The organism is Streptomyces griseofuscus (assembly GCF_014673495.1).
GTDB lineage: Bacteria > Actinomycetota > Actinomycetes > Streptomycetales > Streptomycetaceae > Streptomyces > Streptomyces murinus.
The window spans coordinates 8,314,386-8,545,071 of sequence record NZ_CP051006.1; the positions used below are offsets into that span (position 1 = coordinate 8,314,386).

The window sequence follows — 230,686 nt, forward strand, 5'->3', positions numbered from 1 at the left end:
CGCCGTAGAGGCGACCGAGGGCGAGGTGTTGCCGCATCTGACCGCCGGGGTGGGCATCGCGGCGATCAACGGCCCCCGGTCGGTGGTGATTTCCGGTGTTGAGGACGCGGTCCTGGCGGTTGCGGAGCTGTTCGCCGGTCGGGGTCGTAAGACGTCCCGGCTGAAGGTGAGCCATGCGTTCCATTCGCCTTTGATGGAGCCGATGTTGGAGGAGTTCGGCGAGGTCGTCGGCGGGTTGGTCTTCAACGAGCCGAGGATTCCGGTCGTTTCGAACCTCACGGGCCGTCTGGCCGAGCCGTACACGCCGGAGTACTGGGTTCGGCACGTGCGCGAGGCGGTTCGTTTCGCGGACGGTGTGCGGACCTTGCACGAGCTGGGTGTCGGGACGTTCGTGGAGATCGGTCCCGGTGGTGTCCTCAGCGGCATGGCCCAAGGCTGTGCGGACGACATCGTCACCGTCCCCGTACTGCGAGCCGACCGCCCCGAACCGCGGGCCGTCGTCGCCGCGCTCGCCGAACTGCACATCAGCGGTACGCCAGTTGACTGGCGTGTCTTCTTCCCGGACGCCCGGCGGGTCGACCTGCCCACCTACGCCTTCCAGCGCGAGCGCTACTGGCTCGACGTACCCCGGACGGCGACCGGGAGCCTCCCGGAGGCGTCGGACGCCGAGTTCTGGGACTCCGTCGAGCGCGAGGACCCGGCGTCGCTCGGGGCGCTCCTGGGGCTGGAGCCCACGGAACTGGACGTGGTCGCACCCAAGTTGTCCGCCTGGCGTCGGCAGCGGCGCGAGCAGTCCGTCGCCGACGGCCGGCGCTACCGGATCACCTGGCAGCCGCTCGCCGACCCGGTCGGAGCCGCTTCGCCGGGGACCTGGTTGTACGTGGTCCCCGAGGAGACCGCGTGGACCGAGGCGATGCGCGCGGGGCTCACGGAACTCGGCCTGACACTCGTACCGTTCACCATGGCCGAGGACACCGACCGCGACGCGCTCGCCCGATCCCTGGCCGAGGCGGAGCTTGAGCGGGCCGACGGCGTCCTGTTCGCGGCGGCACCGGCACCGGCGGACGCGGCACCGACGGACACGGGGACGGACGCCCTCCAACGGCTCGTGCTGCTCGTGCAGGCCCTCGGCGACGCCGGGATCGAGGTCCCGCTGTGGTGCCTGACCAGCGGCGCGGTGTCGACCGGCCCGGCGGACCCGCTGACCGACCCCGCCGCCGCACGGCTCTGGGGCCTGGGCAGGATCGTCGCCCTGGAACAGCCGCAGCTCTGGGGCGGCCTCGTCGACCTGCCCGCCGAACCGGACCCCCGCGCGCTGGCACGCCTGGCCGGCCTGCTGGACCAGAGCGACGAGGACCAGCTCGCCGTACGCGCCTCCGGTGTGTCGGTACGACGCCTCGTGCGCGCGGCGCGGAACGCGGCACCGGCGGACACGGCCTGGTCGCCGCGCGGCACCGTGCTCGTGACCGGCGGTACGGGCGCTCTGGGCGGCCATGTGGCCCGCTGGCTCGCCGGTGCCGGGGCCGAGCACCTGGTGCTGATCAGCCGCCGAGGACCCGAGGCCCCGGGTGCCGCCGAACTCACCTCGGACCTGGAGGAGTTGGGCGCTCGGGTCACCGTCGCCGCGTGCGATGCCGCCGACCGCGACGCCCTCGCCGAACTGTTAGCCCGGCACACCGTGAACGCCGTGGTGCACACGGCGGGCGTACTGGACGACGGCCTGATCGACTCGCTCACCCCCGACCGCCTCGACGGCGTACTGCGCCCCAAGGCGGACGCGGCACTCCATCTGCACGAGCTGACCCGGGACCGCGAGGATCTCGACGCCTTCGTGCTCTTCTCCTCGATGACAGGTGTCTGGGGCAACGGCGGCCAGGGCGCCTACGGTGCCGCGAACGCCTTCCTCGACGCCCTCGCCGAACAGCGCCGGTCCCAGGGACTGCCCGCGCTGGCCGTCGCCTGGGGCCCCTGGGCGGACGGCGGCATGGCCGACGGCGCCGCCGGTGACCACCTGCGGCGGCGCGGCGTACGCCCGATCGCGGCGCTCCCCGCGATCTCCGCACTGCATGCCGCGCTGACCGGCGGCGAGACCTCCGTGACCGTCGCGGACGTGGACTGGGACCGCTTCGTCCCGGCCTTCGCAGGACCGCGTCCCTGCCCGCTGCTGCACGGCGTACCCGAGGCCCGCAAAGCCCTCGAAGCCCGCGCCCGGGCCGCCAGGAGCACCGAGGTGCCCGCGTCCGCGCTGGTCCGGCGCCTTCTCGACGCCACGCCCGGAGACCGGGTGCGCATCCTGCTGGACCTGGTGCGCGAGCGGGCCGCCATGGTGCTCGGCCACACGGGCAAGGGCGCCTTCGAGGCGGACCGTACGTTCCGCGAGACCGGCTTCGACTCGCTCACCGCCGTCGAACTGCGCCACCGGCTGAGCACGGCCACCGGTCTCGCCCTGCCCGCCACCCTGGTCTTCGACCACCCGACCCCGACCGCCCTCGCCCGCCATCTGAGCGAGGAACTCCTCGGCGGACACGGCCCGGACACAGCCGTCCCGCACGCGGTGACCGCCGTCGCGGCCGACGAACCGCTCGCGATCGTCAGCATGAGCTGCCGCTTCCCCGGAGGTGTCCGGACGCCGGAGGACCTGTGGGAGCTGCTCAGCTCCGGCCGGGACGCGATGTCCGGCTTTCCCGCCGACCGCGGCTGGGACCTCGACGCGATCTACGACCCCGACCCCGAACGGCCCGGTACGACATACACCCGTGAGGGTGGCTTCATCGAGGGCGCCGACTGTTTCGACGCCGGTCTGTTCGGGATCTCGCCGCGCGAGGCCCTGGCCATGGACCCGCAGCAGCGGCTGCTGCTGGAGACCGCGTGGGAGGTCTTCGAGCGCGCCGGGATCGCCCCCGCGTCCGTCCGTGCCAGCAGCACCGGTGTGTTCATCGGCACCAACGGCCAGGACTACGCCAACGGCCTGCGCAACGCGCCCGAGGAGATCGAAGGGTACGCCCTCACCGGCAAGGCGGCCTCGGTCGTCTCCGGACGCATCTCCTACACGTTCGGACTTGAGGGCCCGGCGGTCACCGTGGACACGGCGTGCTCGTCGTCCCTGGTCGCGCTGCATCTCGCGGCCCAGGCGCTGCGGAGCGGCGAGTGTTCCATGGCTCTGGTCGGGGGCGTCACCGTGATGACCACGCCGGACCTGTTCGTGGAGTTCAGCCGGCAGCGCGGACTGGCCCCCGACGGCCGGTGCAAGGCGTTCGCCGCCGGTGCCGACGGCACCGGCTGGGGCGAAGGCGTCGGCCTGCTGCTGGTGGAACGGCTCTCCGACGCCCGCCGCAACGGCCACCAGGTGCTGGCCGTCGTCCGGGGGAGCGCTGTCAACCAGGACGGTGCGTCGAACGGTCTGACGGCGCCGAACGGGCCCTCGCAGCAGCGGGTGATCCGGCAGGCGCTGGCGTCCGCCGGGCTCACCCCGGCCGATGTGGACGCCGTGGAGGCGCACGGTACGGGGACGAAGCTCGGCGACCCGATCGAGGCGCAGGCGCTCCTCGCCACATACGGCCGCGAGCACTCCGCCGACCGGCCGGTGTGGCTGGGCTCGGTCAAGTCCAACATCGGTCACACACAGGCCGCCGCCGGTGTCGCCGGTGTGATCAAGATGGTGCTGGCGCTGCGGCACGGCACGCTGCCGCGGACCCTCCATGTGGACGAGCCGACCGGGCACGTCGACTGGTCGGCAGGCACCGTACGACTGCTCACCGAACCGGTGCCCTGGCCCGGAACCGCCGGGCCGCGCCGGGCCGCGGTCTCCTCCTTCGGCATCGGCGGCACCAACGCGCACACGATCCTCGAAGAAGCGCCCGCCACGACCGCGGCCGAGCCGGCCAGGGAACACCGCCCGGTGCCCGTGCCCTGGGTGCTGTCGGCGAAGACCGAAGCGGCACTGCGCGCCCAGGCGGAGCGCCTGCTGACCTTCGCGACCGACGACGTGTCGCCGGTCGACACCGGATTCTCGACGGCCACGACCCGGTCGGCACTGGAGCACCGCGCCGCCGTGATCGGCACCGACCCGGCCGAACTACGCACGGCCCTCGCGGCCCTCGCGGCGGGCGAACCGGCGGCGAACGTCATCACCGGGCGCGCCCACGCGACGGGCAAGGTCGGGTTCCTGTTCTCGGGCCAGGGCTCGCAACGGCGCGGCATGGGGCGGGAGTTGTACGAGGCGTATCCCGTGTTCACCGCCGCCTTCGACGAGGTGTGTGCGGTTCTGGATGCGCCTGTGGTCGTGGATTCGGTGGAGTTGGATCAGACGGGTTCGACGCAGCCCGCGTTGTTCGCGGTCGAGGTGGCGTTGTTCCGGTTGTTGGAGTCGTGGGGTGTGCGGCCGGATTACGTGGCCGGTCACTCGGTCGGTGAGATCGCGGCTGCTCATGTGGCGGGTGTGCTGTCCCTAGAGGACGCGGCGAAGTTGGTGTCGGCGCGTGCGCGTCTGATGCAGGCGTTGCCGGGTGGCGGTGCGATGGTCGCCGTACAGGCGACCGAGGGCGAGGTGTTGCCGTATCTGACCGACGGCGTGGGTATCGCGGCGATCAACGGCCCGCAGTCGTTGGTGGTTTCGGGCGTGGAGGACGCGGCGGTCGCGGTCGGTGAGGTCTTCCGGGGAAAGGGTCGTAAGACGTCCCGGCTGAAGGTGAGCCATGCGTTCCATTCGCCTTTGATGGAGCCGATGTTGGAGGAGTTCGGCGAGGTCGTCGGCGGGTTGGTCTTCAACGAATCGCGGATTCCGGTCGTTTCGAACCTCACGGGCCGTCTGGCCGAGCCGTACACGCCGGAGTACTGGGTTCGGCACGTGCGCGAGGCGGTTCGTTTCGCGGACGGTGTGCGGACCTTGCACGAGCTGGGTGTCGGGACGTTCGTGGAGATCGGCCCCGGTGGTGTCCTCAGCGGCATGGCGCAGGGCTGTGTGGACGACATCATCACCGTCCCCGTACTGCGAGCCGACCGCCCCGAAGCCCAGGCGCTCACCACCGCCTACGCCCAACTGCACGTCACTGGCGTCGAGGTGGACTGGGAAGCCTTCTTCCCGGGTGCCCGGCCTGTCGACCTGCCCACCTACGCGTTCCAGCGCGAGCGCTACTGGCTCAACGCCCCCGCACCCACCGGCGACTTGAGCGCGGTGGGCCAGGGCGCGGCCGGTCATCCGCTCCTCGGCGCCGCGGTGCCGCTGGCCGACGGCGACGGACACCTTCTCACCGGTCGGCTCTCGGCACACACGCATCCGTGGCTGATGGACCACGCCGTCAGCGGGGTCGCGCTGCTGCCCGGCACCGCGTTCGTGGAGCTGGCCGTCACCGCCGCCGACGCCGTGGGCTGCGACCTGCTGGAAGAGCTGACGCTCGAAACACCGCTGCTCATGCCCGAGCGCGGCGGCGTCGCCCTCCAGGTGCGGGTCGGCGCCGACGACGGCATCGGCCGCAGGTCGCTGACCGTGCACTCGCGGACCGACGACGGAGACGCGCCCGCCCGCCAGGACGACCCCGCGCGGGCCTGGGTACGGCACGCCTCCGGCTCGCTGACCGTCGCCACCGAAGAGCGCGTGGACGACTCACTCGCCGCGTGGCCGCCGTCGGGTGCCGAGCCGATCGACGTCGACGGGTTCTACGACCGCCTCGCCGGTATGGCACTCGACTACGGCCCCGTCTTCCAGGGGCTGCGCGCCGCTTGGCGTGCCGGGGACGACTTCTTCGCCGAGGTGGAGCTGCCCGGTGCGGACGGCATGGACGCGGGCGCGTACGGCCTGCACCCCGCGCTGTTCGACGCCGCCCTGCACACCGTCTGGCTCGGCGCGGTGGAGCCAGACGCCGGAACCGGGCACGGGCTGCTCCCGTTCGCCTGGAGCGGGGTGCGACTGGCGGCCGCCGGTGCCTCCGCCCTGCGCGTGAAGGTCTCGCGCGCCGGCACCTCCACGGTGTCCCTGCTACTGGCCGACGGCACCGGTGAGCCGGTCGCACGGATCGGCTCGCTGACGCTGCGTCCGGTGCCCGCCGAGCAGCTGCGCGCCGGATCAGGCAGCGACGACGCGGTCTTCGGCCTGGAGTGGACACCGATCGCCCTGCCGTCCGCGCCGGATGGCATCAGGATCGAGCCGTACGAGGATCTCGCCGCCCTTCGGAACGCCCACTCACCGGCCGTAACGGCAACCGGAGCGGAGGCCGAAGGGAAGGCCGAAGCCTCCGCCGACGCCGTGATCGTGCCCTGCCCGACCGGAACCGCCACGGACCTGGCCACCCGGGTTCGTGAAGTCACATACGCCGTACTGGAGTTGCTCCAGTGGTGGCTGGCCGAGGAGCGCCCGGCGCGCCTGGTGCTGGTGACCCGTACCGGAGACCTCGCTCAGGCGGCGGTCCGTGGACTGGTGCGTTCGGCGCAGACCGAGGACCCGGACCGCATCGTGCTGGTCGAGACCTCGACTGAGGCCGTCACTGACAGCGGCGCCGACCACACCGCTCCTGCCCAGGTCCTGCCCGGTCCTGCCCACCTTGCCCACGCGCTGCCCGGCCTGCTCGCGTCGGGCGAGCCGCAGGCCCTGGTGCGCGCGGACGGCGAGATCCGGGTGCCGAGGCTGGCCCGCGTCGCCATGCCGGACGCCGAGCCGTCGGCCCCCGCCCTGGGCACCGGCACCGTCCTGCTGACCGGTGCGTCCGGCGGCCTGGGCGTGCTGTTCGCCCGGCATCTGGTCGCCGAGCAGGGCGTACGCAGCCTGCTGCTCGTCAGCCGCCGGGGCGGGGACGCGCCTGGCGCGGCCGAACTCACCGCCGACCTGACCGCGCGGGGCGCCGACGTCACCTGGGCCGCGTGCGACGTGGCCGACCGCGACGCCCTCCGCGCACTCCTGACCGGCCCGGGACAGAACCTGTCCGCGATCGTGCATACCGCCGGCGTCCTGGACGACGGAATCATCGGATCGCTGACACCCGACCGGCTGGACGCCGTGTTCCGCCCCAAGGTGGACGCCGCGCTGAACCTGCACGACCTCGCGGCCGAACTGTGCGGCGAGCTGACCGCGTTCGTACTCTTCTCCTCGGTGGCGGGCACCCTCGGCACGCCGGGACAGGGCAACTACGCCGCCGCCAACACGTTCCTCGACGCCCTCGCCGAGCACCGCCGAGCCCTCGGCCTGCGCGCCACCTCGCTGGCCTGGGGTCTGTGGGCGCAGGACAGCGAGAGCGCCATGACCGGCGGCCTCGACCACACCGATCTCACCCGCATCAAGCGCATGGGCCTCGCCCCGATCCCGTCGGCGGACGGTCTGCGCATGTTCGACACGGCACTGGCCACCGACCGGGCGGCCGTCGCCCCGATCCGCCTCGACACGTCCGCCTTCCGCGACGGACAGGGCCAGTCCCGCGACGGACAGGGACAGCCCGTGCCCTCGGTCCTGCGCGGACTGGTACGGGTCACACCGGTACGGCGTACGGCGCGGACCGCGCCGAAGAGCTCGCTGGGGCAGCGGCTGGCAGGGCTGCCGGTGGCCGAGCGGGAGCAGGTGGTGCTGGACCTGGTGCGCGGTGAGGTCGCGGCCGTGCTCGGACACTCCGGTGCCCGATCGGTCGGCGCGGACGACGCCTTCAAGGACATCGGGTTCGACTCGCTGACCGCCGTCGAACTGCGCAACCGGCTCAACTCGGCCGTCGGCATGCGGCTGCCCGCCACCCTGATCTTCGACTACCCGAACCCGCTGACCCTCGCCCGCTTCCTCACCGCCGAGGCCGCGGGATCCGACGCGGCGGCGGCAACCGCGCCGGCGACCCGGCCGGCGTCCGGCACGGCGGGCGACGACCCGATCGCGATCGTGGGCATGGCCTGCCGCTATCCCGGCGATGTGCGGTCACCCGAAGACCTGTGGCAGCTGGTCCGCTCCGGTCGCGACGCCGTGTCGGGCTTCCCCGAGGACCGCGGCTGGGACGTGGCCAAGCTGTACGACCCGAACCCCGACCAGTGGGGCACCAGTTACACCCGCGAGGGTGGATTCCTGCGCGACGCGGCGGACTTCGACGCCGAGTTCTTCGGTATCTCGCCGCGTGAGGCGCTGGCGATGGACCCGCAGCAGCGGTTGCTCCTGGAGACCTCGTGGGAGGCGTTCGAGCGGGCCGGGATCGACCCGGCGACGGTGCGGGGGAGCAGGACCGGTGTGTTCGCGGGGGTGATGTACCACGACTACGGCGGCCGCGTGCACACCTCGCCGGCAGGGCTGGAAGGCTACCTCGTCAACGGCAGCGCGGGCAGCGTCGCTTCAGGGCGCGTCTCCTACACGTTCGGCCTTGAGGGCCCTGCGGTCACGGTCGACACCGCGTGCTCGTCGTCCCTGGTTGCCCTGCATCTGGCGGCCCAGGCGCTGCGCAGCGGTGAGTGCTCGATGGCCCTTGTCGGCGGTGTCACCGTCATGGCTACTCCTTCGACGTTCGTGGAGTTCAGTCGGCAGCGTGGTCTGTCGGCGGACGGTCGGTGCAGGGCGTTCTCGGCCGGTGCGGATGGCACGGGTTGGGCTGAGGGTGCGGGCATGCTGCTCGTGGAGCGGTTGTCGGATGCTCGTCGTAGCGGGCATCAGGTGTTGGCGGTTGTCCGGGGTACGGCGGTGAATCAGGATGGTGCGTCGAATGGTCTGACGGCGCCGAACGGTCCTTCGCAGCAGCGGGTGATCCGGCAGGCGTTGGCGAATGCGGGTGTGTCCTCGGACCAGGTGGACGCGGTGGAGGCGCACGGTACGGGGACGCGGTTGGGCGATCCGATCGAGGCCCAGGCGTTGATCGCGACCTATGGTCAGGAGCGGTCTGGGGACCGGCCGTTGTGGCTGGGCTCGTTGAAGTCGAACATCGGGCATGCGCAGGCTGCTGCGGGTGTCGGTGGCGTGATCAAGATGGTCATGGCGATGCGGCACGGCGTGCTGCCGCAGACGCTGCATGTGGATGAGCCGACGCCGCACGTGGACTGGTCGGCGGGTGACGTCCGGCTGCTGACCGAGGCTGTGGAGTGGCCTGCCCATGACGGGCCGCGCAGGGCTGCGGTGTCCTCCTTCGGCGTGAGCGGCACCAACGCCCACGTGATCGTCGAGCAGGCGCCCGGCGTGGCAGGAGAGACCCTGGCTCCGGCGTCGGGTGCGGTCGTACCGTGGGTGCTGTCCGCGAAGAGTGACACCGCACTGCGGGAGCAGGCGTCCCGGCTGCTGTCCTTCCTCGACACTGAGGGCGTCGAGAGCACCGAGGGCACCGAACTGAGGCCGGAGGACGTGGCGTACTCGCTGGCCACATCGCGTGCGGTGCTGGAACGCCGTGCGGCTGTCGTGGGCGCGAATCTCGCCGAGCTGCGACGAGAGTTGGAGGCACTCGCTTCCGGCGCGGCTTCGGTGGGAGGTGCGGTCGGGGGCAAGGTCGGGTTCCTGTTCTCGGGGCAGGGGTCGCAACGGCTCGGCATGGGGCGTGAGCTGTACGACACGTATCCCGTGTTCGCCGCCGCTTACGACGAGGTGTGTGCGGTTCTCGCTGCGCCTGTGGTCGTGGATTCGGTGGAGTTGGATCAGACGGGTGCGACGCAGCCGGCGTTGCTCGCCATCGAGGTGGCGTTGTTCCGGTTGCTGGAGTCGTGGGGTGTGCGGCCGGATTACGTGGCCGGTCACTCGGTCGGTGAGATCGCGGCTGCTCATGTGGCGGGTGTGCTGTCCCTTGAGGACGCGGCGAAGTTGGTGTCGGCGCGTGCGCGTCTGATGCAGGCGTTGCCGGGTGGCGGTGCGATGGTCGCCGTACAGGCCACCGAGGACGAGGTATCGCCGTATCTGACCGATGGCGTGGGTATCGCGGCAATCAACGGCCCCCGCTCGGTGGTGATTTCCGGTGCTGAGGACGCGGTCCTCGCGGTCGCCGAGCTGTTCGCCGGTCGGGGTCGTAAGACGTCCCGGCTGAAGGTCAGCCACGCCTTCCATTCGCCTTTGATGGATCCGATGTTGGAGGAGTTCGGCGAGGTCGTCGGCGGGTTGGTCTTCAATGAGGCGCGGATTCCGGTCGTTTCGAACCTCACGGGCCGTCTGGCCGAGCCGTACACCCCGGAGTACTGGGTACGGCACGTGCGCGAGGCGGTTCGCTTCGCGGACGGTGTGCGGACCTTGCACGAGCTGGGTGTCGGGACGTTCGTGGAGATCGGTCCGGGCGGGGTGCTGAGTGCCCTTGCCCAGGGCTGTGTGGACGACATCGTCACCGTGCCCGCCCTGCGCGCCGACCGCCCGGAGCCGTACGCGATCACTGCCGCGCTGGGATCGCTGCACACGTACGGCGTCCCGATCGACTGGCAGGCCCTTCTCCCCGGCGCCCGCCGTATCGATCTGCCCACCTACGCCTTCCAGCGTGAGCGCTTCTGGCTCGACGTTCCCCGGGTGTCCGGTGATGTGCGGGCCGCCGGTCTGGGGGCGGCGGATCATCCGCTGCTGGGTGCCGCGATCGTGACGGCCGACAGCGACGGCGTCCTGCTCACCGGTCTGCTCTCCCTCGAAACCCACCCGTGGCTCGCCAACCACGCCGTACACGGGACCGTGCTGCTGCCCGGCACCGCGTTCGTGGACCTGGCGATCCGTGCGGGCGACGAGGCGGGGTGCGGATGGATCGAGGACCTCACCCTTGAGCTTCCCCTGATCGTGCCCGAGAGCGGTGGCGTCACCCTTCAGGTGGCTGCCGGGACCGAGGACGAGTCGGGCCGTCGGCAGCTGAGCGTGCACTCGCGGACCGGTGACGGTCCATGGCTGCGGCACGCGACGGGCGTGCTGTCCTCGGCGGCGGCGCCCTTTGCCGTGGATGTCGGCGCCTGGCCGCCGGCGGGCGCGGAGGCCGTCGACCTGACCGCGTTCTACGAGGACCTGGCCGCCGTGGGCCTGGACTACGGCCCGCTCTTCCAGGGCCTGCGCTCGGTGTGGTGCGGCGGGGACGATGTCTACGCCGAGGTCGAGCTGCCGGAGGAGTCGGCCGCCGAGGCGACGGCGTTCGCCCTGCACCCGGCGCTGCTGGACGCCGCTCTGCACGCACTGGCCGCCGGTGGACTGGTGTCATTGGACGATGGCCCCACGCTGCCGTTCGCCTGGTCCGGCGTGTTCGTGCACGCGGCTGGTGCGGCGATGGTCCGGGTGAAGCTGTCGCGAACGGCCACCGGCTCGATCAGCCTTGCCGTGGCCGACGGCGCGGGTGAACCGGTCGCCTCGGTCGAGTCGTTGGCGCTGCGGACGGTCTCGACGGAGCAACTGCGCGATGCCGGTGGTGGCGAGCAACTGTTCGGGATGGAGTGGACCCCGCTGTCTCTCCCCTCCGCCACCGAGGCGTCGGCGATCGAGACGTTCGTGGACTTCGACGCGCTGCGGGAGTCGGTGGGGACACCGGAGGCCGTTGTCGTGCCGTGCCCGGCGGGATCCGGCGCGGAGACCGATCGGGTGCACAGCGTCACCGATGACGTTCTGGCGCTGGTGCAGTGGTGGTTGGCGCAGGAGCGTGCGGGGCGTCTGGTGCTGGTGACGCGTCCGGGTGATCTGGCGCATGCGGCGGTGTGGGGGCTGGTGCGGTCCGCGCAGTCGGAGAACCCCGACCGGTTCGTGCTGGCGGAGGCCGAGAACACCGATGAGGTGGTGCGGGTACTGCCCGCTCTACTCGCCTCCGACGAGCCGCAGTTCGCGATTCGGGGCGGGGAGGTCTTCGTCCCGCGTCTGGCCAAGGCCACCGGAGCGGCCACAGAAACGGCCACCGGAACAGCCATCCGCACACCGGACTTCGGCGCCGGCCCCGTGCTGCTGACCGGTGCGTCGGGGGCGCTGGGCGGGCTTGTCGCCCGGCACCTGGTCGCCGAGCACGGCGTACGGAGCCTGCTGCTGCTCAGCCGCCGTGGCGCGGAGGCACCCGGCGCGGTCGAGCTGGAGGCCGAACTGACCGCGTGGGGCGCGGAGGTGACCTGGGCGGCCTGCGACGCGGCCGATCGGGACGCTCTCGCCGAGGTGCTGTCCGGCACACCGGTGACGGCCGTGGTGCACACGGCGGGTGTCCTCGACGACGGAGTGATCGCCTCGCTGACCCCCGAGCGCATGGAGAAGGTGCTGCGGCCCAAGGTCGATGCCGTGCTCAACCTCCATGAATTGACAGGTGAGTTGGCGGCGTTCGTCATGTTCTCCTCCGTGTCCGGCATCCTGGGCAGCGCGGGACAGGCCAACTACGCGGCGGCTAACACCTTCCTCGACGCCTTCGCCGAATCCCGCCGCGCCCGGGGACTCCCCGCCACCTCACTCGCATGGGGTTTGTGGGAGCAAGGCGGCGGCATGGCGGACCGGCTCGACCAGGCGGATCTCACCCGGCTCAAGCGGGTGGGCCTGGCCCCGATAGCCGTTGACGAAGGACTGCGGCTCTTCGACGCGGCGCTGGCCCTGGACCGGGCCACCGTCGCCCCCCTGCGGCTGGACCTGCGCGGTCTCCAGGGCACGGTGCCGCCGGTCCTGCGCGGGCTGCGCGGACCCATACGGGGCGCCGCCCGGCGTACGGCGCGGAGCGCACCGAAGGGCGCGCTGGGTGAGCGGCTCGCCGGGTTGCCGGCGGCCGAGCGCGAGCAGGTCGTGCTGGACCTGGTGCGCGGTGAGGTAGCCGCCGTGCTCGGGCACTCCTCGGCCCAGGCCGTACAGCCGGAACACGCCTTCCAGGACGCCGGTTTCGACTCGCTCACCTCGGTGGAACTCCGCAACCGGCTGAACGCGGCGACCGGGCTGCGGCTCCCCGCGACCCTGGTCTTCGACCACCCCACGCCCCTCGCGCTCTCCCGCTTCCTGCTGGCCGAGACACTGGGTGTCCAGGAACGGCCCGAGGCCGCGGTGGCCGCGGTGACCGGCGGCACGGACGAGCCGATCGCGATCGTCGGAATGGCCTGCCGGTTCCCCGGCGATGTGCGGTCGCCCGAAGACCTTTGGCGCCTCGTCGCCTCCGGCGGCGACGCGATCTCGGGCTTCCCCGAGGACCGCGGCTGGGACGTCGAGAACCTCTACGACCCGGACCCCGACCGCTCCGGCAAGTCCTACGTGCGCCACGGTGGCTTCCTCCACGAGGCCGCCGAGTTCGACCCGGCTTTCTTCGGTATCTCGCCGCGTGAGGCGCTGGCGATGGACCCGCAGCAGCGGTTGCTCCTGGAGACCTCGTGGGAGGCGTTCGAGCGGGCCGGGATCGACCCGGCGACGGTGCGGGGGAGCAGGACCGGTGTGTTCGCGGGGGTGATGTACCACGACTACGGCGCCCGCGTGAAGACGCCGGGGGAGGGCATGGACGCCTACCTGGGCAGCGGCAGCGCGGGCAGCATCGCCTCAGGCCGGGTCTCGTACACCTTCGGCCTTGAAGGGCCCGCGGTCACGGTCGACACGGCGTGCTCGTCGTCCCTGGTGGCCCTGCATCTGGCGGCCCAGGCGCTGCGCAGCGGTGAGTGCTCGATGGCCCTTGTCGGCGGTGTCACCGTGATGGCTACTCCTTCGACGTTCGTGGAGTTCAGTCGGCAGCGTGGTCTGTCGGCGGACGGTCGGTGCAGGGCGTTCTCGGCCGGTGCGGATGGCACGGGTTGGGCTGAGGGTGCGGGCATGCTGCTCGTGGAGCGGTTGTCGGATGCTCGTCGTAACGGGCATCAGGTGTTGGCGGTTGTCCGGGGTACGGCGGTGAATCAGGATGGTGCGTCGAATGGTCTGACGGCGCCGAACGGTCCTTCGCAGCAGCGGGTGATCCGGCAGGCGTTGGCGAATGCGGGTGTGTCCTCGGACCAGGTGGACGCGGTGGAGGCGCACGGTACGGGGACGCGGTTGGGCGACCCGATCGAGGCCCAGGCGTTGATCGCGACCTATGGTCAGGAGCGGTCTGGGGACCGGCCGTTGTGGCTGGGCTCGTTGAAGTCGAACATCGGGCATGCGCAGGCTGCTGCGGGTGTCGGTGGCGTGATCAAGATGGTCATGGCGATGCGGCACGGTGTGCTGCCGCAGACGCTGCATGTGGATGAGCCGACGCCGCACGTGGACTGGTCGGCGGGTGACGTCCGGCTGCTGACCGAGGCCGTGGAGTGGCCTGCCCATGACGGGCCGCGCAGGGCTGCGGTGTCCTCCTTCGGCATCAGCGGCACCAACGCCCACGTGATCGTGGAACAGACCCCGGACCCGTCGGAGCCGGTTCCCGAGCCGGAACCCGACACGGTCGTACCGTTGGTGCTGTCCGCGAAGAGCGACACGGCACTGCGGGCCCAGGCGGAGCGCCTGCTGTCCCTGGCCTCGACCACGGACCTACGGCCGGCCGATCTCGCCTTCTCCCTCGCCACCACGCGCTCGGCCATGGAGTACCGGGCTGCCGTGGTGGGGGAGAACCGCGACGAACTCCTCGACGGACTACGTGCGTTCACCGCGGGCGCCGCGTCCAACCGGATCGTCACGGGCGAACCGGGCAGCGGAGGCAAGGTCGGCTTCTTGTTCTCGGGGCAGGGCTCGCAACGGCTTGGCATGGGGCGTGAGTTGTACGAGTCGTTCCCCGTGTTCGCCGCGGCGTTCGACGGGGTGTGTGCGCTTCTGGATGCGCCTGTGGTCGTGGATTCGGAGGAGTTGGATCAGACGGGTTCGACGCAGCCTGCGCTGTTCGCGGTCGAGGTGGCGTTGTTCCGGCTGCTGGAGTCGTGGGGTGTGCGGCCGGATTACGTGGCCGGGCATTCGGTGGGGGAGATCGCGGCTGCTCACGTGGCGGGTGTGCTGTCCCTTGAGGATGCGGCGCGGTTGGTGTCGGCGCGTGCGCGTCTGATGCAGGCGTTGCCGGGTGGCGGTGCGATGGTCGCCGTACAGGCGACTGAGGACGAGGTGTTGCCGTATCTGACCGATGGAGTGGGTATCGCGGCGATCAACGGCCCGCAGTCGTTGGTGGTTTCGGGCGTGGAGGACGCGGCGGTCGCGGTCGGTGAGGTCTTCCGGGGAAAGGGTCGTAAGACGTCCCGGCTGAAGGTGAGCCATGCGTTCCATTCGCCTTTGATGGAGCCGATGTTGGAGGAGTTCGGCGAGGTCGTCGGCGGGTTGGTCTTCAACGAGCCGAGGATTCCGGTCGTTTCGAACCTCACGGGCCGTCTGGCCGAGCCGTACACGCCGGAGTACTGGGTACGGCACGTGCGCGAGGCGGTTCGTTTCGCGGACGGTGTGCGGACCTTGCACGAGCTGGGCGTGACGACTTTCGTGGAGATCGGTCCGGGCGGGGTGCTCAGTGCTCTTGCCCAGGGCTGTGTGGACGACATCGTGACCGTCCCCGTCGTACGGGCGGACCGTCCCGAGCCGCGGGCCGTCGTCACCGCGCTCGCCGAGCTGCACGTGCACGGTGTGTCCCCGGACTGGCGGGCGGTGTTCCCGGGTGCCCGGCGGGTCGATCTGCCGACCTACGCCTTCCAGTACGAGCGTTACTGGCTGGAGGCGCCGGAGGAGTTCAGCGGTGCGGCCGCTGCCGCCGGGCTCGGACTGGGCGCGGCGGAGCACCCGTTGGCCGGTGCGGTGGTCGCGCTGCCCGGCGCCGGTGGGTTCCTGGTCACCGGGCGGCTGTCGCTCAGGACGCACCCCTGGCTCGCCGACCACATGGTGATGGGCAGGGTGCTGTTGCCGGGTACCGCGCTCGTGGAGCTGGCGGTGCGCGCGGGCGACGAGGCCGGTTGCGCGCAGGTCGAGGATCTGACGCTGGAAGCACCGCTGATCGTCCCGGACCACGGCGGTGTCGCCGTACAGGTGTGGGTCGGGCCCGAGGAGGAGTCCGGCCGGCGCGCGCTGAGCGTGCACTCGCGACCGGACGACGCCCCGGACGACGCGCCATGGGTACGGCATGCCGTCGGCTACCTGACGGACGAACTGCCCGACCCGCCGCACGGCGTGGACCTCGGAGCGTGGCCGCCTGCATCTGCGGAGCCCGTCGACCTGAGCGGGTTCTACGAGGGCCTGGACGGGCTCGGCCTGAGCTATGGTCCGGCCTTCCGGGGGCTGCGCTCCGTGTGGCGGGCCGGGGACGACGTCCTCGCCGAGGTCGCCCTCCCGGAGGACATGGAGGCGGACGCGTTCGCCGTTCATCCGGCGCTGCTGGACGCGGCGTTGCACGCGATCGGTGCGGGCGGCCTGGTCCCCGTGACAGACGGGCCGCTGCTGCCCTTCGCCTGGTCCGAGGTGGGGGTGCGGGCCACGGGCGCTGCGGCGCTGCGGGTCAAGGTCTCCCGTACGGGCACGGACGCGGTGTCCCTGACCGTGGCCGACGCCTCGGGTGGCCTGGTCGCCACGGTCGGTTCGCTGTCGCTGCGGCCGGTGTCCCGCGAGCAGCTGCTCGCGGCCGGTGATTTTGGTGGGCGGGCCGACGACTCGCTGTTCGGCCTGGCGTGGCAGCCCGTCGCCCTTGTGGAGGGTGACGCCCCCCTCGAAGTACGGGTCTACCCGGACCTGGCCGCCTTCTCCGCCGCCCTTCCCGAAACCGAAGCCGAAACCGAACGCGAAGTCGAAACCGAGACCGGTAGCGTGAGCGGGACCGAGCCCGTCACGGTCGTACCGTGCCCGGAAACGCCCGGCACCCCGACCGCCGACCGCGTGCACGCCCTCGCGAGCGAGATTCTGGCACTGGTGCAGTCGTGGTCGGCGCGGGAACGTGCGGGGCGTCTGGTGCTGGTGACGCGTCCGAATGATCTGGCGCATGCGGCGGTGTGGGGGCTGGTGCGGTCCGCGCAGTCGGAGAACCCGGACCGCTTTGTGCTGGCGGAGGCCGAGGACACCGACGACGTGGTGCGGGTACTGCCCGCCGTACTCGCCGCCGGGGAAACGCAGTTCGCCGTCCGCGAGGGGGAAGTGCGCGTGCCGCGTCTCGTGAGGACCACTGGGGCGCTCGGCGACGCGCCGGATCTCGCGGCCGGCCCGGTGCTCGTGACCGGTGCCTCCGGGGCGCTGGGTGGGCTCGTCGCACGGCATCTGGTGTCCGAGCACAAGGTACGGCGGCTGCTGCTGGCGAGCCGCCGGGGCGCGGACGCGCCGGGCGCCGCCGAACTGGCGGCCGAACTCATCGCGTTGGGTGCCGAGGTCACCTGGGCTGCCTGCGACCTCGCGGACCGGGAGGCCGTCGCCGCGATGCTGGACGGGCTGGCCGGGCATGCGCTGTCGGCCGTCGTGCACACCGCGGGCGTGCTGGACGACGGGGTGATCGGCTCGGTCACCCCGGAGCGGATGAGGGAGGTCTTCCGGCCCAAGGTGGACGCCGTGCTGAATCTGCACGAGTGCACTCGGGACTTGGGGCTGGCCGCCTTCGTGGTGTTCTCGTCCGTCGCCGGTCTGATCGGCAGCGCCGGCCAGGCGGGTTACGCGGCGGCGAACTCCTTCCTCGACGCCTTCTCGGCCCACCGGCGCAGGGCGGGACTGCCCGCCACCTCGCTGGCGTGGGGGGTGTGGGAGCAGTCCGGCGCGATGACGGACGGTCTCGCCGCGGCCGACCGGGCGCGGATGGCGCGCAGCGGGGTGTTGCCGCTGCCGACGGGGGAGGGGCTGCGGCTGTTCGACGCGGCGCTGGCCTCGGACGCGGCGGTGCTCGCCCCGGTCCGTCTCGACACCGGCGCCCTGCGCGGCGGTGAGGCGCCGCCGGTGCTGCGCGCCCTGGCACCGGCCCCGGTGGGTCGAAGGGCCGTACCGGCCGCCACCTCCGCCGGCTCCTCCGCTGCCGCCCATGGGCCCTCGCTCGCCGAGCGCCTGGCGGAGCTGCCCGAGGGCGAGGGGGAGAAGACCGTGCTGGATCTGGTGCGGGCCGAGGTGGCCGCGGTCCTGGGGCACGCGTCGGACCGCACGGTCCGGCCGGAACACGCCTTCCAGGACCTGGGCTTCGACTCCCTCACGGCCGTCGAACTGCGCAACCGGCTGAACCGGACCACCAGGCTGCGGCTCCCCGCGACCCTGATCTTCGACCATCCGACACCGGCACTCCTGGCCCGTCATGTGTTTACAGAGGTGGCGGGGGCCGCCGAACCGGCCCTAGTGGATTCCCTACTTGCCGACTTGGACAACGTCGAACAAGAATTGGTCACGAAGTTGGCAGCGAGCGAAGCTCGCGACCGGATCCTGGCGAAGCTCCAGGAAGTGCTGCTGATTGCCGGGGAATCCGGCAAGTCACCGGACCAGGAAATCCCTGGCACGAGCGGCAGCGATCTGGAATCGGCCACGGACGACGAAGTATTCGATCTGCTCGGCAAGGAATTCGGGATTTCCTGACCGCTCCGGCGCGTCCCGGTGAGCCCTTGCCGAATTCCGGTAAGTCATCGCAGGGGTGAGGGACGATTTCGGTGGCGAACGAGGACAAGCTCCGCTATTTCCTGAAGCGAGTCACCGCGGACCTCCAGGAGACCCGGCGGCGCCTTCGTGACTACGAGGACGCCGCCGGGGAGCCGGTGGCCATCATCGGCATGAGCTGCCGCTATCCCGGAGGCGTCGACTCGCCCGAGGACCTGTGGGAGCTGGTCTCGGGCGGCCGTGACGCCGTCGCCGGGTTCCCGGCCGACCGCGGCTGGGACCTGGAGGCGCTCTACGACCCGGATCCGGAGGCCCGCGGGACCAGCTACGCCCGCGAAGGCGCGTTCCTGAGCGACCTCGCGCGGTTCGACGCTGCTCTCTTCGGGATCTCGCCCCGCGAGGCCCTCGCCATGGATCCCCAGCAGCGGCTGCTGCTGGAGACGTCGTGGGAACTCTTCGAGCGGGCCGGCATCGACGCCGCCTCGCTCGCGGGGAGCAGGACCGGTGTCTTCACCGGTGTGATGAACCACGAGTTCCTGGCCGCCCTCCAGAACTCCCCGGAAGACCTGGAAGGTTACCTGGGCACGGGGACCTCGGGCAGCGTCGCCTCCGGGCGGCTCTCGTACACCTTCGGCCTTGAGGGCCCGGCGGTCACGGTCGACACGGCATGCTCGTCGTCCCTGGTCGCCCTGCATCTGGCCGTCCAGTCGCTGCGCAACGGCGAGTGCTCGCTGGCCGTCGCGGGCGGTGTCACCGCGATGGTCGGCCCCGCCACCTTCGTCGGCTTCAGCCGCCAGCGCGGACTGGCGCCCGACGGCCGCTGCAAGGCGTTCGCGGCCGGCGCCGACGGCACCGGCTGGGGCGAGGGCGCCGGCCTGCTCCTGGTGGAACGCCTCTCCGACGCCCGGCGCAACGGACACGAGATCCTCGCCGTCGTCCGGGGCTCCGCGGTCAACCAGGACGGCGCCTCCAACGGCCTGACCGCCCCCAACGGCCCCTCCCAGCAACGGGTGATCCGCCAGGCCCTGGCCGCCGCCCGGCTGACCACCGCGCAGGTCGACGCGGTCGAGGCGCACGGCACGGGCACCCGGCTCGGCGACCCGATCGAGGCACAGGCGCTCCTCGCCACCTACGGACAGGGCCGCCCCGACGACAAACCGCTGATGCTGGGCTCCATCAAGTCCAACATCGGGCACACCCAGGCCGCGGCCGGTGTCGCGGGCATCATCAAGATGGTCATGGCCCTGCGCCACGGCGAACTTCCGCGCACGCTGCACATCGACGCCCCCTCCCCGCACGTCGACTGGTCGGCCGGCGCCGTACGGCTGCTCACCGAGAACACGCCCTGGCCGGCCTCCGACCAGCCGCGCCGGGCCGGCATCTCCTCCTTCGGGATCAGCGGCACCAACGCGCACACGATCATCGAAGAGCCCCCGACCGCCGAGGCGTTCGCACCGGACACCGAGGACCCGGACGACGCCCCGGAGGAAGGCCCGGAGAGCGCCGAGGCCGTCGCCCCGGAGGCCGCGCGCCCGGCCGAGGGCGGACCGGTGCCGTGGGTGATCTCGGGCAGGACCGAGGAGGCCCTGCGCGCCCAGGCCGAACGGCTGCTGCCCCGTACGGACGCCGAAGTGCCCCTGTACGACGTCGCGTTCTCGCTCGCCACGACGCGCACGGCCCTGGACCACCGCGCGGTGGTCCAGGGCGAGACGCCGGACGAACTCGCCGCAGGACTGCGCGCCGTGGCCTCCGGCTCCCCGGCCCCCGGCGTCTCCCGCGGCCAATCCGGCACCGGCGGACGCGTCGCGTTCCTCTTCTCCGGTCAAGGCTCGCAACGCCTGGGCATGGGGCGTGAGTTGTATGACACGTATCCCGTGTTCGCCGCCGCTTACGACGAGGTGTGTGCGGCCCTGGACGCGCCCGTGGACGTGGACTCGGAGGAATTGGACCAGACGGGTTCGACGCAGCCCGCGCTGTTCGCGATCGAGGTGGCGTTGTTCCGGCTGCTCGAATCGTGGGGTGTGCGGCCGGACTACGTGGCCGGTCACTCGGTCGGGGAGATCGCGGCTGCTCATGTGGCGGGTGTGCTGTCCCTGGAGGACGCGGCCAAGCTGGTGTCGGCGCGTGCGCGGCTGATGCAGGCGTTGCCGGGCGGCGGTGCGATGGTCGCCGTACAGGCCACCGAGGACGAGGTGCTGCCGTATCTGACCGACGGCGTCGGCATCGCGGCCATCAACGGGCCGCAGTCGGTGGTGGTTTCGGGCGTGGAGGACGCGGTCGCCTCGATCGGCGAGGCTTTCCGGGAGCGGGGCCGTAAGACGTCCTGGTTGAAGGTCAGTCACGCCTTCCACTCGCCGTTGATGGACCCGATGCTGGAGCAATTCACCGAACTGATAAGCGAGTTGTCGTTCGCGAAGCCGAGGATTCCGGTGGTCTCCAACCTCACCGGGCGACTGGCCGAGCCGTACACCCCCGAGTACTGGGTCCGCCATGTGCGGGAGGCGGTGCGGTTCGCGGATGGTGTGAAGACGCTCGGCGACCTGGGTGTGACCACGTTCGTGGAGATCGGCCCGGGCGGGGCGCTCAGCGCGCTCGCCCAGGGCTGCCTGGACGACGACGTGGTCACCGTGCCCGCCCTGCGCGCCGACCGTCCCGAGCGGGCCGCGCTCGTCGCCGCCGTGGCCGAACTGCACGTACACGGCGTCTCGCCGGACTGGCATACCTTCTTCCCGGGCGCCCGCCGGGTCGACCTGCCCACCTACGCCTTCCAGTACGAGCGCTACTGGCTCGACACCGCGCCGGCCGCTCGCGGCGACGTCCGCGCCGCCGGTCTCGGCTCGGCCGACCACCCGCTGCTGGCCGCCGCCGTCTCCCTGGCCGGCGGCGACGAGCGGCTGCTGACCGGCAGGCTGTCCCCGCGGACGCACCCCTGGCTGAGCGACCACGCCGTGCTCGGGACCGTGCTGCTGCCCGGTACCGCGTTCGTGGAACTGGCCGTGCGCGCCGCCGACGAAGCCGGCTGCGATCTGCTGGAGGACCTCACCCTCGAAGCGCCCCTCGTGGTGCCCGAGCACGGCGGCGTCGCGGTGCAGGTATGGGTCGGCGCGGCCGACGGCTCGGGCCGCAGGCCGCTGACCGTGCACGCGCGCCCCGACGACGACGCCGACCTGCCGTGGGTCCGCCACGCGACCGGCTTCGTCACCGAAGGGAGCGGCGAGGCGGGCAGTGGGGAGGAGAAGGCTGTCGGCCGGGCGCTCACCGCATGGCCGCCCGCGGGCTGCGAATCGATCGAACTCGGCGGCTTCTACGACCGGTTGGCCGACCTCGGCCTGGCGTACGGGCCCGCGTTCCGGGGACTGCGGACCGCCTGGCGCACGGGTGACGAAGTCTTCGCGGAGGTCGCCCTCCCCGACGGCACGGACACCGGGTCCTTCCTGCTGCACCCGGCCCTGCTCGACGCGGCGCTGCATGCGATCGGCGTGGGCGGGCTGGCCCCGGAGGCCGACGGGCCGCTCCTGCCGTTCGCCTGGTCCGGGGTGTCCGTGCACGCCACGGGCGCGTCCACCGTACGAGTGAGGCTGGCTGCGGCAGGTACGGACGCGGTGTCCCTGACGGTGGCCGACGGCGCCGGTCAGCCGGTGGCGTCCGTCGAGTCGCTGACGCTCCGTCCCGTGTCGGCCGAGCAGCTTCGCAAGCGCTCCGGTGACGCGCTGTTCACCGTCGAGCGGGCGCCGTTGAGCCTGGCCGCCGAGGGCGCGGACGGGACGGTCGTCGCGTACGTCCCGGACCTCGACGCACTGGCCGAGGCCGACGGGCCCCCGCAGCCGGACGTGGTCGTGGTGCCGTGCCCCGACGGGCCGGAAGGAATGAGCGGGGCCGAGCGGGTCCGCGCGGTCACCACCGAGGTGCTGGCGCTGGTCCAGCGGTGGTTGGCGGAGGACCGTACGGCGCGCCTTGTCCTGGTGGCGCGCTGCGACGACCTCGCGCACGCCGCCGCGGGCGGACTGGTCCGCTCGGCCCAGGCGGAGAACCCCGGCCGTGTCGTGCTCCTCGAAACCGACCGCCCGGACGAGGCGGCCGAGCTGGTGCCCGGCGTCGTACGGTCGGGCGAGCCCCATGTCGTCGTCCGCGAGGGGGAAGCGGGCGTACCGCGCCTGGTCCGTGCCGCCGCCGCTCGAACGACGGAGGACGCGGCCACCGGGAGCGCGGGCAGGACGGACGACACGGACGACACCGCCACCGCCGGCCTCGGCGCCGTGCTCCTCACCGGCGCCTCCGGAGCGCTGGGCGGCACCCTCGCCCGGCACCTGGTGACCGGACACGGCGTACGGCGGCTGCTGCTCGTCAGCCGACGGGGCGCGGACGCGCCGGGTGCCGCGGACCTGGCGGCCGAACTCGTGGCGCTCGGCGCCGAAGCGACCTGGGCGGCCTGCGACCTCGCCGACCGCGCCGCCGTCGCCCGGCTGCTGGCCGCCCACCCGGTCGATTCCGTCGTCCACACCGCCGGAGTCCTCGACGATGGCGTGATCGCCGCACTCACCCCTGAGCGCGTGGGCGCCGTCCTCGCGCCCAAGGCCGACGCCGTGCTCCACCTGGACGAACTCACCGACGACAGCACGACGTTCGTGCTGTTCTCCTCCGCCGCGGGTGTCTTCGGCAACCCCGGCCAGGGCAACTACGCCGCCGCCAACGCCTTCCTCGACGCGTTCGCCCGGCACCGCCGCGCCCAGGGCCGCCCCACCGTCTCCCTCGCCTGGGGCCTGTGGGAGCAGGAGGGTGCCATGGCGGACACCCTGGACGCGGCGGGCAGGTCGCGGATGGCACGCTCCGGAGTGCTGGCGCTCACCACCGAGGACGGCCTGCGGCTGTTCGACGCGGCGCTCGCCGCCGACGAGCCCCTGCTCGTGCCGGTCCGCCTCGACACCGCCGCCCTGCGCGACCGCGCGGCGCAGACCGTACCGGCCCCGCTGCGCGGGCTCGTCCGTAACTCCGTACGCGGTACGGCCCAGCGCGCGACCACCGGATCCCTGGCCGACCGACTCGCCGGGCTGCCGGGCGACGAGCGCGCGGAGGCGCTGCTCGAACTGGTCCGCGGCGAGGTCGCCGCCGTGCTCGGGCACTCCTCGCCCCGGGCCGTCCAGCCCACGCACGCCTTCCAGGACCTGGGCTTCGACTCGCTGACCGCCGTCGAACTGCGCAACCGCCTCACCGGCGCCACCGGCCTGCGGCTGCCCGCCACCCTCGTCTTCGACCACCCCACCCCCACCGCCCTCGCCCGGCACATCGGCGGCGAACTCCTCGACGAGGCCCCCGCCGCCAAGGCCCGGCCCACGGCACAGCGGACCGCCGCCGACACGGACGAGCCGATCGCCATCGTCGGCATGAGCTGCCGTCTCCCGGGCGGCGTGCGCTCCCCGGAGGACCTGTGGCGGCTGGTGGCCGCCGGTCGCGACGGCATCTCCCGGTTCCCCGAGGACCGGGGCTGGGACATCGAGGGGCTGTACGACCCCGACCCGGAGCGCCTCGGCAAGACCTACGCGCGCGACGGCGGATTCCTGCACGAGGCGGCCGAGTTCGACGCCGGGTTCTTCGGGATCTCGCCGCGCGAGGCGCTGGCCATGGACCCCCAGCAGCGGCTGCTCCTTGAGGCGTCCTGGGAGGCGTTCGAAGGTGCCGGGATCGACCCGGCGGCGATGCGGGGCAGCCGCACCGGCGTCTTCACCGGCCTGATGTACCACGACTACGGGCAAGGCCCGCGCGAACTCCCTGAAGGCGTCGAGGGGTTGCTCACCACCGGCGGCTCCGGCAGCGTCGCCTCCGGGCGTGTCTCCTACACCTTCGGCCTGGAGGGTCCCGCCGTCACCGTCGACACCGCCTGCTCGTCCTCGCTGGTCGCCCTGCACCTCGCCGTCCAGGCCCTGCGGAGCGGCGAGTGCACGATGGCGCTGGCCGGCGGTGTCACCGTCATGGCGAGCCCGACGGTCTTCGTGGAGTTCAGCCGGCAGCGCGGACTGGCCCCCGACGGCCGGTGCAAGGCGTTCGCCGCCGGTGCCGACGGCACCGGCTGGGGCGAGGGCGTCGGCATGCTCCTCGTGGAGCGGTTGTCCGACGCCGAACGCAACGGGCACCGCGTGCTGGCCGTCGTCCGGGGGAGCGCTGTCAACCAGGACGGTGCGTCGAACGGTCTGACGGCGCCGAACGGGCCCTCGCAGCAGCGGGTGATCCGGCAGGCGCTGGCGTCCGCCGGGCTCACCCCGGCCGATGTGGACGCCGTGGAGGCGCACGGTACGGGGACGAAGCTCGGCGACCCGATCGAGGCGCAGGCACTCCTCGCCGCCTATGGGCGGGAGCGGCCCGAGGGGCAGCCGCTGTGGCTGGGCTCGCTGAAGTCCAACATCGGGCATACACAGGCCGCCGCCGGTGTCGCCGGAGTGATCAAGATGGTCATGGCGATGCGGCACGGCGTGCTCCCGCGGACCCTGCACGTGGACGAGCCGACGCCGCACGTGGACTGGTCGGCGGGCGAGGTACGGCTGCTGACCGAGGCCGTGGACTGGCCGGAGACGGACCGCCCCCGCCGGGCCGCAGTGTCGTCCTTCGGCGTCAGCGGCACCAACGCGCACACCATCATCGAGCAGGCCCCAGCGACCGTCGCCGAGCGGGCCCGCACGGTCGACGGACCGGCGTCCGGGTCCGGCGCGGCCGTGCCGTGGGTGCTGTCCGGCAGGACCGAGGCGGCACTGCGCGCACAGGCCGCCCGCCTCGCGTCCTTCCTGGACGACAGTGACCTCAATGACGCGAGTGATGCGCGTGACGGCAGCGACGCCGGTGACGGCGAGGCGGCCCTCCTGACCGACGTGGCGCACTCGCTGGCCACGACCAGGGCGGCCTTCGAACACCGCGCCGTGGTCGTCGGGCAGAGCGTCCAGGAGCTTCGACGGCAACTGGCCGGTGTCGCGGCCGGTGTCACCCCGCCCGGCGCGGTGACCGGCGGCGCACGCGGCGGCAGGACCGTCTTCGTCTTCCCCGGGCAGGGCTCGCAATGGGTGGGCATGGCCGCCGAACTGCTGGAGACCGTCCCCGTCTTCCGCGACCGTGTCGACGCCTGCGAACGCGCGCTGGCACCGCACGTCGACTGGTCCCTGACCGCGGTGCTGCGCGGCACGTCCGAGGTCGAACAGGACCGGGTGGACGTGCTGCAACCCGTGCTCTGGGCGATGACCGTCGCCCTCGCCGAGGTGTGGCGCTCCTTCGGAGTGACCCCCGACGCGGTCGTCGGGCACTCCCAGGGCGAGGTCTCCGCGGCGGTGATCGCCGGCGCCCTCTCCCTGGAGGACGGGGCCCGCGTCGTGGTGCGGCGCAGCCTCGCGGTACGCGAACTCCAAGGGCTCGGCGCGATGGCCTCGGTGCCGCTCCCGGACGAGGAGGTGCGCGAACTGGTCGCCCGCTGGGACGGCCGGCTCGGCATCGCCGCCGTGAACGGCCCCGCGACCGCCGTGGTCTCCGGTGACACCGACGCCCTGGACGAACTCCTCGCGCACTGCCAGCGGGAGGGCATCCAGGCCCGCCGCGTCGCCGTCGACTACGCCGCGCACTCACCGCAGATCGAACGCGTCCAGGCGCAGGCCGCCGAGGGGTTCGCCGGTGTCAGCCCGCTCCCCGGCGCCGTGCCCTTCTACTCCACGGTGACGGGCGGGAAACTGGACACGGACCAGCTGGACTCCGGCTACTGGTACCGCAACATGCGCCGGACGGTCCGCTTCCACGACGCGATCCGGGCCGCGCTCGCCGACGGATACGACGTCTTCGTCGAAGTCAGCCCGCACCCGGTCCAGTTGGCCGGTATCCAGGACGCCATCGAGGCCGCCGAGGCCGACGCCGCGGTCGTACCCACGCTGCGCCGCCGCGACGGCGGACGCGACCGGCTGATGCTCTCCCTGGCCCAGGCGCACACGCACGGCGTCGGCATCGACTGGGACGCCGTCCTGCCGGGCGCGCGCCGCACCGACCTGCCGACCTACGCGTTCCAGCACGAGCGGTACTGGCTGGCGGCGGGCGCCCCGGCCGGTGACGTACGGGCGGCCGGTCTTGACGCGACCGACCACCCGTTCCTGGGCGCGGCGGTGGAACTGCCGGACGCCGGCGGCCATCTGCTCACCGGGATGCTGTCCCTGCGGGCCCAGCCCTGGCTGGCCGATCACGCGGTGCTCGGTACGGTCCTGCTGCCCGGCACGGCCTTCGTGGAACTGGCCGCCCACGCCGCCGCCGAGACCGGCTGCGACCTGGTGGAGGAACTCACCCTGCACGCACCGCTGATACTGCCCGAGGAGGGCGGCGTCGCGCTCCAGGTGCTGGTGGGCGCCCAGGACGACTCAGGCCGCCGCCCGCTGGGCGTGCACTCGCGCGTCGGTGCCGGCTCCTGGGTCCGCAACGCCACCGGGGTCCTCACCACGGGCGCCACCCCGTCCGGCACCGACCTGCGCAGCTGGCCCCCGGCCGACGCCCGGCCGGTGGACCTGGACGGCTTCTACGAGCGGCTGGCGGACCTCGGCCTGAGCTACGGCCCGGTCTTCCAGGGGCTGCGTGCCGCCTGGCGCGGCCATGACGCGGTCTACGCCGAACTCGCCGTCACCGGCGAGGCGCGCACGGACACGTTCGGCCTGCACCCGGCCATGCTCGACGCGGCGCTGCACGCCTTGGGCGCGGGCGGTCTGTTACCGGCCGCCGACGGGCCCCTGCTGCCCTTCGCATGGTCCCGCGTCACGCTGCACGGCACCGGAGCGGCCGCCCTGCGGGTGCGGCTCTCCCCGGCCGGCGGCGACACCGTACGGCTGGAGGCCGCCGACGGCACGGGCCGGCCCGTCGTCTCGGTGGAGTCGCTGACGCTGCGCCCGGTGTCGGCCGAGCAACTGCGCACGAACGCCCGGGACTCCCTGTTCACCGTGGAGTGGGCACCGCTCACCGCACAGGCCGACGGGCACACCACGGTCGTACGGGCCTACGACGACATCTCCGCCCTCCTCGCCGCCCCCGCGACGGAGACCGGGGTACGGGCGTACGCGGACGCCGTGGTCGTGCCCTGCCCCGTCGGGTCTGGCACCGACGCCGAACGCGTCCGGGACGTCCTGCGCAAGGTGCTGGGGCTGGTGCAGTGGTGGCTGTCCGAGGACCGGGTCGCCCGGCTGGTGCTGGTGACCAGGGGCGCGGTCGCCGCCGGGGACGGACCGGGAACGGGTGACGGTCCGGACGCGGGCGGCCCGGCGACGGCCGACCCGGTGCAGGCCGCCGTGTGGGGCCTGATCCGCTCGGCACAGTCCGAGAACCCCGACCGCATCGTCCTCATCGACGCCGACGCGCACCCGGACGTGGAGAGCGCGGACGACGGCGACGGGAGCACCGACGTGGAGCGGATCGCGGCGACCGTCGTCCCGCGGCTGCTCGCCTTCGAGGAGCCGCAGGCCGCGCTGAGCGGTGACACACTCCTGCTGCCCCGGCTCACCAGGACCGCCGCCGAATCCCCGTCGGCCACCGTGGACTTCGGGCCCGGCCCCGTCCTGCTGACCGGTGCGTCCGGCGCCCTGGGCGGACTCGTCGCCCGGCACCTCGTCGCCGAGCACGGCGTGCGCCGCCTGCTGCTGATGAGCCGGCGCGGGGCGGCCGCCGAGGGCGCGGCGGAACTCCAGGCGGAACTGACCGCGGCCGGTGCCGAAGTGCGCTGGGCCGCCTGCGACGTGGCCGACCGTGACGCCCTCGCCGAGGCGCTGTCCGGCACACCGGTGACGGCCGTGGTGCACACGGCCGGTGTCCTCGACGACGGAGTGCTCCCCGCGCTCACCCCCGAGCGCCTGGACACGGTGCTGCGCCCCAAGGTCGACGCCGTGCTCAACCTGCACGAACTGGCCGGCGACGTCTCGGCGTTCGTGGTCTTCTCCTCCCTCGCGGGCACCCTCGGCACCCCGGGCCAGGCCAACTATGCCGCGGCCAACGCCTACCTGGACGCCTTCGCCGGGTACCGCCGGGGACAGGGGCTGCCCGCGGTGTCCCTGCCATGGGGCCTGTGGCAGCGCACCGGCGCCATGACCGAGGACCTCGGTGGCGCCGACCGCGGCCGGCTCGCCCGTGGCGGCGTACTGCCGCTGGCCGACGAGGACGGCCTTGAACTCCTCGACGCCGCCCTGGCGTTGGACGCGCCCGTGGTGGTGCCGGCCCGGCTGGACCTGGCCGCGCTGCGCAACGCGACCGCGCCGGTGCCGCCGCTGCTCAAGGCACTCGTCGGCGGCCGGCCGCGCCGTACCGACCGGGCGTCCGCCGTACCGCTGGCCCAGCGGATCGCGGGGCTGCCCGAGAGTGAGCGCGCGGATGTCGTACTCGTCCTCGTACGGTCCGAGGCCGCCGCCGTCCTCGGACACAGCTCGGCCAAGGCCGTCCAGCCCGACCAGGCCTTCGGCGAGCTCGGCTTCGACTCGCTGACCGCGGTGGAGCTGCGCAACCGGCTGAACCGGGCCACCGGCCTGCGCCTGCCCGCGACGCTGGTCTTCGACCATCCGACACCCGCGGCGCTCGCCCAGCGGGTACTGAAGGACCTCCCCGGCGGTACGGCGGGGACGGCACCGGTCTTCGACGAGCTGGACCGCCTCGCCGCCGCCCTGGACGGCCCCGGAGCGGACGGTCTCGACAACGTCACCCGGACCAGGATCAACATGCGTCTCCAGGCCCTGCTCGCCCGCTGGAACGGGAACGAGCCGGCCGAAACCGGAGACACCGGCGGAGCCGAGACCGACGACGACCTCAGCTCGGCCAGCGACGAGGAGCTGTACGACCTCCTCGACGACGAACTCGGCAACTCCTGAACCGCGCAGGCCAAAAGGGGCGGGCAACACCGATGATGAACGAAGACAAGCTCCGGGACTACCTCAAGCGGGCCACCACCGACCTGCGCCAGGCCCGGCGCCGCGTACGCGAGCTGGAGACCCGCGACCAGGAGCCCATCGCCATCGTGGGCATGAGCTGCCGGTTCCCCGGTGGCGTCGGCACCCCCGAGGAACTGTGGCGGCTGCTGGTCGAGGGCACGGACGCCGTCTCGGGGTTCCCCGAGGACCGCGGCTGGGACGTCGACGGACTCTACGACCCCGACCCCGAGCGGCCCGGCAAGGTCTACACCCGGCAGGGCGGCTTCCTGCGCGACGCGGCGGACTTCGACGCGGACTTCTTCGGGATCTCCCCGCGCGAGGCCCTGGCCATGGACCCCCAGCAGCGGCTGCTGCTGGAGACCGCCTGGGAGGCCTTTGAACACGCGGGCATCGACCCCGCCACCCTCAAGGGCAGCCGCACCGGCGTCTTCGCCGGACTGATGTACCACGACTACGGCTTCATGCCCGGCGACCTCCCCGAAGGGGTCGAGGGGCTGATGAGCACCGGCAACTCCGGCAGCGTGGCCTCCGGACGCATCGCCTACACCTTCGGTTTCGAGGGTCCCGCGGTCACCGTCGACACCGCCTGCTCGTCCTCGCTGGTCGCCCTGCACCTCGCCGTGCGGGCCCTGCGAGCCGGTGAGTGCACGATGGCGCTCGCCGGGGGAGTGACGGTCATGGCGGGCCCGTCCGCCTTCGTCGAGTTCAGCCGGCAGCGCGGGCTCGCCCCCGACGGCCGCTGCAAGTCCTTCGCGGCGGCGGCGGACGGCGCCTCCTGGTCCGAGGGTGCCGGGCTGCTGCTGGTGGAGCGGCTGCGGGACGCCCGGCGGCTCGGCCACCGGGTGCTCGCGGTCGTCCGGGGCTCCGCCGTCAACCAGGACGGCGCCTCCAACGGTCTGACCGCGCCCAACGGCCCCTCGCAGCAGCGGGTGATCCTCGAAGCGCTGGCCGGCGCCGGGCTGTCCGCCGAGGAGATCGACGCCGTGGAGGCGCACGGCACGGGCACCGACCTCGGCGATCCGATCGAGGCGCAGGCGCTGCTGGCGACCTATGGGCAGGGGCGGCAACGCCCGCTGCTGATCGGCTCGTTGAAGTCCAACATCGGACACGCGCAGGCCGCGGCCGGGGTCGCCGGAGTGATGAAGATGGTGCTGGCGATGCGGCACGGCGTGCTGCCGAAGACGCTGCACGTGGACCGGCCCACCCCGAGGGTCGACTGGTCGGCCGGCTCCGTCGAGCTGCTGACCGAGGCGACCGCCTGGCCGGAGACCGACCACCCCCGCCGGGCCGGGATCTCCTCCTTCGGGATCAGCGGCACCAACGCGCACATCATCCTCGAAGAAGCCCCCGAGGACCCGGCACCCGAGCCCGACGGCGACGCCCCGGCCGAGGAGCCGGCGCGGGCCCGGACCACCGTGGTGCCGTGGGTGCTCTCCGCGAAGAGCGCACAGGCGCTGCGGGAACAGGCGCGGCGGCTGCTGTCGTGCGTCGGCCTCGCGGCCGCGTCACCGGCCGACGTGGGCTTCTCGCTGGCGGCCACCCGCTCGGCGCTGGCACACCGGGCCGCGGTCGTCGGCGCCGACGCCGAAGAGCTGCGCGCGGGACTGACCGCCCTCGCGGCGGGCGAGCCCGCGGCCCAGGTGATGACCGGCCGGGCCGGCGCCGACCGGGGCAGGACCGCGTTCCTGTTCTCCGGGCAGGGCTCCCAACGCCTCGGCATGGGACGCGAGTTGTGCGCGGCGTACCCGGTGTTCGCCGCCGCCTACGACGAGGTGTGCGCGCTCCTGGGCACGCCGGTCGACGTCGACTCGGAGGAGTTGCACCGGACGGGTTCGACACAGCCCGCGCTGTTCGCGGTCGAGGTGGCGCTGTTCCGGCTGCTGGAGTCGTTGGGTGTGCGGCCGGACTACGTGGCCGGTCACTCGGTCGGGGAGATCGCGGCCGCTCATGTCGCGGGTGTGCTGTCCCTTCAGGACGCGGCCGAGCTGGTGTCGGCGCGTGCGCGGCTGATGCAGGCGCTGCCGGGCGGCGGTGCGATGGTCGCCGTAGAGGCCACCGAGGACGAGGTGCTGCCGTATCTGACCGACGGCGTCGGCATCGCGGCGGTCAACGGGCCGCGGTCCGTCGTGGTCTCCGGTGCCGAGGACGCGGTGCTGGGGATCGCCGAGGAGTTCGGCCGGCAGGGCCGTAAGACGTCCCGGCTGAAGGTCAGTCACGCGTTCCATTCGCCGTTGATGGATCCGATGCTGGAGGAGTTCGCCCGAACCATCGGGGGTCTGGCCTTCAACGAGCCGCGGATTCCCGTCGTTTCGAACCTCACCGGGCGGCTGGCCGAGCCGTACACCCCCGGATACTGGGTCCGGCATGTCCGCGAGGCGGTCCGATTCGCCGACGGCGTCAAGACCCTCGACGGCCTCGGGGTGACCACGTTCGTGGAGATCGGCCCGGGTGGTGTCCTCAGCGCGCTCGCCCAGGGCTGCCTCGACGACGCGGACATCGTCACCGTCCCCGCCCTGCGCACCGACCGGCCCGAACCGCGGGCGCTCATGCTCGCCCTCGGGCAGCTGCACGCACACGGCGTCTCCCCCGACTGGGGGGCGCTGTTCCCCGGCGCCCGGCGGATCGACCTGCCCACGTACGCCTTCCAGCGCGAACGCTACTGGCTCGAAGGCACGGCCGCGCCCGACGTCTCCTCGGCGGGACTGGACTCGGCGGGCCACGCCCTGCTCGGCGCGGTCGTGGAGACCGCCGGGGCACCGGACCTGCTGTTCACCGGACGGCTGTCCCCGGCCGACCTGCCCTGGATCGCGGACCACACCGTCGGCGGGGTGCCGGTGCTCCCGGCCGCCGCGTTCGTGGACCTCGCGCTGTCCGCCGGGCGGCGGGCCGGGTTCCCGCACCTGGACCAGCTGGACCTGGACGCCCCGCTGGTCCTGGCGGAACAGGGCGCCGTCCGCGTCCAGGTGCAGATCGGCGCGGGCGACGATTCCGACCGGCGCCCGGTGGGCGTCTTCAGCCGGCCCGCCGCGGCCGGCGCCGACGAGCCATGGGTCCGGCACGCCACCGGGGAACTGACCCGGAACGCTCCGGCACCGGACTTCGACCTGCTGCTCTGGCCGCCGACGGGCGCCGAACCCGTGGACGTCGAGGACCGTCCGTACCTGCGCGCCGCCTGGCGTGCGGGGGAGGAGCTGTACGCCGAGGCCGTACTGCCCGCCACCGAGCAGGGCCGGGCCGGCCGCTACGCGCTGCACCCCGCACTGCTGACCGCCGCCCTCGGACTGCCGGGCGCCGGGGAACCGGGCGAGGTGCGCATGCCGTACGCCTGGAGCGGTCTGTCCGTGCACACGCCGGGGGCCGGCGCCGTACGCGTCCGGGTCCGGCCCGTCGCCGAGGAAACGGTGGCGATCGAGCTGGCCGACGCCGACGGCTCTCCCGTCGCCTCGGCCGCCTCCGTGCGGAGCCGGACCATGTCCGCGCAGCAGGTACTGGCCTCGCGGGTGGCGCACCAGGACTGGATGTTCGGGGTCGAGTGGGTCGAGCACGCCACGACGTCCGCTCCCGCCACCGATGCCGAAGCGGGGTGGGCGGCCCTCGGCGACGGGGGCGCCTTCTCCGGCCTCGACGCCCTCCGCGGGGCCGTGGACGACGGTACGGCCATGCCCGCGCACGTCCTGCTGCCCTGCGCCCCGAGCCGGGGCGACCTCGCGGCGGCGACGCGTGACGCGCTCGCGGGTGTGCTGTCGGTCGTCCGGGAGTGGGTCGCGGACGAGCGGTTCTCCGACGCGCGACTCGTGGTGCTGACCCGGGGAGCCGTCGAACTGGAGGGCCCGGAAGCCGACGTGGCGCATGCCGCGGTCGCCGGGCTGGTGAAGTCGGCCCAGACCGAGCACCCGGACCGGATCCTGCTCGTGGACGTCGACGTGGACGACCCGGTCGCGGCTTTCGCCACCGACTCCGCGCTGATTGCCGCGCTCGCCGCCCTGGACGAGCCGCAGGCCGCGGTGCGCGACGGAAAGCTCCACGTGCCGCGCCTCGCCCGGATCACCCCGCCCGAGGAGCCCGCCGATCCCGCCTGGAACCCCGAGGGGACCGTGCTGCTCACCGGCGCGACCGGCGGCCTCGGACGATCCCTCGCACGCCACCTCGTCGCCGAACGCGGAGCCCGCAGACTGCTGCTGGCCGGCCGCCGGGGCCCCGCGGCCGAAGGCATCGGCGAACTCGTGGCCGAACTCTCCGCGTCGGGCGCGCACGTCGACGTGGCCGCCTGCGACATCGCGGACCGGGACGCCCTCGCCGCCCTGCTGGCCGCGATCCCGGCCGAACACCCGCTCACGGCCGTGGTGCACGCGGCCGCGGTCCTGGACGACGGTGTGATCACCGCCCTGACCCCGGACCGCCTGGACACCGTGCTGCGGCCGAAGGCCGACGGGGCACTGAACCTGCACGAACTGACCCGGGACCTGGACCTTGCCGCGTTCGTGCTCTTCTCCTCCCTGGCCGGGGTCCTGGGCAGCGCCGGCGCCGCGAGCTACGCCGCCGCGAACGCCTTCCTCGACGGGCTGGCGCGCCGACGCCGGGCTGCCGGCCTGCCCGGCACCTCGCTGGCCTGGGGCCTGTGGACGGACAACGGCGGCATGGGGGACCGGATCACCGACGCCGACCGCAACCGGATGGGGCGCGCCGGAGTCGTACCGTTCACCCCGTCCGAGGGGCTGGCCCTGTTCGACGCCGCCCTCACCGTGGACCGGCCGGTGATCGTGCCGGTCCGGCTGGACGTGCCGGGGCTGCGCGCCATGGCCCGTACCGGCCTGCTGCCCGCCGTCCTGCGCGGTCTCGTCGGCAGCGCCGGCGCCGTCTCCGGCGAGACCGCGGACTCGGGGACCCCCGCACTGGCCCGGCGGCTCGCCGGGATGCCGGAGGCCGACCAGGAGAAGATCCTGCTGGAGCTGGTGCGCAACCAGGCGGCGGCGGCCCTCGGCCACGCCACCGCCGCCCGCGTCGAACCCACCACCGCCTTCCGGGACATCGGCTTCGACTCCCTGACCGCCGTGGAACTGCGCAACCGGCTCAAGGCCGCGACCGGACTCCGGCTCAAGCCCACCCTGGTCTTCGACCACCCGAGCCCCGTCGCCGTCGCCCGGCTCCTGCACAAGAACCTCGTACGGGAGTCGGCCGCCGAGATCCCGCCCGTGCTCGGCGAACTCGACCGGCTGGAGACGCTGCTCGCGGCGCTCGCCCCGCAGGACGCGGTACGGGACAAGGTCACCGCCCGTCTGAAGGCGCTGCTCTGGAAGTGGACCGACACCCAGGGCACCGCGTCGAACACCGCCGACACCGGCGCCGGCGCCGACCGCGATCTCGACCTCGACCGGATCGACGCGGCCACCGACGACGAGATGTTCGACCTCATCGACCAAGAGCTCGGGTCTCTCTGAACCTCTCTCACGCACTGCTACCGAGGACGTAAAACATGTCGAACGACGACAAGCTCAGGGACTACCTCAAGCGCGTGATGGTGGACCTGCGCCAGACCCGCAGGCAGCTGGGTGAGCTGGAGGCGAAGGACACCGAGCCGGTCGCCATCGTCGGTATGGCCTGCCGCTACCCGGGCGGCGTCGCCTCCCCCGAGGACCTGTGGCGCCTTGTCGCCTCGGGCGGCGACGGCATCTCCGGATTCCCCACCGACCGGGGCTGGGACCTCGATACCCTCTACGACCCCGAGCCCGGACGGACCGGCCGCAGCTATGTGCGCGAGGGCGGATTCCTCGACGGGGCGGGGGAGTTCGACCCCGCGTTCTTCGGGATCTCGCCGCGTGAGGCCCTGGTCATGGACCCGCAGCAGCGGCTGCTCCTGGAGACCTCCTGGGAGGCCCTGGAACGCGCGGGCATCGACCCCACCACCGCGCGCGGCACCCGGGCCGGTGTGTTCGTCGGCACCAACGGGCAGGACCACGCCTACCTCCAGCGGCCGGACGACGGCGACATCGAGGCCCACCTCGTCACCGCGAACACCGCCGCCGTGATCTCCGGCCGCATCTCCTACGCCCTCGGCCTCGAAGGCCCCGCGGTCACTGTCGACACGGCCTGCTCGTCCTCACTGGTCGCGCTCCACCTGGCCGCCCAGGCGCTGCGTCGCGGCGAGTGCTCGCTCGCGCTGGCGGGCGGTGCCACCGTGATGGCCACCCCGAACACCTTCGTCGCGTTCAGCGCCCAGCGCGGCCTGTCGCCCGACGGCCGCTGCCGCGCGTTCTCCGCCACCGCCGACGGCACCGGCATGTCCGAGGGCGTCGGCGTCCTGCTGCTGGAGCGGCTGTCCGACGCCCGCCGGCTCGGCCATGACGTGCTCGCCGTCATCCGTGGCAGCGCCGTCAACCAGGACGGCGCCTCCAACGGCCTCACCGCCCCGAACGGCCCGTCGCAGGAACGGGTGATCCGGCAGGCGCTGGAGAACGCGCGCCTGACCGCCTCCCAGGTCGACGCGGTCGAGGCACACGGCACGGCCACCACCCTCGGCGACCCGATCGAGGCGGAGGCGCTGCTCGCCACATACGGCCAGGAGCACCCGGCGGACCGGCCGCTGTGGCTCGGATCCGTCAAGTCCAACATCGGGCACACCCAGGCGGCCTCCGGTGTCGCCGGGGTCATCAAGATGGTGATGGCCATCCGCAACGGCGTCCTGCCGCGGACGCTGCACGTGGCCGAGCCGACCGACCAGGTCGACTGGACGGCGGGCGGCGTACGACTGCTCACCGAGGCCGTCGACTGGCCCGGGACCGACCACCCCCGCCGCGCCGCCGTCTCGTCCTTCGGCGTCAGCGGCACCAACGCGCACACGATCATCGAGCAGGCCCCGGCCCCCGACGAGGAACCCGCCACCGAACCGGCCGAGGCCCCCGCCACCGGTGTACGGCCATGGGTGCTCTCGGCGAAGAGCGAGGCGGCGCTGCGCGCCCAGGCCCAGCGCCTGCTCGCCTTCCTGGAGGACCGCGGCCCCAGCTGCGCACCGGCCGACATCGGCTACTCCCTCGCCACGACCCGCACCGCCTGGGACCGCAGGGCGGCCGTCGTCGGCGAGAGCCTGGAAGAACTCACCGAGGGCGTACGGGCGTTGGCGTCAGGCGTACCCTCCGCGGCCGTCGTGCAGAACACCGGCCGCCTCGGCGAGAGGACCGGGTTCCTCTTCTCCGGTCAGGGCTCGCAGCGGTTCGGCATGGGCCGCGAACTCTACGACGCCTTCCCCGCGTTCGCCGCCGCCTACGACGAGATCCGCGCCCACCTCGACGTCACGCTCGACGCGGACGCGGAGCAGCTGAACCGCACCGGGCACACCCAGCCGGCGCTGTTCGCCCTCGAAGTGGCCCTGTTCCGGCTGCTGGAGTCGTGGGGCGTCCGGCCGGACTACGTGGCCGGGCACTCGGTCGGCGAGATCGCCGCCGCGCATGTGGCGGGTGTGCTGTCGCTTCAGGACGCGGCGAAACTGGTGTCGGCGCGTGCCGCGCTGATGCAGGCGCTCCCCGAGGGCGGCGCGATGGTCGCCGTACAGGCGACGGAGGACGAGGTGCTGCCGCATCTCACCGACGAGGTCGGTGTCGCGGCGGTCAACGGCCCCCGTTCGGTGGTGGTTTCGGGCACCGAGGAGGCGGTCCTCGCCGTCGCGGAGCTGTTCGCCGGCCAGGGGCGTAAGACATCCCGGCTGAAGGTCAGTCACGCGTTCCATTCGCCGTTGATGGATCCGATCCTTGAGGAGTTCGCGCGAGCGATCAGCGAACTCACCTTCGACGAGCCGCGGATCCCGGTCGTCTCGAACCTCACCGGGCGGCTGGCCGAGCCGTACACCCCGGAGTACTGGGTACGGCATGTCCGCGAGGCGGTCCGCTTCGCCGACGGTGTCCGGACCCTGCACGAGCTGGGCGTGACCACCTTCGTGGAGATCGGTCCCGGCGGTGTCCTCAGCGGCATGGCCCAGGGCTGCGCGGACGGCATCGTCACCGTCCCCGTGCTCCGCGCCGACCGCCCCGAACCCCGGGCCGTCGTCACCGCGCTCGCCGAACTGCACGCCCACGGCACGTCCCCCGACTGGCAGGCCCTCCTCCCGGGCGCCCGCCGCGTCGACCTGCCCACCTACGCCTTCCAGCAGCAGCGCTACTGGCTGGAGACCCCCGAAGCCGAGACGGCCGCCGTGGACGCGGTCGACGCCGACTTCTGGGCGAGCGTCGAGCGCGAGGACGCCGAGTCCCTCGCCGCGACACTGGAGCTGAGCCCCGGCGAACTGGACGTCGTCGTACCGAAGTTGTCCGCCTGGCGACGCCGAAGGCGCGAGCAGTCCGCCGTGGACGGCCGGCGCTACCAGCTGACCTGGCAGCCGCTGAACGGCCTGTCCGGGGGCGATCTCTTCGACCGCACCTGGCTGTTCGCCGCGCCCGAGGGCGACGAGTGGGCCGAGGCGGTTCGCACGGCTCTCGCCGGACGCGGCGCGCGACTGGTCCCGCTGACGGTCGGCGCGAGCGCCGACCGCGCCCGGCTGGCGGGTGAGCTGACCCGGGCCGCGGCGGAAGCCGGACCGCTCGACGGCGTCCTGTCGTTGCTCGCCACCGACGAGACCGCCACGCCCGAGCACCCCGCGCTCTCCCGGGGCCTCGCCCGGACGGTGGCCCTGGCACAGGCGCTGGGCGACGCGGACATCGACGCCCCGCTGTGGTGCGCCACCCGTGGCGCGGCCGCCACCGGCCGCTTCGACGACGCCGCGCTCAGCGCCGTACAGAACCAGGTGTGGGGCCTCGGCCGCACCCTGGCCCTGGAGCACCCCCACCGCTGGGGAGGCCTGATCGACCTGCCCGCCACCGTGGACGAGCGCGCCGCCGGGCGGGTCGCCGCCGTACTCGCCCACGGCACCGGTACGGGGGAGTGGGAGGACCAGGTCGCCGTCCGCGCCTCCGGCGTGTTCACCGCCCGGCTCGACCACGCCCGCGGCGCCACCACCCGGACGTGGTCGCCGCGCGGCACCGTCCTGATCACCGGCGGCACCGGCGCCCTCGGCGGGCACCTCGCCCGCTGGCTCGCGCGTGCGGGCGCCGAGCACCTGGTGCTCACCAGCCGCCGGGGCGCCGACGCCCCCGGCGCGCCCGCGCTCAGCGCCGAACTGGAGGAACTGGGCGCCCGCGTCACCCTCGCCGCCTGCGACGTCGCCGACCGCGACGCGGTCGCGGCCCTGCTCTCCGAACACAGCTTCACCGCCGTCTTCCACGCCGCGGGCGTCCCCCAGTTCACCCCCTTCGACGAACTGACACCGGCCGACTTCGCCCGGGCCCTCGCGGCGAAGGCCCACGGCGCCACCCACCTGGACGAACTGCTCGGCGACCGCGAGCTGGACGCCTTCGTGCTCTTCTCCTCCATCGCCGGCGTGTGGGGCAGCGGCGGCCAGACCGCCTACGCCGCCGCCAACGCCCACCTCGACGGGCTCGCCGCCCGGCGCCGGGCCCGGGGCCTGACCGCCACCGCGATCGCCTGGGGCCCCTGGGCCGACGGCGGCATGGTCACCGACGCCGACGAGGAACACCTGCGCCGCCGGGGCGTCGTCACCCTGCCCCCCGCACTCGCCGTGACCGCGGTCCAGCGCGCCCTGGACTGCGACGACACCGCGGTCGTCGTGGCCGACATGGCATGGGAACGGTTCATCGGACCGTTCACCCTCGGCCGCCCCAGCGCCCTGCTGTCCGAGGTGCCCGAGGTGCGCCGTGCCCGCACCGCCGCGGCGCCCGCCGACGCCGGGACCGGCGCCGGGCCCCTGACGGACCGGCTCGCCGGACTGCCCGAGGCCGAGCGCACCCGGGCCCTGCTCGACCTGGTCCGCGCGCATGTCGCGGCCGTCCTCGGCCACAGCGGCATCGGCGAGATCGAGCCCGACCGGGCCTTCAAGGACCTCGGCTTCGACTCCCTGACCGCCGTCGAACTCCGCGACAAGGTCAACGCGGCCACCGGTCTCGCCCTGCCGCCCACCCTGGTCTTCGACCACCCCAGCGCCACCGCGCTCGCCCGCTTCCTGGAGAGTGAACTCCTCGGCGCGCGGAGCGCCGTACCGCAGGACCCGCAGGCGGCGCCCGCCGGCGACGACGAGCCCATCGCGATCGTCGCGATGAGCTGCCACCTGCCCGGCGGCGTCGACTCGCCCGAGGCCCTGTGGGACCTGGTGGCATCCGGCGGCGACGCCATCGCCGAGTTCCCGGCCGACCGCGGCTGGGACGTCGACGGGCTCTACGACCCGGACCCCGAGCGCCCCGGCAAGACCTACGCCCGCGACGGCGGATTCCTCTACGACGCCACCGACTTCGACGCGGGCTTCTTCGGGATCTCCCCGCGCGAGGCCCTGGCCATGGACCCCCAGCAGCGCCTGTTCCTGGAGACCTCGTGGGAGGCCTTCGAACGCGCCGGGATCGCCCCCGGACAACTGCGCGGCAGCCGCACCGGCGTCTTCGTCGGCATGGCCTACCAGGGCTACGGCGCCGATGCGCACCGCACGCCCGAAGGCGTCGAGGGGCACCGGCTCGTCGGCGGCGCCTCCAGCGTGGTCTCCGGCCGGGTCGCCTACACCTTCGGCCTCGAAGGCCCCGCCGTCACCATCGACACCGCCTGCTCCTCCTCCCTGGTCGCCCTGCACCTGGCCATGCAGTCGCTGCGGAGCGGCGAGTGCACGATGGCCCTGGCCGGCGGCGTCACCGTCATGGCCAGCCCCAACGTCTTCGTGGAGTTCAGCCGCCAGCGCGGCCTGTCACCCGACGGCCGCTGCCGGGCCTTCGGCGCGGACGCGGACGGCACCGGCTGGTCCGAGGGCGTGGGCGTGGTGCTCGTGGAGCGCCTGTCCGACGCCGTGCGTCACGGCCATGAGGTGCTCGCGGTGGTCCGCGGGAGCGCCGTGAACCAGGACGGCGCGTCCAACGGCCTGACCGCGCCCAACGGTCCGGCGCAGCAGCGGGTCATCCGGCAGGCCCTCGCCTCCGCCGGGCTCACCCCGGCCGACGTGGACGCCGTCGAGGCGCACGGTACGGGGACGACGCTCGGCGACCCGATCGAGGCACAGGCCCTCCTCGCCACCTACGGACAGGATCGTGAACGGCCGCTCCTGCTCGGCTCGTTGAAGTCGAACATCGGCCACGCCCAGGCGGCGTCGGGCGTGGCCGGTGTGATCAAGATGGTCATGGCGATGCGCCACGGTGTGCTGCCCCGGACGCTGCACGCCGATGAGCCGACGCCGCATGTGGACTGGTCGGCGGGTGCGGTGCGGCTGCTGACGGAGCCCGTGGACTGGCCGGAGACGGACCGTCCTCGCCGGGCCGCCGTGTCGTCCTTCGGGGTGAGCGGCACCAACGCCCACACCATCATCGAACAGGCCCACGCGGCAGCCGAGTTGCCCCCGACCCCGGACTCCGGCGCACCCGTGCCGTGGATCCTGTCCGGCAAGGGAGAGCCCGCACTGCGCGCACAGGCGGCCCGGCTCGCCGGCCACCTCGACGCGAAGGACGGCTGGACCGCCCCCGACATCGGCTACTCCCTGGCCGCCCGCGAGACCTTCGAGGACCGCGCCGTACTCCTGGCCCAGACCCCGGAAGAACTCCGCCACGCCCTCACCGCCCTCGCCACCGGCGAACCAGCCGCGAACGTCGTCACCGGGCGCGCCCGGGCGACGGGCAAGGTCGGCTTCCTGTTCTCGGGGCAGGGCTCGCAACGCCTGGGTATGGGCCGTGAGTTGTACGAGGAGTTCCCGGTGTTCGCCGATGCGTACGACGAGGTGTGCGCGCGCCTGGACGTGCCGTTCGATGTCGACTCCGAGTCCCTGCACCGGACCGGGAACGCCCAACCGGCCTTGTTCGCGGTCGAGGTGGCGTTGTTCCGGCTCCTTGAATCGTGGGGTGTGCGGCCGGACTACGTGGCCGGTCACTCGGTGGGCGAGATCGCTGCCGCGCATGTGGCCGGGGTGCTGTCGCTGGACGACGCGGCGAAGTTGGTGTCGGCGCGTGCCGCGTTGATGCAGGCGTTGCCGGGCGGCGGTGCGATGGTCGCCGTACAGGCCGGCGAGGACGAGGTGCTGGCGCGGCTGACCGACGGCGTCGGTGTCGCGGCGGTCAACGGGCCTCGGTCGGTCGTGATTTCGGGCGCGGAGGAGGAAGTGCGCGCCGTCGCCGAGGCGTTCGCCGCTCAGGGTCGCAGGACGTCCCGGCTGAAGGTCAGCCACGCGTTCCACTCGCCGCTGATGGAACCGATACTGGAGGAGTTCGCGCAGGCCATCCAGGACCTGTACTTCAACGAGCCGCGTATTCCGGTCGTTTCGAACCTGACCGGCCGGGTCGCCGAGTCGTACACCCCGGAGTACTGGGTACGGCACGTCCGCGAGGCGGTCCGCTTCGCCGACGGTGTGCACACCCTGCACGAGTTGGGCGTGACCACCTTCGTGGAGATCGGCCCCGGCGGCGTCCTCACCGCCCTGGCGCAGGGCTGCCTGGACGACACCGCGGCCGTGCCCGCCCTGCGCGGCGACCGTCCCGAGCGGCAGGCCGTCGTCGCCGCGCTCGCCGAACTGTACGTACGCGGCGAGACCCCCGACTGGCAGTCCCTCATCCCCGGCGCCCACCGCGTCACCCTGCCCACCTACGCCTTCCAGCGCCAGCGCTACTGGCTGGAGGGCGACGCGGAGCCGGCCGGCGTCGGAGCCCCGGCCGACGCGGCGGACTCCGGTTTCTGGGACAGCGTCGAGCGCGAGGACGCCGCATCCCTGGCCGCGACCCTCGGCGTGAGCACGGACGCCTCGCTCAACGCGCTCCTGCCCCGGCTGTCCGCGTGGCGCCGGCAGCGCCGCGAGCGGTCCGTGGTCGGCGGCTGGCGCTACCGCGTCACCTGGAAGCCGCTCGGCGCGCTCCCGCAACCCGGCCCGGCCGGGACCTGGCTGCTCGTGGTGGCCGGGGAGAGCGAGTGGACCGCCGCGGTCCGCACCGCCCTCACCGACCACGGCGCGACGACGGTCACGCTCGTCGCCGGACCCGACACCGACCGCCGCACACTGGCCCGCGAACTGGCCGACATCGGCCCGGTGACCGGAGTGCTCTCCCTGCTCGCCGAGGACGAGACCGCCTCGGCCGGGCAGCCCGGTCTGTCGTACGGCCTCGCCGCGACCCTCTGCCTGACGCAGGCGCTCGGCGACGCGGGTGTGGACGCCCCGCTGTGGTGCGCCACGCGCGGCGCGGTGGCCACCGGCCGCGCCGACCGCCTCGACCGCCCGCTCCAGTCCCAGGTGTGGGGCTTCGGCCGGGCCGCTGCGCTCGAACATCCGCGCCGCTGGGGCGGGTTGATCGACCTGCCCGACGTGCTGGACGCCCGTGCCGCGGCCCGTCTGACCGCCGTCCTCGGCCAGCGGACCGAGGACCAGGTGGCGATCCGCGCCTCCGGCGTCCACGGGCGCCGAGTCGTCCGCGCCACCCGCGCCACCGATCCCGCACAGGAGTGGTCGCCGCGCGGCACGGTGCTGATCACGGGTGGTACGGGTGCGCTGGGCGGTCATGTGGCCCGGTGGCTCGCCGGTGCGGGCGCCGAGCATCTGCTGCTGACGAGCCGTCGTGGCCTCGACGCGCCCGGTGCGGCCGTCCTGAAGGGGGAGTTGGAGGCGGAGGGCGTACGGGTGACCGTCGTCGCCTGCGATGTCGCCGACCGGGAGGCGCTGGCCGCGCTGCTCGCCGAGCACCCGGTGAAGGCCGTCGTCCACACCGCGGGCGTCGGCGACCACACCATGATCGAGGACAGCGACCCGGCCGGGTTCGCCCGTACGGTGTCCGCGAAGGCCGCGGGCGCCGCCCACCTGGACGAACTGCTGGCCGATCAGGAACTCGACGCCTTCGTCCTGTTCTCCTCGGGCGCCGGCATCTGGGGCGGCGCAAGCCAGTCCGCCTACGCCGCGGCCAACGCCTACCTGGACGCCCTCGCCGAGCACCGGCGGGCACGCGGACGCACCGCGCTCGCCGTCTCCTGGGGCGGCTGGGCCGACGGCGGCATGGCCGGGGTCGGCGACGGCGAGGAGATGCTGCTCCGCCGCGGACTGCCGCCGATGCGCCCCGCCCTCGCGCTCTCCGCGCTCCGACAAGCCCTGGCCGACGACGAGACCGCGCTCACCGTCGCGGACTTCGACTGGCAGCGGTTCATCGGCCCCTTCACCGTCACCCGGCCCAGCGCCCTGTTCGCCGATGTGCCCGAGGCGGCTCACGCCCTGGAGGGTCCGGCCGCCGGTGGCGCCGAGGCGGGCAACGCGCTCGCCGCACGACTGGCCGGACTGTCGGCGGGCGAACGGGACCGCGCCCTGGTGGACCTCGTCCGCGGTCACGCCGCCGCCGTGCTCGGTCACGACGGCAGCGCGGCCGTGGAAGCGGGCCGGGCCTTCAACGACCTCGGCTTCGACTCCCTGACCGCCGTCGAACTGCGCGACAAGCTCACGGCCGACACCGGCCTGAAACTGCCCACCACACTGGTCTTCGACTACCCCAACGCCACCGCCCTGGCCCACTTCCTGCGCACCGAACTGCTCGGGGCACAGGACACCGCGGGGCCCGAGCGGCGGGTGGCCGCCGACGGCGACGAACCCATCGCCATCGTGGCCATGAGCTGCCGCCTCCCCGGCGGCGTCGGCTCCCCCGAGGACCTGTGGCGGCTCGTGACCTCCGGCGGCGACGCGATCTCCGGCTTCCCCGAGGACCGCGGCTGGGACATCGAGGGCCTCTACGACCCCGACCCGGGCACCCCGGGCAGGACGTACGCGCGTGACGGTGGATTCCTCTACGACGCGGGTGACTTCGACGCCGCGCTGTTCGGGATCTCTCCGCGCGAGGCGCTCGCGATGGACCCCCAGCAGCGGCTGCTGCTCGAAGCCACGTGGGAGGCGTTCGAGCGGGCCGGCATCGACCCGGCCGCCATGAAGGGCAGCCGCACGGGTGTGTTCGTCGGCATGTCCTACCAGGGCTACGGTGCCGGCCTCCCGGAGGTCCCCGAGGGCGTCGAGGGCCATCTGCTCACCGGCAGCGCCGCAAGCGTCGTCTCCGGGCGCGTGGCCTACTCGTTCGGCCTGGAGGGCCCGGCCGTCACCGTCGACACGGCCTGCTCGTCGTCGCTGGTCGCCCTGCATCTGGCCATCCAGTCGCTGCGGGGCGGCGAGAGCACCATGGCCGTCGCGGGCGGCGTCAACGTCATGGCCGTACCGGCCGCGTTCGTGGAGTTCAGCCGCCAGCGCGGACTGTCCGCCGACGGCCGCTGCAAGGCGTTCGGCGCCGGAGCCGACGGCACCGGCTGGGCGGAGGGCGTGGGCGTGGTGCTGGTGGAGCGCCTGTCCGACGCCGTCCGCAACGGTCACGACGTCCTCGCGGTCGTGCGGGGCAGCGCGGTCAACCAGGACGGTGCGTCGAACGGTCTGACCGCGCCCAACGGTCCGGCGCAGCAGCGGGTGATCCGGCAGGCTCTCGCCTCCGCCGGGCTCACGCCGGGTGATGTGGACGCCGTGGAGGCGCACGGTACGGGCACGAAGCTGGGCGACCCGATCGAGGCGCAGGCGCTTCTCGCCACCTACGGGCAGGATCGCGAACGGCCGTTGCTGCTGGGCTCGTTGAAGTCCAACATCGGCCATGCCCAGGCGGCGTCCGGTGTGGCCGGTGTGATCAAGATGGTCATGGCGATGCGCCACGGTGTGCTGCCCCGGACGTTGCATGCCGATGAGCCGACGCCGCATGTGGATTGGTCGGCGGGTGCGGTGCAACTGCTGACGGATGGCGTGGACTGGCCGGAGACGGGCCGTCCGCGCCGGGCCGCGATCTCCTCCTTCGGTGTGAGCGGCACCAACGCCCACACCATCATCGAACAGGCACCGATGGCCGCACCGGCCGCCGCCGCACCGGTCGAGGTCACCTCCCCGGCCGTGCCCTTGGTGCTGTCCGGCAAGACCGAGGCCGCACTGCGCGCCCAGGCCGAACGCCTGCTCACCCTGGTCGCCGACGGCGCCGCACCCTCCCTCACCGACATCGGGTTCTCGCTGGCCACCACGCGGGCCGCCCTGGAGCACCGTGCCGCCGTGGTCGGCGCCGACCACGACCGGATCGCCGAGGGCCTGCGCGCCCTGGCCACCGGCGCACCCGCCCCTGGCATCGCCCTCGGCCGCGCCGACACCGGCCAGGTCGGCTTCCTGTTCTCGGGCCAGGGCTCCCAGCGCGTCGGCATGGGACGGGAACTGTACGACGCCTTCCCGGTCTTCGCGGCCGCCTACGACGAGGCGTGCGCCCATCTCGACCGGCACCTGGACCGGCCGCTGCGGGACGTGGCCTTCGGCGAGAACGGCCACGAGGACGGCGCGCAGCTGAACCGCACCGCCTTCACCCAGCCCGCCCTGTTCGCGCACGAGGTCGCCGTCCATCACCTGCTGGAGTCCTGGGGCGTCCGACCGGACTACCTGGCCGGACACTCCGTTGGTGAGATCGCCGCCGCGCACGTCGCCGGGGCCCTCTCGCTGGCGGACGCGGCCACACTCGTGACCGCCCGCGCCGCGCTGATGCAGGCTCTGCCCGCGGGCGGTGCGATGGTCGCCGTACAGGCCACCGAGGAAGAGGTACGGCCGCACCTCACCGAGGACAGCGACATCGCGGCGGTCAACGGCCCCGAGTCCGTCGTGGTCTCCGGAGCCGAGGACGCCGTGCTGGGGATCGCGGAGGTCTTCACCCGCCAGGGCCGCAAGACGTCCCGGCTCACGGTGAGTCACGCGTTCCACTCGCCGCTGATGGACCCCGTGCTGGCGGACTTCGCCCGCGTCGTCGGCGGACTGCGCTTCGAGACGCCCCGGACACCCGTCGTCTCCGACCTCACCGGCGAACTCATCGACACGTACACCCCGGGCTACTGGGTCCGGCACGTCCGCGAGGCCGTGCGCTTCGCCGACGGCATCCGCACCTTGGGCGAGCTGGGCGTCACCACATTCGTGGAGACCGGACCCGGCGGGGTGCTGAGCGCCATGGCCCAGGGCTGCCTGGACGGCGCGGTCACCGTACCCTGCACACGGTCCGGCAGTCCGGAGTCCGGGGCGATCACCGGCGCGGTCGCGCGCCTGCATGTGCTCGGCGTCCCTGTCGACTGGGCGGCGTTCTTCGCCGGGCGCGGCGCCCGGCGCGCCGAACTGCCCACCTACGCCTTCCAGCACCAGCGGTACTGGCTCCGCACCACCGCGCCCACAGCCGCCGCCGCGCCGACCGACGCCGTGGAGGCCGGGTTCTGGGAGACCGTGGAGCGCGAGGACGCCCAGTCCCTCGCCGCCACCCTCGACCTGCCCGCCGGGCAACTGGACACGGTGCTGCCCCGGCTGTCCGCGTGGCGCCGGCGGCGGCGCCAGGAGTCCGCCGTGGAAGGCTGGTCCTACCGCACGAGCTGGAAGCCGCTCAGCGGTCTGCGGAACCATGAACTTCCGGGTGACTGGCTGTTCTTGACCACCCAGGGGCAGACCGGCACGGACGATGCGACGGCCGCCGAGGATCGGCCGGCCGAGGCCGCCTGGACGTCCGCCGTCGCCGACGGGCTCGCCGCCCGTGGCGCCCGGCTGATCCCGGTCACCGTCGACCCCGCCGCCGACCGGGACGCACTGCTGCGCCAACTCACCGATGCCGTCCGGGACTTCGCGGTCGGCGGTGTGATCTCGCTCCTCGGCACCGACGAGAGCCCCCATGCCGACCACCCGGTCCTTTCCGTCGGCACCGCGCTGACCCTCGCGCTCGTCCAGGCCCTGGGCGACGCGGGCGTTGCCGCCCCGCTGTGGGCACTGACCAGGTCCGCCATGTCCACAGGGCGTGCGGACCCGGTGCCGAGCGCCACCCAGCACGCCGTCTGGGGCCTGGGCCGGGTCGCCGCGCTGGAACACGCGCGGCGCTGGGGCGGCCTGATCGACCTCCCGGACACGATCGACGACCGGGCCATCGACCGTCTCGCCGCGGTCCTCACCCAGTCGGCCGAGGACCAGGTCGCCATCCGCGCCCGAGGCGCCTTCGGCCGCAGGCTCACCCAGGCCACCGCCCACCGCGACACCGGCACCACTCACGGGTGGTCGCCGCGCGGCACGGTGCTGATCACGGGTGGTAAGGGTGCGCTGGGCGGGCATGTGGCCCGGTGGCTCGCCGGTGCGGGCGCCGAGCATCTGGTGCTGACCAGCCGTCGGGGCCCCGACGCGCCCGGTGTGGCCGCCCTGAAGGGGGAGTTGGAGGCGGCGGGCGTACGGGTGACCGTCGTCGCCTGCGATGTCGCCGACCGTGAGGCGCTGGCCGCGCTGCTCGCCGAGCACCCGGTGAACGCCGTCGTCCACACCGCGGGAGTGGATCACCTGGACCCGCTGGAGACCATGACGCCGGGCGCCTTCGCCGGCGTACTCTCCGCGAAGGCTGCGGGTGCCCTGCACCTCGACGCGCTGCTCGACGGCCGGGAGCTCGACGCCTTCGTGCTCTTCTCGTCCATCGCCGGTGTGTGGGGCAGCGGCCACCAGGCCGCGTACGCGGCGGCCAACGCCCTGCTCGACGGACTCGCCGAACGCCGCCGCGCCCGAGGACTGCCGGCGACCGCCGTGGCCTGGGGCCCCTGGGCGGGCGGCGGCATGGCCGAGGGCGACGGCGCGGACGAACGGCTGCGCCGCCGCGGCCTGCTCCCGATGCCCGCCGCGCTCGCCGTGGCCGGACTCGCACGGGCGCTGCACTCCGGCGCGGCGACCACCATGGTGGCCGACATCGACTGGGAGCGGTTTCTGCCCCCGTTCACCATGGGCCGCCCGAGCGCCCTGCTCGGCGACCTCCCGCAGGCCGAGCGGATCCGCACCGCGGACAGCGCGGCCGGCGAACCCGGAACGGCCACCGCCTCGCCCCTGGCCGAGCGCCTCACCAAGGTGTCCGAGACCGAACAGCACGCCCTGCTGGTGGACCTCGTCCGCACCCACGCGGCGGCCGTCCTCGGGCACAGCGGCATCGGCGAGGTCGAGGCCGACCGGGCCTTCAAGGACCTCGGCTTCGACTCCCTGACCGCTGTCGAACTGCGCAACAGGCTCACCACCGAGACCGGCCTCGCCCTGCCCACCACCCTGGTCTTCGACCACCCCAACGCCCAGGCGGTCGCACGGCAGTTGCGCACCGAGCTCACCGGCCGCACCCCGGCGGCCATCGCCCAGGAGACGGTCACCGCACCCGCCGCGGACGACGAACCCATCGCGATCGTCGGCATGGCGTGCCGGTATCCGGGCGGGGTGCGTTCGCCCGAGGACCTGTGGCGGCTGGTGGCCTCCGGTGGTGACGCGGTCGGTGAGTTCCCGGCGGACCGCGGCTGGGACGTGGACGGCATCTACGACCCGGACCCGGACGCCGCGGGCAAGACATACACGCGGCACGGTGGATTCCTTTACGACGCGGGGGAGTTCGATCCCGGGTTCTTCGGGATCTCGCCGCGTGAGGCCGTGGCGATGGATCCGCAGCAGCGGTTGCTGCTGGAGACGACGTGGGAGACGTTCGAACGGGCCGGTATCGACGCGGAGTCGGTACGGGGCAGCCGTACCGGAGTCTTCGTCGGCTCCGGCTACCAGGACTACGCCGCCCAGGCTTTCCACGCGATCGACGACTCCGAGGGCTTCTTCGGCACCGGTAACTCGGCCAGCATCATGTCCGGCCGCATCGCCTACACCCTCGGTCTGGAAGGACCGGCCGTCACCGTCGACACGGCCTGCTCCTCCTCCCTGGTCGCCCTGCACTGGGCGGTCCAGGCGCTGCGCGGCGGCGAGTGCTCCATGGCACTGGCCGGCGGGGTGATGGTCATGTCCACCCCGCGCGCCTTCGTGGAGTTCAGCCGCCAGCGCGGACTGTCCGCCGACGGCCGCTGCAAGGCGTTCGGCGCCGGGGCCGACGGCACCGGGTGGGCGGAGGGCGTCGGCATGCTCCTGGTGGAGCGGCTGTCCGACGCCCGCCGCAACGGACACCAGGTACTGGCCGTCGTCCGCGGCAGCGCGGTCAACCAGGACGGTGCGTCGAACGGTCTGACCGCGCCCAACGGTCCGGCGCAGCAGCGGGTGATCCGGCAGGCCCTCGCCTCTGCCGGGCTCACTCCGGCCGACGTGGACGCCGTCGAGGCGCACGGTACGGGGACGACGCTCGGCGACCCGATCGAGGCACAGGCCCTCCTCGCCACCTACGGGCGGGATCGTGAACGGCCGCTCCTGCTCGGCTCGTTGAAGTCGAACATCGGCCACGCCCAGGCGGCGTCGGGCGTGGCCGGTGTGATCAAGATGGTCATGGCGATGCGCCACGGTGTGCTGCCCCGGACGCTGCACGCCGATGAGCCGACGCCGCATGTGGACTGGTCGGCGGGTGCGGTGCGGCTGCTGACGGAGCCCGTGGACTGGCCGGAGACGGACCGTCCTCGCCGAGCGGCCGTGTCGTCCTTCGGCGTGAGCGGCACCAACGCCCACACCATCATCGAACAAGCCCCGCCCGCCGAAGCCGAGGAGTCGGGTACCGCCCCGGCCCTCCTGCCCTGGCTGCTCTCAGCCAAGAGCGGCGCCGCACTGCGCGACCAGGCACGACGGCTGCTGGCCCAGGTACAGGACGACACCGCACCGGCCGACGTCGGCTTCTCCCTGGCCACCACCCGCAGCGCCCTGCGCCACCGGGCGGCCGTCATCGGCTCGACCAGCGCCGAACTCCGCCGGGAACTCGGCCTGCTGGCCGCCGGCACACCCTCACCCGGAGTCGTCCAGGGCCGACCGGGAGGCAAGGTCGGCTTCCTGTTCTCGGGCCAGGGCTCGCAACGCCCTGGCATGGGACGTGAGTTGTACGAGGCGTTCCCGGTGTTCGCCGATGCGTACGACGAGGTGTGCGCGCGCCTGGACGTGCCGTTCGATGTCGACTCCGACTCCCTGCACCGGACCGGGAACGCCCAACCGGCGCTGTTCGCGGTCGAGGTGGCGTTGTTCCGGCTTCTCGAATCGTGGGGTGTGCGGCCGGATTACGTGGCCGGGCACTCGGTGGGGGAGATCGCGGCCGCGCATGTGGCCGGGGTGTTGTCGCTGGACGACGCGGTGAGGTTGGTGTCGGCGCGTGCCGCGTTGATGCAGGCGTTGCCCCCGGGCGGTGCGATGGCCGCCGTACAGGCCACCGAGGACGAGGTGCTGGCGCGGCTGACCGACGGCGTCGGCGTCGCGGCGATCAACGGGCCGCAGTCGGTGGTGGTTTCGGGCGAGGAGGAAGCGGTCCTCGCGGTCGCCGAGGCGTTCGCTGCTCAGGGTCGCAAGACCTCCCGGCTGAAGGTCAGCCACGCCTTCCACTCACCCCTGATGGACCCGATGCTGGAGGAGTTCGCGCAGGCCATCCACGACCTCACCTACAACGAGCCGCGCATTCCCGTCGTTTCGAACCTCACCGGCCGACTGGCCGAGCCCTACACCCCCGAGTACTGGGTACGGCACGTCCGCGAGGCCGTCCGCTTCGCCGACGGCGTCCGGACCCTCCACGACCTGGGCGTCACCACGTTCGTGGAGGTCGGTCCGGGCGGTGTCCTGAGCGGTATGGCGCAGGGGTGCCTGGACGAGGCCGTGACGGTGCCGGTGCTGCGTGGTGAGCGTCCTGAGCGGCAGGCGTTTGTCACTGCCTTGGCCCAACTGCACACGTACGGCGTGGTGGTGGACTGGGGCGTGTTCTTCGCGGGTGCGCGGAGGACCGAGCTGCCGACGTACCCGTTCCAGCACGAGCGGTACTGGGTCGACGCCCCGGAGGCTGTGGCCGATACGGTGGTGGACCCGGTGGACGCCGAGTTCTGGGACACGGTGGAGCGCGAGGATCTGCAAGCCCTCGCCGAGACCCTGGACATCGGCGCGAGCGACACCTTCGGCGATGTACTCCCGCGTCTGTCGGCATGGCGTCGGCAGCGCAAGGAGCGGTCCGCAGTGGACAGTTGGCGCTACGGCATCACCTGGAAGGCGATCCCCGACCCCGCCCCGCAGAGTCCCGCCCGCGGTGGCGTATGGCTGGTTCCGGTCAGTGCCGCGCACCTCGGCGACGACTGGGTCACCACCTGTCTGCGCGGGCTGGCCGAGCGGGGCCTGACCACGCTGCCGGTCCGGGTCGAGCCGTCCACGGACCGGGCGGAGCTGACGGCCCAACTCGCCGGGGTCATCGGCGACGAGAGCGTGGCAGGCGTCCTGTCGCTGCTCGCCCTCGACGGCGAGGCCGCCCCGGCGGCCGCCGCGCTGACCGTCGGCGTCGCGCTGTCCGTCCTGCTCGTCCAGGCCCTGGGCGACGCCGGTGTCGGCGCCCCGCTGTGGTGCGTGACCCGCAACGCGATGGGTGTGAGCGCCGCCGAGACGGTGGCGGATCCCCACCAGTCCCAGGTCTGGGGGCTGGGCCGAGTGGCGGCGCTGGAGCACGCGCGGCGCTGGGGCGGTCTTGTGGACCTGCCCGGCACGGTCGACGACCGGATCGCGGGCCGTCTCGTCGCGGTCCTCGGACAGTCGGCCGAGGACCAGGTCGCCATCCGCGACCGTGGGTTGTTCGCGCGGCGCCTGTCGCGGCTGCCCGCGGCCCGGAGCGACCGTACCTGGTCGCCGCGCGGCACGGTGCTGATCACGGGTGGTACGGGCGCGCTGGGCGGTCATGTGGCTCGGTGGCTCGCCGGTGCGGGCGCCGAGCATCTGGTGCTGACCAGCCGTCGGGGCCCCGACGCGCCCGGTGTGGCCGCCCTGAAGGGGGAGTTGGAGGCGGCGGGCGTACGGGTGACCGTCGCCGCGTGCGATGCCGCCGACCGGGAGGCGCTGGCCGCGCTGCTCGCCCAGCACCCTGTCGACGCCGTGGTCCACGCGGCCGGCACCGCCGAGGCGGGGATGATCGCCGAGACGAGCCTCGGCGACTTCGCGGCGACGGTCGCCGCGAAGGCCCTCGGCGCCCTGCACCTCCATGAACTGCTCGGCGAACGGGAGTTGGACGCCTTCGTGCTCTTCTCCTCCATCTCCGGCGTCTGGGGAGGCGGCGGGCAGGCGGCGTACTCGGCCGCGAACGCCTTCCTCGACGGCCTGGCGCGACACCGGCGGGACCGGGGTCTCACCGCGACCGCCGTCGCCTGGGGCCCCTGGGCCGACGGCGGCATGGTCGCCGACACCGGGGACGAGGAGCGGCTGCGCCGCCGCGGCCTGATGACGCTGCGGCCGGACCGGGCCATCGCCGCGCTGCACGGCGCGCTGAGCGGCGCGGACGGCACGGTCACCGTGGCCGACGTGGACTGGGCGCGGTTCGTCGTCCCGTTCACCGTCAGCAGGCCCAGCGCGCTGCTGGGCGACCTGCCCGAGGTCAGGGACGCCCTCGCGGAGCGGCGGCCCGCCGGGCGGAGCGCGGAGCCGTCCGCGCTCGGGGAGAAGCTGGCCACGCTGTCCGAGGACGAACGGCGGCGCCTGCTCGTGGACACGGTGTGCGCGCACGCGGCGTCCGTACTCGGCCACAGCGGCGCCACGGCGGTGGAGCCGGACCTGGCGTTCCGGGACCTCGGCTTCGACTCCCTGACCGCGGTGGAACTGCGCAACCTGCTCACCGCCGACACCGGTCTCACCCTCCCCGCGACCCTGGTCTTCGACCACCCGACCCCCGAGGCGGTCGCCCGCCATCTGGGGAGCCAACTCGCCGGCGGGCAGGGCCCGGACGAGGTGTCGGTCTTCGGCGAACTCGACCGGCTGGAGGCGGTGATCGGCACGGCCGCCACCGCCGAGGAGACGGTCCGCTCGGGCGTGCGCAGGCGGCTCCAGGAGCTGCTGACCTTGATGAACACCGCCGGCGAGCAGCACACCGGGGTGGCCGACGCACAGCGGCAGCTCCAGGACGCGACGGTCGACGACATCTTCGATCTGATCGATCAAGATCTAGAAAATTCCTAGTTCTTGGCGCTCTACCTTTGACGACAGCCGAGGACGGATGAGGCGGATGAGCAGCAACGAAGACAGGCTTCTCGAATATCTCAAGCGCGTCACCGGGGACCTTCGCCAGGTCCGGGAGCGCCTGCGCGAGGTCGAGGAGAAGAACCAGGAACCCATCGCTATCGTCGGCATGGCGTGCCGGTATCCGGGCGGGGTGCGTTCGCCCGAGGACCTGTGGCGGCTGGTGGCCTCCGGTGGTGACGCGGTCGGTGAGTTCCCGGCGGACCGGGGCTGGGACGTGGAGGACATCTACGACCCGGACCCGGAGGCGGCCGGCAAGACCTACGCGCGCCATGGTGGATTCCTGTACGACGCTGGGGAGTTCGATCCCGGTTTCTTCGGGATCTCGCCGCGTGAGGCCGTGGCGATGGATCCGCAGCAGCGGTTGCTGCTGGAGACGACGTGGGAGACGTTCGAACGGGCCGGTATCGACGCGGAGTCGGTGCGGGGCAGCCGTACCGGAGTCTTCGTCGGCTCCGGCTACCAGGACTACGTCAATCTCCTCGTCGGCGTGGGCGGCGAGTCCGACGGCCATCTCGGGACCGGCAACTCCGCCAGCGTGATGTCCGGCCGCATCTCCTACACCTTCGGCCTGGAGGGCCCGGCCGTCACCGTCGACACGGCGTGCTCGTCGTCGTTGGTGGCACTCCACTGGGCGATCCAGGCGCTGCGCGGCGGCGAGTGCTCCATGGCACTGGCCGGCGGTGTGCAGGTGATGACCACACCCACCCCCTTCGTGGAGTTCAGCCGCCAGCGCGGGCTGGCCCCCGACGGCCGGTGCAAGGCGTTCGGCGCCGGGGCCGACGGCACCGGGTGGGCGGAGGGTGTGGGCATGCTGCTGGTGGAGCGGCTTTCCGACGCCCGCCGCAACGGACACCAGGTACTGGCCGTCGTCCGCGGCAGCGCGGTCAACCAGGACGGCGCCTCCAACGGTCTGACCGCGCCCAACGGCCCCGCGCAGCAGCGCGTCATCCGCCAGGCCCTGGCGTCGGCCGGACTGTCTCCCGCCCAGATCGACGTCGTGGAGGCGCACGGCACCGGCACCACGCTCGGTGACCCGATCGAGGCGCAGGCCCTCCTCGCCACCTACGGCCGGGAGCGCCCCGAGGACCGGCCGTTATGGCTGGGCTCGCTGAAGTCCAACATCGGTCACTCGCAGGCCGCCGCCGGTGTCGGCGGGATCATCAAGATGGTCATGGCGATGCGCCACGGCGTGCTGCCCCGGACCCTGCACGTGGACGAGCCGACGCCGCACGTGGACTGGTCGGCCGGTGCGGTGCGGCTGCTGACGGACGCCGTGGACTGGCCGCAGACGGACCGCCCGCGCCGCGCCGCGATCTCCTCCTTCGGCGTCAGCGGCACCAACGCCCACACCATCATCGAACAGGCACCGGCCCAGGACGAGGAGCCCGCCGCCGACACCACCGCCGACGGCCCCCTGGCATGGGTGCTCTCCGCCAAGTCCGAGGCCGCACTGCGGGATCAGGCGGCCCGGCTGCTGCCCCTCGCACGCGGCGCGGCCCGGCCGCAGGACATCGGGCTCTCGCTGGCCACCACCCGCGCGGCCCTGCGCCACCGCGCCGCCGTCGTGGGGGACAACCACGCCGAACTCCTCCTCGGACTGGAGGACTTGGCCGCCGGCAAACCTTCGCCCCAGGTTCTGCTGGGCCGTCCGTCCGGCGGCAGGACCGGCTTCCTCTTCTCCGGCCAGGGCTCGCAACGCCTGGGCATGGGACGTGAGTTGTACGCCGCGTTCCCGGCCTTCGCCGCCGCCTACGACGAGGTGTGCGCGCGGCTGGACATGCCGCTCGACGTCGACTCCGAGTCTCTCCACCGGACTGGATGCACACAGCCAGCCCTCTTCGCGATCGAGGTGGCCCTCTTCCGGCTCCTCGAATCCCTGGGCATACGGCCCGACTTCGTGATGGGCCACTCCGTGGGCGAGATCGCCGCCGCCCATGTGGCCGGCGCGCTCTCCCTGGACGACGCGGCGAGACTGGTCTCGGCCCGCGCCGCGCTGATGCAGGCGCTGCCCACGGGCGGTGCGATGGTCGCCGTACAGGCCACCGAAGAGGAAGTCCTGCCCCACCTCACCGACGCCGTGAGCATCGCCGCCGTCAACGGCCCCTCCTCGGTGGTCGTCTCCGGTGCCGAGCAGGCGGCTCTGGCGATCGCCGCCGCCTTCGCCGAACAGGGCCGCAAGACGTCCAGGCTGAAGGTCAGCCACGCCTTCCACTCGCCCCTGATGGATCCGATGCTGGAGGAGTTCGCCCAGGTCGTCCGCGGCCTGACCTTCGAGAAGCCCCAAATCCCCGTCGTCTCCAACCTCACGGGCCGGCCCGTTAAGACCTACACGCCGGAGTACTGGGTACGGCACGTCCGCGAGGCGGTGCGTTTCGCCGACGGTGTCGGGACCTTGCGTGAGCTGGGTGTGACCACGTTCGTGGAGGTCGGTCCGGGCGGTGTCCTGAGCGGTATGGCGCAGGGGTGCCTGGACGAGGCCGTGACGGTGCCGGTGCTGCGTGGTGAGCGTCCTGAGCGGCAGGCGTTTGTCACTGCCTTGGCCCAACTGCACACGTACGGCGTGGTGGTGGACTGGGGCGTGTTCTTCGCGGGTGCGCGGAGGACCGAGCTGCCGACGTACGCGTTCCAGCACGAGCGGTACTGGGTCGACGCCCCGGAGGCTGTGGCCGACGCGGTGGTGGACCCGGTGGACGCCGAGTTCTGGGACACGGTGGAGCGCGAGGATCTGCAAGCCCTCGCCGAGACCCTGGACATCGGCGCGGGCGACACCTTCGGCGACGTGTTACCGAGGCTTTCGGCATGGCGAAGGCAGCGCAAAGAGCAGACCGCCGCGAACAGTTGGCGCTATCGCGAGTCGTGGCAGCGCCTGAGCGAACCCGCCCCGAACGGAACCGGCGGCACCTGGCTGCTGGCCGTCCCCGAGAACGAGAACGAGAACGAGGACGGGGACGAGCGGACCGGCGCGGTCCGTGCCGCGCTCGCCGCTCGTGGCGCCACCCTGCGGACACTGGTCGTCGGCGCGGCGAGCGACCGGGCCGCACTGGCCGGGGAACTGGCCGGGACCGGGCCGGTCGACGGCGTGCTCTCCCTGCTCCTCACCGACGACCCGGTGCTCCCCACCCTGCGACTCCTCCAGGCCCTGGGTGACGCGGGCCTCGACGCCCCGCTGTGGTGCCTCACCTCGGGCGCGGTGGCCGTGAACGGCTCCGACGCCGTACGCAACGCCCGGCACGCCCAGGTCTGGGGGCTGGGCCGCACCGCCGCCCTGGAACTGCCCCGCCGCTGGGGCGGCCTGATCGACCTGCCGGAGACCCTCGACGACCAGACCGCCGCACGCCTCGCCGACGTACTGGGCCAGGCGCTGACGGGCCGCTCGGCTGAGGACCAGCTCGCGGTCCGCGCCTCCGGTGTCCTCGCCCGGCGGCTCGTCCACGCACCGGCACGCGCCGCCACCCGCAGCTGGCAGCCGCGCGGCACCGTCCTCGTCACCGGCGGCACCGGCGCGCTGGGCGGCCACGTCGCCCGCTGGCTGGCCCGCGGCGGCGCCGAACACCTCGTCCTCACCAGCCGCCGGGGCGCGGACGCGCCCGGTGCCGCCGCACTGCGCGACGAACTGGCGGCCCTCGGCGCCCACGTCACCCTCGCCGCCTGCGACATGGCCGACCGGGACGCCGTCGCGGCCCTGCTCGCCGAGCACACCTTCACCGCCGTCGTACACACCGCCGGGGTGGCCGACTCCGGCACGCTGGACACCACCACCGCGGACGCCTTCGCCGCCGCGCTCGCCGCCAAGGCCGACGGTGCGGCACACCTGGACGAACTGCTCGGCGACCAGAAGCTGGACGCCTTCGTGCTGTTCTCCTCCATCTCCGGCGTCTGGGGCAGCGGCGGCCAGTCCGCGTACGCCGCCGGAAACGCCTTCCTCGACGCCCTGGCGCAGCGCCGGCGGGCCCTGGGCCGCACCGCGACCGCCGTGTCCTGGGGGCCGTGGGCCGACGGCGGCATGGTCGAGGACGGCGACGACGAGGAGCGGCTGCGCCGCCGCGGCCTGTGCGCGATGCCCCCCGCCGCGGCGATCGGCGCCCTCCAGCACGCGCTCGACCGGGACGAGACCCGGCTGACCGTGGCCGACGTGGACTGGGCCCGCTTCATCGTGCCGTTCACCCTCGGCCGGACCAGCCCGCTGCTCGGCGACCTCCCCGAGGTCCGCGCGACCCTCACCGAGGAGGCACCCGAGACGGGCCCCGGCACGGGAGCGCTCGCCGAGAGCCCGGCCGGGCTGTCGGCACAGGACCGCGCCCGCGCCCTCGTGGACCTCGTACGCACCCATGCCGCCGCCGTCCTCGGCCACCGCACGGCGGGCGCCGTCGAGGCCGACCGGCCCTTCCGGGACCTCGGCTTCGACTCCCTGACCGCGGTGGAACTGCGCAACCGGATCAACGAGGCCACCGGCCTCACCCTGCCCACCACCCTGGTCTTCGACCACCCCACGGCCGCGGACCTCGCCGCCCGCCTGCTCGCCGAACTCACCGGCGACCAGGACGACATGACCGGCGCCGCCGCGGCCGCCGCCGTACTGGACGAGCCGATCGCCATCATCGGCATGGCCTGCCGCTACCCCGGCGGCGTCCGCTCGCCCGAGGACCTGTGGGAGCTGGTCGCCGACGGCCGCGACGCGATCACCCGTTTCCCCGGCAACCGCGGCTGGGACATCGAGGCCCTCTACCACCCGGACCCCGACCACTCCGGCACGACGTACACCACCCAGGGCGGATTCCTGCACGACGCGGACGAGTTCGACCCCGCGCTCTTCGGGATCAGCCCCCGCGAGGCCATCGCCATGGACCCCCAGCAGCGCCTGCTGCTGGAGACCACCTGGGAGGTCTTCGAACGCGCCCAGATCGCCCCCGACTCCATGCGCGCCACCGCCACGGGCGTCTTCGTCGGCTCCGGCTACCAGGACTACACCGGCCGCCCGCTCAAGGTCCCCGAGGGCGTCGAGGGCTATCTGCCCAGCGGCAACGCGGCCAGCGTGATCTCCGGGCGGCTCTCCTACACCTTCGGCCTCCAGGGCCCGTCGGTCACCGTCGACACCGCCTGCTCGTCCTCGCTGACCGCCCTCCACCTCGCCGTACAGGCACTGCGGGGCGGCGAATGCGGCATGGCACTGGCCGGCGGTGTGATGGTGATGGCCGGACCGTCCGCGTTCACGATGTCGAGCCGGCAGCGCGCGCTGTCCGCCGACGGCCGCTGCAAGGCGTTCGCCGCGTCCGCCGACGGCACCGGCTTCGCCGAGGGCGTGGGCCTGGTCCTGGTGGAGCGGCTGTCCGACGCCCACCGCAACGGACACGAGGTGCTGGCCGTCGTCCGCGGCAGCGCCATCAACCAGGACGGCGCGTCCAACGGCCTGACCGCGCCCAGCGGCAGGGCCCAGCGGCAGGTCATCCGGCAGGCACTGGCCAACGCCCGGCTCACCCCGGACGAGGTGGACGCCGTGGAGGGCCATGGCACCGGCACCCGGCTCGGCGACCCGATCGAGGCACAGGCGCTGCTCGCCACGTACGGCAAGGAGCGGGACGGGGACCGGCCGCTGTGGCTGGGCTCGCTGAAGTCCAACATCGGCCACTCCCAGGCGGCCGCGGGCGTCGGCGGCGTCATCAAGATGGTGATGGCGATCCGCAACGGCGTCCTCCCGCGCACGCTGCACATCGACGAACCGACCCCGGACGTCGACTGGTCCGACGGGCACGTACGCCTGCTCACCGAACAGCTGGCCTGGCCCGAGCGGGACCGGTCCCGGCGCGCGGCCGTCTCCTCCTTCGGGATGAGCGGCACCAACGTCCACACCATCATCGAACAGGCCCCCCGGCCTACACCCCCCGCCCCGGACGAGCAGCCCCCCGCAGCACCCGCCGGAGTCTGCCCCTGGCCGCTGTCCGCCAGGACCACCGGGTCCCTGCGCGAGCAGGCCCGCCGGCTCCTGACCCACCTCGACCGCGACGAAGAGCTCTCCCTGCCCGACGTCGGCCGCGCCCTCGTCACCACCCGGACCCGGCTGGAGCAGCGGGCCGTGATCGTCGGCCGCGACCGGCAGGACATGCGGGCCGGGCTCGCCGCGCTCGCCGCCGGCACCCCCGCGGACCATGTGGTCCAGGGCACCGCCGCGGCCTGCGGCAAGGTCGCCTTCGTCTTCCCCGGCCACGGCTCGCAGTGGACGGAGATGGCCCGCGAACTCCTCGACACCGCACCGGAGTTCGCCGCACAGGCCACGGCCTGCGCCGAGGCGTTCGCCCCCTACCTCGACTGGTCCCTGCTGGACGTGCTGCGCGCCGCACCGGGCGCACCGGACCTGGCCGAGGTGGAGGTCGCCCAGCCCGCGCTGTTCACCGTGATGGTGTCGCTGGCCGCGCTGTGGCGCGCGCACGGGGTGACACCCGCCGCCGTCGTCGGCCACTCCCAGGGCGAGGTCGCCGCCGCGTACGTCGCGGGCGCGCTGACCCTGGACGACGCGGCCCGGATCGTGGCCCTGCGCAGCCGCTGCCTGACCAAACTCATCGGCAAGGGCGCGATGCTCGCGGTCGCCCTGCCCGCCGAAGAGGTGCGCGCACACCTGGAGAAGTACGGCGACCGGCTGTCGGTCGCCGCCGTGAACGGGCCCGCCGCCCTGACCGTCTCCGGAGAGCCCGACGCCGTCGACGCCCTCCTGGCGGAACTCGAAGCCGAGGGCGTGCGCGTGCGCAAGGTCCGCGGCGCCACCGGCGCCGGACACTCCGCCCAGGTCGAGAGCCTGCGCGAAGAGATGCTCGACCTGCTGGCCCCGGTCACCCCGGCCACCGCGGACATCCCCTTCTACTCCACGGTGACCTGCGCCGCGCAGGACACCGCCACCCTGGACGCCGGATACTGGTACCGCAACGCGCGCCACACGGTGGAGTTCGAACGGACCGTACGCGCGCTGCTGGCCGACGGGCACGGGGTGTTCGTCGAATGCAGCCCGCACCCGCTGCTCGCCGACGCGGTGCAGCAGATCGCGGAGGACGCCGAGGCCGATGCCGTGACCGGCGCCTCGCTGCGCCGGGACCAGGGCGGCATGGAACGCTTCCTGCGCTCCGTGTCCGAACTGCACGTCAGCGGCGTGCCCGTGGACCTGGCCGTCCCCTTCGCCGGGCATCCGGTACGACGTGTGGACCTGCCGACGTACGCGTTCCAGCGGCGCCGGTACTGGCTGGAGAGCGCCGACCCGGCACCCGCGGCCGTCGACCCGGTCGAGGCCGGGTTCTGGGAGCTGGTGGAGAACACGGACCTCGCCGCGCTCACCGAACGGTTCGGAGCGGAGGACGCCGCCCTCGTCGGCCCGGCGCTGCCCGTGCTCGCCACGTGGCGTCGACGCAACCGTGAGAAGTCCACGGTGGACGGCTGGCGTTACCGCGTCTCCTTCCGGCGGCTGCCCGACGACCCGGCGCCCGGCCTGGACGGCCCCTGGCTCGCCGTCCTGCCCGCCGGTCTGGCGGACGGACAGTGGCCACCCTGCGTCGTCGGCGTGCTCGGCGCCCACGGCGCCAAGGTGCGCGTCGTGGAGATCCCCGCCGACAGCGACCGCGCGCGGACGGCACGGCTGCTCGCCGAGGAACTCGGCGGCGAACAGCCCGCCGGAGTCCTCTCCCTGCTCGGCCTCGCCCCCGGCGCCCACCCGGACCACCCGGCGCTGTCCGCGAGCCTCGCCATGACCCTCACCCTCATCCAGGCGCTGGGCGACCTGGACGTCCAGGCACCCCTGTGGTGCGCGACCCGCGGCGCCGTGTCCACCGGGACCGCCGACCCGCTGCTCGACGTCGGCCAGGCCCAGCTGTGGGGCCTGGGCATCGTCGCCGCACTCGAACTGCCCCGCCGCTGGGGCGGTCTGGTCGACCTGCCCGACACCGTGGACAAGCACACACTGCGCCGACTGGCCGCAGTGCTGGCCCAGCACGACGAGGACCAGCTCGCCGTACGGGCCGACGGCGTGTACGGCAGGCGCCTGCTCCGTGCGCGGCCCGCCGACACGGAGCCGACCGCACCGTGGCAGCCGCGCGGCACCGTCCTCGTCACCGGCGGAACCGGCGGTGTGGGCCGCCACCTCGCCCGCTGGCTCGCCGGAGCGGGCGCCCGGCACCTGGTGCTCACCAGCAGGCGCGGACCCGACGCCCCCGGCGCGGCGGAACTGCACGCGGAGCTGACCGCCCTGGGCGCCGAAGTGACCATCGCCGCCTGCGACATCGCCGACCGTGCCGCGCTCGCCCGACTGCTCGCCGGCATCGAGTCCCGGCACCCGCTCACCGCGGTGCTGCACGCCGCCGGCACGGCACGGTCGTCCCTGCTGGCCGACGCCGACCTTGAGGAGTTCGCCGAAGCCGCCGCCGCCAAGGTCACCGGCGCGGTGAACCTGGACGAACTGCTCGACGGCCGCGCACTGGACGCGTTCGTCCTGTTCGCCTCCGGCGCGGGCGTCTGGGGCAGCGGCGGCCAGGCCTCCTACGCCAGCGCCAACGCCTTCCTCGACGCCCTCGCCCTGCGGCGGCGGGCCCGGGGCCTGACCGCGACCTCGGTCGCCTGGGGCGGCTGGGCGGGCGGCGGCATGGTCGACGACGCGGTGCGGGAACGCGGCGAGCGGCGGGGCCTGGGCGTCATGCCCCCCGAACTCGCGATCTCCGCGCTGCGCCAGGCCGTCGACCACGACGAGGCCGCGCTCACCGTCGCCCCGATCGACTGGGAGAAGTTCCTGCCCGCCTTCACTGTGGGACGGCCCAGCCGGCTGCTGGCCGAACTCCACGACGTACAACGGCTCCTGGCGGCGGAGCGGGCCGAGCGGGACGCGAGCGAGGAGACCGGCGCCGGAGCGGCACTGGCCACCGAACTGGCCCGGCTCGACGCGGCCGAACGGGAGGAGCGGCTGCTGGAGCACATCCGCTCCCAGAGCGCCGTGGTCCTCGGGCACGAGTCCGCCGAGGACGTCCTGCCCACCGCGCACTTCCTGGAACTCGGCTTCGACTCGCTCACCGCGATCGACCTGCGCCGCCGCCTGTCCGCCGCGACCGGACTGCGGCTGCCCGCAGGACTGGCCTTCGACCACCCCACGCCCGCCCGGCTCGCCCGGCATCTGCTGACCCTCCTCCAGGGCGCAGGCGGGGGCGCGGCGCAGGAGCGGCCCACCGACATGCTGGTCCGGCTCTACCGGCACGCCAGCCGGACCGGAACGGCCGCCGAGGCCATGGGAATGCTGATGGAGGCGGCCCGCTTCCGGCCCTCCTTCGAGAACCCCGAGGACCTGGCCCAACTCCCGGCCCCGGTACGGCTGTCCCAGGGCGACGACCTCCCGTACACGGTGATGTGCTTCTCGCCGTACGTCGTACCGGCCGGGGCGCACCAGTACGCGCGGTTCGCCGCGCCCTTCCGCGACCGGCTGGACATGTGGGCGCTGGCCAACCCCGGCTACGAGCAGGACGAACCGGTCCCCGCCTACCCGGACGCCGTGCTCCGGCTGCACGCCCGGACCGTACGCGAGTGCGCGGGCGCAAAGCCGGTCGTCCTGCTCGGCTACTCCTCGGGCGGCTGGATCGCCCATGGCGTCGCCGCGCACCTGGAGGCCATGGGGGAGCGGCCCGCGGCCGTGGTGATGGTCGACAGCTTCAGCCGCGCGATCCCCTTCGACCGCCAGGTGCTCAACGCGATGGCCCAGGCGCAGTCGGAGCGCCTGGACTTCATGCGGTCCGGCGGCGAGCAACTCACCGCGATGGGCCGCTACATGCGCCTGTTCGACGACTGGGCCGCGCCCGAGATCACCGCGCCGACCCTCCTGGTGCGGGCGAGCGAGCCCGTACCGGCCGCCGCCGCGGACGGCGGTGGGCGGGCGGCACCGCCCGAGCACGTGGACACGACCGTCGAGGTCGCCGGAAACCACTACTCGATGCTGGAGGACCACGCCGGTACCACCGCCGCGGCGGTGCACTCCTGGCTGGCGGACGCCGCGACCGAGGCGACCCGCCCCGCAGCATCCGAGGACACGACCACCGCATGACCGGCCCGCGGCCACCGCGAGCCCCGGACACCAACCGCGCAGACGTGGGAGACAAACCATGACCAAGGCTCTTTACGAGATCGGCGAGACGCCGCCGCTCGGCGAGGTACCGGAGCGGATGTACGCCTCGGTGATTCGCCAGAGCCGCTTCGGCGAGCCGAAGCAGGCGTTCCGCACCGAGGTCGTCGACACCCCGGCGGTGGGCCGGGGACAGGTGCTGGTCTATGTGATGGCCGCCGGCATCAACTACAACAACGTGTGGTCCTCGCTCGGCAAGCCCGTCGACGTCATCGGGATGCGGCAGCGCCAGGGCGAGCCCGAGGACTTCCACATCGGCGGCTCGGAGGCCTCCGGCGTGGTCTGGGCCGTCGGCGAGGGCGTCCGCCATGTCAAGGTCGGCGACCATGTGCTGCTCACCAGCGGCCAGTGGGACGAGACCGCCAAGGACATCCGGCTCGGCACCGACCCGCTGGTCTCGGAGAGCATCAAGGCCTGGGGGTACGAGACCAACTACGGCTCCTTCGCCCAGTTCTGCCGCGTCGACGAGTACCAGTGCCACCCCAAGCCCGCCCGGCTGACCTGGGAGGAGTCGGCGGCCTTCCTGCTCACCGGGCCCACCGCCTACCGGCAGCTGTTCGGCTGGCAGGGCAACACGGTCCGCCCCGGCGACCCCGTGCTGATCTGGGGCGGCGCGGGCGGCCTCGGCTCCATGGCCATCCAGCTGGTCCGGCTGGCCGGCGGCGTCCCGATCGCCATGGTCTCCAGCGAGGACCGCTCCGAGTACTGCCGCCGCCTCGGCGCCGCGGGCACCATCAACCGCCGCGACTTCGACCACTGGGGCCGGCTGCCCGACGTCGGGGACGCCGAGGCCTCGGCACGGTTCCTGCGCGGCGCCCGCGGGGTCGGCAAGAAGATCTGGGAGATCCTCGGCGAGCGCAGGTCCCCGCGGATCGTCCTGGAGCACAGCGGCCAGGACACCCTGCCCACCTCGATGTACCTGTGCGACAACGCCGGCATGGTGGTGATCTGCGGCGGCACCTCCGGCTACAACGGCGACGTCGACCTGCGCCACCTGTGGATGCGCTCCAAGCGCCTCCAGGGCTCGCACTACGCCGGCACCCGCGAGTGCCGCGAGGTCATCGAACTCGTCGGCACCGGCATGCTCGACCCCTGCCTGTCCGCCTGCGAGACCTTCCAGGACATCGGGCGCATGCACCAGATGATGCACGACAACGTGCACCCCTCCGGGAACATGGCCGTCCTCGTGAACGCGCCCCGGCGCGGCGAGAGCACCCTCGAACTCCCCGCCGCCTGACCCCTGTCGTACGGCCCACCCCTCACACCAGCACAAGGAGAGCCATGTCCGAGCCCACCGGCGCCGCACCCGCCGTACCCAAGGCCCGCAGCTGCCCGTTCCTGCCGCCGGACGGCATCGCCGAGATCCGCGCGGCCGCCCCGGTGACCCGGGCCACCTTCACCAGCGGCCACGAGGCCTGGCTGGTGACCGGCTACGAGGAGGTGCGCGCCCTGTTACGCGACCCCTCCTTCAGCGTCCAGGTGCCGCACGCCCTGCACACCCAGGACGGCGTCGTCACCCAGAAGCCCGGCCGCGGCAGCCTGCTGTGGCAGGACGAGCCGGAGCACACCGCCGACCGCAAGCTGCTCGCCAAGGAGTTCACCGTCCGGCGCATGCAGGCGCTGCGCCCGAACATCCAGCGCATCGTCGACGAACGCCTCGACGCCATCGCGGCCCAGGGCGGCACCGTCGATCTGGTGAAGGCCTTCGCCAACCCGGTGCCCGCCATGGTGATCTCCGACCTGTTCGGCGTCCCGGTCGAACGCCGGCCCGAGTTCCAGGAGATCGCCGAGGCGATGATGCGGGTCGACCAGGACGCCGCCGCCACCGAGGCCGCCGGCATGCGCCTGGGCGGGCTGCTCTACCAGCTCGTCCAGGAGCGCCGGGCCAGCCCCGGCGACGACCTGATCTCGGCGCTGACCACCACCGAGGACCCCGACGGTGTCCTCGACGACATGTTCCTCATGAACGCGGCCGGCACCCTGCTGATCGCCGCCCACGACACCACCGCCTGCATGATCGGCCTCGGCGCGGCCCTGCTCCTGGACCGCCCCGACCAGCTGGCCCTGCTGCGCGAGGAGCCGTCGCTGATCGGCAACGCGGTCGAGGAACTGCTGCGCTACCTCACCATCGGCCAGTTCGGCGGCGAGCGCGTCGCCACCCGGGACGTGGAGCTGGGCGGCGTACGCATCGCCGAGGGCGAGCAGGTCGTCGCGCACGTCCTCGCCGCCGACTTCGACCCCGCCTTCGTCCAGGAGCCGGAGCGCTTCGACATCACCCGCCGCCCCGCCCCGCACCTGGCCTTCGGCTTCGGCGCGCACCAGTGCATCGGCCAGCAACTCGCCCGCATCGAGCTCCAGATCGCCTTCGAGTCGCTGTTCCGCCGCTTCCCGACCCTGCGCCTGGCCAAGCCCGTCGAGGAGCTCCGCTTCCGCGACGACATGGTCTTCTACGGCGTGCACGAGCTGCCCGTCACCTGGTGACGCCCGCGCCTGCCGGGGCCGTTCCCGCACCGCCGAACCACCGCACCGCCGATCGTCCGAAAGGCACGACATGACCGAGACCGACTTCCGCCGCACCGGGTCCGAGGCCCCGGCCTTCCCCCAGGACCGGACCTGCCCGTACCAGCCGCCGAAGGCCTACACGGAATGGCGGGGCGAGAGCCCGCTGACCCGGGTCACGCTGTTCGACGGCCGACCGGCGTGGCTGATCACCGGGCACGCCGAGGGACGCGCGCTGCTCGCCGACCCCCGGCTGTCCTCCGACTGGGGCCACCCGGTCTTCCCCGTCGTCGTCCAGCGCACCGAGGACCGCGGCGGACTGGCCTTCCCGCTGATCGGCGTGGACGACCCGCTGCACGCCCGGCAGCGCCGCATGCTGATCCCCAGCTTCGGCGTCAAGCGGATGAACGCCATCCGGCCCAGCCTGCAAAGCCTGGTCGACCGGCTCCTGGACGACATGCTGGCCAAGGGGCCGGTCGTGGACCTGGTGTCGGCCTTCGCCCTGCCCGTGCCCTCCATGGCGATCTGCGAACTCCTCGGCGTCCCCTACGGCGACCACGACTTCTTCGAGGAGTGCTCCCGCGACTTCGTGGGCGCCGCCACCTCCGGGGAGGCCGACGCGGCCTTCGCCAAGCTGTACCAGTACCTGCACGGCCTGGTCGCCAAGAAGCAGGCCGAGCCCGGAGACGGTCTCCTGGACGAGCTGATCGCCCGCCAGCTGGAGGAGGGCGGACTGGACCACAACGAGGTGGTGATGATCGCCCTGGTCCTGCTGGTGGCCGGCCATGAGACCACCGTCAACGCCATCGCCCTCGGCGCCCTCACCCTCATGCAGCACCCCGAGCAGATCCAGGTGCTGCTGGACGACCCCGCCGCGGTGCCGGGCGTGGTCGAGGAACTGCTGCGGTTCACCTCGGTCTCCGACTACATGGTCCGGATGGCCAAGGAGGACATCCAGGTCGGCGGCACGACCGTCAAGGCCGGGGACGCCGTCCTGGTCTCCATCACCCTGATGAACCGCGACGCCCAGGCGTACGACGACCCCGACGTCTTCGACGCCCGCCGCAACGCACGGCACCACGTCGGCTTCGGCCACGGCATCCACCAGTGCCTGGGGCAGAACCTCGCCCGCGCCGAACTGGAGATCGCCCTCGGCACGCTCTTCACCCGCATCCCCGGCCTGCGCCTGGCCGTACCCCTGGACGAGGTGTCGCTCAAGGCCGGCCACGACGCCCAGGGGCCGATCGAACTGCCCGTCACCTGGTGACGTCACGGGCGGCAGGAACCGAACGAAGGGGGGCGGGCCACGCCTTGCGCATCACCGTCGACCGTGACCGGTGCATCGGCTCCGGCCAGTGCGTCATGACCGCACCCGGCGTCTTCACCCAGGACGACGAGGCACTGGTCGCCCTGCTCCCGGGACAGGAGGACGGCGCGGGGGACTCCCGCGTCCGTGAGGTCCCCCTGGCCTGTCCGGTGCAGGCGATCGTCATCACCGAGGACTGAGCGGCGGCGGCGTGCGGGGGACTACGGGGCTGTCCGACCGTACGAACCGGGCACGTCGTCGCCACCGAGGTCCAGCAGTTCGCGCAGCAGCGGGGTCGCCGGCAGGGCCGGGTGGAGGTACACGCGCTCACGGCGCTGCTCCACCGCGGCCAGCAGCGCCCGGAAGGTGCCGCGCGCCTCCTCGGTCCGCCCGCCGTGCCACTGGGCCTGACCCAGCAGACCCAGATGCAGGGGGTGGCGCAGGCACGTCCTGGACCGGCCCAGCTCGGCCAGCGAGGCGTGCATCAGGGCCAGACCGTCGTCCCGGTCCGCGGAATGGGCCAGGCCCCATCCCTTGACGACGCCCAGCATCGCCTTCCAGTAGAGCAGCCCGTGCTCGCCCGCGACCCGCACCCCCTCGTCGCTGGAGGCGAGCGCGGTGCGGGTGTCACCCTCCCAGGCCGCCACGACCCCGTCCACGTAGAGCGCGAACGACCGGTCGGACGGCCTGCTCTCGAACTCGGTGAGGCGCAGCAGCTCACGTCGGCGCTCCCCGGCGGCCTCCCGGTTCCCGAGGAGCCAGTGGGTGAAGGTGTCGTAGGAGCGGCAGGAGACCCGCGGGTCGTGCTGGAAGGTGCGCGCCAGCGCATGCCCCTCGTCGGCCAGCCGGTCCGCCAGACCGACGCCCCGCTCCAGCTCGGCGAGCGCCTGCGGCAGCATCCCGCGCACATGCAGCACGATGCCCTCGCCGTACGCCGCGCCGAGCGCCGCCACCGGCTCCCGGGTGCGGCGCGCGATGTCCCGCAGCAGACCGGACAACTGCCGTGAGGCGTCGTAGCGTCCGGTGACCAGCCGCGCCGCGCACAGCGCCCACAGCACCGACGGATCCTCGGGCGCCTGCGTCGCCGCGTTCAGGGCGCGCCCCCGGGCCAGTGCCGTCTCGGCCTCGCGATGGCCGTAGCCGCGCGTGGTGGCGAGGATCTGGCCGAGCTGGATGTGCAGCCGCTGCTCCAGCCCGGCCGTCGCGGCCTCGTCCGGCGGCAGGAAGCCGATCAGATGCACCGCGCGGCGCAGCCAGATCTCCGTTTGCTCGTACGCCATGGACCGCTCGGCGTGCTCCGTGGCGAGCAGCAGCCGGGGCAGTACCTCCGCGGCGGGCAGCGCGCTCTTGGCGTGCCAGCTGTGGTGGGCCACCCGCTCGATCTCCTCGTCGCCCATCTGCCCCCGGTGGCGGGCGTGCAGCGCCTCGGCGATGCCGGCGTGCAGACGATGGCGGTCCGCGCGCGGGAGTTCCTCGACCAGCGCCTCCCGTACCAGGGCGTGCGCGAAGTGCAGCCGCCCCGGGTGGTGCGGGTCCTCCGCGAGCAGACCGGCGCGGATGGCCGACTCCAGGCCGGCGATGACCGGTTCGTCGGGCGTGGCGGTCCGGTGCAGCAGATCCGTGTCCACCTCGGCACCGATGACTGCGCACAGCCGGAGCACCCGCAGCACCGGCTCGGGCAGCGCGGCGAACCGCTGGCGCAGCGCCTCGCGCACGCCGGTGGGAATGTGGGCCAGCAACACATCGACCGCGTCCGGGCGTTGGAGATCGCTGGCATTGCTCACGAGGGAGAGCAACTGCATCACGAAGTACGGGTTGCCCTCGCTGCGCCGGTGCAGCACCTCGACCACCCCCGGGTCCACACCGGGCCCCGCATGCGCCTCGACCAGCGCGCCGACGGCCTTCGGGGACAGCCCGTGCAGCCGCAGCGTGTCCGTCCGGGGACCGCGCAGCACGTCGGAGACCACCCTGCGCAGCGTCGCGTCCGATTCGGCCTCGAACTCCCGGGCCGTGAGCACGATGCCGAGCGACTGGCCCTGGCAGCGGGTGCTCAGCAGCCTGAGCAGATCGAGCGAGGCGGTGTCCGCCCACTGGAGGTCTTCGAGGAGCAGCACGAGGGGCTGGCGCGCGGCGAGGGCGAGCAGCACCTCGCACACCGCGTCATGGGCGAGGAAGCGGGCCTGGCACCAGTCGGCGGCCGGTTCCGGACCGTCGGTCCGCAGGGCCGACCGCTCGGGCATCAGCGGGCCGAGCAGGGCGCCGTACGGCTGTGTCGCCTCACGGAAGGCGTCCGGCCGGGTCATGGACAGCCGCCGCAGGATCTGGGTCCACAGCCAGTAGGCGGGCACGCCCTCACCGGGAAAGCAGTGACTCCAGACCACTTCGAGGCGAGAGCCCCCCTCCCGTGCGTCCATGTCCTCCAGACGTGCGGCGAGTTCGAGCAGCAGCCGGGTCTTGCCGACACCCGGGGGACCGAGGACACCGGCCACATGGCCGTGCCCCACGACGGCGCTCGCCGCGCCGGTCGTCAGCCGGTCCAGTTCCTGGCCGCGACCGGTGAACGGCGACGGGGCGGCGGCCGTCCAACCCGACGCGAACTCCGGGAGCCCGCCCGCCTGTTGGGTTGCTGTCGGCTCGTCCTCCGCCGTCGGCGCGGGGCGCCGCGCGGTCCCGGCCCGCGGCTCGACGGCCTCCGCCCGTACGCTCGGCGGCACATCGGCCCGCCCCGCCGCCGCCGAACTCTCCTCGTATGCGGCGGCCTTGCCCGGCTCACCCGTTGCGCCGGTGCCCTTGGCCCTCGCCGTTTCCTCGTGCGTGAGAGTGGTGATCGTCTCGCCGCCCGCGCGCTCCGCACCCGATAACCCCGATAAGCCCGCTAAACCGGCGCCGTCCGGTAACGCGCCGCCCGCAAGCGCCTCCTCCGGCGCGGGCGCGGCGACGGACAGCGCGATCTGCTCCGGGGACAACTTCCCGGACGGGGTGCTCGCCCCCGGCTCCTGGCGCAGGATCGCGTTCCTGACCTCGCGCAGCTCGGCCGCGGTGTCCACCCCGAACTCCTCCACGAGATGACTGCGCGTGCGCTCGTACACCTCGAGCGCCTCTGCCTGCCGTCCGAGCCGGGACAGCGCCGTCATCAGATGGCCGACCAGCCGCTCCCGCGTGGGATGGCGGCGCGCCTCCCCGTCCAGATCCGCGGCCACCTCCTCGGCCGCGCCGAGGACCAGCCGCGCCTCCGCGCAGGACTCCACCGCGGTGAGCCGGATCTGCTCCAGCCGGGCGCACTCGTCGCTGAGCGGCGGATGGCCGTCGAACTCCGCGTACGGTGAGTCCCGCCACAGCCCGAGGGCCTCGGTGAACCGGGCGTGCGCGGTACGCGGATCGTGCTGCTCCAGCAGCCGGCGCCCGTCGGTGACCAGACGCTCGAACCGGCAGGCGTCGACGTGTTCGGGATCGAGTTCCAGGACATACCCGGGCGTCCGATGCCGAAGCACCGAAACTTGGCCCGTTTCCGTCGTGTCCAGGGTCCGGCGCAGATGGGAGACATGACTCTGGAGGGTCGCGACGGCATGCCGGGGCGCGCCGTCGCCCCACAGTTCCTCCACGAGCAGTTCGGTGGGCACCACCCGGCCCAGCCGGATGAGCAGCAGGGCGAGCAGCGTGCGCCGTCGCGGCGGGCCGAGGGGGAGCTCGCGTCCGTCGAGCCGCGCCGACATGGGCCCCAGAACGCTCAGGAAGGGCTCGCCCGGGCCGCTGGTCATGGGCGACGCGTTCGCGGTCGGAGGCGCGGACATGACGGTCCCCAATCTCTTACGGGTATGGCTGGTTGACGGACGGCTTCGAGCACGGGCGGTCGCAGGGCGTCCGCTACCGATCATGACATAGCGAAAGCACCTGCTGAGCTGGCGATCCGTCGATTGGCAAGAAAGCAGAAGGTGTTGGGCAAGGATTTCGACAAGGGGTCCGGAAAACGACGGCAGCCGACGGCAAGGAGCCGTCAGCGACTCGACCAGGACCCCGCAAGGTCGGTGACGCAGGATGTCCGGGTCTGGAGATACTGCTGGTCCAGGGCCGATGACGCCCCTGCCGACGGTCCCCACGGCCGCCCACCAGCCTCCGAATTGATTTCGCGCTCAAGTCTCTGACAGGGAGCACATTCTTGCTGAGTCCAGCACCTGCAGCTCCGGGCCTGTGCGTGGCAAGCCTCGATAAAACACTGGCCATCCAGCAGGCGAACCAGGAGTTCTTCCGGCAGTTCAACGACTCGTCCGAGGACATATGCGGCCGCAATTTTCGCGACGTCGTCCACCCGAGCGCGCAGCAGCCGTTGGTGCGCCAATTCTCCAATTTGTTGGAAGGCAGGCACCAGCGATTCGTCACCCCCGTCCTCGCCGTGGGCCCCGGTGAGGAGACGGCCTTCACCGTCCCCCTCACCGCCGTCGCGGTGCGCGGGGGAGTGCCCGACACGACCGCGATCCTGGTCATGATGCCCACCGCCGGTGACGGCGAGGGAGCACGCGTGGTGTCCAGGCGCAAGAAGATCCTCTCCGCGATGGACGCCCGCATCCTGGAGGGCATCGCCGCCGGTGTCTCCACCATCCCCCTCGCGGCGAGCCTCTACCTCAGCCGGCAGGGCGTCGAGTACCACGTGACCTGCCTGCTGCGGAAGCTGAAGGTCCCCAACCGCGCCGCACTGGTCTCCCGCGCCTACTCCATGGGCGTGCTCAAGGTCGGCGCCTGGCCCCCCGAGGTCGTCGAGGACTTCGTGAAATGAACGGGTCCCCGCCCGTGGACTTCGTAAAGTGAGCGGGCTCCCCGCCCGCGCCCGCCCCGCACGGCCGCTTCCGCACACCGGGTGACCCGACCCCTCTCGGGCCCGACGTCCGCCGAACTCCCCGAACGTCCCCAGGCCGAGCCTCCCCGGACCGGCCCCCGATACCCCCGAATCCCCTTTCGAAGCTCAGGAGCAACAGCGTGAACGCACACCAGCCTCTGTCGCGCCGCCGCATGCTCGGCCTGGCCGCCTTGGGCGCCGCCGCACTCGCCGGGCAGACCACGATCACCGCGGCCCCCCGCGCGGCCGCCGCCACCGCCACCGGCGATTCCGGCAGCACGTTCGTGCCCGCCGTGGTGGTCGGCACCGGGTACGGCGCGGCCGTCTCCGCCCTGCGGCTCGGCGAGGCCGGGGTCTCCACCCTGATGCTGGAGATGGGCCAGCTGTGGAACCAGCCCGGCCCCGACGGCAACATCTTCTGCGGGATGCTCAAGCCCGACAAGCGCTCCAGCTGGTTCAAGACCCGTACCGAGGCCCCGCTCGGCTCCTTCCTCTGGCTCGACCTGGCCAACCGGGACATCGACCCCTACGCGGGCGTACTGGACCGGGTCAACTTCGACCAGATGTCCGTGTACGTCGGCCGCGGGGTCGGCGGCGGCTCGCTCGTCAACGGCGGTATGGCCGTCACCCCCCGGCGCTCCTACTTCCAGGAGGTGCTGCCCCAGGTCGACGCCGACGAGATGTACGGCACCTACTTCCCGCGCGCGAACTCCGGTCTGCGGGTCAACAACATCGACAAGGACTGGTTCGAGCAGACCGAGTGGTACCAGTTCGCCCGCGTCGCCCGTCAGCAGGCCGAGAGCGCCGGCCTGAAGACCACGTTCGTGCCCAACGTCTACGACTGGGACTACATGCGCGGTGAGGCGGACGGCACCGTGCCCAAGTCCGCGCTGGCCGCCGAGGTCATCTACGGCAACAACCACGGCAAGGTCTCCCTGGACAAGAGCTACCTGGCGGCAGCACTGGGCACCGGCAAGGTCACCATCGAGACCCTGCACCAGGTCAAGACGATCCGTCAGCAGAACGACGGCACGTATCTGCTGACCGTCGAGCAGAAGGACCCCGACGGCAAGCTGCTCGCCACCAAGGAGATCTCCTGCCGCCACCTCTTCCTGGGCGCCGGCAGCCTCGGCTCCACCGAACTGCTGCTGCGCGCCCGGGAGACCGGCACCCTCCCCGCCCTCAGCTCCGCGATCGGCGGCGGCTGGGGCCCCAACGGCAACATCATGACCGCCCGCGCCAACCATGTGTGGAACCCCACGGGCAGCAAGCAGTCCTCGATCCCCGCCCTCGGCATCGACGACTGGGACAACCCCGACAACCCCGTCTTCGCGGAGATCGCCCCCATGCCGGCGGGCCTGGAGACCTGGGTCAGCCTCTACCTGGCCATCACCAAGAACCCGCAGCGCGGCACCTTCGTCTACGACGCCGCCAAGGACCGCGCGGACCTGCGCTGGACCCGGGAGCAGAACGCGCCCGCGGTCGCCGCCGCCAAGTCGCTGTTCGACCGCATCAACAAGGCCAACACCACCATCTACCGGTACGACCTCTTCGGCAAGCAGATCAAGGCCTTCGCCGACGACTTCTGCTACCACCCGCTCGGCGGCTGCGTCCTCGGCGAGGCCACCGACAACTACGGCCGGGTGTCCGGATACAAGAACCTCTACGTCACCGACGGCTCGCTCATCCCCGGCAGCATCGGCGTCAACCCGTTCGTGACCATCACGGCGCTGGCGGAGCGGAACGTCGAGCGCGTCATCAAGGAGGACATCGCGGGTTCCTGACGAGCGGTGGGGGCGGGGCGCCCGGACGCCCCGCCCCCACCCCCTCGCCCCGCGACGCACGCCCCGCGCGGTGGGCGGCCGAACCCCGACCGAAAGGCAACGCTTCCGTGAACTCCCCGCTCACCGAGGCCGCCGGGCCCTGGATCCGCAGGTTCCATCCGCGCCCCGACGCCCGTGTCCGGCTGGTCTGCCTGCCCCACGCGGGCGGCTCCGCCAGCTTCTACTTCCCCGTCTCCCGGTCCATGCCCGAGGACGTCGACGTGCTGTGCGTGCAGTACCCCGGCCGCCAGGACCGCCGCGGCGAACCGCTCGTGGACTCCCTGCCGGCGCTCGCCGACAAGGTCCACCGGGCACTGCTGCCCTGGGCCGACCGGCCCCTCGCCCTGTTCGGCCACAGCATGGGCGCCTCCCTCGCCTACGAGGTCGCCCGCCGCCTGGAACGGGACCAGGAGATCGTGCCCGCCGCCCTCGTCGCCTCCGGCCGCCGCGCCCCCTCCAGGCACCGCGCCGAGACGGTCCATCTGCGCGACGACGACGGCCTGGTCGCCGAGATGCGTGCCCTCAGCGGCACCAACCCCCAACTGCTGGGCGACGAGGAGATCCTGCGCATGATCCTCCCGGCCGTCCGGGCGGACTACCGCGCGGCGGAGACGTACACCTGGGAGCCCGGACCGCCCCTGCGCTGCCCGGTGACCTGCCTCGTCGGCGACGGCGACCCGAAGGTCACGGTGGCCGAGGCCGCCGCCTGGTCCGAGCACACCGAAGGCCCCTTCGCCCTGAAGGTGTTCCCCGGTGGCCACTTCTTCCTGGCCGAGCACCAGCCGGAGATCATCCGTCTCATCACCGCACGGTTGGCGGCGCCCGTCCGGCCATGAGGGCGGCCGGGGTGACCCGTGTCGCATCCGAGCGGGCAGGGCTTGCTATGCAACGAGTTGCATAGAAGGATCGACGGCATGGCGCTCGAACACGCGATCCTGGTGTCGCTCTTGGAGAAGCCGGGCTCCGGCTATGAGCTGGCCCGGCGCTTCGAGCGCTCCATCGGCTACTTCTGGACCGCGACCCACCAGCAGATCTACCGCGTGCTCAAACGCATGGAGAACGACGGCTGGGTCGACGCCCGGGACGTCCCGCAACAGGGCCGGCCCGACAAGAAGGAGTACAGCGTCGCCGACCTCGGCCGCGCCGCGCTGTCCTCCTGGCTGCACGACCCGATCGAGCCGGAGAGCGTCCGCCACGACCTGGCCGTCAAGATCCGGGGCGCCGCCTTCGACGATCCGGCCGCCCTGATCCACGAGGTGGAACGGCACCGCCAGGCGCACCGCGACCGGCTGACGCACTATCTCGCGGGCCAGGCACGGGACTTCACCGAGCCCGCAGCCCGCCCGGCCGATCCGGGGGCGCCGCCCGACGCGGAGCGCGAGCTCCAGCACGCCGTGCTGCGCGGCGGTATCGCGTACGAGCGGATGATGATCGGCTGGCTGGACGACGTGCTCGCCACCCTGGCCCGGTTCGGTCCGGACCGCTGACCCCCGCCGGCCCGACCCCACCCGGCGTCGGGCCCCCGAATCCCACCCGCCCACCAGCCGAAAGGCGCCCTCACCCATGGCTGACCAGCTGCTGCTCAACCCGCGCACCTACGACCCCGAGCACTTCGACCCCGAGACGCGCCGCCTGCTGCGGGCCACCGTCGACTGGTTCGAGGAGCGCGGGAAGCGGCGGCTGATCGAGGACTACCGCAGCCGCGCATGGCTCGGCGACTTCCTCGCCTTCGCGGCGAAGGAGAACCTGTTCGCCACCTTCCTCACCCCGTCGTCCGCCGCCGGGGAGGGCGACCCGGACAAGCGCTGGGACACCGCCCGGATCGCGGCGCTCAACGAGATCCTCGGCTTCTACGGCCTGGACTACTGGTACGCCTGGCAGGTCACGATCCTCGGCCTCGGCCCGGTCTGGCAGAGCGACAACGCCGATGCCCGCACCCGCGCCGCCGAACTCCTGGACCAGGGTGAGGTGTTCGCGTTCGGCCTCTCCGAGAAGACCCACGGCGCCGACATCTACTCCACCGACATGCTGCTGGAACCCACGGCCGACGGCGGCTTCCGGGCCACCGGCTCCAAGTACTACATCGGCAACGGCAACGCCGCCGGACTCGTCTCCGTCTTCGGCCGCCGCACCGACGTCGAAGGGCCCGACGGCTACGTCTTCTTCGCCGCCGACAGCCGCCACCCCGCCTACCACCTGGTCAAGAACGTCGTCGACTCCTCGAAGTTCGTCAGCGAGTTCCGCCTGGAGGACTACCCGGTCACCGCCGAGGACGTCCTGCACACGGGCCGGGCCGCCTTCGACGCCGCCCTCAACACCGTCAACGTCGGCAAGTTCAACCTGTGCACCGCCTCCATCGGCATCTGCGAGCACGCGATGTACGAGGCCGTCACCCACGCCCACAACCGAGTCCTCTACGGCCGCCCGGTCACCGACTTCCCGCACGTACGGCGCGAGTTGACCGACGCGTACGTCCGGCTCGTCGGCATGAAGGCGTTCAGCGACCGCGCGGTCGACTACTTCCGCAGCGCGGGCCCCGACGACCGCCGCTACCTCCTCTTCAACCCGATGACGAAGATGAAGGTGACCACGGAGGGCGAGAAGGTCATCGACCTGATGTGGGACGTCATCGCCGCCAAGGGCTTCGAGAGGGACAACTACTTCGCCCAGGCGGCCGTGGAGATCCGCAGCCTGCCGAAGCTGGAGGGCACGGTCCACGTCAACCTGGCGCTGATCCTCAAGTTCCTGCGCAGCCACCTCCTCGACCCCGCCGACTACCCCGCCGTACCGACCCGCCACGACGCGAAGGATGACGACTTCCTGTTCCGGCAGGGCCCCGCCCGCGGCCTGGGCTCGGTGCGCTTCCACGACTGGCGGCCCGCCTTCGACACGTACGCGCACCTGCCCAACGTGCGCCGGTTCCGCGAACAGGCCGACGCGCTCTGCACGTTCGTCGCCACCGCCGCTCCCGACGCGGAGCAGAGCCGCGACCTCGACCTCGTCCTCGCGGTCGGCCAGCTCTTCGCCCTCGTCGTGCACGGCCAGCTCGTCCTGGAGCAGGCCGCCCTGACCGGGCTGGACACGGACGTGCTCGACGAACTCTTCGCCGTCCTCGTACGCGACTTCTCCGCACAGGCCGTCGAACTGCACGGCAAGGACTCGGCAACCGAGGAACAGCGCGCCTGGGCCCTGGACGCGATCCGCCGCCCCGTCACCGACCAGGACCGCACGGCCCGGGTCTGGCAGCAGGTGGAGGCGCTGTCCGGGTCGTACGAAATGGCCCCGTAGGCCCATCCCGAGGCATGCCGGTACCGCCGCACCCCACGGGGGCGGCGGTACCGGCATGTCAGGGCACCCGCGGAGCCAGATGCTTCTCCAGGAACGAGAGTTCCGCGGCGACGGCCTGTTCGTGCGACTCCAGGAACGGGGCGTAACGGCGGCCCGTCAGATGAACCACCTCGGCCGCCGGCGCTTCCCCGGCCGCCCGGAGCGCGGGTGCGGGAAGCGCGCTCCGGTCCTGGTCGCAGACGACCACCAGCAGCGGGCAACGGATCCGGGAGGCATGGCGGCCGGGCCGGTACCCGCCGAGCCGCAGCACGATCCGTGCGGCGACCGTCTGTTCCCAGTCGGTGTGGCGACGGCCGGGATCCAGCGCGCGGTCGCCGTCCAGGGCGTCGGGCGTGGTGAGCGAGGCGACCGAGCCGCGCGCCCCGGCGGTCGGGACCAGCAGCGGCGGCCGTCCGGGGAGCGAACGCGCGGCCGTCGACCAGCGGGGTCTGCGCGATCGCGCAGGCCAGGCGCGGGTGGTCGGCGGTGACCTGGAAGACGTGGCCACCCGCGAGCGAGAAACCCCACAGCGCGATCCAGTCCGGGTCGACGTCGGCAGTGTGGCCGCGCACTCGATCGCGGCGTGCCAGTCGGCGATCTGCTCGTCGAAGCGGACGATCTGGCGCGGCGTGCCACCGCTCGTCCCGAACCGCCTGTGGTCGAAGGCGACCGTGAAACCGGCCTCGTGGAACCTCGCCGCGAACCGATCCGTGGCCGGTTCCTTCGTCACCGAGGTGCCCCCGGCCATGATCACGCAGCCGCCGTTGGTCCCCGGACAGTGCCAGGCGGAACACGCGGTGTCGCCGCTGGCGAAACGTACTTCTCTCCGTTGCTCGAATACGGGCACATGGACCTCCATGGGTGAATTCGCTGATCTCGGGAGATGCCGTCCATGCTCGGCGTGAATTCCCCGGACCGGGCTCCGCACAGGGACGGAATGAGCGAAACTCGCCGCCATGGCACGCGCGTCGGCGGATTCCGTACTGAGCCTCACCGATCAGCGGCTGGTGGCCGCCCTTCAGTGGGACGACCGCCTCACCGCGGAGCGGGCGGCCCGCGTGCCGGGGCTCAGTCCTGTCACCGTGCGCCGCCGGCTGTACGCGCTCGGCGCCGACGGCACCGTGCGCGTGGTGGTCTCGCCGGTCGCACGACCGCGCGACGGCGGCTCGGCCGGATCCCTGTTCCTGCGCATCCGGGTCCCGCGGGGGAGACTCGGCACCATCGTGGCCGCACTCGCCGCGCGCGAGGACATCCCGTTCATCGACGTCACCACCGCGGGCGACGAGATCTTCGCCGTCGCCCGTACCGAGCCGGGTTCACGCGACCCGCTGGTCTTCCGTCAACTGCCCTCCACCCAGGCGGTGACGTCCCTGGAGAGCGCCACGATCCTGCATGTCTTCCGGCTCGCCTCCGAATGGCGCCACCACGTGCTGACCGAGACGGAACGGGCCGCGCTGGCCCCGTCCGAAGCGGTCGCCCCGGGGACCGCTTCGGACCCCTCGGGCCCGTACGGCGTCGACACCGATGCCCTGGAACAGTCGCTCCTCGACGCCCTCATCCCGGACGCGCGCCTGACCTCGGCGACCCTGGCCGCGCGCACCGGCCACCCGGAGAGTACGGTGCGCCGCCGCCTCACCCGGCTGACCGCCCAGGGCCGACTGGTCACCCAGGTCCCGGTCGATCCTTGCCGCCTCGGGCTGCCTATCGCGGCCAAGCTCCTGCTGCGCGTGGCCCCCGACCAGCTGGCCACCGCGGGCCGGGCCCTGGCCGACCACCCCGCGGTGCACGGCGCGTTCGCGACCTCGGGACCCTCGAACCTGCACGCGGCCGCGTACTTCCCGGACCTGACAGCTCTCTACGGCTTTCTCTCCCGGGACTTGGTCGGCCTCGGCATCACCTTTACGGTCGGAAACTCCTTCGCGCCGGGAGAAGTCGCCCAGACTGTACGAGAAGGCCGTGGAGCTCCGGAACCTCATCAAGGGACAGTGCCGATGCCGTGGGCGAGCAGGCTTTCGGCGGTGTCGACGATGGTGTCCTCGATGGGGCGTGGCCGCCATCCGAGGAGCCGTTCGGCCTTGGCGCCGGTGGCGTCGAGGTCCTGGCCGAGCTGGTGCCGCAGCAGCCGCAGTTCCGGGTTCACGATGCTGAGCGCGCGGGTGAGCCACACGGGCAGTTCGCGGGTCGGCGCCTTCGCGGCGCGGTCGCCCAGGCGGTCGTGCAGGATGCGGGCGATGTCGACCACGCGCAGCGGGCTGTGTCCCGCGGACGCCAGGAAGCGCTCGCCCGCTGCCGCCGGGTCGGTCATCGCACGCAGGTGCAGGTCCGCGACGTCGCGCACGTCGACGTAGCTCATGCCGAAGGGCGGGCAGGCGGGGACCTTGCCTTCGAGCATTCTGCGCACCAGACGCAGGGAGGGCGGGTCGTCCGGGCCGAGCAGTGGTCCGAAGACGCCGACGGGATGGACGGCGGCCAGCTCCAGGGTGCCGCCCTCGTCGGCGATGAACCGCCAGGCGGCGCGTTCGGCGAGGGTCTTGGAGCGCTGGTAGGGCGGGATGTCGGCTTCGACGTTGGTCCAGTCCTCCTCGGTGAACGGCGTGGAGCGCGGGGGGTGCCCTATCCCGATCGCCCCGAACGCGCTGGTCAGGACGGTGCGCTGGACGCCGGCGGCACGGGAGGCGCGCAGTACCCGCAGGACGCCCTCACGTGCCGGGACCACCATCTCGTCCTCGTCGGCCGGTGTGCGACGCAGGGTCGGTGAGGCGACGTGGAGGACGAAGTCGCAGTCGGCTACGGCCTGGTCCCATCCGTCGGGGCGTTCGAGGTCGGCGCGCACCACGGTCAGGCGGGTGTCGTCGAACGGCGCGGCTGCGTGGAGCCAGGAGCGCAGCGAGGGTTCGCGCCCCAGGTCGCGGACAGTGGTGCGGACGGTGTGCCCGGCTTCGAGCAGGGCGAGTACGCACCAGCTTCCGAGGTAGCCGGTGCCGCCGGTGACCAGGACCTGGGGCATGGATGTCTCCTTCACGTGCGGGCTCGTGCGCGGGGACGGTGTCGATGGGCACGAGGGGTGTGTTCAGCTGGGGATGAGGGTGGTGAGGCAGAAGGGGTGGCCGGCGGGGTCGAGCAGGACGCGCCAACGGGTGGGGTCGGGCTGGTGGGCAGCTGTGGTCGCGCCGGTGGCGAGCGCGAGGCGCTCGGCCCGCTCCAGGTCCTCGACGGCCACGTCCAGGTGGAACTGCTTGGCCCGGCCGTCGGGCCACTGGGGCGGCCGGTAGTCGGGTACGCGGACGGTGACCAGCAGCAGTCTTCCGGGTTCGACGGCGCAGAAGGCGTCGGACTCCGTCGTGAGGTCTCGGCCCGGCATGGCCGCCCAGAAGGCGGCGAGCGGGGGTCGGCGCATTCCAGCGCTACGGACCCCGGCCGTCCTACAGGTTCGGACACATCTGCACCTCGGTCGTCGGGGGCGGTGCGTCACGCGCGCACCGGGCCGTCCCGGACCGGCACGCGCGTGACGCGGTGGCGGTGCCGCGGTGTGGGCGCGGTGTCAGAGGTTGGCGTAGCCGGGGATGGACGCCTTGATGCGTTCCATCTCGCGTTCGTCGGAGACGCCCTGGAAGTCGTGGCGCGGGGTGTAGGGCGCCTCCAGGCGCCGGGCCTCCTCGTCGGTGAGGTCGATGTCGAGAGAGGCGACGGCGTCGTCGATCTGCTGGGCGGTGCGGGCGCCCACCAGGGGGGCGGCGACCACGGGGTTGCGGCGCAGCCAGGCCAGCGCGATCTGGGCGCGGGAGACGCCGCGCTGTTCGGCGATGGTGCCGAGGGCGCCGATGATCTGGCGGTCGCTGTCGGCATTGGCCCTGTAGAGCAGGTCGGCGTAGGCACCGTAGGTGGCCGCGCGCGTTCCGGTGGCAGCCTGGTCGAAGGGGCGGGCGAGGCGGCCGCGGGCCAGCGGGCTCCAGACCATGGTGGCCACGCCCTCGTCGGCGCACAGCGGGAGCATCTCGCGTTCCTCCTCGCGGGCGAGGAGGTTGTAGTGGTCCTGCATGGTGACGAAGCGCGCCCAGCCGTGGCGCTCCTGGAGGTGCAGGGCCTTGGCGAACTGCCAGGCGTGCATGGACGACGCGCCGAGGTAGCGGGCCTTTCCGGCCTTGACCACGTCGTTCAGCGCCTCCAGCGTCTCCTCCAGCGGGGTGGCCGGGTCCAGGCGGTGGATCATGTAGACGTCGACGTAGTCGGTACCCAGGCGGCGCAGGCTGTTGTCGATCTCGGTCATGATCGCCTTGCGGGACAGGCCGCTGCTGTTCGGGCTGCCGGGGCGCATCGGGTGGCGGACCTTGGTGGTGATGACGACGTCGTCGCGGTTCGCATACTCCGCCAGCGCCCGGCCCAGGATCTCCTCGCTGGAGCCGTAGGAGTACATGTTCGCGGTGTCGAAGAAGTTGATGCCCGCCTCCAGCGCCTGCTTGACCAGCGGGCGGCTGGACTCCTCGTCCAGCGACCAGACCGGGTGCCCGCGGTCGGGCTCGCCGTAGGTCATGGCGCCGATTGCGACGGGGGAGACGTCCAGGCCGGTACGGCCGAGCTTGATATAGCGCACGGGGAAGCTCCTAGAATGGGAACCAAGCCAAGCGGAGAACTCTCCGCCGACTCGCTGAACCCTAACGGAGAACTCTCCGTTTAGCGACCGGGGCTACTTCCGGGCGCACCCGCCCACTCTGAGGAGGACACGATGGCCAGTGCCCCGCAACAGCGCGCGGACGCCCTGAAGAACCGCGAGACGATCCTGGAGGTCGCCCACGACGCCCTGGCCGAGTCCCCGGGCGCCTCCCTCAACTCCATCGCCAAGCGGGCCGGCGTCGGCGCGGGCACGCTCTACCGGCACTTCCCCACCCGCGAGGCACTGATCCTGGAGGTCTACCGGCACGACCTGGCCCGCCTCACCGCCTCCGTGCCCGACGTCCTGGCCGAACACCCCCCGCTGGACGCGTTCCGCCGCTGGTTCACCACGCTCACCGCCTACGTCCGCATCAAGCACGACCTCGGCGAAGCCCTCCACTCAGCCGCCGCACAGGAGGTCATCAGCGCCTCCTGGCCCCCGGTCACCGCAGCCGTCCAGCAACTCCTCGATGCCTGCGAACAGGCCGGCGACATCCGCCCCGGCATCGACCCCGCCGACGTGATCATGCTGCTGAGCTGCCTGTGGCGCACCCCCGACACACCCGACGGCACCACCCAGGCCACACGCCTCCTCGACCTCGCCATCACCGGCCTGCGCTAGCGCTCCGCCCGCAGGTGGGCCAGGAAATGGGTTCACGTCCTTCGGTTCGTCCTTGCGGCCCCAGTACTCGCGGATCGGGTAGATCAATCGGACCGCTCGCCGGGCTTGTAGCAGGTCACGCCAGCCATGGAGACCCGGCCCGAACCTCGTCCCCGCAGAAGGGCGCCCGGGGTGACGCCCTTGCGGCCCCAGGTCCTGGCACGCGGCGGCGTCATCGACTCCACCGCGTCGTCGTCGCGCTCGATCGCGCCCCGGGCGGGCTGCTGCCACGACCAGCTGTGCCGCCGCAACAGTCGCCATGTGCCTTCCACGGTCCAGGAGACGTGGAGCAGACGGCCGATCATCGTCTTCACCCGGGCGGGCGTCCAGCGCTGGTCAGTCCACCCGTGGGCCAGCGGCTAACGCTCCAACTCCCGCTCCAGCCTGGCAATCTGTCGTCTCCGACAGTCGAGGCCTGCCGGGCGATCCCTACGACGCCAACCCGGCCAGTCCCTGCTCGCCCCACTGCCGCCGCCAGCGCTCCACGCTCCGGCGAACACCACCGGGATTGGACGCCGTTTTGCCGGACCGGCAACAGGAGTGGTGTGACCGCGACGTGGTGGGCGACGGTGGGCCCGTGACCAACGACATCGCAGCAGGCTCGCCCATGTCCGACGCTCCCTCGCCCATCGGCGCTTACATCGGAGACCCCGCGCTGCGGGCGGAGTGGGACCGGCGGTACGCCGACCGGACGCAACTGTGGAGCGGCCGGCCCAACGGCGCGCTCGTGGCCGAGGCCACCGGACTCACCCCGGGGCGGGTGCTCGACGTCGGCTGCGGCGAGGGCGCCGACGCCGTCTGGCTCGCCCGCGCCGGCTGGGACGTGACCGCGCTGGAGGTCTCCGGCGTGGCGCTGGAACGAGCGGCGGGGCACGCACACGACGCGGGACTCACCGTCCGCTGGGTCCATGCCGCACTCACCGAGGCCGCACTCCCGCCGGCCTCCTTCGACCTGGTCTCGGCGCAGTACCCGGCCCTGCTGCGCACCCCCGACGCCGCGGCCGAGCGGGCACTGCTCGCGGCCGTCGCGCCCGGCGGTGTGCTGCTGTTCGTGCACCACGCGGGGGTGGACGCCAAGCAGGCGCAGGAGAACGGCTTCGACCCGGCCGACTACGTCTGGCCCTCGACGGTCGCCGAACTGCTCGACGACGACTGGGAGGTGGAGGTGGACGAGCAGCGCCCCCGTGTGGCACCCGACGGCGGCGCCGGCGCCCACCACACCGACGACCTGGTGCTGCGCGTGCGACGACTGCGCTGAAGCCGTACGACCATGGCGACGACTTTCTGGGCGGGTGAGCGTCCGGCGGGACCGAGCCCTGACTCGGAGTCCCTGATTCAGAGTCCCGCCTCGCCGGTGGAGTCACCGGTGGAGTCGCCGGAGGGGCGGGCGACGGCCCAGGCCGCTTCGATCATCCGGAAGATCTCGTCCAGCGCGGTGTCCGGGTCGGACGCCGCACGGGCCAGCGAGTAGGCGTCGATCACGAACCTCGCCATCGCCCGGTCCGCCGTCGTGCCCCGTGAGAGGCCGGGATCGGCGCCGATGGCCGCCGCCAGCGACTCCGCGTGCCGCAGCCGCATCGACTCCTCGTACTCCCGCAGGGCGGGGGATTCGTCGATCATGCGAAAGATCGGGGCGGCGCCGTCCGCCGCGCAATGCCGGACCATCGACCGGACCTCACGGCGCAGCGCGGGGACGAGCGGCTCGCCCGGCGCCCGGTCGGTGACCGCGCCGGTGAGGCGCTGCTCGAAGTCGTCGTCCCGCTCGAACACCAGGGCCTCTTTCGAGGCGAAGTGGGAGAAGAGCGTGGTGACGGCCACATCGGCCTCGGCGGCCACATCACGGATCCCCACCGCCTCGTACCCCCGCTCCAGGAAGAGCCGGAGAGCGGTGTCGGCGATCTTCTGTCGGGTCGCGGCCTTCTTGCGTTCACGGCGTCCGAGCGGCACGGTCATGCCGTGACACTATCAAATACGAACCCGAACCAACTCCAAAACACTAACCGTTAGTGCTACGGTTCGCCGTATGAGGAAAGTGAGCTTCGCCGAGTTCGGCGGTCCGGACGTCCTGCGCCTCACGGACGCAGAGGAGCCCCACGCGGGCCCCGGCCGGATACGCATCGCCGTACGGGCGGCGGGTGTGAACCCCGTCGACTGGAGGATCCGTGAGGGTCAGAAACTGGGGGCCCACCCCACCGAGTTGCCCTCCGGGGTCGGGCTGGACGCCGCCGGGGTGGTGGACGAGGTGGGCGAGGGCGTCGAAGGAGTCGAGATCGGTGACCATGTGTTCGGTGAAGGCTCCAGTACCTACGCCGAGTTCGCCGTGCTGTCGGCATGGGCCCGGATGCCCGAGGGCCTGACGTTCGAGGAGGCGGCCGGCTACCCCTCCGTGGTGGAGACCGCGCTGCGCATCGTCCGCGAGGTCGGGGTACAGCCCGGGCAGACGCTGCTGGTCAGCGGCGCGTCCGGGGGAGTCGGCTCGGCGGTGTTGCAGATCGCCCGCGACCGCGGCATCCGGGTGATCGGCACCGCCGGGGCCGCGAACCAGGACTATCTGCGCGGCCTGGGCGCCCTCGCCACGACGTACGGCGAGGGCTGGGTCGAGCGGGTACGGCGGCTCGGACCCGTCGACGCGGCCCTCGATCTGGCCGGCTCGGGTGTGCTCCGCGAGCTCGTCGAACTGGTCGGCGACCCGCACAAGGTCGTCTCCATCGCCGATCTCGGCGCGCCGGAGTTCGGTGTCCGGTTCTCCGGCGTGGCCGGGAGCGCACCGGACGCGCTCGCCGCGGCCGCCGACCTCATCTCGCGGGGCAGGCTGCACATCCCGGTCGAGAAGTCGTACCCGCTCGCCGAGGCCGCGGCGGCGCACATCGACAGCCGAGCGGGCCACACGCGTGGGCGCCGGGTCATAGTCGTCTGAGGACCGGCCGGATGAGCGGGGCGAGCCTGCGGTCATGGGACCGGCACGGCGGGATCCGTACCGGACGCTACGCCCGCCGGACCACGGGCACGCAGTCGCAGCCGCGGAGCCGGGCGTCCCTGCGCGCCCGGCCCGGGGATGCTCCGGCGCCCACCACCCGGCCGTCGGCGACGGCCAGCCACTCGCCCTGGGCGGGCTCCGTCGCACCGGCCGGCCGTAGCGCCCCGAGGATCGCGGGGTCGGGCTCCGCGGCCGTCGCGGGCGGTGTCGGTCGGGGCCGGCCCGCCCGCCATTCGGCGGTGGTGCGCTCGCCGCCCCGGACCCGCCGCCACACCAGGTGCTGCACCACGATCAGCGGTCCCAGCACCGTCAGGAGCGGGAAGGCGTCGGTCAGCACCCCCCGCGCGAACAGCACGCTGACCGCGCCGGACACCGCGAGTCCGACCGCGGCCGCGAGGATTCCGGCGGCCCGCCCGAACGCCTTGACCGCTGTCAGCGGGAAGAGCACCAGGAGCAGCAGGTCGCCCAGGCCCACCGCCACCGGCGGCTCCCCGCGCGTCACCGCGAGCAGCGGGGCGAACGGCAGTCCCATGACCTGCGCCGCGAACCGGTCCATGACGGAGGTGAGTCCGGTGGCCACCAGGTCGTAGCAGGCGAGCGCGCCCGCGAACCATGCCGCCTGCGCGGACCGCATCCCGCTCTGCGCCCACATGGTGGCGACCCCCGCCACCGCCACGACGAGCAGTACGTCGGTGAGCACCATCACGGCGAGCGGGCGGCCGAGCAGGGCCAGTACGCCGTTGGCGGCGACGGCGGCCACCGCGATCAACCAGGCCCGCCCGGCGCCGGTCAGCGGAGCGAGGGTGAACTGCAACGCCGTACAGAGCACCAGGCCGAAGACGCAAGCCACCGCGGCGCGCGGCAGCAACAGATAGAGCAGCGGAGCCGCCGCCACCACGACACACATCACGGAGATGTCGGACAGCTCGTACCGCCCCACCGGGGGGCGGGGCATCCGCACCCGGTGGAAGCAGGCGGCGCCCGCCACCATGGCCACCAGGACACAGCAGTTGAGGCCGACCAGGGCGGGGGTGCTCATGCCGGGCTCCCCAGCGTCGCGGCGGCCGGGCGGACCGATTCGAAGGTGTGCTCGCGCAGATCGGCGCGGACCGGGCCGGTGGCCGGCATCGCGGCCGGGTCGTCATGGAGCACGATGCCGCCCAGCGCGAGGCCCGCCGCGGTGGCCCGGTCCTCCAGCCGCCCGAGCAGACCGGCACCGGTCCGACGGCGGGTGAGGACGTGGAGCAATGGGCCTCCGGACCCCTCCGCCAGGGCGTAGCGGGCGGGCAGCGGGATGTCGGGCTCCGCCTCCAGCAGTTCCAGCAGTGACCGGGTGGTCACCGCCCGGCTGGACGGCCCCGACCAGCGGCCGAGAATGAGCGAGGTCGCTGGCATATGGGCCAGCTCGCACTCCGGCCCGGTCTCGGGCCGCCGGACCAGGTCACCGGTGTCGTAGCGCAGCAGCAGGGTGCAGTCCCGGTACGGGACGTACGGCGTCTGGACGATGACACCCACCCCGCCCGGCGGTGTCGGCTCCCACGTCTGCGGGTCGAGCACCTCCAAGTGCCCGAACTCGGTGGTGTGATGCAGATGGCCCGCGCCGCAGACGGTACCGCCGGACGGCACCGTCTCCGTCATCATGTACGAGCTGGTGATCCGGGCGCCGAAGACCGCCTCCGCCCGCCTGCGCAGCGGTTCGGAGAGCACCTCGCCACCGACGCCGACCGACTCCAGACCGAAGTCGGACGCCTGCCAGTCGTGCCGCTCCGCCTCCTCGACCAGGGCGGCCAGATAGGACGCCGCGACCGTGAGATGGGTGATCTGCGGGGCCTTGCCGCGCAGCCCGAGCGGTGCCGCGAGCCGGTCGAGCGTCACCGCCGGCTCCACGGTGCCGATCGGCACGAACGCCGCGCCGATCCGGGTGACCGACTCCTCCACGTTGAGCAGCGGCAGCGTCGCCCGGGAGCAGCCCGCGTAGGCCATGCTGTGCCGGGGCCTCAAACCCATGCCGAGCACGGCGGACACGGTGCTCATCGCGACCATGACCTCCACCTCGGCCCGCGAGAACCAGACACTGGTCGGGGTCCCGCTGGTCCCCGTGGTGAGCGCCATCAGCGAGGGGACCGACGCGGCGGAGACGAACGCGGCGGGCAGCCCGCGCAGGGCGGACTTGGGTGTGACCGGTACCTGTTCCCAGGTCTCCGGGGTGAGCGTGTCCGGGTCGAGCGACAGATCCTCGAAGGCCCGGCGGTAGTAGGGGGTGTGCCGGACGGCGGCGCGGGCGGTGGCCCGCAGACTGCGTGCGGTGACGGTGCGGCGTACGTCGGGATCGACGGCCCCGGACTGCCCCGGCAGCAGGACCGAGTCCTCTCCCGGCTCGCCGAACTCCGCCAGGGTCTCGATCAGATCGCGGGCGATCCGTTCGAGGTCCCCCGGTCGGATCCGCCGGTTGCGCAGGATCGCCATGCTGTAACGCAGCTGTCTGAAAGCCGTGCCGAACAAGTACGCCTCCTGGTTCCTGGACCGGGAATCCGACTCCCGGTCCAGGCCGGGGCCGCTCGTCAGGCCATGCTGGCGAACATCGCCGCGGTGAGCGTGCTGAAGGCGTACTTGATGTAGTGCTTGACCATGATGGATCTCCCTTTTTCAGGCCGCTGAGAGGGCGGCCGGGCTCCGCTGGTGCACTCCCGGCTAGAGCAGCCGTTCGATGAACAAGAGGCTAGATCAAGGGAGTTGGGGGCTCAATGGAAACGCTGAACCTGAACCACGACGTCCGCATGCGGCCCACAGGGGCCTTACTCCGCCCCGCTCGTCTCCCCGGCGGCCCCGGACCGTGCGCGCCGGCGATTGAGCAGGCCGCCTCCCACGATGACCAGGCCGATGGCGATGACCCTGGCGGCCCCGTAGTAGCCGGTCGCCGGCTCCTCCGGGGTGCCGGGCAGCCGGAACGAGACCCATAGCGCCGCGAGAGCGCCGAGGGCGATCAGCGCGACGGCCCCCCACGCCCCGAGGTCCGCCCACCACGGCACCGGACCGTGCCCCTGGTCGTCGCTCGGCTCAACACTTTTGTCTGGCACGGTGGTTCTCCGGTTCGCGGCTGGTGAAGGTCGCTGAGGAAGACGAGGATCCGGTCCAGGTGGTTCACCTGGGACGGCGCCGCAGCCGCAACGTCATCAGTTCGAACGGCCGCAGACGCACCGCGATCCGGTCGCCGTCCCGCCGCGGGGCCGCCGCCTCGGGCAGGGGCCGCTCCAGCAGGTCGGTCACCAGGACCTCGGCGACCTCGAACCCGGCGGTCAGCGTGGCCCGCGCCCGGCCGCCGTGGGCCTCGTGGAAGCGCACCACCACATCGCCGCTGCCGTCGTCGGCCAGCTTCACCGCCGTCACGACCACCGCGTCCTCGTCCACCGACACCAGCGGCGCGACCTCCCCGGCACCGGTCACCACCCGCTCGGGCACATTGATCCGCCAGCCCTCACGCACCGCGTCGGCGATCCCCGCGCCCGGCACCAGCGCGTGCCGGAAGCGGTGCACGCCCTGGTCCGTCTCCGGGTCGGGGAAGCGCGGGGCGCGCAGCAGCGACACCCGGACCGTCGTGGTGGTGCCCCGATCACCGTCGCCCCGGACGGCCCGGGTCACATCATGGCCGTACGTCGAGTCGGTGACGACCGCCACGCCCCAGCCCGGCTCCTCCAGATGGAGGAAGCGGTGGTTGCACGCCTCGAACCGGGCCGCCTCCCAGGAGGTGTTGGTGTGGGTGGGCCGGTGGAAGTGCCCGAACTGGGTCTCGGACGCGTACCGTTCGGCGTGCACGTCCAGCGGGAAGGCGAGCTTGAGGAACTTCTCCGTCTCGTGCCAGTCCACCTCGGTGTCCAGCACCAGCCGCCGCTCGCCCGCCGCCAGCGACAGCACCTGGGTGACCCGGGAGGAACCGAAGGACCGCACGATCCGCACCGATGCGCCGTCCTCGCCCGGCGTGACCGACTCGGCGTCGGTGAGGTCGGTGACGGTGTTGCGGTAGAACTCGTCCACGTCCCAGGCGTCCCACATGTTCGGGAAATCCGGGTGCAGTTGGAGGAGGTTCGCGGCCCGGCCGGGCGCGACCGTCTCCCGGTCGCCCTCGATGTCGTACGCCGAGACGACCAGGCCGCGGCCGTCGATCTCGATGCGCAGCAGACCGTTGTCCAGGACGTGCCCGCCGCCCTCGCGGGGCGCCAGGTGGGTACGGCCTTCGGCGGTGGGGGTGGCGGCGGCGCCGGCCGGTACGCCCGCGCGGGTGTGCGGGGCCGCGTTGAAGACCAGCGGTGTGCCGCCCTCGCCGGTCAGCGCGCGCTGGGCGGTCTCGATGAACCCGTTCAGTTCCTGAGCGATGCGCCGGTAGGTCGCCCGCGCCTCGCGGTGCACCCAGGCGATGGAGGAGCCCGGCAGGATGTCGTGGAACTGGTGGAGCAGCACCGTCTTCCAGATCCGGTCCAACTCCTCGTACGGGTAGGGGAGTCCGGTCCGTACGGCCGCCGTCGCCGCCCACAACTCGGCCTCGCGCAAAAGGTGTTCGCTGCGCCGGTTGCCCTGTTTGGTTCCCGCCTGACTGGTGAGGGTGGCGCGGTGCAGCTCCAGATACAGCTCGCCGACCCACACGGGCGGCTCGGGGTACTCGGCCTGCGCCTTGTCGAAGAAGGCCCGCGGTGTCTCCCACACCACCCGCGCCGAGCCCTCCAGATCACGCAGCCGGGCGGCCTTGGCGACCATCTCGCGGGTGGTGCCGCCGCCCCCGTCGCCCCACCCGGTGGGGGCGAGCGAGTGCCGGGCGACGCCCTTGTCCTTGAAGTTGCGGGCGGCGTGCGCGATCTCGCTGCCCTTCATCGAACAGTTGTAGGTGTCGACGGGCGGGAAGTGCGTGAAGACGCGCGTTCCGTCGATGCCCTCCCACTGGAAGGTGTGGTGCGGGAACTTGTTCGTCTGCGACCAGGAGATCTTCTGAGTCAGCAGCCGGGTGGCACCCGCCGCCCGGATGATCTGCGGCAGTCCGGCGGCGAAGCCGAAGGTGTCGGGCAGCCAGGCCTCGTCGTTCTCGATGCCGAACTCGTCGAGGAAGAACCGCTTGCCGTGCACGAACTGCCGGGCCATCGCCTCCGATCCGGGCATGTTGGTGTCCGACTCCACCCACATGCCACCGGCCGGCACGAACCGCCCGTCCGCCACCGCCTTCTTCACCCGCGCCCACACCTCGGGCCGGTGCTCCTTGACCCAAGCCCACTGCTGCGCCTGGGACATGGCGAACACGAAGTCCGGTTCGTCCTCAAGGAGGGCGGTCATGTTGGACGTGGTCCGGGCCACCTTGCGTACGGTCTCGCGCAGCGGCCACAGCCAGGCGGAGTCGATGTGGGCGTGCCCGACGGCGCTGATCCGGTGCGCGGAGGGCGCGGCGGGCTCGGACAGGACACCGGCGAGCTGTTCGCGGGCGCGGGCCGCGGTGCCGTTCACGTCCTGGAGGTCGACGGCGTCCAGGGACCGGTCCACGGCGCGCAGGATCTCGTAGCGGCGCGGGGAGTCCACCGGCAGCTCGGCCATCAGCTCGCCGAGCACCTCCAGATCGATCACCAGCTGCCACACGGTCTCGTCGAAGACCGCGAGATCCATCCGGGCCAGGGTGTACTGCGGCTCGCTGCCCGCGGTCTCCTTGTCGCCCAACCGCGTGGGCAGGAAGGGGTGGTAGTCGAGGATGACGGGATTGGAGGCGGCCTCGATGTGCAGCCGCACCTCCTCGCCGCCCGCGACGGGCGCGCCGACGCGCACCCACTGGTTGCGCGGGTTGAGGCCCTTCACCGGGGTGCCGTCGGGGCGGTAGACGAGGCCCTCGCACTGGAAGCCGGGCATGTTCTCGTCGAAGCCGAGGTCCAGGAGTGCCTCCACGGTCCGCCCGGCCCACTCCTCGGGCACGGTGCCGGTCACCCGGAACCAGCTGGTGCCCCAGGGAGCACCCCACCGGGCGCCCACCCGGATCGGCTCCGGCTCGGCCGCGAGCCCCTCGGCCACCGGCACGGGCTCGCCGGGCGCGTGCCACACCGCGACGTCGAGGGGGACGGAATCGGGGTACACGGCGGGGCGGACGCGCTCGTCGAGGACGCGCTTGAGCCGGGCTTCGACCAGACTGCGGTCGTCATGCATACGGGATGCTCCGTAGGTCGTAGGTCAGGTCGTAGGTCAGCTGGTGGATCGGCGGTCGGTCACCAGGGGTGGGTGACGGTCGAGGGCGCGGACGAGGTGTACAGCTCTCCTACCGCCCGGACCTCGATCCGTACGGCGGGCTCGCCCGGCGCCGGTGTCTGGCCGCCGGTGAAGTACGCCCGCTGGCCGGTGCCGCCCAGGAAGCCGCGGGTGCCGTCGGGCAGCACACGGTGCAGGGTGTAGTGGCGTACCGTGCCGGGCGCCGGATGCTCCCAGGCGAGGCGCAGATCGCCGCCGGACGCGGCGGTCACCCGCAGGCCGGAGGGGGCGGCCGGGGTGTCGGTGCCGTCGTGGACGGCGAGGCCGCCGAGCCGCCAGCCCACCGGATCGCCGCCGGTGGCGGTGAGCCGGACGCCGAGGGCGTGCACGGTCCCGGACAGGCCAAAGAGTCGTACGACCGAGGTGCGCCAGCCGTCGCCCGACACGGCCGGCACGGGCAGGTAGGTGTACGGCGGCGCGCCCCCGGCCGCATCAGGGTCGGCGGTCGCCACGGCCAGCTCGACGCGGACGGCTCCCGTGTCCGTGCGATGGGTCAGCTCGACGACCGTGTCGGGGCTGATCGGCAGCCGGGTCGCGTACAGGTCCAGCTCGGCGGGACGGTCGAGCGCGCCGGTCACCAGGACGCTGCTGCCGCCGCGCCAGGCGTCCGCGAAGTCGAAGGCGACGGCGGGCCGTTGGCCGTCGGTGCGCACCACCCAGCGCCGGGAGGGCAGCCGGTCCTGGAGCCCGAGGTGGTTCCAGGGGCGGTCGGAGACGGCCTGGCCGTCCTCGTACCAGCGCAGTCCGTGGCCGGTGTTGAAGACGGTCGCGAACGGCAGCGCGGCGACCGTCGACCGGTCGGCGACGGAGAGGGCCGGGGCCCGCCAGCTGTCGGCGGTGTCGGGACGGGACGGATCGAGGGAACGGCCGGTCCAGAACCGGTCGTCGGCGGCGTGGAAGTCCTCCGGGGTGTGGCCGGCGGGCAGTTGGCCGCGGGTCCACTCGGGCCGGTACAGGCCGAGGGAGGCGATGTGCGCGCGGCCGGCGGGCACGATCGCGTCCCAGTCCACCGAGGTGTTCCAGCCACCCGACTCCACATCGACACCGGCCCACAACGCGTAGCGGTCGCGCCCCAGTTGTACGGCCTTCTGCCCGGAGGCGGCGAGCGAGGACGCGCTCCAGCGGAAGTCGACGAACATGTCGTCCGCGGCCTGGAAGAAGGCCTGGTTCTGCCCGTTCAGCGCGCCCTGCCAGCTGACCGAGCCGTTCACGGTCATCGCGTCGTACCAGGTGATCCGCTGTCCCGCGGCCGTGGCGAGCCGCTTCAGCTCCTTGACGAAGCCGAGCATGTCGGCGCCGAGGGCGCTGTTGCCGCCGCCTGTCTCGGCGTTGACGAACCAGCCGTCGAAGCCGTGGGCCGCTGCGACCGCCACGAGCTGGGCGGCGAGCGGGTATCGACCGGAGGCGTCCTTCCGTACCAGGTCGCGGGTCCACTGGAGCTGTCCGCCGTAGGCGGCGGGCGGCAGGAAGACATTGCCGAGGACGGGCACGCCGTGCCGGTGGGCGGCGTCCACGACGGGGGCGTTCGGGGCGAGGATCAGGCCCTCGCCTGAGGATCCGCCCCAGAACACCAGCTCGTCGATGTACGCCCAGTGGGTGAGGGCGTAGTAGTCGGCGGTGGCCGAGCCCTGGGACGGGTTGGACGAGGTGGGCCCGAACGAGACCAGGGACTGGACGCGGGCCTGACCGGCGCGGGCGGTGGTGTTCACCGGGGTCGGGGTGAAGCGGGGCGCGAGCGGGACGGAGGCCGCGTTGAAGGGGAGATCGGCGTCGGTGGCGGCACGCCAGCTCTTCAGGCTGCGCCAGGTGATGCCGGGCCCCGGGCTGCCGGAGGGCAGGGAGTCCGGGTACCAGTAGGAGGCGTACGGCTGGAGCGCGGCCGTCGCCTTCGGGGCGGCCTCGGCGGTGCCGGTGGGCAGCGCGGGCAGGAACGCGGCGGCGGCGCCGGCGAGCAGGACGGTGCGTCTGGTGGGGTTCACGAGCGGGTGCCTCCTCGGGGGGTGCGGAGTACCTGGTCGGGGGTGACGACTTCGGTGAGGGCGCGGGCGGCCAGATGGCCTTGGTCGGCCGCCCGGGTGTCGAGGACGGTGGTGGGGCGGGCGCCGTCGGCGGTCAGCCGGAAGAACGCCTCGAAGACATCGCCGCCGGGGGCGCAGCGGGAGCGGGCGGCCGGGTCGGCGGGCACGGTGAGGGCGGTGGTGCGCGGAGCGGGCGCGTAGCTGTGGTCGCGGGCCGCGCGGGACAGCGCGCGGGCGAGGTCCTTGGGGCGGCGGTCGTTGGTCAACAGCCCCAGGCTGTACTCGAGTTCGGGGAAGTCGGCGAGGTCGCGGGAGACGTCGTGGGAGCACCACCAGGTGATGCCCCACAGGTCGGGGCAGTCCAGCGCGTTCGCGACGGTGGCCTCGGTGAAGGCGGCGGCGTGCTCGGCGGGGACGAGGGGGGCCGGGGCGCCGACCTCCTGGAGCCAGACGGGCCGGTGCGGTTCCTCGGCCCAGGCCTTGCTCAGTTCGATCAGATACGCGGCGTGGTGCTCGCTGGCCACGGAGGTACGGCCGTGGCGCTGGGCGGTCCCGTTGAAGACCCAGGAGTGGACGGCGGTGAGGGCGCCGCGCCGGGCCGCCTGGGCCGGGGTGAAGGGCATGTCGTCCTGATACCAGGTGGCGTCGTACTCGGCGTGCAGATGCAGCTTCCCGGGGGCACCCTTCTCGCAGGCCGCGAGCATGCGTTCCAGCCAGGCGTCGATCTGGTCGGCGGTGGCCCGGTCGGGGTCGGGGTGGGGGCCGGCGGAGAACTGGTTGACCTCGTTGCCGAGGGTCATGCCGAGGAAGTTCGGCCGGTCGGCGAGGGCGGCGGCGAGGGTGCGCAGATAGGCGGCCTGGCCGTCCAGCACCTCGGGGTCGGTGAAGAGGTTGCGGCGGTGCCAGGTGCGGGTCCACGCGGGCAGGAAGTCGAAGCTGGACAGGTGCCCTTGCAGACCGTCCACATTGACGTCGAGCCCGCGTTCGCCGGCGGCGTCGACCAGTCGCACCAGATCCTCAACGGCGCGCGGGCGGATCAGCGCGCGGTCGGGCTGGAAGTACGGCCACAGCGGGAAGACCCGGATGTGGTCGAGGCCGAGCGCGGAGATGGAGTCCAGATCGGCGCGTACGGCGTCGAGGTCGAAGTCGAGCCAGTGGTGGAACCACCCCTGGCTCGGGGTGTAGTTGACGCCGAAGCGCACGGCAGCAGGCATACGGGGGTCCTTGCGGAAGTGGGGTCGGGAGGGGGCCCGGATCAGCCCTTGACCGCGCCCTCGCCGACCCCGCGGAAGAAGTAGCGCTGGAGGCAGGCGAAGAGGGCGATCAGCGGTGCCACGGCGATGATCGTGCCGGCGGCGACGAGCCGTTCGTCGTTGGCGAAGGTGCCGTGGAGGTAGTTGAGGCCGATGGTCAGGGTGAACCTGGACGGGTCGCTGAGCACGATGAGCGGCCACAGGAAGTCGTCCCAGGCGCCCATGAAGGCGAAGATCGCCACCACGGCGAGGGTGCCCTTGACCGAGGGCAGCGCGATCCGCAGGAACCGCTGCCAGACGTTGGCACCGTCGACGTAGGCGGCCTCCTCGATCTCGTAGGGCAGATTGAGGAAGGCGTTGCGCATCAGCAGGACGTTCATCGCGCCGATGGAGCCGGGCAGGACGACGCCGATGAGCGTGTTGTTCAGGCCGAGTTCCCGCATGGTCGTGAACTGGGCGATGATGATGCCTTCCGCGGGCACGAGCATCGCGAGGACGAAGACCAGGGCGGCCACCCGGCGGCCCCGGTAGCGCAGCCGGGCCAGGGCGTACCCGGCGAGCGCGGAGCCGACGCAGTTGGTGACCACGTTGGCGGCGGCCACCTTCAGGGAGTTGAGCGCGTAGTCCCAGACCGGGATGGTCTCGGACACCCGCTCGTAGTTGTGCAGGGTGGGGTGGCTGGGCAGGAACTTCGGCGGGGAGCTGAAGATGTCCTCGGTGGGGCCCTTGAACGAGGTGGACAGCTGCCACACGAACGGGCCGACGGTCAGGGCGAGTACGGCGATCAGCAGCACATAGCGCAGGACCAGCTCCCACCCCCGGACGCGGCGGCCGTGCTCGTCGGTGAAGCGGGGTGCGCGGGCACGGGCCGGGCGCGTGCCGGTCTCCGGTGCCTTCTCGGCGACGTTCACGCGTCCTCCCTCCGGTCGGCGCGCAGGACGAGCAGCATCAGGACGACGGTGACGGCGAAGACGACCAGGGAGATCGCGGAGGCGTAGCCGACCCGGCCGGTCAGCCCGGTGCCGGTGCGCTGGACGAGCATCACCAGGGTGGTGTCCTCGCCCGCCGGGCCGCCGCTCGGCGAGGCCAGCAGATACACCTCGGAGAACACCTTGAAGGCGGAGACCGAGGAGAGCGCGGCGACCAGGACCATGGTGGAGCGGATGGCCGGCACGGTCACGGTGAAGAAGCGGCGGACCGGGCCCGCGCCGTCCACGGCGGCGGCCTCGTGCAGCTCGCGCGGCACGTTGGCGAGCGCCGCCAGATAGATGATCATGTAGTAGCCGAGGCCCTTCCAGACCGTGACGGCCATCGCGCTGAGCAGGAGCAGCCACTGGTCGCTGAGGAAGCCGACCTTGCCCACCCCGATCGTCTCCAGAAGCGAGTTCACCAGCCCGCGCTCGTCCAGCAGCCACACCCAGATCAGGCCCACCACCACGATCGAGGCGACGACCGGGGTGTAGAAGGCGGACCGGAAGAAGGTGATGCCGGGGATGTTCTTCTGCACCAGCAGGGCGAGCAGCAGCGGCAGGAGCACCAGCGCCGGGACGACACCGACGACGTACAACGCGCTGTTGCGCAGGCCGATCCAGAACATGTCGTCATGCAGCAGCTCACGGAAGTTGGCGAGGCCGACGAACTGTCCCGGGATCAGGGTGCGGCGGTCGGTGAAGGCGTTGAACACCGTGGAGACGAACGGGTAGAGGATGAACACGCCGGTGATCAGCAGCCCCGGGGCGGCGAACAGCCATGGGCTGGTGGTCAGTTGGCGCCGTATCCGGATCGCCGGGCGCCGCTCGGGGCGCCGCGCCGGACGCGACGGGCGCGTCCGGGAGACGGTCGAGGTGGCCATGGTGCGCTATCCCTGCTGCTTCAGAAGCCGGTCACACGCCGTGACAGCGTTGTCAAGCGCCGCCTTGGGGCTCTGCTTGCCCTGGAGCGCCTTGCCGACCTCGTTGCGCAGCGCGGTCTTCATCTGGTCGCTGAACAGGACGGGCGTGTAATTGACCGCGTTCTTCAGCGACTTGGCGGCGGCGATGCGCACCCGGGTCTCGTCGGTGCCGTCCTCCTTGGTGAAGTAGGGGTCGTCCAGGGAGCCGGCGGTGGACGGGAAGATGGCGACCTTCTTGGCGAAGGACATCTGGTGCTCGGCGTCGGTCACGTAGTGGGCGAAGGCGACGGCCGCGGGCGTGTGCTTCGTCCGGGAGTTCACCATCACGCCCATCACGTACATGTTGACGTGGCCGGTGTTGGTGATCTGGTCGGTGATGCCGATGTTCTTGTACAGGCTCGGCGCCTGCTTCTTGAAGTTGTCCAGGTCCAGCGCGCTGCCGGGGTTCATGGCGACGGCCTGCGTCAAGAACTCCTTCCCGGCCGACTCCGGCGTGGCGTTCAGCGCCTGCGCGTCCAGCCCCTTGGCGTCGTACAACTCCTTGTACTTGGTGAGGAGTTCGACCCCCTTGGCGTCATTGAAGGTGAAGCCGGTGCCGTCCTTGTTCATCAGGGAGGCGCCGTAGCGGCCGAAGTCCTCGATGGTGGGGATGTTGGCGAGGGTGGCTACCTTGCCGCCCGACATCCGCGCCATCCGCACCGCGTCGGTGAAGAGCTGGTCGTACGTCTTCGGTGGCTGCTCCGGGTCCAGTCCGGCCTTCTTGAACAGGGCCTTGTTGTAGAACATCGGGCCGGTGTTCAGATACCAGGGGAAGGCGTACGTGCCGCTCATGCCGGGGACCTGGTGGCTGGCCCAGGCGCCGGCCAGGTACTCGCCCTTGTACTTCCCGGCGGCCTTGTCGAGATCCATCGCCAGGCCCGCCTTGGCGAGCGGTGCGACCAGGTCGGGGGAGACGTTGACGACGTCTGGCAGGGTGCCGCCGGCCGCGTCGGCGCTGATCTTGTCGGCGTAGCCCTCCGCGGGCTGGTCGACCCACTTGACGTGGGTGCCGGGGTACTTCTTCTCGAAGTCGCCGATCAGACCGTCGAAGTAGTCCTTGAAGTTGGCGCGCAGGTTCCAGGTCTGGAAGGTGATGTCGCCCTCGACCTTGCCGGAGGCGTCCGTCGAGCCGCCGCCACCACCGCCGGAGCCGCAGGCGCTCAGCGGCAGGACGAGGGCGGTGACGGCGGCGGCGAGTGCTCTGCGGGATATGGGCACGGTGACACTGCTCCCTTGCGGCGTCTGCGGCGGGTTTCGGAAAGGACCATGCACGCCGTCTCCGGGGAAAGTCAATGGATTTGGAAGCGCTAAAGTCTAAGACGGGGCATTAGTGCAGGTCAGAGCGGCGACAAGCGGGACTTGTCAGCCGTACTAAAGCGCTTTAGGCTGCTTCCACTCAAGCGCTTTAGCGATCACTGCCGAGAAAAGAGGCGAACATGCCGGCCAAGCGGTCCCCGGCGCGCCGGCCGACGATGAAGGACATCGCGCGCCGCGCCGGTGTCTCGGAGAGCGCCGTCTCCTTCGCCCTCAACGGCAGGCCGGGCGTCTCCGAGGTCACCCGAGAGCGGGTGCGCCGGGTCGCCGAGCAACTGGGCTGGCGGCCCAGTACGGCGGCCCGCGCGCTGTCGGGCGAGGGCGCGGCCACGGTCGGCCTGGTGCTGGCCAGGCCCGCGGACACCCTCGGCGTCGACTCCTTCTTCCTCCAACTCGTCTCCGGCATCCAGGAAGTGCTGGCGGAACGACACCTGGGGCTCCTGTTCCAGGTGGTGGAGGACGTGCCGGACGAGTGCGCGGTCTACCGCAGATGGTGGGCCGAGCACCGGGTGGACGGCGTCCTGGTGGTGGACCCGCGCACCGACGACCCGCGCCCGGACCTGCTCGACGAACTCGGCCTGCCCGCCGTGGTGATCGGCGGCGCGCCGGACGAGCGGCACTCCGGACTGTCCACGGTGTGGGCCGACGACGCGGGCGCGATGGCGTCGGTGGTGGAGGGTCTGTACGCCCTCGGCCACCGGCGGATCGTGCACATCGCCGGGCTGTCCGGCCTCGCCCACACCGAGCGGCGGATCCGGACCCTGCGGGCCGAGGCCCGGCGGCGCGGACTGACCGGAGTGGAGTCGATCACCACCGACTACTCGGACGCGGAGGGCGCCGCCGTCACCCGCCGCGTCCTGGACTCGGCCGCTCCGCCGACCGCCCTGATCTACGACAATGACGTCATGGCCCTCGCGGGCGTCGCGACCGCCACCGAACTCGGCTTCTCCGTACCGGCCGACGTGTCGGTGGTGGCCTGGGAGGACTCGGCCCTGTGCCGCATGGTCAGACCATGGCTGTCGGCCCTGTCCCGGGACACCATGGAGTTCGGCCGCACCGCGGCTTGCGAACTGACCGCACTGCTCGACGGCGGCCCTGCCAGGACGGTCAGGGTGCCGGTACCCCGGCTGATCGAAAGGGAGAGCACGGGGGCGGCACGCGGGGCGTGACTCCTGCGGGGCTGGGGGAGGGCCCACGGCTGGGATCTGATGAGCCGTCACCTGTCGTCACTTGTCGTCATCTGCCGTCCGCGTCGGCCTTGTTGGTCGGCATGTCGGCTCAATCCCGCTCCCCGCATCCCGCTTGACCTGGGAGAACTAGGCAAACGGGTCATATCGGGGAATCTCTGGCATGGGTGCGGGTAGCGGGAGGTGAAAGCCACTCCAGTTGGGAGGCGCATCGCATGACACCGACCCGGGAAGTCGTCGAGATGATCCTTGAGGATCACCGGACGATGGAGGACCTGCTCCGCCTCATGCGCAGCACGGAGGCCGATCGCCAGACCGCGCTCCATGACTTCGCGCACCTGATGATCGCCCACGGCGAGGCCGAGAGGGCCTCGGTGCACCCCGTCCTCGTCTCCTTCGAGGACGCGGACACCGTCGAGCACATCGAGAACGCACACCTGGAAACCGTCAAGGTCCTCTACGCACTGCTGCGGGTGCGGGAGATCGGCTCGGCCGAATGGGACTGGCGGCTCCAGCAGTTGGCCTCCGCCACGGCCCGCCACAGCGACGAGGAGGAGCGCACGCTGGTCAACAAGGTGCGGGAGAGGCTCAGTCCGCACTGCCGGGAGGAACTCGGCGCAGGTTACGCCCGGACGAAAGCCGACCTGCTGACGGCGCGCTGCGGCAGCGTCGCCCAGGTGCACCGCATGGTGCGGACCGCCGTCCCCGTGTGACGCCGATGCCCCCCGGCCCCGCCGGCAGGACGACGCGTACCGCCGCGGGGGATGGACCTACGACAGGAGCCGCCATGGAATGGAGCCTGGACACCTTCATCACCCAGGTCACCGAACGCGCACGCTACGACAGACCGCAGCAGGGTGCCAGAGCCGTACGGAACGTGCTGGAGGTCCTCGGCGCCCATCTGGTGGGCGACGACCGCACGGACCTGGCCGCGCTGCTCCCCGAAGGATGCGGACCACTGCTGACCGCGGCCGAGCCGGCCAGCGAGCCGCTGTCACCCGCGTCGTTCGTCCGGGCCGTCGCCGACCACAGCAACGAGGACGTGGCCGAGGCCCGGCGCGAGATCGACGCCGTACTGCCCACCCTCGCCGACGTCGCGGACCACGCCCTGCTGCGCCGGCTGCTCACCCAGCTGCCCCCGGGGCACGCCGGCCTGTTCGGTTGCACCGATCCCGGATGACCGGTGGCACGGGCGGGACGAGCCCGGGCGCCGTCGGGCGGGCGCCCGGGTCACTCGCCGACGGCCTGGACGATGTCCTGCGGATCCAGGCCGGTGAGCTGGGCGATGCGTGGCTCGGGGATACCGGCGGTGAGGGCGCGGTGCACCAGCGACTGCCAGTCCTGGGTCGTGTCCCGGAAGCTGAGCAACTCGGACTCCATGTCCGTCAGGGACGCGGGCGCGCACGCGTGCTCGACCCGCAGCGTCTCCTCCTCGCTGAGGGGGACCGGCAGCCGCTCCGCGTCCTCGGGAATGAGCACTTCGGAGCCCGCCGGGACGATCCGGACCCGCTCGGAGGAACCTGCCGTGCCGTGCGCCTGGAGCCAGCCACGGACCGCGGGACTCTCGGCGCACTCCAGGTCGCCGACCGCTGACAGGGCCGCCCCGAGACGCGGGTGACGCTCGGGCAGAAGAAACAACAAGGCATCGTCGGCCATGGCCGTGACACCCCTTTCGGAGAAGCAGCAAGGTGGGGACGTCATCACTGTCCCCTCAGAATGCGCTCTGCCCGCGCATGCCCCGTCCACTCGCCCGAATCACTCGTCCGGGTTCCACTCCACCACACCCGCCGCCGGCTGCCGACGAAGGTCTCTCACCAGGGGCCGGACGCGGCTACTTGTCCCTGGGCGGGGTCGGGCGGTCGTGTGCTCGTGCGGGTGTGCGCAGGGTGAGGAGGGCGACATGGTCGAGACCCGGTGGGCGGACGCGGTGCAGGATGGTCCGCCTCCTTCGGACCACGCCGGGTACTCCATGCGGGCCGGCGCCGGCGACTTGGTCGAGGTGATGCGCGCCCTCGGGCACACCCGGTCCGCACCCGCCGGACACGTCCGCGGCGGCGCGGTGGCGCTGCGGCTCGCGCTCGATCATCCCGACACGGTCTCGCGGGTGGCGTTCATCGACTGTCCGCCGGTCACCGAGCACATCTCGCGCATCACGGCTCGGTTCGTCACGTAGGGGTGACACTGCTTCTTCTTCGCCCAGCCGGACATCCCCGAGCGGGTCATCAACGCCGAACCGGACAGCTGGTACCACGGTGATCCGCGGAGCATGGGACAGGAAGACCAGGAGGAGTGGCGCTCGGCCACCAGGAATCCCGACGTGGCGTGGGCGACGCTGGAGGACCAGCGCACCGGCCTCACCATCGGCCGGCGGCACGAGGAGGACGACCGTGCCGCGGGGACACTGATCCGCTGCCCCGCGCTGATCCTCTGACCATGTGGCCGAAGAGGCTCCGAAGCGCTCGCGGCCTCTCTCGGGGGCTTCTTCGCCGGACGGGCCGGCTGGCCGGTGCGCGGAGAATTCACGCACACGCAAGGGGCGGCTCCCCGAGGAAGCCGCCCCTTGCGTACGCGCTCAGCGCGAGCGCCCGGTCACCACTCGGTAGAGCAGCAGCACGATCACGGAACCCACGATCGCCGCGATCCAGGTGGAGAGGCTGAAGAAGCCGTTGATCGAGTGGACGCCGAAGATCACCTTGCCCAGCCAGCCGCCCAGCAGCCCGCCCACGATGCCGATCAGCATCGTCACCAGGCAGCCGCCCGGGTCCTTGCCGGGGGTCAGTGCCTTCGCGATGGCGCCCGCGATGAGGCCGATCAGGATCCAGGCGATGATGCCCACGAGATGTTCCTTCCGTTCCGCTGCGCGACCCCGGTGCGGGGCTCTCACGTGCTTCCGGATATCCCGGATGGGTCGGCGTATGCAGGGCCGATGGTCCCCGCTTCCCGTTTCGGCGCCGGGCGGCGGGAGACTCCTGACACTGCACCCGCGTGCGCAGACCTCCCTGGGCGCGGTGCGGACAACCGAGGAGTGGTTCCCATGCAGCCGCTGTCCGGTTCCAGGCGGAGACCGTCCGGAACCACCACGGCCCTCCGCCCCGGCGCGACCCGGGCAGAGGGCAGGAAATGCCTCGAACGTATCGACGCCTTCCAACGGAGCCACCGCTGGGTGGGCCTGCCGCTGGCCGTCGTGTACAAGTTCTACGACGATCAGGCCGCGTACCTCGCGGCTCTGCTCGCCTACTACGGCTTTCTCTCGCTCTTCCCCCTGCTCCTGATCCTGGTCGCCGTCCTGAGCACCTTCCTCAGCAGCGATCCGGCTCTTCAGCAGCGGGTCATGGACTCGGCGCTGAGCGAGTTCCCGGTCATCGGCGACCAGCTCGGGCACAACATCCACTCCTTCCACGGCAGCGGGGTCGTCCTCGCCGCGGGCATCGTGGGCAGCATCTACGGCTCGCTCGGTGTCGCCCAGGCCGCGCAGTACGCCCTCAACAAGATCTGGGCGGTCCCCCGGCACGCCCGTCCGGACCCGCTTCGCTCGCGGCTGAAGGGACTGGTGTTCCTGCTGCTCCTCGCGGTCGGGTTGTGCGCGTCCACTCTGCTGTCGGTGGTGGCCGCACAGAGTTACTTGTTCGGCGTGCGACTCAGGGGCGGAAGCTGGATCGCCGCGAGCGCGGGGTCCGTGTGCTTGAACGCCTTTCTGCTGCTCCTGAGCTACCGGCTGCTGACACAGCGGACCCTGCCACTGCGCCGACTCGCCGGCGTGGCCCTGGGCGGCTCCCTCGCGTGGCAGGTGCTGCAGTGGGTGGGCTCCTACTACGTGAGCCACGTGCTGCGCGGCGCCACCGCCACCTACGGCATGTTCGGCATCGTCCTGGGCCTGCTCGCCTGGCTCTACGTCGGAGCCCTGATCTTCGTCGCGACGGCCGAGGCGGGCGCCGTACGGGTCATGCGCCTGTGGCCCCGCAGCCTGCTGACGCCGTTCACGGACCGGGTACGGCTGAGCGCGGCCGACCGCCGCGCCTACCGGTCGTATGCCGCCACCGAGGCGTTCAAGGGGTTCCAGAAGGTCAGCGTGCGTTTCGAACGGCCCCCCGGGCCACGGCACGAGGAACCACCGGACGGCACACCCTGAAGTCGGGCCCACCACACTGTGGCGGGCCCGAGACGGTGCGGGACATTCCGCGCCGGGGTGCGGTCAGGAGTGGACGGCGCGGCGCACGTTGTCGACCGAGCCGCAGTCGGCCTTCAGCCGGCGCTCGCGCTCTTCCCAGAACGCCGCTCCCAGTTCCTCGCGCCGCTCCATCGCAACGTTCTCGCGCGCGCCGTTGAGGATGGTGCGCTCCTCCTCGTCGGTGTGGTGGTTGACGGCTTCCACCAGCGCCTCCAGCTTGGAGTCCCACTCCTCGGAGCCGACCTCCGCCACCTCCATGAGGTCCAGAAGGGCTTGGTTGCCCTCGTCGTGCTCGTGCTCGCCGTGCTCCACCTCTTCGTCGTCGATGTGCTTGTACCGCTTCAGCGCGGGATAGACCTTGGCCTCCTCGGCCTGCGCGTGGGCGATCAGTAGGGCCGCGAACTCCCGGAGCGCGCCCGCCCGGTCGGCCTCGACGCTGCGCATCAGATGGAACAGATCCTCCATGCGCCGGTGGTCCTGGAGGATGAGTTCGACGACGTCCTGGGTCTCGGCCATGGCAGTGGCACCACTTTCTTACGAACGGAAGGGAGTTTGTCGCCTACCCTCGCCGACGGCGTTGATGACTCGGGTGAGGCAGGAGAGTGACCCGGGCCGTGCGCGACTACGGCCGCCGGATCGTCCCCTCCGCCGAGATGCGGGCGGCGTACGGGCCGAAGTCCTCCTCCGACACGCTGGAGACGAGGTCGATCGCCTCACCGCCCGGCTCGGGTGTGCCGGGCGCCACGATCCGGGTCGGGCGCAGGTGCCCGGACACATAGGTGCCGTCGGCGCGGAGCTCGACCTGGAGCACACCGCTGGTCGAGAGATTGCCACCGAGGCCGAGCACCTTGTAGCCGGTGAAGTTGCCCAGGCTGTAGGCGATCAGCCGCCCCTTGTAGAACTCCATGCCCCGCATCACATGCGGGCCGCTGCCCACGACGAGGTCGGCCCCGGCGTCGATCACCGCATGGCTGAACCGGTAGCTGTCGCCCCGGTCCTCGCCGAGGAAGTACTCGGTACCTGGTTCCACGTGGGTGCGGTCCGAGCCCTCCGCGCCGGCGTGCATCGTGACGATCACGACATCCGCCATCTTCGCGGCGCGGGCGGTGAGCCCTTTCGCGGCGGGGACGTCCGTCAGATCGTTCGCCCCTCGATCGGGGGCGAACCCGATCAGCGCGACCCGGATGCCGTGCACCCGCTGGATGGTGATCTGGCCGAGCCGCCCGGTGTAGCGCACGTTCGCGGAGCGCAGCGCGGCGAACGTCTCGCGCCGCCCCTCCGCGCCGAAGTCGTCGATGTGATTGTTCGCCGTGTTCATGACCGTGAAGCCGGCCTGCTTGAGCCAGTGGCTGTAGGACGGCGGGGCGTGGAAAGCGAAGCAGTTCGGCCCTTCGATGTACTCGCACTTGCTGGAGCCGCCGGTGGCGAGCGTGCCCTCCAGGTTCCCGACCACCACATCCCCTGTGAGCAGTTCTTCGACAGGGTCGAAGAACGAGGCACCGTCGTCCGGCGGCAGGCTGTCCGGCAGCGTGCCCATGACGACGTCCCCTACGGCAGCGATCCGCACGCTGCCCTTGGGGAGCGGTGCCGCCGGCGCACCGGACGCCGAGGCCCCGCTCCTCGGCACGGAGGTCGAGGCAGCACCGAGAGAGCCCGAATGCCCGGACCCGCCACGAAACGCACACCCCGTGACGACCACCACACCGGCCCCAACCGCGCAGAGGGCGAGCAGGAGGCGCCGTACCGACCTGCGCCGCGAACGCCGCTGCTGGGGGCACTGCCGACCGGACGTGATCACCGGATCATGCTACGAAGCGGGCATCCGCCCTTCATGGAGGGTCACCGGCGTGTTCCGCAACGTTCCCGTTCCCGCCCGGAGCCACCGCGGTCGGTGTCCCCACCAACCGCGGTCGGCTCCGCGGCCAGAGGTGGAACCCAAGCCGGATCCCGGCACAGCACTGTCAGCCGGCGAGCAGTGCTTCCACCGCCGAGACCGGATCCCACTCGGGGCCGAGGCCGGCCGGCCTCGCGGCCGGGGCCGCGAGGCGCACCAGGTCCGTGCCGTTGAGGAGGCCCGCCGTGAGTAGCCCGTCCAGCTGGGTGGACGGCGTGCAGTGGAAACGGCCGCCCAGACCGTGACGGGCCCGCTCCCGGGTGAGCCGCGCGCTGCCGGCAGAACGTCGGGGCCCGGTTCCGGCAGCAGCGTCACGTACCGCGCTCGTACCGGCGGCAGGGAGGCGACGAGGTCACGTGCGCGCGGTGCGCTCTGGGCACGCCGCAGCTTCCGGACGAGCTTGTCCGGCGCGATCTCGCGGTCGAGCCGGGCACGGAGGATGACACCGGGGGGCGGCGGACGCCAGGGCCTTCACATATACAGCGGCGGCGGGCCCCAGCACGTTCCGCCCCACGAGCCGCGCCAGCCGGTCGGCACCGCCGTACTCGAACACGCGCAGGCAGCCGACCAGTTGGTACCCGAGCCCAGACCGCGCGCCCGCTCTTTCGAGCAACTCATGTACGGGGCCGGGTTCGGCGGAACACAGCCACATCGGGCCGCCGGCCGGCCAGGTGGCGCCCCAGGCACGCCACTCGGCCGGCACCCGGGCGCCCAGGGGCGGCCGCCCGGCGCCGGGCCGCGACCGGGCCACGATCCGGTGGACGGCGGTCAGGAGAAGCCGGTGCCGCAGCAGGGCGAGATCGACGTCGAGATCGTCGAGGTCGATGAGGCGGTCCGAACCCCCGCACCGCTCCATCCAATGGGACTGGGCGGCGGGGACACGCAGCCTCCCGGTCGCGGCCCGAGAGCAGCCGGTCGAGGGTGACGCGCGGCGTACGGTCGTAGCGCAGCAGGCACGCGGCGAGCAGTCCGCGCCCGTCGGGACCGAGCCGGGGGCGTACGGTGTCGACCACCTCGGCGTCGGCGAGGCAGAGCAGAGTGCCCTCCGGCCAGGCGGTACCGGCGACGCCCAAACCCTTGATCCGTTGTGGAACGCGCGCCGGATTGGTCCGCGATCTTTTTTCACCCGATCAGGTCGCGGACCAATCCGCCGGGGCGGCCAGAACCGGATTCCCTGCGTGAGGGACGAAGAGAAGGATCAAAGAGGCCGATCAGGGCCGGCACGCCTGGCGCTGGGCGCGCTGAGCGGGGCGCTGGCCGGCTTCGCCGCGCTGGCGTCGGCCGAACTGGTCGCCGCGGCAGTGCGTCCGCAGTCCGGACCGGTCGTCGTGGTGGGCGGCGCGTCCATCGACGCGACGCCCGCGCCGGTCAAGGACTGGGCGATCCGCCACTTCGGCACCGACGACAAGCTCGTGCTCCAGCTCGGCATCCTGGCCGTACTGGCGGTGTCGGCTCTGGCGTTGGGTGTGCTGGCGGTGCGGTTCCGGCGGGCCGGAGCCGCCGGGATCCTTCTCTTCGGGGCCGTCGGGGCGGCGGCCGCCCTCAACCGTCCCGACTCCATCGGCATCACCGACGCGCTGCCCTCCGTCGTGGGGGCCGTCGCCGGGGCCCTGCTCCTGTACGGCCTGGTGGGGCGTCTGACTGTGCCCGCTCGATCGACGGCGCCGGAGTCCGGCGCCGAGAGCGAGGAAGCGGCAGAGGTCTCGCCCGCGCCCGAGCCATGGGACCGGCGGGGATTCGTCCTCGCGGCCGCTTCCGCCGCGGCCGCTTCCGCGGTGGCGGGTACGGTCGGCCGGTCACTGAACGGCACCCGCGGCCGGGACGCGGTCGCCTCGCGCGAGAAGGTCGTTCTCCCGCTGCCCGGCTCACCGGCGCGGCCGGTACCGAAGCGGGCCGGGCTGCGCGTCGCCGGGATCAGCCCCTTCGTCACCTCGAATCAGGACTTCTACCGGGTGGACACCGCCCTGGTGGTGCCCAAGGTGGACGCGAGCGGCTGGCGGATGCGTATCCACGGCAAGGGGGTGCGCTGTCCGGCCACCTACTCCTTCGACGACCTGCTGCGCAGGGAGCTGATCGAGCGGGACATCACCTTGACGTGCGTGTCGAACGAGGTGGGCGGCCCGTACGTGGGCAACGCCCGCTGGATCGGTGTCCGACTGGCCGACCTGCTCGCCGAGTGCGGCGTGATGCCGCCGTCCCGAGGCGGCCGAGCGGACCAACTGGTGGCCCGCTCGGTGGACGGCATGACCATCGGCAGCCCGGTCGAGGACCTGATGGACGGCCGGGACGCGTTGCTCGCGCTCGGCATGAACGGCGAGCCGCTGCCCTTCGAGCACGGCTTTCCGGTCCGGATGGTCGTCCCCGGTCTGTACGGCTTCGTGTCCGCCTGCAAGTGGATCAAGGACATCGAGCTCACCACCTTCGACTCCTACGACCCCTACTGGGTCAAGCGCGGCTGGGCCCGCAGGGCGCCGATCAAGACCGAGTCCCGTATCGACACCCCCAAGCCGTTCGCCCGGCCCAATGCCGGCCCGGTGATGGTCGCCGGGGTCGCCTGGGCCCAGCATCGGGGCATCGACAAGGTCGAGGTCCGTGTCGACGACGGCCCCTGGCGGGAAGCCCACCTGGCCGCCGAGTACACCCGCGACACATGGCGCCAGTGGTCGTTTCCCTGGCAGGCGACCAGCGGTGGCCACACGCTCGCCGTCCGTGCCACCGACCGCACCGGCACCGTGCAGACCGAGGAACGGACCCGCACGATCCCGGACGGTGCCAGTGGATGGCACTCCGTCGTCGTGACCGTCGACTGACCACCCGTCCCATGACCAGGGCCTCCGGCCCACCCCGAACCACCCTCCCGTAACACCCCCGACGCAGCAGAGCGCTGCACCGTTCAACAGGAGAAGATGATGAACACCCGTATCCGCCGTACCACCGGTCTCCTCGCCGCCGCCGCCGTGCTGCCCCTGGTCCTGACCGCCTGTTCCGGCAGCGGCAGTGACTCGGGCAAGTCCGACTCCTCCGACAAGGCGTCGGCGTCGGCCTCGGCGAGCGCGGGCGGCGGCGAGATGAGCGGCATGGACCAGCCCTTCGGCCCGGCCTGTTCGTCCGTGCCGAAGAACGGCGCCGGCTCCTTCAACGGCATGGCCAAGGACCCGGTGGCCACCGCCGCCTCCAACAACCCGGCCCTGTCCACGCTGGTGACCGCGGTGAAGAAGGCCGGTCTGGTCGACACCCTGAACAACGCCCAGAACATCACCGTGTTCGCGCCCACCAACGACGCCTTCGCCAAGATCCCGAAGGCCACCCTGGACAAGGTCCTCAACGACAAGGCCCAGCTGACGAAGATCCTCACCTACCACGTCGTCGGCCAGAAGCTCACGCCGAAGGACCTGGCGAACGGCTCCTTCGCCACGCTGGAGAAGTCGAAGCTGATGACCTCCGGCTCCGGCGAGTCCTACACGGTCAACGACTCCGCCAAGGTCGTCTGCGGCAACGTCAGGACCGCCAACGCCAATGTCTACATCATCGACACCGTCCTGATGCCCAAGAGCTGACACCACCGCGGGCCGAGGACGCGCGCCCGCCAGGTCGCCTCGACGGGAGCGACCTGCCGCCGCGCGTCCTTGCACCAGGGCACCCGCCGCTCGCCCGACCGGCCGGGCGCGGCCGGTGCCCTGCTCCCGGGCCGGTGCGCGAGCGGCGACGCCCGCGCACCGGCCCCGAGGAGTTCCTCATCCGTACGGGAGGCAGACGACACCATGGAACGACCGTCCCACGCGACGCCGCGCGAGCCGTCAGCCGACGCCAGAAGTCCGCGCCGTACGGCCGTCATCGGCAGCGGGGTGGCGGGGCTGACTGCCGCGCTCATCCTGGCCCGCGCCCACCACGTCACCCTCTACGAGGCCGACGGCCGACTGGGCGGCCACGCCCACACGCACGACCTGACCGCGCCGGACGGGCGCGCGCACCGCGTCGACTCCGGTTTCATCGTGCACAACCAGCGCACCTATCCGAACCTGCTCCGCCTCTTCTCCGAACTCGGCGTCATCACACAGGAGTCGGAGATGAGCATGTCGGTGCGGTGCGAGGGCTGCGGACTGGAGTACGCCGGTGCCCGCGGCCCCCGCGGACTGCTCGCCCAGCCGCGCAACGCCCTGCGCCTGCCGTACCTGCGGATGCTGGCCGAGGTGCCGCGCTTCCACCGGGCCGCCCGCGCCCTGCTTGCTCGGGACGCCGCCGACGACACGCTCACCCTCGGCGAGTTCCTCGACGCGGCGCGCTTCTCGCCGTACTTCCGGGCCCACTTCATGACGCCGGTGGTGTCCGCCGTGTGGTCCTGCGACGCGGAGGCCGCCCTGCGCTACCCGGCGGCCTACCTGTTCCGGTTCCTCGCCCACCACGGCATGCTCTCGGTGAGCGGGTCACCGGTGTGGCGGACCGTCACGGGCGGCTCCGGCAGGTACGTCGAACGGATCGCCGCCGCACTGCACGAGGTCCGCGCCGGCACCCCCGTACGGTCCGTGCTCCGGCACGCCGACGGCGTGGACGTGACCGCGGCGGACGGGAGTACCGCCGCCTACGACCACCTTGTCGTCGCCACCCATCCCGAGCAGGCGCTACGGCTCCTCGGGGACGCTACTCCGGCAGAGAAGGACGTCCTCGGCGCCTTCCGCTACTCCCGCAACTCCACCCTGCTGCACACCGACACCTCCCTACTCCCGCGGTCGAGCGGGGCCCGCGCCTCCTGGAACTACCTGATGCCCGACTGCAGGGCCGGCGCCGACCGGGTGCGGGTGAGCTACGACATGAACCGGCTTCAGCGACTCGACGCTCCGCGGACGTATGTCGTCACCCTCGGCGGCCAGGACCGGGTCGACCCCGCCCAGGTGCTGGCCCGTATGACCTACGAACACCCGGTGTACACCCCCGAGTCGGTCGCCGCCCAGCACCGGCTGCCCGAACTGAACACGGCCGTCACCGCGTTCGCGGGCGCCTACCACGGCTGGGGGTTCCACGAGGACGGCTGCCGTTCGGGCGTCGAGGCGGCCGCCGCGCTGGGGGTGAGGTGGTGACCGCTCCGTCCGCCGGGCCACCGGCGGCCCTGTACCCGTGCGTGATCATCCACCGGCGCCGCGCACCACAGCGCTACGCCCTACGGCACCGCACCTATCTGTGGCTGGTCGACCTGGACCACCTTCCCGAACTGCCGCGCCCGCTGGGACTGTTGGCTCACTTCAGCGCCCGTGACCACTTCACGGGACGGGCTCCGTCGATCAGGGCCGCGCTCGACGGCTTCCTGGACCAGCACGGCATCGACCCGCGTGGCTGCCGGGTGCTGATGCTCGCGCACGCCCGGATCCTCGGCCATGTCTTCAACCCGCTCACCCTGTACTGGTGCTACGCCCCCGACGGCACTGTGCGCTGCGTGGTGGCCGAGGTCCACAACACCTACGGCGGTCGCCACGCCTACCTGCTGCACTCCGACGCGACCGGAACCGCCTCCGTCGCCAAGGACTTCTACGTGTCGCCCTTCCATCCGATCGACGGCCACTACGAGATGCGGGTCCCGCCCCCCGGCGAGCTCCTGCATCTGTCGATACGGCTGCACCGGCCCGGCAGCCCGCCCTTCACGGCCGCGGTCCGCGGCACCCGCCGTGCGGCGACGGTGCCGGAACTGCTCCGCCTGTCCCTGCGCCACCCCTGGTCGACGCTCGCGGTGTCGGCCGCCATCCGCTTCCACGGTATCCGCCTGTTCCTGCGCGGCCTGCCGGTGCAGCCGCGCCCGGGCCGCCGTACCCCGGAGAGTGTGTCATGACCACGGTCGAAGACCGCCCCGCCGCCCGCCACCGAGCGAACGGCCCCCGAACCGCCCCCGTCGACGCCGACCGCTGGCCCGACGTGGCCGCCGTACCGCGGGCGTCCTGGCCAATGCGGGCCGTCACCGCGGCCGTACTGGAACGCGCCCTGCGGCAACTGCCCCTGTGCGTACGGTTCGCCGACGGCACCACCCTCGGCCTGGGCGGACCACTGATAGCGGTGCACGACCACCGGGCGTTCCACTCCCGCGTCGGCACCGGCGGGCTCATCGGCTTCGGCGAGTCCTACATGGCGGGGGAGTGGGACGCCCCGGACCTGGTCGGCGCGCTCACCGTCCTCGCCGCCCACGCGGCCGACCTGGTCCCGCCCGGACTACAGCGGCTGCGGGGCCTGTGGACGCAGCGCCAGCCGCACACGCAGCGCAACACCCCGGACGGGTCGCGGACCAACATCAGCCGTCACTACGACCTCTCCAACGACCTGTTCGCACTGTTCCTGGACGAGACGCTCAGCTATTCCTCCGCCGTCTTCCGCGGCTTCCCCGCCGACCGCTCGCTGCTGGCCGCGGCCCAGCAGCGCAAGGTCGACCGGCTGCTGGACCTGGCCGAGGTGCGCGAGGGCACCCGGCTGCTGGAGATCGGCACCGGCTGGGGCGAACTGGCACTGCGCGCCGCCGCCCGGGGCGCGCACGTCACCTCGCTCACCCTGTCGACGGAACAGCGGGAGCTGGCGCTGGCACGGGTACGCGAGGCCGGGTACGAGGACCGCGTCTCGATCGAACTGTGCGACTACCGCGAGGCACACGGCACCTACGACGCGGTCGTCAGCGTGGAGATGATCGAGGCCGTCGGCGCGGAGTTCTGGCCCGTCTACTTCCAAACCCTCGACGAGCGCCTGGCGCCCGGCGGCCGGCTGGCCCTCCAGGCGATCACCATGCCGCACGAGCGGATGCTGGCCAGCCGCGGCACCCACACCTGGATCCAGAAGTACGTCTTCCCCGGCGGCCTCATCCCCTCGACGACGGCCGTCGAGGAGGCGGTTCGCGACCACACCGGTCTCGCGCCGGCCGCCAGGGACGGCTTCGGCGCGCACTACGCCGAGACCCTGCGCCTGTGGCGGGAGCGGTTCACGGACCGCGCCGACGACGTCGACGCGCTCGGCTTCGACGAGACCTTCCGCCGCTTGTGGACCTTCTACCTGGCCTATTCCGAGGCGGGTTTCCGCTCCGGATACCTCGATGTCCAGCAGTACCTGTTCACGAAGGAGGACCCGGTCCGATGACCACCACGCGTACCCCGGTCCGCACCGGGGCCGCGCAGCGGCTCGCCGCCCTCGCCGAGGACGCGCTCGGCGGCCCGCTGCCCGTACGGCTGCGCGCCTGGGACGGCAGCGAGACCGGCCCGGTGGACGCCCCCGTGGTCGTCGTGCGCTCACCGCGCGCGCTGCGTCGCCTGCTGTGGCAGCCCGGTGAACTCGGCCTCGCCCAGGCGTACGTCACCGGCGAACTCGACGTGGAGGGCGACCTGGCCCAGGGCCTTCGCGCCCTGTGGACCGCCGCACGGGAGCGGGGCCTGCATCCGCCGAGGCTCTCGCCGGCCGACCGGGCCCGCATCATCGGCAAGGGCCTGCGCCTCGGCGCCCTCGGCCCGCGCCCGCCCGCCCCCGCCACCCAGGCACGGCTGCGCGGCGGCCTGCACAGCAAGGCCCGGGACCGGGCGGCGATCAGCCACCACTACGACCTGTCCAACGACTTCTACCGCCTGCTGCTCGACGACACCATGGCCTACTCCTGCGGCTACTGGCCCGAAGCGGACTCCGAGGCAGACCCGGCCGGCGCACAGCGTGCCAAGCTGGAGCTGGTCTGCCGCAAGCTCGGCCTCGTCCCCGGCGGCCGCCTGCTCGACATCGGCTGCGGCTGGGGCTCGCTGTCCCTGTACGCGGCCGAAGTGCACAAGGCACAGGTCACCGCCGTCACCCTGGCCCGGGAACAAGCCGCGTACGTGCGCGAACAGGTGCGGGAGCGACGGCTCGGGCACCGGGTCGAGGTGGTGTGCCAGGACTACCGGGACATCACCCGCTCCGCCTACGACGCCGTCGCCGCCATCGAGATGGGCGAGCACGTCGGCGACGACGAATACCCCGCGTTCGCCGCCACCCTGCACCGGTTGGTCCGCCCGCGCGGGCGCGTACTGGTCCAGCAGATGTCCCGGGGCACGCGCGCACCCGGGGGTGGCGCGTTCATCGAGGCGTACATCGCCCCCGACATGCACATGCGGCCGATCGGCGAGACCGTCGGGCTCCTGGAGACGGCCGGGCTGGAAGTCCGGTCGGTGGAGTCGCTGCGCGAGCACTACGTGCGCACCATCGACGCCTGGCACCGCACGCTGGAAGAGCGCCGGCAGGACGTCGTACGCCTGGTCGGCGAGGAGACGGCCCGCGTGTGGCGGCTGTACCTGGTCGGCGGGTCCCTTGCCTTCCGGGAGCGCCGGATGGGCGTGGACCAGATCCTGTGCGTCCGGCCCACCATCGACGGCGACAGCGGTCTGACGGCCGCCGAGACGGCCGGATGGTACCGGAACCTGGGGTCGGCATGAGCGCGTTTCCGTGGGGCGCCTTCGCGGTGAATCTCGGCTGGGCGGCGGCCTGCGCCCTGGTGGTCCTGTTCGCCACCTTCCTGCTCGCCCTGCGCAAGGGCGTGCACCGGATTGTCGACAGCGCGTGGGGAGCCGCCTTCGCCGCGCTCGCCCTGCTGACCTACGGCCTGTCGGCGGGCACCGGCGACGGGGCTCGGCGCGCGCTCGTCGTGCTGCTGACGGTCCTATGGGGGCTGCGGCTGGCGGTGCACATCGCGTACCGCGGCCGCGGGCACGGCGAGGACCCCCGTTACGAGGACCTGCTGTCACGCGCACCGGGCAGCCGCCCCCTGTACGCCCTGCGGACGATCTACCTGCTTCAGGCCGGGCTGGTCTGGCTGGTCTCGCTGCCGGTACAGGCGGCGGCGTACGCGCCCGGACCGCTGTCCGGTCCGGCCTGGGCCGGCACGGCGCTCTGGGCGCTCGGGATGTTCTTCGAGACCGTCGGGGACACGCAGTTGGCCCGGTTCAAGGCCGACCCGGCGAACCGGGGTCGGATCATGGACCAGGGGTTGTGGCGGCTGACCCGGCACCCGAACTACTTCGGGGACTTCTGCGTCTGGTGGGGGCTGTTCCTGGTCGCCTGCGACGGCGGAGCCGCCCCCGCCGCCGTGTCCGTCGTCTCGCCCCTGGTCATGAGCCTGCTGCTGATCAAGGGCAGCGGAAAGCGGCTGCTGGAGCGGCGCATGGGGGGCAGGCCGGGCTGGACCGAGTACGCCGCGCGCACCAGCGGCTTCTTCCCACGGCCGCCCCGTCGGCGCCCTTGAGCGAGGACACGGCCCCGACACCGGCGAACAGGTGCCGGGGGCCGCTTTCCTGACCCCCGGCACCGTGCGCCGGCCGACGTACGCGTCGACGGTTCAGGACGGGATCTCCAGCAGGCCGATGGGCGCACTGGTCGGTCGGGGCGAGCCACCGGCCGGCTCCACGGTGATCCCGACACCGGAGGCGCCGTCCACCCCGCCCCGCATCAGCACGGTCTGACTGGCGCGGTCAGGGTTCATGAGCCCGGCCGGACGCATCTTTCCGTCGACGGCGAACCACAACTGGTAGACCTTGCCCCGGGGCGGCTCTGCCATGTTCGAGGTCACGAACACGGCCCGGTCGCGCCGGGCCGAGACCACCACGGTGCCCGTACCGCCCGCCACCCGCGCCGAACGTGTCTTCGCGTCCGGTGCGGCCAGCACCCCCGTGATCTCCTCCGCGTGCCGTTCGGCCGAGGCCGCCTGGTGCCGGGCGTCCTGGGCACGCTCGTACTGCCATGCGGCGGTTCCGCCGAACGCGGCCGCGACGGCCACACTGGCGGCCAGCGCCCAGCGAGTCAGCCGCCGTCCACGCCGTACGCCGCGGCGTACCCGTTCCGAGGGCGCGGTGCCGGGCGGCACCTGCCGTACGGAGGTGACGCGGGTGAGGACCTGCTCCCGCATGCCGGGGCGCGGGCGCACCGTGGCGGCCAGGGCCAGGCGTCCGGCGGTGGCCGTGAACTCCGCGACCTCCTGCGCGCAGGCGGGGCAGTCGGCCAGATGACGCTCGAAGGCGGCACGCTCCTCGTCCTCCAGCGCGTGCACCGCGTAGGCACCGGTCAGAGCGTGCGGATCGGTCGTGGTCATGCCGTCACCCCCAGGCAGTCCCGGAGCCGGATGAGCCCGTCGCGCAGGCGGGTCTTCACCGTGCCGAGCGGCAACGCGAGTGCTTCGGCGACCTCACGGTAGGTCAGGCCGCGGTAGTAGGCCAAGGTGACCGACTGACGCTGGAGTTCGGTCAGGGTGCGCAGACAGCGCCGCACCTGTTCCCGCTCCAGCCGGCTCTCGACCTGCTCGGTCACCTCGTCGTACGCGGGCTGATGGTCGAGCAGCGCGGCCCTGGTGTCACGGGCGGCTGCCGCCTCCACCGACCGGACCCGGTCCACGGCCCGCCGGTGGGCGAGGGTGAGGATCCAGTTGAGGGCACTGCCGCGCTCGGGCTGATAGCGAGGGGCCGTGCGCCACACCTCCACCAGCACGTCCTGCGCCACCTCCTCCGACTGCGCCCGATCGCGCAGAACCGCCCGGGCGACCCCGAGGACGGAGCCGGCGACGGTGTCATAGACCGCCGCGAAAGCCTCTTGGTCCCCCAGCGCCACCTCGTGCAGCAGGCGCTGCAGGTCGGGCTTCCTCGAGGGGTTGGTGCTGATATGTACTGGTTCTTTCACAGCGGCTCTCTCCCGTGGCCGTCGCAGAGCGGGTCATCATGTGTAATCCGGGGCCACGAGAGCTGCGGATTGCCCCGTGCGAAAGTGCATAGTCTGGCACTGGTCAGGCACCGGCACGCATCAGGAGAAGAGCATGTCCGCACGTCTCAACGAATACGGTCAACCCGTCGGCGACCTCGTGCCCGACTGGACGGCGCGTCCCGCGCCCGCCCGGGTCGCCCTCGAGGGCCGCCTCTGCCGGGTGGAGCCCCTGGACGCGGACCGGCACGCCGACGACCTGTACGCCGCCTACTCCCTTGCGGAGGACGGTGCGGACTGGACGTACATGTCGGTCGGTCCTTTCGACACCCCCGCCGACTACCGCGCCTACGTGACCAGGGTGACCCAGGTGGACGACCCCCTTCCGTACGCGGTCGTCGACCTTCGCACCGGCAAGGCGGTGGGCACCCTCTCCCTGATGCGCCAGGATCCGTCCAACGGGGTCGTCGAGGTCGGCAGCGTGGCCTTCTCGCCTCTGCTGAAGGGGACTCCGGTGTCCACGGAGGCCCAGTTCCTGCTCATGTCCTACGTCTTCGACGAACTCGGCTACCGTCGCTACGAGTGGAAGTGCGACAGTCTCAACGCGCCCTCGCGGAAGGCGGCTCTACGGCTGGGCTTCACCTTCGAGGGGATCTTCCGCCGGGCCGTCGTCTACAAGGGGCGTAGTCGCGACACCGCGTGGTACTCCATCGTCGACTCCGAGTGGCCGCACGTCGGCAAGGCGTTGCGGGAGTGGCTCTCGCCCGACAACTTCGACACGGAAGGCCGACAGCAGCGGTCCCTGTCCGCCGTCCGCGCCGCCGACGAGAACCCGGGTCGCTGACGAACCGACAGGGCTTGCCGCACGTCCGGCGACAGTGGTGGTCGGTCCGGAGTCCCCATCAGATTTCCGTAATGCGGTTAGATGCTTCCGTACAATGGATGATGCAGGCAAGGAGGTTCCATGCAGGATCTCGGAGCTTTGGACCCGATCACCGCGTCCACGAACCGGTTCGTCGCCACCGTCGTCTCCCTCACCGACGCTCAGGTCGCGGGCGAGACGCTCGTACCCCCATGGACCCGCGGCCACGTCATCACCCATGTGGCACGCGCCACGGACAGCATCTGCCGACTGCTCGCCTGGGCGCGCACCGGTGTGGAAACGCCGCAGTACGCGAGCATGGACGCCCGTGCCGCCGAGATCGAGGCCGGGGCCCGGCGGCCGGTCGCTGATCTGGTCGCCGACGTCCGCGATACCGCCGCCCGCTTCGAGAAGGCGGTGCGGACCCTGCCCTCGGCGGCCTGGCACACCGAAGTGCGGATGCGCACCGGGGAGTTGCGTACGCCGGCGACCCTGATCCTCGCCCGGCTGCGCGAACTGGAGATCCACCACGCCGACCTGGACGCCGGTTACGGCTTCTCGGACATACCGGTCGACGCCGCGCGATGGATCATCGACGACATCGTCGAGGCGCTCGCCCGGCGACCGGAGACTCCCGCGCTGCGTCTGGAGACGACCGACACCGGCCTCGTCCACGCCCTGGGGGTCGACGGCCCCACGGTCAGGGGGCGGCAGGCGGACATCCTGGCCTGGCTCAGCGGCCGTTCCCCCGGCACGGCGCTCACCGCCTCCGGCGCCGACGAGGTTCCTGCGGCGCCCTTCTGGATCTGACGGGCGCGGCCGTGCCGCGCCGGCTGGAGGATCAGGTCTCGGTGACCCGGTGACCCGGTGACCCGGTGAGCCGGACCCGTACACCCGCTCCACCCTGGTCTGGACCAACCCCTTGCCCCTTGCCCTCCGGCCCCGCAAGCTCCCCTCATGGAGCTGGAGTTGCGGCATCTGAAGACCATCCGGGCCATCGCGGAGGCGGGCAGCCTGACCAGGGCGGCGACTGTCCTCGGGCTCGCGCAGCCCGCCCTCAGCGCACAGCTGAGACGCATCGAACGGGCTCTGGGCGGCGCCCTGTTCGAGCGCGGCCGACACGGCGTACGGACCACGGCCCTCGGTGAGCTGGTCCTGGAGCGCACGCGCATCGTGCTGCCCGCCGTGAGCGAACTCCAGCGGGAGGCCGCCCGGTTCGCCCGGAGCCAGGGGGAGGGGGAGGGGGAGCGGCTGCGGCTCGGCGGGACGCACGGGCCGTTGCTGGGCGCGCTGGTGGACCGGCTGGCCGACGCCGCGCCCGGCACCGCCGTGACCACCTGTGCCTCCTGGTCGGAGCGGGAACTCGCGGAGATGCTGAAGGAGGGGCGCCTGGACTTCGCGCTGTCCGGCACCTGCGGTTCCGCCCCGCCGCCCGACTCTCCCCACCTCGCCTGGGAGTTGATCGCCGTCGACCCGGTCTTCGTGATGCTCGCCGACGGCCACCGGCTGGCCCACGGACGGGAGATCGAGCTGGCCGCGCTCGCGGACGAGCAGTGGGCGTGTGTCCCCGGCGACGGCTGTTTCGCGGACTGCTTCACCGCGGCCTGCGCCCGGGCCGGGTTCACGCCCCGGCGCATGTACGAGACGGACACCGCTTCCTGTGTGCACCTGGTACAAGTGGGCCGGGCGGTGGGCCTGTGCCGGGCCACGTTTCCGCCGACGCCGGGACTCGCCATCCGTCCGCTCACCGGCACGCCCCTGATGTGGCGCCACCTGCTGGGCTGGCACCCCGCCGGACAGCGGTCGGGCACCGCGGCCACGGTGCTGGCCCAGGCCCGGGAGGCGCACGCGGGCGCGGCGGCGCGCAGTGACAGCTACGCGTACTGGCTCGCGGAGCGGCGATCGACTCCGGCAGGCGGTCTCGCACCCGTGACGGCTCCCGCCGCGGGTTCCATACCGCCCGGGCAGGGGGTCGGTTGACGTCTTACGGGCCGCGGCCGGTCCTCTCTACGGTTTCGGCACCCCACCGAATCCGAGGAGAGACCTCCCCATGCTCCAACGAAACCTCAGAGCCGCCTGTGCCGCCGTGGCGGCGGCGGGCGCCCTGCTCGTGACCGGGCTCAGCGGCTCCGCGAGCGCCCAGCCGTCCCCTCCCTCCGCCCCGCCGACCGCGACCGACAGCCTCCGTACCGCCGCCGCGCCGCCCGGCCTCCTCACCGCGCTCCAACGGGACCTCGGCCTGAACCGGCAGCAGGCGGACCGCCGACTGGCCAACGAGGCCGAGGCGGGCGCCACCGCGGGCCGGCTGCGCGCCGCCGTGGGCGCGCACTTCGCGGGCGCCTGGGTGAGCGGCACCGTGTCGGACAAACTGACCGTCGCCACGACCGACCCGGCCGACGCGCGAGCCATCCAGGCGCGGGGCGCCGACGCGGTCGTCGTGCACCACTCCCTGGCCGCGCTGGACGCGGCCAAGGCGCGCGTGGACCGGGCCGCCGCCCACCACGGCACCACCGACACTCCGGTCTGGTACGTCGACGTGCGCACCAACGCGCTGGTTGTCCAGGCGATACGGCCTTCCGCCGCACGCTCCCTGCTGGCCGCGGCCGGCGTCGACGCCTCCCTCGCCCGCATCGTGAAGTCCGCCGAACGTCCGCGCCCGCTCGCCGACCTGCGGGGCGGGGACGCCTACTACATCGACAACAGCGCCCGCTGCTCGATCGGCTTCCCGGTGACCCGGGGCACCCAGCAGGGCTTCGCCACGGCCGGGCACTGCGGGCACGCCGGGAGCACCACCACCGGCTTCGACCAGACCGCGCAGGGGACGTTCCAGGCGTCGATCTTCCCCGGCAACGACATGGCCTGGGTGGCCACGAACGCCAACTGGCGGGCGACACCGTACGTCAATGGTTCCAGTGCGCAGGTCGCGGGTTCCGTGCAGGCCACGGTGGGCTCCTCCGTGTGCCGTTCGGGATCCACGACCGGCTGGCACTGCGGCACGGTGCAGCAGCTCAACACCAGCGTGACGTACCAGGAGGGCACCGTCGCCGGTGTCACCCGCACCTCGGTGTGCGCCGAACCGGGCGACTCGGGCGGCTCGTTCATCTCCGGCAGCCAGGCACAGGGGGTCACCTCGGGCGGCTCGGGCGACTGCACGAGTGGCGGTCCGACCTTCTTCTATCCGATCAACCCCATCCTCCAGAACTACGGCCTCACCCTGACCACCGTCGCGTCCGGCCCGGGAGACCCCGGCGGCCCCGGTGATCCCGGCGGCACGTGGTCGGCGGGCACCGTCTACCAGGCGGGCGACACGGTGACGTACGGCGGTGCCACCTACCGCTGCCTCCAGGCCCACCAGGCCCAGCAGGGCTGGGAGCCGCCGAACACACCGGCGCTGTGGCAGCGGGTGTGAGCGGCTGACCGCAGGCCCCTCGTACCGCGCGGGGACTCGGCAATATCGGTCCCGCGCTCGATCAGCCCCTCTCAGCCGCGTGCCGCGCGGCGCAGGTGGTGGCGGACCGCCCGCTGGGCGACCGGGCCCAGGGTGTCCAGGGCCGCGACCAGCGCGCCCAGTTGTTCGAGCGCGGTCAGTGCCGCGTGCGCGCCCGCCTCGTCCACGCCCTCGTACAGCTCGATGCCGACGAACGATGCCGCCACCGCGCGGGCGAGACCGGCCGGGTCGGCGAACTCGTTGACCGGGGTCGAGGCGAGCACCCTGCGCAGCACCTGCTCGATCTCGGCGATCCACAGGTCGAGGCCGGCGGTCGTGGCCGGGCCGAGGGTGGCGTGGGTCTGCGCGCCGGCCAGCAGCTGTCCGAGGAGGGCGACATGGCCGCCGGCCCGTTCCTGTTCGTGGATCTCCCGGCCGACCGCGAGCAGTTCGGACAGGGAGGCGACCGCGGCGAGCCGGGTGCGGTACTTCGCCACGGTCGTCTCGGCGCCGTAACGGCAGGCGGCGGCGAGCAGTTCGTCCACGGAGCCGAAATGGTAGAAGATCAGCGCCTGGTTGACGCCGGCCGCCGCGGCGACCGTACGGGCGGAGGCCTTGGCGATGCCGTGCTCGGTGAGCGTACGCAGCGCGCCCTTAAGGAGCTTGGTCTTCGTCTCCTGGGACTTCGCCGTCTCCGGGCTCATGCGCGCGCCTCCTCCCGCACCGGGCGCAGTCCCGGCCGCGTCCCGCGGGAGACGGCGTCCGTGTACGACACCGTGAAGGAACCCTCGTAGCCGAAGAGCGGCCCGAAGCGGCGGTTCACCACCCTCACCCGGACCCGGAAGCGTCCGGTGATGTCGTCGAAGGACTCGCGCACCTCGGCCGTGGCGCCGATGAGTTCCGGTACGCGCACATCCACCGGGCCCTCCCGGAAGCGGTGCTCGCCGGAGCGGATGAGCAGCGAGCCGTCCGGCTCGGCCGCGAAGTGCAGTTCGCTGGCGAGGTGTTGATGCGTGCCGAGATAGTCGAGGATCCGGTCGCCCTTGGGACTGAGCACCATCTGCGCGTCGAAGCGGCGGGGGCCGCCGGGCAGGTCGAAGGTGCGCACGAAGCTCACCGTCTCACGGCCGAAGGTGTCGGTGTACGGGACGTTCTCGATCAGGAACGGGATGTCGCGGCCGGCCCGCGGGACAAGGATGTTGCGGGTGGCGCCGAGGGCGAGGAACGGCTTCACGTACGCCGGGCCGTGCCAGATCCGGTCCATGACGCCCCGCCCGGTGCAGGCCTCCCCGCTCGCCAGGCCCACCGAGAAACGGCGCCGCAACTCTGGGTGGAGACGGTCGAAGCCGTCGCCGAGCACGGTGTGGAACATCGAAGGGGGCGTGGTCATCCGTGCTTCTCCAGGGTGTGCAGGACGCGGGGGGCCCGGGCCGTCCGGTCCGCCGGGGCGCGCAGGCACCGGCGGGCGGCGGGGGTGCAGGTGCGAGGGGCCTTGAAGAGGGCGAGCGACATCACGACGACCAGCAGGAGCGGGTAGAGGTAGGCCACGTCGGCCCCGAACCGTCCGAAGACGCTCATGGCGGACCCCAGCCCCAGGCCGGTCAGGCACCCGGTGAACAGCATTGCCCGGACCGCCAGTTCGGCCAGCCAGTTGGTCCGGGCCCGCTCGGGGCCGATGTCCCGCTCCAGCCACAGCCGCAGCCGGTCGAAGGACCAGGCGGTCGCCCAGCCCATCAGGGGGCGGAACACGAGCCGGTCGGCGAGCGCGCCGAGGACGCCCCAGCGGGGCTGGTAGTCGTAGCCGGTGAGGAAGCGCACGCCGTGCGCGTCGGGCACGTAGCGCCAGTAGCCGCTGCCGCGGGCGAGCGGGCAGAGCGGGTGCGGGGAGGCGAAGCGCAGGGCGGAGGTACGGGTGCCGTCGGGACGCTCCCGTTCGCCGGCGGCGACCCCGGTACCGGAGACCGTGAGGAGGGCCAGGACGCGTACGGCGTAACGGAAGCGCTGGGGCTCGCCCTCGGTGCGCGGAAGGTAGTCGATCTCCGAGAACCGCAGGTCCCAGCGCCGGTGCTGGGCGGGGTCCTGAGTGCGCGACCAGAGTTCGTCCATGTCGGCGCGGATATGTGCTTCTACGTAGAGACCCATGGCGTTCCCCCACGTCCCATCGGTGTTTGAGCGATCGCTCAAACCATCCGAGAGGGAAAGTACACCCTTTTGAGCGAACGCTCAAAGCCTGGGATCGGACGGCCCCGGTTCCAGGAACTGCCCGACTCGGGGCCGTCCCGGCGAACGCCTCCGCCGTCCGTTCCTCGACTCCTCGACCTGCCCCCCGGCGCGCACATCGATGAGGCGGACCGGCCCCGCTCAGCGGCTGGTGAGCAGGAGTCGGCTCGATCCGTCGGGCAGGCCGACGACACCGACCTGATCTCCCGCGAAGGTCCCGGCGCCGCGGAGCCCGGCGACCGCCCGGAAGGGCGTCCACTTCCCGTCCCGGTCCCGGACGGCGTGGTACACGTTGCCGTCCAGTCCGACGGCGACCAGCTGGCTGTCCCCGTCGGGCAGGCCCGCGACGGCGACCGCCGAGGCCCCCATCGGACCGCCCGCCGGCCCGGCGGGACTGTCCCAGCCGGTCCAACTACCGTCCGCCCGGTGGACGTTGTGCCAGACGTTCCCGTCGAGGCCGATGGCGGCGATCTGGCTGTCCCCGTCGGGCAGGGCGGCGATGGACAGGGCGGGTCCGGCGAAGTCCGGCGCGCCGACCCCGGAGACGGTCGACCAGCCGCTCCAGCCACCGTCGGCGGCGCGGGTGTCCAGCCGCATCCGGCCGTCCGCGCCGTAGACCAGGACCTGGGAGGAGCCGTTCGGCATACCGGCGATCGCGACCTTGGTGGCCTTCGCCAGCCCCGAGTCGTCGCCCGCCATCGCGGCCCAGCCCTGCCAGGAACCGTCGGCGTGACGGATGTTGTGGTAGGCGTATCCGCCCTGGCCGATGGCCGTGATCTGGGAGTCGCCGTTCGGCATGCCCGTGATCGCGATGTCCTTCGCCGCGAACCCGGTCTTGTTGTCGTCCGCCGCCGGCAGGGCCTGCCAGCCCTGCCAACCACCGTCCGCGCGGCGGACGTTGAGCCAGACATTGCCGTCGAGCCCGATGCCCAGCACCTGGACACTTCCGTCGGGCAGAGCGGCGACGGCCTCCCGGCTCCCCGCGAACCGGAACGCGTCGCCCGCACCCGCCAGGGGGCTCGGCGCGGTCCATGTACCGGCCGCCGTACGGGCCATGTCGTAGAACGTGTGCGAAGTGATCGGCTGCGGAAGGTTCTTGGCGATGATCTCCCGCTCCAGATCTCCGGATCCGACCCCGTTGCGGTTCTGGTTCGCATCGTCGTGCATGACGATGTTCATGTTGTCCGTGACGTTGGTGTTGTTCCAGGAGGTCCGGAGCTTCGCGAGCAACTGCCGGTTCAGTTCGTCCTCAAGACTGAGCAGGAAGTTGTCCGCCTTCCAGGCGGAGGTGAGCTTGAGCGCAGCCAGGATCTGGGTGATCGCCGCATCCGGTATGGAGTCGGTGGGATCGATGATGCCCTGCTGCACGAAGAACTTGTCCGCCGCGGTGCCCGGCGCACGTCCCAGTACCTCGTCCCCTCGCTTGAGCACCGCGTCGAAGGTCTTCTGCGACAGCTTCGGGTCGAGGGCCGCCTTCAGGATGTCCTGCCATGCGGTGCTCACCCCGACGTAACTGCCCCGGTAGTCCTGCACGTCCGGCTGGTGCCAGGCCCAGGGGTACGCCGTGCTGTCCGTGTCGTCGACGATGACGACGTGCCTGCCCGCGGCCATGAACTGGTCGTACGTCGACGTCGGACGCAACGAGGCGTCGGCGATGGCCGGATGGCCCGCGCCGCCGCCCACCAGATCACCCAGCTCGGTGATGGCCTCGCGCCGGTCCTGCTGGAGCGTCGCCGCGGGACCGGTGGCGGTGACCCGCAGGATCACGATCTCCTTGGGATGCGCCCGGATCCAGTCCGCGACCTCCCGCGCCTGACCCGGGATCACACCGCCCTTGCCGTCGGGCGCGTCGAAGAACAGCCGCCCCAGCGGTCCGCCGTGATAGCTGTACCACTTGCCGTCCTGCTTGCACAGGCGCAGATCGAGATAGCGCGAGCCGCCGTCCAACTGCTGGACCAGGGAACCGCTCTGGGTGCGGGACATGCTCGCCGCCAGCGCCGGCCACTTGCGGGCGGTGCCGACCGTGTCACCGGCGTCGCACATCCCGCTGTCGCCGGTGATTCCCGCGGTGCCCGCGTCATGGCTGCCGGGGATCACGACCTGGTTCATCGGGCGATCGCCGATGGTGCCGTGCAGTTGGTCCATCCACGAGCCCAGCGCGATGTCCGCGGGTGCGGGAGCGGCCGTACGGTCCGTCGCCGTCGCCGTCGCCGTTGCCGTGCTCGCCGCCGCCGGGACCACCGTCACGGCCCCCACCGCCATCACCAACGTGGTGACGGCCAGTCTTCGCTTCACTGTCCTGCCGCGCGTGCCCATGCGCATGTCCCTTCGGTCTCGGATGTGCGGCACGGTTCTACGGGGAACTCGCGCTCGGCTCACCCCTGCCGAGCGGAGAGCCACGGCGCGCCTTGTGACAAGGGCGGGGGGCTGATAACGGCGCGGGTTCGTACGCCGCCCGAGGCCACGGTGGACCGGTCGTGCGGCTCCTCGCATCCGTACGCCGGGGGAGTGCCACCCGCTCTCCCGCCGGTCGCCCTTCGCCCGAACTGCTCAGCGGGAACGAGCAGTTCGCTCCACTCGCCCCTGACAGGCCGCGTAAAACCCTAGGAACTTTCCCTGATCCGCTCGGGACGCGCTTCGGAGAAGCTGGCGGTCAGCGACGGGACGGATCATGAGCGGAGCTTCGACGTTTGCATTCCTTGACACATAGGACGGCCGGGCCGGTGAGGCCGTGGCACGCACGGACCGGCGGGGCAGAGGGAGCGGGGGAGTGGCACCACTTCCCGGACAACCACCCGGCCCGCACTCCGGGACGCACCCCGGGCCGCGCTCCGGGACGGAGGCGCGGATGAACGAGACAACACGTGACACCCGCATCTCGACCATCCTGACCCTGTTGACACAGCGCGCGGAGCTCCAAGTCCGGCTGCTGCCCGCCGTCCTGGGAGTCTCCGGGCCCACCGTGCGCCGGGACCTCGCCGCCATGGAGGAGAGGGGACTGATCCGGCGGTCGTACGGGAGGATCGCCGCCGCCCGGCGCAGCCCCGAACTTCCGGTCAGCCTGCGGCGGTCGCAGAACACCGAGGCGAAGCGCCGGATCGGTGCGCTCGCCTCCTCCCTCGTCCCGAGCCGCCCGCTCACCCTGGCGCTCAGCGGAGGCAGCACGGCGGGCTTCGTGGCGCGGAGCCTGGCCGGCCGGTCGGACCTGACCGTGGTCACGAACGGGCTCGACACCGCGACCGTCCTGACGGAACGTCAGGCGGCGAAGGTGGTGGTCACCGGCGGCACCGTACGCCCGTTGTCCAACGATCTGGTCGGCAGACCCGCCGAGAGGACACTGCGTTCCTACCGCTTCGACTACGCGATCGTGGGTGTCGACGGCATCAGCCCGGCGGCCGGGTTCACCCAGTACAGCTCCGACGGAGCGGAGATCGACCGGGTCATGCTGGAGCAGGCGACGCGGCGGATCGTCGTGGCCGACAGCTCGAAACTGGGGCAGGTGCACCGGGCCAAGGTCGCCGACATCGACTCGGTCCACACCGTGGTCACCGACTCGTACGCGAACACGGACATGGTCGCCAAACTGCGCGGCACCGGCCTGGACATGGTCCTGGTGGCCATCCCCTCGTCCGTACGGCCCCACCGCCGCCGGTCCTCGTGACACCCGCGGCCGCAGCGGCCCGGGGTGTTCCGCGTACGGCTCACCGGTGACCGTCTCCGCCGCCCGCCTCCTGGACCCGCCGGCGCAGTTCTCTGCGGCTGCGCATCCCCAGCTTCACGAACACGCTCCGCAGGTGGTACTCGATCGTCTTCACGCTGAGTGTCAGCTCGTCGGCGATCTCCCGGTTGGTGCAGCCGAGCCCGACCAGGCGGGCCACCTCGCGCTCCCGACCGGTCAGCAGATGGTCCAGGTCCGGTGCGCCCCCGCGTTCGGGCGCGCAGGCCCGGCGTTCGGCCCGGCACTCCTCCAGGAACGGCCGCGCGCCCAGGCGGGTGAACAGGTCTTCGGCGCTGTCGAAGTGCGCGGTCGCGGCGCCCGCCCTGCCGAGTGCCGCCGACACCCGCCCGCGTGCGATCTCCAGCAGCCCTCGTATCAGCGGGATGTCCCGGCCGGGCCCGAGCAGTCCGACCGCCTCGGTGTACCGGCCGAGCGCGTCCTCGTGCGCGCCCGCCGCCTCCGCCGTACGGCCTTCCAGCCAGGCGTCGGCGACACGCAGGTGCGGGTTCGAGGCGTCGTCGCCCGTGGACTTCAGCTCCTCCATGGCCGCACGCGCGAGGTCGGCGAGACCGCACGAGACGAGCGACTCGGCGAGGAAGGGCAGCCAGCTCGTGGAGACGATGCGCACGCGCTCCGAGTGCGCGGAACGTTCGGCCAGCATCTGGAGGGCATCCACCACCCCGCGGTGGTCCCCGCGCGCTCGTGCCCGCATGGCCCGGGCCATGGCCGTGTGGTACTGCGGTCCTCCGAAGTCCAGTGGCTCGGCCAGGTGTTGGGCCTGGCGCAGACTCGTCTCGGCTGCTCTCTCGTTACCCCGGAACGCGTCGAGGACCGAGCGCAGCGACCACAGGGCGGGGGCGTCGAAACAGCGCCCCTGCTCGTCGTCGAGCGCCGTCCCCACTTCCCGCGCCGCCCGGTTCCAGTCGCCGCCCAGCAGATGACACATGGCGAGATGCACCGAGGCGCTCGTACCGAGGAGCCGGGCGGCGGCGGAGCGGCGGCGGGCCGTGACCATCGTCAAGTCGGTTGTCGCGGACGACAGTTGCGCGTCCGCGAGCCGGAGTATGCCCCGGACGGTCAGGGCCGGAAGGTCCTCCTCACCGATCCGGTCCGCGTCCTCGGGCAGGCCGGCCAAGAGGTCCAGCCCGGCTCCGGGGCCGTGCCACAGCGCAGTGCCGTAGGCGGCCAGAGCCCGCGCCGCCTGCCGGAGACCCGGAGGTACGACGACGTACGGCGCCCGCGCGCAGGCGTCCGGGACTGCACCGGACGGCGGCCCGGCGTCGGCGGGCCCGCTCGGTGCCGGGCGGGCCAGGGCCGGGTCGGTTTCCCGGCGGCGTCCGAGGGGGCCGTACAGGCCCGTCTCGCCCGCCGGGGGAGCCGGGCGAAGGGCCTGGTCGGAGTGGTGCCGGGCGGCTTCCCCCTGTCCCAGGATCGCGTGCACCAGCGCCAGCTCGGTGAGCACGACCGCCCGTTGACCGGGATGAGCCTCCCGCAGGGACTCCTGTGCCTGGTCCAGCAGCCGCCGTGCCGAGGTGAGGCGGCCGGCGGCGAACTCGGCCAGGCCCAGCGCCTCGTCCCGCCAGGGGCATGGCCGACGGGTGACCACCGCGTGCCCGTGCCGGGTCAGCTCCGCGTCGGCACCGGCCCAGAAGAGGAGCCGTACGGCGCCGTAGAGGAGATGGTCGGTCCGGTGGTCGTCCGCGTGCGAGAGGGATGCCGCCGACAGCAGCGTCCGTGCCGCGTGCAGGAGCCCGCCCTCGGCGAGTTCGCGGGTCGCGGTCTCCAGGAGGTCGGCGGCCAGGCGGGCGTCGACGGTCTCGGCGGCCGCCACCCGGTGCGCCAGCCCCTGTCGTTCGTCGACCGCGTCGACCGCGGCGACATGCAACGCGCGTCGCCGCACCGCCGGCAGCGTGTCGTACAGCGCGTCGCGGAACACGCCGTGTCTGATCGCCACGGTGGGCACCTGGGCATCCGTCCGCGTGATGAACTCCTCGTGGACCAGCGGGTCCAGCGCAGAGGTGCAGTCGGAGGCGCCCAGGACGGTGCTCAGGACCGGCACGGTCGCGGAACCGCCGAGCACGGCCAGCGCCTCAAGGGCCGCCACGCCCTCGGAGGGAACGCCCGTCAGCTGACGCCACACCACGGACGCGGGCAGGGCGGCCCGGTCCGGTCCGCCGGGACGCGCGGTGCCATGGCCGTCGAGCAGGCTTCTGAGATACAGCGGATGGCCGCCGGACCGCTGCACCAGGCGACCCGTGAGCACATCGTCGGCGAGATCCCCGAGCGCGGTGGCCACCACGGCCGCCGCTTCCGCCTCCGGCAGCTCGGCCAGAGCGATGTGGGTCAGCGGGGCCACCGTGTGCAACGCGTGCAGGACCTGCTCGTCCCAGCCGTGCGAGTGCCGCGCGGCCAGCACCAGGCACAGCGGCCCGCCCTCGCGCGCGGCCTCCAGCAACGCCTTCAGCGAGGGGCTGTCCGCCCACTGGGCGTCGTCCACGAACAGGGCCCAGGGGGCCGCCGATGTGTCCAGCAACTCCCGGAGCGCGCGCGGCCCCGAAGGAACGGCGGCGGGATTCTTCGCCGCCCGCGCACTCGGGCCCCCGGCCGGGGAGCGGTCCGGCACCCGCACCGCCGCCCGATGCAGCAGACGGGACAGACAGTCGACGTCGGAAGCCGCCGGGGGCGGTGTCGCCGTGCTGTCCAGCACGGCGAAGTCACTCAGGCCGGCCAGGAATTGACGCACGAGGGTCGTCTTTCCGATGCCGGGCGCCCCCTGTACGAGGACGACCGTGGCCGTGCCCGCGCGGGCCGAGTCGGCGGCGTCGCGCAGCGCCCGCGACTCGCTCAGGCGGCCCGTGCACATCTCCACGTAGTCACCGCCACGATCCTGACACCGGTTTCCCCTCTGCACTGTGGAACGGCAGCCTATGCCACGGACGCCGGACCCCCGACGGCGGACAGGCACCGACCACGGCGACGGTGTGCCCCTCCGCGCCATCAATCCGCCACCAATCCGCCATTAATCGGAATCCGAATACCTGTCCCGGGTCGTCGGAACGGAAAGAATCCGGGCAATTCCTCGGGAAAGCGTTCGAGTGGACCGTGCGCGAACAGTGAGCGTTTCCAACCCGTCGTCATCCCCTCCGCTCGTCCCGGTCCACCGCGGTGGGACGACGTCCCGGACCACGCCGTCGGGGTGTCGTCCGGGAGCGTTGCCGATGGATCACCGCTGGTCACTCCGTCATGGCACGGCCTCGGCGCGGACCGAGAGCCGTGCCGCAGGCGCACGCGGTGGTGCGGTTCCGGGGCTCCGGATCCCTCAACGCGCCCACTCATTCGGCGCCTTGACGCGAAACGACCCCGGGCACTAAAACGCCTCGCGGAGCCGGCCGAAAAAGTGAACTCCCCCCACGGATCCATTTCCTCCCCAGGCCGCTTCATCCCTCACGAACAGTCCCTCACGAACAGTCCCCCTCCTTGCGAAGGCCGAGCGATTCCGGCAGTCGGCTGGAGGAAATCAGAGTGGAGGCATGCCCCCATGAGCAGCAGGAGTCACTTGGACCGCCGTCCGGGCGCCGCAAGGAGGCGCCGCCTGTGTGCGGCGGCCTTGAGCGCGGGCCTGGCCGCCGGCGCCCTGGTCTCCCTCCCGGTCGGCCACGCGTCCGCTGCCGCCGGGTTCAAGCAGCGGGTGGCCGTACCGGCGTACTTCTACCCCGGTGACTCGGGAGCCTCGGGTGCCGGCAATCTGTGGCCACAGCTGTCCACTCCGGCCCCCGGCGCGGGCCTGGCCGTCGCCAACCCGGGGTCAGGACCCGGCGACAGCGAGGACGGCAACTACGCGAACGCCATCCGGACGGCGCACGACGCCGGGACGGAGGTGATCGGGTACGTCGACTCCGGATATCTCGGCACCAAGGGCGGGACCGCGCCCGACGGCGGCACGTCCATCGACGACTGGGTCGAGGGCGCGGAGCGCAACGTCGACAAGTGGTACAGCTACTACGGCGGTTCGGGCCTGGACGGGATCTTCTTCGACGACGGCCTCACCGCTTGCGGCACCCCGTCCGACGCCAACGCCTTCGTCGACGCCTACAAGAGGCTCCAGTCCTATGTGAAGGGCAAGGACGCCGACGCCAAGGTCGTCATCAACCCGGGGGCCTCGCCCGAGCAGTGCTACACAGGGGCCGCCGACACACTGGTCACCTTCGAGGGCACCTACGACGACTATGTGAACCACTACGGCGACGACCGCGAGTCCTGGGAGGCATCGGCCGACCCGTCGAAGATCTGGCATCTGATCCACACCACGGGCAGCCAGACGCGGATGCGGAACGCCATCGCCCTCTCGAAGCAGCGCAACGCGGGCTACGTCTACGCCACCGACGACGACAACTCCCACCCGTCGGGCCAGGAATGGGGCAACCCGTGGGACACCCCCCCGTCGTACTGGTCGGCCGAGGTGAACACCGTCGGCTGACCGCGGGCCGGTCCCGGTCGCCGCCCGTCACGACCCGTGGTCCTGCACGGCCCCTTTCACCCTCCGGAGCGCTTATATGAGGGCCCTACCAGCCCGACCCCGCAGAATCGCCCTACTGGCACTCTCCGCACTGCTCCTCCTCGTACCGGCCCTGTGGCCGCGCCTGACGCAGCCCGCGGCGGCCGACACCGGCTCCGTCTCGCTGCTGTACGACCCCGGCCCCGCGCACGACTGCTATGGGCTGGTCGTGGAGGACCCGCCGGACAAGAACACGACCCCCGATCCCGGACGCACCAGCAGCGCCGGCTGCGGTGCCTTCGCCGGAAACGAGGAGTTCACCCGGAAGAGCCCCGAGCGTCCCACCTGGGACATCGGCACCTACGGCTGGAACACCTCCAACTGGGGCACCTCACCCGGCTATTCCTTCACCACCCAGACCGCCGCCAAGACGGTGACCATGCAGAACGACGCCTCCGGGGTCTGCGGGCTGCACGAGACCAACGTCAGCTACACCTACCCCGACTCCCAGCTCAAACCCGGGCCCGACCGCGCGTACCGCACCGCCGCGGACGGCCGGATCAACGTCTCCTACCGTGCGAAGATCCAGCAGACCAAGCCCTTCACCTGCGATGAGAAGCGCGCGCTGCTCACCACGGACCTCATCTTCGAGGACTCCGAGCACGGCTCGGCACACCCTGACGTGATCTCCGTCATCCACTACGATCCCGGCACGTTCAAGGCGCCCGGCAGCAACGGTGTCGTCTGGTACACCAGGGACGACACGACGATGACCTGCCCCGACGGCTGCCGCGTCATGGTGCGCGCCCCCGATCTGATGAAGGACGCCACCTGGGCGTCGATCGACGACGACTTCAGCCAGTTGTTCGACAAGTACGTCGACTACGTCAACCCCGAGCACCTCCCGAAGTCCGACTTCGTCCTGCGCGGTGTGCAGATCGTCAGCAGCAACACGGGCAGCTCCACGACGGCCTCGGTCAGCGACGTCGACGCGCGGATGACGCCCAACGCACCCGTCCACGCACCTCTGACGTACGGCCTCAAGGGCAGCGACGGGCAGTCCCTGTGCCTGGACGACTACAACAACGCCACGAAGCCGCCGGCCGTCGCCGACATCTGGGACTGCAACGGCGGCGACGCGCAGGACTGGACCATCGGCCAGGACGCCACCCTCCAGGTGCACGGCATGTGCCTGGGCGTGTCCGGGGACCGCACGGCCGACCACACGCCCGTCGGGCTCGACCCGTGCGACGAGGGAGCGCACCAGAAGTGGGTCCTGGGCCGCTACGGCCAGATCTACAACCCCGTGTCCGGCCGCTGCCTGGAGGTCGCGAACGGGTCCAGCACCAGGGGCGACAAGAACCTCGAACTCTTCGACTGCTGGGGCGGCACCCAGCAGAAGTGGTGGACTCCGGCCGGCGACTACCGCTGAGAGTCGTCCGGCGACGGCCGCGCGGCGGCGATACGCCGAAGGGCCGCACCGGACCGGTGCGGCCCTTCGGCCTGCCCTGCCTCATGTCAGACAGGGATGTCCTTCCTCATGCCCCCTCACGCCAGTGAGAATTTCTGGGCGGCCGAGCCGTTGCAGTCCCAGATCTGGAGGCGGGTGCCGTTGGCGGTGGCACCCGACGGGGAGTCGATGCACCGGCCGGTGGTCGGATTGGACATCGAGCCGTCGGCATCGGCGACCCAGTTCTGGTAGCCGCCGCCGTTGCAGTTGGCCAGCTGGAGCTTGGTGCCGGCCGCGTTCACCCCGCCCGCGATGTCCAGGCACTTGCCGAGCGTGCGCAGGGTCTGGCCGTTCCAGGTCCACTTCTGGTCGAGAGACGTCGCCTGCTGGCAGTCCCAGAGCTGGACCGCGGTGCCGTCGCCGCCGGTGTCGTCGCCCGCCACGTCCAGGCACTTGCCGCCCGGTCCGTAGATCGGGGTGCCGATGGCGAACTGCTGGGCGGCGGAGCCGTTGCAGTCCCAGATCTGGAGGCGGGTGCCGTTCGCGGTGGCGCCCGACGGGGAGTCGATGCACCGGCCGCTGGTCGGGTTCCGCAGCGTGCCGTCGGGCTGCCGCACCCAGGACTGGTAGCCGCCGCTGTTGCACGTGGCGAGTTGCAGCTTCGTACCGGCGGCGCTGTTGCCGCCGGCGATGTCCAGGCACTTGCCGAGGGTCTGGAGGGTCTGGCCGCTCCAGGTCCAGTGCTGGTCCTTGGCCGCCGACTGGCAGTCCCAGAGCTGGACCGCGGTGCCGTCGCCGCCGGTGTCGTCGCCCGCCACGTCCACGCACTTGCCGCCGGGTCCGGTGATCGTCTGGCCGCTCACCGAGCCGCCGCCACCCCCGCCTCCGGAGCCGGGCGCCTTGTTGTAGACGGACACCGAGTCGATGACGAGCTTGCCGCCGGAGACCGTGGCCGCGTTCGGGCCCCCGCCGAAGGCGTCCGGGAAGCCGCCGCCGATCGCCAGGTCGTAGATGATGAAGAAGGGGTGGTCGACCGCGTCGGACCAGGTCGTCGCGTCCACCTGGTTGGCGTTGATCGTGTAGAAGTTGTTCCCGTCGAGGTAGAACCTGATCTGCTCCGGCGACACGGAGCGGTCGATCTCCGCCGCGTAGTCGTGGAAGCCGGTCTGGCAGCCAGAACAGGCGCGTTCACCCGAGCCGATGCCGGTCGACTCGTTGCACGGCCCACCCGGATTCACACCGCAGTGCAGGGTGCTGAAGACGGAACTGCGGCCGTTGATGTCCTCCATGATGTCGACCTCGCCGGACTTCGGCCAGGTCACCCCGGAGCGCAGCGGCGCGCCGAGCATCCAGAACGCCGGCCAGTAGCCCGCGCCGTTCGAGGTGTTGACGTTGGGCTGCTGGAGGACGGACTCGATGCGTACGACCCCGCCCGCCGGGGCGCCGAAGCCCGCCGACTGGGTCTCCACGCGCCCGGAGGTCCATCCGCTGCGCGCGTCGGAGCCCGAGTGCAGGGCCTGGAGCACCAGATGGCCCTGACCGTCGTAGTAGACGTTCGAGGTGCTGTTGGTCATCGTCTCGATCTCACCGGTGCCGAAGCTGCTGCCCGGCCCGGTGTCGTACTTCCACAGGCTCTGATCGATGCCGGTGCCGGACGCGCCGTTGAAGTCGTCGCTCCACGTGAGCGTGAAACCCGACGGCGCGGGGGGCACTGCCGCCTGGGCGTTCAGTGTCGTGGTGAGCGTGGCCGCCACCGTCATCACGACGACGGGAAGCAGAGAGAGCGCTCTCCTCCACCCGCCGTGAGGTGCCTTTGGGGGTAGTCGCATAGGTCTGGCCTCCGAAGAAGGGCGTGATCGCGTCTGTTCGCCGCGCCGACTCTGGTGACGGCCGGGCTCTCGTCCCCAATCGGCGGATGCATCCTCAACTCTGTTGAGGATGGGCGGTGTTGAGTCGTGTGGAGTTCTGTGCGAGCAGACGGTATTGGCGCAGACCAATACCGTCAAGACCACTGTCCCCATGTCACGGGGGTTGACGGAGATTGTCGACCGGCTCTAATTTCACGGCTTGTAAAAAGCGGTAAGACGAGCACGGCAGCTGGATCCGGCAGGCGCTGCACCCCCCACCTCACCCGCACGACTGATCGCCCGTTTCCCCCTGGCTCCCCCCCACCCCTCAGGGCGACGGTCCGTCATGTCTGCAAGCCACTTCACTCCCGGAAGGGACTCGCCTCGTGCCTCTCTCGTCCCACCGCCACCGCCACCGCCGGTCGCGCGCACCCCTGGCCATGGCACTGGCGGCCGCCCTGGCCGTGGTCGGCGCCCTCGTGGCCGTCGACTCGGGCCCGGCCAGTGCCGCGACCGCGGGCGCCCTGACCAACCTCGGCAACGGCAAGTGCCTCGATGTCACCGACGGGTCGACCGCCGACGGCACCCCGGCCCAGATGTGGTCATGCGCACCGGGCCCCAACCAGAGCTGGACGCTGAACGGCGACGGCTCCCTGACCGCGCTGGGCAAATGCCTGGACCTGGTGAACAACGGCACGACCAACGGCACCGCGGTGCACATGTGGACCTGCTACAGCACCGTGGCCACCCAGAAGTGGAAGCTCACCGCGGCCGGCGACCTGGTCAACACGGCCGCCGGCAGATGCCTGGACATCAAGGACGGCAACAACGCCGACGGCGCCCGCCTCCAGATCTGGGACTGCGCCGGCACCGGCAACCAGAAGTGGAGCTACGCGGGCTCCACGGCCCCGACGCCCCCCACCACACCGCCCCCCACCTCTCCCTCGGGCAAGGACCCCGACCTCGGCCCGAACACGGTGATCTTCGACCCCTCGATGTCCGCGTCGTCCATCCAGTCCAAGCTCAACAGCATCTTCAGCCAGCAGCAGTCCAACCAGTTCGGCTCCCAGCGCTACGCCGTGCTGTTCAAGCCGGGCTCGTACGACGCGGACGTCAACGTCGGCTTCTACACCCAGGTCGCGGGGCTCGGTCCGACTCCGGACTCGGTGAACATCAATGGTGCCGTGCATGCCGAGGCCGACTGGATGGGCGGCAACGCCACCTGCAACTTCTGGCGTGACGCCGAGAACATGTCGGTCACCCCGACCGGCGGCAGCGACCGCTGGGCGGTCTCCCAGGCCGCCCCGTACCGGCGCATGCATGTGCGCGGCGACCTCAAGCTGGACGACGGCGGCTGGTCCAGCGGCGGCTTCATCTCCGACTCCAAGATCGACGGACAGATCCAGTCCGGCAGCCAGCAGCAGTTCCTGACCAAGAACAGCCGGATGGGCTCCTGGTCCGGCTCCAACTGGAACATGGTGTTCGTCGGCGACCAGGGCGCCCCGGGTCAGTCCTTCCCGACGTACACCAACGTCTCCTCCGCGCCGGTCAACCGCGAGAAGCCGTACCTCTACATCGACGGTTCCGGTGCCTGGCAGGTCTTCGTGCCCGCCGCGCAGACCAACGCCTCCGCGACGACCTGGAGCGGCAAGACCGAGGCCGGGACCTCGATACCGCTCAGCCAGTTCTACATCGCCAAGCCCGGCGCGACCGCGGCCGACATGAACGCCGCTCTGGCCGCCGGAAAGAACCTGCTGGTCACACCTGGTGTCTACCACCTCGACCAGACGCTCGACGTCACCCGGCCCGACACCGTGGTGCTCGGCCTTGGCCTGGCCACCCTGGTCCCGGACAACGGCATCACCGCGCTGAGCACCGCCGACGTCGACGGCATCAAGATCGCCGGTCTGCTCGTCGACGCGGGCACCACCAACTCCCAGACCCTGATGCGGATCGGCCCGAACGGCACGTCGGCCGGTCACGCGGCGGACCCGACGACCCTGAGCGACGTGTTCTTCCGGATCGGCGGCGCCACCGTCGGCAAGGCCACCCAGTCCCTGGTCGTCAACACCAGCAATACGATCATCGACCACACCTGGATCTGGCGCGCCGACCACGGCAACGGCGGCACGGTCGGCTGGACCACCAACACCGCCGACACCGGCCTGGTCGTCAACGGCGCCGACGTCACCGCGTACGGGCTGTTCGTCGAGCACCTGCGCAAGACCGACGTCATCTGGAACGGCAACGGCGGTCGGACGTACTTCTTCCAGAACGAGCTGCCCTACGACCCGCCGGACCAGGCCGCCTTCAAGAACGGCTCCACCAACGGCTATCCCGCCTACAAGGTCGCCGACTCCGTCACCAGCCACGAGGCGTGGGGCCTGGGCAGCTACGCCTACTTCAACGTCAACCCCTCGATCGTGGAGGACCACTCCTTCGAGGTGCCGGGGACCTCCGGGGTGAAGTTCCACGACATGGTGACCGTCGTCCTCGGCGGCGCGGGCACCATCAGCCACATCGTCAACAGCACCGGCGCGACCGTCACACCGAGCAACAACGTGGCGTACCTGACGAACTACCCGTAGCCGCACCGAGCGCGGGACACCCCCACACAGCCGTGCCAGGAGGACCCCCCATGATACGTACCCTCAGAAGATGGTTGGCCGCCTCGATCTGCGTCCTTCCGCTGGCCGCGGGCGGCCTTCTCACCACCGCCGGGACGGCATCGGCGGCCGCCAACCCCGGCCCCGGCTTCCCGGCCCACTACTCCGCCCCGTACGCGGAGATGTGGAACGACCCGTCCACGCTCATGAACGCGTACAACGCGACCGGGAACAAGTACTACACACTCGCCTTCATCATCAGCCAGGGCACCTGCAACGCCACCATCAACGGTGACACGCCCGTCACCGACTCCGGCTGGAACAACGCCATCAACAGTCTGCGCGCGGCCGGCGGCGACGTCATCGCCTCCTTCGGGGGTGCGAGCGGCTCCGAGCTCGCCTCGTGCGGCACGGTCGCGGCCATGCAGGCCCAGTACAAGAAGGTCATCGACCAGTTCAACCTGACCCGCGTCGACCTGGACATCGAGGGCGGCACCCTGGACGACACCGCCGCCAACGACCGGCGCAACCAGGCGCTCGCCAACCTCCAGCAGGACTACGCCGCCCAGGGCAAGAAGCTGGACGTGGACTACACGCTGCCCGTCAGCCCGAACGGCCTGGAGTCAGGCGGCGTCGCCCTCCTCCAGAACGCCAAGAGCCACAATCTGAACGTCAACCTGGTCAACATCATGACCATGGACTACGGGCCGGCGATGGACATGGGGCAGGCCGCGATCAGCGCGGCCAACGGCCTGCACAGCCAGCTCGGGCAGATCTGGAACACCAAGACCTCCGCCCAGCTGTGGGCCATGGAGGGCAACTGCCCGATGATCGGCGTGAACGACACCAGCGCCGAGGTGTTCACCGTCCAGGACGCCCAGGAACTGGAGTCCTTCGCGGCCGCCAACGGTATCCAGGAGCTGACCTTCTGGGCGCTCAGCCGGGACAACCAGGGCTCCAGCGGCACCGCGCAGAGCGACCACCAGTTCACCAACATCTTCAAGGCCGTCACCGGCGGCGGCTCCACGCCGCCCCCGACCGGTGGCACCACGCCCATCCATGGCTACGGCGGCAAGTGCGTCGACGTCGCCGGGGCCAACTCGGCCAACGGCACCCCGGTCACCCTGTACACCTGCAACGGCACGAGCGCACAGCAGTGGACGCACAGCGGCAACACCCTCGGCGCGCTGGGCAAGTGCCTCGACGTCACCGCGGCCGGCACGGCCAACGGCACCAAGGTCCAGCTCTACGACTGCAACGGGACCAACGCCCAGGCCTGGACGACCGGTTCGAACGGCAGCCTGGTCAACACCGGTTCGGGCAAGTGCCTGGACGACACCGACTGGAGCACGGCCGACGGCAACCAACTCCAGATCTGGACCTGCACCGGCTCCGCGAACCAGAGCTGGACGCTGGGCTGACAACCGCCGGCCCACCGGCGCCCCTTGTCCCGACCCCCCCACACAAGGAAGACCCCCCATGGTCAGAACCAGCATCCGGCTTCCCCGCACCATGGTCCGCCTGCTCGCCCTGCTGGCCGTCGTGCTCGGCGTCCTGGCTGTCCCCGCCCACCGGGCCCAGGGCGCCACGCCGTTCAAGATCCTGGCGTTCTACGACGGCACCTACGACGCCGCGCACATCAGCTTCGTCCACGAGGCCAACGCGTGGTTCCCGCAGCAGGCGGCGGCGAACGGCTACTCGTACACCGCGACCAACGACTGGAGCCAGCTGAACACGGCGAACCTGGCGAAGTACCAGGTCGTCATGTTCCTGGACAACTATCCGCAGACCGCGGCCCAGCGCAGCGCGTTCCAGACGTACATGAACAACGGCGGCGCCTGGATGGGCTTCCATGTGTCGGCGTACAACGACCAGACGCCCAGCGACTGGTCCTGGTACCACGAGACCTTTCTCGGCACCGGCACGTTCCGGTCCAACACCTGGGGGCCGACCGCCGAGACGCTGAGGATCGAGGACCCGAACCACCCGGCGGCGGCGGGCCTGCCCCCGACGATCACCTCGTCGGTCAGCGAGTGGTACAGCTGGCAGTACGACCTGCGGAAGAATCCGGACATCGACATCCTGGCGTCGATGGACCAGTCGACCTTCCCGGTCGGCACGGACCCCAACCAGTCCTGGAACAGCGGCTACTACCCGATCGTATGGTCGAACCGTAACTACAAGATGATCTACAACAACTTCGGCCACAACGCCATGGACTACGCCACGAACACGACGCTGTCGTCGACGTTCGGCAGCGCCGAGCAGAACAAGCTCTTGCTTCAGGGGCTGCGCTGGCTCGGCGGCGCGTCCGGCCCGGTCACCCCGCCGCCCGGCGGCGCTTCGGGCGCGATCAAGGGCATCGGCGGCAAGTGCGTGGACGTCGCCGGGGCGAACTCGGCCAACGGCACGGCCGTCCAGCTCTACGACTGCAACGGCACCGGCGCCCAGACCTGGACCGCCGGCTCCGACGGGACGCTACGGGCGCTGGGCAAGTGCCTGGACGTCACGGCGGCCGGTACGGCCAACGGCACGAAGGTGCAGCTGTACGACTGCAACGGCACCGGCTCCCAGATCTGGCGCGGGGGCGGCGACGGCTCGCTGGTGAACCCCCAGTCGGGCAAGTGCCTCGACGCCACCGACCAGAGCTCGGCCAACGGCACCCGGTTGCAGATCTGGTCCTGCACCGGATCCGCCAACCAGACCTGGACACTGCCGTCCTGAGCCCGTACGCGCTCGGCGGTCAACCGGCGAACGAGGCGCCCGCGAGGGCCAGCAGCGAGCGTACGGCCGGGTCGGCGTGCGGCCGGTGCAGGGCCGCGAGGGTGGTGGTGAGTTCGGGAGCCTCGTCGGTGAGCGGGAGGAAACGGACGCCCGGGAAGGAGAGCGCGGCGGTGTGCTCGGGGGCGAGGGTGACGCACAGGCCGGAGGCGACATAGCTGAGCAGGCCGGGCAGATCGTCGGCGTGGGCGCGGACGGTGGGCACGAAACCCGCGCGGTCGCAGGCCAGGAGCGCGCGCTGGGCCAGTTGTTGGAGCGGCCCGTCGCCGGCGAGGGCGAAGGAGTCCTCGCGCAGGTCGGCCAGGGAGAGACGGCCGGCCCCGGCGCGGCGGTGGGCCACGGGCAGGGCGGCGGCCAGGCGTTCCCCGGTGAGCCGGTGGACGGTCAGGTCCTCGATGTCGGGTGGGGGCTGGCGTACCAGCGCGAGTTCCACGGTGCCGCTGCGGACGAGATCGATCAGGGCCGCGGTGGACCCCTGGCGCAAGTGCAGGCGCAGACCCGGCAGTTGCTCGGCGGCGTCGGCGAGCAGACGCGGCAGATGCCAGTGGCCGAGGCTGTTGACGAAGCCGATGTTCAGCTCGCCCTCGGCTCCGGAGGCGATCCGGCGGGCGCGGGCGACGGCGGACTCCTGGGCGTCGAGGATCCGCCGGGCGTCGGCCGCGAAGGCCTCACCGGCGGGGGTGAGGCTGACGCCTTGACTGCTGCGGGTGCACAGCCGGGTGCCGATGATTCTCTCCAGGCGCTGCACCGCCTGGCTGAGCGGGGGCTGACTCATCATCAGGCGGCTTGCCGCGCGACCGAAATGCTTCTCCTCGGCCAGCACGGTGAACTGTTCCAGCAGGCGGGGCGTGAGATCCATGAGGTGAGCGTAGATCGGGTGGTGGACGGTGAGTAGTGGCGGCGGGACGCACGGACCACGGCTGGGCCGGGGTCCGTGCGACCGCGGGGTCAGACGGCGAGCAGCGCCCAGACGTCGTCCGCGGCGAGCGCCGCCCGGCCCAGCAGGGCGGTCCAGTGGGACTCGTCGCCGTCCTCGTCCCGCCAGGACCACAACCGGGTGGTGGCGAACCGCAGTTCGCTGAGCTGGGTGAAGCCGATGGCGCCGTGCAACTGGTGGGCGATACGGGCGATCTCGGCGACCGAGGCGGAGGCCTGTGCCTTGGCGGCCGCCACGCCGACCGGCGACAGCTCGCGAGCGGCGGCGTCCACCGCGGCGCGGACCAGCGCGGACTCCTCGATCAGGCGGGCCTCCTCCTGCTTGACGGCCTGGAAGTGGCTGAGCGGGCGGCCGAACTGGACGCGGGTGGTGGTGTGTCGGGCCGTCAGCTCGACGCAGCGCTCGGCGGCGCCCGCGATCAGCGCGGCACGGGCGAGGGCGGCACGGAGTCCGGCCTCGGCCAGCTCGGCCGGGGTGAGCGGGCGGACGTCGTCGGCGGCCACCGCGTAGTCGTGCAGCTGGAGGGTGTCCCGGGGCTCGCCGGCGAGGTTGGTGCCGGGCACCGCGGTGGCACGGGCCGGGTCGACCGGGAACAGTACGGGCCCGCGCGGGCCCTCGGTCAGTACGAGCACGGTGGACGTGGCGCCGTACGGCACCCGGGGCAGGGTGCCCGAGACCCGGAGCGCCGCGTCCTGCCCCGAGGTGCCGATCGGGCCGACCCGGGTGACGGCGGGGTGGGCGTACGCGAGCGAGAGGCCGTCGGCGATCGCGACAGTCGACGGGCCCTCGGGGAGGACGACGTCGAGGTGCCCGAGCACGGTCTCGGCGAACGGGCCGGGCCCGGCGAGGCGGCCCGCCTCGCACAGGGCGGCGACGCGGGTGGCGAGGGTGGTGGTCATGACTGCCGCTCCAGACCGCGGGTGATGATGCCGCGAAGGATCTCGTTGGTGCCGCCGCGCAGGGTGTAGCCGGGACTGTGCAGCAGCGCGTAGGCGAGGTGGTGAGGGTAGGAGCCGGGCGTGGCCCCGGTATCGGCGGTGCGGGGCAGGATGCGCCGCACCTCGTGCACGAGGTCGCCCTCCAGCCGTGTCCCCAGGTCCTTGACCAGCGCGGCCCGCACATCGGCGGGGCGACCCGCGTCCAGCGCGTCGGCGACGCCGAGCGAGAGCTGCCGTATCGCGGAGATCCGGGCGAGCAGGGCGCCGAGCCGGGCCTGCTGATCGGGGGTGGCGGCGCCCCGGCGCAGTTCGCGGGTCAGCGAGACCAGCAGCGGGAAGGTGGAGAGGTAGCGCTCGGGTCCGCTGCGTTCGAAGGCCAGCTCGCCGGTGACCTGCTTCCAGCCGTCGCCCTCCTGGCCGAGCAGCATGTCGTCGGGGACCTCGACGCCGTCGAGGTGGAACCAGTTGAAGGTGTGCTCGCCGGTCAGCAGGTGGATCGGCTCGGTGCGTACGCCGGGGGCGCGCAGGTCCACGATGAACTGGCTGAGCCCCTGGTGCCGGTCCTCGTGCTCACCGGTACGGGCCAGCACGATCGCGTAGTCGTTGACATGCGCGCCGCCGGTCCACTTCTTCGTACCGGTCAGCCGCCAGCCGCCGGGCACCCGCTCGGCGCGGGTGCGCACATTGGCGAGGTCGGAGCCGGCCTCCTGCTCGCTCATGCCGATGGAGAAGAAGCAGCGCCCGGCCGCGATGGCGGGCAGGAACCGCTGTCTCTGCTCCTCGGTCCCATGGGCCAGGATCGAGGGCCCGGCCTGGCGGTCGGCGACCCAGTGCGCGGAGACGGGCGCCCCGGCGGCGAGCAGTTCCTCGATCACGACGACGCGGGCGGCGAATCCGCGCCCGCCACCCCCGTATCGGGGCGGCAGCGCCATGCCGACCCAGCCGCGCCCGGCGAGCCGGCGGCTGAAGTCCGGGTCCCAGCCGGTCAGCCAGGAGTCGGGGCGGCCGAGCACGGTGCCGCGGGCGCGCTCCTCGGCGAGGAAGTCCCGTACCTCCCCGCGCAGTTTGCGGGTGTCGTTGGTCTCGGTCATGGAACTACTCCTCCGTGAGCAGGGCGGGATCGAAACCGGCCTCGCGCAGCACCTCGTCGGTGTGCTGGCCGAGGGCGGGGCAGGGGCGCACGGTCGGTACGGGGTCGGCGGAGTAGCGCACCGGGCGGGCGATGGAGCGGTAGCCGCCCTCGGTGGGGTGCTCGGCCTCGGCCAGCAGACCGCCCTCGCGGGCGTAGGCGGTGGCGACGGCCGACTCCAGACTGTGCACGGGTGAGGCCGGGATACCGACGCGGTCGCAGAACTCCTGCCACTCGGCGCGGGTGTGCGTCACCGTCATCTCGTCCAGCGCGGAGTACATCTCGTCGGCGTTGCGGGCCCGCAGCGCGCGGTCGGCGAACCGCGGGTCGGCGGCGAGTTCCGGGCGGCCGGCGAAGGCGCAGAAGTCCCGCCAGTTACGGTCGCTGTGGGGCAGGACGCACATCCAGCCGTCCGCCGTGCGCTGCGCCCGCCGGGTACGGCTGAGCGACCGCGGCGCGCCGAACTCGCCCTCCATGACCGCCCCGGCCAGATGCTCGACCAGGTTGAAGGCGAGCATGGTGTCGGCCATCGGCACCTCGATGTGCTGACCGCCGCCGCCGTGCTCGCGGTGCAGCAGGGCGGCGAGTACGGACTGGCTGATGTGCAGTCCGCAGACCTTGTCGGCGATCAGGCTGGGCACGAACCGCGGTTCGCCGCTCGCCCGCTCGTTGAGCCACACCAGCCCGGAGACGGCCTGGATGATGTCGTCGTACGCGGCGCGGGTACCGAGCGCGGAGTCCGAGCGGAAGCCCTGCGCGTTGACGTACACCAGGCCGGGGTTGACGGCCCGCAGCTCCTCGTACCCGAGCCGGAGCCGGCCCAGGGCCTGCGGGCGGACGTTGGTGAGGAACACGTCCGCGGTACGGACCAGGGCCAGCAGCGCGTCGCGGCCGTTCGGCGCCTTGAGGTCGATGCGCACACTGCGCTTGTTGCGGTTGAGATTGAGTCCGGCGCCGCCCATCCCCGGGTGACGGGCGGGTGGGTAGTGGCGGGTCATGTCTCCGCTCGGGGGCTCGACCTTGATGATGTCGGCGCCGAGGTCACCGAGCTGCTGGGCGGCGTACGGGACCATGATCACGCTGCCCAACTCGACGACGCGAACCCCGGAAAGCATTCCTTTCACTGCGTTCCTTTCATTCGTTGCGACGCCTTCAAGAAAATCCCGCACCACAGGGCGTGTCCAATACCGGCTGTCCGGGCGGCTGATAGTGAAGCGGATATAGCGGCAGGTCAGGCGGGATGTATAGGGGATCGCATATCGCTGTCCGCTACCCTTGGTATTGGACGTACGTCAATTTTCGCCGCTCTCATGGAAATACGAACCCGGCCACTACGGAAGGACGAGTGCCATGACCGCGAGCGCGACCGAGCCCGCGACCGTGTACGACGCGCTGCAAGACCTCTACCGCCAGCTCGGCATCACCGGTGAGGAGACCGGTGGGAAGGTGACCGTCACCGGCGCCGACCCGCTGACCCCCTCCGCGCACCGCATCGGCGAAGCCTGCGCCGCCGCCCTCGCGGCGCTCGGCACCGAGGCGGCCGCGCTGTGGCGGGAGCGGGGCGGGGACGGGCAGGACGTCACGGTCTCCGTCGAGTCCGCGATCCACCAGCTGATGGCGGTCTTCCTCACCCGGGCGAGCGGGGTACCGGTGAGCGAGTTGATCGAGGACCCCAACCTGCTGGGCAACAGCGACTTCTACCGCGCCGGCGACGGCCGCTCCATCTATGTGCTGGTCTCCTACCCGGAGTTGCGCGACATCGCCTGCGAGGTGCTGGACTGCCCGCCCGGCCGGCAGCGCATGGCGGACGCGATCGCGCACTGGGACGCCTTCGAGCTGGAGGAGGCGATCTGCTCGCGCGGCGGCACCGCGGTCGCCGTACGCACCCGGCAGGAGTGGCGGGCCCATCCGCAGGGCCGACTGCTGGACGGCCGGCCGCTGATCCACCTGGAGAAGGTGGGCGAGAGCGCGCCCGAGCCCTTCCCGGCCACCGGGGAACTGTCGTCGGCCCTGCCACTGACCGGGCTGCGGGTGCTGGACAACTCCCATGTCATCGCGGGCCCGATCGCCGCGCGGATCTCCGCCGAGCTGGGTGCCGACGTGCTGCACGTCTCCTCGCCCGCGCATCCCGACCCCAACGGGATGATCATCGAGACCGGCATCGGCAAACGCGCCGCCTTCTGCGACCTGCTCGACCCCGCGCAGGCCGCGGCGTTCCGGCGGGTGCTGACCGGGGCGGACGTATATGTCAGCAACTACCTCAACCTGGACACCAAGGGCTTTGGACCCGAGGCCCTGGTCGAACAGCGGCCCGGTCTGGTGGTGCTGGACTACCACGGCTGGGGCACCACCGGCCCCTGGTCGCGGCGTGGCGGTTTCGACCAACTCGCCTGCGCAGCCACCGGGTTCGCCGCCGAGGAGGGCTCTTTCGACGGCCCGAGGCTGCCGCCGACCTACCTGCTCAACGACTACCTCGCGGCGATCCTCGGTACGGCCGGAGCGATCGAGGCGCTGCGCCGCCGGGCCCGCGAGGGCGGCAGCTGGCGGGTGCACATCGATCTGGCGAAGGTGTGCATGTGGGTGCAGGACCTGGGGCTGTTCCCGCGCGCCGACGTCGCCGTGCTGCCCGCCCCCGACCCCAGCCGCGCCGCGGGCGAACTGGCCACCGTGCACGGGCCGTTCGGCGAGGTGACGTACCTGCCCACCCGCATCGCGTACTCGACCCTGCGCCCGCGCCTCGACCGCTCCGCCGAACCGCTCGGCGCCTCCCCCCTGGCCTGGTGACCCCGAACTCCCCGCCCCGTGCGGGGCGTTCGCGGTCACCTGGACTTCGGCTCGGTCGTGGTCGTGGTCGTGCCGCTTCCTGGCGGTGTCAGCTCGCGCCGCTCTCCAGGTCCCGCTTGAGGTTGCGCAGCGTCGCGCGGATGTTGCGGGCCTGGAAAGCGGCGAAGGTGTGCCCCGCGGTGGCGATCCGGTCGAAGGTGTCGGCCACGAAGGCGGGCCAGGCGCGCCGGTCGTCCATCCAGGTCTCGGTGACCCGCGTGCCGCCGTCGGCGGGCTCGAAACGGTACTCCCAGCTGGCGATCGGGCCGCGCAGGCGCGGCTTGCCGATGCCGATGGCGTGCACACGGAAGGCGAAGCGGCGGCCGGGCTCGGCCGCCGTGACCGTGCACCGGGTCACCCAGCGGAACCGGCCGCGCTTGTTCCGCCCGATGAACGTGCTGCCCAGCTCCGCCGGCGCGTGCCCCGTCCCCTCCGTGGTGCCGAGGTTCTCCGGACTCCAGCGGCCCATCTCACCGGGGCGGCATATGGCCTGGTAGGCCACCTCGGGCGGTACGTCGATATGAATGCTGTCGCTCACCGTGAACACGCGGGCCATGGGGCACCTTTCCTCGACACGTCGGCACCTGGGAGTTACCGGCGGGTAAGGATTGTGGCATGCCGACCTCGCCGTGCGACTGGATCGGTTCGCGCAAGGGCGCCTTCAGCGGGCGGCGGCCACGTCACCGGCGTAGATGGGCGCCGTGGGGACCGCCGACGAGTCGGCCGGGCCCCGCGAGGCCAGGCGCGTGAAGGTACGGCGGTAAGCGGTGGGGGTGGTATCGAGCGTACGCCGGAAGTGCAGCCGGAGATTGGCCGCAGTGCCCAGTCCGCAGTCCCGCGCCACCTGGTCCACCGACCGGTCCGTGGATTCCAGCAGTTCCCGCGCCCTGCCGAGCCGGGCCCCGAGCAGCCACTGCAACGGGGTCGTGCCCGTCTCCTCGGTGAACCGGCGCATGAAGGTGCGCTGCGAGAGGCCCGCGTGCCGGGCGAGTACGCGCAGCGTGAGCGGCTCACCGAGCCGGTGCAGGGCCCAGCTGCGGGTGGCGGAGAGCGACGCCTCACCCGCCACCGGGACAGGAGCCGGCACGTACTGGGCCTGCCCGCCGTCCCGGTGCGGGGCGGCGACCAGACCGCGGGCGATCTGGTTGGCCACCTCCGCGCCGAGATCGCGGCGGACGATGTGCAGGCAGAGGTCGATGCCGCAGCACACCCCGGCCGAGGTGAGCACATCGCCTTCGTCGACGTAGAGCACATCACGGTCGACCATGACGGCCGGGAAGTCCCGCTCGAAGTCGTCGATGTGCTTCCAGTGGGTCGTGGCGTGCAGCCCGTCCAGTACGCCCGCCGCGGCCAGCGCGAAGGCGCCCGTGCAGATCGACACCACGCGCCTGCCCCGGTCGCGGGCTTCGGCCAGCGTGTCGAGCACGGCGTCCGGCACCGACGCCATCGGTTCGAAGCCCGGCACGATCACGGTGTCGGCGGTGCGCACCCGCTCAAGGCCCCCGTCGGCGACGAGGGCGAAACCCGCGGTGGTCCGCACCTTCTCGTCCAGCGCGCACAGGGTCATCTCGTAGGTGGTCTCCGGCCGGGCGGTGAAGATCTGCGTCGGGATCGCCAGGTCGAGCGGGGTGACTCCGTCCAGCGCCAGAACCGCTATGTGATGCACTGTCATGGCAAGATTCTAACGAAGCATGGAAATTTTGCCGCTCGCCAGGTCACAGCCGTCGCGGCCAGGCTGAAGGCATGACCGGACCTACCTACGAGGCGACCGCCGACCCGATCGCGTTGCCCGGCACGCCACTTGCCGACGCCGTCATCGGTCTCATCCGATCGGTGGAGACGCCGTCCGTCTTCCACCACAGCATCCGCAGCTACCTGTTCGCCCGGCTGCTCGCCGGCCGGCGCGGCCTGGCCGCCGACCGCGACTACGACGACGACCTGTTGTTCGCCGCGTGCACGATGCACGACCTCGGCGTGGCGTCGGACGGGCCGCACACCCAGCGGTTCGAGGTGGAAGGCGCCGACCGGGCCGCCGCGTTCCTCATCGACCACGCGGTCCCCGAGGCCGACGCCGACCAGGTCTGGGAGGCCATCGCCCTGCACACCTCCCCGGGCATCGCGGAACGCCGCGGCACGCTCTGCGTGCTCGTTCGCGAGGGCGTGGCCCTCGACTTCGACGACCCGGTGGACGCCGGCCACCTCGGCGTCGTCACCGACGAGCAGGCCGAAGCCGTGCATGCCGCCTATCCACGGCTGGACATGGTCCGTTCCCTCACCGACGCGATCGTCGCGCAGGCGGCCAAGGACCCGAGGAACGCGCCCCGTCACACGGTCCCCGGCGAATTGCTCCGTGAACGCGAGACCTACGGCCGGACCCGGCTGGAGCACGCCTATCGCGGGTCCCGCTGGGGCAACTGACCCCACCCGCTCCACGAACCGTCGACAACGACAAGACGAAGACAGAGAGAAGGACACACCGCAATGACCGTCCGCACCATCGAGGTCCCCGAAGACAACTCGGTCTTCGGTAAGACCACCAGCGCCTTCGCGGACTTCGGCTATTCCGCCGCGGTCCGCGCGCACGGTCTCTTGTTCATCGCCGGGACGATCGGCCGCCGCGCCGACGGAACCATCCCGGACACCATCGAGGAGCAGACCGAGATCGCCCTGCGGAAGATCGAGGAGATCCTCCGGCTGGAGAACCTCGACATGTCCGCCCTCGTCGACGTCACCAGCTACCACGTCGACATCCGTCGCCATCTGCCCGGCTTCGTCGAGGCCAAGCGGCGGCTCGTCGCAGAGCCCTACCCGACCTGGACGATCATCGGGGTCAGCGGCCTCGCCAGCCCGGGACTCCTCGTGGAGATCCGCGCGACCGCCGCCTACCCCGACGCACCTCGCCAGACGGCGCACTAGGGCGTGTTGTGAAAGTGCTGGTCAAAGCCACTCGTTGATGGCTGCGACCAGCACTGTCGCTTCGTAGCGGACGGCGAGTTTGTCGTACCGAGTGGCGACGGCCCGGTGGCGTTTGAGCCGGTTGATCCCGCACTCGACCGCGTGCCGCTGCCTGTAGTCGTCCTTGTCGAACGCCGGTGGACGCCCGCCGCGCGAGCCGCGCTTGAGGCGGTTGCGGACGCGGTCCGCAGGGACTGGGATGGTGGCTTTGATGCCGCGTCTGCGCAGGTAGGAGCGGTTGCTGCGGGAGTCGTACGCCTTGTCGGCCCGCACCCGGTCCGGCCTCTTGCGCGGCCTGCCGAGTCCCAGCCTCGGAACCCGGATGGCTTCCAGGACCGCTTCGAACTGCGGGGAATCGCCCCGCTGTCCAGCCGTGATCACGACGGACAAGGGCTTCTGCCCCTGCTCGACCGCGAGGTGGATTTTGCTGGTCAGCCCGCCGCGGGATCGTCCGAGACCGTGGTCGGCCGGCTCGACGAAGATCCCGCCGGGCGGTTCCTTCTGGAGATCCCCCTTTTCACCGCGCCGGCAGCGTGCTGGTGAGCCCGGCAGACGGTGGAGTCGACGTTCACGTCCCAGGTGACCAGGCCCTCCGCATCGGCCTCGGCCTGGAGCTGGGTGAGGATCCTCGCCCAGGTGCCGTCCCGCTGCCAGCGCCGGAACAGGTCATAAACCCGGTCCCACGGCCCGTAGCGTTCGGGCACGTCACGCCATGGGGCACCGGTCCGGGTCCGCCACCGTATGCCGTCTATCAGCTGCCGCCGCGTCCACACCTGCGGACGACCCGGCTTGATGCCTTGCGGCAGCAACGGCTCAAGCCGGGCCCACTGGCCGTTCGTCAGATCCCCACGTCCCACGAAAGGTGATCATCAACGAACAAGATCCACTTTCGCAACAGACCCTAGCCGACCCGCCGTACGGGACGCGGCCGTCGCACGACGAGTACGCTCCCGCCGACGGGGGGTACCGGCCTTCAGCCGTGCTCCGGCCGGGACCGGCTGTCGGTCCCGGCCGGAGCACGCTCCAGGCGGCCTCTACAGCCGCTGAGCGAAACCGCACCACCTGGCCACGTAGGCGAGCTTGCCGTTCTTGTCGGCCACGCGCGCCCATTCGTTGCTGCGCAGCCCGCTGCTTCCGTCGGCGTATTTGCAGGTGTAGGTACCGCCCTTGACCGACGCACCGCAGTCCGACTTCTGGTACCAGCACCAGGCGCCCCGGTTGCAGCTCGACAGGTGACCGACGATTTTGCCGCCGGTGCTCGCGGAGTTGCGGATGTTGAGAGAACAGTCGTTGCCGGGGTTGGGCGTCATGTACCAGTGGGTCGCGGCCTGGCGCGTGGGCTGGGACTCGCTCGCCGCGGCCGTACCGACAAGTCCGAACCCCATGAGTGCGGCGGCGGAGGCCACACAGCCAACTCGCCGGACAAGACTTTTCCGAACCATGTTTCCCCCATGTGCATGGAAGGTGATTCCGGTGCCTTTACCAGGATTTCCGCCACCTGACGCTCAGTCAACGACTTTCTCTTGATCTGCGAATCCTGTCCGGTTTGCGTTCGCTCACAAGAGGGATGCGGACCGCAGGGCCGATGCCTCCACGGGGAGACACTGCCCCTGGCTGCCGCGGTCAGCGGAGGGTGGCCTCCGCCCTCGTCCCCGGCTCGGTGAAGAGGATCATGCGGTCCGGTACGTGTCCGGTGTCCCGTCGGGCCACGAGCCAGTAGAGGACGGCCGGGACCAGCAGGCCCACGATCCAGGAGATGTCCGTACCGCCGAGCGGAGCGACCAGCGGACCGGTGTAGAAACTGGTGGCCAGGAAGGGGAGTTGGGCCAGCAGCCCGATGCCGTAGACGACGAGGGCGCCGACGCGCCAGGCGCCGTAGCGGCCGTGCGGATCGCTCAGCGCGGGCAGGTCGTAACGCTCCTTGGCGATCAGGTAGTAGTCCACCAGGTTGATCGCGGACCAGGGGGTGAAGGCCGTGAGCAGGAAGAGCAGGAAGTCCTTGAAGGAGGTCAGGAAGCTGTCCTTGCCCACGAGGGCGATCGCGGTTCCCGCGACCATGATTCCGGCGATGTACAGGGCGCGGACGCGCGGGGAGATGGTGCGCTGCTCGCGGAAGCCGCCGATGCCGGTCACCAACGACATGAATCCGCCATAGGTGTTGAGCACGTTGACCGTCAACTTGCCGAGGGCGATGACGAAGTACAGGAACGAGGCGATCAGGCCGGCACCGCCCAGTCCGACGACGTAGCCGACCTGGTTGTCGAGGAAGGCGCCGCCGGCCGTGGCCGCCACGAGGACGCCGAAGGTCATGGACCACTGGGATCCCAGGGCCGAGCCGCCGAGGGTCCACCAGAAGGTGGCGCGGGGAGAGGTGTCACGGGGCAGATAGCGCGAGTAGTCGGCGACGTAGGGACCGAAGGCCAGCTGCCAGGACGCCGAGAGGGAGACGGCGAGGAGGAACAGCGGCAGGTGGAAGGAGTGGTCGGCCAGGAGGGTGGTCAGGTCGGCGCGCTCCAGCAGGCGGATCCCGAGGTAGACGAAGGCGAGCGCGCACACGATGCTGGCCAGTCGGCCCAGGGTGTGGATGAGCCGGTAGCCGACGACCGTGGTGACCGCTGTGAGCAGGGCGAAGATCACGATGCCGGTGGTGTCGCCGAGGTGCGTGAGCTCACCGACGGCCTCGCCGGCCAGCACGCTGCCGCTGGCGAAGAAGCCGACGTACATGACGATGACCAGAACCAGGGGGACGACGGCACCCCGGACGCCGAACTGGGCCCTGCTGGAGATCATCTGCGGGAGCCCGAGCCGGGGCCCCTGGGCGGAGTGCAGTGCCATGACCGCGCCGCCGAGCAGATTGCCGAGCAGCAGGCCGATGAGCGACCAGAGGACGCCCCCGCCGAAGACGACGGCGAGCGCTCCGGTCACGACCGCGGTGATCTGGAGGTTGGCCCCCAGCCAGAGCGTGAACTGGCTGAACGCGCTGCCGTGCCGTTCGGCGTCGGGAACCACGTCGATCGAGCGTTGTTCGACCATGCCTGCCATAAGGATGCCCTCTTCCGCGGATACACCACCGGCTGAATGCGTTCATGCAGGATGTGTTCGAATGAATGAAAGGTCAATACTCTGGCCGAAAATAAGTGCGTGGGCCATCGAAATCGAGGGCGGCGGGACGGGACGCTCCGGGGCGGCCCTGCCTGGTGACGCGGGGTCCACCCCGCACCCCCCAGGCGTTTCCTGGTTCACTGGTGAGTCCCGGCAGCGACACGGAAGGCCCAGCTCCCGCCATGGTGTATCGGCGTACGGAACGCACGAAGCGGCATGCCCGGACGAAGGAAGAGGCCTTCGTGCGTGCCGCTCACGAGTTGGTGGCCCAGGAGGGCTTCGCCGGGGCGAAGGTGGCCGCGGTGGCCGGCGCGTGCGGGGTGAGCGCGGGCTCGCTCTACTCGTACTTCGGCAGCAGGGACGAGCTGTTGGCACGGGTCTTCCGGCGGGCCGCGGGACGCGAACTGGCCGCCGTACGCGCCGCGGTGGACACCGCGCCCGCGCACTCCGAGGCCCGGCTCAAGGCGTTCGCCGACACATTCACGGAGCGCGCCCTGCGCGGCCGGCGGCTGGCGTGGTCCCTGCTGTTCGAGCCGGTCTCGCCGGTGGTGGAACGCGAACGCCTGGTGTACCGGCGGGAGTACGCCCAGCTGTGCGAAGGGGTCATCCGGGAGGGTGTCGCGGCCGGCCTGTTCGCCCCCCAGAACGCGGCGGTCTCGGCCGGCGCCGTCATCGGCGCCATCTCCGAGGCGCTGGTGGGCAGGCTCTCGCCGGAGGTCTCGCAGAAGGCGGAGGCGCCGGACGAGCAACTGGTCGCCGACATCCGCGACTTCTGCCTCCGCGCCCTCGGCCGCGCCCCTTCCTGACGGTCCCGTGGTCCGTGTTCCGGAGGGCGAGAGTCCCATTGCCTCGCCCCCGTACCTTTCGTAACATCAGTTGAACGAGCATTCAGAGCTTGAACTGCGACGGGGACCCCATGCGGCACAGTGAACAAGTGGCGATGATCGAGCGTCTTCTCGCGCTGCGCGAGACGCGCCGCGACGAGAAGATGCTCGACGAGGTCGTCACGATTCCGGTCAGCAAGTACACCGACGAGGCGCTCCTGGAGCGGGAGATCGCCTCGGCCTTCTCCCACTACCCGCTGATCGCCGGGCACGCCTCGGCACTCGGCGAACCCGGCGCCTATCTCACCAGCGACTGGGACCAGTTCCCCTATGTCGTCGTCAGGGGCGAGGACGGCCGGGTCCGCGCCTTCTACAACCAGTGCCGCCACCGTGGGGCCCGCCTCGCCGACCAGCCGACGGGAGTGGTGCAGAACTTCATCTGCCCCTTCCACGGCTGGGTCTACGGGCTCGACGGCGCCCTGAAGGGCATCACCCGGGCCCATGACTTCCCCGGCGTCAAGACCTGCGACTACGGCCTGGTGGAACTGCCCGCCGCGGAGTCGGGCGGCCTGATCTGGGTCGGCCGCACGCCCGGGGAGACGCTCGACATCCCCGGATTCCTCGGCACGTTCCACGATGACCTGGTGAACTTCGATGTGGCCTCGCTTGTTCGGTACAAGAAGACCAAGGTGGTCAAGGAGGCCAACTGGAAGCTGCTGATCAAGACGTATCTGGAGGGCTACCACGTCCCGTACCTGCACCGGGACACCCTCGCCTTCGCCTTCAAGAAGGGGGTGATCGCGCACGATGAGGACGGTCTGCACATCCGGCTGTCCGCGGCGCGCACCAACATCGGCGAGACGGCCCTGAAGCCGCAGGAGGAGTGGCGCATCCTGGATTACGCCTCGGTGTACTACACGCTCTTCCCCAACACCTTCTTCATCCTGCATCCCGACTACGTGTCCATCAACACCTTCTGGCCGCTGGCGGCGAACCGCACGATCTGGACCCACGAGATGCTCTACCGCGACGGCGACTTCCCCGGATCCGCAGGGCAGAGCGCGCTGGCCAAGCGCTTCGAGTTCACCAATGACACCGTCTTCGACCAGGAGGACTTCGCCATCGCCGAGGACGTGCAGCGGCATCTGCCCCACGGAGGCAGCGACCACCACGTCCTGGGCCTCGCGGAGGGCCTGCTCGCCATGTTCCAGCAGAACATCGACGAGCGGCTCACCGACCCCGACACGGACACCCCCACCACCCCCCGAGCATCAGGACGGCACTCATGACCATGGACCACGCCGGTTTCGCACAGAGCATCTTCAAGGCCCAGCCGTTCAGCATGTTCCTGGGCGCCGAACTCACCGCGGCGGGGCCCGACTCGGCCGAGATCCGCGTGACCAACCGGCCCGAGATCCAGCAGCAGCACGGCTTCGTGCACGGGGGAGTGCTCAGCTACCTGGCCGACAACGCGCTGACCTTCGCGGGCGGGCTCGCCCTCGGCGGTGACGCGCTCACCGCCGAATACAAGATCAACTACGTGCGGCCGGCCGTGGGCGAGTACGTCGTCGCACGCGCCGAGGCGACCGTCACCACCCGGCGCCAGGCCGTGTGCCAGTGCTCGGTCTACGTCGTCTCGGAGCAGGGCGAGGAGCGCCTGGTCGCCGTGGCGCAGGGGACGATCGTACGGGCGGGCAAGCAAGAGGACTGAGACACCGCGGGGCCGGTCGACGACCGGCGGCCGGCCCTTGGCGCCAGGACTGTCAGGGGCCGGTCCGCACCTGCTCGCGCAGTACGTGCTTCTGCACCTTGCCGGAGGGCGTGCGCGGCAGCGACGGGACCACCACCAGATCGCGGGGGATCTTGTACTTGGCCAGCCTGGTGGAGAGGAAGCCGCGCAACTCCTCCAGCGTCACCGCCGAGTCGGCCTCGACCACGGCGACGACGGTCTCGCCCCAGTCCGGGTGCGTGCGCCCCACGACGGCGGCGTCCCGGATCGCCGGATGCTGGAGGATCGCCTCCTCCACCTCGGGCGCGTAGACGTTCTCCCCGCCGGTGATGACGACGTCCTTGATCCGGCCGACGATGAACAGATAACCGTCCTCGTCCACCCGCGCGAGATCCCCGGACCGGTACCAGTCGCCCGCGAAGGCGCGCTCGGTGGCCTCCGGGTTGTCGAGATAGCCCAGCATGCGGGTCCCGGAGCGCAGCCACAGCTCCCCGGTCTCGCCGGCCCCGGCGTCCACACCGTCGTCCCTGACCACGCGGATGTCCACGCCCGGCATACCGCCCGCCCCGATCGACCCCGCCTTGGTGAGCTGCTCGTGCGGGCGGAGCACCGAGCCCACCGGCCCCATCTCGCTCATCCCGTACACCTGGCAGAAGCGGTCCGGTCCGTACGCCGCCTCCAGCGTCCGCACCGTCTCGGCGCCCAGCGACGCCCCGCCGTACGCCCACAGCCGCACGCTCGACAGATCGAAGCCGGACAGGTCGACCCCGGCCGCGGGCAGGGTCTTCAGCGGGGCGAGGTAGGCGATGGGGGCGCCGAAGAAGGCGGTGACCCGGTGCTTTCGCACGGCCTCCAGGAAGGCGAGCGGCTGGTACTCCTTCAGCAGGACGACGGTGCCGCCCAGGTAGATCATCGACAGGAACCAGTTGTTCAGGGGCGAGGCGTGCCAGATCGGCATGGCCAGCAGGAACCGGTCCTCGCGGCGCAGCCCCGCGGCGGCCGTGGTGTACGCGGGCACGGCGGACAGCCCGCGGTGCGCGTGCAGGCAGCCCTTGGGCGCACCGGTCGTCCCGGAGGTGTACAACACCTGCGCGACGGCCTCGGGACCGACCTCCACCCCCTCCCATTCCGGCGCCCCGGCGACGAGCCTGTCGAACTCTCCGCCGCCGGTGTCGTCCGTGGTGAGGACATCGACCTCGGGGGCGCCCTCGCGCACGCGCCCGGACAGTTCCTCCGCGACGACGGCGACGCGCAGCTTCGAATGCCGTGCGACATAGGCCAGTTCGGGCGCGGTCAACTTGTGATTGACCGGTACCAGTGCCGCCCCGGCCCTCCAGATCCCGAACGCCGCGACGGCGAAGGCGGGGGTGTTGTACGTCATCACCCCCACGCGATCGCCCGGCCGCACCCCGCGCTCCCGCAGCACGGCGGCGGCCCGCTTCGAGGCCGCGAGCAACTCGGTGTACGTCATCGACCCCAGATCGGAGACGAGGGCAGGCTTCTCGCCGCAGCTGCGGGCCGACGCCTCCAGCATCCATGTCAGGTTCACCGCAGGGTCCTCCGCGTTCCGGTGGGACTGCCGTGCCGGGGGATCCCGTCGGCACGGCAAGAATTGAATCATCGTTCAATACTCCCGCGGAAGCTTCAACTCCCTTTGCGACGAAGGGATCGCACCCGCCGCAGCGAGTGCAGTCGGGCACGGGCACCGTCTCCCCGCAAGGACGCCGCGCCGTGGACGCACCGGTACCGATCGCCGGGTGCCGGGCGGGGCGATGCCGCGCCGGCCCCGGTCAGCGCTCCTCGCGCAGACCCCACGGAGTCCCGTACTCGATCAGCAGGTCGAGGAAGGGCCTGGCCGGGAGTGCCTCGGGGCCGAGGACCCCAGTGCCTTGCCAGGCACCGCTCGCGATCAGTTCGAGGGCGATCACCGGGTTGACGGCCGTCTGCCAGACCACGGCCTGGGAGCCGTACTCGCGCATCGACCACTCGTTGTCGACCACGTGGTACAGGTACACCTCGCGCGCGGCGCCGTCCTTAGTGCCCTTGACCCAGGTGCCCGCACAGGTCTTGCCCGTCATCCGCTCGCCCAGCGTGGCCGGGTCGGGCAGACAGGCGGCGACCACGTCGCGCGGGGAGACCTCGACCGGACCGTCCGCGCCGGGGACGGTGACCTTCGCCGTGGAGTCGAGCCCCAGCGCGTGGAGGGTCTTGAGCTTGGCGATGAAGTCGTCGCCCAGACCGTACTTGAACGTCACCCGGCGCGCGTCCACCCAGCGGGGCATCAGCAGCACCTCCTCGTGCTCGACGTTCACGCACTCCACCGGGCCGATGCCCTCCGGGAAGTCGAAGACCTCCGGCTCGCTGAACGGCGGCGTGGTGAACCAGCCCCGGTCCTTCTCATAGACCACGGGCGGGTTGAGGCACTCCTCGATGGTCGTCCAGATACTGAAGGACGGCGCGAAGTCATAGCCCTCGACGGTGAGATTCGCGCCGTCGCGGACCCCGAGTTCCTCGATCTCGTCGAAGAGCTCGTCGGCGGCGTAGCGGGCGAAGACGTCCGACAGACCCGGCTCCACGCCCATTCCGACCAGGGCGAGACGGCCGGCGTCCGCCCACTCCCCGGCGCGCGCGAACTGCTCGTCGCCGAGTTTCACCCCGCACCGCTCGTACGGGGCCCTCGCGTGCGGCACGGACAGCGACATCGCCATGTCCAGGTAGTGGGTGCCCGCGGCGAGCGCGGCGTCGAACAGCGGCATCACGAAGCGCGGATCCGTCGCGTTGAGCAGCAGGTCGCAGCGCTCCGTGACGAGGAGGCTCCGTACCGCTTCCGCGTCGGAGGCGTCCAGACGGTACGGGCTGAAGCGGCCGTCGGGATCGTCGAGAGCGGCGACGGCCGCCTCGGCACGGGCGAGGTCGTAGTCGGCGACGATCATGTGCGTCAGGAAGCCGCGACGGGCCGCGATACGGGTGACGGCGGTTCCGACACCGCCCGCACCGACGAGAAGTACGCGCATGTCACACACCCTTCGTTGAGTCGGTCCCCCGGGCGGGGGCCCCGGGAGGTGACCCGATGAAACACGAGGCGGCTTGTTAAGGTCTACGGCGTTGGCATAAGGAGCGCGAGGCGGTGACAAGGTGCCCAAGAAGGTGGTTCCGGAGACGGAGCGGCGCAGACGGCGGCCGACCCGGCAGGGCACCGTCCTGTCGGAGCGGCTGATCGTGCGGACGGCCCTGCGGATGCTCCACGAGCACGGCGCCTCCGGGCTGACCGCCCGCCGCCTGGGCGCCGCGCTGGGCGCCGACCCGAGCACGCTGTACCGCTACTTCGCAGGCCTGGACGGACTGACCCGGGCGATCGGCGAGGAGCTGATGGGCAGGGCCCTGGACAGCTGGACACCCACCGGGACGTGGCGCGCCGACCTGCGGGCCCTCGGCCTGGCCATCCATGCCTCGTACCTCGCCCATCCCCACGCCGCGCTGCTCACCGCCAGCCGCGTCACCGGCCGGCCCCGCGAGATCGCCGTCGACGAGACGATCCTCGGCCTCCTGCGCGGGGCGGGCTTCGACGACGCGGACGCCGTCGGCGTGTACCACGCCTTCATCGACCTGGCGCTGGCCTTCGCCGCCCTGGACGCGGGGGCGCTCGCCATCAAGGACGAGGTCAGGGAGGCGGACGAGGAGGTCTGGACCTCGACGTACGCCCGACTGCCCGCCGAGACCCATCCGCACATCGCCGCCACCGCGCACCTGCTGGCGGAGCGGATGAACCTCAGCGCCTACCCGGTCGTGCTGGACACCCTCCTGGGCCAGGCCGAGGCAAGGCTGACCGCCGCAGGAAACCGGGGCATCGGAGGACAGTGAGGCCCCACGCGGCCCGAGGCGCCGCGTGCTCGCCTTCCTCCGCTCGCCGCACACGGCCGGGAGAGCCGTGCGCGGCGAGCAGAGGCCCCTGGAGCGACGAAGCCGTACCGGCAGGGTCGATCGTCAGGTCAGTGACGCAGATGGGGCCGGCCGCTGCCGTGCCTCTGACCGGGTACCCGGCCCGTCCCTACGCGGCGCCGGCCCCCGTGAACTGACGGCACCTCACCCCTCGGCCTGCGACGACGCGCGCCACCGTGCTCACCCCAGTACAGGACGCTGCCTGCGGCCAGGGCGAAGCCGATTCCCGCGCCCACCAGAGCGCCGAAGACCTCCCCCGACGCGAAGCCGACCAGAGCCCCGGCCAGCAGTCCCACCAGCGAGGCGCGGGTGAAGTACCTGCGAATCCTCTCGTCCATGGAAATCACCGCCTTTCACAGGCCCCTCTGCCCCGCCGTGCGGTATCAAACCGACGATTCGTCACATCAGACGAGTGCTCGCGGCGCCGAAGGCGCCGAATTCGCCTTCGGCTCGGGTCGACCGCTGGAAAGCCGGAAGGGCGGGCGTTCGGCTCAGACGGCGAGGCGTGGGTGGCCTGGGGGAGGGGAGGGGAATCACGGACCGGCGATCGGCGTTGTAGAAGTATGGACGATCCATCCTCGTACGGCCGTGACGCGCACGGCGCCGCCGGCGTCGCGGCGACCTACGCGCGCCTCGCGGCCGATCGTGCCGAAACGCTCACCCGGGCGGCCGCGCTGAGCCGCGAATTCGACGGGATCGTCGCGGCGAACGCCTTGGTCGCGATCGATGACGAACATGACCCCGAGGGAGGCAGCACCGCTTTCGAGCGGGCCCACGTGGCCGCTCTGCTGGCGCGTGCGCGTGAGCACCTGGAAGAACTCGACCAAGCGCTGGAACGAGTCGAGCGCGGGCAGTACGGGAAGTGCGCGGGCTGCGGCGGAACGATACCTCCCGAACGGCTGGAGATCCGTCCGGCGACCGCCCTGTGTGTGCGGTGCGCCCGGTCGGATCCGCGCCGTTCCCCGTAGCCACGGGTACGTCAACCCGCTGTGGCCGCGCGGTACGCCGCGACCGCCGGTGAGAGCACGGTCTTCACACCGGACTTCGGGTCCCGCGCGACCATTTTCTGCCCCATGATGATCACGTCGCCCTCGCGGACGAACCCCGTCTCGGTGATGAACGGGTCCGTATCACCGGAGAAGGTCGACGCGACCCGAAGCACCAGGCTGTCGTCCGCCCTCGCATCGGCACGCGTCACGGACACGGTGTTGTGCGTGCGGCTGCCGTCGAAGAGCGTGTCGGTGTAGGCGGTGCAGCGCCGTGCGACACCGCGGACGGCGGCCATGACCGCGGCCGCCCGGCCGGGTGCGTACCGGTCGAGGGACCCCTGACCGAACCAGCCGTAGTCGTCACCGACGAGGTGCTCCTGCTCCACGGCGACCGCCACGTCCTTGGCGGGGTGGGCATGCGCCGTCATGAAGGACGCGACCGCAAGTTGAGAGCACGGCATCGACGCGAGCGGAACGGTGGAGAGGGTGTGCGGGGCGCCGGTCGTCGTCGAGTCGATCTGTTCCGTCATCAGCTTGAGGCCATGCGGAAGCCGGTCCTGGGTCAGCAGGCCGTCACGCAGCCGATCCCGCGGCGGCACCGAGGCGGCCGGCGGGCGTACCGACGAGCCGACCGAACAGGCCGAGGTGGCAAGGACCGCCATGATGGCCGCGGCCACCGCGACATGGTGTGCGCGCACAGTTCTGTTCCCCCTCAGATCCATGGTCGGCCCACCTTCTCACGCGGCGGTTGTGACCCCCGGACCGCGTCCGGCCCGGTACTTCCCATCTCACGCCGAAGCCTGCGCCTGAACGCGCTGCGGCGCGGAACTGATGACGGAGCATCGGGACGACTCCGGTCCTCGCAGCTGGGCCGATCGTGGGGCGGTCGGCATCCGTGGAGGGAACCCCCGGGTGCGGCGCGGCGGGCACCGGCGCGGATGCTCCTACTGTCGGCCGGTGTGACGCATGAAACGAACACCCCGGCAACCGGCACCGCAAGGCGAAGCCTCCTGACCGCCGGCGCCGGAGCCGTCCTCGCCACGGGGTGCAGTCGTCTGGTGCCCGCCTCGGACCGGCAGGGGGGCCCGTCGGCCCCCGCCACCACGCAGGGCGCGGATCTGACGCCCGGAGCGATGACGCTCTTCGACGACCCGTCGTACAACTTCAACGGGCTCCTCGCCCTCGGCGCGTCCGGCGCGGGCGCCGCCGAGGTCGGAGAGGTGCTCACCGCCGTCAACGCGATCAACAAGGCGGGCCTGAGCGCACAGTCGTACGTCACGACCTTCAGCCGGCTGGGCGACCGGCTCATGGCGGCGCCCGCGGGCGGCGAACCGGACGGCCGGACCACGCGCTTCCGGGCCCTGCGCGCGGCGCAGTACTACGGCCAGGCGCTCTTCTTCGTCCTCGGCTCCGACACCCCCGGCGACGAGGAGCGGCTCTACAGGGCGGGACGCGCCGCCTGGGACAGATTCTGCTCGCTGTGCGAACCGCCACCGGTGACGGACCGCGTCCCGTACGGGAACACTCCACTGCCGGTGTGGTTCTTCCGGCCCGACGGGTCCGGGGACCGGCGGCCCACGGTCATCCTCACCAACGGCAGCGACGGGCAGAACGTCGACATGTGGACGTACGGGGTGCCCGCGGCGCTGAACCGGGGCTGGAACGCGCTCGTCCACGACGGTCCCGGACAAGGACAGCTGCTGTTCGTCGACCAGGTGACGTTCACGCCCACCTGGGAGAAGGTCGTCGCCCCGCTGATCGACTGGCTGTCCCGGCGGCAGGACGTGGACACCCGGAAGATCGCGCTCACCGGGCTGAGCATGGCCGGAGACCTGGTGCCCCGGGCGGCCGCGTTCGAGCCCCGGCTCGCCGCCGCCGCCGCGATGCCCGGCTGCGTGGAACCCTGGCGGGGCTTTCCCCCGGAGATCCGGCAGATCCTGCGGCCGGGCAAGGCGGAGACCAACGAGATCTGGAACAAGGAGGTCGTCCCGAACCTGCCCGAGGCCGACGCGGCGACGATGAAGAAGCGCTTCGAGCCGTTCTCCGTCCCGGCGATGCTCGCCGCCCGGCAGGGGAAGATCTTCACGGACTTCTACACACCGGCCCGAGCCGTCCAGGCGCTCACCATCACGGACGTGGTGAGCAGGATCAGGACTCCGATGCTGGTGCTCGACTACGAGGGCGAGCAGTTCTATCCCGGCCAGCCCCGCGAGCTGTACGACAAGCTGACCTCCCCCAAGGACTACGTGAAACTCACCGCCGCCGAGGGTGCCCAACTGCACTGCTCACCGATGGCTCCCCAACTCCACTGCGAGGTGGTCTTCGACTGGCTCCAGGAGACACTCTGAGAGACACACCCCGCGCTCCTCCATCACGCCGGAGCCGGTCGAATGGACGGCGATGAGTCGCGGATGTCTCAATTCTTGACGAGCGGCGCGTACGCCTGGTCCTCGGGTGGAAAGGCGAGGACGAAGCTCTCTCCCACTCCGACAGCCACCTCGCGCAAGCGGGCCAGAACCTCCGCCTGGTCCGGCAGATCGAGGCCAAGGGCTGCGGCGGCACGGTCTCTTCGGGCTTCGAGGTCCGGCATGTCCTCCAGATACTCGGCCGCGAGCTCACGACTCTCCTCTTCCGTGAACGTTCGGCAGTCGCGCCACCACGGGGCGACCAGCAGCAGCCGCAAGAGCTCGGGCAGGCCGACCGCGACCAGAGCCGCACCTCCTTCGGAGTCGGCATGAAGGATCGGACGCTCCTCGCCGCCTTCGCCGCAGAAGAAGTACGTGCCCCCGGCGCCGTCGTCGGCGAATCTCTCAAGCGCGGCGCCCGAGGCAAGGTGGCCTTCCCCGGCATGGTCGCCCCGGTCCAGGTCGAAGTCACCCGGCCAGACGAGAAAACGGGCGGCTTCGTCCTGTTCGCGGACTGCGGCGATCAACGATTCCATAGGCGCGCCATACGGCTCACCGCTTTGCCGCTGTCGACCGCCATGGCCGACACCCGCCCGTGCCCGCGAGGTGACCGAAAACCGCCCCTGACCAGGCTCTATGTGGCACGCGCGAGGCAGTGGCCGATTGTCGCGCCGATCGGCGACCCGAATTTCGTACTGATCGGCGTAACGCCCTAGAGTCGTCACATGGTTGGCCCAGGCAACCTTTGTTGCGGGTGCCGCCATCCCGCGTGGAGAGACGCCCACGCGACCGAGGTCATGAGGCGCACGCCTCCTGGCCACCCCCCACAGCTGAACAACCATCAGGTCGGCCCGCGCACCCCTGCGTTCCGGCTCAGGAGGATCACACATGTCCGATGTCGCCCCACGCTTCCGCAACCATGTGGAGCACATCCTCGACGCCCTGCGGGAGAACCCGGACCGCGAGGCGCTGGTACACGGCGAACAGCGGGTCACCGCAGGCGAGTTCCGTACTCTGGTACACCGGATGGCGTGGGCCATGCAGGCCCAGGGCATCGAGCGCGGCCAGACGGTGACTCTGCTCAGCGGCAATCTGCCGGAGGCCCTGGCCGTGCGATATGCGGCCAATCTGATCGGCGCCCGCGTCAACCACCTGTACAGCAAGCTCGCCGCCGACGTACAGGCCGCGATCGTCCGCGACGTGGAGAGCCGCGCCCTTGTCGTCGATCCACGGATGACCGACCGGGCCGCCGACATCACCGAGTCGGTACCGGTCAAGTCGGTACTGGTGCTCGGCCCGACCGAGACGGGCGAGGACCTGCTGGCGCTCAGCGCCACCCAGCCCGACGAGCCCTTCGCGAGCCAGGCGCAACCGGACGACATCTGCGCCATCCGGCACACGGGCGGCACCACCGGCCACCCGAAGGGCATCTGCACCACCTACCAGCAGGTGCACGCGCAGCGCTCCGCGCGCCCGCTCGACGAGACCGCCGCCCTGACGCACCGCCAGCTCGTCGCCACCACCATGGCCCACGTCGCCGGCATGCTCATGGACGCCGTGCTGGAATACGGCGGCGCCGTGGTCCTGCTCGACGACTTCGAGCCGGGACAGGTGCTCGAAACCATCGAGCGCGAGCGCATCACCCACCTGTGGCTACTGCCGCCCCTGCTCTACCAGTTGCTCGACCACCCGCGCATGGAGCACACCGACACCTCCACACTGCGCCAGGTCCTCTACGGCGGCTGCCAGGCATCCCCGGCACGACTGACCGACGCGGTACGCCGGCTCGGCCCCGTACTGGTCCAGGGGTACGGGCAGAACGAGGCGGGCCTGGTCAGCATCCTGTCCGCGGACGATCACACCCACCCCGAGCGGCTGCGCAGCGCCGGAAGGATCCTGGACGGCGTCGAGGTCGAGATCCGGGACGAGGACGGCAACGTGCTCCCCGACGGTGAACACGGCGAGATCGTGGTGCGCTCGGACATGGTCATGGAGGGCTACTGGAAGCAACCGCGGCTCACCGCGGAGATCCTCCGGGACGGCTGGCTGCACACCGGCGACATCGGATTCCGGGATGCCGACGGCTACTTGACCGTCGTCGACCGGCTGAAGGACATGATCGTGGTGGTCGGCGGCCATGTGTACACCACCGAACTGGAGGACCTGCTCAACAGCCACCCGCAGGTCGAGCAGAGCGCCGTCTTCGGTGTCCGTGACGAGGACCGCACGGAACGCGTCCACGCCGCCGTACTGCTCGCCCCCGGCGCCACCCTCGACGCGGACGAACTGCGTGCCTTCGTACGCGCCGAACGCGGGGCGATGTACGAGCCGGCCGGCATCACCTTCCCCGCCGAACTGCCCCTCACCGACGTGGGCAAGCCCGACAAGAAGGAACTGCGCCGCCGCGCCATGGCCCGGTCGTGAGGCTGCGCGCGCCGACCGACGGCCCGTGTACGTCGTACCACTGACCTGTCCCGGCAGTCGGCGGGGCAGACGTGCGGCGCGGCTGCGGACACGTCTCGGTTCGGGTCACTCGAATGGTCCGATACGCGCAGGTTCTCCTGGGTAAGGCTTGGAGTGGAACCGTCAGGTCAACTCTCCGGGAGCAGAATTGAGGATTCGCGCCATCACCGCCGTGGCCGTCGCAGCCGCCCTGATCGGGCTAGGTACGGTACTGCCCGCGTCGGCCGTCCCGGCACGTGCGGACATCCGCTCCGGTCTGGACTGCACCACCTGGATCCACAACAACGACCCGCTGACCGGCGGGGTGGACTGCACCAACAACACCAACGGCCCGACCACCTTCCACGCCGACATCGTCTGCGGCTGGGCGCCGGACGTCCAGGGCAACTCGGTGACGGCGCAGCCGGGTGGCACCGAGGAGTCGGTGGGGCACTGCGCCATCTACTCCACCGGCATCGGCCACATCGGGTGGACGGTGGAGTAGCCGCACGAAGCTGCTTCCCCGATTCGTCTCGCACGGCGCAACCTCGTCGGCTGATACGCCGCCAGGAACCGCCTGGCGAGACCGGCTCGACGGTGCGGCGCGGCCCCTGTCCGAGCGGGCAGGGGCCGACGCCGAGATGTCGAGGTCGGGCGGCTCCGGAGAAGGGGCCGCCGGACCCGTCGACGAGGCGTTTCCCCCTGGGAAAGCCTTCCAGGTCCACGGTGAGCGGACTGCGCACGGACCTCTCTCGAAGCTCCGGGCAGAACGTTGTCAGCCGGTCTCTTTCACCGAGTGCAGGGAGCCGTTGAGGGTGCCTTCCTGCTGTTCGTAGTGGGAGAGTGCGAGGCCGAGGCCGATGAACGTCGGTGCCCATTCGCCGACGAAGATTCCCCATCGGTCGGCGCGCTCGACGCCGGCCTTCTCGGCTTGCAGGCTCGCGAACCAGGAGACGAAGCTCAGACCGACCGAGGCCAGGCCGGCGATGTAGGCGTGCTCGCTGCGGATGCCCAGGTCGTGCATCTTCTTGATCACCATGGGGCGCGCTCCGTTCTTCGGGTTACGGGTTGCCTGTCGGAGTATCCAGTTCCCATATGACCTATTCATCCCATATGGATGCAGTGATGTGATGAGGGTCGGGGCAGGGCGGGCGGTCCCCGTGGCGCGACGGTGAGCCGGTCGCGGGGCCGCCCGCGCCGCCGCCCTTCCGACGGACGTGCCGTGTTCGTTCTCCGCCGCGGCGTGCGTCCCCTTCGGATTCCTCACCTCAAACCAAAGAATTCAGGGGGCCTTCCGTCGGTAGGAAGGCCCCCTGAATTCTGGGGTATTGAAGGGTGGAAGCGTCAGTGCTTGAAGGCGTCCTTCGTCTTCTCCTTGGCCGCGCGGGCGTCGCCGGTGCTCTTTTCGGCCTGCCCCTCGGCGGCCATCCGGTCGTTGCCGAGGGCGCTGCCCAGGGCCTCCTTGGACTTGCCCTTGACCTGCTCGCTCGTCGCCTTGGCCTTCTCGCTGGCACTCATGAAGGACAGCCTCCTGGAAGTCGTCGTCCGCTGTTGTGGTGACCACCTCGTGCCCCGGCCCACTCACGGTAAACAAGGCGAAGAAAAGGAATGTCCTCGACGAACAGGGGCACACGGCGGGTCAGGAGGTTGATAAATATGGTTCCCCTTTTGCTCGTGCTGCTTCTCGCGCTCATCCTTTTCGGCGCCGGGTTCGCCCTCAAGATTCTCTGGTGGGTGGCTCTGGTCGTCCTGGTGGTGTGGCTGCTCGGATTCCTCGTGCGCTCCACGAATGCCGGTGGCGGCCGCGGCCGCTGGTACCGATGGTGACCTGACCGGGGAGCACGCATCCGCCCTGTGGGGCCCGGCCGTACCATCGGCCGGGCCCCACAGGCATGTGCGGGTGTCGGCCGGAAACGGGTGTGCCAGGAAGCGGTGAGGGGCACGGGATCCGCTCGGCGACGTGCGCGCGCACCCGCTGAAGCTTGTCGGCCAGGCCGCCCCGGCACCCGCTCGTCAACCCACGGCGGTCGGCGGCCGGTTCGGGCCGTGCCCGCGGGCGGCCGAGGAGCTCGCCGCAGGGGCCTTCGCGACGACGTGCACACGCTGGTCGACCCAGCGCCTGACCGTGGCTGTGGGGGAGCCGAATTGCGCCAGAGGCCGGGTCCCTTCCCCTCGGTGCTTACTTTGTGCCGGGAAGGTGTGCGACGGTGGGAGGACAAACGAGACCGACCGGCCTGCTGCAAGCGCTGGTCTTTCGGGGAGCCGGGCGTTGCCCCCATCCCGGGCACCGGGCCCCTGCCATCGTCGTGGACCCCCTGTTCGTTTCGGGGGCGCTCGTCTTTGGGCTCATCAACCCCCGGAAGGGGGCGCGCCCAGTATGTCCATCACCACAACCCTCGACGGCACGTCGGCTCGCATCGCGTGGCGCGGCGACGTCGATTTCGACACGGTGCCCGTCCTGCGCGCGGCCGCCGACGCGCTACCCGCAGACGTGGCCGACCTGCTGTGGGACCTGAACGAGGCGCCCTTCATGGATGTCACCGGCCTACACTTCCTTTTCGCCCACGCTCAGGCCCGCGGCCGGAGCCGCCGGACGACCGTGACGGGCCTGCGTCAGCAGCCGCTGCGACTGTTGCTCTTGGCCGTGGATCTCGACCCTGCCGCCTTTGACAGTCCCAGCCTGCCTCCGGAATCTCGGTCGGCCCCGGACAGCTGCTGAGCGGCCCCGTGAGTGAGCACGAGACCTCGCACACGGGGCCACGCCGCGTCGCGCGCGGGTCTTCATCGTGGGCGGGTCCAGGTCGGGACCTGCCCGACCCCCCCCATCTGCGGAAACACAGGCATGAAGGCAAAATGACGGGGTAACCGGCGCTCCGGCAGCTGGTCCGACGGTCGGCTGCGCTGACTCGACCTTGGGAGGGGACATGTTGCTCGTGAAGACGCTGGCCACACATACGCGGAGTGCAGAGCTACCGCGAGTAGCCGAGCCCTCCAAGGTGGCGCCCAAGGACGCCCGTGACCTGTCCCGGCTCTTCTTCGGGCAGCTGGCGACGCTGGAGGAGGGCACACCCGAATACAGCTACGCCCGCAACACGCTGATCGAGATGAACATGTCCCTGGTCCGCTACGCGGCCGGCCGGTTCCGCAGCCGGGGACCGGAGGAGATGGAGGACATCGTCCAGGTCGGCATGATCGGCCTGATCAAGGCGATCGACCGGTTCGAGCTGTCCCGCGAGGCGGAGTTCACCTCCTTCGCCATCCCCTACATCGTCGGCGAGATCAAGCGGTTCTTCCGCGACACCACCTGGGCCGTGCACGTGCCCCGGCGCCTTCAGGAGGCCCGGGTGCAGCTCGCCCGGGCGACGGAGGAGCTGCGCGGACGGCTGGACCGCGAGCCGACGGTCAAGGAGCTGTCGGAGCTGATGAGCCTGCCCGAGGACGAGGTGCGGGAGGCCCGGCTGGCCTCGAACGGCTACAGCTCCTCCTCCCTGGACGCCACCCTCAACGGCGGCGAGGACGGCGAGTCCGTGCTGCGGGACTTCATCGGCGCGGAGGACACCGCGCTGGAGCTGGTGGAGGACTTCCACGCGCTGGCGCCGCTGATCGCCGGACTGGACGAGCGGGACCGGCGGATCATCCACATGCGGTTCGTGGAGGAGCTCACCCAGGCGGAGATCGGCGAACGCCTGGGCGTCTCCCAGATGCACGTCTCCCGGCTGCTCTCCCGCTGCCTGGCCCGGCTGCGCGAGGGCATGCTCACCACCGGCTGACCTCCTCGGCCGTACTCACCGCAGGCGGAAGTGGGCGACGACCTGCTTGCCGGTCGTCAGGGTGGTGTGATGGAGCCCCTCGCACAGCAGCGTGACCAGGCGAAGGCCGTGGCCGCCGGGCCGGCCTGGATCCGGAGTGGGGAACACGGGCGGGCTGGAGGAGCTGTCGCGGACGGTGATCCGCAGCAGGGTGGCATCGGGCGTCAGCTCCAGTGTCAGGGCGCCGGGGCCGGGAGCGTGCCGGATCGCGTTGGTGACCAGCTCACTCACCACGAGCTGGGCGTCCTGGCTCGGTCGCTGGTCGGGCTGGTGGCCTGCCTCGTCGAGCAATACGCGCACGGCGTGTCGGGCATCGGCGATCGACGGGTGTGTCGCGTCCCACGCCATGCTGTATTGCTGGGGCAAAGGAAGTCCTTGTTCGCGTGCCGTGTGCCGGCTGAGCGGGGTGACCATAAAAGTGATCCCGGAGTCTGTCTTCGCGTCTTGACCGTTCGCGTTGTCGCGTATACCCGCGGTTGGCTTTGTCATGGGAGTGGGCCGTCGAATGGTGGGCGAGGGGCAGGCGCCTGCGATCCGGAAGTGTGCGCGTGCGCTGCTCAGTGCTGTTGGCGAGGCTCACCCGGGACAGGTCGCCCTGACCGGCGGTGCCGCCCGGCCGGCCGCCTCCGGACGGCCTCGAACTCGTCACCGCGCTCGTGGTCGGTGCCATCGCGAGCCACGATCATGAAGACTTCTTGCTGAGGGATGACGTGCACTTTTCTCCCGGGAGCCGTATGCATGGCGCCATATTCACATCCGCGCGGGACCGTGAGCCAACCCCGGGGCAGCGACCGCGTCACTCCGCCCGGTGGATGTGGGACCAGGCGGGTGGGAGCGCGTGCTCGCTCCGCGCGGTGAACTGGATCACGCCAGTGCCGCGCAGCTGTAGGAGGCGGCGGACGCGGTGCTTGCCGAGCCACAGCTGCCTGCCCCAGTGGTCCTCGACTGTCCGGCCCTGGAGTTATGTGACCGGCCTGGACCAGTTCAAAGGCCTGTACGCCACTGTGGCCGACGCGTCGGCCACAGTGGCCGGTGACCACGGATCGTCCGCCGTACGTGCGGCGAGCAACAAGAGGCAGAGATGACCCGCGTTCCGCAGCAGCAGCCCGTCGAGGCCGTGAACAGGCGAGGCGGCCCCGAGGGAGACGAGGACTTCAGGGCCTTGTTCGGCCGGTCGACCGCGGCGTTCGCGTCCCTGGCCGGGCCCGCCCATATGGTGGAGGTCGCCAACGAGGCGTTCTTCGCCGCGATCGGCGGCGAGGAGCGGATTCGCGTGGGAGTGCCGCTGGGCCAGTTGATACCGGAGCTGGCCGAGCAGGGCTTCATCACCTTGCTGGACCAGGTCTACCGCACCGGCGAACGGTACGTCGGACGCGATGCCCGCGTGATGATCGGGACCGGCTCCGCGGCGCGGGAGGCGTTCTTCGACTTCACGTACGAGCCGCGGACGGACAGGGGCGGCAACGTCACCGGTGTACGGGTCATCGGGGTGGAGACCACCCAGGTCAAACATGCCCAGCGGCTCACGGCCGAGCACCGCGTCCTGCTGGAGCAGATCGCTCGCCAGGCGCCCCTGTCCGAGGTGCTGGAGGGCATGGCTCGCGCGATCGAGGACCTGGCGCCGGAAGACGTCCTGGTCTCCGTGCTGCTCGCCGACGCCGACGGCAAGCATCTGCGGCACGGCGCGGCCCCGAGCCTGCCCGATTTCTACAACCAGGCCATCGACGGCATCGCCACCGGCGAGGGTGCCGGCTCCTGCGGTACCGCGGCCCACCGGCGCCGGCCGGTCATCGTCTCCGACATCAGCACCGATCCGTTCTGGGACGACTTCCGGCACCTCGCCCGGGCCGCGAGGCTGGCGGCCTGCTGGTCCACGCCCATCCTGGCCAGGGACGCTTCCCTGCTGGGCACCTTTGCCATGTACCACCGCACCCCGCGGGTCCCCCAGGAGTCCGATCTCGCACTGGCCCGTGTGTTCGCCGACACCGCCGCCCTGGCCATCGAACGCCACCAAGCCGACGAAGCCCGCCGAGCCGCCGAGAGGAAGGAGCGGGCAGCCCGCGCCGACCTGGCCTTCCTCCTCAACGCCAGTACCGCCCTCACCTCCGGGCTTGACCAGGTACAGACCCTGCGGCGCCTGGCCACCTCCTGCATCCCGGTGCTGGCCCCGCTGGCCGCGGTCGACATCGTCGACCGCGGCAGGGTGCACCGCATCGCCACCGCCGCCCCCACCCAGGCCCAGCAGGACCTTCTCGCCTCCCACACCCCCGTCCACGCCGACGCCGACGACGCCGTCGCACGCGTCCTGGCCTCGGGCCTGAGCGAGGTCGCCCGTCGCACCCCCACCGGTCCCGGGCCCTGGCAGGACCTCGGCGTCACCGGCTACCTCTGCGTCCCGCTCCTCGACCGGGGCCACGCCTTCGGCGCCCTGACCCTGCTGTCCACCGCAGAGCACACCTTCGACGGCCACACCATCGCCCTCGCCGAGGAACTCACCCAGCGCGCCGCCTCAGCGGTGCTCAACGCACGCCAGTACGCCCAGCGCGCCGCGCTCACGCGCGATCTGCAAGCGGGGCTCCTCCTGCCCGAGATCCCGGCCCTGCCCGGCGCCCAGGCCGCCGCCTACTACCACCCCGCCGGCGAGGGACTGGACATCGGCGGCGACTTCTACGACCTCTTCCCCCTCGACGACGGCAGCTGGGCGTTCATGCTCGGCGACGTCTGCGGACGCGGCGCCACAGCCGCCACCACCACCGCCCTGGTTCGCCACACCGCTCGCGCCGTGGCCCCGCTCCTGCCCGGGCCCGAAGCAGTCGTCCGAGCCGTCAACAAGGCGCTCCTGCAACGGCCCCACAGCCACGGCACCGGTTTCGTCACCCTCGTCTACGGCCACTTCACCCCCGCCTCGACCGGTGGCCTCGACCTTACCCTGGTCCGAGCCGGCCACACCCTGCCCCTCCACCTCGACCAGCGCGGCGCGGTGCACCCCCTCGACTGCCCCGGCGGACTCATCGGCATCAGCGACGAGGCCTACCTCACCACCTGTCACCTGCACCTCGAACCGACCGAAAGCCTCCTGCTGTACACCGACGGCATCACCGAGGCCCGCAATCACGACCGGGAACAATTCGGCGAGGAACGCCTCACCCAGGCCCTCGGTCACGCCTCGTCCCCGCTCACCGCGCAGCAGACCATCGATACACTCACCGGCGCCGTCCACGCCTTCACCGGCCCGCACGGCGTACACGATGACCAGGCGGCCCTCGTCCTCACCGCCACCCCACCCGCGGGCCGGCCATGACCCTGCCACCCGAGCGGACCGGAGCCGAACGCCCGTCCCGGCCGTGCCAGTGGGATGCTGAGAGGATGGCGCACAGCGATCGGGAAGCGGATCGGCGCGTGGAGCGAACGATCCTGGAACTGCTGGATCGCCGCGGTCCGACTGCGACGATCTGCCCCGCCGAGGTCGCACGGGCGGCCTACGGAGGGGATGACGACGGCTGGCGCGCGCTCATGGAACCGGTCCGCCGCGCCGCACGGCGACTGGTCGATGCCGGCCAGGTGGAGATCACGCAGTCCGGCCGCCCTGTCGAGCCGGCCACGGCTCGTGGCCCCATCCGCCTCCGTCGCGCGCGCTGACACGGCGGAGCCCGAAGGGCCAAGCGGCGAAAGACAGCCGCCTGCTGGAAGGCCCAGATCGCGGTGGGGGCCGTTGGAGACGTCCACCGAGGCGTTCGTCGTAGAGGCCGAACGCCCGGGACGGAGGCGAAAGTCGCCTTCCTGTCCGACGGGCCGAGCCGGCCTGAGTGGGCACCGGGGGCATGGCTGCGAGCGGTCCGGGCACAGAAGAACGACGGGCAAGGGCTTCTCGCCATCCCTGCTGGGGAGGGACGTGGTCATGCGTATCTGGCAAGAGAGCACGAAGATAGGTCCGCGGCCGGGCCGGATGTCGCCGCTGGGAGCCACCTTCGACGGCGCCGGGACGAACTTCGCCGTGTTCTCCGAAGTCGCGCAGCTCGTGGAGCTGTGTCTCTTCGACGAAGACGGAACGGAAGAGCGCGTCCCACTGAGAGAGGTGGACGGCTTTGTCCACCACATCCACCTGCCTGACGTCGGGCCCGGGCGACGCTACGGGTTCCGGGTGCACGGTCCCTGTCGTCCGGAGCGGGGCGAGCGCTGCAACCCGAACAAGTTGCTGCTCGACCCCTACGCCAAGGCGATCGAGGGCGAGATCCATTGGGACGAGGCCCTCTTCCCCTACCGCTTCGGGGACGTCGAGCGGCAGAACGACCTGGACTCCGCGCCCTACACCGCGAAGTCGGTGGTGGTGAACCCCTACTTCGACTGGGGCAGCGACCATCCGCCGCGGACCCCGTACCACGAGACGGTCATCTACGAGGCCCACGTCAAGGGTATGACGCAGACCCATCCCGCGATCCCGGAGGCCATACGCGGCACCTACGCCGCGCTCGCACACCCGGCCATGGTCGAATACTTCGTCAAGCTCGGTGTCAGCGCGGTGGAACTGATGCCGGTGCATCAGTTCGTGCAGGACCACGTCCTCGTACAGAAGGGGCTGTCGAACTACTGGGGCTACAACACCATCGGATTCTTCGCGCCGCACAACGCCTACTGTTCCTCGGGGCAGCGGGGCGAGCAGGTGCAGGAGTTCCGCTCGATGGTCAAGTCCCTGCACGAGGCGGGCATCGAGGTGATCCTCGACGTCGTCTACAACCACACCGCGGAGGGAAACCACCTCGGCCCGGTGCTGTCGTTCAGGGGTTTGGACAACGCGGCGTACTACCGCCTGTCCGAGCAGGACCCGCGCTTCTACTGGGACACCACCGGCACCGGCAACAGCCTGCGGATGAACCACCCGCACACCCTTCAGCTGATCATGGACTCACTGCGCTACTGGGTGACCGAGATGCACGTCGACGGCTTCCGGTTCGACCTCGCGGCCACCCTGGCACGCCAGTTCCACGAGGTCGACCGGCTGTCGTCGTTCTTCGACCTCGTCCAGCAGGATCCGGTCATCTCCCAGGTCAAGCTCATCGCCGAGCCGTGGGACGTCGGCGACGGCGGCTACCAGGTGGGCAATTTCCCCCCGCTGTGGACCGAGTGGAACGGCAAGTACCGCGACACCGTACGCGACTTCTGGCGCGGCGAGGGCGGCACTCTGGGGGAGTTCGCCTCCCGCCTCACCGGTTCCTCGGACCTCTACCAGAGCGACGGCCGCCGCCCCTACGCATCGGTCAACTTCGTCACCGCGCACGACGGATTCACCCTGCGCGACCTGGTCTCGTACGACGGCAAGCACAATGAGGCCAACGGCGAGGGAAACCGGGACGGCGAGAACCACAACCGCTCCTGGAACTGCGGAGTGGAGGGCGACACCCGGGATCGCGACGTCCTCGCCCTACGCGCCCGACAGCAGCGCAACCTCCTCGCCACCCTGCTGCTCTCCCAGGGCGTGCCGATGCTGTCGCACGGTGACGAACTCGGCCGCACCCAGCACGGCAACAACAACGCCTACTGCCAGGACGGGGAACTGGCCTGGATCGACTGGCAGAACGTCAGCGACGGCAGCGAACTGCTCGACTTCACGCGCAGGCTGATCACTCTGCGCCGCGATCACCCGGTCTTCCGCAGGCGACGGTTCTTCAAGGGCCGGGTGGCTCAAGGGGGAAATACCGAAGGCAGGGACATCACCTGGTTCACCCCCGCCGGGCGCGAGATGAACGACACCGACTGGGACACCGGCTTCGCCAGGTCCCTGATGGTCCACCTCAACGGGATGGCCATCACGGAACCGGACCTGCGCGGCCTGCGGGTGGCGGACGACTCCTTCCTCCTGCTCTTCAACGCCCACAGCGAGCCCCTCACCTTCACCCTTCCCGAGGAGACGGGACGGTGGTGGGCGGTAGAGGTGGACACGGCCATCCCCTACACCGAGTACCGTCCGCTGATCAAGGGCGGCAGCGAGGTCGAGGTCGAGGCCCGTGCCATGCTCGTGCTGCGGGGCCACCAGGACGACTGACCCACCGGACTGCGTCCGGCCCTGGACGCGGCCCGGACGCCGGGCCGGGGAAATCCGGCGCGGCGCGGCCACGGTGGAAGGAGTGCAACCCACCTGTGCCGGGAAGCCGGAAGCCAGGGGAGCGCCACAGGGGCGACGACCCGGGCGGAGACGGCAGAAGGAGGTCGGCGATGGAATGGGCCGGCTGGATTGTTCTCTTCATCGCGGTAGCAGTGTTGCTCGCCGCCGCGGCACTGGTGGTCCAGGCCAGACGCCGTAGCGGAACGGTGATCGCCATGCGTTCCGGTCGCCGGCCGGGCGGGAGGGAATCGCGGTGATCACCCCCCTGCTCGCCTCGGAACTGACCAAGAGGGTGGTCGTGACCCTGGACGGCGAGGCGGTCGCTCAAGTCAAGGACACCGTCTTCGACTTCGGGGCCGGCCGGATCACCGGCTTCACCCTGAGCGGGCGCGGCCTGCTCGCCGGTCCGCTCAAAGTGAGCCTGCCGCTCTCCGGAGTGCACGCCATCGGACCGTCCGCCGTGATGATTCCCGGTACGGCGGTCCTGACGGAGCGGAAGGCGGTGCTGTCGGCCCATCAGGCCGAGCACGGGCAGGTCCTCGGCGCACCGGTCCTCACGGACCAGGGAACCGAAACGGGCACGGTCCTGGACATCGTGATCGAGGCCGGCGCCAGCGGTCGGGTGATCGGCTTCGAGATCGCCCTGAAGGAGACCACCGACCAGGGGAAACGCAGGGCGTTCATCCCGCGCGGGGAGGCGCTCGCCGTCTCCGGACGGGCCATGGTCATCCCGGCACAGGCCCACCACTTCATCGCGGACGACCTGCCGAGCTTCGGTGCCCAGGTCGAGGCATTCCGCCGGTACACCGCGCCGCCGACCCACCTCACGCCCACGACCGACGAAGAGGCTCCCTCATGAGGCTGTTGAGCCAGACCCGTGGCCTGCCGGTGATCACGACCGAGGAGGCCGAGCAACTCGGCCGCGTGGAGGACCTGACCATCGACCCGCGCACGAGAAGCGTCGTCTGCGTCCGTCTGTCCGGAGCTCCGAAACACGCGGCAACGATCGCATGGGAGCTGATCGAAGGAGTGGGGCAGGACGCCGTCGTCGTACGCTCCGTCGCCTCCGCCGGTGTCGGTCCGCACGAATTTCCCGCCCATCACGAGATCCTGGGCAAGCGCGTCCTGACGGAACACGGCACCGCGCACGGCACCGTCAAGGACATCGCCTTCGACACCGCCACCGGGCGTGTCCACACGCTGTACACGGCCCTCGGAGACATCTCAGGAGACCACCTCCTGGGTGTCGGCGAGTACGCGGTCGTCGTGCGCGGCGCCTAGGGCCGCGGCCACGAACGTGCGCCCACGCAGCGGGCAGCGCCGTGGGCGGCTCCTCAGGGCGCCGGAACGCCGGTGCCCACGGACCGCCCCGGCGCACGGCGGCGCCCTCAGTCAGGGATCCCCCGAGGCCGGAGAGGTCCGCTCCCTGCGCCCTGACCGCGATAGCCGGGCCGTTGGCCCCGTCGACCGGCGGCTCGTCCCCGAACGCCCTGCCCGGCCGCGCCGACCACGCTCTGACCTGGATCGCCGCGGACCTTGGCGGACTCGGCGGTGCTCCCGCGCTTCGCGGTGGCCGGTGGCAGCGACGAGGGGAACATCGCCGCCTTTGCCGTCCTGCGCGCCCGGGTCCGGGCGGGCCCGCACCTGCTCTCCAGGCCCTGGCCTGCCCCAGGGTGGACGGCAGTCCGGCCACGGACATCCCGCTTTCCGGCCGACGCACGCTGGACCTGGCCGGCCAGCACTGCCGACCACCCATGTCACCATGGCGGAGATCGCCTCCGGCGCGGCGGGGGCCGTCACCGCATCGCACGCCCGCCCCGCCGCGGGTGTCACCACCGAACTCGTGCAAGTCCCCGGCACCGTCCATGGGTTCGGCCGCTTCTTCCCAAAGCCCGGATCAGCCGACGTGACCTCACCGACCAGGCCCGTGCCCCCCGCGAAGCCCTCCGCTTCCGACGGCCTCTGACGGGCGGCGGACCGACGTCGGCGCGGCGGGCTGCCGCCGGGCTCGTCCGGGAGGTCTCGGGACGACCAGCTGAGGCACGGACGCAACACCTCCTGTTCGGGTTGTCTCCGGGCCGGGTTGATCATGGGAGCCGACGGTGATCTACTGCGGAGTGCGGCCCGGACCAGGCGCCGCGCGAAGCTCCACCTGTGTGACGGTCGGCTGGACCAGTTCGATGCCGAGGACCGCGAGGCCCGGCAGGCGGCCGAGCATGCGTCGATCACGCACAGGCACCGTGCCGTGGCCACGGGAGGGGCAGTCCGCTGGGAGCCGAGCCTGCTGTTCCGGCCATCGACGGGTGGCGGCGATCGGCACACCCGGTACGCAACCGAGGGAGGCCCATCGTTGACCCCGCTTGATCCCATGACCAGTCGTCGGCCCGCGGCTGAGGCGGCGTCCGGCTACGACGCCGGGGCATTCAGCCATCACATGACCGGTGAGCAGGGCCGGCTGCGCGCGCTGGAGAAGCTGTGGGATCCGTTCACGGAGCATTCCCTGAGAAGGGCGGGCGTGCCCGCTGCGGCCCGTTGTCTGGAAGTCGGGGCAGGTGCCGGGTCGGTGGCCCGGATGCTGGCCCGGATCTGCCCTGGCGGTCACGTCACGGCGACGGACATCGACACCCGCTTCTTCGCGGAACTCGCGGCCGAGGAGCGCGTCACCGTCCTGAGCCACGACGTGACCCAGGACGGCTTTCCCGCCGGTTCCTTCGAGGTGGTGCACGCCCGGATGGTCCTGTGCCATCTGTCCTGCCCCGAACAGGTGTTGGCCGCCATGTCCCAGTGGCTGGTACCCGGCGGCCTCCTCCTCGTCGAGGATCTCGACCTGGCGCCCGCCGATGCCTCACCCCACCCGGTGATGCGTCGGGGCCTGCACGTCGCCGAGCAGACGCTCGAAGCCTCGCAAGGCAGTGATCTCCGCCTGGGCCGGCGGCTGCAGGCCCTGGTGACCGACGCCGGCTTCGACCTGGGCGGTATGGCGGTGCAGCCGGTGCTGATCGGTGACGGCGGTCCCGCGGACGAGTTCTGGCGTCTGTCGTTCGCCCAACTCCACGAATTCCAGGCCCGGAACAGCTCTCCGCTGGCCGGCGAGCTGGATGCGGCGATGTCGTTGATCGACCGTCCTGACTTCACGGACATCGGGATGCACGCCGTCTCCGTATGGGGCCGGAAGCCGGGCGGCCCACTGAGCGACCCCTCGGCCTGACAGCTCCCGCACTGGGCGCCGCCGCCCCGCCAACCCCGCAATTCGAGCCTGTGCCGCTTATGTGGAGGCCCCCCATGGCTGAACCCCGTCCCTCCTCTCCGTACCCGTCCACCGCCTCCGACCCCGCCTCGCTGCCTGCCGACGCGGTGGCGGTGATCGGGGTGGGCCTGCGGCTGCCGGGCGGCATCCACCGCCTGGATCAGCTCGGCCAGGCCCTGTACGAAGGACGCGACCTGGTCGGCACCATGCCCGCGGACCGCTTCGACATCAGTGCCCACCGAGCCCGTCGCCCGGGAAAGCCCGGCAAGTTCCACTCCACCGCGGGCGGTTTCCTGCCCGAACCGGAGGTCACCGGCTTCGACACCTCGTACTTCGGCATCACGCCGAAGGAAGCCTCCCGCATCGACCCGCAGCAGCGCCTGCTGCTCGAGTGCGCGGTCGAGGCCCTCGACGACGCCGCCCTCGACATCGACGCCCTGGCCGGCAGCGAGACCGCCGTCGTCACCGGTGTCTCCACCCATGACTACGCCGACCTCCAGGCGCGTCACCTGCGTTCCAGCAATCCCTACACCACGACCGGCGGGTTCCTGTCGATCACGGCCAACCGCGTCTCGTACGAGCTGGATCTGACCGGCCCGTCCAGCGCCGTGGACACCGCCTGTTCCTCCGGCCTGACCGCCCTGCACCAGGCATGCGAGCACCTGCGCACCGGCCGCAGCCCGCTCGCCCTGGCAGGCGCGGTGAACCTGATGCTGTCGCCGGGCCTCTTCGTCGGCTACGCGCAGGCCGGAGTGCTCTCGCCGACGGGCCGTTGCCACCCCTTCGGAGCCGCGGCCGACGGCTTCGTACGCTCCGAGGGCGCCGTGATGCTCGTCCTGAAACCCTTGGCCGCCGCGCTCGCCGACGGCGACCGGGTGCATGCCGTCGTCCTGGCCACCGCGGTCAACTCCGACGGCCGCACCGTGGGCATGTCCGCACCGAGCCCACGCACCCAGGCCGCCCTGCTGCGCCGTGTGTACGGCACAGCGGGCATCGACCCGCGTGAGGTGTCCTACGTCGAGGCGCACGGCACGGGCACTGTGGTCGGCGACCCCGTCGAGTGCGCCGCGCTGGGGGAGGTGATCGGCAGCCGGCGCGGCGACGCGCCGCTACCGATCGGATCGGTCAAATCCAATCTCGGGCACCTGGAAGCCGCGGCCGGGATGGCGGGACTCCTCAAGTCGCTCGTCGTGATCAAATCCCGTGCCATCCCGCCGACTCTGCACGCTGATCCGCCCAACCCGGAGATCGACTTCGACCGCCTCGGTCTACAGCCGGTCCTGACCACGCGTCCCGTTCCCGGCGACAGCCGTGTCGTGGTCGGCATCAATTCCTTCGGAATCGGCGGCGCCAACGCGCACGCCGTCCTGGCCGCACCGCCCGCGCCATCGGCGTCACCGGCCTCGGCTGATGCCGCCGACGGCGCCGCGGTGAACGACTTCGCCGCGCCGGTCGGCAGCACCACGGCGCGGCCGCTGCCGGTCATCGTTTCCGCGCATACGCCCCAGGCGCTGACCGCCGCCCTGGAGTCCTGGGCGGAGCACTTCACCACGATGGCCGCCGATCCCGCGCAGGGGCCCGAGGCCTTGTACGACGCTGCTGTCACCTCATGTCGACGAAGGACCCGGCACCGCCACGCCACGGCCTTCTTCGCGACCGGCCTCGCCCAGGCCGCCGAGGTGCTGGCCCGAGCGGCACAGGGGCGGGCAGCCGACGCCGCCACCGAACGCCGGGTGAGCGGCGGCCGGATCGGTTTCGTCTTCTGCGGGAACGGCTCGCAGTGGGCGGGCATGGGGGCCGAACTCCTCGGCAGGGACCGTGCGTTCACCACCGAGGTCGAGGCCCTCAGCGACGAACTCGAGCCACTGCTGGGTTGGACGGTGCGCGAGGAGCTGGCCCACCCCGATGCCTCCCGTTGGGACCGTACGGAAGTCGCCCAGCCGATGCTGTTCGCCGTCCAGGCGGGCCTGGTCGCCGCCTTGGCCGCCCGGGGCGTCGAGCCGCACGCCGTCCTGGGACACAGCGTCGGGGAAGTGGCCGCCGCGTACTGCGCCGGTGCCCTCACCCGGGCCCAAGCCTGCCGCGTCATCGCCGCCCGCAGCCGCGCGCAGGCCGCCACCGCAGGTTCCGGAGGCATGGCCGCGGTGGGCCTGGGTGAACATGCGGCCAGGGAGCGGCTCGAACGGGCTCAGCTGAGCGACCGCGTGGATATCGCCGCGATCAACTCCGACCAGGACGTCACCCTCGCGGGCTCGCAGGAGGACCTCGCGGCTCTCGGCGCCGTGCTGGACGCGGACGGCGTCTTCTTCCGGGACCTGCGCCTCGACTACGCGTTCCACACGAGGGCCATGGACCCCGTGCGTGACCAGCTGGGCCGCGCACTGAAGTCCCTGGCCCCCGGGCCCCTCCGCATACCGATGATCTCCACGGTCACCGGCCGTGCCGAGCGGGGGGAGGGTTTGGACGCCGAGTACTGGTGGGCCAATGTCCGCCGCCCGGTCCGCTTCCACCAGGCCGCCACCGACCTGATGACCGGGGACGCCGCCTGCGACGTCCTGGTCGAGATCGGCCCGCATCCCGCTCTGACCGCCTATCTGCGACGTGCCACCGCCGACGCTCCCACCCCCGGCGTGATCGTGCCCACTCTCTCCCGGACGTTCGCCACCGTGGACGCGCTGCAACAGACCGTCCTGCGCGTGCTCGCCGCCGGCGCGGCGGTGGACTGGGACAGCTATTTCCCTCGTCCCGGCGCGGTGGCCGACCTGCCGACGGTCGCGTGGCAGCGCGAACGACACTGGAACGGCGACCCGTCCTGGTGGCAGGAAGACACCCCCGGCGAGGACGCCGCCGCCCACCTCCTCCTCGGAGCCCGCCAAGCCGGGCCGGAGGCATCGTGGCTGAACCGCCTGGATGCGGACCGGCTGTCCTGGATACAGGACCATCGGGTCGCGGGAGCTGTGGTCTGGCCCGCCGCGGGCTTCGTGGAAATGGCACTGGCCGCCGCACGGAGCCGACACGACGAAGCACTCGAAATCACCGGACTGTCCATCGACCGAGCCCTGACCCTCGAGTGGAGCGCCGACGCGGCGAGCCCGACGGACGGCGACGACGTCCACCTGGCCACTCATCTTGCCCAGGACGGCCGGCTCACCATCCGAAGCCGCACAGGTGAACAGGACTGGACCGAGCACGCCCGCGCCGGCGTGCGGAGTCTGCTGCGTCCACAGCGCCCCCGTCTGGACATCGCCGCCCTGAAACGCCGTCTTCCGAACCAGCGGCTCGCCCTCGAACACTACGCGGCCGCCCAGGAGGCCGGTCTCGACTACGGGCCGGCGTTCCGGACCGTGACCCACCTGCACATCGGGCAGGACGAGACCGCGGGGCGCTACGAGTTCACCGCGCCCGTACCGCCCGAACCCGGAGTCATCGCCCACCCGACGCTGGTGGACGGCGCCCTGCAGACCTGTCTGCCGCTGATGTTCACCGCCGACCGCCCCGCCCCGTTCCTGCCCGCCCACATCACCACGATCCGTAGCTGGCGAGCCCTGCCCTCCTCCGGGTTCACCCACGTCACCCGTGCCGCCGGCCCCGACGCCCTGTGGGACATCGTCGTGTGCGACGACGACGGTGACGTGTGCATGGAACTTCTCGGCTGCGCACTGCGGCGCCTGGAAACCGTGACCACCGACGAGCAGGACCGCCTGACGGAAGTACTGCGCGCGGCGCCCGTACCCGGCCAACCCCGGCCCGGACCAAGCCCGCTGCCCGCCCCGCAGTCACTGCCGGAACTGGTCAGCAGGCGGCACGACGCCCATCTGGACCGGCTGCACCAGATCAGCGACGCGCTCAAGCCGCGTCTGCTGGAGGTCTGCGCCCACTTCACGGCCCAGGCCGTGCGCCGGCTGCTCCCGGCAGCGAAGCACTCCTCCTTCGGCCCGGCCGACCTCATCGGCGCGGGAGTCGAGGCCAAGCACGCCAAGCTCCTCGACGTCCTGCTGCCCCAGGCCGTCAGCCATGGCGCCCTCGACACCACCGGGCCCGACACCTGGGCCATCCCGGCCGCGCCGCGTCCCGGGGAACTCTTCAGCCGACTGCTCGAGGACTTTCCCGGCCAGTCCGTCACCCTCCTCACCTACGGTGTGTGCGGGGACCGCCTCGCCGATGTCCTCACCGGTGACGCCGACCCGCTGGAACTCCTCTTCTCCGAGCCCGACAATCTGGTCCAACGGTTCTACGGGGACAGCACCTTCTTCGCCCCGCACACCCATGCGCTCGTCGGCTGGATCCGCGACGTCGTCGAGGGCTGGCCCGCCGACCGGCCGCTGCGTGTCCTCGAGGTCGGTGCGGGCACCGGCGCAACCACCGCGGCCTTGCTTCCCCATCTGCCGCCGGAGCGTGTCCACTACACCTTCACCGACGTGTCACCCGCGTTCTTCCCCGCCGCGGCGGAGCGCTTCGGCCCCTGCGACTTCCTCACCTACCAGGTCCTGGACGCAGGCAGCGATCCCGTCGCCCAAGGCTTTGAACCAGGCGCCTACGACCTCGTCATCGCCGCGAACATCCTGCACGCCACCAGTGACATCTCCCGCGCCCTGCGCGGCATGGCCGCCCTGCTCGCCGACGACGGCCACCTGATCGCCCTGGAGACCCACAGCGTGGAACTCCTGGCTCCGGTGTTCGGTCTGCTGGACTCCTTCTGGCTCTCCACCGACCAGAACGTCCGCCCCGATGGTCCACTGGTGCCCTACGACCGCTGGCCCGGGCTCCTCGCCGACAGCGGCTTCGCCACGACGGGACAGTACGACGGCTCCGACGCCGACCGGCCCTACGTCTCCCTCATCGTCGCGGGGCGCGACGCCCGCGCCGTCCCCGGCAAGGCACCGGACCGTACGTCGTCCGGCGACGCGACGCGACGGTCCTGGCTGCTGAGCACACCGACCGCCGACGCTCCCACCGACTTGGCGCACCGGCTGACCCGAGCGCTGCGCGCCGCATGCCCTGACGGCCGCGTCCGGCACGTCGCGGAGACGAGCGGGGCGGACGACTGGGCCCGCGAGATGACCGGCGCGGCAGACGGACCCGGGGCGCCCCGGCCGGTGAGCGACGTGATCGTACTCGCCGAGCCGGCCAGCGAAACGGGACCACGGCGACACACCGAGGACGCCGTACGTCAGCTTGCCGTGCTGCGTGACCTCAGCCGTGCCTGGAGCCGGAGCGCCCGGGCAAGCGAGGGCGGCCTGCGTGTCTGGATCATCGACGCCGACAGCCTGCGGCCTCCCACCCCGCCGCCCTCACCCCATGGCGCCCCCCTGTGGGGCGCCGCGCGAAGCCTGGCGAACGAACACCCCTCACTGAGCGTCCGCTGCATCGCCCTGACCGACGCCGGCGACGACGGCACATTCGAGCGTCTCCTGCACGAACTGCATCACCTTCAGGGCAGCGCGGGCGCGACGGGCGGCTCACAGGAACCCGTCGACGACGAGGTGGTCCTCACCCCGCACGGGCGTTTCGCCTCGCGCGTCACCCCGCTGCCCGCCACCGCGGCCGGGCCCGGACCCCACTACGCACTGCACGTCGACGTCCCCGGACGGCACCCCGTCTTCAGCTGGCGCGCGACCACCGCGTTGCACCCGGCGGCAGGAGAGGTCCTCATCCGTACCGCGGCCGCGGCGCTGAACCACCAGGACCTGCTGACCGCGGCCGGCACCAGTTCCCTGCCCGCGGCCCGGCGCCATGGATTCCTCGGCCTCGGCCTGGACTGCGCGGGCACCATCACGGCGGTCGGCGCCGGTGTCGACCATCTCGCACCGGGCGACCGCGTCGCGGCCATGGCCCACACCGCCATGGCCTCCCATGTCCTCGCTTCCAGCGATCACGTCATACCGTTGCCCGGCACCATGGAATTCATCGAGGCGGCCACCCTCCCCACCGCGTTCCACACCGCCCACCACGCCCTCCAGCAGTGCGCCGGCCTGAGCGAGGACGACACCGTCCTCGTGCACGCCGCCGCCGGTGGTGTCGGGCTGGCCGCCCTGCGCCTCGCGCAGCGTGCCGGTGCGCGCGTCATCGCGACGGCCGGTACTCCCGCCAAACGCAGCCTGCTGCGCCTGCTGGGCGTCGAGCATGTCCTGGACTCGCGCACCCTGGACTTCGCCGAGCAGGTCGCGGACCTGACCGGCGGCCGCGGCGTGGACGTCGTCCTCAGCTCGCTGCCCGGCGAAGCCCGCCTGCGCAGCCTCCACTTGCTCGCCCCGCAGGGGCGCTTCGTCGAACTCGGCCGGCGTGCGGAGGAACGGAACGATCCACCGCTCGTCTCCCCGCCGGCCCGCAACGCCTCGTTCTTCGACGTGGACACCCTGGACCTGCACGCCCGGCGAACTCCCCTTGTCCGGCGTCACTTCACGGAGCTGGCCGAAGCCGTCACCACCGGCCGCCGGAGGCCGCTTCCCCACCACACCTTCCCCGCGCACCGCTTTGAGGACGCCTTCAGCCTGCTGAAGCAAGCCCGGCACATCGGGAAGGTCGTCATCAGTTTCGACAACCCGCCGCCGGTCGTCGACCCCGCTCCGGCGAGCGCACTCGACCCCGACGCCGCGTACGTCATCACCGGCGGACTCACGGGATTCGGTGCGGCCACGGCCCGCCACCTCGCCGAACACGGCGCCCGACACCTCCATCTGGTCGGACGCCGAGGATCCCGGACGCCCGGTGCCGCGCGACTGCTCGACGAGCTTCGCACCGCGGGAGTCGAGGTCACCGCGCACAGCGCCGACATCACCCGGCCCGGGGCCCTCGAACCCGTACGCACCGCCCTGCGGGAACGGCGCCTGGCCGGTGTCGTACACGCCGCCATGGTCCTCGCGGACGCTCCCCTGGCCGACTTCACCGACACCCAGCTGGAAAGTGTCCTCGCGCCCAAGATCACGGGATTCCACGCGCTCCGGGCCCTCGCCGAAGGCCACGACCTCGACTTCTTCCTCGCCTACAGTTCGATAGCCGCCCTCGACGGCAACATCCGACAAGCCCCCTACGTCGCCGCCAACACCGCGATGGAGGCGCTGATCCGCGCCCGGCACCGAAGTGGCAGGCCCGCCCTCGCCGTTCAATGGGGTGTCATCGCAGACGCGGGATACGTCCACCGCACCGGGCGCGTCGACGAGATGGCCTCCTACGGCATGGCCCCCGTCGCCGCCGCCGAAGCGCTCAGCGCACTCGACCGGCTTCTCGACACCCGTACGGGTCCTGTCGTCGCCCTCGGCCGGTTCGACTGGGACAGCATCAGCCGCGTTCTGCCCCGTCTCGGGGCGCCCAGGACCGGCGCACTGCTCCAACAGCGTGAGGTGAGCACCGACAGTGTCAGCACCTTGCGCGATCGAGTCGCCGCGATGAGCGACGGCGAGGCCATCGTCTTGATCGAGGACAAGGTCGCCGAGCTTGCCGCCGCCGTCCTGTACACCCCGGTGGAGCGCCTCGACCGCACCTGCCGTCTGGACCTGCTCGGCATCGACTCCCTGATGTTCCTCGAACTCTCCGCGGCACTGCGCCAACACCTCGGCTGCGACATCCCCACCCTGGAACTGATGGGCGCCGCCCACCTCCCCGACATCGCCAGGCGAGCCCTGCGGCGCCTGCGGCAGTCCGCCGGTGCGGTCGCCGTCCCAGAGCGGAGCGGAAACGCGTGAACACTTCTCATCAGACGGGCGGTTTCCGCCCCACAACCGGCTTCGACCAGCCGGATTTCGTCGCCCTGCGCCCGGACACCGGTGACGAACACGTCCTGCGTCTCTACTGCATGCCGCCCGCGGGGATGAGCGCCTCCTTCTTCCACGCCTTCACCTCCCACCTGCCGGATGCCGTCAGCGTGCACGGCCTGCAACTTCCCGGCCGCGGACGCGCCACGGGCGCACCGGTACACACCGACCCGCGCCACCTCGGACAACTCCTCGCGGACCGCATCCGCCACGACGACAGCGGCCACCCGTACGCCGTGTTCGGTCACAGCGTGGGAGCGCTCATCGCCTACGAGACCGTCACATGCCTCGTCCGGCAGGGGCACCGTCCGCCCACCCTGCTCGCTCTGTCCGCCATGGCCGCCCCTCACCACCCCGACTTCGCCGCCAAGGCCCCGAGCGTCCTGCTCGGCGGGCGAAAGGGACTCGAAGAACTCTTCGGCCGGCTGCCCGACCACGCCGGTCACGGCCCCGACGCGCTGATCAGCGCGTGGATCCCGATGCTCGCCGATCTTCTGCTCGCCCTGCAATTCCGGCCCCACCAAGGACCACCGCTGGACACCCAATTCGCCCTCTACGGAGGCGAGGAAGACCCCGTCATCTCCCCGGAAGCCCTGGCCGGATGGAACGACATCAGCAGTCAGCCGGCCACCCCACGCTTTTTCCCCGGCGACCACACCTACCTCCTCGACAACGTCGAAGCCATCAGCTCCCGGCTCACCACCGACATCGTCACCTCCCTGCGAGGCTGGGCGTGCCCGGCCGACGACCCCGGCTCGCCTTCGGGCGAGTGCTCCCTGGGCAACCTTCGGGGCAGGACCCGGTCCTGATCCGAAGGTTGCCCGACGAGCGCATGGGTGTTAACCGACGGGACCCTGGAGCGCGGTCCGACGAGGAGCGGCAACCAGGGCGGCCGCCGCCCCGTCGGCACGTCCGACGCCGTACGCACCGCGTCCGGGACGCTGTGTAGCGCGATCGGGTGATCCAGGCCGTCTTGCCCAGTCCACGCGCGAGGCGGCGGCGGATTACCGGTGCCTGGTCGCCGCATGCGGCCGGTCGGCGGCGGAAGCCGTCGCGACAAGGAGAAAGGCACGTGAACATGATGTCTCTGCGGTCTCGGGTGATGCGTGGAACGGCTCTGCTGGCCGCCGCGGGTGCGGTCGTGCTCGGCGGCGCGATGGCCGCCGCGGGCGACACCGGAACGCAGGGGGCGGCGGTCGGCTCGCCGGGTGTCCTGTCGGGCAACGTGATCCAGGTCCCGGTCGACATCCCGGTCAACGTCTGCGGCGACACCGTCGACGTGATCGGCTTGCTCAACCCCGCCTTCGGCAACGCCTGCGCCAACACGCGCAGGTGACGCACCACCCGCTCCGCCGGCGGGACGGGCGATCTGGGTCACTCCGCCGCCTCTGACAGGCTGGTGCCGTGGCCCGGTATCCCCACCGTGCGCGCAGTGCCGGTCCTGCTGCTGCGCGCGCCGGCGGTGCGGCTCCGGCGAGTCGGGCCGCCGGGGACCTTCCCCTCGGGCTCAGCGGAGCGGCCGTCATCGGTGGGCCCGAACCCATCGGCTCCGACGGCTTGTCCGCGGCGGCGACTGCCGCGACCCGGGACGCGGCGGCGCGCACGCCCGGCCGACCGCTGCCCAAAGGCAGGAACGAGGGGTGCGGACGGCCACCCGCCGACCGCGCGAGCGAACTCGCGAGCCGATACATCTAGGCTGCGGTCATGACTGAGACCCGCCTCCCGACTCCGACGCCGCGCGAAGCCTACGAACTGCTGCTGGCCGGTAACCAGCGCTTCGTCGCCGGCATCCCCGACCACCCCAACCAGGACGTCACCCGCCGTGCCGAGGTCGCGCCGTCCCAGCAGCCCTTCGCCGTGCTGTTCGGCTGTTCCGACTCCCGGCTGGCCGCAGAGATCATTTTCGATCGCGGCCTCGGCGACCTGTTCGTGGTCCGCACCGCGGGCCACGTCATGGGACCGGAGGTGCTGGGCAGCATCGAATTCGGCGTGGACGTGCTGGGCTGCCCGCTGGTCGTGGTCCTTGGCCATGACTCGTGCGGGGCGGTCGGCGCGGCGTGCGCCGCACTCCAGAACGGCATGACGCCGGCCGGGTACGTCCGGGACGTCGTCGAACGGGTGACCCCGAGCGTGCTCGCCGCGCACGCGGCCGGACAGGTCGAACCCGAGGAGATCCTCGCCACGCACATAGGGCACACCGTCGACCTGCTGCTCGACCGCTCCCGGGTCCTCGCGGAGAAAGTCGCCGCCGGCCGGGCGGCCGTGGTGGGCCTGCGCTACGGGCTGGCGGACGGCCGTGCGCACCTGGTCACCTCGCGCGGCCTCGATACGCCGGTACCCGGCGCGGTCTGACCGCCGCCGCCCGAGGCGGGAAGCGCACCCGACCCGCCCGAGGGCCGGTGGCGGGGCGCCCGCCGGACGTTCCACAGCGGGGCGCGCTCGCCGTCGGCCGCGAGCGCGCCCCGCCGTGCGGACGCCGGAGGACACTCGCTGTCCCTCCTGCGTCCCGGCCCTGACCCGTCCGCCCCGCCCGCGGCGCGGAAACGGATCGTGCGGGCGCGGCACCGGCACCGGTCACACGATGGGTCGAGGCCCCGCGGCGCGGCGCAGCCGGTTGGCGATCGCCAGTCCGAGCCCCTCCTCCACCGGCAAGGACGCGAAGATCAGGTCGCACCCCCGCTCGTCAAGCTCGCGCAGGAACCCGTACAGCCCGCGCGCGTAATCGACCGGCGAACGGGGGAGGGGGACCACGGCATGCACCTTCGTCACGCCATCGGCGAAGGAGGCGGGGAGGAAGACGCCCACCCGGTGGCCCAGCTCCTGCGCCAGCTCCGCTTCGGCGACCACCTTGTCCGGCTCGACGAGGACGACCCGTGCCCGCGGCGCGTAGTGCGACGGGTGCTGGCCGGGCACTCGCACGCGGCTCGACGAAGGGACTTCGAGCGGGCATCCCACCACCGCTTCGAGTTCCTCGCGCGTCACGCCACCCGGCCGGAGGATGCTCGGCGTATCGCCCGTGACGTCGACGATGGTCGACTCGACGCCGACCGCGCAGGGGCCGCCTTCCAGCACGAAGTCGACCGCGCCGCCGAGCTCGGCACGGACATGGTCCGTCGTGGTGGGACTGACCGAGCCGAACCGGTTGGCGGACGGGGCCGTGACCCCGCCGCCGAAGGCGGTCAGCAGGGCCAGCGCGACGGGGTGGTCGGGTACGCGCACGGCCACCGTCTCGAGACCACCGGTCGCCTCCAGAGGCACCCGGCGGCCACGCCGCAGCACCAGGGTGAGCGGCCCCGGCCACAGATGCTCGGCCAGCAGACGCGCCGCCGCGGGCACGTCCTCGACCCAGTCGTCCAGCAGATCGGCGTGGCCGATGTGGACGATCAGGGGGTGGGTGGACGGCCGCCCCTTGACCTGGAAGATGCGCGCGACGGCGGCGGGGTCCTCGGCGTTGGCGCCGAGGCCGTAGACGGTCTCGGTCGGGAGGGCGACCAGCCCCCCGGCGCGCAGCACGCCGACCGCCTGCTTGATGTCACTTGTACTTGCTGTCACCCGCGCAATCCTAGGAGCAGAAGGTCCGGCACAGACGTGATCATGCTCGGACCAGCACGGCCAGGCTCCGATGCGGCCACCAAGGGGTGGGGCCCTCTGGTGCTGGAAAGTTTCGCGAGCATCCGTAATAGCATGAAAAGGAACATTCTGGTCATGTCAGGGTGGGGCCTGGACGGGAGGCCCGGTTGTGCGGGAAGAGTTCACTTGGAGCATGGACGAGACGGACGAGCTGACGGGGGTTTTCATCCACCGGGTGAAGGACGGCACCTGGTGGTGGTCGGACGAGATGTACCGCCTGCACGGCTACCCGCCCGACTCGGTCGAACCGACGAGCGAACTGCTGCGTGAACACCAGCACGCCGACGACCGCGAACGGGTGGGAAAGGCACTCGCGGCGGTCCGCGAGGACGGGAAGCCGATCGGCTGCTACCACCGCATCGCGGACGCTTCCGGGAAGGAACACGCGGTCGTCATGGTGGCCGACGCCAGAAGCGACGACGCCGGCGGTGTGGTGACAGTGCGCGGCTTTGTCGTCGACATCACGGACCCCCTCAGCAGGCACGCCCGCTCCCTCGCCGATGGCGACGTGAGCAAGGCCCGGCTCAGCCAGGAGGACATCGACCTGGCGCGCGGGATCCTCATGGCTCAGTACGGAGTGGACGCCGACGTGGCGCTACGCATCATGCGCTGGCAGTCCCAGCACACGAACCGGAGGATGCGGGACGTCGCCGGTGCGCTCGTGGCCGCGGCCCCGACGCCGGCCGGCGAGCCGCAGCACCACCTGGCTCACAGGGTCGGCGCTGTGCTGTACCCCTCCGAGAACGGCTGACGGCTCGCGTGCCGCGTCCGCCAGAGCCGACCCGTTGCGCCCCGACGGGGAGCGGTCACCGCCTGCTCGCCGCTCCCGATCCGTTGCCGTCCGCTTCCCGCGCATCGTGCTGGAGGTATGTGCGCCATGGACGAGTGGCCGCTCAGGTCGTGGCCGCGATACGTGCGCGGACGGACTCGGGGTATCCGAACCCAGGTAGGGGCCCCTGCGAGCGTCTGTTGCCATTTGACAATAATGGTCTTGGGGCAAGAAAGTGACCGTGTCGGCCGCACGGGGAAGGGCGGGGCATGTTCCGGTGGGCGGAGGTCGCTCCGTGCGATGGGCGCCGACGTTCTGCGGCGTCGGGGGAGCCGGTGAAGCGCTCCGGTGTTCAGGCGGTCCGGTCGTCCGACTGCTCGGCGGTTTCGTGCATCTGCGATGCCGCCGCGCGGCAGAACGCCTCCAGGCCCTCCAGCAGCGCCGTTCGCTTGCCTGCGGGCATGAGGGCCAGAACCGCCTCCAGTTCCTTCTCCCTGCGTGCGCGCAGGTCCACGAGGAAGGCCCGGCCCTTGGTGCTGAGGTGCAGGCGCACTTCGCGCCGGTTGACCGCGCTTGTCACGCGTTCGACGAGGCCGGCGGCGACCAGGCGGTCGCACAGCCGACTGGTGGACGGAGGCGTGGAGGCGAGGGCGTCGCTGAGTGTGCGCAGATTGATGCCGTCCTGGTGCTCCAGGGTGAGCAGCACCCGCATCTGGGATGCCGACGCCGGGGCGGTGGACGCCCGGCCCCACAGGACTTCCAGCAACTCTCCAGCCGTCGCGGTCACGCGGGCGACCTCGACGGGCTCCGGGCGGGGGCGGAAAGCAGCCACTGTCACACTCTCGCAGGCACTGGGACGGCCGCCAGCCTACTAGGCGCTCGCATTGGCTGTAGAGCTTTGGTCGGCCCTGGCGGCTCGACCTGACTGAATCGTATGACCTCGTCACAGGAGCGGGGCCGTTGAGCCTCCGGTGGAAAGTGGTGTTTTTACCATCGTGAACAGATTTGTGACCGCCGAGCGCGCGCTGCGCACGGCGACGCCCCACGGGTTGCTCGACGCCGTTCGTCGGGTGCTGACCGAGCAGTACGACGCGGAGTCGGTAGAGCTGTTCATGGCCGACTACGGCCTGACGGTGCTTCAGCCGGTTTCGGTGCTGCCGCACGTCAGGAATCCAGTCTCCGTGCACAACAGCGTCGTGGGCCGGGCTTTCAGCGCCCAGGAGCCGGTCGTCGAGGCCGGTGCCGGCCATTCCGTGCGCGTACACCTGCCGGTCAGCGTGCGCGGGGACCGGCTGGGTGTGCTCTCGGTGACGCTCCCGGACGAGGGCCAGGTGCGCGGCCTGCTGGGCGAGTTGACGGACATCGCCGAGGTGCTGGGCCACGAGGTGGTCGTCGCCGAACGGGACACCGACGTCTATCTGCAGGCGCGACGCAAGGACCGGCTCACCCTGGCCGCCGAGATGCAGTGGCAGCTGTTGCCCGGGCGTTCCTGCTCCCGCCCCGAGTACGACCTGGGCGCGCAGCTGGAGCCGGCATACGCGATCTACGGGGACAACTTCGACTGGTCCACGACGGCCGATCGCCTCATGTTGTACGTCACCAACGGGATGGGGGAGGGCATAGAGGCGTCTTTGCTGACGAACTTGGCGATCAACGCACTGCGGAACGCCCGGCGTGCCGGGATCGCCATCGCCGACCAGGCGGCCCTGGCCGACCAGGCGGTGTACGCCCATTACCAGGGCCGCTGCTACCTGTCGGTGCTGATGTTCGACTTCGACCTCGCGACGGGCCGCGCCAGCGTGGTGGATGCCGGTTCACCGCAACTGCTGCGGCTGCGCGCCGGCGCCGTGGAGCGCGTCGCCTTCGAGGCGCAACTTCCGTTGGGCATGTTCGAGGAGACCGACTACGTGACCCAGGACTTTCGGGTCGAGCCCGGCGACCGGCTCGTCTTCGTCAGCGACGGGGTGCACGCGGTCGCCGGCCCTAAAGGCGAGGCCGACGGCGACCTCGCGTTGGCCCGTGCGATCCAGGCCACCCGCCTGCTCCCCGCGGCCGAGGTGCCGCGCGCCATCCTTCGGGAGCTGGCCGGACACCGCGGTCAGTCGGTGGCGGACGACGACGCCCTCGTCGTCTGCCTCGACTGGCGCGGACGCTGACTGTGTCGATCGTGTGTTGGTCGCGCACCACTCCAGCGCCTACGGTTGCCATGAGGCAATAATTGCCTTTCGGTGATCGAACGCTGGCCGTCGGGCCTCTACACAAGGAGACGATGCAGTTGTCGGAGCAAGAGACGGTCGCATCTTCAGCGCGCGCGTTGACCGGCTTTCTGACGCGCCGCCGGGAGCAGATCGCTCAGCGATGGGCCGACGTCCCGCTCTTCCGGTCGGTGTTCACCGTCTCGCGCGACGAAGCCGTGGAAGCGTGCAAGTCGGTCGTGGACGCCCTTGCCGTCGTGGCGTCGACCGGGCGGCTCGAGGACATCGAGGCCCCCGGGTTCGACACCGTCCGCGAGCAACTGGGCAGCATGTCCGGATCCCGCAGCCGCATCGGTTTGAGCCCGGCCCGGATCGCCGAGGAGGTGGCTGCCCTGCGTCCGTCGGTGGCCGAGCTGCTCCGGGCGGAATTCCCGGACCCCGCCGCCACGGAGGCCACCGAGGGGCTGCTGGACCTGACGATCCTCATGGGCACCCTGCGACTGGTGACGATGCAGACGGCGCTCAGCGCGGGGGAGGAGCTGATCGCGCGACAGAGGCAGCAGTTGCACGAGGTGGCCACCCCGGTGATCAACCTGTGGGAGGGCATCGTCGCGGTGCCGCTGATCGGCACGCTGGACAGCGCACGCAGTCAGGTCGTCATGGAGTCGCTGCTGCAGAGCATCGTCACGCAGCGTGCGCGATACGTCATCCTGGACATCACCGGCGTTCCCACGGTCGACTCGCTCGTGGCACAGCACCTGATGAAGACGGTCGCCGCCGCCCGCCTGATGGGCGCCGACTGCGTAGTCTCCGGCATCCGTCCGGCTACCGCGCAGACCATCGTCCAACTCGGCATCGACCTGGGTTCCGTCCTCACCCGTGCCTCGCTCGCCGACGCCTTGGCCTACGCCCTCCGCCACCAGGACATCGACGTGTCCGCGAGGGCGAGCCTGCGGTGACCGCGAGCATCCCGGACCGCGCGACAGCGGTGCCGGTCCTGGCGCTGGGGCAGACGCTGCTGGTCAGTGTCCAAGGGGAGTTGTACGACACCCTGGCCGAGCAGCTCCAGCACGACATCACCCTCCGCGTCGCCGACAGCGAGGTCTCCGGCGTGATCATCGACATCTCCGGAGTGGAGATCGTCGACTCCTACCTGGGACGCGTACTGGCCGAGATCGCCGCGGGCGCGCGTCTGATGGCGGCTCGCACCGTGCTGGCCGGCATGCGGCCCGACGTGGCGATCACACTGGTCGAGCTGGGCCTGACCCTGCCCGGCCTGATCACCGCCCTCGACGTGGAATGCGCGCTGGAACTCCTCGCGCGGCCATCGGCGCCGAACGGCTCCGGTCTGCCCGAGAGGGCGGCGTGATGGCGGCCCGCGACCCCGCCATGACGATACGCGTGCCGATCCGCTCGGACGCGGACCTCTCCTGGGTAAGACAGCAGGTACGTCGGCGCGCGGCCGAACTCGCCTTCGGACTCGTCCAGCAGACGAAACTGGTCACCGCGGCCAGCGAACTGGCCCGCAACACCCTGGTCTACGGAGGCGGCGGGCACATGGAGATCACTTCGCTGGGGCACGGCGGGACCGATGGCCTGTGCCTCTCCTTCGTCGACGACGGTCCGGGAATTCGCGATGTCCGGCTCGCCATGACCGACGGGTACACCACGGGCGACGGTCTCGGGCTCGGCCTGAGCGGCGCCCGACGCCTGGTGGACGAATTCACGATCGACACCGAACCCGGCCGGGGCACCGCCGTCACCGTCATCACCTGGGCCGCAGATCTGCCCGTGGCCGAGCGGGCGGTGCGATGACGCGCGTCTGGGACATCCCGGTGCACGACTCCACCCGCGTACGGGATGTTCGGGTAGCGGCCGAGGCGGCGTGCCTCCTCGCGGGCATCGACCCGCACCGCACCGCGCTGGCCGCTCTGGCCGCCACCGAACTGGCCACCAACCTGCTCAAGCACGCCGGGGGCGGCCGCATGGTGATCGGTCTCGTCGACCATCCGCCGCAGGGGGCGCGCGCCGCGGCGGTCCAGCTCACCGCCCTCGACCACGGCCCCGGCATCGCCGACGTCAACGCCGCGATGCGTGACGGCCACAGCACCAGCGACGCGTCTCTGGGTGCCGGTCTGGGGACGTGCCTGCGCATTTCCAGCGCCTTCGACCTCTACAGCACACACCGGGGCACCGTCGCCGTCTCCCGTATCGGCCAGGACGACAAGGAAAAGGCCCGGTCAGACGTCCGGACGGGCGGGATCAACGTTGCGCGCGCCCATGACGAGCACTCGGGGGACGCCTACTGCTGGACACGCTCCGGTGCCCGGGTGACGGTCATGCTCGCCGACGGCCTCGGCCACGGAGGCAAGGCCGCGGACGCCTCCCACACCGCGGTCGGCGAGCTGTACCGCGCCGCACATCTGCCGGTCGCCGAGATCCTGCGCCGGATGCACCTCGCCCTGCGACCCACCCGCGGGGCGGCCGTCGCCGTCGCCCAGCTCGACACGGACGGTGGGGAACTGACCTTCGCCGGGGTCGGCGACATCGGCGCCCGGCTCTACACGGAGGGCTCATGGGAGCACCTCGTCTCCCACCCCGGCATAGTCGGCGCCCAATTGCCTGTGGCGGTGCCCGTACGGTGCCTGACCTGGAGGCCGGACAGTCTGCTTGTCCTGCACAGCGACGGCTTGCCCAGCCGCTGGGTGCCGCCTGAGGACGGCGACCTCCTCGCCCGCGACCCGGCGGTGGTGGCCGCGACCATCCTGCGGGACGCCAGCAGCCCTGCCAGCCCCACCCACGACGACACCTGCGTGGCCGTCCTCGCCGGGGACACGGCCGATCGGCGCCCGTGACCGCCCCGACGACCGCGCGCCGCGCCGTCGCGGCACGCACCACCACCCTGGCCGCGCTCGCGGCCGCTCCGCCCTGATTCCCCGCTGATTCCTCCGCGCGGCGTCGCCGGCGTCTCGGTGGCCGGGGTTCGGAAATCCACCCCCAGCCGTCCGGCAGCCCGGCCGGGCCGTACCGGGCGGGGCCCGATGGGGAGGCCACCCCGGCCCGGCGGCCTGGGACGACGACTGAGCGGAGGCCGTCCTCCTGGCGGACGGGCAGACCGCGGCGACCCCGGCGAGGCTGGACATGAGGGAGCGGCCGCTCGCCTGCACCGCGACGGACGCCGCCTGGCAGCCAGGGCGTGGAGCGCCCTGCCCGCAGGTTCCACCTGGGAGCCGAACCGCCCTGCCCCGCCCCGGGCGCCCTCGACGAGCCACGTCCGGAAGATCTCGAAGAGCGCGCCGAGCCGCTGCCCGAGCCGGTGGGCACGGCTGCGCACGCACCGACGACGTCCGCCCGGCCGCGGAGCGGAACCCGCTCGTGCCGCGATATCGTGAAGGCCACATGGGGAGGGTGGAGGCCGTGAATACCGCTGAACCGTTTTCGTCCGCGGAGAGCCGACTGCGGGCCGTACCGCCCCACGCACTGGTCGCCACCGCCGCCTCCCTCCTGGCCGAGGATTTCGGTGCCGAGGACGTCACCCTGCTTCTCGCCGACTACGGCCTGACCGTGCTTCAGCCGATCACGCACCTGCCGCACACCAGTGATCCGGTCTCGGCGCACGACGGACCGGCCGGTACCGCGTTCACCACGCAGACGCCGGTGGTCGAGGTCGTCGCCGGCACCACGGCGGAACGTGTGCACCTGCCCATCACCGTCCGAGGTGACCGGCTCGGCATCCTGTCCGTCGGCGTACCCGCCGCCTACGCCGACCCGGCAGCCATCTTGAGGCTCGTCGAGTTCGCCACCGCTCTGGGTCACGAGATCGCCGTCGCGGGCCGGGACACCGACCTGTATCTGCAGGCTCGCCGTACCCGCCGCCTCACCCTCGCCGCCGAGATGCAGTGGCAGCTCCTGCCGGGACGGGGCTGCGCCCGCCGGGAGTACACCATCGGCGCGCACCTGGAGCCCGCCTACGCCGTCGGCGGTGACAACTTCGACTGGTCCACCAGCGCCGACCACCTCGACCTCACCGTGACCGACGGCATGGGCCAGGGCATCGACGCCTCCCTGCTCACGAACCTCGCCGTGAGCGCGCTGCGCAACGCCCGCCGTGCCGGCCTCACCCTCGCCGACCAGGCCGCCCTCGCGGACCAGGCCGTCTACGCCCAGTACGGCGGCAAGGTGTACGCCGCCACGCTGCTCCTCCGCTTCGACCTGGACACCGGGATCGTGCACGCCGTCGACGCCGGTTCTCCCCAGCTCTACCGCCTGCGCGACACCGGCATCGAACTGATCGAACTGGAAGCGCAGCTCCCGCTCGGCATGTTCGAAGAGACTCCGTACGAGGAGCAGACCTTCGAGGTGGCACCGGGCGATCGTCTGGTCGCCATCAGCACCGGTGTGCACGGCACCCGCTCAGCCACCGGAGACGTCTTCGGGGAACGCGCCCTGAGACAGATTTTGAGCGCGACACGGCAGACCCCTCCGCACGAGACGGCACGCGCGGTCGTCGCCGGACTGATCGAACACTTCGGCAGCAAGGACCTCGTCTCGGATGCGGCGGTGATCTGCGCCGACTGGACGGGCAGGGGCATCGACACGGCACGTCCGATCTCCACAGGCGCCTGACCCCGAGCTCGTCATCATGCGTCGGGCGTCCCTCCCGGAGGTGATGTCATACCGCTGAGAGCGGCGAGAAACGCCTTCATGCCGCGGCTCAGCGCCGACCGTTCCGCCGGCTCCATGGCCGCGAGGGCGGCCGCCAGTGCCTGGGCACGCCGCGCCGCCACGTCGCCCAGCACCCGGTGGCCCTGCACGGTGAGACGAAGACGGACCTCACGGCGCTTCTCCGGGTGCAGCGCACGGTCCAGCAGACCCGCGGCCTCCAGCCGGTCGCACAGCCGGCTCGCCGTGGGGAGCCCGATGTCCAGCCGCTCGGCCAGCGCGGTGAGATTCAGCTCTCGGGTCGCATCAAGTGCACGCAGGGCCCGCAACTGGTGCGGGGACAGGCGCAGGGCCGCTTCCTGAGCGGCAAGTGACCACAGGTCAGCGAGACTCTCCACGGCGTCGGCGATCTCCAGCGCAACGGCGTCCGGGCGAGTGTCCGGTCCCTGCACATGATCGCCGCCAGAGTCGTCGAGCCGGGTCACGAGCACATCGCTTTCAGTGAGTTCCGCGTGCTGCCGAGACAATCCTCATGGAATCGCTGTACCCGAAGGCAAGGGGTACACGCAGCCCCCGCTGAGACTGACACCGTCCGTGCACGACGTGCCCCTTTGAGGGTCACGATGTTGACGACCGGCGGCCCAGCACCGGCGATGAAGACGCCGGGAGGCCCTCGGCCGGGCTTGGCCGTCTCCCGCGTGTCGGTCGGGTGCTCCCGGTCGGCCCGGGCGGACATCCGGTCCCGAACGGGGGAGGGGGGTCCCACCCCGGCGCGGGCCCCGAGCCGAGCGTTCATCCTGTTGTCCGACGCCGGGGGTCCCGGGGCGTCCCGTCGGCGACTTCTGGCCGGTGGGCATGGGCGGTGGTCGGGACGGACCTGCTTCAGGGTCTCGACCAGGGCCGCGGCCGGTGGCTCGGTGGGGAGCCCGTGACAAGCAGGGTTCACCCGCCCTCGCCGCGCGTCCTGCTCAGTTCGGCGGTGAATTGCGCACCGGCCAGCAGGGCGAGGTTGGACAACCACAGCCAGATCAGGAAGACCACCGTCCCGGCGAGGGATCCGTACAGACGGCTGTAGGTGCCGAGGAGCGCCGTGTACAGGGTGAAGCCGGCGGAGACGATCAGCCACAGGGCGGCGGCCAGGACACCGCCCGGCAGGCTCTGGCGGCGCCTGCGCGCCGGGCCGGGGCCGGTGTGGAAGACGACCACGACCAGTACGGCGACGAGGCACAGGAGCACCGGCCACCGTGCGATGCTCCAGATGAGGGGGGCGGTGGAGCCCAGGTGCAGCAGTCGGCCGAGTGTCGCGGCGACCGGGCCGGACAGCAGCAGGACAAGACCGCTGACGACGAGCAAGGAGAGCAGGACCAGAGCGGTGAGCACGATCCGGGGGGCTCTGCGCCAGGGCGAGCGGCGATCGGGGGCTCGGTGCATGCGGTGCAGGGCGCGGCGGAAGACGGCGAGGTAGCTGCACGCCGACCACAGCGCGCTCGCGGTTCCGGTGGCGAGCAGTGTCCAGACGGCCGAGTGCTGCGTGAGCATGCTTTCGAGCACGCCGTGGAGCGCGGCGCCGGACTGGCCTGGGGCGTAGTCGGTGACCTGGGTGATGAAGTCCTCTGCGGTGCCGGGGCTGAAGAGCCCGAAGGCGAGAACGGCGACCAGCAGCGTGGGCAGCAGGGCGAGGATCGCGTAGTAGGTCAGTGCGGCCGCGTAGTCGGTGATGTCGTCGTTCCACATCGACACCGGCGTGCGGCGCAGGGCGGGCCACCAGTTGCGGCCGGGCCCCGCGGACATGCGGCAGGCCCTGCGCGGTGGTGCGGGCAAGGGGTCAGGGGACATGAGGCATTCGGTGTGTGCGGTTGCCGAGTCGGACGCGGGTCCGGAGCGGCTTTGGAGGGCGTAGGTGGTGACGGAGCGTCAGGCTCCGTCGATGGAGGTGGCCCGCTCGGTGAGCGCCTGCTCCACGGCGTGCGTGCGCAGTGTGCCTCCAGGCGCGGTCAGCGGCAGCCGGGAGGCCGTACGGGCGGTGGCCGGCCGGCATCCGACGAGCGTCAGGACCGGACCAGCGATCGTCAGCACGCAGCGGTCGACGGTGGTGCGGGGCTGGCTCCTCATCGGCCACCCTCCACGGCGACGAGGCCGGGCTTCCCGGCGGCCGGGGCCGGCGGCGGGGGACCGGCCCTGTCATCTTCAAGCGGGGGGTGCGGCTCGGGCCGCAGCCGGCCGGCGCCTGCCGGGCGGCCGCCATCACCTGCTCAACGGTCACCGTCTCGATGCCGGGCACACTCCCGGCGGTGTCGCGCACCAGGACGACGAGCGCGTCACCCGGGCCGTGCCCGGCCAGCGGCTCCACCAGACGCATCCTTCACCTTCACCTTCGCCGAGTCCGCCGACGGCGGTGTGCTGACGATCCTCATCGTCCCCCCACCGGCATCGTCGTGCTGAAGATCCACGGAAGCCGGGCGACCGCGTCCGTGCGGGCTCCCGGCTTCACGTGATCGTCCGACCGGTGGGGCCGGTCAGTGTCCCGGGCCGTCGGCTCCGTAGTGGCCGCTGATCTGGTCCCGGTAGGCGGGATCGCCCAGGTGCGTGTCCTTGTCGAACTCCGGCGCGTTCTTGATCTGTTCCTTGGACCGGGCGACGCTGACGGTCCTCGCCTCGTGGTCGATGAGGGTGATCGTCGCGGCCGGGAGCAGAACCTCCTTACCGAAGATCCACACACCGGTGTCGACGACGATGTACTGCGATCCGACCTCGCTGGAGTGCTTGTCGACCTTGCCGATGTGCCCGTCCCTCGCCTCCACCGTGTAGCCGGTGAGATCGGCGTCGGGGGTGTGGCCCGCCGTGGGGGCGTAGTTCCACATGTTCTCGGTCAACCTGGTCCTCCGCTGGTGCTGTGGACGGGATGCCCGAGCATCCCGTCCTCCGTTTCGAGAGACTTAACCTGTCCGCGCGGCGGATCCGTAAACGCCGTTCCGAAGCGCTCAGTGGCCGCTGGTGTCCCCTTGGCTCCGTACGACCTCCTTCACCTTGGCCACCGCGAACCCCCAGCCCTGCTCGACGGTCGGCTTGGCCGGAACGGCGATCTCGTCCGGATTGGTGAGGACGTCGAGCAGGACCGGGCCCGGAGTGTCGAAGGCCCTTCGCACCGCGCCCTCCACGTCCGAGGGGTCCGTCACCCGGATGCCGGTGATGCCCATGGCCTCGGCCACGGCGGCGAAGTCGGGATTGTCGAGCACGGTGCCGAACTCGGGCAGACCGGCCTGTTCCTGTTCGAGCTTCACCATCCCCAGCCGGCGGTTGTCGAAGACGACGAGCTTGACGGGGAGGCGCTGGGTCTTGAGGGTCATGAGGTCGCCGAGGAGCATGCTCAGTCCACCGTCACCGCAGAAGGCCACGACCTGGCGCTCACGGTCCAGGCACTGCGCGCCCAGGGCCTGCGGCATGGCGTTGGCCATCGAACCGAGGTTGTACGAGCCGATGAGGCGCCGTTCACCGCGCATCTCGACGAAACGGGAGAGCCACACCGTGGCCATGCCCGTGTCGGACGTGAAGACGGCGTCGTCGGCCGCGGCACGGTCCACCGCCGCGGCCAGCACCTCGGGCCTGATGTCATGGGCACGGTTGTCCAGTGCGGAGCGGAGCCGTCCCACGAGGCCCTTGTCGTGATCGGGGTCGGCGAGCCGGGCCTGGCCGGCGCGCCACCGGTCGAAGTGTTCGCGCGCCTTGTCCAGGTGCGAACGGTCACGGGCGCCCACGGTCACCGTGCCGAGGTGCTCCAAGAGGTCGCGTACGGTGGCGCCGGTGTCGCCCACGAGCCCGACGTCGACCGGCACTCGGCGTCCGATGTGGGTGGCCTCGGTGTCGACCTGGATCACCGTCCGGCCCTCGGGATACCAGTCCCGGTAGGGGAAGTCGGTGCCGAGCAGCAGGAGCGTGTCCGCGTCCTGGAGGGCCTCCGCCGCGGCGGGGTTGCCGATCAGACCGGTCTGGCCGACCTGGAACGGGTTGTGATCGCCCTCGAAACCCGCTTTCGCCTTCAGTGTGAGCACCATCGGCGCGGCCAGGCGTTCGGCGAGGGCGAGGACGTCCTCGCGGGCGGCGCGTGCACCCTCCCCGACGAGCAGAGTGACGCGCTCGGACCGGTCGAGGAGTTCCGCGGCGCGCCGGGCGGCCGAACCGTCCGGACGGGTCACCGCAGGGGCCAGGGAGAACCGGGGCGGCCGGTCGTCGGTCAGTTCCCGCTCTCCCAGGTCGCCCGGCACGGTGAGCACGGCGACCCCCTTGCGGCCGATCGCCGTGCGCACCGCGGTCTCCAGCATCTGCGGCAGTTGGTCGGGCGAGGTGATGGTGGCGCGGAAGACGGCCACGTCGCTGAAGAGGGCGTCGTTGTCGACCTCCTGGAAGTAGTCGCTGCCGAGTTCGGCGAGCGGTACCTGGCCGGTGATGGCCAGCACCGGGGCGTGGCTCTTGGCGGCGTCGTACAACCCGTTGAGGAGGTGGACGGAACCGGGTCCGACGGTGCCCATGCACACGCCGAGGGTTCCGGTGAGCTGGGACTGGGCGCTCGCGGCGAAGGCGGCCGCCTCCTCGTGCCGGCAACCCACCCATTCCAGGCTCTCGGTGCCGCGGATGGCGTCGGTCACGGGATTGAGCGCGTCTCCCACCACGCCGAACACCTGACGCACGCCGAGTTCGCTCAGCGCGTCCACGATGACGCGGGCAACAGTACGGGACATGTGGATCCTCCGGGTCAGACGGTGAAACGGTCGGGGTCGGCGGCTGCCCAGTCGGCCGCCCAGGACTCGGGCGGCTCGGCGAGCAACTGTCCCGGCTCCAGCCACTCGTACAGCTCTTCGTAGGAGCGTTCGGTGAGGGGGTCGATGCGGCGGTGGAGCATGTGGGGGCGTAGGTCGGCGGGGTCGGTGACGCCCATGGATGCCATGATCTGAAGGGCGCCGGCCACGGTCGCCTCCTGGAAGCGGTGGACGCGGGGGGTCTTGTCGCGGACGTCCAGGGCGCGGGCGCGGTGGGGGTCCTGGGTGGTGACGCCGGTGGGGCAGGTGTTGGTGTGACAGCGCTGTGCCTGGATGCAGCCGACGGCGAACATCATGGCCCGGGCGGCGTTGGCGTAGTCGGCGCCCTGGACCATGCGTTTGACGAGATCGGTGCCGGTGGCGATCTTGCCGCTCGCACCGATCTTTATCCGGTCGCGCAGGCCCGCCCCCACCAGGGCGTTGTGCACGGTGAGCAGGCCCTCGGTGAGCGGGGTGCCCATGTGGTCGGCGAACTCCAGCGGTGCCGCGCCGGTCCCGCCCTCCGCGCCGTCCACCACGATGAAGTCGGGCGCCGTGCCCTCCTCCAGCATGGCCTTGCACACGGCCAGGAACTGCCGCCGCGAGCCCACGCACAGCTTGAACCCGGCCGGCTTGCCACCGGACAGCTCACGCATGCGGGCGATGAAACGCACCAGTTCACGCGGGGTGGAGAACACCCGGTGGTACGGCGGGGAGACGACCGTACGTCCCTCGGGCACGCCCCGGACCCGGGCGATCTCGGCGTTCACCTTGGCCCCCGGCAGTACACCGCCGATGCCGGGCTTCGCACCCTGGGACAGCTTCAGGGACACGCACTTGACGTGGTCGTGCGCCGCCTTGTCGGCGAACTGTGCCGCGTCGAAGTCCCCGTCCCGGGTACGGCAGCCGAAGTACCCGGTACCGATCTCCCACACCAGGTCACCCCCGGGACGCAGGTGATACTCCGACAGCCCGCCCTCGCCCGTGTCCTGGGCGAAATTCCCCGCCGCGGCCCCGCCGTTCAGCGCCAGGACCGCGTTGGCCGACAACGAGCCGAAACTCATCGCCGACACGTTCAGCAGAGCCATCTCGTACGGCCGGTCGCAGTCCGGGCCGCCGATCCGCACCCGCGGCGCGCTCTTCGGCACCGGGCACGGCGCCATCGACGGCACCAGGAACTCATGACCCGGCCGGTACACATCGCGCTCGGTGCCGAACGGCTCCTCCGCGTCCGTACCCTTGGCCCGCTCGTACACGATGCTGCGCACGTCCCGGTCGAACGGACGGCCGTCGAAGTTCCGCTCGACGAAGTACTGCTGAAGCTCCGGACGCAGGCGCTCCAGCAGGAAGCGGGCGTGGCCGAGCACGGGATAGTTGCGCAGCACCGAATGCCGGCGCTGCGCCAGGTCCCACCCGCCCAGCAGACCCAGGAACAGCAGCGGAAGAGCCAAGAACCACCAGTAGGGCGAGCTTACGACCGCCACCGCGGCGCTCGCGACGGCGACGAACAGGGTCAGGAAGACGATCACAATGCGTGTCACCACTCGCGCATTGCCCGCCAACCGCTCTCCATGCCCTCGGGCCTCCCAAGAACCCGTCATTTCCCTGTGTGGCGAGCGCACGGCTGCCTCGCATGCCGAGTTCGAGGGACAGGACCAGCTCGGTGAGCCGGTGGTGGCGTAGGTCAACGTGCTCACCGGGCCTCCGGGGGGCTCGCCGGACCTCGATGTGGTCACCCCAAGCTCACCCGGATGAGGGGAGAGTGCGATCCGCGAACCGGCCGCGAAGGGCCCATGAGCTGCGAATTTGTCCGCGCGCATGCGATGGACGCCCTGATCTGCGACAACACGGCGGACCTGGCGCACGCTTTCAGGAGGTGGCCATGGCCAAGGCTTCATTCGCCACGAAGTTAGTCAATCCCGGCCTTCTGGGATAGACCCGGGCGGCCCCACGCGCGTCCGGTTCACCCGCCACCGGTGACTTCCTGGACGCGGACCGCGACGTGCGCGAGCTGATCGCAGCGCATGCGCCGGATCAAGGCGGCTGTGAGATGTCGCCACACCAGTGATCCGGATCCGGAACGCGACGGCACCTGTCGTTCCGGCACCGCAAGCCTGACGGGGCGGCCTGGTGATAGAGGGGGCCGATGTCGGCCCGGCACCGTAGCCGAGCGCTGTCCATACCATCGTCCAGAATGCGGCACCGAACGCGTTGGCGGCGGAAAACCGTGCATGCGAGAGGCGGTTGGCTCCGGCGAGCAGGCCGTTGGTCTGGCGCAGCCCGTCCACGAAGCGGGAGACCAGCACGATCGGTATGCCATGGCGCAGGTAAAAGACCTCGGCGCGCGCATAGCGCTGGGGATTGAGGCCGACGTAGCGCCCGTAACGGCCGATCAGAGTGCTGCCCCGGCGGCGGCCGAGCAGGTACGCGGCCTCCGCCGCGGTGGTGGCTGCCGCATCCCACGCAAGTGGCGAGTTCGACTGAGTCCCATCTTTGTTTGCGGACAGTCAAGCCCCGCTCAACATCTCGTCTCGCTCATGACATGTACACAACTCGGGTGCCATTATCGCCTCGCAACCCGCACAAGCGTCACAACTGACAAACCTGCGGGCCCACTTGCTTCCAAGGCGGCCCCAACCCCCCACAAGGAGCCCCGTGACTCCCCTCCACATGCGTCACAAGCGCATCACTCTGGCCATCGCCACCGCTGTTGCCGCAGGCACCCTGCTTTCCACGGGCCTGACCACCAGCGCAGCTGCCGCGGGCAAGGTGGACAACAGGATCGCCGGTGCGCCGGCCGGGCTGTCCACCGCCGCTCACGCCTCGCTCATGCAGCAGGCGGAGGCCACTGCGGCCGGGACCGCAAAGAAGATAGGTCTCGGCGCCAAGGAGAAGTTGGTCGTCAAGGACGTCGTCAAGGACGTCGACGGCACGGTCCACACCCGCTACGAGCGCACCTACGCGGGCCTGCCGGTCCTCGGTGGCGACCTGGTCGTCCACACCGCGAGGTCCGGCAAGACCGAGGGCGTCACCAGAGCGACGAAGGCTGCCATCAAGGTGGCCTCGCTCAAGCCGCAGGTCTCGACCGCCAGGGCTCAGAAACTGGCGATGGCCGCTGCGAAGTCCCTCGGTTCGGCAAAGTCCAGCGCGGACGGCTCACGCAAGGTGATCTGGGCCGGCTCGGGGAAGCCAGTCCTCGCCTACGAGACGGTCGTCGGCGGCTTCCAGGACGACGGCACCCCGAACCAGCTGCACGTGATCACCGACGCGGCCACGGGCAAGAAGCTGTTCCAGTACCAGGGCATCGAGAACGCGACCGGCACCGGCAAGACCCTGTACTCCGGCACGGTCGGCCTGAGCACCACGCAGTCGGGCTCGACGTACCAGCTCACCGACTCCACCCGCGGCGGCCACAAGACGTACAACCTGGCCCGCAGAACATCCGGTACGGGCACCCTGGTGGCCAGTTCGAGCGACGTCTTCGGAACCGGCACCGCCTCCAGTTCCTCCTCCGACCAGACCGCTGCCGCGGATGCCGCATACGGCGCTCAGGAGACCTGGGACTTCTACAAGAACACCTTCGGCCGCAACGGCATCAAGAACAACGGTGTCGGCGCCTACTCACGCGTTCACTACGGAAGTTCGTACGTGAACGCGTTCTGGGACGACAGCTGCTTCTGCATGACGTACGGCGACGGCTCCGGCAACGTCGACCCGCTGACCTCGCTGGACGTGGCCGGCCACGAGATGAGCCACGGCGTCACCTCCAACACCGCCGGCCTCGACTACTCGGGTGAGTCCGGTGGCCTGAACGAGGCGACCAGCGACATCATGGGCACCGGCGTGGAGTTCTACGCGAACAACGCGTCCGACAAGGGTGACTACCTCATCGGCGAGAAGATCAACATCAACGGCGACGGCACCCCGCTGCGCTACATGGACCAGCCCAGCAAGGACGGCGCATCGGCGGACTACTGGTCCTCGGACGTCGGTGATCTGGACGTCCACTACTCCTCCGGCGTGGCGAACCACTTCTTCTACCTCCTCTCGGAGGGCAGCGGCGCCAAGACCATCAACGGCGTCTCCTACGACTCGCCGACCTACGACGGTTCCACCGTCACCGGCATCAGCCGGGCCAAGGCGCTGCAGATCTGGTACAAGGCGCTCACCGAGTACTTCACGTCCACGACCGATTACGCGGCCGCCCGTCAAGGCACTCTGCAGGCGGCGGCGGACCTCTATGGCTCCGCCAGCGACGAATACAACGCCGTGGCGGCTGCCTGGTCCGCCGTCAACGTGAACTGAGGCATCCGGGGGTCAGGTCGGCATCCCCAGGGCCCGGACGCCGACCTGGCGCTCACCCGATGTACTCCCGGGCGCGGCCGGCCCCGCAGACGTGGGCCGGCCGCGCAGCGCACGTCATGCCCCGACCTGCTGCCGGACCCGCCGGTTCCAGCCCAGCGTCTTAGGGCCTCTCGTTTGGATCATGCCGGGCTGATCCGGCCTGATCCAAACGAAAGACCCTAGGGCCGGCCGCCGAGCCGGCTGCTCGGCGGCTCCGGATCCGATCGATTCCTGCCGGGGTCCGTTCTGTTCGTTCCCCGAACGTCGTGCGGGTCCTGTGGTCAGACCTGAGCCAGACCACCGTCGACGAAGAACTCCCCGCCTGTGCTGAAGGAACTCTCGTCGCCGGCCAGGAAGAGCGCGAGGGCGGCGACCTCGTCCGTACGCCCCATCCGGCCGAGCGGGACCTGGGTGGTGAAGCTGTCCGTCAGTCGTCGGCGGGCCGCAGGGTTGTCACCCGCGAGACCGAGGATGCCAGGAGTCTCGATCGGACCGGGGCTCACGGCGTTGACGCGGATACCGCGCTCAGCCAGTTCCGCGGCCCAGGAGCGGGCGAGACTGCGGATGGCCGCCTTCGTCGCGCTGTAGACGCTCATGGCGGGCACGCCCTTGGAGGCGTTGGTGGAGGACAGCAGGATGATCGAGCCTCCCCGGTCCAGCAGCGGCAGCGCCTTCTGGGCGGTGAAGACGATGCCTTTGACGTTGATCGCGAAGGTACGGTCGTAGTCCTCCTCGGTGATGTCCCCCAGTCGTGCCAGTTCACCGCCGCCCGCGTTGGCGACGAGGATGTCCAGACGGCCCGAGCGGTCATGGATCTCGGTGAAGAGGCGGTCGATGTCGTCGAGGTCGGACACGTCACCGCGGACCGGGACGGCCCTGTCGCCGAGCTGTTCGGCCGCGGCCTTCAGCTCGTTCTCGCGGCGGCCGGTGATGTAGACGGTCGCGCCCTCCTTGACGAAGCGTTCGGCTATGCCGAGACCGATACCGGTCGAGGCACCGGTGACGAGGGCGATCTTGTTGTCGAGCTGTCCCATGGTTCCGCTCCTTGTAACTGTGACGGTTACATCTATGGGCGACGCCGGGTCTCCCGTACGCCGCATGGTCGCGGCCCGCCGTCAGCGCGCGGCGAGAACGCCGCGCAGGACGTCGGCCAGGCTCGACGCGGCAAGCTCCTGCCGCACCGCGGCCTCCGCACGGTCGTACACCTCCCCGAGGGAGGGCTGGATTCCCCGGCCGACCGGACACTCCTGATTGGGCAGGGCGCGGTGCATGGCGAACAGGGGCCCCGACTCGACGGCGTCGTACACCTCCAGGAGGCTGATCCGCGCCGGGTCATGGACCAGGGCCCAGCCCGCGCCCGCGCCTCGCCGGGAGGAGACGAGGCCGGCCTTGCGCAGGTCGCCGAGCAGGCGCCGGATCACAACCGGATTGGTGTTCACGCTCTCGGAGATCTGCTCGGACGTGGCCACCGTGCCGCCCTGGCGCCGGTACAGCTCCATCCATACGAGCACATGGGCCGCGACCGTCAGTCGGCTGTTGGCACTCACCCGTACCACCTCCTAGATGTAACCGTAACAGTTACATCGGCGCTGTGCGCGCTCCGAGCCGTTTCCGTCGGCGCGGACGGAGGGGCTCTCATACCCATGTCACGCCGTAATCGCGTCCTCGCCGGCCAGGAACGGGCGCAGCAGCGCGAGGAGGGCGTGCGGTCGGTGCAGCGGGATGATGTGGCCGCAGTCCTCGATGACGTGTCCGGTGAGGTCGTCGGTGACCGGGCGGAGCTGGTTCTCCAGCGCGGTGCCGACGGGCCAGGCCCCCAGCGCCATGGTCGGCACGGTCAGACGGGTGGTGGTGAGGGCCCGCTCGATCTGCAGTGCGCTCTCGGGCAGGGCCCGGTAGTACGAGAACGCCCGGCTCAGCGCATCCCTGCCGGTGTACGCGCGGACGAAGGCATCCCGGATGGCGGGTGGCACTCCGTCGCCGAGCGTGCCGGTGTGCAGGAACCAGTCGACGTAGGCGGCCTCATGGCCTTGCAGCACGGTCTCGGCGAGTCCGGGCGCGGCGGCGTGGAAGCCGAACCACCACGGCGGCCCGTCGGCAAGGAAGTCCTCGGCGCCGGGCAGCCGGCCCAGCAGGGACTCCATGACGACCAGGCGCCGGACGAGACCGGGGTGACGCAGGGCGAGAAGGAAGGCCGGTGGGGTGCCCGCGTCGATCCCGACGACCGCGGCCCGGGACACGCCGAGCGCGGTGAGAAGGGCGGTGGCGTCGTCGGCCAGGGTTCCGGCGTCGTATCCGGAGGTGGCCCCGCCGCTCGCACCGAAGCCGCGCAGGTCCGGCGCGATGACGCGGTAGCGGTCGGACAAGTCGGCCATGATGTCCGTCCACAGCTCCCAGGTGTGCGGAAAGCCGTGCAGCAGTAGGACGGCCGGGCCCGATCCGGCGAGGGCGACGTTCAGTTCGACGCCGTTGACAGGGATGCGCCGCAGCTCAGGCACGGGAGGACTCCAGGGCAGTGAGGAATGGTGACAAGGTCACGTTAGGGAACTACCCTGGGCCGTCCAAGACGGCACTTTTCCCTCAGGTGGTGAGCTCCGGGTGACCACATCGAGGTCCGATGGACCCGGTCAGCGGTCCGGTGCGCGCGGTGATCTGCTGGATCCACGCTGCCCGACCCGCCGGCTGCTCGACCGTGTCGGCACCAAGTGGACGTCGATGGTGGTCAAGGTGCTGGCCGAGGCGGAACCCGGCGAGCTCCGCTTCGCGGAACTGAGGCGCCGTATTCCGGGCATCTCACAGAAGATGCTGTCGGTCACGTTGCAGAGCCTCGCTCGTGACGGCCTGGTCGCGCGCCGGGTCGAACCCACCGTGCCGCCCGCCGTCCACTATCGGCTCACCGAGCTCGGCATGTCCCTCGAAGGGCCACTTTCCGCGCTGCGGGTGTGGGCCGAGACGCACATGCCGGAGATCGACCGGAGTAACCAGCTCTTTGAAGCCCGGCAGACGTGGCGGGAAGAGCCGCCGGCCCTAGGTTGATGACGGGGGCGAGTACGGCCATCTCGTAGCGGACTGCCGGATCGGTCGCGTCGTGCGGCAACGGCGCTGCGCCTCTCGGCAGTTGGCCCCGCACCCCGCGCCGCGATCCGCACACCGCCGCCGGTGGGCTTGAGGCCCCCCGGAGTCGGTCTCGCCCGGGCCACGTAGAACGGTTGTACCGCTGCGGCCGCGCGGCGCATGTGGAATCAGGTTTCGGGGGGAGTACTACCCGGGTGCTCGGGGTCAGCTGGCGCGGAAGGCGGCGGCGCGGACGGGAACCGCGCACCTTCGGACACGTCAGCCTTCCCGGGTCCACGACGTCGACACGGCCCATGCCGGCGTAGCCGGCCTCGTCGGGAACGGCGTCCTGTACGCCCTGGCCCCGGGCCAGGGGTTCCTCGCCCCCCGTGAAGTCGGCGATGTCATCCACACCTACGTCGTGCTGCGCCGACCCGCGGAGTGGTTCGACGCTGTCGACTTGATGACGGCATCGGGGCCCGGTGCGTGGGTCATCGGCGTACGCCGCGTGCGGCGATGGTGTGGTGGGCGGGGCGAGCGTCCGGTCGCAAGCACGACCTGCCGATCTCGGACGGCTCCGCTCAGCGGCTGCACACGGCCTTCATGATCTCAGCACCACTCCAAAGGAACAGCCACGATCCGACCTTGCCTTCCTCAAGTCACCAGCATTCCAGAGCGACTTGAGCCGCACGTCGTAGACACAGTCGACGTGTTGACACCGCTTTCCGGGCCTCGACTGTCGGCATGTGGGGGAGGGGAGGTGGACGCGGGGGCGCACGACTTCGGGCCGTCCCGCCCCCAACCGCTGCATGCTCGGGCAGGACCGGTCGGCGAGGCCGTCGGACGCTCGGGACGTCCCTCGCGACCAGAAACGGGCCGAGCAGGGAGACGTTCTACCGGCGGACCGCCGAGATCAGTCCGCCCGGCCCCTCCTCGTGCTGCGGCGGAGTGCTGATGGGGCGGCCGTAGGCGGCGGCGCGCTCGCGCAGGGTGTGGCTGTCGGCCTCCCAGCCGTATCCGGCCAGCCAGCCCACCGGATCGTCGGGCATCTCCGAGACCCACATGGAAGCCGCCGATCCCGGCGCGGCGTCCGCGCCGAAGCGCTCGATCACACCCCGCGAGCCCAAGGTCAGCCCCATCCGGCTGCCCGCCGCCGACTGCGCGCTGATCCGGGCCAGCAGCAACTCCACGGCGTCCTCGGGCAGATAGATCAGCAGACCTTCGGCGATCCACACGGTCGGTACCGCCGGGTCGTGCCCCGCGGCCACCAGCGCGCCCGGCCAGTCCTCCCGCAGATCCACCGGGACGGTGATCCGCTCGCAGCGTGCGACGGCCTGCTCCTGGCGCAGCACCGAAGCCTTGAAGTCCAGTGGCGCGGCGGTGTCGACCTCGAAGAGCCGGGTGCCCGCGGGCCAGTCCATCCGGAAGGCCCGGCTGTCCATACCGGCGCCGAGCAGCACGACCTGCCGTATCCCGGACGCGGAGGCCTGTCGCAGCAGATCGTCGAGGAACTTCGTCCTGATGACGATGGAGAACGCGACACCCAGCCGACGCCGTCGCGCGGCCTCGTCACCGGGCAGCGTCGGCACGGAGGGCCCCAGACCACCGGCCGTGGCGAATGCCTGTGCGAGCGGGTCGCGGAACAGCGCGTTCTCCCGCTCGGTCTCCAGCGCCCGCACCCTGGCCACCCCAACCGCCGTGGCCCACACTCCGGACGGCTGCACGTGCTCATGCTTCTGTTCATCGGTCACAGCGCCAGCCTATGGGCTGTGCCTGGGAGCTGATCCTGAACGCGGCTTCTGCGCCCCGTCGGTACGGAGGCCACCCTCCCACCCGGACCGGACGCCTCGGCCCGCCGAACGGAGCCATCTGGCAACTGCCCAGGTCAGCTACGGTGAACCCATGACCGAAGCCCTGCCTGCCGACGTTGCCCACGTGCTGGACGCCATTCTGAGCATGGGGAACGACCCGGGGTTCGCACTCTTTCCGCAGACGCGGCATCTCCGGGTGCAGACGCGCTGTGCGTGCGGCTGCGGTTCCGCGGACTTCAGCATCGACGCGGGTGCCGTCGCTCCTGTCCCTGCGATCACGGGCACGCGAGTGGTGGCTGAGATGGAACTGTTCGGCGCGGGTGGAGAGACCGTCGGCGAGGTACTGGTGTTCGTCACGGACGGGTATCTGTCGCGGCTTGAGGTCTGCTCGTGGAGCGACGAACTTCGGACACTGCCCGACGCACACCGAATTCTGTGCCCATGCGACCGATGAACGGTCAAACGCCCCGCGCGGAGGTCTGTCGCACCAGGACAATGGCGCAACCGGACCGGCGCTGGGCACGCGGATCTCCCAACGCTCGTGCACCGCGAGTCCGTTCTTCGTGTCGAACAAAGCGGTACGGCCCGGGGGAGTGGGGTACCCCGGGCCTGTGGCTGTCCGCCGCCGGTTACAGCCCGACCGGGTTGATGTAGGTACCCGGGTGGGTGGCGCCGTCCTGCTTGAGGATCTGGCCGCCGAACGGCCACTTCAGGGTGAAGTGCGTCGTCTCGTTCGGCGGGGTGACGAGGAACTTCGCCGGGACGAACTTCTCCTTCGGGGCCGTGGACTTGGCGACGGGGAGCAGCGTGATGCTGAAGTCGACCGTGCTGCCCTGCTGGAGGGTCATCTTCGGGGGCTTCTTGGCGGAGCGCGCCAGGGACCAGGTGCCGTCGGTCTTCTGGGCGCCGACCATGTCGACACCGGCGAAGCCCGCCAGGGTGCAGGCGTGCTTGCTCTTGTTGGTGAACCAGATGAACGCCTGGGTCTGCTTCTTGGTCTGCCCCATCTCCGGCGTTGCGTCGCCCCCCGTGGCGAAGCCGGCCTTCAGATCGGCGGTGTGGCAGCGGGCCGGAGCGGCGGGGGCGGCCGAGGCCGGGACGGCGGCAGCGGCGGTGCCGGCGACGACAACGGCTGCCAGAGCCACGGCGGTCAGCTTGTGCTTCATGAAAATTCGGTCCCCTTCGACTACGAATCGGCGCGCGAGGTCAATGCGCGCCTGCACACCTGAAGATGCACGAAGACCGGGGAAGGTTCGGTGGGGGAGGAGAGTCCTTCACGGCCGAGGGGCGCTCATCGCCGCCGCCCCATGGTCACTCGGTCCCGCCGATGAGCGGACACGTCCGCCGGCCCCCGGGGGAAACCCGTTGCGAGCGACCCGTATCGGATGTCTGATAGGGCGGCCACTGACTGGGGAGGGAAACATGAGGATGCCGCTGCCGCCCCCCTCGTTGCACACCGCTCGTCTTCGACTACGTGCCTTCGAAGACGCCGATGTGGACGATCTCTTCGCCCTGCAGAGCAACGCTCACATCTTGCGTTACTGGGACTCGCCACCGTGGACCGAACGCTCGCGCGCCGAGAAGTTCATCGCTTCCTGCCGGCGTATGGAACAGGAGGGCACGGGGGCACGGTTGGCCGTCGATCGTGTCTGCGACGGGGCGTTCATCGGCTGGTGCACCCTGAACAGTTGGAATCCGGACTTCCGCAGCGCGTCGCTCGGCTACTGCTACGACGACGCGGCCTGGGGCCAGGGCTATGCGACCGAGGCGGCGCGTGCGCTGCTGGACTGGGCGTTCGACACGCTGGACCTGAATCGCGTCCAGGCCGAGGCCGATACGCGCAACACGGCTTCCGCCCGCGTACTGGAGAAGCTCGGCTTCCTGCGCGAGGGGACGTTGCGGGAGGACTGCGTCGTCAACGGCGACGTATCCGACTCGTGGGTCTACGGGCTGCTCCGACGCGAGTGGCAGCCGTCGTCGGAGCCGGTTCCCACCCACTGACTCCCGGACTGTGCGGTCTCAACCGCCTCGACGGCTGCTGACCTGCAGGGAACCCATTGCCTCGTCGTCGGCGGCCCTACGCGTGTACGGGACGTGGGTGCGGCGAGAGCCGCGCCGAACGCGGCCGTGCGCACGGCGTTACATATGCGGTGGTTCACGGGGGGCCTTCATGTGCTGCCGCAGTCGTCCGCCACCTGGTTCTCGCGGACGGCGACCAACTGCCAGTGGATGACGCCGGTTGTCATCTCGGCGGGAACGGCCACGGCGGAGTCGCTGGCGAGGTCGAGGATCCGTCCCCAGCCGCGTTCCTTCATCCCGGGCAGGTAGGCGCGGACGAGGCGGACGGCGGACAGGACGTTGACCTCGAAGTGGCGGCGCCATTCGGCGTCGTCGAGCGCAGGCACGGCCCGCAGCACATCGGCGGCGCCCCGCTCGGTCGCGAGGTCACCCGCGGCGCCGGTGACGTCCTCGCTGCCGGAGCCGGCGCGTACGGTGCGCACGGCGTCGGCGACGCGTTCCTCCCCGCGGCCGTTGACGACGACGCGGGCGCCCGCGCGGGCGAGTCCGGTGGCGATGGCGAGGCCGATGCCCTGGGCGGAGCCGGTGACCAGGGCGGTGCGGCGGGGGGTGTTGCGGAGAGGGCAGGATTCGAACCTGCGTGGACCTGTAAGGTCCGACTTCGGGCTGCTGCCCTGGTCCCCGATAAGCCGCTCCGGGCACCTCTCCTCGTGTTCGGCCTGTGCTGTAGCGCCGTTCACGAGTACTACCGTGCCAGAACCCGCTGACACGCCCCTGACCGCCTGCTGACCGGCCCACCCGGCACCGAAGGCGCATGACGTACGACGCCCCGGGTTCACGCGAGCACGCCCGTCCCCGTCACCACCGTCCGAACGCCCCAACCGGCATAAGGCGCGCGGGTGATCGAGCCTCTGTGCCTCCAACGACCCCGAGGTCAAGCGCCCGTCCGCACTCTCCCGCGAGGCGTTTCGCCGCCGCGGCAGCGCTGAGCGGCCTCGTCTTCGTCGGCCTCAGCGTCGACATTCGTACTCGAAGCCCTGGCCGCGTTCCTCATCGTCCTGCTTGTCAGCATCGTCGCGCCGGCCCCGGACCCCGCCGCGGCGTGCTGGCCGCCTTCCTCCTCCTCTAACGCCGCCGCGAGCGCGGTCTCGACCTCAGGGCCGCCCGCAGCGGCCGCGGCAAGGGCACACTGCACTCCGCCGCGTTCCTCTTCGCGGTCACAGTCGCCGCCGTCGCCGCTGAGTGCTCCTCGTCGAGGTCGAGGTCCCGCGGCGACGCGGACCGCGGGCGGGGCCCGGCGCCGGGCGCCTTCGAGGGCCGGGCGGGGGGCGTCTCAGCCGACGGGGCCGACGAGATCCGGTGCCCGCAGGACGGCGGCCGGGATGCCCCAGGCGTCGACGAGGTCGACGGCGAGGGGACGCACCTTGCGACAGAGCTCGTTCACCTCGCGGCTGATCGCCTTGGACCGCTGGACGGTCAGCCGGCCGTGTTCCATGAACCAGGCGCGGTCGGCTTCGATGGCCGAGAGCGCGAACAGGTCGCACAGCAAGCCGAGGGCGTCCTTTCCGGCGCCCTCGGGAAGAGCACGCACCTTGTCGACGAAGGCTTCCGTGATCAGCCGTTCGACATGGGCCCGGGCGAGGGCGATGACGTGGTCCTGGACGTGCGAGAAGACCGCCCCGGGCGCATCCTGCCGGTCTATACCGCGCTTGATGCGGCGGGCGAGGCCGGCGAGCATGTGCTCCTCGCGGAAGCGGACCATGGCCAGCTGGTACTCGGAGTCGAGGAGTCCGGCCTCCCGGTCCCAGGCGTCACCGCCGGGCAGCAGGTCACGGACGCGTTCCAGGAGTTTGTGCGCCGAGGTCCGCTCGATGACGGTCTCTACGGCGAGGCCGGTGACATAGCGGACCATGCCGAGCTGGTCGAGGTCCTCGAACTCGCTGGCGTGGTCGGTGAGCAGGCCCTTGGCCACGAGCTGCAGGAGCACGTGGTTGTCGCCCTCGAAGGTGGTGAAGACGTCGCTGTCGCGTTTGAGGGCGGCGAAACGGTTCTCGGCGAGGTAGCCGGCGCCGCCGCACGCCTCACGGCACTCCTGGACGACGCCGGTGGCGTGCCAGGTGGCGAGCGCCTTGATGCCGGCGGCCCGCGACTCGAGGCGGCGCCGTGCCTGCGGATCGTTCTCGGCGCCGGAGAAGACCTCGTGCAGCTGGGATCGTACGACGTCCTGGGCGAAGTGCAGCGCGTAGGTGCGGGCGAGGAGGGGGAGCAGGCGACGCTGGTGGAGACCGTAGTCGAGGAGCACCTGCTCCCCGGTGTCCGGGGACGCCTCGAACTGGCGCCGCCGGTCGGCGTACTTGGTGGCCACCGTCAGCGCGACCTTGGCGACGCTGACACCGGCTCCGGCGACGCTGACCCGGCCCTGCACGAGGGTGCCGAGCATGGTGAAGAAGCGCCGGCCGGGGTCCTCGATGGCGCTCTCATAGGTACCTTCCGGGGTGACCCGGGCGAAGCGGTCGAGGAGCGCCTCGCGGGGGACGCGCACACCGTCGAAGCGGATACGGCCGTTGTCGACGCCGTTGAGGCCCATCTTCCGGCCGTCGTCCTCGATGACGACACCGGGCAGGACCCGGCCGTCCGACCGGAGGGGGACGACGAAGGCATGGACACCCTCGGACCGGCCGTCGACCTCCAGCTGGGCGAAGACGACGGCAAGTTCGGCGTGACGGGCGGCGTTGCCGATGTAGTCCTTGCGGGCCTGCTCGTCGGGGGTGGTGAGGACGAACTCCTGGCTCTCTGGGTCGTAGCGGGCGACGGTCCCGAGCGCCTGGACGTTGGAACCGTGACCCGACTCGGTCATCGCGAAGCAGCCCATCAGCTCTCCGGTGACAAGGCGGGGCAGATAGGCCTTGTGGTGGTGACCGGTGCCGAGATGCAGGATGGCTCCGCCGAAGAGCCCGAACTGGACACCGACCTTCACGAGCACGGAGAGGTCGCCGAACGCCAGGGTCTCGAACGCGGCTATCGACGCGCCGACGTCATTCCCGCCCCCGTACGCGGCGGGAAAGCCCATACCGGTCTGACCGGTCGCGGCCAGCTGGACGACGACCTCGCGGACCCTCTCACGGAACGCGTCGATACCGAGCGCTTCGGCCTCGTCGAGGATGCCGGCATGGGCGACCAGGTTGGTCCGGACAAGCTCCCGGATTCCGGCGTACTCACCGTCGAGGACCGCGGTGAGAGACGGGACGTCTATCTCGGGCCGGTGCCGGCCGATGGTGGGGGCGGAGGTGTTCTCGGTGGCCATGCCGCTCCGCTACCCCGAGCCGCGACGATCAACCGGCGCGGCCCCGGCGCCTATGGCGGTCGGCGTGGGGCCCGGGTCCCCGCTCGCCGCAGCAGGGGGCCCGGGTGCCTGCGCCCGGACCGCGGCCGTGCGGGAGGCACCCGCCAACGGCCCCGAGGTCAGCGGGCGTTGAGCGTTTCCGGTGCCGGCTGCGTCGAACCGGTCCAAGGCGGACCATGGTCCAGGGACGGCGAGCGGGCGCGCGCCGGCGCCCACGGCCCCGGCCACGGCCCGCCCCGTGCGACGGCCCGGACACCGCACACCCAACGGCCTGGCACCGGCACACACCGGGCTCCACCCGACCGTTCGGTTGTCAGGAGAAGCGGTCACGGCCGGATCGACGTACGGAGGACCTGAGAGTTCCCTCGTACCTGGTGGCAGGCCCGGTGCCATTTCCCCGCGACCGGGGTGCCGCCGCCGGCCGCCGGGCCCGGCAGCACTGCCGCAGCCCTCGGCATGAAATCGACGTCTTCACCTCGAAGGAGAAGCCGTTGCACGCACGGCGTCGGCACGCACTTCGTTCTCGGAGAGCCCGGTGTGCGCGGCGATGTCCGCGCGGGTGGGTTCGGGAGCGCCGGGGACCTGGGTCACTTCCCTGCGCGCCATCCGGACCCGGTTTCGTAGTTCCTGAACCCGGCGGGGGACGCGCAGCGCCCACAGCCGGTCGCGGAAGCGGGAGGCGATGCGGTGGGCCATGGGCAGCCAGAGAGCGACGAGCTCGTCCCGCAGAACGGGGCGCTCCGGGCCGTCCCTCTGTTCCGCCAGCCGGGTGAATTGCTCAGCCGTGTGCGGGGCGTCATGGTGGACGCGCCGTCCTGGCCCGCTGGTGACGGCGTCGCTGCGGGACGGGCGGCGAGAGAGGGCGAGTTGTTGGTGAGCGCGCGGAATCGCTCCTGAAACGTGTGTTCAGGGCACGACCGGAAAGGGGTGTTCAGCCGTGCGGCCTGATCGGCGGAGTAAGGGTCAAACACACCACTGACAACGTTTGTCGGCGGCCGGTTCTCCACCCAGCCGTTGGGCCGCGGGGCGCGCGGCACCCGCGTGCACGGTGCGCCCCCGCCGCCCGAGAACCCGCGGGAGCGGCTCCGTCGCCATCTGTCCGCCCACAGCGGCGACGGATTGCCGGACGACATCGAGGCGCTCACCCGTCTGCCTCACTGTCAAGGAACCACCACCGACGTGCCGGACGAGCATCGGCCGGTACGGCGCGGGCGTCCGGGTCAGAACGCCGTGTGAGCGAACCAGTGGTCCAGGAGCGCCGTGTCCCCCGACAGGGCGAAGACCGGTTCCCGGCAGGTTCGACGGCCGTACAGCAGCAGCAGGAGGTCCGCGGCGGGACCCCGGACCGCTGCGGAGGCCGCCCGGGCGCTGTTCCTGCCATCTGGCACCGGTCGGAAACCGTCCGGTTCGAGCCGCACCCGCCACTCCTCGCCGGCCGCGCCCCCGGCGTCCGTGCACCCGAACGTGAGGATCTCGCCGTCGCCGCGCAACTCGGTCACTCCGGGAGCGAAGAGCCCCGCGTGCGGCAGGTTGACCAGGAACTCGTCGACGCCGTCCGCCGCCAGCACGGGATCGACACCGGAGTCGCGGCCGACGGAACGCTCCGCGTCCACTCGATGCACCAGCGTCTCGAAGAGCATCCGCCGGGCCCAGAACCGCGCGTGCGGATCGGCGCCCCAGGTCCACATCGCCGCGGCGGGATCGGTGTCGCGCAGCACCGCCGCCACCTCGGGCACGCCCGCCGCCAGCCAGTCGGCGTAGTCCCGTACGTTCTCGGGCAGCCCCAGCTCGACGTCGCGGCTGCGGGGCGCCTCCTGCACCCGCTGGGACAGCAGGGCGCAGAACCAACGCTGCAGGGCTCCGACATGCCGGGTGAGATCGGCGAGCGTCCAGTCGGGGCAGGACGGCACGGCACCGGCCGGGTCGGCGTCCCGCACCGCGTCTGCGAACCGGCGGGTATCCTGCTCGATCGCCTCCCGGTAGGTGTCGTACGGCAGGGGGTGCCTCGCCTGGTTCGTCTTGGTCATCTGCAGCCGCCGTTCTGTGTCGGGCACTCGGTGTCGCGATCAGTGTGGCGGCTGGAGCGCACTCCAAGGCAAACCGGCCCCGGGACCGGCGGGCCGACAGCCCGAAGCAGGCGAGCAGGTCCGCCGCTTCCGCCCTGGCCTGCCGGCGCGCGGACCCGGAACTGCCGGCGCGCCGACCTACATCCTCCATCCCCCGCATGGGCGCCGCACCGGGACGCCCCTGCCCGTGGGGTCGCGGAGATCCGTCCCTACCACCCGGGTCGTAGATCCGGTGCTGACGGCGCGGCCGCACCTTCAGACGCGTGCCAGCCTCTTCGCCGGTGGGCAGAGGGATCGTTTCCTCGATGGCCGCGCAGGCGTAGGCGACACAGCCGGCGAGCTCGCGGACGCACACGATCACGACGGCAGGATGCGTCCTGTTGTTGATCAATACAGCGAGGATGAATATCTGGCCCGACCCCATTGGGATATGTCCCGGTCGATCTCACCCGCCGCGTCAGCCGCAGCCTGGACCTGCCGGCGGACGGAGGGGACAGCCGCCTCGCAGAGCCGCGAAGCACCTGACGAAGAAGGCGGCGAGCGAGGCTACGGACCCTCCGGGGCCCTGGCGATGGGCCGGGCGGATACCTACGGCTTCGTGGCGCGAATGCTGAAGAGGACCGGAAGGGGGTACTCCCAGAGTTGCAGCCGCCAGAGCCCGTCGGCCCCCTGGGTGAGGACGCCGTCCCGGTCGTTCCGTTCACTCGTCAGGTGTTCCTCCACGGTGTCGATCCGCAGGCCGGCGGCTGCGAATGCGGACACCAGCTCGCCGAGGGAGTGGGACCACTGGACGGTCTCCCGGTTCTCCAGCGGCCTGTCGGGGGCGGCGTAGCTCGTCGCGCTGGAATAGTGGTGCGGCCCGTCGTCGGCGTACGGGGAGTCGACCACGAGGGGATTTCGTTGCTCGATCATGCGCGCGAGCGGATGGAGATCGACAACGGCGAGTCGGCCGCCCGGCCGTAGGGCCCGTGCGGCGCTCCGTGCCCACGCCCGGAGGTCTCCGATCCAGGCGAACACGCCGTAGGAGGCCCATACGACGTCGAAGCTTCCCGTCAGGTCCGCGGGCAGGTCGAGAACGTCTGCGGTGACGAAGTCGGCAGCCAGGCCGGTGCGCCGGGCGAGTTCCCGTGCGCGCCCGATCGCCACCGGTGAGAAGTCCACTCCGGTGACGCGGGCGCCTTGCCGGGACCAGCTCAGGCTGTCGAGTCCGAAGTGGCACTGGAGATGGAGGAGATCACGTCCGTCGACGTCCCCGGCCAGTTCGACATCCAGGTCCCGGAGCGTGCTGCCGCCGGCGAGGAAGCTCTCCGTGTCGTAGTACGACGGGTTCTGCCCATGGGCCAGTGCGCGCTCGTCCCAGCTGCGCCGGTTCAGATCTCGCGCTTCGTCCCCGGGGATGACGTCCCTGTGTTCCGTGGCTCCCGACATGTCGGGAGCCTACCCCGTAGGAACCGGCATCCGGCCGCATGCTCATGCACCACCGCCCCATCCGGTGTGGCGCCAGCCCGGATAGAGCACATCCATGATCTCGCCGCAGTGTGTCTCGAACGTCGCACGCATGGCCGGCGTCCAGTCCTGTGGGCCGGTCGCCCGCCGCCTGTTGAGTACGGCGAACTTCGCCTTGCCGAACCGATCGTGGTTCTTGCGTGGCAGCGCATCGGGCAGCGGCGACAGCCCGAGCGCTTCGCACAGCCGGTTCCGCTCCGGGCCGGGGACGAGGATGTCCTCCATGCGGAAGATCGGCGCATCCCAGTCCAGCAGCCTGCGGTAGGTCCACGACCAGAAGCGGCAGCACTTCTCGAAACGGTCGCCGGGGAAGGCGGGTTGCAGCCGTGACCAGTGGGCCTCGCGTGGCCGCACGGTCCAGTAGTACCACCCGTCGTTCATCCCGGAGGCCACGGTTTTGCGGCCGTCCCGGCACAGGGCGACGAGCGGCACCTCGGGCAGCGGCCGGTTGTCGAGGAACACCAGGTACGGCGAGACCTCTATTCCGGGTCCGATGCTGTGCAACAGGGCGACGGCGCCTTCCTGGTCACCGGCGAGCAGACGGCGGACCAGTTCCCTCGCGTGTGTCTCGTGCCGTGCCCGGACGCGGGTGCCCGCGCGGGAGACGGCCGTGCGGTCGAGGGCCGCGGCGAGAGATGTCGTACCGCAGCGGCCGGAACCGGTGACGAAGCCGTGCGGTGGGAAACCCTGGTGACTGGCCACTGCTCTCCTCCGCTCCTTCCGCGCGTCAGATCGCTGCCATGAGATCGGTGACCGCAGGGGTGACGGCGGGGCTCTTGACGACGGTCTCGGCGTCGCCGAGTTTGCGGTAGGCGAAGGTGGTGAGGCAGGCCCTGGCGACCTCGGTGAAGGCGAAGGACGCTTTCGTGGCGGCGAAGCGGTCCACGGCCGCGCTGTCACCCGCTTCGGCCGCCGTACGCAGTCCGCGTTCGAGGTCCACGAGTTCTCGTACGGCGGCGCGCACGTCGTCCGGGCCGCTGGGCAGGGCGGGCAGCTCCACCGGTGTCACCGGTTGTGAGATCAGCCTGCCGACCAACTCGACCTCGTTCTCGTACACATGGAAGGTGCCGGACTGATGGATGTAGGGGCCGCAGGCGGCATCCAGCAGGGCGGCGGCGACCTGGTGCATCACCATGAACAAGAAGGCGTCGTAGGGCAGCACGGTCAGGGCCTGCTGCGCCCGCATCACGGTGATCCAGGTGAGCGCGCCGTCACGCAGGAACAGCTGGACGCCGGCGGCACAGGGGTGCTCGCGGGACTGTGTGAAGTGGTCCGATGAATCGAGGATGACTGCGAATGTCCGGCGATGCGCCGGGTCCCGCCGGATCCGATCGATGATCGCTTCCAACTGGTTCCCCGACGCCGCGGCGAGCAGCCGTCGGCCGAACGCCCCGCTCAACGTGTGCTGGTCGTCGGAGTATTCGTAGGCGCCGCGACGGTAGTAGGCGGGTGTGCCGACATCGTCCCTGCCGTCCAGCGACCATGCCGCCAGGCCGAAGCAGTAGGGGAGGTGGACCGGCAGCAGGGGCGTGAAGGCCAGGCAGGACCGCGGTGAGCCGATGCGTAAGGTGTGTGCGAGCAGCTCACGGTAGGGCCTGTCCTGACCACCGAAGCCGGAAGCCTTGGACAGCGGATCCCGCACGGACGGGACCTTGGCGCCCTGGGACAGGATGTTCTCCAGCTCTCCGGCATAGGCCTGTGCGAACGTGTCGTAGGGGGGCATCTGTGCTCCTCAGCGGTTGGAGAACTGTCGGATGGAACGAGATGTGGTGGCGCACGCCATCATCGTGAGCGCGCCCACGGCCAGTGCCGCACCTGTCGCGGGGAAGCCTCCCCAGCTCACCAGTGCTCCCACGACCGCCGGCGCCAATGGCGTGACGGCATTGCTGAGCAGGTTCACCGCCGAGTGCACGCGGCCCTGCAACTCGTCCGGTGCGTGCGCCGTCTGATAGCCGAAGATGATGCTCTGTGTCGGGGCGATGGTCGTAGCGAGTAGAAAGATCACGATCGCCACGGCCCAGGGTGCCGAGCTGACGGCGAGGACCGCGAGCATCGGGGGCCACAGCCACCCCAGGGCGATCAGCAGGGCGCCGTCACGGTACTTCGTGCGCAGTTGCGGCACGGCCAGCGCCCCGGCGGCCCCGCCGATACCGCCGCACGCGAGCAGTATCCCGATGACCGCCGGTGCGACACCGGCCGTACGCAGACCGACGATGACGCCCAGCGGCATCGCCGCGACGATCGCGTTGATGCCGCAGAGATAGACCAGGCTCGCCCGGCCCGGCCGGTCGTGCCAGACCCAGCGCATGCCCTGGAACAGTTCCGACGTGGCCAGCGGCACCTTGTGCTCCGTGCCGGAGAGGCGGGTGGTGATGCCCAGCACGGCGGCAAGCGACACGAGGTAGGACCCGGTGTCGACGAGGAACGGCACCGGCGCTCCGAGCGAGAACAGAAACCCGCCGACGGGCGCTCCGGCGATGGTCGCGGCCTGGAGGTAGATCTGGTTGTGCGCGATGGCCTCGCTCAGCCGCGTGCGTGGGACGAGATACGGGAGCACCGCGCGCTCCGCCGAGAAGAAGAACACCGAGAACGCACCTTCGAGGAAGGCCGCCCCCAGGATGAGGGGGTAGCCGGCCGTTCCGGTCACAACCGCCGCGGCAAGGCCACCGGCCGTGGCGGCCCGGCCGACGTCGCACCAGATCAGAACACGCTTCCTGGAGCAGACGTCGACCACCAGTCCTGCCACCAGGCGCAGCAGCAGTCGCGAACCCGTGCTCACCAGCCCGACGAGGCCCGCCTTGAACGGGGTCCCGCCAAGGTGCAGTACGAGCAGGGGGTAGGCCAGATCGCTGGCCGCCGAGCCCACGCTGGAGACTCCCTGCCCGAACCACAGCAGCCAGAAGTCGCGGCCGAACCGGGGCCGACCCGGGCGGGTACCCGCCTCGGCCGGGCCGGACACCGGCGCCGGGTTCTCACTCATCGCGACGGTCAGACCTGAGAGGTGTCCGACTGCCGGTGGAGCACCCTCATCCGCTCGGCGAACTCCTCGGCGAGGACGCCGTAGAGCACTGCGTCGACCGGGGTGCCATTGATCAGCCGGGCCTTGCGCGCGATCCCTTCCTGGACGGCGCCGGCCGCCTGACACGCGGCGGCCGCAGGCAGGTTCTGTGCGAGGACCCAGGCGTAGATGCGGCGCAGTCCCATGACGTGGAAGCCGAATTCGGCCATCAGCAGCGCGGCTTCGCGGCCGAGGCCAAGCCCTCGGTTGCTGATGTCCCCCAGTGCCAGCGAGACCTCGGCCGACCTGTCCTCGGAGCCGGGGTTACGCAGCGCACCGAGCCCGAGGGCGGCGCCGTCCTCGGGCGAGTACAGCATGAAGGTCGCGTCGTGGTACGAGGGTTTGCCGTGCCTTTCGATCCAGTCCCGCCAGCCGCCGCGGCCCACCGGGTAGCGGTAGCCGAACATGTCGCGGAAGTAATCCTCCTGGAACCATGTGTAGACCACGTCGGCGTCCTCGGGTTCCAGGGCGCGTAGAGCAACCCGCTTTCCTGGTGTCACCACGAACCGTCCTCTCCTCGAGCAGGGCAGTGCCGCTACTTCCGATCCAGCAACTGAGCGAAGCGTCGCTCCCAGGCGTCCTGATTTCCCTTGGCCTCCTGGACGAACCGGCTCCGGGCGATCCCTTGGATCACCATGTTGTTGACCAGGGAGTACGGAAAGGCCATCGGCCGTACGACATCCATGAACAGCACGGCACGGTCCTCGTCGGTCCCGTTCCAGGCTTCATGTACGTAGGTGTCGTCGAAGAACATCCCGGTCCCCTCACTCCAGTGCGCCTCTTGTCCGCCGACGCGAATACCACAGGCGTTCTCGGGCGACGGGATCTTCAGCGCGAGGTGATAGCGGACCACGCCCTTGTAGGGGCCGCGGTGCGGTGGCACATGTTTGTGCGGGCCGAGGATCGAGAAGAAGGCCGTTTTCAGACCGGGTACCCGGGCCAGCAGTTCAGCTGTCCGCGGGCACCGTGCGCAGTTGGCGTCGAACCGGAACCCGTAACCGTAGAAGAAATAGGTCTTCCACTGGTCGTCGTCGGTGATGCGGCGTTGGTCGGTCGAGATGTCCTGGAAGTTGGGCAGGGCTTCGCGGTGCTCCAGCAGGGCGTCGAGTTCGGCTCTGACGTCACGCCAGTTGCCTTCGAGTCCACGGCTCCACGGGAACGCCGATTGTGGGATGAACGGGCTGTCGTCGAAGCGGGAGTGGTGGACCATCTGCTTTTCGATCCACTTCACCAGCATGGGAAGAATTCTCGGCACAACCACACCCCCGCGTACGTCAGTTCGCCTACCGGTCTCAGGTGCGTGGCGTCACGAGCTCGGCTCGGCCGCCGGCCGGAATGACCGGGCCGAGCAACTCGGTGGTGACCCGGTCGAGTTCGTCCGGATCGAATCTCCCGTCCTCGACACCGACGTATCGGACCGGAGCGATGGTGTGCACCCCCGCGACGAGCGGCGGCACTTCCTGACCTCGCTCGATGAGGAGGATCATGGGCTTGGCCATGGCCGACATCCAGCCGATCTCCACCATCGTGCCCGGCGAGGGCGGGTCTCCGGGATACGCTACGAAGAGTACGGCCTTGCGCAGTGCGAGATAGTCCAGCCGGGTGCACACGTCCGCGGCCATGACCTCGGCCCCCCAGGATTCCCGGCGATGGGCGTTGTCCACCTCGAACCCCAGCGCGGTGAAGTGGTCGATGAGAGCCCGGTAGTTGCTGCGGTGCCGGTCCGGAAGAAGCCCCGTCTCCGGGTCGAGCAGCCCTTTGAAGGGGCCACCGACGAAGACCAGCGGTCTGCTCCCGTCAGGGTGCGGTGGCTCGTCGGCGGACAGGGGAAGCGATTCGGGGTGGCTCACCGAGAGGTTCCCTCCGTTGTAGAAGATTTGGTGTGGGACAGGTGCGGATTCTCCGGTGTCACGGGCGTTGATGACCCCGTGCGGTACACCTGACGTCAGTTCGCCGGCGATTCCGGCGCCCGCGGATTCCGACACCCGCGACAGGAGGTTTTCTCCTAAGGCCGAAACTTGCCACTCCCATGTGCTGCGACTTCACGGCGTCTGAGTGGCGAGCGCCGTGGCCTCTTCCAGGGCAGCGAGCCGCCTCGGGGTACCCGGCGTCCTGCTCGGCGCGGAAGAGTGAGTGATGGATTTCGCACGTGCGTTCCCCCGAGTTTTACTCGTCATTGCGGCAAATGACGGGTCGACTGCAAGCTTCGAGTGAACCGAAGTCCGTGTCAAGGCCACGGCCCGGATGATGTTGGCCAATAAGAGAGGTTGCGGGTGATTGGAAATCGATGTTACGGTCGGCCCGGTGTCTATTCAGCAGCGGTGGCCGACGACTTCGGCAACGAAATCTTCCTGCTGCTGAGAGGATCTTTGCGCCAGGGGGCCGAGACGTGGACGCACAAATTCCGTTAAGCGCACCACCCTCCATGGAACTGGTCTACTTCGGGCTGTTCGACAATTGCAATGCCCGGTGCAATATGTGTGAGTGCTGGCTCGCTCCGAGAGCCGATCTGCCACTCGCCCATTACCGGAATGTACTGTCGGCGGTGCTGTCTCTCCGGCCACGCGCCGTGCGCTTCACCGGCGGTGAACCACTGATCTTCGCCGAGCTGCCGGAACTCGTAAGTCAGGCAGCCGCGGAAGGCGTTCGGGTATCGGTCATCTCCAACGGGCGCATTCTCGGCCCCGGTAAAATCCGTGCCTTGATCGACAGCGGATGCACGGAGATGGTGCTGAGCATCGATGCGCTGCGAGAGAAGCACGACCGGATACGCGGCACCCCAGGTCTCTTCGACCGCTGTATGGAGGCGGTCGCGGACCTCCACGAAGCGAAGATGGACTACGGCGTCAACACGGTGCTGCAGGCGCTGGGGGCGGACGACCTCGCATCGCTGGGCGAAACGCTCCGGACACAGCCCAACCCGCCGTCGTGGTGGCACCTCATCCCCGTCCGGGGCGACGACGCGCTCCGGCCCAGCGCGGTTCAGCGGGCGCGCATGCAGGAACTCATACCGAGACTTAGGGAACGGATGTCCCAGGCGGGGACCCGGATGGTCGCGGCCGACGACCCCTTCCTCGATGCCGGCCCCGAGCCCTGCACGGTGCCGACCTTCACCTCGTACGTGCGCGCTGACACCGGCGACATCTTCGGGTGCAACATGCTCGTCTACGCCGATCCGCCGCTCGGAAACGTCCTGCGGTGGCGCGCGCAGGACGCCTGGAACAGCCTGGAGGCCCACAGTCTGCGGGACCGCTGCGCCACCGGCACGAACAGGTCATGCTCCCGGTGCGACCCGAGTTCCAAAGCGATGAACCACGTCCTGAGGGAATTGGCCGCTTCCGTCGCACCCGAGGAATCACTGTGACCACGAACACCAGGCCGGACTCCGGCATGCTCGCCATCAACGGTGGCTCCCCGGTCCGCGCGACGAAGAAGGCGGCGGATCCGGTCATCGCGGAGGCAGCCAAAGAAGAGGCCCTCCGCGTCCTGGACAGCGGTCAGCTCGCCAGGTTCTACGGCGGCACGAAAGTCGCCGAGTTCGAGGCGGCCTATGCCGAGTGGTTCGGCAGGCGCCATGCCGTCGCGGTCAGTTCGGGGACCGCTGCCCTGCACGTCTCCTACCTTGCCGCCCGACTGCCCGAGCACAGCGAAGTGCTGGTCCCCGCCAACGCCTATGTATCGGCGCTGTCCGCGCTGATCCAGGCCGGTCTGGTCCCCGTGATCGTCGACATCGACCCGGCCGGCTGGGCGATGGATCCGGTCGACTGCGCCCGCAAGATCAGCGACCGCACGAGCGCGATCGTGCCGGTGCACATGTACGGACAGCCCTGCCCGATGACTGAACTGGCCACTCTGGCACGGCAGCACGGGCTCACCCTCGTCGAGGACTGCGGCCAAGCGCACGGCGCCCTCTGGGACGGCACGAAAACCGGCACATTCGGTCTCGCCGCGGCCTTCAGCCTCTGCTGCCGCAAGCACATCGCCGTCGGCGAGGGCGGCATCGTCGTCACCGACGACGAGCAGTTCGCCGACACCGCGCGGGCACTGGCGCACAAGGGCAAGGGCACCGGTTGGTTCGACTACCGGGAGATGGGCTTCAGCTACAACATGACGGAGATCCAGGCGGTGCTCGGCCGCTGGCAACTGTCCAGGCTGGAGACCGAGTTGCGGACCAGGACCAAACTCGCCGAGCTGCTGCGCGCGGGCCTGGCCGACCTCGGACTGCAATTCCCCGAGGTGGCTCCCGGCAGCACCCATGCGTACTTCAAGCAGAACGCCTTGCTGCCGGCCCGGCTCGCTGCGCACCGGAACGCCATCGTCGACGCCGTCCGCGCCGAGAACGTGGGCTGCGACCCCTCCCACCCGCATCTGCTCGACATCGACTGGATCCGTGAGCAGCGCCCCTCCCTCTACCGGGCGCTGCCCGCGGAGCACCGTCCCGACTACGGCAGGAACACCGCGCCCCTCGCGCGGGGCGTGCTGTCCCGGCAGATCTGCATCGAGATGGGGCCGGGGCTGGACGAAGAGGACATCGACTACACGATCAAGGCCATCCGGAAAGTGGTCACCATCTTCGGCCAGGAGGCCACGTGACCGTCGACGATCCCACGGCCGGCGCCCCGGGTGGCGACAAGGCATCCGCGGACGCTCTGTACCTCGGCCTGCGGGACGGAGAAGCCCCCCTGACCCGAGAGCAGGCGTCCGCGCTCGTCCGCGCCGCCCATCCCGCGCACTCGGACGTGCGCGCATGTGAGGCATGCGGGTCCGCCAGCACCCGACCAGCCACCTGGCGGCGCGGCTTCCGCATCGCCGAGTGCCTGGCCTGCGGCTTCCTCTGGGTCGATCCCATGCCGACCGCACAGGACATGTGGGCCTACTACAACAAACGAACATGGAAGCCCTACTCGCCCGAGGTGATCCGCAGCAAGTACGCACCATCGGTGGCAGCGGTACTGGCCAACGTCCCGCCCGGGCAGTCCGTCCTCGACGTCGGATGCGATCACGGGCACTTCGCGGCGCTCCTGCGCGACCGCGGATACGACGTCGCCGGGTCGGACATCGACGGGCTCGCCCTCACCTACGCCACCGAGCACTACGGGCTGACGGTCTACCAAGGGGACCTGCCCGACATCGACTTCGACCGACGATTCGACGCGGTGACCATCCTCAGCTCCCTCGAACACATGGTGAATCCCTTCCATGTCGTCCGGGCGGCAGCGCGGGCCCTGCGCCCCGGCGGAGTGCTGCTCATCTCGACGCCGAGGGCCGACGGGCTCGTCCACACCGTGAGCCGGAGAGTATTCGCCCCCGTACTGCACGCCTGGGAGTTCCTCGCACCCCCCAGCCACCTCACCTACTTCGGCCGGGGCTCGCTGCGCGCCATGCTCCGTCGCGCCGGATTCGCCACTGTCACCTTCAGCCACCAGGAACGCGACGCCGCCTACCGGGCCCGTGAGCTGTCGGAGACGCTCACGGAGTGCCCGGACGCGCCCGGCTGGGCCAAAGCCACCTATCCGCTCCTGCGCCATCTGCGCACCCCCGCCCGTCTGCTGGACCTGGGGGACATGATGCTGTGCGTCGGACGGACACCCATGCCGTCCGCACCCGGCACGGAAGGGCCCTGACCATGGCCGGTGAAGACAGGACAGCCCCGGTACCGTGGCGGGACGTCCCGGCACCGGCCGGCGCCGCCCGGCCCACGGTCGTCTTCTGCGGGCACGACTTCGGCTGGGGGAGCGCCGGAAAACTGCACGCCGTCCTGACCGAACTCACGGCCCGCACCGCGCCCCCGCCACGGCTCATCGGAGTCGGCACGGTGCTCGGCCGATCTCTGCTCGCGAAGCTGCCCGTGGACACGTGGTACGACCAGCCGAGCAGCACCGGCGAACTCCGGGACCTGCTGCGACGGCACCAGGTGACCGCCGCCCTGGTTGTACTGGACTCGAAGTTCGCCGCGGCCCTGCTCGCCGCGGGCTGCCCCACGGTCTTCGTGGACAGCCTGCCCTACCTGTGGACCGACAAGGACACGATTCCCCACGACGTGACCCACTACTGCGCCCAGTTGTGCGAGTCCCTGCCCCGGACCTGTTGGGAGCAGTTGCGCAGAATAGAGCGGCTGACGTGGACCGAGGCGATCCTCAGCGCCCCGGCGCCCACCCAGCGGGCGCGTACGCCCGGCTTGGCCGTGCTCAACTTCGGTGGGCTGCACTCGCCCTTCAGCCAAGGCAGTGCCAACGCCTACTCCGGGCTGGTCGCGGAACCGGCCGTCCGGGCACTGTCGGACGCCGGCTTCCGCACCCTGGAGATCTGCGGCAACATCGACGCCACCGTGCTTCCGGAGCGGGACATCCCCACCGGCATCGCGGTGAACGCCGGGCCGCGCTCCCACGAGGAGTTCCTGGACCTCCTCGACCAGGCTCAGCTGCTGGTCACCTCGCCGGGCCTGACCACGTTGCTGGAGGCCGGCCAGCGCTGCCTGCCCACCGTCTGCATTCCACCGCAGAACGTCAGCCAGATCCTCAACGGGGACCGCTTCGCCTCGGCGGTCGAGGCGGCCTGCCGGGTGCCGTGGCCGTCGGAAGTCCTCGATCCGCGGCAGGTCGACGCCGTACGAGCACGGGGTGAACACGCGGCCCTGTCAGTCGTCTACGGGGCGATCGAGCGCGCTGCGCGCCAGGCACATCCCTGGGTGCGGCACCGACTACAGCGGGATATCACCACCGCCATCGAGCATTCCCGTGCGGTGCGGGACTGGGGCGGTCTGCTCGGCCGGACGGGCAGCCGCGGAGCACACCAGGTGGTGCAGCGCCTCACCGAAGTACTCGCGGAGCAGTCCGCGCCGGAGCGCCAGGAGGCCGGGTGATCCTGGCCTTCCTCCGGCACACCGCGGCGATCAGCTCCTCGGAGGTCTACCTGCCCGACGACCGCCGGGTTCTGACCGAGGACGGGCGGACGCACGCCGTCGCCCTGCGTCCCGTCCTGCGGCGTTTCGCGCCCGACGCCGTCTGGTGTTCCCCGCTGCGCCGCGCGGTGGAGACCTGGACACTCGCGGGCACCGGACTCGGCCTCGACGCCCGTCTGCACGAGGACCTGGGGGAGCGCTCGTTCCCCTCCCTGGCCGGCCTCACGCTGCCGCAGATCGCGGCGCGGATCGGGCCGGCGCAGACGGCGCTGGCACGCGTCTCGACCGACCTGGTCGATCCTCCCGGAGAGGAGTCGGTACGCGCGGCGAGCCGGCGCTTGGTCGTGGCGATGAGGTCGGTGGCGCGGGAGGCCGCAGCGCTCGGCGCCGAGCGGGTGCTCGTCGTCTCGCACGGCGGCCCGTCGAGCTGGTTGCTGTGCCATCTGCTCGAGGTGCCCCTGGAGCGCAACCGGGTCTTCCGACACGACCAAGGACGCTTCCACCTGCTGGAAGTGGATGAAAACCTGACACTGGCGACGGCAATCGCCCTGAACACCGCACAGTTGCCGGAGCCAAGAGGTGCTCCCGAGCCGCCGGGGCAGTTCACGGCACCGCCTTCATGGCATTGACGATTGGAATTGCAGCGCTATGGCACATGTGCCCGTCATCGTGGTCACCGGGCCTTCCGGCACCGGCAAGACCGTCACCTGCTGGGAGATCCGCGAAATCCTGAGGGAACGTAAGGTCGCCCACGCCCTGATCGACATGGACAACATCCGTTGGTGCTACGTTCCCGACTCCCGCGACCGCTTCAACCGGGTACTCGGTGCCAAGAACCTCGCAGCCGTGTGGGCCAACTTCCGTGAGGCCGGCGCCGACCGGCTCGTCCTGAGCGGAGTCGTGGAAAGCCGCGAGGACACGCGGCTCATCGAACAGGCGGTGCCGGGCGCCGACATCTCGGTCTACCGGCTGCACGTGGACGAGGCGACGCTGGAAGACCGTATGCGCCAAAGGGAACGCGGTCGGGGACTCGCCCGCAATCTCGCCAGGGCGAAAGAACTCACCGACATCATGGCCCGGAACGGGATCGGGGACCATCTGATCGATGCGGACCGCGAACTCGACGAGATCGCTGAGGAAATCGTCGGCCTGAGCGGCTGGCTGTCCTGACGCTATCGGGGGAGCGTGCGATGAAAGTGACCCTGCTCGTGACCGGTGAGGAGATGCGCGGGCTGTTGAGCTCGTCCGCGGTGAACGACCTGTGGTCGGGCGGTGCGCACCTGCCGTACTGGCAGCCGGCCGCCCTCGCCGCGCGCGTCAAAGCCATCGGGCGGCACGAGGTGGCGCTGTTGGTCATCGAAGGGGACGGCGGTATGGCCGTCGGCGTTCTTCGGCAGCGGCCAAACGGCGTCATCAGCACGCTCATACCGCGCGAGCCCTTTCTGGCCAACGAGCCTTTCGGTGACGCGGACATGTTGCGCACGCAGTTGCTCCGGTCCGTGGAGAGAATCGGCGCCAGGGCCTTTCATCTGCACGAGACGGAACGAAACGCCCCGGTCGTCGAGTGCCTGGCAGATCAGCCGGACACCGCAGTGGTGGTGCGCCTTCCGAATCCGGTCATCGACTGGCACGACGACGGTGCGGACATGCTGATCGGAGCGCAACGGCATTTCGGCCGGACGTTCTGGCGCCGGGTCCGGCGCTGGGACCGGGAGTTCGAGGTGACGACGGTGCGTGAAGATGCCGCGATCGACATGATGGAAAACATCGAGAGACGATCATGGAAAGCGCGTCGGGGCACCCATCTCGACGCAGGGGAGCTGGCGTTCTACCGCGCGCTGCTGAGGCGGGACGAGTGCCTGCTCACTCTCGCGACGGCCGGGGGTGTACCGGCCGCGTACT

General features: G+C 71.5%; 150 protein-coding genes, 1 tRNA gene and 5 pseudogenes (2 of these 156 only partly in view). 85 read left to right on the forward strand and 71 right to left on the reverse strand.

The window, feature by feature from the left end; translation table 11 throughout:
• From HEP81_RS37555 to HEP81_RS37595, 9 genes are all read left to right on the forward strand, one after another.
• Positions 1 to 18,277, forward strand: partial view of a type I polyketide synthase gene (locus HEP81_RS37555; protein WP_190276072.1) — the 3' portion only. It extends 5,138 nt beyond the left edge of the window; 18,277 of the gene's 23,415 nt are visible here — the last part of the coding sequence; its start codon lies beyond the left edge, outside the window; it ends in the stop codon at positions 18,275 to 18,277.
• A gap of 71 nt (positions 18,278 to 18,348) precedes the next feature.
• Positions 18,349 to 29,145 carry a type I polyketide synthase gene (locus tag HEP81_RS37560; RefSeq protein WP_190276073.1) on the forward strand — a complete coding sequence of 3,599 codons (10,797 nt, stop codon included), beginning with the start codon at positions 18,349 to 18,351 and terminating at the stop codon, positions 29,143 to 29,145.
• A gap of 35 nt (positions 29,146 to 29,180) precedes the next feature.
• A complete protein-coding gene (locus HEP81_RS37565) occupies positions 29,181 to 34,643 on the forward strand; it encodes a type I polyketide synthase (protein ID WP_037664334.1) in 5,463 nt (1,820 codons plus the stop codon).
• Positions 34,644 to 34,678: 35 nt separating this feature from the next.
• The gene (locus HEP81_RS37570; protein ID WP_190276074.1) at positions 34,679 to 53,146 is read left to right on the forward strand and encodes a type I polyketide synthase; all 18,468 of its coding nucleotides are present in this window, start codon (positions 34,679 to 34,681) and stop codon (positions 53,144 to 53,146) included.
• A 46-nt stretch (positions 53,147 to 53,192) separates the two neighbouring features.
• Positions 53,193 to 63,263, forward strand: coding sequence for a type I polyketide synthase (locus tag HEP81_RS37575; RefSeq protein ID WP_190276075.1), 10,071 nt, complete (start codon positions 53,193 to 53,195; stop codon positions 63,261 to 63,263).
• Positions 63,264 to 63,321: 58 nt separating this feature from the next.
• Positions 63,322 to 64,578 (forward strand): crotonyl-CoA carboxylase/reductase, encoded by a 1,257-nt coding sequence (gene ccrA, locus HEP81_RS37580; protein WP_037659011.1) that lies wholly within the window; start codon positions 63,322 to 63,324, stop codon positions 64,576 to 64,578.
• Between the two features lie 44 nt (positions 64,579 to 64,622).
• Entirely contained in the window at positions 64,623 to 65,822 is a 1,200-nt protein-coding gene (locus HEP81_RS37585) for a cytochrome P450 (RefSeq protein ID WP_037659009.1), read from the forward strand.
• Between the two features lie 70 nt (positions 65,823 to 65,892).
• Positions 65,893 to 67,107 (forward strand): cytochrome P450, encoded by a 1,215-nt coding sequence (locus HEP81_RS37590; protein ID WP_037659008.1) that lies wholly within the window; start codon positions 65,893 to 65,895, stop codon positions 67,105 to 67,107.
• 44 nt (positions 67,108 to 67,151) lie between these two features.
• On the forward strand, positions 67,152 to 67,346 hold the full coding sequence (locus HEP81_RS37595) for a ferredoxin (protein ID WP_037659006.1): 195 nt from the start codon (positions 67,152 to 67,154) through the stop codon (positions 67,344 to 67,346).
• A 21-nt stretch (positions 67,347 to 67,367) separates the two neighbouring features.
• Here HEP81_RS37595 and HEP81_RS37600 read toward each other — a convergent pair whose 3' ends face one another.
• Entirely contained in the window at positions 67,368 to 70,904 is a 3,537-nt protein-coding gene (locus HEP81_RS37600) for an ATP-binding protein (RefSeq protein ID WP_243279730.1), read from the reverse strand.
• Between the two features lie 434 nt (positions 70,905 to 71,338).
• Here HEP81_RS37600 and HEP81_RS37605 point away from each other — a divergent pair, with 434 nt between their 5' ends.
• From HEP81_RS37605 to HEP81_RS37625, 5 genes are all read left to right on the forward strand, one after another.
• The gene (locus HEP81_RS37605; protein ID WP_037659004.1) at positions 71,339 to 71,917 is read left to right on the forward strand and encodes a LuxR C-terminal-related transcriptional regulator; all 579 of its coding nucleotides are present in this window, start codon (positions 71,339 to 71,341) and stop codon (positions 71,915 to 71,917) included.
• A 233-nt stretch (positions 71,918 to 72,150) separates the two neighbouring features.
• Positions 72,151 to 73,761: a GMC oxidoreductase gene (locus HEP81_RS37610; protein WP_037659034.1), complete on the forward strand. Its 1,611-nt coding sequence runs from the start codon at positions 72,151 to 72,153 to the stop codon at positions 73,759 to 73,761.
• A 107-nt stretch (positions 73,762 to 73,868) separates the two neighbouring features.
• Positions 73,869 to 74,636: a thioesterase II family protein gene (locus HEP81_RS37615; RefSeq protein ID WP_037659003.1), complete on the forward strand. Its 768-nt coding sequence runs from the start codon at positions 73,869 to 73,871 to the stop codon at positions 74,634 to 74,636.
• A 78-nt stretch (positions 74,637 to 74,714) separates the two neighbouring features.
• Complete coding sequence (locus tag HEP81_RS37620; protein WP_037659002.1) at positions 74,715 to 75,287, forward strand: PadR family transcriptional regulator; 573 nt, start codon at positions 74,715 to 74,717, stop codon at positions 75,285 to 75,287.
• A 76-nt stretch (positions 75,288 to 75,363) separates the two neighbouring features.
• Positions 75,364 to 77,088, forward strand: a complete 1,725-nt coding sequence (locus HEP81_RS37625; RefSeq protein WP_037659000.1) for an acyl-CoA dehydrogenase family protein — start codon at positions 75,364 to 75,366, stop codon at positions 77,086 to 77,088.
• A 58-nt stretch (positions 77,089 to 77,146) separates the two neighbouring features.
• Here HEP81_RS37625 and HEP81_RS37630 read toward each other — a convergent pair whose 3' ends face one another.
• Complete coding sequence (locus tag HEP81_RS37630) at positions 77,147 to 77,881, reverse strand: alpha/beta hydrolase (RefSeq protein ID WP_243279732.1); 735 nt, start codon at positions 77,879 to 77,881, stop codon at positions 77,147 to 77,149.
• A 202-nt stretch (positions 77,882 to 78,083) separates the two neighbouring features.
• Here HEP81_RS37630 and HEP81_RS37635 point away from each other — a divergent pair.
• Positions 78,084 to 78,770, forward strand: a pseudogene (locus HEP81_RS37635) (Lrp/AsnC family transcriptional regulator); the annotation flags it as partial.
• Positions 78,771 to 79,102: 332 nt separating this feature from the next.
• Here HEP81_RS37635 and HEP81_RS37640 read toward each other — a convergent pair.
• From HEP81_RS37640 to HEP81_RS37650, 3 genes are all read right to left on the reverse strand, one after another.
• Positions 79,103 to 80,134: an SDR family oxidoreductase gene (locus tag HEP81_RS37640; protein ID WP_037658996.1), complete on the reverse strand. Its 1,032-nt coding sequence runs from the start codon at positions 80,132 to 80,134 to the stop codon at positions 79,103 to 79,105.
• Positions 80,135 to 80,197: 63 nt separating this feature from the next.
• Positions 80,198 to 80,524 (reverse strand): VOC family protein, encoded by a 327-nt coding sequence (locus HEP81_RS37645; RefSeq protein ID WP_157854503.1) that lies wholly within the window; start codon positions 80,522 to 80,524, stop codon positions 80,198 to 80,200.
• Positions 80,525 to 80,668: 144 nt separating this feature from the next.
• Complete coding sequence (locus HEP81_RS37650; protein ID WP_037658995.1) at positions 80,669 to 81,718, reverse strand: aldo/keto reductase; 1,050 nt, start codon at positions 81,716 to 81,718, stop codon at positions 80,669 to 80,671.
• A 132-nt stretch (positions 81,719 to 81,850) separates the two neighbouring features.
• On the opposite strand from HEP81_RS37650, the gene HEP81_RS37655 reads away from it, so the two are divergent.
• Positions 81,851 to 82,399 (forward strand): TetR/AcrR family transcriptional regulator, encoded by a 549-nt coding sequence (locus HEP81_RS37655; RefSeq protein WP_037658994.1) that lies wholly within the window; start codon positions 81,851 to 81,853, stop codon positions 82,397 to 82,399.
• A 39-nt stretch (positions 82,400 to 82,438) separates the two neighbouring features.
• Here the strand turns inward: HEP81_RS37655 and HEP81_RS42810 are convergent.
• A pseudogene (locus HEP81_RS42810) lies at positions 82,439 to 82,930 on the reverse strand (winged helix-turn-helix domain-containing protein); the annotation flags it as partial.
• A gap of 85 nt (positions 82,931 to 83,015) precedes the next feature.
• Between HEP81_RS42810 and HEP81_RS37665 the strand changes: the two are divergent.
• Complete coding sequence (locus HEP81_RS37665) at positions 83,016 to 83,696, forward strand: class I SAM-dependent methyltransferase (protein WP_037658989.1); 681 nt, start codon at positions 83,016 to 83,018, stop codon at positions 83,694 to 83,696.
• A gap of 77 nt (positions 83,697 to 83,773) precedes the next feature.
• Here HEP81_RS37665 and HEP81_RS37670 read toward each other — a convergent pair whose 3' ends face one another.
• Positions 83,774 to 84,391 (reverse strand): TetR/AcrR family transcriptional regulator, encoded by a 618-nt coding sequence (locus tag HEP81_RS37670; RefSeq protein WP_037658987.1) that lies wholly within the window; start codon positions 84,389 to 84,391, stop codon positions 83,774 to 83,776.
• 70 nt (positions 84,392 to 84,461) lie between these two features.
• Here HEP81_RS37670 and HEP81_RS37675 point away from each other — a divergent pair, with 70 nt between their 5' ends.
• Positions 84,462 to 85,355 (forward strand): NADP-dependent oxidoreductase, encoded by an 894-nt coding sequence (locus tag HEP81_RS37675; RefSeq protein ID WP_037658985.1) that lies wholly within the window; start codon positions 84,462 to 84,464, stop codon positions 85,353 to 85,355.
• A gap of 67 nt (positions 85,356 to 85,422) precedes the next feature.
• Here HEP81_RS37675 and HEP81_RS37680 read toward each other — a convergent pair whose 3' ends face one another.
• The 9 genes from HEP81_RS37680 to HEP81_RS37720 all read right to left on the reverse strand — a co-directional run bounded on the left by HEP81_RS37680 (position 85,423) and on the right by HEP81_RS37720 (position 98,101).
• Positions 85,423 to 86,454 carry a hypothetical protein gene (locus tag HEP81_RS37680; protein ID WP_037658984.1) on the reverse strand — a complete coding sequence of 344 codons (1,032 nt, stop codon included), beginning with the start codon at positions 86,452 to 86,454 and terminating at the stop codon, positions 85,423 to 85,425.
• Positions 86,451 to 87,917 carry an AMP-binding protein gene (locus tag HEP81_RS37685; RefSeq protein WP_037658983.1) on the reverse strand — a complete coding sequence of 489 codons (1,467 nt, stop codon included), beginning with the start codon at positions 87,915 to 87,917 and terminating at the stop codon, positions 86,451 to 86,453. The genes HEP81_RS37680 and HEP81_RS37685 overlap by 4 nt, the downstream gene beginning before the upstream one ends.
• A 293-nt stretch (positions 87,918 to 88,210) precedes the next feature.
• The gene (locus tag HEP81_RS37690) at positions 88,211 to 88,492 is read right to left on the reverse strand and encodes a hypothetical protein (RefSeq protein ID WP_037658982.1); all 282 of its coding nucleotides are present in this window, start codon (positions 88,490 to 88,492) and stop codon (positions 88,211 to 88,213) included.
• A gap of 64 nt (positions 88,493 to 88,556) precedes the next feature.
• Positions 88,557 to 91,583, reverse strand: coding sequence for an alpha-mannosidase (locus HEP81_RS37695; protein ID WP_037658981.1), 3,027 nt, complete (start codon positions 91,581 to 91,583; stop codon positions 88,557 to 88,559).
• A 59-nt stretch (positions 91,584 to 91,642) separates the two neighbouring features.
• On the reverse strand, positions 91,643 to 93,661 hold the full coding sequence (locus HEP81_RS37700) for an endo-beta-N-acetylglucosaminidase (protein ID WP_037658979.1): 2,019 nt from the start codon (positions 93,659 to 93,661) through the stop codon (positions 91,643 to 91,645).
• Positions 93,658 to 94,914 carry a glycoside hydrolase 5 family protein gene (locus HEP81_RS37705; protein ID WP_093676169.1) on the reverse strand — a complete coding sequence of 419 codons (1,257 nt, stop codon included), beginning with the start codon at positions 94,912 to 94,914 and terminating at the stop codon, positions 93,658 to 93,660. Before HEP81_RS37705 ends, HEP81_RS37700 begins: the two co-directional genes overlap by 4 nt.
• 41 nt (positions 94,915 to 94,955) lie before the next feature.
• Positions 94,956 to 95,864, reverse strand: a complete 909-nt coding sequence (locus HEP81_RS37710; protein ID WP_037658974.1) for a carbohydrate ABC transporter permease — start codon at positions 95,862 to 95,864, stop codon at positions 94,956 to 94,958.
• Entirely contained in the window at positions 95,861 to 96,805 is a 945-nt protein-coding gene (locus HEP81_RS37715; protein WP_037658973.1) for a carbohydrate ABC transporter permease, read from the reverse strand. Before HEP81_RS37715 ends, HEP81_RS37710 begins: the two co-directional genes overlap by 4 nt.
• A gap of 6 nt (positions 96,806 to 96,811) precedes the next feature.
• Entirely contained in the window at positions 96,812 to 98,101 is a 1,290-nt protein-coding gene (locus HEP81_RS37720; protein WP_037658972.1) for an ABC transporter substrate-binding protein, read from the reverse strand.
• A 218-nt stretch (positions 98,102 to 98,319) separates the two neighbouring features.
• Here HEP81_RS37720 and HEP81_RS37725 point away from each other — a divergent pair, with 218 nt between their 5' ends.
• From HEP81_RS37725 to HEP81_RS37735, 3 genes are all read left to right on the forward strand, one after another.
• Positions 98,320 to 99,366, forward strand: coding sequence for a LacI family DNA-binding transcriptional regulator (locus HEP81_RS37725; RefSeq protein ID WP_037658971.1), 1,047 nt, complete (start codon positions 98,320 to 98,322; stop codon positions 99,364 to 99,366).
• A gap of 233 nt (positions 99,367 to 99,599) precedes the next feature.
• Positions 99,600 to 100,097, forward strand: a complete 498-nt coding sequence (locus tag HEP81_RS37730; RefSeq protein ID WP_037658969.1) for a hemerythrin domain-containing protein — start codon at positions 99,600 to 99,602, stop codon at positions 100,095 to 100,097.
• A gap of 74 nt (positions 100,098 to 100,171) precedes the next feature.
• Positions 100,172 to 100,564, forward strand: a complete 393-nt coding sequence (locus tag HEP81_RS37735; RefSeq protein ID WP_037658967.1) for a DUF2267 domain-containing protein — start codon at positions 100,172 to 100,174, stop codon at positions 100,562 to 100,564.
• Between the two features lie 50 nt (positions 100,565 to 100,614).
• Here the strand turns inward: HEP81_RS37735 and HEP81_RS37740 are convergent, their stop codons facing one another.
• On the reverse strand, positions 100,615 to 101,040 hold the full coding sequence (locus HEP81_RS37740) for a DUF6003 family protein (protein ID WP_037658965.1): 426 nt from the start codon (positions 101,038 to 101,040) through the stop codon (positions 100,615 to 100,617).
• 244 nt (positions 101,041 to 101,284) lie between these two features.
• Between HEP81_RS37740 and HEP81_RS42455 the strand changes: the two genes are divergently transcribed.
• Both HEP81_RS42455 and HEP81_RS42460 read left to right on the forward strand, forming a co-directional pair.
• Positions 101,285 to 101,557 (forward strand): alpha/beta fold hydrolase, encoded by a 273-nt coding sequence (locus HEP81_RS42455; protein WP_338058759.1) that lies wholly within the window; start codon positions 101,285 to 101,287, stop codon positions 101,555 to 101,557.
• Positions 101,558 to 101,650: 93 nt separating this feature from the next.
• The gene (locus tag HEP81_RS42460) at positions 101,651 to 101,815 is read left to right on the forward strand and encodes a hypothetical protein (RefSeq protein WP_338058760.1); all 165 of its coding nucleotides are present in this window, start codon (positions 101,651 to 101,653) and stop codon (positions 101,813 to 101,815) included.
• 141 nt (positions 101,816 to 101,956) lie between these two features.
• On the opposite strand, the gene HEP81_RS37750 is transcribed toward HEP81_RS42460, so the two are convergent.
• Positions 101,957 to 102,220, reverse strand: coding sequence for a GlsB/YeaQ/YmgE family stress response membrane protein (locus HEP81_RS37750; RefSeq protein WP_037658963.1), 264 nt, complete (start codon positions 102,218 to 102,220; stop codon positions 101,957 to 101,959).
• 327 nt (positions 102,221 to 102,547) lie between these two features.
• Here HEP81_RS37750 and HEP81_RS37755 point away from each other — a divergent pair, with 327 nt between their 5' ends.
• The gene (locus HEP81_RS37755) at positions 102,548 to 103,513 is read left to right on the forward strand and encodes a YihY/virulence factor BrkB family protein (RefSeq protein ID WP_338058761.1); all 966 of its coding nucleotides are present in this window, start codon (positions 102,548 to 102,550) and stop codon (positions 103,511 to 103,513) included.
• Positions 103,514 to 103,576: 63 nt separating this feature from the next.
• Here the strand turns inward: HEP81_RS37755 and HEP81_RS37760 are convergent, their stop codons facing one another.
• Both HEP81_RS37760 and HEP81_RS37765 read right to left on the reverse strand, forming a co-directional pair.
• The gene (locus HEP81_RS37760; protein ID WP_037658962.1) at positions 103,577 to 104,068 is read right to left on the reverse strand and encodes a hemerythrin domain-containing protein; all 492 of its coding nucleotides are present in this window, start codon (positions 104,066 to 104,068) and stop codon (positions 103,577 to 103,579) included.
• A 106-nt stretch (positions 104,069 to 104,174) separates the two neighbouring features.
• Positions 104,175 to 105,350: a CapA family protein gene (locus HEP81_RS37765; protein WP_338058762.1), complete on the reverse strand. Its 1,176-nt coding sequence runs from the start codon at positions 105,348 to 105,350 to the stop codon at positions 104,175 to 104,177.
• A 1,274-nt stretch (positions 105,351 to 106,624) separates the two neighbouring features.
• On the opposite strand from HEP81_RS37765, the gene HEP81_RS37770 reads away from it, so the two are divergent.
• The 7 genes from HEP81_RS37770 to HEP81_RS37800 all read left to right on the forward strand — a co-directional run bounded on the left by HEP81_RS37770 (position 106,625) and on the right by HEP81_RS37800 (position 114,666).
• Positions 106,625 to 108,256, forward strand: a complete 1,632-nt coding sequence (locus tag HEP81_RS37770; protein ID WP_037658959.1) for a molybdopterin-dependent oxidoreductase — start codon at positions 106,625 to 106,627, stop codon at positions 108,254 to 108,256.
• 99 nt (positions 108,257 to 108,355) lie between these two features.
• Positions 108,356 to 109,003, forward strand: coding sequence for a fasciclin domain-containing protein (locus HEP81_RS37775; RefSeq protein ID WP_037658957.1), 648 nt, complete (start codon positions 108,356 to 108,358; stop codon positions 109,001 to 109,003).
• Positions 109,004 to 109,207: 204 nt separating this feature from the next.
• Positions 109,208 to 110,521, forward strand: coding sequence for an NAD(P)/FAD-dependent oxidoreductase (locus tag HEP81_RS37780; RefSeq protein ID WP_051850371.1), 1,314 nt, complete (start codon positions 109,208 to 109,210; stop codon positions 110,519 to 110,521).
• The gene (locus HEP81_RS37785) at positions 110,515 to 111,264 is read left to right on the forward strand and encodes a DUF1365 domain-containing protein (RefSeq protein ID WP_106979985.1); all 750 of its coding nucleotides are present in this window, start codon (positions 110,515 to 110,517) and stop codon (positions 111,262 to 111,264) included. Before HEP81_RS37780 ends, HEP81_RS37785 begins: the two co-directional genes overlap by 7 nt.
• A complete protein-coding gene (locus HEP81_RS37790) occupies positions 111,261 to 112,547 on the forward strand; it encodes an SAM-dependent methyltransferase (RefSeq protein WP_037658953.1) in 1,287 nt (428 codons plus the stop codon). Before HEP81_RS37785 ends, HEP81_RS37790 begins: the two co-directional genes overlap by 4 nt.
• The gene (locus HEP81_RS37795) at positions 112,544 to 113,860 is read left to right on the forward strand and encodes an SAM-dependent methyltransferase (protein WP_037658951.1); all 1,317 of its coding nucleotides are present in this window, start codon (positions 112,544 to 112,546) and stop codon (positions 113,858 to 113,860) included. The genes HEP81_RS37790 and HEP81_RS37795 overlap by 4 nt, the downstream gene beginning before the upstream one ends.
• The gene (locus HEP81_RS37800) at positions 113,857 to 114,666 is read left to right on the forward strand and encodes a DUF1295 domain-containing protein (protein ID WP_037658949.1); all 810 of its coding nucleotides are present in this window, start codon (positions 113,857 to 113,859) and stop codon (positions 114,664 to 114,666) included. Before HEP81_RS37795 ends, HEP81_RS37800 begins: the two co-directional genes overlap by 4 nt.
• A 93-nt stretch (positions 114,667 to 114,759) precedes the next feature.
• Here the strand turns inward: HEP81_RS37800 and HEP81_RS37805 are convergent, their stop codons facing one another.
• Together HEP81_RS37805 and HEP81_RS37810 are read right to left on the reverse strand one after the other, a co-directional pair.
• Positions 114,760 to 115,509 carry an anti-sigma factor gene (locus tag HEP81_RS37805; RefSeq protein WP_037658947.1) on the reverse strand — a complete coding sequence of 250 codons (750 nt, stop codon included), beginning with the start codon at positions 115,507 to 115,509 and terminating at the stop codon, positions 114,760 to 114,762.
• On the reverse strand, positions 115,506 to 116,090 hold the full coding sequence (locus tag HEP81_RS37810; RefSeq protein WP_037658946.1) for a sigma-70 family RNA polymerase sigma factor: 585 nt from the start codon (positions 116,088 to 116,090) through the stop codon (positions 115,506 to 115,508). The genes HEP81_RS37805 and HEP81_RS37810 overlap by 4 nt, the downstream gene beginning before the upstream one ends.
• A 133-nt stretch (positions 116,091 to 116,223) precedes the next feature.
• On the opposite strand from HEP81_RS37810, the gene HEP81_RS37815 reads away from it, so the two are divergent.
• From HEP81_RS37815 to HEP81_RS37830, 4 genes are all read left to right on the forward strand, one after another.
• On the forward strand, positions 116,224 to 116,952 hold the full coding sequence (locus HEP81_RS37815; RefSeq protein ID WP_037658945.1) for a GNAT family N-acetyltransferase: 729 nt from the start codon (positions 116,224 to 116,226) through the stop codon (positions 116,950 to 116,952).
• 120 nt (positions 116,953 to 117,072) lie between these two features.
• On the forward strand, positions 117,073 to 117,780 hold the full coding sequence (locus tag HEP81_RS37820) for a maleylpyruvate isomerase family mycothiol-dependent enzyme (protein WP_051850369.1): 708 nt from the start codon (positions 117,073 to 117,075) through the stop codon (positions 117,778 to 117,780).
• Positions 117,781 to 117,927: 147 nt separating this feature from the next.
• Positions 117,928 to 118,950: a LysR family transcriptional regulator gene (locus HEP81_RS37825; protein WP_037658944.1), complete on the forward strand. Its 1,023-nt coding sequence runs from the start codon at positions 117,928 to 117,930 to the stop codon at positions 118,948 to 118,950.
• 70 nt (positions 118,951 to 119,020) lie between these two features.
• Positions 119,021 to 120,379: a carbohydrate-binding protein gene (locus HEP81_RS37830; RefSeq protein WP_051850367.1), complete on the forward strand. Its 1,359-nt coding sequence runs from the start codon at positions 119,021 to 119,023 to the stop codon at positions 120,377 to 120,379.
• A gap of 71 nt (positions 120,380 to 120,450) precedes the next feature.
• On the opposite strand, the gene HEP81_RS37835 is transcribed toward HEP81_RS37830, so the two are convergent.
• From HEP81_RS37835 to HEP81_RS37850, 4 genes are all read right to left on the reverse strand, one after another.
• Positions 120,451 to 121,101, reverse strand: coding sequence for a TetR family transcriptional regulator (locus tag HEP81_RS37835; RefSeq protein ID WP_037658939.1), 651 nt, complete (start codon positions 121,099 to 121,101; stop codon positions 120,451 to 120,453).
• Positions 121,098 to 121,787, reverse strand: coding sequence for a DUF4166 domain-containing protein (locus HEP81_RS37840; RefSeq protein WP_037658938.1), 690 nt, complete (start codon positions 121,785 to 121,787; stop codon positions 121,098 to 121,100). Before HEP81_RS37840 ends, HEP81_RS37835 begins: the two co-directional genes overlap by 4 nt.
• A complete protein-coding gene (locus HEP81_RS37845; RefSeq protein ID WP_037658937.1) occupies positions 121,784 to 122,539 on the reverse strand; it encodes a hypothetical protein in 756 nt (251 codons plus the stop codon). Before HEP81_RS37845 ends, HEP81_RS37840 begins: the two co-directional genes overlap by 4 nt.
• A gap of 219 nt (positions 122,540 to 122,758) precedes the next feature.
• Entirely contained in the window at positions 122,759 to 124,939 is a 2,181-nt protein-coding gene (locus HEP81_RS37850; RefSeq protein ID WP_167739861.1) for a hypothetical protein, read from the reverse strand.
• A gap of 526 nt (positions 124,940 to 125,465) precedes the next feature.
• On the opposite strand from HEP81_RS37850, the gene HEP81_RS37855 reads away from it, so the two are divergent.
• Positions 125,466 to 126,278 carry a DeoR/GlpR family DNA-binding transcription regulator gene (locus HEP81_RS37855; RefSeq protein ID WP_037658933.1) on the forward strand — a complete coding sequence of 271 codons (813 nt, stop codon included), beginning with the start codon at positions 125,466 to 125,468 and terminating at the stop codon, positions 126,276 to 126,278.
• Between the two features lie 40 nt (positions 126,279 to 126,318).
• Here the strand turns inward: HEP81_RS37855 and HEP81_RS37860 are convergent, their stop codons facing one another.
• Positions 126,319 to 129,198: a helix-turn-helix transcriptional regulator gene (locus HEP81_RS37860; RefSeq protein ID WP_037658931.1), complete on the reverse strand. Its 2,880-nt coding sequence runs from the start codon at positions 129,196 to 129,198 to the stop codon at positions 126,319 to 126,321.
• 675 nt (positions 129,199 to 129,873) lie between these two features.
• On the opposite strand from HEP81_RS37860, the gene HEP81_RS37865 reads away from it, so the two are divergent.
• Both HEP81_RS37865 and HEP81_RS37870 read left to right on the forward strand, forming a co-directional pair.
• A complete protein-coding gene (locus HEP81_RS37865) occupies positions 129,874 to 130,812 on the forward strand; it encodes a spherulation-specific family 4 protein (protein WP_078967525.1) in 939 nt (312 codons plus the stop codon).
• 76 nt (positions 130,813 to 130,888) lie between these two features.
• Entirely contained in the window at positions 130,889 to 132,262 is a 1,374-nt protein-coding gene (locus HEP81_RS37870; RefSeq protein WP_037658929.1) for an RICIN domain-containing protein, read from the forward strand.
• Between the two features lie 116 nt (positions 132,263 to 132,378).
• Here HEP81_RS37870 and HEP81_RS37875 read toward each other — a convergent pair whose 3' ends face one another.
• Positions 132,379 to 134,040: a ricin-type beta-trefoil lectin domain protein gene (locus HEP81_RS37875; RefSeq protein WP_243279734.1), complete on the reverse strand. Its 1,662-nt coding sequence runs from the start codon at positions 134,038 to 134,040 to the stop codon at positions 132,379 to 132,381.
• 527 nt (positions 134,041 to 134,567) lie between these two features.
• On the opposite strand from HEP81_RS37875, the gene HEP81_RS37880 reads away from it, so the two are divergent.
• Genes HEP81_RS37880 through HEP81_RS37890 form a run of 3 tightly spaced genes read left to right on the forward strand, consistent with a single transcriptional unit; the run spans position 134,568 to position 139,457 of the window.
• Positions 134,568 to 136,715, forward strand: coding sequence for an RICIN domain-containing protein (locus HEP81_RS37880; RefSeq protein WP_037658927.1), 2,148 nt, complete (start codon positions 134,568 to 134,570; stop codon positions 136,713 to 136,715).
• Between the two features lie 50 nt (positions 136,716 to 136,765).
• Entirely contained in the window at positions 136,766 to 138,154 is a 1,389-nt protein-coding gene (locus HEP81_RS37885; protein WP_037658926.1) for a chitinase, read from the forward strand.
• Positions 138,155 to 138,212: 58 nt separating this feature from the next.
• Positions 138,213 to 139,457 carry a ThuA domain-containing protein gene (locus tag HEP81_RS37890; protein WP_037658925.1) on the forward strand — a complete coding sequence of 415 codons (1,245 nt, stop codon included), beginning with the start codon at positions 138,213 to 138,215 and terminating at the stop codon, positions 139,455 to 139,457.
• A gap of 19 nt (positions 139,458 to 139,476) precedes the next feature.
• Here the strand turns inward: HEP81_RS37890 and HEP81_RS37895 are convergent, their stop codons facing one another.
• From HEP81_RS37895 to HEP81_RS37910, 4 genes are all read right to left on the reverse strand, one after another.
• Positions 139,477 to 140,373: a LysR family transcriptional regulator gene (locus tag HEP81_RS37895; protein ID WP_037658924.1), complete on the reverse strand. Its 897-nt coding sequence runs from the start codon at positions 140,371 to 140,373 to the stop codon at positions 139,477 to 139,479.
• Between the two features lie 89 nt (positions 140,374 to 140,462).
• A complete protein-coding gene (locus HEP81_RS37900) occupies positions 140,463 to 141,350 on the reverse strand; it encodes an acyl-CoA dehydrogenase family protein (protein WP_051850365.1) in 888 nt (295 codons plus the stop codon).
• A complete protein-coding gene (locus tag HEP81_RS37905) occupies positions 141,347 to 142,480 on the reverse strand; it encodes an acyl-CoA dehydrogenase family protein (protein WP_051850364.1) in 1,134 nt (377 codons plus the stop codon). The genes HEP81_RS37900 and HEP81_RS37905 overlap by 4 nt, the downstream gene beginning before the upstream one ends.
• A gap of 4 nt (positions 142,481 to 142,484) precedes the next feature.
• Positions 142,485 to 143,633 carry a CaiB/BaiF CoA transferase family protein gene (locus tag HEP81_RS37910; RefSeq protein ID WP_037658923.1) on the reverse strand — a complete coding sequence of 383 codons (1,149 nt, stop codon included), beginning with the start codon at positions 143,631 to 143,633 and terminating at the stop codon, positions 142,485 to 142,487.
• Positions 143,634 to 143,868: 235 nt separating this feature from the next.
• Between HEP81_RS37910 and HEP81_RS37915 the strand changes: the two genes are divergently transcribed.
• On the forward strand, positions 143,869 to 145,302 hold the full coding sequence (locus HEP81_RS37915) for a CoA transferase (RefSeq protein ID WP_078967524.1): 1,434 nt from the start codon (positions 143,869 to 143,871) through the stop codon (positions 145,300 to 145,302).
• 88 nt (positions 145,303 to 145,390) lie between these two features.
• On the opposite strand, the gene HEP81_RS37920 is transcribed toward HEP81_RS37915, so the two are convergent.
• Both HEP81_RS37920 and HEP81_RS37925 read right to left on the reverse strand, forming a co-directional pair.
• Complete coding sequence (locus HEP81_RS37920) at positions 145,391 to 145,897, reverse strand: SRPBCC family protein (RefSeq protein ID WP_037658922.1); 507 nt, start codon at positions 145,895 to 145,897, stop codon at positions 145,391 to 145,393.
• Positions 145,898 to 146,002: 105 nt separating this feature from the next.
• Positions 146,003 to 147,013 carry a GlxA family transcriptional regulator gene (locus tag HEP81_RS37925; RefSeq protein ID WP_051850362.1) on the reverse strand — a complete coding sequence of 337 codons (1,011 nt, stop codon included), beginning with the start codon at positions 147,011 to 147,013 and terminating at the stop codon, positions 146,003 to 146,005.
• A 71-nt stretch (positions 147,014 to 147,084) separates the two neighbouring features.
• Here HEP81_RS37925 and HEP81_RS37930 point away from each other — a divergent pair, with 71 nt between their 5' ends.
• Together HEP81_RS37930 and HEP81_RS37935 are read left to right on the forward strand one after the other, a co-directional pair.
• Entirely contained in the window at positions 147,085 to 147,759 is a 675-nt protein-coding gene (locus HEP81_RS37930; RefSeq protein WP_037658921.1) for an HD domain-containing protein, read from the forward strand.
• 63 nt (positions 147,760 to 147,822) lie between these two features.
• Complete coding sequence (locus HEP81_RS37935) at positions 147,823 to 148,257, forward strand: RidA family protein (protein ID WP_037658920.1); 435 nt, start codon at positions 147,823 to 147,825, stop codon at positions 148,255 to 148,257.
• 21 nt (positions 148,258 to 148,278) lie between these two features.
• Here the strand turns inward: HEP81_RS37935 and HEP81_RS37940 are convergent.
• From HEP81_RS37940 to HEP81_RS37950, 3 genes are all read right to left on the reverse strand, one after another.
• Positions 148,279 to 149,153 (reverse strand): IS5 family transposase gene (locus HEP81_RS37940; protein WP_207748323.1). Its coding sequence is split into 2 segments (ribosomal slippage): positions 148,279 to 148,760 and positions 148,760 to 149,153, totalling 876 coding nucleotides; the frame shifts between segments, so codons are not numbered across the junction.
• A gap of 177 nt (positions 149,154 to 149,330) precedes the next feature.
• Positions 149,331 to 149,681 carry a hypothetical protein gene (locus tag HEP81_RS37945; RefSeq protein WP_093682056.1) on the reverse strand — a complete coding sequence of 117 codons (351 nt, stop codon included), beginning with the start codon at positions 149,679 to 149,681 and terminating at the stop codon, positions 149,331 to 149,333.
• Between the two features lie 238 nt (positions 149,682 to 149,919).
• On the reverse strand, positions 149,920 to 151,338 hold the full coding sequence (locus HEP81_RS37950) for a purine-cytosine permease family protein (RefSeq protein ID WP_037664194.1): 1,419 nt from the start codon (positions 151,336 to 151,338) through the stop codon (positions 149,920 to 149,922).
• Between the two features lie 302 nt (positions 151,339 to 151,640).
• Here HEP81_RS37950 and HEP81_RS37955 point away from each other — a divergent pair, with 302 nt between their 5' ends.
• From HEP81_RS37955 to HEP81_RS37965, 3 genes are all read left to right on the forward strand, one after another.
• On the forward strand, positions 151,641 to 152,204 hold the full coding sequence (locus tag HEP81_RS37955) for a TetR/AcrR family transcriptional regulator (protein ID WP_198422754.1): 564 nt from the start codon (positions 151,641 to 151,643) through the stop codon (positions 152,202 to 152,204).
• A 134-nt stretch (positions 152,205 to 152,338) separates the two neighbouring features.
• Entirely contained in the window at positions 152,339 to 153,511 is a 1,173-nt protein-coding gene (locus HEP81_RS37960) for an aromatic ring-hydroxylating oxygenase subunit alpha (protein WP_207748338.1), read from the forward strand.
• Positions 153,508 to 153,933 carry a PaaI family thioesterase gene (locus tag HEP81_RS37965; RefSeq protein ID WP_037664198.1) on the forward strand — a complete coding sequence of 142 codons (426 nt, stop codon included), beginning with the start codon at positions 153,508 to 153,510 and terminating at the stop codon, positions 153,931 to 153,933. Before HEP81_RS37960 ends, HEP81_RS37965 begins: the two co-directional genes overlap by 4 nt.
• Positions 153,934 to 153,985: 52 nt before the next feature.
• Here HEP81_RS37965 and HEP81_RS37970 read toward each other — a convergent pair whose 3' ends face one another.
• Positions 153,986 to 155,500: a class I adenylate-forming enzyme family protein gene (locus HEP81_RS37970; protein ID WP_037664201.1), complete on the reverse strand. Its 1,515-nt coding sequence runs from the start codon at positions 155,498 to 155,500 to the stop codon at positions 153,986 to 153,988.
• Between the two features lie 241 nt (positions 155,501 to 155,741).
• Positions 155,742 to 156,965, reverse strand: coding sequence for a saccharopine dehydrogenase family protein (locus tag HEP81_RS37975; protein WP_037664203.1), 1,224 nt, complete (start codon positions 156,963 to 156,965; stop codon positions 155,742 to 155,744).
• A 121-nt stretch (positions 156,966 to 157,086) separates the two neighbouring features.
• On the opposite strand from HEP81_RS37975, the gene HEP81_RS37980 reads away from it, so the two are divergent.
• Positions 157,087 to 157,812: a TetR/AcrR family transcriptional regulator gene (locus HEP81_RS37980; protein ID WP_037664205.1), complete on the forward strand. Its 726-nt coding sequence runs from the start codon at positions 157,087 to 157,089 to the stop codon at positions 157,810 to 157,812.
• Positions 157,813 to 157,940: 128 nt separating this feature from the next.
• Here HEP81_RS37980 and HEP81_RS37985 read toward each other — a convergent pair whose 3' ends face one another.
• Positions 157,941 to 158,228: a hypothetical protein gene (locus HEP81_RS37985; RefSeq protein WP_154824019.1), complete on the reverse strand. Its 288-nt coding sequence runs from the start codon at positions 158,226 to 158,228 to the stop codon at positions 157,941 to 157,943.
• A 225-nt stretch (positions 158,229 to 158,453) separates the two neighbouring features.
• On the opposite strand from HEP81_RS37985, the gene HEP81_RS37990 reads away from it, so the two are divergent.
• Positions 158,454 to 158,858: a TraR/DksA family transcriptional regulator gene (locus tag HEP81_RS37990; RefSeq protein ID WP_037664207.1), complete on the forward strand. Its 405-nt coding sequence runs from the start codon at positions 158,454 to 158,456 to the stop codon at positions 158,856 to 158,858.
• A gap of 11 nt (positions 158,859 to 158,869) precedes the next feature.
• Here the strand turns inward: HEP81_RS37990 and HEP81_RS37995 are convergent, their stop codons facing one another.
• Complete coding sequence (locus HEP81_RS37995) at positions 158,870 to 159,556, reverse strand: hypothetical protein (RefSeq protein WP_157854693.1); 687 nt, start codon at positions 159,554 to 159,556, stop codon at positions 158,870 to 158,872.
• A 282-nt stretch (positions 159,557 to 159,838) separates the two neighbouring features.
• On the opposite strand from HEP81_RS37995, the gene HEP81_RS38000 reads away from it, so the two are divergent.
• The gene (locus tag HEP81_RS38000; RefSeq protein ID WP_037664224.1) at positions 159,839 to 161,227 is read left to right on the forward strand and encodes an alpha/beta hydrolase family protein; all 1,389 of its coding nucleotides are present in this window, start codon (positions 159,839 to 159,841) and stop codon (positions 161,225 to 161,227) included.
• Between the two features lie 68 nt (positions 161,228 to 161,295).
• Here HEP81_RS38000 and HEP81_RS38005 read toward each other — a convergent pair whose 3' ends face one another.
• Positions 161,296 to 161,820 (reverse strand): hypothetical protein, encoded by a 525-nt coding sequence (locus HEP81_RS38005; RefSeq protein WP_037664211.1) that lies wholly within the window; start codon positions 161,818 to 161,820, stop codon positions 161,296 to 161,298.
• A 352-nt stretch (positions 161,821 to 162,172) separates the two neighbouring features.
• On the opposite strand from HEP81_RS38005, the gene HEP81_RS38010 reads away from it, so the two are divergent.
• Positions 162,173 to 163,708, forward strand: coding sequence for an AMP-binding protein (locus HEP81_RS38010; protein ID WP_037664214.1), 1,536 nt, complete (start codon positions 162,173 to 162,175; stop codon positions 163,706 to 163,708).
• A 187-nt stretch (positions 163,709 to 163,895) separates the two neighbouring features.
• On the forward strand, positions 163,896 to 164,231 hold the full coding sequence (locus tag HEP81_RS38015) for a hypothetical protein (protein ID WP_037664216.1): 336 nt from the start codon (positions 163,896 to 163,898) through the stop codon (positions 164,229 to 164,231).
• Between the two features lie 270 nt (positions 164,232 to 164,501).
• Here the strand turns inward: HEP81_RS38015 and HEP81_RS38020 are convergent, their stop codons facing one another.
• Together HEP81_RS38020 and HEP81_RS38025 are read right to left on the reverse strand one after the other, a co-directional pair.
• A complete protein-coding gene (locus HEP81_RS38020; RefSeq protein ID WP_037664219.1) occupies positions 164,502 to 164,765 on the reverse strand; it encodes a hypothetical protein in 264 nt (87 codons plus the stop codon).
• Positions 164,766 to 165,070: 305 nt separating this feature from the next.
• Positions 165,071 to 165,244, reverse strand: coding sequence for a CsbD family protein (locus tag HEP81_RS38025; protein ID WP_078967806.1), 174 nt, complete (start codon positions 165,242 to 165,244; stop codon positions 165,071 to 165,073).
• Between the two features lie 138 nt (positions 165,245 to 165,382).
• On the opposite strand from HEP81_RS38025, the gene HEP81_RS38030 reads away from it, so the two are divergent.
• The 3 genes from HEP81_RS38030 (at position 165,383) to HEP81_RS38040 (ending at position 167,496) form a co-directional block, all read left to right on the forward strand.
• Positions 165,383 to 165,553 (forward strand): hypothetical protein, encoded by a 171-nt coding sequence (locus HEP81_RS38030; protein WP_018565842.1) that lies wholly within the window; start codon positions 165,383 to 165,385, stop codon positions 165,551 to 165,553.
• A 550-nt stretch (positions 165,554 to 166,103) separates the two neighbouring features.
• Entirely contained in the window at positions 166,104 to 166,445 is a 342-nt protein-coding gene (locus HEP81_RS38035; RefSeq protein ID WP_037664222.1) for an STAS domain-containing protein, read from the forward strand.
• A 205-nt stretch (positions 166,446 to 166,650) separates the two neighbouring features.
• Positions 166,651 to 167,496, forward strand: coding sequence for an RNA polymerase sigma factor SigF (locus HEP81_RS38040; protein WP_154824023.1), 846 nt, complete (start codon positions 166,651 to 166,653; stop codon positions 167,494 to 167,496).
• A gap of 15 nt (positions 167,497 to 167,511) precedes the next feature.
• Here HEP81_RS38040 and HEP81_RS38045 read toward each other — a convergent pair whose 3' ends face one another.
• Entirely contained in the window at positions 167,512 to 167,901 is a 390-nt protein-coding gene (locus tag HEP81_RS38045; RefSeq protein ID WP_338058763.1) for an ATP-binding protein, read from the reverse strand.
• Positions 167,902 to 168,616: 715 nt separating this feature from the next.
• Between HEP81_RS38045 and HEP81_RS38050 the strand changes: the two genes are divergently transcribed.
• The 11 genes from HEP81_RS38050 (at position 168,617) to HEP81_RS38105 (ending at position 186,985) form a co-directional block, all read left to right on the forward strand.
• A complete protein-coding gene (locus HEP81_RS38050; RefSeq protein WP_051850651.1) occupies positions 168,617 to 170,836 on the forward strand; it encodes a SpoIIE family protein phosphatase in 2,220 nt (739 codons plus the stop codon).
• A 65-nt stretch (positions 170,837 to 170,901) separates the two neighbouring features.
• A complete protein-coding gene (locus HEP81_RS38055; protein WP_037663007.1) occupies positions 170,902 to 171,174 on the forward strand; it encodes a DUF3253 domain-containing protein in 273 nt (90 codons plus the stop codon).
• Between the two features lie 259 nt (positions 171,175 to 171,433).
• Entirely contained in the window at positions 171,434 to 173,575 is a 2,142-nt protein-coding gene (glgX, locus tag HEP81_RS38060; RefSeq protein ID WP_051850650.1) for a glycogen debranching protein GlgX, read from the forward strand.
• Positions 173,576 to 173,888: 313 nt separating this feature from the next.
• A complete protein-coding gene (locus HEP81_RS38065; protein ID WP_063755287.1) occupies positions 173,889 to 174,494 on the forward strand; it encodes a PRC-barrel domain-containing protein in 606 nt (201 codons plus the stop codon).
• Positions 174,491 to 174,916 (forward strand): PRC-barrel domain-containing protein, encoded by a 426-nt coding sequence (locus HEP81_RS38070; RefSeq protein WP_037663003.1) that lies wholly within the window; start codon positions 174,491 to 174,493, stop codon positions 174,914 to 174,916. Before HEP81_RS38065 ends, HEP81_RS38070 begins: the two co-directional genes overlap by 4 nt.
• A 481-nt stretch (positions 174,917 to 175,397) precedes the next feature.
• The gene (locus tag HEP81_RS38075; RefSeq protein WP_037663001.1) at positions 175,398 to 175,601 is read left to right on the forward strand and encodes a hypothetical protein; all 204 of its coding nucleotides are present in this window, start codon (positions 175,398 to 175,400) and stop codon (positions 175,599 to 175,601) included.
• A gap of 123 nt (positions 175,602 to 175,724) precedes the next feature.
• The gene (locus HEP81_RS38080; protein ID WP_243279736.1) at positions 175,725 to 176,843 is read left to right on the forward strand and encodes a class I SAM-dependent methyltransferase; all 1,119 of its coding nucleotides are present in this window, start codon (positions 175,725 to 175,727) and stop codon (positions 176,841 to 176,843) included.
• A gap of 74 nt (positions 176,844 to 176,917) precedes the next feature.
• Positions 176,918 to 184,564 (forward strand): type I polyketide synthase, encoded by a 7,647-nt coding sequence (locus tag HEP81_RS38085; RefSeq protein WP_243279738.1) that lies wholly within the window; start codon positions 176,918 to 176,920, stop codon positions 184,562 to 184,564.
• On the forward strand, positions 184,561 to 185,442 hold the full coding sequence (locus HEP81_RS38095; protein WP_037662998.1) for a thioesterase II family protein: 882 nt from the start codon (positions 184,561 to 184,563) through the stop codon (positions 185,440 to 185,442). Before HEP81_RS38085 ends, HEP81_RS38095 begins: the two co-directional genes overlap by 4 nt.
• A 269-nt stretch (positions 185,443 to 185,711) precedes the next feature.
• The gene (locus tag HEP81_RS38100; RefSeq protein ID WP_243279851.1) at positions 185,712 to 185,969 is read left to right on the forward strand and encodes a chaplin; all 258 of its coding nucleotides are present in this window, start codon (positions 185,712 to 185,714) and stop codon (positions 185,967 to 185,969) included.
• 368 nt (positions 185,970 to 186,337) lie between these two features.
• Positions 186,338 to 186,985, forward strand: coding sequence for a carbonic anhydrase (locus HEP81_RS38105; protein WP_037662995.1), 648 nt, complete (start codon positions 186,338 to 186,340; stop codon positions 186,983 to 186,985).
• Between the two features lie 222 nt (positions 186,986 to 187,207).
• On the opposite strand, the gene HEP81_RS38110 is transcribed toward HEP81_RS38105, so the two are convergent.
• On the reverse strand, positions 187,208 to 188,185 hold the full coding sequence (locus HEP81_RS38110; RefSeq protein WP_037662993.1) for an L-threonylcarbamoyladenylate synthase: 978 nt from the start codon (positions 188,183 to 188,185) through the stop codon (positions 187,208 to 187,210).
• A 211-nt stretch (positions 188,186 to 188,396) separates the two neighbouring features.
• On the opposite strand from HEP81_RS38110, the gene HEP81_RS38115 reads away from it, so the two are divergent.
• A complete protein-coding gene (locus HEP81_RS38115) occupies positions 188,397 to 189,014 on the forward strand; it encodes a PAS and ANTAR domain-containing protein (protein ID WP_051850648.1) in 618 nt (205 codons plus the stop codon).
• Between the two features lie 370 nt (positions 189,015 to 189,384).
• Here the strand turns inward: HEP81_RS38115 and HEP81_RS38120 are convergent, their stop codons facing one another.
• Positions 189,385 to 189,870 (reverse strand): MarR family winged helix-turn-helix transcriptional regulator, encoded by a 486-nt coding sequence (locus HEP81_RS38120; RefSeq protein WP_243279740.1) that lies wholly within the window; start codon positions 189,868 to 189,870, stop codon positions 189,385 to 189,387.
• A 157-nt stretch (positions 189,871 to 190,027) separates the two neighbouring features.
• Here HEP81_RS38120 and HEP81_RS38125 point away from each other — a divergent pair, with 157 nt between their 5' ends.
• From HEP81_RS38125 to HEP81_RS38150, 6 genes are all read left to right on the forward strand, one after another.
• On the forward strand, positions 190,028 to 191,188 hold the full coding sequence (locus HEP81_RS38125; RefSeq protein WP_037662986.1) for a PP2C family protein-serine/threonine phosphatase: 1,161 nt from the start codon (positions 190,028 to 190,030) through the stop codon (positions 191,186 to 191,188).
• Positions 191,189 to 191,301: 113 nt separating this feature from the next.
• Complete coding sequence (locus HEP81_RS38130; protein WP_037662985.1) at positions 191,302 to 192,186, forward strand: STAS domain-containing protein; 885 nt, start codon at positions 191,302 to 191,304, stop codon at positions 192,184 to 192,186.
• Positions 192,183 to 192,596, forward strand: a complete 414-nt coding sequence (locus HEP81_RS38135) for an STAS domain-containing protein (protein ID WP_037662984.1) — start codon at positions 192,183 to 192,185, stop codon at positions 192,594 to 192,596. Before HEP81_RS38130 ends, HEP81_RS38135 begins: the two co-directional genes overlap by 4 nt.
• Before the next feature lie 20 nt (positions 192,597 to 192,616).
• Positions 192,617 to 193,042 (forward strand): anti-sigma regulatory factor, encoded by a 426-nt coding sequence (locus HEP81_RS38140; RefSeq protein ID WP_243279741.1) that lies wholly within the window; start codon positions 192,617 to 192,619, stop codon positions 193,040 to 193,042.
• Positions 193,039 to 194,082 carry a SpoIIE family protein phosphatase gene (locus HEP81_RS38145; protein WP_037662978.1) on the forward strand — a complete coding sequence of 348 codons (1,044 nt, stop codon included), beginning with the start codon at positions 193,039 to 193,041 and terminating at the stop codon, positions 194,080 to 194,082. The genes HEP81_RS38140 and HEP81_RS38145 overlap by 4 nt, the downstream gene beginning before the upstream one ends.
• Positions 194,083 to 194,635: 553 nt before the next feature.
• Complete coding sequence (locus HEP81_RS38150; protein ID WP_037663042.1) at positions 194,636 to 195,853, forward strand: PP2C family protein-serine/threonine phosphatase; 1,218 nt, start codon at positions 194,636 to 194,638, stop codon at positions 195,851 to 195,853.
• Positions 195,854 to 195,867: 14 nt separating this feature from the next.
• Here the strand turns inward: HEP81_RS38150 and HEP81_RS38155 are convergent, their stop codons facing one another.
• The 6 genes from HEP81_RS38155 to HEP81_RS38180 all read right to left on the reverse strand — a co-directional run bounded on the left by HEP81_RS38155 (position 195,868) and on the right by HEP81_RS38180 (position 202,223).
• A complete protein-coding gene (locus HEP81_RS38155) occupies positions 195,868 to 196,374 on the reverse strand; it encodes a MarR family winged helix-turn-helix transcriptional regulator (protein ID WP_037663040.1) in 507 nt (168 codons plus the stop codon).
• A 457-nt stretch (positions 196,375 to 196,831) separates the two neighbouring features.
• Positions 196,832 to 197,725 (reverse strand): YihY/virulence factor BrkB family protein, encoded by an 894-nt coding sequence (locus HEP81_RS38160; RefSeq protein ID WP_037662974.1) that lies wholly within the window; start codon positions 197,723 to 197,725, stop codon positions 196,832 to 196,834.
• 78 nt (positions 197,726 to 197,803) lie between these two features.
• The gene (locus HEP81_RS38165; protein ID WP_037662972.1) at positions 197,804 to 198,001 is read right to left on the reverse strand and encodes a hypothetical protein; all 198 of its coding nucleotides are present in this window, start codon (positions 197,999 to 198,001) and stop codon (positions 197,804 to 197,806) included.
• A gap of 404 nt (positions 198,002 to 198,405) precedes the next feature.
• Positions 198,406 to 198,750 (reverse strand): PRC-barrel domain containing protein, encoded by a 345-nt coding sequence (locus HEP81_RS38170; RefSeq protein ID WP_374193187.1) that lies wholly within the window; start codon positions 198,748 to 198,750, stop codon positions 198,406 to 198,408.
• Positions 198,751 to 198,870: 120 nt separating this feature from the next.
• The gene (locus HEP81_RS38175) at positions 198,871 to 200,625 is read right to left on the reverse strand and encodes a thiamine pyrophosphate-dependent enzyme (RefSeq protein WP_037662968.1); all 1,755 of its coding nucleotides are present in this window, start codon (positions 200,623 to 200,625) and stop codon (positions 198,871 to 198,873) included.
• Positions 200,626 to 200,639: 14 nt separating this feature from the next.
• Positions 200,640 to 202,223 (reverse strand): FMN-binding glutamate synthase family protein, encoded by a 1,584-nt coding sequence (locus HEP81_RS38180; RefSeq protein ID WP_037663038.1) that lies wholly within the window; start codon positions 202,221 to 202,223, stop codon positions 200,640 to 200,642.
• A gap of 219 nt (positions 202,224 to 202,442) precedes the next feature.
• Between HEP81_RS38180 and HEP81_RS41930 the strand changes: the two are divergent.
• A pseudogene (locus tag HEP81_RS41930) lies at positions 202,443 to 202,650 on the forward strand (hypothetical protein); the annotation flags it as partial.
• A 206-nt stretch (positions 202,651 to 202,856) separates the two neighbouring features.
• Here HEP81_RS41930 and HEP81_RS42815 read toward each other — a convergent pair.
• Positions 202,857 to 203,189 (reverse strand): annotated as a pseudogene (locus HEP81_RS42815) (DedA family protein); the annotation flags it as partial.
• 148 nt (positions 203,190 to 203,337) lie between these two features.
• Here HEP81_RS42815 and HEP81_RS38190 point away from each other — a divergent pair.
• On the forward strand, positions 203,338 to 204,987 hold the full coding sequence (locus HEP81_RS38190) for a M4 family metallopeptidase (RefSeq protein WP_190276076.1): 1,650 nt from the start codon (positions 203,338 to 203,340) through the stop codon (positions 204,985 to 204,987).
• Positions 204,988 to 205,307: 320 nt separating this feature from the next.
• Here the strand turns inward: HEP81_RS38190 and HEP81_RS38195 are convergent, their stop codons facing one another.
• From HEP81_RS38195 to HEP81_RS38205, 3 genes are all read right to left on the reverse strand, one after another.
• On the reverse strand, positions 205,308 to 206,060 hold the full coding sequence (locus HEP81_RS38195) for an SDR family NAD(P)-dependent oxidoreductase (protein ID WP_037662965.1): 753 nt from the start codon (positions 206,058 to 206,060) through the stop codon (positions 205,308 to 205,310).
• A gap of 81 nt (positions 206,061 to 206,141) precedes the next feature.
• A complete protein-coding gene (locus HEP81_RS38200; protein WP_037662963.1) occupies positions 206,142 to 206,573 on the reverse strand; it encodes an Rrf2 family transcriptional regulator in 432 nt (143 codons plus the stop codon).
• 99 nt (positions 206,574 to 206,672) lie between these two features.
• The gene (locus tag HEP81_RS38205; RefSeq protein ID WP_078967733.1) at positions 206,673 to 207,524 is read right to left on the reverse strand and encodes an alpha/beta fold hydrolase; all 852 of its coding nucleotides are present in this window, start codon (positions 207,522 to 207,524) and stop codon (positions 206,673 to 206,675) included.
• Between the two features lie 100 nt (positions 207,525 to 207,624).
• Here HEP81_RS38205 and HEP81_RS38210 point away from each other — a divergent pair, with 100 nt between their 5' ends.
• Positions 207,625 to 208,062: a winged helix-turn-helix transcriptional regulator gene (locus tag HEP81_RS38210; protein WP_037662960.1), complete on the forward strand. Its 438-nt coding sequence runs from the start codon at positions 207,625 to 207,627 to the stop codon at positions 208,060 to 208,062.
• A gap of 911 nt (positions 208,063 to 208,973) precedes the next feature.
• Here HEP81_RS38210 and HEP81_RS38215 read toward each other — a convergent pair.
• The gene (locus tag HEP81_RS38215; RefSeq protein WP_037663035.1) at positions 208,974 to 209,789 is read right to left on the reverse strand and encodes a class I SAM-dependent methyltransferase; all 816 of its coding nucleotides are present in this window, start codon (positions 209,787 to 209,789) and stop codon (positions 208,974 to 208,976) included.
• 193 nt (positions 209,790 to 209,982) lie between these two features.
• Between HEP81_RS38215 and HEP81_RS38220 the strand changes: the two genes are divergently transcribed.
• Positions 209,983 to 210,345, forward strand: coding sequence for a hypothetical protein (locus HEP81_RS38220; protein WP_037662959.1), 363 nt, complete (start codon positions 209,983 to 209,985; stop codon positions 210,343 to 210,345).
• 175 nt (positions 210,346 to 210,520) lie between these two features.
• Here HEP81_RS38220 and HEP81_RS38225 read toward each other — a convergent pair whose 3' ends face one another.
• Positions 210,521 to 211,057: a DUF4232 domain-containing protein gene (locus HEP81_RS38225; RefSeq protein WP_037662956.1), complete on the reverse strand. Its 537-nt coding sequence runs from the start codon at positions 211,055 to 211,057 to the stop codon at positions 210,521 to 210,523.
• A 262-nt stretch (positions 211,058 to 211,319) separates the two neighbouring features.
• On the opposite strand from HEP81_RS38225, the gene HEP81_RS38230 reads away from it, so the two are divergent.
• Positions 211,320 to 211,892: a GNAT family N-acetyltransferase gene (locus tag HEP81_RS38230; protein WP_037662954.1), complete on the forward strand. Its 573-nt coding sequence runs from the start codon at positions 211,320 to 211,322 to the stop codon at positions 211,890 to 211,892.
• A 167-nt stretch (positions 211,893 to 212,059) separates the two neighbouring features.
• On the opposite strand, the gene HEP81_RS38235 is transcribed toward HEP81_RS38230, so the two are convergent.
• The 12 genes and pseudogenes from HEP81_RS38235 to HEP81_RS38290 form a co-directional block, all read right to left on the reverse strand.
• Positions 212,060 to 212,503: an SDR family NAD(P)-dependent oxidoreductase gene (locus tag HEP81_RS38235; protein WP_167739886.1), complete on the reverse strand. Its 444-nt coding sequence runs from the start codon at positions 212,501 to 212,503 to the stop codon at positions 212,060 to 212,062.
• 22 nt (positions 212,504 to 212,525) lie between these two features.
• A tRNA-OTHER gene (locus HEP81_RS38240) sits at positions 212,526 to 212,618 on the reverse strand.
• Positions 212,619 to 213,243: 625 nt separating this feature from the next.
• A complete protein-coding gene (locus HEP81_RS38245) occupies positions 213,244 to 215,214 on the reverse strand; it encodes an acyl-CoA dehydrogenase family protein (protein WP_037662951.1) in 1,971 nt (656 codons plus the stop codon).
• Positions 215,215 to 215,760: 546 nt separating this feature from the next.
• Positions 215,761 to 216,141: pseudogene (locus HEP81_RS38250) on the reverse strand (B/F/G family RNA polymerase sigma-70 factor); the annotation flags it as partial.
• Between the two features lie 332 nt (positions 216,142 to 216,473).
• Entirely contained in the window at positions 216,474 to 217,280 is an 807-nt protein-coding gene (locus tag HEP81_RS38255) for a maleylpyruvate isomerase family mycothiol-dependent enzyme (protein WP_037663030.1), read from the reverse strand.
• 627 nt (positions 217,281 to 217,907) lie between these two features.
• Positions 217,908 to 218,747: a class I SAM-dependent methyltransferase gene (locus tag HEP81_RS38260; protein ID WP_051850644.1), complete on the reverse strand. Its 840-nt coding sequence runs from the start codon at positions 218,745 to 218,747 to the stop codon at positions 217,908 to 217,910.
• Between the two features lie 42 nt (positions 218,748 to 218,789).
• Positions 218,790 to 219,527, reverse strand: coding sequence for a hypothetical protein (locus HEP81_RS38265; RefSeq protein WP_037662946.1), 738 nt, complete (start codon positions 219,525 to 219,527; stop codon positions 218,790 to 218,792).
• Between the two features lie 25 nt (positions 219,528 to 219,552).
• A complete protein-coding gene (locus HEP81_RS38270) occupies positions 219,553 to 220,548 on the reverse strand; it encodes a thymidylate synthase (RefSeq protein WP_037662943.1) in 996 nt (331 codons plus the stop codon).
• 9 nt (positions 220,549 to 220,557) lie between these two features.
• A complete protein-coding gene (locus HEP81_RS38275; RefSeq protein ID WP_037662941.1) occupies positions 220,558 to 221,805 on the reverse strand; it encodes an MFS transporter in 1,248 nt (415 codons plus the stop codon).
• Positions 221,806 to 221,813: 8 nt separating this feature from the next.
• Entirely contained in the window at positions 221,814 to 222,386 is a 573-nt protein-coding gene (locus HEP81_RS38280) for a GNAT family N-acetyltransferase (protein ID WP_157854653.1), read from the reverse strand.
• A gap of 32 nt (positions 222,387 to 222,418) precedes the next feature.
• On the reverse strand, positions 222,419 to 223,120 hold the full coding sequence (locus HEP81_RS38285) for an aspartyl/asparaginyl beta-hydroxylase domain-containing protein (RefSeq protein WP_051850642.1): 702 nt from the start codon (positions 223,118 to 223,120) through the stop codon (positions 222,419 to 222,421).
• Between the two features lie 55 nt (positions 223,121 to 223,175).
• Complete coding sequence (locus HEP81_RS38290) at positions 223,176 to 223,733, reverse strand: TIR domain-containing protein (RefSeq protein ID WP_051850641.1); 558 nt, start codon at positions 223,731 to 223,733, stop codon at positions 223,176 to 223,178.
• 575 nt (positions 223,734 to 224,308) lie between these two features.
• Between HEP81_RS38290 and HEP81_RS38295 the strand changes: the two genes are divergently transcribed.
• The 7 genes in view from HEP81_RS38295 to HEP81_RS38325 are tightly spaced (at most 28 nt apart) and all read left to right on the forward strand, a layout consistent with a single transcriptional unit that may run on beyond the window.
• Positions 224,309 to 225,247 (forward strand): radical SAM protein, encoded by a 939-nt coding sequence (locus HEP81_RS38295; protein WP_157854652.1) that lies wholly within the window; start codon positions 224,309 to 224,311, stop codon positions 225,245 to 225,247.
• Positions 225,244 to 226,476 (forward strand): DegT/DnrJ/EryC1/StrS family aminotransferase, encoded by a 1,233-nt coding sequence (locus HEP81_RS38300; protein WP_051850640.1) that lies wholly within the window; start codon positions 225,244 to 225,246, stop codon positions 226,474 to 226,476. Before HEP81_RS38295 ends, HEP81_RS38300 begins: the two co-directional genes overlap by 4 nt.
• The gene (locus HEP81_RS38305) at positions 226,473 to 227,507 is read left to right on the forward strand and encodes a class I SAM-dependent methyltransferase (RefSeq protein WP_037662935.1); all 1,035 of its coding nucleotides are present in this window, start codon (positions 226,473 to 226,475) and stop codon (positions 227,505 to 227,507) included. Before HEP81_RS38300 ends, HEP81_RS38305 begins: the two co-directional genes overlap by 4 nt.
• Before the next feature lie 2 nt (positions 227,508 to 227,509).
• Complete coding sequence (locus HEP81_RS38310; protein WP_051850639.1) at positions 227,510 to 228,745, forward strand: hydroxymethylcytosylglucuronate/cytosylglucuronate synthase; 1,236 nt, start codon at positions 227,510 to 227,512, stop codon at positions 228,743 to 228,745.
• Positions 228,742 to 229,413 carry a histidine phosphatase family protein gene (locus tag HEP81_RS38315; protein ID WP_051850638.1) on the forward strand — a complete coding sequence of 224 codons (672 nt, stop codon included), beginning with the start codon at positions 228,742 to 228,744 and terminating at the stop codon, positions 229,411 to 229,413. Before HEP81_RS38310 ends, HEP81_RS38315 begins: the two co-directional genes overlap by 4 nt.
• 28 nt (positions 229,414 to 229,441) lie before the next feature.
• Positions 229,442 to 229,954, forward strand: coding sequence for an AAA family ATPase (locus HEP81_RS38320; protein WP_157854650.1), 513 nt, complete (start codon positions 229,442 to 229,444; stop codon positions 229,952 to 229,954).
• Between the two features lie 20 nt (positions 229,955 to 229,974).
• A protein-coding gene (locus HEP81_RS38325) for a GNAT family N-acetyltransferase (RefSeq protein ID WP_037662932.1) crosses the window boundary here: on the forward strand, positions 229,975 to 230,686 show its 5' portion. Its footprint extends 335 nt past the window's final position; the window shows 712 of its 1,047 coding nt (coding positions 1-712); it begins with the start codon at positions 229,975 to 229,977; its stop codon lies off the right edge, out of view.

Coding starts and splice junctions, on each gene's coding strand:
- HEP81_RS38035 (WP_037664222.1), top strand. CDS start 166,104: ATGTCCATCACCACAACCCTCGACGGCACGTCGGCTCGCATCGCGTGG.
- HEP81_RS38025 (WP_078967806.1), bottom strand. CDS start 165,244: ATGAGTGCCAGCGAGAAGGCCAAGGCGACGAGCGAGCAGGTCAAGGGC.
- HEP81_RS37890 (WP_037658925.1), top strand. CDS start 138,213: ATGGTCAGAACCAGCATCCGGCTTCCCCGCACCATGGTCCGCCTGCTC.
- HEP81_RS38040 (WP_154824023.1), top strand. CDS start 166,651: ATGTTGCTCGTGAAGACGCTGGCCACACATACGCGGAGTGCAGAGCTA.
- HEP81_RS37965 (WP_037664198.1), top strand. CDS start 153,508: ATGACCATGGACCACGCCGGTTTCGCACAGAGCATCTTCAAGGCCCAG.
- HEP81_RS38310 (WP_051850639.1), top strand. CDS start 227,510: ATGGCCGGTGAAGACAGGACAGCCCCGGTACCGTGGCGGGACGTCCCG.
- HEP81_RS38100 (WP_243279851.1), top strand. CDS start 185,712: ATGATGTCTCTGCGGTCTCGGGTGATGCGTGGAACGGCTCTGCTGGCC.
- HEP81_RS37640 (WP_037658996.1), bottom strand. CDS start 80,134: ATGCCCCAGGTCCTGGTCACCGGCGGCACCGGCTACCTCGGAAGCTGG.
- HEP81_RS38220 (WP_037662959.1), top strand. CDS start 209,983: ATGACCGAAGCCCTGCCTGCCGACGTTGCCCACGTGCTGGACGCCATT.
- HEP81_RS38170 (WP_374193187.1), bottom strand. CDS start 198,750: ATGTGGAACTACGCCCCCACGGCGGGCCACACCCCCGACGCCGATCTC.
- HEP81_RS42455 (WP_338058759.1), top strand. CDS start 101,285: ATGGTCGAGACCCGGTGGGCGGACGCGGTGCAGGATGGTCCGCCTCCT.
- HEP81_RS37855 (WP_037658933.1), top strand. CDS start 125,466: ATGAACGAGACAACACGTGACACCCGCATCTCGACCATCCTGACCCTG.
- HEP81_RS38070 (WP_037663003.1), top strand. CDS start 174,491: ATGAGGCTGTTGAGCCAGACCCGTGGCCTGCCGGTGATCACGACCGAG.
- HEP81_RS38140 (WP_243279741.1), top strand. CDS start 192,617: ATGACGATACGCGTGCCGATCCGCTCGGACGCGGACCTCTCCTGGGTA.
- HEP81_RS37725 (WP_037658971.1), top strand. CDS start 98,320: ATGCCGGCCAAGCGGTCCCCGGCGCGCCGGCCGACGATGAAGGACATC.
- HEP81_RS37825 (WP_037658944.1), top strand. CDS start 117,928: ATGGAGCTGGAGTTGCGGCATCTGAAGACCATCCGGGCCATCGCGGAG.
- HEP81_RS38080 (WP_243279736.1), top strand. CDS start 175,725: ATGGGAGCCGACGGTGATCTACTGCGGAGTGCGGCCCGGACCAGGCGC.
- HEP81_RS37790 (WP_037658953.1), top strand. CDS start 111,261: ATGACCACGGTCGAAGACCGCCCCGCCGCCCGCCACCGAGCGAACGGC.
- HEP81_RS37610 (WP_037659034.1), top strand. CDS start 72,151: ATGCTCGGCCTGGCCGCCTTGGGCGCCGCCGCACTCGCCGGGCAGACC.
- HEP81_RS37910 (WP_037658923.1), bottom strand. CDS start 143,633: ATGCTTTCCGGGGTTCGCGTCGTCGAGTTGGGCAGCGTGATCATGGTC.
- HEP81_RS38165 (WP_037662972.1), bottom strand. CDS start 198,001: ATGAGGAGCCAGCCCCGCACCACCGTCGACCGCTGCGTGCTGACGATC.
- HEP81_RS38030 (WP_018565842.1), top strand. CDS start 165,383: ATGGTTCCCCTTTTGCTCGTGCTGCTTCTCGCGCTCATCCTTTTCGGC.
- HEP81_RS37680 (WP_037658984.1), bottom strand. CDS start 86,454: ATGAGCACCCCCGCCCTGGTCGGCCTCAACTGCTGTGTCCTGGTGGCC.
- HEP81_RS37670 (WP_037658987.1), bottom strand. CDS start 84,391: ATGACCGTGCCGCTCGGACGCCGTGAACGCAAGAAGGCCGCGACCCGA.
- HEP81_RS37570 (WP_190276074.1), top strand. CDS start 34,679: ATGTCGAACGACGACAAGCTCAGGGACTACCTCAAGCGCGTGATGGTG.
- HEP81_RS37620 (WP_037659002.1), top strand. CDS start 74,715: ATGGCGCTCGAACACGCGATCCTGGTGTCGCTCTTGGAGAAGCCGGGC.
- HEP81_RS37590 (WP_037659008.1), top strand. CDS start 65,893: ATGACCGAGACCGACTTCCGCCGCACCGGGTCCGAGGCCCCGGCCTTC.
- HEP81_RS37900 (WP_051850365.1), bottom strand. CDS start 141,350: ATGACCACCACCCTCGCCACCCGCGTCGCCGCCCTGTGCGAGGCGGGC.
- HEP81_RS37990 (WP_037664207.1), top strand. CDS start 158,454: ATGGACGATCCATCCTCGTACGGCCGTGACGCGCACGGCGCCGCCGGC.
- HEP81_RS37865 (WP_078967525.1), top strand. CDS start 129,874: ATGAGCAGCAGGAGTCACTTGGACCGCCGTCCGGGCGCCGCAAGGAGG.
- HEP81_RS37860 (WP_037658931.1), bottom strand. CDS start 129,198: ATGTGCACGGGCCGCCTGAGCGAGTCGCGGGCGCTGCGCGACGCCGCC.
- HEP81_RS37735 (WP_037658967.1), top strand. CDS start 100,172: ATGGAATGGAGCCTGGACACCTTCATCACCCAGGTCACCGAACGCGCA.
- HEP81_RS37815 (WP_037658945.1), top strand. CDS start 116,224: ATGTCCGCACGTCTCAACGAATACGGTCAACCCGTCGGCGACCTCGTG.
- HEP81_RS37800 (WP_037658949.1), top strand. CDS start 113,857: ATGAGCGCGTTTCCGTGGGGCGCCTTCGCGGTGAATCTCGGCTGGGCG.
- HEP81_RS38255 (WP_037663030.1), bottom strand. CDS start 217,280: ATGACCAAGACGAACCAGGCGAGGCACCCCCTGCCGTACGACACCTAC.
- HEP81_RS37960 (WP_207748338.1), top strand. CDS start 152,339: ATGATCGAGCGTCTTCTCGCGCTGCGCGAGACGCGCCGCGACGAGAAG.
- HEP81_RS37705 (WP_093676169.1), bottom strand. CDS start 94,914: ATGCCTGCTGCCGTGCGCTTCGGCGTCAACTACACCCCGAGCCAGGGG.
- HEP81_RS38225 (WP_037662956.1), bottom strand. CDS start 211,057: ATGAAGCACAAGCTGACCGCCGTGGCTCTGGCAGCCGTTGTCGTCGCC.
- HEP81_RS37850 (WP_167739861.1), bottom strand. CDS start 124,939: ATGCGCATGGGCACGCGCGGCAGGACAGTGAAGCGAAGACTGGCCGTC.
- HEP81_RS38245 (WP_037662951.1), bottom strand. CDS start 215,214: ATGGCCACCGAGAACACCTCCGCCCCCACCATCGGCCGGCACCGGCCC.
- HEP81_RS38230 (WP_037662954.1), top strand. CDS start 211,320: ATGCCGCTGCCGCCCCCCTCGTTGCACACCGCTCGTCTTCGACTACGT.
- HEP81_RS37655 (WP_037658994.1), top strand. CDS start 81,851: ATGGCCAGTGCCCCGCAACAGCGCGCGGACGCCCTGAAGAACCGCGAG.
- HEP81_RS38085 (WP_243279738.1), top strand. CDS start 176,918: ATGGCTGAACCCCGTCCCTCCTCTCCGTACCCGTCCACCGCCTCCGAC.
- HEP81_RS37975 (WP_037664203.1), bottom strand. CDS start 156,965: ATGCGCGTACTTCTCGTCGGTGCGGGCGGTGTCGGAACCGCCGTCACC.
- HEP81_RS38275 (WP_037662941.1), bottom strand. CDS start 221,805: ATGAGTGAGAACCCGGCGCCGGTGTCCGGCCCGGCCGAGGCGGGTACC.
- HEP81_RS37930 (WP_037658921.1), top strand. CDS start 147,085: ATGACCGGACCTACCTACGAGGCGACCGCCGACCCGATCGCGTTGCCC.
- HEP81_RS38010 (WP_037664214.1), top strand. CDS start 162,173: ATGTCCGATGTCGCCCCACGCTTCCGCAACCATGTGGAGCACATCCTC.
- HEP81_RS38020 (WP_037664219.1), bottom strand. CDS start 164,765: ATGGTGATCAAGAAGATGCACGACCTGGGCATCCGCAGCGAGCACGCC.
- HEP81_RS37945 (WP_093682056.1), bottom strand. CDS start 149,681: ATGGGGTTCGGACTTGTCGGTACGGCCGCGGCGAGCGAGTCCCAGCCC.
- HEP81_RS37795 (WP_037658951.1), top strand. CDS start 112,544: ATGACCACCACGCGTACCCCGGTCCGCACCGGGGCCGCGCAGCGGCTC.
- HEP81_RS37780 (WP_051850371.1), top strand. CDS start 109,208: ATGGAACGACCGTCCCACGCGACGCCGCGCGAGCCGTCAGCCGACGCC.
- HEP81_RS38145 (WP_037662978.1), top strand. CDS start 193,039: ATGACGCGCGTCTGGGACATCCCGGTGCACGACTCCACCCGCGTACGG.
- HEP81_RS38130 (WP_037662985.1), top strand. CDS start 191,302: ATGCAGTTGTCGGAGCAAGAGACGGTCGCATCTTCAGCGCGCGCGTTG.
- HEP81_RS37625 (WP_037659000.1), top strand. CDS start 75,364: ATGGCTGACCAGCTGCTGCTCAACCCGCGCACCTACGACCCCGAGCAC.
- HEP81_RS37820 (WP_051850369.1), top strand. CDS start 117,073: ATGCAGGATCTCGGAGCTTTGGACCCGATCACCGCGTCCACGAACCGG.
- HEP81_RS38195 (WP_037662965.1), bottom strand. CDS start 206,060: ATGGGACAGCTCGACAACAAGATCGCCCTCGTCACCGGTGCCTCGACC.
- HEP81_RS37875 (WP_243279734.1), bottom strand. CDS start 134,040: ATGACGGTGGCGGCCACGCTCACCACGACACTGAACGCCCAGGCGGCA.
- HEP81_RS37935 (WP_037658920.1), top strand. CDS start 147,823: ATGACCGTCCGCACCATCGAGGTCCCCGAAGACAACTCGGTCTTCGGT.
- HEP81_RS38115 (WP_051850648.1), top strand. CDS start 188,397: ATGGACGAGACGGACGAGCTGACGGGGGTTTTCATCCACCGGGTGAAG.
- glgX (WP_051850650.1), top strand. CDS start 171,434: ATGCGTATCTGGCAAGAGAGCACGAAGATAGGTCCGCGGCCGGGCCGG.
- HEP81_RS37925 (WP_051850362.1), bottom strand. CDS start 147,013: ATGACAGTGCATCACATAGCGGTTCTGGCGCTGGACGGAGTCACCCCG.
- HEP81_RS37805 (WP_037658947.1), bottom strand. CDS start 115,509: ATGACCACGACCGATCCGCACGCTCTGACCGGTGCCTACGCGGTGCAC.
- HEP81_RS37885 (WP_037658926.1), top strand. CDS start 136,766: ATGATACGTACCCTCAGAAGATGGTTGGCCGCCTCGATCTGCGTCCTT.
- HEP81_RS37645 (WP_157854503.1), bottom strand. CDS start 80,524: ATGCGCCGACCCCCGCTCGCCGCCTTCTGGGCGGCCATGCCGGGCCGA.
- HEP81_RS38105 (WP_037662995.1), top strand. CDS start 186,338: ATGACTGAGACCCGCCTCCCGACTCCGACGCCGCGCGAAGCCTACGAA.
- HEP81_RS37600 (WP_243279730.1), bottom strand. CDS start 70,904: ATGACCAGCGGCCCGGGCGAGCCCTTCCTGAGCGTTCTGGGGCCCATG.
- HEP81_RS37870 (WP_037658929.1), top strand. CDS start 130,889: ATGAGGGCCCTACCAGCCCGACCCCGCAGAATCGCCCTACTGGCACTC.
- HEP81_RS38160 (WP_037662974.1), bottom strand. CDS start 197,725: ATGTCCCCTGACCCCTTGCCCGCACCACCGCGCAGGGCCTGCCGCATG.
- HEP81_RS37880 (WP_037658927.1), top strand. CDS start 134,568: ATGGCACTGGCGGCCGCCCTGGCCGTGGTCGGCGCCCTCGTGGCCGTC.
- HEP81_RS38075 (WP_037663001.1), top strand. CDS start 175,398: ATGGCGGAGATCGCCTCCGGCGCGGCGGGGGCCGTCACCGCATCGCAC.
- HEP81_RS37715 (WP_037658973.1), bottom strand. CDS start 96,805: ATGGCCACCTCGACCGTCTCCCGGACGCGCCCGTCGCGTCCGGCGCGG.
- HEP81_RS38175 (WP_037662968.1), bottom strand. CDS start 200,625: ATGTCCCGTACTGTTGCCCGCGTCATCGTGGACGCGCTGAGCGAACTC.
- HEP81_RS37585 (WP_037659009.1), top strand. CDS start 64,623: ATGTCCGAGCCCACCGGCGCCGCACCCGCCGTACCCAAGGCCCGCAGC.
- HEP81_RS37840 (WP_037658938.1), bottom strand. CDS start 121,787: ATGACCACGCCCCCTTCGATGTTCCACACCGTGCTCGGCGACGGCTTC.
- HEP81_RS37830 (WP_051850367.1), top strand. CDS start 119,021: ATGCTCCAACGAAACCTCAGAGCCGCCTGTGCCGCCGTGGCGGCGGCG.
- HEP81_RS38285 (WP_051850642.1), bottom strand. CDS start 223,120: ATGCTGGTGAAGTGGATCGAAAAGCAGATGGTCCACCACTCCCGCTTC.
- HEP81_RS37905 (WP_051850364.1), bottom strand. CDS start 142,480: ATGACCGAGACCAACGACACCCGCAAACTGCGCGGGGAGGTACGGGAC.
- HEP81_RS37775 (WP_037658957.1), top strand. CDS start 108,356: ATGAACACCCGTATCCGCCGTACCACCGGTCTCCTCGCCGCCGCCGCC.
- HEP81_RS38295 (WP_157854652.1), top strand. CDS start 224,309: ATGGAACTGGTCTACTTCGGGCTGTTCGACAATTGCAATGCCCGGTGC.
- HEP81_RS37950 (WP_037664194.1), bottom strand. CDS start 151,338: ATGGCAGGCATGGTCGAACAACGCTCGATCGACGTGGTTCCCGACGCC.
- HEP81_RS38270 (WP_037662943.1), bottom strand. CDS start 220,548: ATGCCCCCCTACGACACGTTCGCACAGGCCTATGCCGGAGAGCTGGAG.
- HEP81_RS37760 (WP_037658962.1), bottom strand. CDS start 104,068: ATGGCCGAGACCCAGGACGTCGTCGAACTCATCCTCCAGGACCACCGG.
- HEP81_RS37845 (WP_037658937.1), bottom strand. CDS start 122,539: ATGGGTCTCTACGTAGAAGCACATATCCGCGCCGACATGGACGAACTC.
- HEP81_RS38055 (WP_037663007.1), top strand. CDS start 170,902: ATGGCGCACAGCGATCGGGAAGCGGATCGGCGCGTGGAGCGAACGATC.
- HEP81_RS37675 (WP_037658985.1), top strand. CDS start 84,462: ATGAGGAAAGTGAGCTTCGCCGAGTTCGGCGGTCCGGACGTCCTGCGC.
- HEP81_RS37915 (WP_078967524.1), top strand. CDS start 143,869: ATGACCGCGAGCGCGACCGAGCCCGCGACCGTGTACGACGCGCTGCAA.
- HEP81_RS37835 (WP_037658939.1), bottom strand. CDS start 121,101: ATGAGCCCGGAGACGGCGAAGTCCCAGGAGACGAAGACCAAGCTCCTT.
- HEP81_RS38050 (WP_051850651.1), top strand. CDS start 168,617: ATGACCCGCGTTCCGCAGCAGCAGCCCGTCGAGGCCGTGAACAGGCGA.
- HEP81_RS37730 (WP_037658969.1), top strand. CDS start 99,600: ATGACACCGACCCGGGAAGTCGTCGAGATGATCCTTGAGGATCACCGG.
- HEP81_RS37985 (WP_154824019.1), bottom strand. CDS start 158,228: ATGGACGAGAGGATTCGCAGGTACTTCACCCGCGCCTCGCTGGTGGGA.
- HEP81_RS37575 (WP_190276075.1), top strand. CDS start 53,193: ATGAGCAGCAACGAAGACAGGCTTCTCGAATATCTCAAGCGCGTCACC.
- HEP81_RS37695 (WP_037658981.1), bottom strand. CDS start 91,583: ATGCATGACGACCGCAGTCTGGTCGAAGCCCGGCTCAAGCGCGTCCTC.
- HEP81_RS38005 (WP_037664211.1), bottom strand. CDS start 161,820: ATGGAATCGTTGATCGCCGCAGTCCGCGAACAGGACGAAGCCGCCCGT.
- ccrA (WP_037659011.1), top strand. CDS start 63,322: ATGACCAAGGCTCTTTACGAGATCGGCGAGACGCCGCCGCTCGGCGAG.
- HEP81_RS38260 (WP_051850644.1), bottom strand. CDS start 218,747: ATGTCGGGAGCCACGGAACACAGGGACGTCATCCCCGGGGACGAAGCG.
- HEP81_RS42460 (WP_338058760.1), top strand. CDS start 101,651: ATGGGACAGGAAGACCAGGAGGAGTGGCGCTCGGCCACCAGGAATCCC.
- HEP81_RS37740 (WP_037658965.1), bottom strand. CDS start 101,040: ATGGCCGACGATGCCTTGTTGTTTCTTCTGCCCGAGCGTCACCCGCGT.
- HEP81_RS37895 (WP_037658924.1), bottom strand. CDS start 140,373: ATGGATCTCACGCCCCGCCTGCTGGAACAGTTCACCGTGCTGGCCGAG.
- HEP81_RS37565 (WP_037664334.1), top strand. CDS start 29,181: ATGAACGAAGACAAGCTCCGGGACTACCTCAAGCGGGCCACCACCGAC.
- HEP81_RS37920 (WP_037658922.1), bottom strand. CDS start 145,897: ATGGCCCGCGTGTTCACGGTGAGCGACAGCATTCATATCGACGTACCG.